Genomic DNA, 223,792 nt, shown 5'->3' with positions numbered 1-223,792 from the left:
CCACCGGGCTCCCCGTGCCGTGGCGATCGACGAGATGCCCGCGGCGCGGTCGGCGGCCACGTCCTGCACGGCCCCGAACGCGTGGGAGGCCACGCCCCACAGGGCGAACGCCACGATGATGGCCGCCAGCTGCCACGTCCACGTCGCCCCCGCCAGCACGAGGCCGTATACGGCGGGGGAGAAGAAGTGGATGCTGCTGGTGACGGAGTCTGCGAAGGGCCGCTCCTTCAGCCGCAGCGGTGGCGCGGAGTAGAACACGACGAAGAACAGACTCGCCGCCAGGACGAGCCAGGACAGCGGGTCTCCCAGCGCGACGAGGACTCCGAGGAAGGGCAGGCACGACACCGCCGCCGCCCACAGCGTGATCCGATGCATCCGGCGATCCAGCACCGCGCCGTGCGTGCCCCCCTTGCGGGGATTGCGCAGGTCGGACTCGTAGTCGAACACGTCGTTGATGCCGTACATCGCGAGGTTGTAGGGCACGAGGAAGAAGATCGTCCCCACGATCAGCGCCGCGTCGATGCGCTGGGTGGTCAACAGGTATGCAGCCGCGAAGGGGTAGGCGGTGTTGATCCAGCTCACCGGGCGGGAGGAGATCAGCAGCTCCCGGCTCACGCGGGCGGCCGACAGGGACCCCGCGCTCATGTCGCCGGTTCCGTCCGGCGCAGCAGCGCGAACACCGCCGGCACGCCGAACGCGGCGCACAGCGGATAGGCGAAGTCCTCCACCGGAGCGAGGCCGATGCGCAGCCCCGACAGGTGCTCGGGCGGATAGGTGAACAGATCCAGCGCGATCATGACGTTGTCGAACACCGCCGTCAGCGCCAGGAGCACCACCGCGGCCACGCCCGAGGCCGCCATGCGCGCCGCGAAGCGCGGACGCCGCGCCGACAGCGCCGTGACCACGGCGGTGACGAGAACGAACGGGAGGACCAGGAGGGGATAGGTCACGGCGGCACCTCCCGGCGGCTCAGTATCCGCTCGCCACCGGCCCACGCGACCAGGGCGAGATAGCAGAGGAACGCGAGGAAGACCGGCTCCTCCAGCGGCAGATGCGGCGCGAGGTCGACTCCCAGCAGCAGATCGCTGCCACCCTTGACGAACACTCCGGTGAGGATGCCGGCGGCATCCCACACGAGGAAGAAGAGCGTGCCGATGCCCACGGCAGCCAGAGTAGCCGCGGGTGCGCGGGGTCCGATCAGGCGCAGCCGCACGTCGAGGACGAGGATGCCGGCGGCGGACAGCACGATGGCGAGGAGATACGCTCCCGGCACGTCACACCGCCGCGCGCGCGGGCTCGGCGACCGGCCCCGGTGAGGCGTCGCCGCGGAGCCGCTTCAGGACGAGCTCGGCGGAGATGAGGCACATCGGCAGGCCGATGCCCGGCAGCGCGGACGTGCCCGCGTAGTAGAGGTCGCGCACGCGCCGGGACGCGTTGCGCGGGCGGAACACGGCGCTCTGGCGCAGCGTGTGCGCGAGTCCCAGGGCGTTGCCGCGCCACGAGTGCAGGTCGGCGGCGAAGTCGCCGGGCGCGATCGTGCGGCGTACGACGATGCGATCGGCGAGATCGGGGATGTCGCACCACTGCGCGATCTGGCCGATGACCTCGTCGGCGGCGGCTTCGATCGCGGCGTCGCCGGCACCGTCCACGCCGCCGCGTCCGAGGCTCGGGTCGGCGGGCATCGGGACGAGCACGAACACGTTCTCGTACCCCTCCGGCGCCACGGTGTCATCGGTCGCGCTGGGTCGGCACACGTACAGCGACGCCGGCGAGGGGATGCGCGCATCCGGGCCGAAGATCGACTCGAAGTTCTCCCGCCACTTCGGGGCGAACAGCAGCGAGTGGTGGGCGAGCTGCGGCAGGCCCCCGCGCACCCCGAGCAGCACGAGCAGGGCGCCCGGACTCGGGGTGCGCCGCTCCCACCACTTCTCCGGATACGTGCGGTCCGAGGCCTGCGTCAGCAGCTGCGTCTCGGTGTGGTGTAGATCGGCGGTGGAGACCACCACGTCGGCCGGGACGATCTCGCCGCCGCGCAGCCGCACGCCGCGGGTCGCCCCGTCGGAGACGAGGATCTCCTCGACGGGGGCGCCGGTGCGCACGTCGGCTCCGCGCTCGCGGGCGAGCCGTGCGATCGCGGCGATCACCTCCGTGAAGCCCCCGCGCGGGTACAGGACGCCGTCGTTCATGTCCAGGTGGCTCATCAGGTGGTACAGGCTCGGCACGCCGTAGGGCGATCCGCCCAGGAACACCGCGGGGTACTCGAGGATCTGCCGCAGGCGCGTGTCGGTGAAGCGCGCCTCGACGTGGTCGGCCAGCGTGCGGGTGAGCAGCGGCAGCAGCCGCGGGAGACGGCGCAGCAGAGCGGGATCCCGCAGGCCTGCGGTCGTCGTGTACGGGTCGTAGAGGAAGCGCGTCACGGAGAGCTCGTACGCGTCGGCGGCGGACTCGAGGTAGGTGTCTAGCCGTGCACCGGCCCCCGGCTCGATCGACTCGAACAGGGCCGTGGCCTCCGCGCGGCCCGAGACCACATCCAGCGGGTCGGTGCCCTGCGGGCCGAACACGCGGTAGGCGGGCTTCAGCGGCACGAGGTCCAGCTGCTCGGCCGCGCTCGTGCCCAGCAGCGCGAAGAAGTGGTCGAACACCTCGGGCATGAGGTACCAGCTGGGGCCGGTGTCGAAGCGGAAGCCGTCGCGCTCCCACGACCCGGCCCGGCCGCCGACCTCGTTCAGCTCCTCGCAGACGGTGACGTCATGGCCTTCAGCGGCGAGCAGCGCCGCGGTGGCCAGGCCCGCGATGCCGCCGCCCACGATCACGGTGCGGGTCATCGGCGGACCTCCCTGGGCCGTGCCGTCGCGGCGGCCCGCAGTGCGAGGGCGGCCTTCACGGCGTCGGGGACGCGGACCCGCCCGGCGCCCTCCGGAGACCGGCGGAGGCGCCGCGACAGCTCGGCGAAGAGGTCGTGAGCGGCGCTCACCGCCCGGCGGCAATCGCTCGGCAGGCGAGGGATCACGGCGGCCGCCGCGGCGAGGTCGGCGTCGATGCGGTCGAGCACGGCGACGCGTCGCGCGCCGGCGGCCGCACCCGCGAGGTAGTCGCGCCCGAGCCTGCCGGCATCGTCGTCGAGGTCGCGCAGGAAGTTGACGTCCTGGAACGCCGCTCCCAGGCGCCGGGCGCCGTCCACGAGCTCGCCGGGTGCGGGGGAGGGGCGGGCGGAGCCGGCGTTGAGGAACACCTGCAGGCACATCAGGCCGACGACCTCCGCGGAGCCGTACACGTAGGCGTCGTGCGACCCCGCGTCGTGCGCCGTGGTGTCGATGTCGGTGCGCATCGACGCGAAGAAGGGCGCGACCAGGTCCGCTCCGATCCCGCACTCGCGGGCGGTGCGGGCGAAGGCATGGACGACGAGATTCGCGCTGAAGCCGCGCTCGATGGCCGCCAGGGTCTCCCGTTCGAGGCCGTCGAGCACCTCGCGCTCGCTCGCCGGGCTGAGACCCGCGTCGGCGGCGGGGCCGTCGACCACCTCGTCGGCCACCCGCACGAGCGCGTACACGTTGCGCACGTGCGGCCGCGGGCGGGAGCCGAGCAGGCGGCACGCCAGGGCGAACGACGTCGAGTAGCCGGCGATGACGGCGGCGGCGGCATCCTGCGCGGTGCGGTCGTAGAGGGCGAGACCGGTGGGGGCGTGGCTCACGGGACGCGCTCCCGGACGGCCTCGACGAGGTCGAGCAGCATCACGCGGCCCGCCTCGGGCAGGACGGAGCCGTCCACGAGTCCGCACGCCTCGTCGAGGGTCTCGCCGACGAGGAGCTCCATGCGCTGTCGCGCACCGGATGCCGCGAGGGCTCGCTGCGCGGCGCGGACGGCCACGGGGCCGGTGTGGGCCTGGGCCAGCGCATCGCTGACCTGCGGCCACTGCTCGCTCTCGCGGGCCAGCGCGATCAGCGGTGTGCGCTTGGCCTCGCGGAGGTCGCCGCCGGCGGCCTTGCCGGCGAGCTCGGCCGGCCCGAAGGCGCCGATGAGGTCGTCCACGAGCTGGTAGGCCAGACCCAGGCGGTGACCGAAGGAGCGGAGGGCGAGGCGGACTTCCGGCCGCGCGCCGGCCAGGACGGCACCGGCCTCCAGTGGGGCCGAGAACGAATAGACCGCCGTCTTGTTGGCGGTGGCCAGCAGGATGGCCTCGGCGGCGACGACGGAGTCCGAGACGACGGCGTTCTCCACGTCGGCGAGCTCCCCGACGGCCGAGATGACCACGGCGTCCTCCAGCAGGGCCAGGAGATCGGCTCGCACGTCGGGGGCGACGTCGGCGAGGGCGACGAGGCGGACGGCCTCGTGCAGGAGGAGATCGCCGGCCAGGATGCCGGCGGCGTCACCGAGCAGCGCGGCCCCCGACGCATCCGCCCCTCGCACGCGCGCGCGCTCGCGGAACTCGCCGCCGATGTTCAGCACGCCGCGACGGTGCGTGTCGTGGTCGATGACGTCGTCGTGGACGACGAACGCGGAGTGCAGCAGCTCGAACGCCGCCGCCACGGAGTACACCGCCGACGGATCGCGACGAGCACCCAGGGTCTCGTACGCGGCCACCACGAGCGTCGGGCGGAAGCGCTTGCCCCCGCCGGCGGCGCGCTGGATGGCAGCGCCCAGCGCGTCTGCCGAGCCGTTCATCGGCGTCATACGGGTCCGCAGACGCTGCAGCGCCGCATCGATGGCCGTGTCGATCGCCTCACGCGTGGCCGGGGCCGAGGCGAGGGTGATCATGAGGCGCGGCGCCGTTCACGTGGCGCACCGAACAGGCGCAGCTGCTCGGCCTGCAGCACCAGCCACGGGCTGAAGGCCCACGGCGTGGCACTCAGAGCGGTGGCCAGATCGGCGGGGTCGACCCATTCGGCATCGACGACCTCGAGCGGGTTGAGTTCGGGGTCGTCCGTCGTACGCGCGGTGTACACCGGGCAGATCTCGTGCTCGACGATGCCGTTCGCGTCGGTCGCCCGGTAGCGGAAGAGCGGGAGGGCGAGTTCGATGTCGTCCAGCGTCAGCCCCAGTTCATGCGACGCCCGCCGCCGGACCGCGGAGATCACGGGCTCAGCAGGACGGGGGTGTCCGCAGAACGAGTTGCTCCACACTCCCGGCCATGCGGTCTTGCCCAGGGCCCGGCGGGTCACGAGAACCTGCCCCGCGTCGTTGACCACATGACAGGAGAATGCCAGATGAAGGGCGGTATCCGTACCGTGCACGCTGCTCTTGGGCGCCGTTCCGATCTCGCGGCCGTCATCATCGAGAAGGACGACGTACTCGGTCTCGATCATTAGCGCCTCCTATTTGCTAGTTTAGCTAGCGATTGTGGTCGACTATACATAGGTGAGGGAGGAGGTGTCCACATGTCATACGCCGCTTCGGCCCCCGGCACAAGACGGGAGTCGATCACCGAGACGCTGTTCGCCGTGCGTGCGTTCAGCGACGCCATGGACCGCATGCACAGCGGCATGAAGGGCGACATGGACATGAACAACACCGACCTGGCCGCCCTCCGGATGCTGATCGTCCGGGAGCAGCGCGGGGAGACGGTGAGTCCGCACGACGTCGCGCGCCATCTGCGCATCTCGACGGCGTCCACCACGAAGCTGCTCGATCGGCTGTCGGCGACGGGGCACCTCGAGCGTCGTCCGCATCCGCACGACCGGCGTGCGCGCGTGGTGGTGCTGACCGACCGCACGAGGCGCGAGTTCTTCACGCATTTCGGAGCGCACCTGGCCTCGATGACCGCCGTCGCGGAGGAGTACACCGACGAGGAGCTCGGCGTGATCGCCCGGTTCCTGGGCGAACTGGCCGAGGCGGTCGACCCGCGCTGAGCCGCGTCGGCGGTGGATCATCCTGGAACGAGAAAAGGCGCCCCGTGCGGGGCGCCTTTTCTCTTTTTCGTTGCGGGGACAGGATTTGAACCTGCGACCTCTGGGTTATGAGCCCAGCGAGCTACCGAACTGCTCCACCCCGCGGCACGAGATTCAGCTTAGCACGCCCCGACGACCACTTCACGCCAGCCAGGGGGTTGCCATCATCCGGGCGCCTCGCCAAGATGCCCGAATGCACACCGACCCGGCGCAGCCGCGTAACGACACCTCCGACGGTCGTGACGAGACGGCCGCCGAGCGCGCCGACCGCAATTGGAACGAGGTGCTGCAGGAGCTGCGCGTCCTGCAGACGGGCACGCAGATCCTGACCGGGTTCCTGCTGGCCCTCGCCTTCCAGCCCGCCTTCGCCGACCTGGACGACGGGCAGCGCGCGTTCTACCTGGCGCTCGTGGTCATCTCGGCGGTCAGCGCCATCGTCGCCCTCGCCCCCGTCGCCCTGCATCGCGTGCTCTTCCGCCAGCGCGCGAAGGGTTCCGTCGTGCGGTACGGGCACGTGGCGCTGCTGTCGGCGCTGCTGACGGTGTCGCTCCTGCTGGCCGGCGTCGTGGCGTTCGTCTTCGACGTGGTGGTGGGGTGGCCCCTCGCCGCGGTGGCTGCGGGTTCGCTGGCGGCGCTCATCCTCGTACTGTGGGTGGTGATGCCCGTGACCATCCGCGTCCGGCACACGGGAGGAGACGCATGAGTGCAGAATCGATCGGCCTCGCCGTCGCACAGTTCGCCCCCGCCGCATCCGTCGCGTCGAACCTGGAGGCCATCGGCACCCTCGCGGGGCGTGCGGCCGCGCGCGGGGCGCGTGTGGTGCTCTTCCCCGAGTACTCCAGCTACTTCATCGATCCCTTCGACGCCTCCCTCGCCGACAACGCCGAGACCGTGGACGGACCGTTCGTCTCGGCCCTCGTCGGGCTGGCCCGGACCCACGGCCTCACCATCGCGGCCGGGCTCCTGGAGCGGGCGGATGACGGCGCACGTGTGCGCAACACCGTCGTGGCCGTCGACGGCACCGGCGTGCTGGCCACCTACCGCAAACTGCACCTGTACGACGCCTTCGGGCAGCGGGAATCGGACTGGGTGCAGCCGGGGGAGATCACCGACCCGGAGACGTTCGTCGTGGACGGGATGAGGTTCGCCCTCATGACCTGCTACGACCTGCGATTCCCCGAGGTCTCCCGCGTGCTCGCCGACGCCGGCGCCGACGTGGTGCTCACGGCCGCCGATTGGGTGCGCGGCCCGCTGAAGGAGCATCACTGGCGCACGCTCCTGCAGGCGCGGGCGATCGAGAACACCTTCTTCGTGGCCGCCGCCGATCACCCGCCGCCGCTCGGGGTGGGCAACTCCCTCGTGGTCGACCCGCAGGGCGTCGTGATCGCCGGCGTGGGGACGGGCACGGATGTCGCCGTCGCGCATCTCGACCGCGACGCGATCGGGCGCGTGCGCCGTGTCAATCCGGCGCTGAAGCTGCGGCGGTTCCGCGTCGTGCCGGTCTGACGCTCGCCGTCACGCGCGCAGCGCCGCCAGCTGGGATGCGGCGTCCTGGAGCACCTCCACGCGCTTGCACGCCGCGAAGCGCACGAGCGTGCGGTAGCGGTCGCGATGCGGCGCGGTGGCGAAAGCCGGCAGCGGGACGGCCACCACGCCCGCCCGTTCCGGCAGCGTGCGACAGAACTCCGCCGCATCCGCTGCTCCCACGGGCTCGGCGTCGGCCACCGTGAAGTACGACCCGGCGGGCTCGGTCACGCCGAAACCGGCCGCGCGCAGTCCGTCTCCCAGCAGATCCCGCTTGGCGCGCAGGGACTGCGCGATGCCCCGGAAGAAGTCGTCCGACAGGCGCAGCCCCGTGGCGATGGCGGGCTGGAAGGGACTGCCGTTGACGTAGGTCAGGAACTGCTTGACCGCCAGCACCGCGGACACCAGCGGGGCGGGACCGGTGACCCATCCGATCTTCCAGCCCGTGACGGAGAACGTCTTGCCCGCCGAAGAGATCGACACCGTCCGCTCCCACGCGCCCGGAAGCGTCGCGATGGGCACGTGCGGGCCGGAGAAGACGAGATGCTCGTACACCTCGTCGGTCACGATCACGGCGTCGTGGCGCTCGGCGAGTTCGACGATGCGCTCGAGGACCTCGCGCGAGAAGACCGATCCGGTCGGGTTGTGCGGATCGTTGACCAGGATGACGCGCGTGCGATCGGTCACCGCCGCCGCGAGTTCGTCGAGGTCGGGCTGGAAATCCGGCCACCGCAAGGGCACCGGGACCAGCCGGGCGCCCGCGAGGGCGACGCACGCGGCGTAGGAGTCATAGAACGGCTCGAAGACCACGACCTCGTCGCCGGGGCCGTCCACGAGGCCGAGGAGCGTGGCCGCGAGCGCCTCGGTCGCGCCGGCGGTGACGAGCACGTCGCGCTCGGGGTCGGGGCGCAGGCCGTAGAACCGCTGCTGGTGCTCCGCGATCGCGAGGCGCAGATCCGGGAAGCCGCGCCCCGGAGGGTACTGATTGACGCCCCGGGCGATCGCCTCGCGGGCGGCCTCGAGGATCTGGGCAGGACCGTCCTCGTCGGGGAAGCCCTGTCCCAGGTTGATTGCCCCGGTTTGCGCCGCCAGCGCGCTCATCTCGGCGAAGATGGTGGGGACGGTCGTTCCGTCCGGTGTCCGCAGGCCGGCGCCTTCGGCGGCTCGCCGCCAGGCGCCCGGAATCTCTCGCATCCGCCTCACGCTAGTCGCATAGTCTGATCCCGGTCGCGGCATAGGAAAACCACAGCAACCGGAGCCACGCTGAAAGTGCTTGGCAGAAGGAGCATCCCATGAGCGAGAACCAGGGCAACCGTCCCGAAGAGAACGTCCCGGCTGCACCGCCGCACCCGGGCCCCGTCCCGCCGCAGGCCGCCCCGCAGGCACCGGCCGGATGGACCGCGCCCACGGCGCAGAACCCCCAGGGCCCCTACGCCCGTCCCCCGCAGGTTTACGGCGCGCCGCAGCCCCCCTACGCAGGCCGGCCCGCCGCTCAGACCACCCAGCCCACCACGCCGCTGTCCCCGGACGCGCCGGAGGAGCCGCGGAAGAAGTCCGGCGCGGGCAAGGTCGTCGGGCTCATCGTGGCGGCGGCCCTCGTCGGCGGCGCGGCAGGTCTCGGCGGCGGCTACGCGGGCGCTGCCCTGTGGGGCGGCGAGTCCGAATCGACGCCCGTCGCCGGACCCGAGTCCATCACGATCAACGACCCCGACGACGCCACCTTGACCACCGCCATCGCGGCGAAGGTGGTCCCGAGCGTCGTGACCATCAGCGCGACCAGCGGTGACGGCGGCGGCACCGGCTCCGGCGTCATCCTGGACGACGAGGGTCACGTCGTCACCAACACGCACGTCGTGACCCTCGACGGGCAGTCCGCCGACCCGGTCATCACCGCCACGACGTCCGATGGCCGCGTGTACGACGCCGAGATCGTCGGAGTGGACCCGATCTACGACCTCGCCGTCATCCAGCTGCAGGACGCCGAGGGCCTCACGCCGATCGAGTTCGCCGACTCCGACAAGCTCAACGTCGGCGACGTGGCCGTCGCGGTGGGCGCGCCCCTGGGGTTGTCGAACACCGTGACCACCGGAATCATCAGCGCCCTCGAGCGTTCCATCTCGGTCGCCTCGGCCGCCGTGCCCGACGACGCGGAGAGCGAAGACGGCGGGGAGCCCGCGCCCGGCCAGGAAGGCCCGTTCTTCTTCGACTTCGGGCAGGGCCAGCAGCAGACCGGGTCGAACGAGACCATCAGCATCGCCGTCATCCAGACCGACGCGGCCATCAACCCCGGCAACTCCGGTGGCGCGCTCGTGGACTCCGAGGGACGCCTCATCGGCATCAACGTCGCGATCGCCTCGGCCGGCGGCGCGTCCGGCCAGGCCGGCAACATCGGGGTCGGCTTCGCGATCCCGTCCGACATCGCCGAGCGCGTCGCCGACGAGATCATCGAGACCGGCTCGGCCACGCACGGCCTGCTGGGCGCCACTGTTCAGCCCGCCTCGGCAGTGGAGGGCACCGAGATCGCCGGTGCCTACATCGCGGAGGTGACCCCCGGCGGCGCCGCCGACGAGGCGGGGCTGCAGGAGGGTGACATCGTCACGGCCGTGGACGGCAAGCCCATCACGACGTCGATCGACCTCACGGCGCAGGTGCGTGCCCTCGCCGCCGGAGCCGACGCGACCCTCACGTACGTGCGCGACGGGGAGACCCGCACCGCCGACGTGACACTGGGAGAGCTCGGCGCGTAAGCGCAACGGAACGGACGCCACCCCGCGATAGGCTCGCGGGGTGGCGTCCTTCTCGTTCGGCGCGGGGAATGCGCGGAAGCTCCTCAGCATCCCGCTGTACGCCGCCGGAGGGCTCCTCACCCGGCTCATCCCGCGCTCGCGCGACCAGTGGGTCTTCGGATGCGCCGTGGGCATCGCCGACGGCGCGCTCGCGCTGTGGGAGGAGGCCACCGCCCGTGGTGAACGGGCGGTGTGGCTCACCGGGACCGCGGAGGAGGCGCGCGAGGCCGGGCGCCGCGGTATCCCGCACGTGCGCAAGACGGGTCTGCGCGGCTTCTGGCGCACCGCCCGCGCGCGCGTCGTGGTCGTCACGCACGGTTTCGGCGACGTCAACCGCTATGCGGTGGCCGGCGCGGTTCTCGTCCAGTTGTGGCACGGCATCCCGCTCAAGCGCATCGGCCTGGATTCGGCCGAGACGCTGCGCAGCGGCATCCTGCCCGACTCCCGGATCGTGCGCGGGATGCTGCGGCGGATGTATGCCGGAGCCACGCGGCGCATCCGCGTCCTGCCCGCCGCGTCCCACCTCGTGCGGGGGCGCCTGGAGTCGGCGTTCGGCCTCCCCGCCGAGCGCGTCCCGGTCACCGGGGAGCCGCGCGTGGACGTGCTGTCGCGGGGCACGGCGGACGAACGCCGTCGCCGCGCGCGCGCCGCGATCGACCGGGTCGCCGGTCCGCTCCCCGACGACACGCGCGTGGTGTTGTACGCGCCCACGTGGCGCGACGGCGCGCCCGATCCCGCCGTTCCCTCCCCGGAGGAATGGCGCACGCTTCTCGAGGTGCTCGAACGCAGCGACGCCGTGCTGCTGGTGCGCTCGCACCCCCTGGGTGCGGGGGAGTACCGCCCGCCGGTGGGAACGGACCGCGTGCGGAGCCTCGGGTCCGACCTCGTGGCCGACGTGACACCGCTGCTTCCGGGAATGGACGTGCTCATCACCGACTACTCCTCACTCGTCTTCGACGCGGGCCTCGTGCCGCTGCCGGTGGTGTTCCTGGCCCCCGATCTGGCGGAGTACCGCGCCCGTCGCGGCATGTACGGCCGTTACACGGACGTCGCGGGAGAGGACTGGGCGGCGTCGTGGACGCAGGCCTGCGCGCAACTGGAGGCCGTGCTGCGCGATCCCGACGAGCGCACGGCCCGCTCGTTCGCTCTGAGCGAACACATGCACGCCTACCGTGACGGGCGCAACACCGAACGGGTGTACCGCGCCATCCGCGCCGCTCTCGGCGCGCCGAGAGGAGTCTCATGACCGATGTGCGTTTCCTCGTCCGCGACGACGGAGTCGCGACGCTGGAGCTTTCCGGCACCGGGCCGCGCCCGCACGCCGTGGCTCTCGTGGGCCGCCGCGCGCGCGCCGAGGGCCGGATGAGTGGACGGGGGCGCACGTGGCGCGCGAGCATCGCGCTGCAGGCCGCACGATGGGGCGGCCCCGAGCTGCCCCTGCCCACCGGCGATTATTCGCTCGTGATCGAGCCGGGCGAGGCGACCGACACGGGCCTGCCGGCCGACGCCGTGCCGGTCACCCTCCTGCGGACGCTGCGGGCGTCGTGGGACGGCGAGCACGTGCGGATCGGTCCGCCGGTGAATCCGGCGTACGACTCCGGCGAAGGACAGGAAGCGCTCGAGCGCCGCTACGCCGCCGGGGGAGGGGACTTGGAGAACGCGGTGTTCTTCGAGAGCTTCTACGGGCGCAACGCCGGCTGCAATCCGCTCGCGATCGATCGCGAGCTCGCTCGCCGCGCTCCCGCCGTCACGCGGTACTGGAGCGTCGTGGATCTCTCCGTGCACGTGCCCGACGGTGCCGTGCCGGTCGTGGAGGGCACGCCGGAATGGTGGCGCGCACGCGGCGCGTCGCGCCTGCTCGTCATCAACGACTGGATGCGGCGGCGATTCGCGCGGCGCCCCGGGCAGGTCGTGCTGCAGACGTGGCACGGCACGCCGGTCAAGCGGCTCGCCCTGCACCGGCCCGGGTTCGATCCGCGCCGCGCGCTCGCGGTTCTCCGGGAGTCGCGCCGCTGGAACGTGCTGCTCGCTCAGAATCCGTACGCCGCGGGCATTCTGCGCAAGGCGTACGCCTTCTTCCGGCGGCCGATCTGGGTCGAGGGGTATCCCCGCAACGACGTCCTGGTCACCGACGACGGCGCGGCCACGCGCCGCGCGCTGGGGATCGCCCCGGATGCGCGCGTCCTGCTGTACGCGCCCACGTGGCGTGACGACCGGGAGGAGATCGTCGATTTCCTCGACCCCGCGGCTCTGGCCGAGCAGGCCGGCGCCGTGGTGCTCGTGCGCGGGCACTCGCGCACGCTGCAGCCCGGGCGCGACGCCGTGGGCGCGCAGGTGATCGACGTCACCGGCTTCCCCGACACCTCGCTGCTGCTGACGGCCGTCGACGCGCTCATCACCGACTACTCCTCCGTGATGTTCGACTTCTCGGTCACGGGCAAGCCGATGTACTTCCTCGTGCCCGACATGGAGCACTACCGGGGAGAACTGCGCGGGTTCTACTTCACCCTCGAAGACGCCGTCCCCGGCCCGGTCGTCCGGACGCAGGCCGACCTCGTGTCCGCCCTGCGCGACGGCGACCCCGCCGACTACGCCGACCGGTATGAGAGGTGGCGGCGCACGTTCAACGCGCGCGACGACGGATCGGCCGCCGAGCGCGTGGTGGCGCGGATCCTGGATCAGGGGTTCGTGCGCGGCCCGGAGTAGCCGGGATCAGGGAAGCGGGGTGTTCCGGTCGCCCAGCCGTGAGGTGTCGACCGTGTCGTGCGCGCCCCGCAGCAGGCCCGCCAGAAAACCGGCTCCCCACGACAGGTGCATCGTGGGCAGCACCGCGAGCGTCCACAGCTTGTCGCGCCAGCCCTTCCCTCCGCCGGGACCGGCGGCGACCGCCCCGATCAGTGCCGCGTACACGGCCACCGGCAGGTGCACGATCGAGGCGATGAGCGTCCAGACACCGCTGACCACGCGCGTGACCTGGAGCAGGCCCACGGCAATGCTCACGCCCACGGCGACCACAAGTGCGGGGGGAGCGAAGAAGCGCAGCGAGTTGCCCCGCCCGTACCGCCGGACCAGCTCGCCGCGCCATGCGCCGGTGGCACGGAACTGCCGCACCAGGCGCGTCCAGCTCTCCCGCGGCCAGTACACGACGGACAGCTCGGGATCGAACCACACCCGGTATCCGGCGCGGCGGATCCGCAGGTTCAGCTCCCAGTCCTCGCCGCGGCGGATGGATTCGTCGAACAGGCCGACTTCCTCCAGGACTGCGCGTCGCATGACCCCGAGGTACGCCGATTCGGCCGGGCCCTCCACCGTCCCGCCGTGGTACGCGCCCCCGCCCAGGCCGATGGGCGAGTTGTAGGCCCGCGCGACCGCGCGCTGGAAGGGGGTCCGCCCTTCGGCGTGCATGACGCCGCCGACGTTGGCCGCCCGCACGCGCGCGAGGGTGGCGAGGGCACGGCGGGTGTAGTCGGGCGAGATCTCCGAGTGGGCGTCCACGCGCACGATCGTGGGATAGCGACCGGCGCGGATGGCGCGGTTCAAGCCCACCGGGATATCGGCGGCGGGGTTGTCCACGAGCAGGATGCGGGGGTCCTCCGCGGCGAGGTCGCGCGCGATGCGGTCCGTGCCGTCGGAGGACGGGCCCAGGGCCAGGACGAGCTCGACCGGGCCGGGGACGTCCTGGGCCAGCACGGTCTCGACGGCGCGACGCAGGTACCGCTCCTCGTTGAGGACCGGCATGACGAAGGTGACGCCGGATCCCTCCTCGGGCACGGGGGCGTCCCGGCGTCCGGGCGCGGCGACATGCATCCGACGATCATGTCATGGTGGGGCCGGTGGGTACGCTGGAAGGATGCGATTGATCGGCGACGCCAAGCTCGCGTGGGGCCTGTTCCGCAAGGGCTTGTCCAACCGCGCAGCCGTGAAAGCCGTGCGCGGCGCGATCCAGTCGCAGCCGCCGCATCCGCCCCAGCATTACCGCGTGGCGGTGTACTTCGCCGATGGCGCGGTGAACATGTACCAGATGCGGCAGTGGTACAAACCGCTCGCCGCTCTCGCGCAGCGGTGGCCCGTGGTCGTGCTCGCCCGGTCGGCGTTCGGCACGCGGGCGCTGCTGGCCGACGGCGCCCTGCCGGTGGCCTACGTGCCCTCGGTGCGCGACCTGGAGCAGTTCGTGGCCGGGCAGGACATCCGCGTCGTGCTCTACGTGAACCAGAACACCCGCAACTTCCAGATGTTCCGGTACGGCCGGCGCTGGCACGTGTTCATCAACCACGGCGAGTCCGACAAGATGTACATGACGACCAACCAGTTCAAGGCGTACGACTATGCGTTCGTCGCCGGCGACGCCGCACGCGATCGCCTGGCGCGGGTGCTGTGGGACTACGACCTCGACGCGCGCACGTTCTCGATCGGCCGCCCGCAGGCCGATCACTACTCCGGCGTCCTGCCCTATTCGCCCGATGACCGCACGGTCGTGCTGTACGCGCCGACGTGGGAGGGCGACCGCCCCTCGGCGCACTACGGATCGATCCGCACCCACGGCGAGGCGCTCGTCTCCGCGCTGCTGGCCAGCGGGCGCCACCGCGTCATCTACCGTCCGCACCCCCGCTCGGGGGTCGTGGATCCCGAGTACGGCCGGGCGAACCAGCGCATCATCGCCGCCCTCGCCGCGGCGAACACGGCCGATCCGGCAGCCCAGCACGTGTACGACGACGGCCCGCAGCTGGGCTGGCAGTTGGCTGCGGCCGACCTCGCTGTCGTGGACATCTCGGCGATGGTCTACGACCGTCTCGCCGCCGACAAGCCCCTTCTGATCACGCGCCCCACCGACCCGGAGGCGATCGTGGACACCCACGGCTACCTCTCCGCCTGCGAGTGGCTGGATGCGGCGGAGGCGCCTGACATCGTCGCGCGGGCCGAGCGCGTGCTCCGCGACCCGGAATCGGTCGCTCGTCTTCAGCAGTGGGTCCGGTACTACTTCGGCGACACCACGCCGGGGGCGGCGTCGGCGCGGTTCGAAGCGGCGGTGGAGACGCTCATGGAGCGGTGGGAGCACTGGCACTCGCGCCCCGGGGCCCAGGACGACATCCGGGACGGCGACGAAGAAGCCGACGTCGACGACTGATCAGCCGGCGGCGATCCGTTCCACCGCGGCCAGCGGTATGCGCACCCAGTCGGGGCGGTTCCGGGCTTCGTACACCGTCTCGTAGAGCGCTTTGTCGACCTCGAACGCGCTCAGCACGCGCGGGTCCGTCGTCTCGGCCGCGCCGGATGCGGCGTACCCGCGCAGGAACGCCGCGCGCGCCGTGGCGGCCCAGGCGTGCGGGTCGCCCGTGGATCCTGCCGGCACGGAGTCGGCGGCGTAGGCGAAGGAGCGGAGCATCCCGGCGACGTCGCGCACCGCGAAATCCGGTGCGTGCCGCTCGGACATGGGTCGCAGCGGTTCGCCTTCGAAATCCAGCAGCACCCATCCGCGCCCCGGCACGTCGATGACCTGGCCGAGATGCAGATCGCCGTGCACCCGTTGCAGCCGCGGCCACGGCGCGGCGAGGGCGCGCGCGAAGGTGCCCTCCACCGCCGGGACGAAGGCCTCGAGCTCAGGGACGGCCTCCAGCGCGGCGTGGAGCCGCGCCCGCCAGCGTGCGGCCGTCCTGTCCAGGTCTGCAGCGGTGGCGGGGCGGGTGGGGAACAGTCGGGCCAGGGCGGCGTGGGTCTCCGCGACCGCCACGCCGAGCCGCTCGGCCGGTCCGGAGAAGTCGGCGCCCTGTTCGGCAGCCCGCAGCGCCACGCGCCACGCGTCCTGCACGCCCGGGAAGAACTCCTGGGCGAACGCGAGGGACCCGGCCACCAGGTGGCCTTCGTCGCCGGGTGCGCGCCACATGGCCGACACCGCACCGACCACCGGCGGCACCGAGCGGGCGCCGGCTTCGGAGAGAGCGGATTGCAGCTCGATGTCGGGGTTGAGCCCGGCGTGCACCTGCCGGAAGACCTTGCAGATCACCGGGTGCGCGCGGCCGGCGCCGCGGAAGATGAGGGAGGTGTTGGATTGCTCGCCCTCGAGCACGGTGGCCGGGAGCGGATGGTGCGACCCGCGGACATGCCGCGGCGATGGCTCCCCGTACAGCGGTCCGTCCGCGCCGCCGAAGCGTCCACCGCGCGTGACCAGTGCGTAGAGGACGGCGTGGAAGGCGGCGTCGGCGGTACCGTCCACGAGCACCGCGCCGTGAGGGCGCCCGATCTCCGCGGGGGAGGCCTCGGATCGCCACACCACCGGAATCTGGTAGAGCGAGGGGCGTCCTCCGCTGCTGTCGCACACCAGCAGCACCTGCACCCGCGCGTCCGGGGAGCCGCCGAGGTCCCACTCCGCGACCAGTCGCAGATCCGGCGCCGCGCCCTTGTTGGCGTACCACCGCTGGCGGGGCATCCATTCGCCCAGGCACGTCAGTGTGCTGTCCATGGCGGAGCTATCGTTCGCCGCCGTCGGGGGAGTCGTCGATCCCTGCGGGGCCCTCGACGGGCGCATCATCCGCGTCCGCAGTGCTGCGGGAGGTGCGTCCGGGCAGCGCGCGACGTGCGGCCCCGCCGGCGCGGCGCGTGGCGCCGCCCACCGACCGGCCCGCCGAGGCGATGCCTCGGGCCGCACTGCCGGCCACGCCCGCGACTGCCCCGCCGACTCGCTGGGCACCGACGACCGCGGCGGCTTCGGCGCGCCGCGCCCCGGGGCGAGGCTCCAGTTCGGCCGGCCACTGGACCGGCGGCGCACCGAAGGCGCGACGGGACCCGACGAGCACCCGCCGCCCGAGGATGTTGTTGCCCGCACCGCCCACGGCCGCGCCGACCCCGAAAGGCAGGGCCTTGCCCACCCAGGAGGCGCCTGCGCGCGCGGCGAACTGCCGCACGAACACGGACTTGAGCCGGTCGACGACGGGGCCGACCGCAGCCCGAGGGAGCGTCTTGGTGACCATCTCGCCCCAGTACCCCGCGCGTGAGGTCCCGCGGCCGGTGACTTCGCCGGCGAACTGGGCGAGGAGATCGACGCCCTCCTTGCCGAGCATCATCGTGAGCACGAGGGCGCGGGCGCGATCAGGATCGGACACGGCGATGCCGTGCACCTCGGCGACCGACTGGGCGAACAGCGTCGTGGCTTCGACGAACCCCACCGTCTCCGCGCCGCTGAGGGCGAGGGTGACGCCTGTGCCCACTCCCGGGACGACGGCCGTGGCGCCCACTGCAGCGCCGCCCGCGGTCACTCCGGCGAGGTAGCGACGCTCGAGGATCCGCACCAGCTCGGCGGGGGTGGCGCTCGGATGACGCAACCGGATGCTCCGCAGGTGCGCGAGCACGACGGGCCGCTGGATGGCCAGCACGCGGTCGAGCGCGCGGATGGTGCGGGGGTGCTCGTCGGAGCCGACGGGCGGGAGCCCGCCCGACCACGGCGCGTCCTGCGGGAGCGAGTGGATGCGGTGCACCTTCTCGCTCATCCGGGCGATCCGATCGACGTCGTGGCGGGAGTGCTCAGGGCGCTCAGACGAAGAGGTTCGCGCGCTCGAGGTCTTCGGCGAAGTCCACCTCGACGGCGTAGAGGTCGGAGATGTCCATCGGCTCCAGTCGCAGGCCGTCTTCGGCGATGGCCAGTTCCAGGCCGCGCTCGAAGTAGTCCTGGTCACCCACGCGGGCGAGCTGACGCTGGAACGACTTCTTGTCGCGTCCGGAGATGAAGTTGATGCCCACGGCTTCGCCGATGCCGCCGACGACGGTCTTCGACAGCTCCTTGATGAAGCCGTCGGGGCCGACGGTGTACTTGACCTCTTCGTCGCTGACCTTGGCCGTGTTGACGGTCACGAAGGACTGGTCGCGCTCGATCAGGGGCAGCGCCCGCCCGAGGATGCGGGGGTCGAAGACGACGTCGCCGTTCATCCACAGCACCCCGCCCTTTCCGGTCTGGGCGAGGGCGCGCAGAAGGCTCTTGGACGTGTTGGTCTGGTCGTAGCGCTCGTTGTAGACGTAGTCCGCCTCGGGGAACGCGTCGACGATGGTCTCGGCGCGGTAACCCACGACGGTGAGGATGCGGGCGCCGGGGCCGAAGGCCGCGTGGATGTTGTCGTGCTGCTGCTGCATGATGCTGCGGCCGTCACCCAGCTCGGTGAGGGGCTTGGGGAGGCTTCGGCCCAGCCGCGAACCGAGGCCGGCGGCGAGGATGACGATCTGAGGGGACACTGTTGCTCCTGGGGTTGGTTCATGTCCGGTTAACCGGAATGCCACTCCGTTGTGCGCCCCTCATGGTAGCGAGGAAGCCTGAAGAGAGACATCATAACCGCGACCCGTTGCCGATTCGTGATGCATGGTGTAGTCCCGGGTCTCAGGTAACACCAGGCCTCTCTGTCGGTTCGACTTGCTAGTTTGGGACGATGACAGCTTCGCTGCCGCTGCCTGACGATTCGCCCCCGGACGTCGATGGGGAAATCGACACGGAGGTGGCTTCGAAGAACGCGCCGTTCCCCGCCGTGACACCCCCCGTCGCGGTGGTCGCCGAGCCTCGGGAGAGAGCGGAGACCCCTGCCGCCGCGGGCGCGGAGGAGCAGCCGATCAGCCCCACGGCGGCGACCAAGCCGAGTGCCGCGAAGCCCGCTGCAGACAAGAAGCCCGCCGCGAAGAAGCCGGCGGTGAAGAAACCTGCAGGCAAGGCTCCTGCGGCCAAGAAAGCCGCGGCCAAGAAGCCCGCAGCCCAGCAGCCGGCGGCGAAGAAGGTCACGGCGGAGAAGCCTGCGCAGAAGCCCGCTGCGAGCAGACCGCGCTCCACCGCCGCCCGCGCCGTCGTCGACGGCGGGGTGGGTGCGAAGGTCGGCGCGGTCCCGCCGCCGTTGCCCGGTCCGCCCCCGCCGCTGCCGGGCCCGCCGCCCCCGCTACCTGGACCGCCGGCAGTGCCGGATGGGCTGGTCATCCCGCCGCGTCCGCCACTGCCGCCGGTCCCGTCCGTGCCGGCGGCCGACATCCCGTCGGTCGCCCCCGCGCCCGAGCCCCCCGCCGTGGAGCCCGAGCCTGCCGCCGTGGAGCCCGAGCCCGTGGCCGTCGTATCGGAGCCGGAGCCGGACGCGGTCCTCGATCCGGAGCCGGTCGCCGTCGCCGAGCCCGCGCCGGTTGCCGTCGCCGAGCCTGCCGTCGCCGAGCCGGAGCCCGATCCGGTCGTGGAGCTCGAACAGCTCGTGGCCGACCGGGAGACCGAGCCCGAGACGCCGGCGGCGTCAGAACCCGCGCCGACTCAGGTTCTGACCGCGGATGTGCCGGGCGAGCCCGCCGTCGACACGGACGCGTCGGAGACCCTGCTGGTCACCCTGGACCCCGCCCCGGAGACCGGCGCCGACGCCGCCGTGCCCGCACTCGCCCTTGAGGGCGTGACGAAGACCTTCGGCGGCACGCGGGCCGTCTACCGGATCGACCTCACCGTTCCGGCCGGGTCGTTCTACGGGATCGTCGGGCCCAACGGGGCGGGCAAGACGACGACCCTGTCGATGATCGCCGGTCTCCTGCGCCCCGACGAGGGCGCGATCACCGTCAACGGCATCGACGCGCGCACTCGTTCGACGCAGGCCAAGCGTGCCATGGGCGTCCTGCCCGATCGGCTGCGCACGTTCGACCGTCTGACCGGCCGGCAGTTGCTGTATTACTACGGTGTGCTGCGGGGCCTGCCCTCGGCGGTCGTGGAGAGCAGGATCGTCGACCTCGCGCGCGCGTTCGACCTCGTCGACGCGCTCGGGCGGTCGGTGTCGGACTACTCCACCGGCATGACCAAGAAGGTCATGCTGGCCGGGGCCATGATCCACTCGCCGCGCCTGCTGGTGCTGGACGAGCCGTTCGAATCGGTGGATCCCGTCTCCAGCGCGGTCATCCTCGACATCCTCTCGGCCTACGTCGCCCATGGCGGCACCGTGATCCTCTCCAGCCACGGCATGGAGCTGGTCGAGCGCGTCTGCAGCCGCGTCGCGGTGCTCGTGGCCGGCCAGGTGCTCGCCGAGGGCACGATTGACGAGGTGCGCGGTGCCGGCACCCTTCAGGAGCGCTTCCTCGAGCTGGCCGGCGGAGCGGGCGATGTGGAGGGCCTGGAGTGGTTGCACGCCTTCTCCGACTGAGGCTGGCCTCGATGCTCGGCCTCCTGCGAGGCGAGCGCCGTGACGTGATCCGACTGAGCGTGGGCCTGGTCCTCCTGGCAGCCGCGACGGCCGTCGCATGCGTCGCGATCCTGAGCCTCGGCGACGCGACCCCCGCGGAGGCGCGCGTCGTGACGGTGCTGGGCGGATCGGCGATCACGCTCGGCTTCGCGGTGGCACCCCTCGTGCTCGGCGCCGCCGACCCCCTGGACCCGCGGCGTTTCGCGGTGCTCGGTCTGCCGCCGGGGCCCCTGTCGGCGGGACTGGTCGTCGCGGGTCTGATCAGCGTCCCCATCGCCGTCGTGCTCGCCCTGGCGGCGTGCGCGGCGGTGATGTGGGACTCTCACGGCGCCTCGCTCGCGCTGGGCGCGGCATCCGTCGTGCTCGCCGTGCTCACCTGCACCCTCCTTGCCCGCGTCGGCGAAGCCGTCGCCGCGCTCGTGGTGCGCGAACGACGCTCGAGAGAGCTGACCGGCGTCTTCCTCGTCGCCGTTCTCGTGGTGATCGTCCCGGTGGGAGTGTTCCTCGCATCCCTCGAGTGGGGCGCCGCGGTGCCCGTCGAGCTGCGGGGGGCGGCCGACGCGTTCGCCCTGACGCCCCTCGGAGCCGCGTGGGCGCTGCCGTCCGCCTCCGGAGGCGCAGTCGCAGCGCTGCTGGCGATCGCGGTCACCACGGTGGTGGCCCTGGCTGCCCTGTGGGTCGCGCTCGTGCAGCGGATGCTCTCTCACGTGGAACGCCCCGCCGCGGTGCGCGAGCGTGGGGGACTGGGCTGGTTCGCCGTGGCGCCGGGCACCCCGGGCGGCGCGGTCGCGGCCCGCAGCCTCGTGTACTGGCTGCGCGACCGGCGCTACCGCGTGAACATCCTGGTCGTGCCGGTGGCGGCGGTGCTCACCGTCGTGCCCCTCCTGATCGCCGGCGTGCCGTTGCCGATCGCCGCTCTCGTGCCCGTGCCGATCATGGCCCTGTTCTTCGGATGGCTGCCGCACAACGACGTCGCGTACGACTCCACCGCGGTGTGGATGCACCTGGCCAGCGGCATGCGCGGTCGCGCCGACCGGCTCGGCCGGCTCGTGCCGATCGTGCTGATCGCGCTGCCGCTGCTGTCGATCGCCGTGTCGGTCGCCTCAGCGCTGCACGGGCGGTGGGCGGTGCTGCCCGCGCTGGCCGGCGTGAGCGCATCGCTGTTCCTGTCGGGTCTGGGGCTGTCCAGCATCGCGTCCGCCGCAGCCCCGTACGCCGTCTCCCACCCCGGCGACAGCCCGTTCCAGCAGCCTCAGCGCACGGATTCGCGTGGCGCCATGTCGCAGGCGCTTGTGATGATCGGTGCCATCGTGCTGAGCGCGCCTGCGCTGTGGTGGGCCTGGCTCGCCGTCACAGGCGACCTCTCCTACGCCACCGCTGCACTGTGGGGCGGGCTGGTGACGGGAGCGCTCGTCCTGGTCGTGGGCGTCGCGATCGGGGCCGTCGTCTTCGAGCGGCGGGGCGATCGCATCATGGAGTTCGCGGAGGCCTCCTGACCGACCCCGCGTGCGCGCCGCTACACTGGCATATCATGAGCACGCCACTGGACCAGCCCGATCCGGGCGGAGTCGCCACCCTCGACCGCGAGCTCGAAGAGCTCATCCGCGAAGAGAGCGTCGAGCCGGGCGACCACGAGCGGTTCTCGCACTACGTCAAGAAGGACAAGATCCTCGAGTCCGCCCTCACCGGCAAGCCGGTGCGCGCGTTGTGCGGCAAGAAGTGGACGCCGGGCCGCGATCCGGAGAAGTTCCCCGTCTGCCCGACGTGCAAAGAGATCTACGAGTCGCTTCAGACCTGACCGGTCACCTCGGCCGCCTCGGTGAACACCGTCGGCAGCGCCGGATCGGAGCGGCTGAGCGCCAGCGCGCGCACCGGCAGCTCCTCCCGCACTCGCAGGTGATGCGCGCGCGCCGCAGCGACGCCGGCCGGGCCTTCGGCGCTCGCGTCGATGTCGCCCCGGACGACCAGCGGAACCTGAAGGGCGCGGGCGTCGGGGTGAGCCGCGGCGTCGTCGAGCTCTTCGTATCCGTCGGACACGACGACGAGTTCGCTCGTGGCCACGCCGTCCTCCCGCGTGCGGAAGGCGGCCTTCCGGCCCCCGCGCGAGGCCTTGTCGGTGGAGGCCTTCGCGACGCCGATCCACGCGCCGGCGTCGTCCTGGCGGGCGACGAGCTTGAAGACCATGCCGGCGGTGGGGCTTCCTGAGCCGGTGACGACCGACGTACCGACCCCGTAGGAGTCCACGGGCGAGGCGGCGAGGGCGGCGATCGCGAACTCGTCCAGGTCGCTCGTGACGGTGATGCGGGTGCCGGTGGCGCCGAGGGAATCCAGCTGCGCGCGCACGTCGGCGGCGACGGTGGGCAGATCCCCGGAATCGATGCGGACTCCGCCGAGGCCCGTGCCGGCCACGCGCACGGCGGTCTCCACGCCGGTGCGGATGTCGAAGGTGTCCACGAGCAGCGTCGTGTCGGTGCCGAGCGCCTCGATCTGCGAGCGGAAGGCGTCCTCCTCGGTGTCGTGCAGGAGCGTCCACGCGTGGGCTGCCGTCCCCATCGTGGGGATGCCCCACCGCCGGCCGGCGGCGAGGTTGCTCGTGGCGTTGAACCCGGCGATGTACGCGGCGCGCGCCGCGGCGATCGCGGAGTCCTCACCCGCGCGGCGGGAGCCCATCTCGGCGAGGGGGCGGTCGCCGGCCGCCACGCTCATGCGGGCCGCCGCCGACGCGATGGCCGAGTCGTGGTTGAGCACCGACAGGACGAGCGTCTCCAGCACGACCGCTTCCGCGAACGTGCCCTCCACGGTGAGGATCGGCGAGCCCGGGAAGTACAGCTCCCCTTCGCGGTATCCGGTCAGCGTGCCGGTGAAGCGGTAACCGGCGAGATAGTCGAGCGTCTCGGCATCGACGATCTTCTCGTCGCGGAGGAACCGCAGTTCGTCGTCGCCGAAGCGGAAGTCGCGGAGCAGCGTGAGGAGGCGGCCGGTGCCGGCCACCACGCCGAAGCGGCGGGCACCGGGAAGGCGCCGGCCGAACACCTCGAAGACGCACCGGCGCTGCGCGGTGCCGTCGCGCAGGGCGGCGTCCAGCATCGTCAGCTCGTACCGGTCGGTGTGCAGGGCGGAGCTCGCGGTCATGCCGTCACCCTATCCACGGATCCGGCGCCCAGGCGCACGCGGGTAGGGTGGTTTCTCGTGGATAACGCGCCCATCGGGATCTTCGACTCGGGGGTCGGTGGACTCACCGTCGCACGTGCGGTCTCGGCCCTGCTGCCCCGCGAATCCCTCCTCTACGTGGGTGACACCGCGCGCTCCCCGTACGGGCCCAAGCCCATCGCCGACGTGCGCCGGTACTCCCTCGAGGTGCTGGATTCCCTCGTCGAGCAGGGCGTGAAGATGCTCGTCATCGCGTGCAACACGGCGTCGTCGGCGATGCTGCGCGACGCACGCGAGCGCTACGACGTGCCCGTGGTGGAAGTGATCGGCCCCGCCGTGCGGACGGCGATGTCGACCACGCGCAACGGCCGCATCGGCGTCATCGGCACGGAGGGCACGATCTCATCCGGCGCCTACCAGGACATGCTCGAGGTCAACGAGCGTCTCACCGTGTTCGCCCAGGCCTGCCCGCGCTTCGTGGAGTTCGTCGAAGCCGGCGTCACCGATTCACCCGAAGTGCTGGCCGTCGCCGAGGAGTACCTCGCGCCGCTGCGCCACGCCGGCGTGGACACGCTCGTGCTCGGCTGCACGCACTACCCGTTCCTGGAGGGGGCGATCAGCTACGTCATGGGTCCGGACGTGAGCCTGGTCTCCAGCGACACCGAGACCGCCAAGGACGTCTATCGCCAGCTGGTGGGCCGCGACCTGCTCGCCGGAGCGGACGCCGTGGCATCCCACGTGTACGAGGCGACCGGAGCCTCGGTCGACGACTTCGTCCGCCTCGCGCACCGCCTGATGGGCCGCGAGGTGCGCGACGTGCAACTCGTGCAGACCGGCGCGATCGAGATTCCGCGCTGAGGCGCACCCTTCCCTCCGCTGCGGGAGATCGACCCGAACGCCCGCAGAAGAGGGAGACACCCGAATGAAAGGCATCCCATGACCGACATCACCCGCGCAGACGGCCGCGCCGTCGACCAGCTGCGTCCCGTCACGATCGAGCGGAACTGGTCCAGCCACGCCGAGGGCTCCGCGCTCATCAGCTTCGGCGGAACGCGCGTGCTGTGCACCGCCTCGTTCACGAACGGCGTGCCGCGCTGGCTCACCGGCAAGGGCAAGGGATGGGTCACCGCCGAATATGCGATGCTTCCGCGTGCGACGAACGACCGCAACGACCGCGAGAGCATCAAGGGCCGCGTCGGGGGACGCACGCACGAGATCTCGCGCCTGATCGGACGCGCTCTCCGCGCCGTCGTGGACACCAAGGCGCTCGGTGAGAACACGATCGTGCTGGACTGCGACGTGCTGCAGGCCGACGGTGGCACCCGCACCGCCGCGATCACCGGCGCGTACGTCGCGCTGGCGGACGCGATCGCGTGGGGCAAGGAGCGCAAGTTCATCGCCCAGCGCTCCGAAGTGCTGCACGACTCCGTCGCCGCCGTGTCGGTGGGCATCATCGACGGCACCCCGATGCTCGACCTCGCGTACGTGGAGGACGTGCGTGCCGAGACCGACATGAACGTCGTGGTCACCGGGCGCGGGCTCTTCGTCGAGGTGCAGGGCACCGCGGAGGGAGCGCCGTTCGACAAGCGCGAGCTCGACCGGCTGCTCGAGCTGGGCGTGGCCGGATGCGCCGGCCTGCGTGACGCCCAGGCCGCCGCCCTGGCGGGCTGAGCGATGGCCGGACAGGTCGTCCTCGCCACGCACAACGCCCACAAGGTGGAGGAGTTCCGGGCCATCGTCACCGCCGTGCGCCCCGACCTCGAAGTCATCGGCTACGACGGGCCGGAGCCCGTCGAAGACGGCGTGACCTTTGCGCAGAACGCGCTCATCAAGGCGCGTGCCGCAGCCGCCCACACGGGGCTCCCGGCGCTTGCGGATGACTCCGGCCTGTGCGTGGACGTGCTGGGCGGCTCGCCCGGCGTCTTCTCGGCGTACTGGGCGGGGCACGCGAAGGATGCCGCGGCCAACCTGACGCTCCTGCTCGACCAGCTCTCCGACGTCGCCGACCCGCACCGCACGGCGCACTTCGTCTCCACGATCGCGCTCGTGCGGCCCGGGGGCGGCGAAGACACCGTCGAGGGCCGGTGGTCCGGGCGTCTTGCCACGGCGGCATCCGGCGAGGGGGGATTCGGCTACGACCCCATCTTCATCCCGGACGGGCAGGAGCCCGGCGCCGAGCGCACGGTCGGGGAGTGGTCGGCCGCGGAGAAGAACGCGGTGTCGCACCGTGCGCGGGCCTTCGCGGCGCTCGTGCCGCTGCTGGAGCGCATCTGACCGCGACCGAGAATCGTTCTCGTTCCCGACTGGGCGAAAGCGGCGCGCGGCCCGCGCCCCCGTTCTAGCCTGGGAGCATGCACGATCACGCGCCCGGGATCCGCGGGGCGAGCAATCGCCGCCTGCTGGCGATCTCGCTCGCGATCACGACCGTCGTCATGGTCGTGCAGATCGTCGGCGCCGCCCTGTCCGGCTCGCTCGCCCTGCTCGCCGACGCCGCCCACATGTTCACCGACGCCGCAGCGCTCGTGATCGCCCTCGTGGCCAGCACGCTCGCCGCCCGGCCGGCGAACGACCGGCGCACCTTCGGCTACCGCCGCGCGGAGGTGTTCGGTGCCCTCGTCAACGGGGTGATCCTGCTCGCCCTGTCGGCGTGGGTCGCGATCGAGGCGATCCTGCGGCTCGTCGATCCGGGCGAGGCCGAGATCGTGGGCGGCCTCATGCTCGCCGTCGCGGTGGCGGGGCTCATCGCCAACGCCGTCTCGATGTGGCTGCTCAGCAGCGCGCAGCGGCACAGCATCAACGTGCGCGGCGCCTACCTCGAGGTGCTCGGAGACCTGCTCGGCTCGGCGGCCGTCATCGTCGCGGCCATCGTGATCGTGGTGACCGGATGGGCGCCGGCGGATGCCGTGGCCTCGCTGCTGATCGCCGCCATGATCGTCCCCCGTGCGGTGGGGCTGCTCCGCGAAGTCGGATCGGTGCTGTGGGAGTCCACGCCCGAGGGCATGCACGTGCAGGAGATCCGCGACCACATCCTCGGCACCCCCGGCGTCGTCGGAGTGCATGACGTGCACGTGTGGCAGCTCACGCGGGGTGCACCCGTATTCAGTGCGCACGTCGTCGTCGACGAGGACTGCCTGCGCAGCCAAGGGTCCGGACGCGTCCTGTCGTCATTGCAGGGCTGCCTGTCGGACCACTTCGACGTCGCGCACTCCACGTTCCAGCTCGAGCCGGCCGGGCACGTCGAGCACGACGACGCGCGCCACGCGTGAGGCTCACGACTCCCTGACCACCTCATCCGGGGTCTTGTCGGGCCGCAGGCCCCGCCAGCGGGCGTGACGCAGGATGCCGCCCGGGGTGAACTCGGCGAACTCCACCTCGCCCACCAGGTCGGGCCGCACCCACAGTGCGTCGCTGGCGTCGGGGCGCGGGACGTCGACGAACGGGTTCTCGTCGGTGCGCAGCGGAGTCAGCCGAGCCTCCAGCTGCGCGAGCGTGGCCTCGCTGAAGCCCGACCCGACGCGGCCGGCGTAGTGCAATCCGTCGTCGCCGGGCACCCCCAGCAGAAGCGAACCGATCGTGCCGCTGCGCCCGCCTTTGCCCGGACGGACGCCGCCGATGACGACCTCCTGCGTGCGCGTGAGCTTGACCTTGAGCCACTGCTCCGTGCGCTCCCCGCGGCGGTACGGCGACGCGGGGTCTTTCACGACGATGCCCTCCAGGCCGAGACTGCGACTGGCCGCGAGTGCCGCATCGACGTCGTCGAATACGGGAGGGAGTACGAGCGGCCCGGATGCCGCGGTCGCAAGCTTCTCCAACGCGCGGCGACGCTCGCGAAGCGGGCGGGGCGCCAGGTCGCGTCCGCCGAGCGCGAGAACGTCGAAGAGGAAGAGCTTCACCGGGGTGCGCGGTGTTTCGCGCGCGATCTCGCGCGGCTTCTCCAGGTTCATCCGGGTCTGCAGGAGCGGGAAACTCGGCCGCCCCTGCCCGTCCAGGGCGACGATCTCGCCGTCCAGGACCGCCGGTTCGGGGCCCAGCCCCAGGTCGACGGTCGTCAGCTCGGGGTATTTCGCGGTGACGTCGTTGCCGCTGCGGGCGCGCAGGTGCAACCGCTGCCCGTCCCACACTCCGATCGCGCGGATGCCGTCCCACTTCGCCTCCACCCACGCGTCGTCCTCGCCCGACCAGCGCCGCGCCGCCTGGCGCGCGATCCCCGGCGTCGCGGTCGTGGCGAGCATCGGGCGCAGCTCGGCGCGCGGCGGGATCCTGGCGCCGGCGTGGGCGGGGCCGGAGAGGGCGGCGTCGGCGGGGTCGGAGAGGGACGGGCCGGCGTCGTCCGCGTCGACGGCGGACGGATCGGCGTCCTCCTCCGCTGCCGGCGCGGGCGCGTGGTGGTCGGGTGCAGGCGCGGCGTCGTCGGCATCGGTGGGGACGACGGGCGCCCCGTCGGCCTGCGGATGGCCCGCCGCATCCGTCTTCATGCGGTGCAGGAGCCACGTCGACTTCTCACCGCTCCCGTCGGTGCGGATGAGGGCGAGGCGCACGCGCCCGAGCGGACCTCCCGGGCGCCCCTCGAGGGTGAAGATCACCTCGTCGTCGCGCCACTTCTCCAGCTCGTACCGGCCCTCGTCCCAGATCGTCATGGAGCCCGCGCCGTACTGACCTGCCGGGATCGTGCCGGCGAACGTCGCGTACTCCATGGGATGGTCTTCGGTCTGGACCGCCAGGTTGTTGCGCGCGGTGGTGGAGGGCACGCCTTTCGGGACGGCCCAGCTGGCCAGCACCCCGTCGCGCTCCAGGCGCAGATCCCAGTGCAGCCGGGTGGCATGGTGCTCCTGGATGACGAAGCGCGGCAGGCCCTCGGATGCGGCGGCGCCGGCGGGGTTCGCGGGCACCGGCTCGGGTGTGGCGCCGGCGGTGCGCTTGGCGATGTACTGACCCAGCGGGCCGTCTTCCGTCGCGCGCGCGCCGGCGGTGAACCCCAGCGCGGCCATCGGGTCGCCGGAGGCCTCCACCCGCTCCAGCACCTCGGAGAACAGGAGGTGACGCAGCTCCGGGTCGTCGAGCTCCTCCCACGTGCGAGGCGCCGCGACGGTGGGGTGGGCGCGTCCGCGCAGCGAGAAGGGCGCGATGGTCGTCTTGGCGCCGTTGTTCTGGCTCCAGTCGATGAACACCTTGCCCGGGCGGGCCGACTTGGCCATCTGACTGACGACGAGGTCGGGGGAGTCGGCCTCGATCGCGCGGGCCAGCTCCTTCGCGAACGCCGTGATGGCATCACTGGACTGCTCGCCGGGGAGCGGCGCGTACAGGTGGATGCCCTTGCTGCCGCTGGTGACGGGGTAGGGCTCCATGCCCATGTCGGAGAGGATCGCGCGCGCCTGTCGCGCCACTTCGGCGCACTCGGCGAGGCCCACACCGGGGCCGGGGTCGAGGTCGAGCACGAGGCGGTCGGGGTTTCCGCGCTCGCCGTCGGGGGCGAACCGCCATTGCGGCACGTGGAGCTCGAGGCTGGCGACCTGGGCGAGGTAGACGAGGGTGGGCACATCTCCCACGAGCGGGTAGTCCTTGGGTCCGGAGGAGTGCGGGATGGGGCGGCGCTGCACCCACGACGGCGCACCGGCCTCCAGGTCCTTGGCGAAGAACGACATGCCGGGGTCATCCGCTGTGCCGACGCCATCGGGCCAGCGCTTTCGCGTGACCGGTCGACCCGTCACATGCGGGATGAGCACGGGGGCGATGCGGGTGTAGTAAGCGATGACCTCGCCCTTGGTGGTGCCGGTGTCGGGGTAGAGCACCTTGTCGAGGTTGGTGATGCGCAGTCGCCGGCCCTCGATGCGCACCGTCTGTTCACCCGCCGCCATGGCACCACCGTAGCGGCGCGGATGCAAGGGGTTTCGGGGATTGCTGTGACAGGTGTTCACTGGTGGGATGAGGGCGATCTGGAAAGGTGCGCTGACCTTCGGGCTCGTGAACGTGCCGGTCAAGGTGTACTCCGCGACCGAGGACCATGACGTGCCGCTGCATCAGGTGCACAACAAAGACGGTGGACGCATCCGCTATCAGCGCATCTGCGAGGTCGACGGCGAGGTCGTGCCGTACTCCGACATCGACCGCGCCTACGACGACGGCGAGCGGACGGTCGTGCTCACGAAGGAGGATCTGGACTCCCTGCCCTCCGAGCGCAGCCGCGAGATCGATGTGGTCGAGTTCGTGCCGAGCGACCAGGTCGATCCGCTCACGCTCGACCGGGCCTATTACCTCGAGCCCGACTCCGCCTCGCCCAAGGCGTACGTGCTGCTGCGCCGCACGCTGGAGGAGACCGACCGCACCGCGATCGTGCGGTTCTCGCTGCGGCAGAAGACGCGCCTGGCCGCGCTGCGCGTGCGCGGCGACGTGCTCGTGCTGCAGACCCTCCTGTGGCCGACGAGGTGCGCGAAGCCGCCTTCCATCGCTGGGTGAATCCGTGCGGATCTCGTCGAAGGAACTGGAGATGTCGGCGGCGCTGGTGGACAGCTTCGCGAAGGACTTCGACGCGGAGGAGTTCACCGACGAGTACCAGGCCGAGCTGCGCACCCTCATCGACGCCAAGCTCGAGCAGGGCGACGCGCTGGACACTGCCGCCACCTTCGGCGAGGAGGAGGAAGCGGACTCCGGCGGCGAGGTCATCGACCTCATGGAGGCCCTGCGCGCGAGCGTGGAGCGCAGCCGGGCGGCTCGGGACGGCAAGGGGGAGTCGGCGTCGAAGAAGTCGGGCTCGGCCGCATCCGATTCGTCCGCGTCCTCCGGCAAGACGTCGACGGCCAAGAGCAAGCCCGCGTCGAAGTCCTCGACGTCCAAGAGCTCGGCGTCGAAGAACTCGGCGTCGAAGAGCTCGACGGCTAAGACTCCGGCGAAGAAGAAGACCGCGAAGGCCTCCTGACGCTCAGCCCTTCGGGCGTCGGGGGAGTGCGGCTGCTCGAACGTGTCGGTGTCGAGGGCGAGGGAGCGCGCCTCGGCGGCATCCGTCTCGGGATCGCCGCCGTGCGGGGCCCGCTTGGCGGCGGCGCGCTCGCGGAAGTAGTGGAACGCGACGAACCCGACCGTGCCGACGACGGCGACGAGCAGGATGACGTCGATGTACTCCGCGACGAAATCGCCCACACCGGGGATCAGTCCGATGCCGTAGCCGAGCACCGTCAGCCCGAAACCCCAGATGAGCGCGCCGATGAGGTTGTAGAGGGTGTACTTCCACTTGTTCATGTGCCCACCCCCGCCGCGATCGGCGCGAAGGTGCGCACGATCGGGACGAAGCGGGCGAGGATGACGGTGAGCCCGCCGAACCGCTCGAAGAAGGCGTTCGTGCGCTCGACGTTCTTGACGCTGAACAGTCCGGATTCCTTGCGTTCGAAGATCGCCGGGCCGGCCTTGTGTCCGATCAGGTAGCCGACCTCACCACCGACGAAGGCGGCAAGGCCGATCAGGAGCCCCACGAACCACACGTTGATGCCGAAGACACCGTGGGGCGCGACCGCCGAGGGGTGCGAGAGCAGCCCCGCCATGATCAGGAGTGTGTCGCCGGGGAGGAGGAATCCGACCAGCAGTCCGGTCTCGGCGAAGATGATGAGGCACACCACCAGCAGCGCCCACGGCCCTGCGGCCGTGATGATCGTCTCTGGGTCGAGCCAGGGGATGAGCGCGGCGTGCGTGATCACGGAATGTCCCGTCGTTCGGTCGGCGGAGAGGGCGGGTACAGAGCGTCCCCGTGCGGAAGGTGGGACTTGAACCCACACGCCCGGAGGCACAGGAACCTAAATCCTGCGTGTCTGCCAATTCCACCACTCCCGCGAGTGGGTTCAGTCTAGGCGAGCCCTGTGACACCCACAGGGGGGATAACCCGACCGTCGAACCGGGTGGTTACCCCTTCAGTCCCACGTTGGCGACGCTCTCCACGATCTTCCGCTGGGCGAGGACGAAGACGACCAGCACGGGGACCGCGGAGATGACGGATCCGGCCATGGCTGCGGGCAGGTTCCCCAGATGCGCGGACTGCAGCAGCGGGAGGCCGGCGGTGAGGGTCAGGTTGTTGGTGTCGAAGATCACGTACGTCGGCCAGAGGAGATCATTCCACGCGCCGAGGAAGCTCAGGACGAGCAGGGTGGACAGAGCGCCCTGCGCCTGCGGCAGCATCACCGAGATGAAGATGCGCCACTGGTTGGCTCCGTCGATGGATGCCGCCTCCTCCAGCTCCTTGGGCAGGCCGGCGAAGAACCCGCTGAGGAAGATCACCCCGAACGCCCCGCCGAGGGACGGCAGGATGAGCGCCGGCAGCGAGTCGAGCAGTCCGAGACGGTCGACGGTGACGAAGTTGGGGATCAGGAAGACGAAGCCGGGAACGAAGAGGGTGGCGACCAGGACGCCGAAGACGAGCCCGCGCCCGCGGAACCGCATTCGGGTGAGGGCGAAGGCGGCCAGTGCGGCGAACACGACGGAGAGCACTGCCGACGTCGTGGAGACGATCACGCTGTTCATGAACCATCGCAGCACCGGTGTCGGCCCGTCGAAGGACAGCAGGGGCAGGTACGCCGCGAAGGTGGGGTCTTCCGGGATCAGCGACGCGTTGGTCTGGACTTCGAACGGCGATTTGAACGATGCCGACAGCAACGACAGCAGCGGCAGCACGATGGCGAGCGCGAGAAGGGTCAGACCGATATAGGACACGACGTTCGCGAGGCGCGGCGTGGATCTCACGAGTCTTTCCTTCCGCGGCCCGAGGTGAGCCAGAAATTGATCATGCTGACGACCACCAGGATGATTCCGAGGAGGTAGCCCATCGCGGATGCGACCCCCATACGCGACTGAGTGAGTCCGGACTCGGCGATGTACATGATCGCGGTGCGCGTCGAGTTCGATGGACCGCCGAGGGTCATGATGTAGGGCTGTCCGAACAGGTTCGCCGATGCCAGGACGGTCAGGACGATGATGAGCGCCGTGACCGTGCGGAGGCCGGGGAGCGTGATGAAGCGGAAGACCTGCCGGGAGTTGGCTCCGTCCAGCGCTGCCGCTTCGTACTGGTCCGCGGGGATGTTCTGCAGCCCCGCAAGGAAGACGATCGTGTTGAAACCGAGCGTCCACCACACCGTGGCGACGAGGATCGACACCCACGCCCCGGGCTGTGTCTGCAACCACGACACCGCCGGCAATCCCAGCGCCTTGAGAATCGCGTTCACGGGGCCGAACTGAGCGTCCAGCAGGTACCGCCAGAGAAGTCCGATCACCGACACTGAGAGCACGTACGGGGCGAAGAAGATCGCGCGATAGACCGTGCGCCCCCGGAACCTCCGGTTCAGTGCGAGGGCGACCAGGAGCGGCAGAACGACCAGCGGAACCACGCTGATCAGCACGAAGAGGCCCGTGTTGCCGAGTGACTGCCACCATCCGTCGAAATCACGCGTGCCGGGCGTGAACAGGTCGATGTAGTTCTGCAGCCCGACCCAGGGCTGTACCGGGAAGTTGTAGTCGTAGTTGTGGAGGCTGATCCACACCCCGAAGACGGAGGGGAACGCGACGAACAACCCGAAGAACACCAGGAACGGGGCGAGGAACAGCCAGGGCGTGTACCAGGCGAACCGTCGGATGGGGCGCGGGGACCTGCCGGTGTCCCCGCGTCGGGGGCTCACGAGTTCGGACTCGCGCGCCCCCACCACGGGCAGGACGGATGCCATGGTCAGTAGCCGTACTTCTGCCTGTTGTCCTTGATGATGGCGTTCGTCTGCTCCGCCGCTTTGTCGAGCGCCTCCTGCGGGTCGGCGCCCGAGGTCATCACCTCGTTGATCGCGTCCGTCAGCGGGGTCAGTGAGCTCTCCAGCCCCGGGTAGAGCGGGTTGAACGCGATGTGCTCGATCTGCGCGGCGAACGGCTGCAGCAGCGTCAACTCCTGCTCGGCGCTCTCGCGGACGCTCTTGCGCGCCGGAACCTGATTCGCGTGCGCCCACTCGAGGGAGTTCTGCGACAGATAGTTCACGAAGTACGCCGCGGCCGCCGTCTTGTTCTCGTCACCCTCCGCCTGCGTGGTGATGGTGAGCTGATGCGAGCTGCCCCAGACGCCCGGCTGGTCGCCGACCTGCGGGACCTCCGCGGCCATGAAATCCACCTCGGCCAGGGCAGGGTCGCCGAGGTGCCAGATGCCGAACAGGCCCATCGCGTTCTCGCCCGCGAGGAAGGCCTTCCACGGGTCGTCCACGTTCTCCGGGCTGTACCCGTCGTCGATCAGGGACCGCTGCCAGGCGAGCGCCTCGACGCCGGCGGCGGAGTTGAACGTCGCTTCGGTGCCGTCCTCGCTGAACTCGCTGCCCCCGAACTGGGAGAGGAACGTGCGGAAGCCCCACTCGTCTGAGGTGGGTTGCCAGAATCCCTGGATGCCGGCGGCCTTGAACGCATCGAGCTGTGCGATCAACTCGTCCTTGTCGGTGGGTGCAACGGGGTCAAGCCCCGCCTCGGCGTAAACCTCCTTGTTGATGAAGAGCCCGTACATGTGCTGATCGAGCGGGATCGAGTATCGGCGATCGTCGTACTCAGCCGCGTCCCACACGTTCTCCGCGAAGTCATCGCCGGTCAGGTCGAGGGCTTCGACGACGTTGTCGATCGCGAGCAGATTTCCCTGCGCGACCTGCGAAGCCACGTTCTGGACATGGATCACGGCGACATCCGGTCCCTTGTCGGCCCTGATCGCCGTCCCGATCTTCCCGTACAGATCGCTGCCGGGCATCGAGGTCGCCGTGACCGTGATCGACTCCTGCGACTCGTTGAACTCGTCCACCATCGTCTGGAAGTGCGGCCCGTCCGCGCCGGTGAAGGGATTCCAGACCGTCAGCGCGACATCGGGACCGTCATAGCTGTCTCCGCTGACGGTCACTTCCGCGCCGGTGCCGGCGGACTGCCCGCTGCACGACGAGAGCGCGAACGCCAGGACGGTCACTGCGGCGACGGCCGTCACGTGTCCTCTCGTGAACTTCATTGCTTCTCCTTTGAAGGTCGGCCCGGGGGATCCGCGACCACGTCACACCGGTGAGTTTAGAGCGCTACAAACTGCTGTCAAGGCGGGCGCTAGAATTCAGCACCTAGGGGAGGAGTCCGAATGCGTGGGCTACGGCTGCAGGACGTCGCGGATAAGGCGGGGGTATCGGTCTCGACGGTGTCGAACGTCGTGCGGGACCGACCGCACGTGTCGGCGAAGATGCGCCACAAGGTCCAGACGGCGATCGACGAGCTCGGCTATCGCCCCAATCGGGTCGCCCGGCAGCTGGCCACCGGCAGGACCGGGTTCATCGCGCTGGCGTTCATGCAGATCACGAATCCGTACTTCGCGGAGCTGGGACAGATGATGTCGCGCGTGGCCGAACGGGCCGGGTACCGCGTGCTGTTCGAGGAGACCGGGGCCTCCCTGGAGGCGGAGCGCGAACTGCTGACGGACCTGGACTCCAGCCTGGTCGACGGCATCCTCCTGCAGCCCTCCGCCATCTCGCAGCGCGAGCTCGCCCGTACTCGCACCGACGTTCCCCTGGTCCTGCTGGGGGAGGCGTCGGCTCCGCTCACCCTCGACCATGTGATGATCGACAACGTCGCGGCGGCCCGCGAGATCACGGCTGACTTGATCGCCGCGGGGTGCCGGCGGATCGCGTTCGTCGGTCATGAGGAGACCGCGCTCAGCGAGACCTCGCGGCAGCGTCTGCTCGGCTACCAGGAGGCGCTCCAGGCGGCGGGGCTCGGCGTCGACCCGGCGCGACTCGTCGCGTTCGACGCGGCTCCCGTGGGCACCGTGCCCTCCGCCCACCTGCCCATCGGCCGTGCTCTGGACCGGGGTCTGGACGCCGACGCGCTGGTGTGCCGAGACGACCTGGTCGCCTTCGGTGCGATCCGTGCCGCTCAGGAACGCGGGCTGCGGATCCCCGCAGATCTGGCCATCACCGGGTGGGACAACACGTGGGCCAGTGCGCTCGCCTTTCCCGGCCTCACCACCGTGAGCCCGAATCTGGCGACGCTGGCCTCGACCGCGTTCGGCCTGCTCGCCGAGCGGATCGATGGGTACGCCGGGGCTGGACGCCACGTCGTCACCTCCCATTCGATCGTGCGGCGGGAAAGCTCCCCGCCGCCGGCCGCCGGTGGCGAATGAGCGTCTTTGCAGCGCTACACATCATGCGGCTACGATTCGTCGCATGCGTCAAAACGATGTCCTGCCGGTTTCCCTGGCCCGCACAGACGGCGGCAGCTACCCCCGACCGCAGTTGGTCCGTGGATCCTGGACCGACCTGAGCGGGACATGGGGGTTCGCTTTCGACGAGGACGATCTCGGTGTAGGGCTCGGCTGGCATCGCGAGCCCGCGTTCGATCTCGACATCGTGGTGCCGTTCCCCCCCGAGTCCACCGCATCCGGGGTGGGAGTGACCGAGCCGCGAAGGATCTTCTGGTACCGGCGCGAGGTGTCGGCACAGGAGATCGCGGCCGCCGGTCACGGGGACGGCCGGCGGCTGCTCCTGCAGTTCGGAGCGGTTGATTACCGCTGCTCGGTGTGGCTGAACGGCGAGCTGGTGGGCAGCCACGAGGGCGGGCAGACCCCGTTCGGGATCGACATCAGCAGCGCTGTCGACGACTCCCGCGCGTCTCAGCTGCTCGTGGTCCGCGTCGAAGACGACCCGAGGGACGTCACGCAGCCGCGGGGCAAGCAGGACTGGCAGGACGATCCGCACGCCATCTACTACCACCGCACCAGTGGAATCTGGCAGCCGGTGTGGTTGGAATCCGTCCCGAGCATCTTCGTTCAGACCCTGCACTGGCGGTCGGATTTCACCGCCGCCACCGTCACCGCCCGCATCGTGCTGAACGACCGTCCGTCGACGCCGACACCCATCAGCATCGAGCTGGTCAGCGACGGCACACCCCTGGCCACGGTCACGACGACCGCCACGGAGCGCGAGATCACCGTCGCTCTCCCCGTTGCCGCGATCGCCAACGGGCAGGGCTATCACGATCTGCTCTGGAGTCCGGAACGACCTCACCTCCTCGACGCCGTCGTCCATGCCGGCGCCGACCAGGTGAGCTCCTACCTCGGGCTGCGCAGTGTGGAAGTCGACCGTGGCAGGTTCTTGCTCAACGGCAGCCCGTACTACCTGCGCTCGGTGCTCAGCCAGGGGTACTGGCCGCAGTCGCACCTCGCCGCGCCGGGCGCCGATGCGCTGCGCCGAGAGGTGGAGCTCATCAAGGAGCTCGGGTTCAACGCTGCCCGCATCCACCAGAAGTTCGAGGATCCTCGCTTCCTCTACTGGGCCGACCGTCTCGGTCTCGTCGTCTGGGGGGAGGCGCCCGCGGCATTCGCGTTCGGGCCGACCGCAGTTCAGCGCACGATCAGCGAGTGGATCGCGGCGCTCGAACGCGATTACTCCCATCCCTCGATCGTCGCGTGGGTTCCGCTCAACGAGAGCTGGGGCGTGCAGGAGATACGGCACGACCCGCAGATGGTCGAGTTCGCCCGCAGTATCGCCGCCCTGACCCGGGCGATCGACCCGACCCGGCCCGTCGTGAGCAACGACGGCTGGGAGCAGGTCGACACCGACATCATCGCCATCCACGACTACGAGTGGCAGGCCGACGTCATCGCCGCCCGTTACGCGGATCGACCGGCAATCGATCGGATGCTCGGAACCCTCGGGCCCGCGGGGCGCCGCCTGGTCCTCGCCGGCGACGTCGACGACAAGCCCGTGATGCTGACCGAATTCGGTGGAGTCTCGTATGACACGTCGCAGCAGGCGGGCGCGTGGGGGTACTCCACCGCATCGTCGCCGGACGACCTCGCCGAACGGATGGGCGCGATCTTCGCCGGGGTCCACGCCAGCGGAGTGCTCGCGGGGTTCTGCTACACGCAGCTCACCGACACGCTGCAGGAGACGAACGGCCTGCTGACGGCGGACAGGGAGCCGAAGTTCGCCGCCGCGCGCATCCGTGAGATCGTCACCGGCCGCCGCGGTTGATCCCGATGACCGGAACCGATCCCGGGCCCACATCGCTGACCGGGCGGGCGAGGGCAGGGTACTCGGCCCGGCGCCCCCTGCTCCTCGACGCCGAGGCAGGTGCGGTCACCGTCATCGCCGCCACCGAGCTCGTCGGGCAGCAGGTGCAACCGGACACCGAACTGGTCTGGATCGTGCTGCCGGTCGCCGGCGATGCGCCTCACGACCGGTGGCAGGCGACGGCGGTGTCGGTCGATGTGGAGTTCACCGACGGAGCGCAGCTGTCCCGGATGGGGGCGGTGGATCAATACGGTGACGGCATCACCGCGCACGCACAGGGGGCGGCCCGCAAGCTCTGGCCCGATCAGTGGAACCTCCGGCGGGTGTCGCTCGAGCCTGCCGTGGGGCGCGTCATCCGCCGTGTCACCGCGTCCCTGGGCACAGGCGCCGGCGCATCGGTGCGGGCGTACCTGGACGAGGTGGGCCTCGTGCCCGTGCGCGAGCCCGTCGACGACCTGGACACGGTCGACACGAGACGCGGCAGCCACTCCACCCCGACGTTCTCCCGTGGCAACACCGCGCCACTGGTCGGGCTCCCGCACGGTGGCGTCTTCGCTGTGCCCATGACCGACGCGTCCGCGAGCGACTGGCCGTACTCCTGGGCGGCGCACAACCGCGCTCACGACGGCAGGCCCGCGGTACAGGCCTTCGCGACCTCGCACATCGCCAGCCCGTGGATGGGCGACCACGGCGTCTTCCAGCTCATGCCCAGCCCGCTGCGCGAGCCGGCCCTGGACCGCACGCAGCGCGCACTCGGCTTCGAGCATCGCGATGAGAAAGCGCGCCCGCACCTTTATGAGGTGGCACTGGACGGCGGAATCATCGCCGAGATCGTCCCCGACCAGTTCGCGATCGCGGCGCGGTTCAGCTTCGACGGCGGGGAAGGGTCGATCATCGTCGACCATCTCGGGGATGCCACGCTGCTGTCGCAGTCCTCGACCGCCGACGGCCACGAACTCGACGTGCACCTCCACCCTTTCGCTGCCAAGCCCGCCTACTTCGTGCACTGCGCTTTCTCGCACGTGCACAGCAGCGACGTGCGGCAGCATGGCGACACCGTGCGCGGTCACCTCCGCCTCGCCGATGGGGCGCAGGTCGTGGAGGCGGTCGTCGGTCTGTCCACCGTCAGCCCCGCCCAGGCCCGCGAGAACGCACGACCGAGCGTGCGCTTCGCCGACCGCAAGCACGCGGCGCGGGAAGAGTGGTCGCGGATCATGAGGCTTCTCGACGTCGACGCGCGCAGCGAGCAGCAGCGGGCGAGCCTCTACGGCGGCTTGTATCGTGCATTCCTATACCCCAACTGGTACTCCGAGCCCGTCTCCGACGGCGGCTTCGCGTTCGGCTCGCCCTCCCACCGCGGCCGGATCGAGCACGGTGCGCTCGCCGTCAACAACGGCTTCTGGGACACCTACCGCACGGCATGGCCGCTTGTGGCGCTCCTGCATCCTGGGGCGTCGGTCGCACTCGCGAACGGCTTCGTGAACCACGCTCGCGTCGCCGGCTGGACCCCGAGGTGGAGTGCTCCCGCCGCCGAGGACTGCATGACGGGGACCACCTTTGACCTCGTGTTCGCCGACCTCGCCGCGAAGGATCTGCCCGGGCTCGACCTGGCGGGCGGGTACGCCGCCGCGGTGAAGGGGGCGACGGTGCCTGCGACCGACCCCGCGGTCGGGCGCAAGGGGCTGCGGGAATCGCGGTACCTGGGATGGACGCCGACGTCCACCCACGAGGGGCTCTCCTGGTCGCTGGACAACGCGCTGAACGACTGGGGCATCGCCGTCCTCGCCGACCGGCTGCACGGTGCCGAACACTCCCCGCCGCGCCGAGAGGAACTCGCCGTCGAACGCGAGTACTTCGCGCGGCGCTCCCTCGGCTACCAGCGCGTGTTCGACCGCGAGCGGGGATTCTTCATCGGGCGCGACATCAACGGGGGCTGGCGCACGCCCTTCGACGCCCTCGAATGGGGCATCGACTACACCGAGACCCATGCCTGGGGCACCGCGTTCACCGCACCGCACGACGGCGCCGGGCTCGTCGAACTACACGGTGGGGAAGGAGCGTTCGGCGCGCGCCTCGATGAACTGCGTGAGATCCCGGAACCGGCCAGCGAAACCAATGTGGGCCACTACGGCAGGGTCATCCATGAGATGCTCGAGGCACGCGACACCAGGATGGGGCTGCTGGCGATGTCGAACCAGCCCGCGCACCACATCCCTTTCATGTACATGTTCGCAGGCAGGCACGACGACGCCCATCGGCTCGTCAAGGAATGCCTGGACCGGCTCTTCGTCGGATCCGACTTCGGCCAGGGGTACCCCGGCGATGAGGACAACGGCGAGATGAGCGCCTGGTATCTGTTCGCATCGCTCGGCCTGTACCCCTTGGTCCCCGCCACGGGCACGTACGTGCTGGTGCCGCCGTCCGTGCGCCGCGCTGTGCTGCGTCCCTTCGGGGGCAACGAGGTCGAGATCCGGATCGTCCGCGGTGACCCCGATGATTCGTTCATCTCCTCCGTCCGCGTCGACGGGAGGGAGTGGCACGACATCAGCATCGGTCACGACGTCCTGCAACGCGGCTGCCGCATCGACTTCGAGCTGTCGTCCATCCCGACGGGGTGGGCCCGACACTCTCGCCCCATCTCCTCCCGCACACTGCACGGCTTCTCGCAGCCGGTCCAGGACCTCGCGCACCCCGCGCGCGCCGACGGGACGTCTGCAGGGCTGGAAGCACTGGTCGATGACCGGGCAGCCATCCCGGTCGCGGTCGCCCCGGGTGACGCCCTGACCATTCGCTTCGCGGAGGCCGCGCCGGTGTCGATGGTCACCGTGACCGCCGACGGGCCCGGGGCGATCGACTTCGACGTCGACCTGCTCGACGAACACGGGCTCGTCGTCGCATCACGCCCCTACCGGCACGTCGCCTTCACCTGGGCGGAGCAGCTCCGCCCGCTCAGCGCGCCGCGCGTGGATGGGCCGCCCCCGTGCGGGGCCAGGTTCGTGTTCCGTGGCACCGGCACCGTACGCCAGGTGGAGGTCATCCTCGCTGACTCCGGAGCGACCGACCGCCGGTGAATTCGGCTCAGGGGCCAGGAGCGCGTCAGCCGCCGATGATCACGGTCGTGCACCCGGGTCCGGGGCCCACCGGGATCCCGTGAATCGACATATCGCCCAGTCGCGCCGCCGGACGCCCGCCGATGAGGACCGTCGCGCTGCCGGTCGCCAGCCCGTTCGGGGCGGGCGAGGCGCACACGATTCCGCCGGGGGTGCCGGCCGCGACCGCGGCCGGCATGCCGCCGATGAGGACTGCGGGGACGCCCGCCGCCGGCGTGATGGGACCGCCGATGTGCACCGTGACGCCCTCCGACAGCGGGCAAGCGGCCATGTCACCGACGCGCAGGGCAGGCCCGGTGGGCACGATCCGGCTCCTTTCTCGCGGGGGAGCAACGCCGGCCGGGCATAGCCCTCCGGTACGGCGACGATACTCCGGCCGAAGGGAAGGGGCCGGATCGCCGGTGCGGCGGTGGGGGCAATCAGCGTGCCCGTTGAGCCGGTGTTGAGTGCACGAAGAGTGCGGGGGAGCAGGCTGGGCCCGGCAGCTCGCCGACCCCCGAGGAGGAGGACATGATGTCACGTATCGCGGTCCGGGTCTTCGCCCGTGACCCTATTTCGGAGGCTGGCCTGTCCAGCCAGCTCCGTCCCCGTCCCGAGGTCCGCGTCGTTTCTCCGCGTGAGGACGAGGACCCTGAGGTGGTGCTGGTGCTCGTGGATGCCGTGGACGAGGAGTCGCTGAACACCCTGCGCTTCCTGCGCCGCAACGGTGACGCCAAGGTCATCTTGATCCCTGCCAGCCTCGATGATCAGGGTCTGGTCCGCGCGATCGAAGTGGGCGTGGTGGGGATCGTCCGGCGCGTCGAAGCCACGCCGGAGCGGCTGGTATCGGCGATCCGCTCCGCCGCCGCAGGTGAGGGCGCTGTCCCACCAGACATGCTGGGCCGCCTCCTCGAGCAGATCGGCAGGCTTCAGCGCACCGTCCTCGATCCGCGCGGGATCGCCTTCAACGGCCTGTCCGCACGCGAGGTGGAGGTCCTTCGCCTGGTCGCCGAGGGCCTGGGCACCGCGCAGATCGCGCTGCGCCTGTCGTACTCCGAACGGACGGTGAAGAACATCCTGCACGACGTGACGACGCGGTTGCAGTTGCGCAACCGGTCGCACGCGGTCGCTTACGCCCTGCGGGAAGGACTCATCTGATCACCGCGCATCGCGCTGCCCGAGAGGGCACCGCACAGTGCCCGCCGCCGTGCCCGCATTCCGCGCACGCACGACCGCGCTGTGGCGACCATGGAGGCGAGGAGGGGAGGCGCGCATGATCCGCCATGCGACCGGAACGTCGCGCGTGGGCGCGTGATCGGGGAGGTGGATGACGCCATCCGGGCGATCGTGCGCACCGACGCGATCTCCGACCCGGACGTGGACGTCGTGCTCGACGCGCCGACGACCGACTGGGCCGCGCGCCGGAACGCGCCGACCGTGGATCTGTACCTCTACGACATCCGGGAGGACACGCGCCGCCGTGAGAACGGGTTCCTGGAACGGCGGGATCCGCGCGGCATCGTGGTGGGACGGACCCCGGCGCCGCGCTATTTCAAGCTTTCCTACCTCGTGACCGCATGGACGCAGCGGCCCGATGACGAGCACCGGCTGCTGGATCAGCTCCTGCAATGCTTCCTGCGATTCGACGCGCTGCCGGACGAATTCCGCGTGGGTGGTCTCGCCGACACCGGCCAGCCCGTGCAGATCACGGTGGGGCTGCCGCCCCCGGAGGACCGTGCGTTCGCCGATGTGTGGTCCTCCCTCGGTGGGGAGCTGAAGCCGTCACTGGACCTCGTGGTCCTCGCACCGGTGCTCCCAGGTGTGTCCCGGACCGCGGGGGCGCCGGTGACCGAGGGTGTGGGAGCGACGTTCCAGAACATGCCGGACGCGGTTGAGGAACGGCTGTTCCGAGCGGCGGCTCCGGACCCAGCACGGTCTGCCGACATCCCGCGGACGCCCCGGGCCCCGCGTCCTCGAGACGGGCGACGCTGACATGCGCCGCGACCCCAGCGCCGCGCATCTCCTGGGCCGCGTCGCGGCGGTGGAGGAGCGCATCCGAAGGCTCGTGGCGGCGCGGCGCGCGGACGATCCGCAGCCGGACGACCCCTTCCGGGGGTTGTACCTCAGCGACGAGATGGTGGATCGCCTGCTGGACACCGAGCGCCGCCCGCCGCTGCAGCCCGATGCGTCGGCGGCATTCCTCGCGAGCGAGCGGGAGGCCGATCTGGCCGAAGCGGCCGGTCACCCGTCCCGGCTGCGCGAGCTGGCACGGGAGTTCGCACTCTCGCCGCTCGACGTGGAACTCCTTCTGGTGGCGCTCGCCGCCGACGTGGACCCACGTTTCGAGCGCTTCTTCGGGTACCTCAACGACGACGTCACACAGCGCCGCCCAACGGTCGGGCTGGCATTGGAGCTGTGCGGCGCGTCCCTGATCCTGGTCGCCGATCGGGGACGACTGCTGCATGGCCCGCTCCTCGCCGGGGGCCTTCTCACGCTCGACGAGCCGGATCGAGCCCTGCCGGCGCGCATGCTCCGCGTCCCCGATCGTGTCGTCGGACACCTGCTCGGCGACGACACGATCGACCTGCCGCTGGCGGGCGTGCTGGCTGAGCCGCTGGCGGCCGAGTGGGGTGATCCCGCGCAGATCGTGCGGGCGCTGCGTGCTGGCATCCGCTCCGTGTATCTGCGGGACTCCAGCACCGGATCCGGCACGTCCGTGGCGGTGCGCGCGCTGTCGACGGTGGGCAGCGACAGTCTCGTTCTGGACCTCGAGAAGCTCCGAAGCGCCCCGGACTCCGTGCAGCTCGCGCGTGCGGCGGTGCGCGAAGTCCGGCTGCGCGGATGTGGTCTCGTGGCCGGGCCGGTCGTCGGTGGCATCGAGCCGGCTCTCGTCGCGGCGGTGGACGCCGTGTCCCGGCCGACCATCCTGATCGGTGAGGGCGCGTGGGACGCGTCGTGGACGCAGCAGCTGCCGGCACTCGTGCAGGTGCCTCCCAGCACGATCGACGAACGGGTCGCGCTGTGGCAGGGGGCGCTGGGGCCCGCCGCGTTCGGCGTGGATGTGGCGGGAGCCACAGAGCAGTTCCGGCTCAAGCCGGAGCAGGTGGCCCGCGCCGCCGCCGCAGCACGCACGCAGGCGGCGCTGACGCCGACGGGCACGGTCACCGCGGATCACCTGGGTGCCGGAGCCCGCGCCGGAAACGGATCCGCTCTGGACCGCCTGGCCCGTCGTGTTGAGCCGGCGGTGCGCTGGACCGATCTCGTCCTGCCCCCCGCGGTGCTCAACGCGCTGCACGAGATCGAACTGCGCGCCCGCTTCCGGGAGCGCGTCCTCGGCGAATGGACCATGCGCCCCGGCGGCGGCCGCGGGCATGGCGTGGTCGCTCTCCTGGCGGGCGATTCCGGAACGGGCAAGACCATGTCGGCCGAGGTCGTCGCGGGGGAGCTCGGACTCGACCTGTTCGTCGTCGATCTGGCGACGGTGGTGGACAAGTACATCGGCGAGACCGAGAAGAACCTCGACAAGATCTTCGCCGCGGCCGCGGACGTGAACGCGGTGCTCTTGTTCGACGAGGCAGACGCGATCTTCGGCAAGCGATCCGAGGTGAAGGATGCGCACGACCGGTATGCGAACGTCGAGAGCGCGTTCCTGCTGCAGCGGATGGAGAGCTTCAACGGCCTGGCGCTGCTCGCGACCAACCTCCGCGCGAACATCGATGAGGCCTTCACGCGCAGACTCGACGTCGTCGTGGACTTCCCGCTTCCGGATGCCGCGCACCGCGCCGTTCTGTGGGACCGGTGCCTAGGGGTGCGGATACCGCGGGACGACGACCTGGACCTGCAGTTCCTCGGGGGCGCGTTCGAACTGGCTGGCGGCGCGATCCGGGCAGCCGCCGTGACGGCGGCGTATTTCGCGGCCGGCGCGGGGGGCGTCCTGACGATGGAGCACGTCATCACGGCGGTGCAGCGCGAATACCGCAAGCTCGGTCGTCTCACCGCCGAACGCGAGTTCGGCAAGTACTGGACCCTCATCGCGCGGTGAGTAGGGAGGAATGAGGCGGTGTTCGATCCTGGGCGCAGGCCTGCTCGATGGGGCACCGTGGGATGCTCGCGCGTGTGCCCATTCGATGCAGACAACGCGCGCCGAGTGGCGTAAGCAGACGGAAAGGAGCTACAAGGAGGAGAGTCGTGCCGACAGTCGACCTTCTGGTTGCGGAGCAGATCAGCGCACGCCGCGTCGCCAGCAACTCCCGGATGAACGAGCGCCAGCCTTTCGGGCGCAGCAGTCGAGACCTCCCGGTCCTGGACGCAGCCGGGGTCCTGCGCCTGCAGCGCGAGGTGGGAAACGCCGCCACCTCCAGCGTTATCGAAGAAGAGCGTTCGCCGGTGCTCGACGCAATCTCGTCGGGCGGAGAGACCCTGCAGGGCGCCGTCCGGGCCGACATGGAGTCGCGGATGGGCGCGGACTTCGGGGACGTACGTGTGCATACGGACACTGACGCGTCCGAATCCGCTCGATCCGTGGGGGCGCGCGCGTACACCGTGGGCCCACACCTCGTTTTCCAGCGTGACGCCTACGATCCCGGCTCGCCGGAGGGCAGAACCACATTGGCCCACGAGCTGACGCACGTGATGCAGCAGCGTGAAGGACCCGTCGAGGGCACGCCTGCGGAGGGCGGAATCAATGTGAGCAGCCCTGATGACCGCTTCGAGCGCGACGCGGTCGAAAACGCCGCACGCGTTCTGAGCGGTCCGGCGGTGGCTGAGCCGCAGGTGCAACGAGATTCTTGTTGCGCCGAGCCGGTGGCGCAGCGTGAGGATGACCCTGGGGAGGAACCGGAAGAACTCTCGGCTGAGGAGCCGGTACAGACCCTGCTCCAATGAGGAAGACCGCTTCCGTCTCCACCCGGAGGTCCAACAGTCATGTTGACAGCACGCGCTACGCCCCAGGAACTCGCCTCACCGTCTACGCCGGGAGTCGGCGTTCGGAGGGCGACGGCTCCGGCTTTGAGCCGCAGGTGGCACGGGGCCGCGATAACGCCGTCCACCCTACTGACGATGCAGCGGTCGGGCGGAAACCGTGCCGCGATGTCGACAGTCATGCGCTCCGTGGTGCAGCGAGAAGATGCCACAGCCGCCGCTGTATGCGCTCCGACCGTAGACGAGGATCGCAACGCCAGTCCCGCTGCGCCGCCGGAGACCGCGGTTTGCGAAGAGAAGTTACATGTCTTGACTTATCAGGGTCAGCAGTACGCGATTGTGGAGAGCCAGTGGAAGCCGTTCTTGACCGGCCTGAAAGGGACGTTCCGACTGCGCGTGCTGCGCCCGATGGAATCCCGGATGTCAACAGCTTCCGGCCTCTACGCCGACATGAAGAAACTGAACTCCGATCAGCGGATCGTGGCATGGTTCCTTGAGGCAGCGCGGACGGGAATCAACCTCGATGAGGTAGAGCCGCTCATCGCCGCGGGCGAGAACGCGCTGGCCGCCGTGCGAGCCGCCCTGCCTGGGGACGATCTCGCCGCGACCGAGACTGCCACGCGAATGGCGCAGGAAAGAGTCGAGGCCGCGCACACCGCCATCGTTGATTACCGCGCTCGCCAGATCGGCACGGCGGAGACCACCGTGCTCGCTTTGGAGCTCACCTCAACGGTGTGCTTCATGATCTTCGCGATTGCCGGCGGCGCGGTTCTTGCTGCGCCCGTCGCGGCCGGCGGGCTCGGCTTGGGTCTCGTCTCCAGTAGCGCGATCATGGGCGGCGGGACGGCCCTCCTGTCGAGTGCTGCTGCGGTCGGTGGCAAGGTCGTGACCGGTGATGAAGTCGGCTGGAAAGACGCTAAGAACGTCGCGATTGACACCGTGGTGGGCGCAGGGGCCGGTGCAGTCGGCGGCGCGGTTGCCGCGAAGCTCGGACCCTACCTCGCTCCGGCTCTGTCGAAATCTCTTGTCGCTAACGGCTTGTTCACCGACGTCGCGGAGGAGACACTCGTGAAGGCGGTCGGCTCTGTGGTCTCAGGTTCCGCGGGCGGCATGGTGCAAGGGGCGATTACCGACGGCGTGCGCGTCCTACGTGGACAAGCGACGATGGAACAACTCCTGCGGAATGTCGTGGTGAACCTGATCGTTGGTGGCATCGCCGGACTCATCGGTCACGCGGTCGCAGGCAAGGCCGGAGCCCCCGCGGCGCCGGAGACCCACACGCCTCAGACTCGAAACGTCCGGGTGGCCAACCCAGAACTCGTCGCACGGTATGAGGCGACCGCGAACAAGCGCCTCCCCGACGTCGTCACCCGGACGATCGCTCGCGAACGCAGCACACCTGGCCGTGCCAGGTTGGCCGAGCTCTCGAAACAGTTCGACGATCTGCGGACGGAGGTGGGTGACGCGCCGACCCTGACACCCAATCAACGGACGCGAGGCAACGACATCATCCGCGAAGCTCGCGACCTCGCTGGAAAGGACTACAGCAACCTTCAGAAAAAGGTCATGCCGCAGTTGCGGGCGGATCCCCAACTTAGGGCGATCGAGAACCAGCTTGTCGCCGCGGGCGACGCGCAGGCTGGTCCTCGGGGCACGTTGCGCATCAAGGTGGTCAGGGCCGACGGCTCGGAAGCGTTCGAGCCGTTCAACCTCGAGCACAAGATCCGGCTATCCGATAACCCGTGGCTGGCGAAGTCAGGGCGAAACCTCGTCCTGACCGACGCGCCCCAGAATCAGCAGTATCTCGAGGCCTTGCGCAAGCAGGGTTCCATTTGGCCCGCAGACGTCGTCGAGGGGTTTGTCGTCCGCCATCAGCTCAATGACCAGGGCGTGAACTTTGCGCCCGGGACGCGCTGATTCGCCACCCTGCCCTTTCGCGCACGGGCCGGTACCCGCACGCCCGGCCCGACGGACTCTCACCCTGGGCACCTGCCGTCGAACACTGAGGGCACGGATGTGTCTGAGTGAAGGAGTCGGAGATGCCCACCTATCTATCTCCCGGTGTCTACGTGCACGAGGTCGATGCGGCGACGCGGCCGATCGAAGGTGTCGGCACCGCCGTCGCCGCCTTCGTGGGTGTGGCGCCGGACGGCCCACAGAACCAGCCGACACTCGTGTCGAACTGGACGCAGTACGTGGACACGTTCGGCGGGCTGTACGCGGGCGCCTACCTCGCATACGCGGTGTACGGCTATTTCCTGAACGGGGGCGGAAACTGCTACATCGTCCGGATCGGAACGTCGGAGCAGGGCCCCGGGCGGGAGAGCAAGAAGGAGAAGGACGCGAAGTCCGTGAATGCCGCACCGACGGTGACCATCGGCGGCTATGCGATCACGGCCAAGAGCGCCGCCGCCAACGCCAAGCCGGTCAAGGTGGAGGTGAGCCCGGCCGGGGGTGAAGCGCCCGCCGAAGACGAATTCATGGTTTCGGTCATCCTGGAGGGGCGTGCGCCGGAGGTCTGGGAGAACGTCTCCACGAAGCCCGGAACCGAGAATTACATCGTCACGAAGGTGTCGAGCGAGTCCAAGCTCGTCACGGTGACCGAAGTCGCCCAGGGCGCGGCACTGAAGCCTGCGACCGGGACGTTCGATCTGGCGGTGCCCGAGCCCGAGCCGCAGCCGCTCGCCGTGGACCGGCTGCGCGCTGCCGACTACATCGGCGATCCCGCCGACCGCACCGGATTCGGCGGCCTCCAGGAGATCGAGGAGGTGACGATGGTCGCCGTGCCCGACCTGATGGCGGCGTATCAGCAGGGCGCGATCGACCTCGAGACGGTGCAGGCCGTGCAATCGGCGATGGTCGCACACTGCGAGCTCATGGGCGACCGCCTCGCGATCCTCGATCCGCCACCGGGGTTGAGCGCCCAAGGGATCACGACGTGGCGGGCGGACGCGGCCCACGACTCGAAGTACGCCACGCTCTACTACCCCTGGATCAAGGTGCTGGACCCGATGTCGGGGACGAATCAGTTCGTCCCGCCTTCCGGCCACATCGCCGGGGTGTGGGCGCGCAACGACAACGACCGGGGCGTGCACAAGGCGCCTGCCAACGAGATCATCCGCGGCGTCGTCGCCGTGGAGACGCAGCTCACACGCATCGAGCAGGAACTGCTGAACCCCGTGGGGATCAACGCGATCCGGAAGTTCCCGGGCCAGGGGATCCGCGTCTGGGGAGCGCGCACCCTCTCCAGCGACGCCGCTTGGCGGTACGTGAACGTCCGGCGCCTGTTCAACTATCTGGAGAAGTCGATCCTCGGCGCCACGCAATTCGCCGTCTTCGAGCCGAACGACGCCGCGCTGTGGGGCAAGCTGCGCCGGTCGATCTCCAGCTTCCTGCTGAACGAGTGGCGCAAGGGCGCGCTCTTCGGCCGGACGCCGGAGGAGGCCTTCTTCGTCAAGTGCGACGAAGAGACCAACCCGCCCGAAATCGTCGACGCCGGACAGGTCATCTGCCAGATCGGCGTCGCGCCGGTCAAACCGGCGGAGTTCGTCGTATTCGAGCTGTCGCAGTTCTCCGGTGGCACCAGCATCGTCACCGAGTGACCGAACCCGCATCGAGGAGGAATCATGGCAATGGATCCGTTCGACTCATCGCCCGCCAATGCGTTCACCGTGACCATCGACGGCATCGAGATCCCCAAGGTCGTCGAGGTCTCCGGTCTGAAGACCGAGGTCGACAAGATCGAGCTGAAGCAGCAGACCAAGGACGGCAAGTACATCGTCCGCCAGCTCATCGGGCGTCCCAAGGCCGGGCAGTTCACCGTCACGCGGGGCCTCACCGACTCCAAGACAGTGACCGACTGGCTGAAGGTCGTGATGGAGGGGGATGTCGCCGGCGCCCGCAAGACCGCATCGGTGGCGTTGCTGGACTACAAGGGCGAGACCATCAAGACCTACAACTTCGTCAACTGCTGGGTGCAGAGCGTCGAGCTGAACAGCCTCAAGGCCGGCGCGACCGAGCAGGCGACGGAGAAGTTCACCGTCTGCTACGACGAATCGAGCGTGGCGTGATGCAGCGCGTCCTCGCCACGGCACCCTCGACTGCCCCGGCGGCCTCGGATGACACGGCCATGCGCACCGAGTTCCCGTTCGAGCTGCCCCGCGGGTACCTCGACTCGGCGGGCCGGGTGCATCGCTCCGGCGTCATGCGGCTCGCGACCGCACGTGACGAGCTGCTTCCGCTCTACGACGCCCGCGTGCAGGAGAATCCTGCGTACACGACGGTCGTGCTGCTGGGCCGCGTCATCACCTCCCTCGGCGCCCTCGCCACCATCGACGGCACGGTCGTGGAGAACATGTTCGCGTCGGATGTCGCGTTCCTGCAGGCCTTCTACCGGCAGATCAACGCGGAAGGCACGACGCGGATCGCCATCACCTGCCCGGAGTGCGATCACCGGTTCACCGCCGACCTCGCGGGTGGGCGCCTGGGGGAATCATGACGTACGCGGCCGGCCGTATCCACGAGGAGGTCGCGTACGTCGCCTACCACTTCCACTGGTCCTTGAACGACATCCTCGACCTCGAGCACCCCCAGCGGCAGCGTTACGTCGCCGAGATCGCGAAGATCAACCGGCGTATGAGCGAGGGGGACTGAGCCGTGCGCTGGCCGTGGCAGCGCACGGCGCGCACGGCCGCGCCCGCCGTTCCCGCCGGAGCCCCGCCGGAGCCGGCCGGATGGGCGTTCTTCCCGCCGGTGCAGACCACGATCGCGGATGGCTCGCCCGGCGTGCTCGCCGCCGACTTCCTGCCGTCGCTGCCGCTCAGGACCGATCCGTCCTTTCTGGGCGGCACGGCGGTGCACGGCACCGGCGATGCGCCGGGGGGCACCATCGACCTGGACCCCGTCGCCGGGAGCCCAGCCGCTTCCTCCGGTTTCTCGGATCTCGCTCTCCGCCGCACCGCGGGGGACACGAGCGGGCCCGCTCGGAAACCGGTGCCTGCCGTCGCCCAGCGCGAGGCCGCGTCCTCCGAGCCCGGTCTCGACGCCGTCTCCGACGCCGGGGAGGGCAGCGCGGAGCCGTCCTCCCCTCCGCAAGCGACGACGGTGACGCAGGTGCCCGCCGCCGATTCCTCCCCGGGGCAGCAGCCTCGCGCGTCGGCGGGGAGGGCTGGGCCCGCCCCTGTCGTGTCCCGCCGGCTCGCGGTCGATGCCGCTGGCGACGCGGGCGTCGAGGTCGATGCTGAGGACGATGCCGCAGCTGATGGCGGTGCCGCAGCCGATGGCGGTACCGCGTCACGCCCGTCGCCGACGACCCGCGATGCAGAGCTGCTCCCGCCTGCGGGGTCCATCCCGCCGAGGGCCGTCTCCGGCCACGATCTTCCCGCCGTATCCCGCTCGGGTGCGTCCCGCGGACCCGAGCCGCGTGTGGTGGCGAGGATCCCGACCGCGGCCGGCAGATTCCCCTCGACGCGTCCGCGAGGCGTGCAGGACGGGGGACCGCCGCCGTCGATCACCGCGACGCCGGACACCTCACCATCGGCCGCCCCGCCCACCGCAGACGCCCTGGAGCCTCTGCTCATCCAGCGGCGCACTGTCGTCGGCCGCTCCGCGGACGTGCCGGCAACACGGGATCCGCGCGCGTCCACCACCGATTCCGTCGGCCTCCCCGCCGAACCCCTTCCGGCCGCGCCGGTCGCAAGCCGGCACGCGGACGGCGACCCATCGCGATCGGGTTCCCCTGCCGTGGCGGAGGCGACGCCCGCGAGTCGGTGGGAAGGGGCGGCGGACGTCTCCGCCGCGGGCAGCGCGACACCGGCCGAGGCGATCGAGGTCGATGTCACGCCGGCGACGAGCCAGGCGGACGTGCAGCCTTTGCTGCAGGCGTCCCCCGCCCCTTCCGTCCTGCAGCGCACCGTCAGGACCGAATCGCTGCCCCGGTCGGGCGCGACGGCGGTGGGGCGAGCGCCCCGGGTTCGGGCACCGGCAGTCGTTCGACCAGCGGTGCAGCTCTCGACGCGCGGGCCCGAGAGCACTGCGCCGGGGTCCGCCGCTGTGGGATTCCGCCCCCCGGTTCTCGTTGCGCCCCTCCCTCCGGAGCAGCCGCCCGAAGCCCCGGGGGCCGCCGCGCTCCACATTCAGCGCGCCGCCCTGGTGCCCGCGCGCCCGGCCACCGCGCCGCAGCCGCCGGACCCGATCCCCGTGGGCGCTCCGACCCACGCGACGGCGCTCGTGCAGCGGCTCGCGACCCGCTCCGCTCGCGTCGGCGATCCCCGGGTCCCGTCCACCAGCGAGGCGTTCTCGGGAGCCGGGTGGCACCCGAGCGTGCAGCAACTTCGCGAGGGTGAGGCCGATGCCGCGTCGGCGCCCGCCCCGGAGGCCGCCCCGGCTCCGAACCCCGGACTCGCAGCGTCCGTCATGGCGGGCGCGGTGCCCGCACCGGCCGCGCCGGCGGCCGTGCCGACGCGTCCGGAGGAGGTCGACGCGCTCGCCGCTGCGCTGTACCCCGCGATGGTGCGTCGGTTGCGGGCTGAACTGCTGACCGACCGCGAGCGCCGCGGCGTCCGAATCGACGGAGTGTGACGAGATGGCCCTCGATGTGGAGACGGCGGTCAGCGTCCGCTACGTCGTGGAACTGGACGACGCCGAGCTCGGCGCCTTCACCGGGTGCGAGGGTCTGGGCGTCGAGGTGGTGCTGGAGTCGCGGGAAGAGGGCGGCAACAACAGCTTCGTCTGGCAGTTCCCGACCCGCCTGAAGTACCCCAACGTCAAGCTGAGCCGGCCGCTCGGACCCGAGTCCGAGAAGGTACTGCAGTGGCTGCTGAGCGTCACGACCGGCTTCACGCGCAGCGCCGGCACCATCCGCGCGATGACGGCGTCCGGCGACGCCATCGCCGCCTGGTCCCTCGTTGACGTCGTGCCCGTCCGGTGGACGGGACCCTCGTTCGCCCCCGATCAGCCCAAGGTCGTCACCGAGACGCTGGAGATCGCGCATCACGGCTTCACCGACACGAATTCGAAGTACTAGGAGCAGGCCATGCCGCTGACTTCGACGTCCTCCGACACCTCCAAGCTCGAGCACGCGCGGATCGACGTGCACGAACCGGGCCCCGAGCCGGGCAAGCTCGGGCCGTTCAAGTTCGCCATCGACTTCCAGTTCAACCCCCGCGAGCTCACGATGGCCAAGACGGCGAAGTGGGAGAAGAAGAATCAGAACAACTCGGGCGCAGCCGGCCCGGTGACGTACCTGGGGCCGGATGCGCAGAAGCTGACGGTCGAGATGTACCTGGACGCCAGCAAAGCGCAGGACGAGTTCGTGGTGAAGAGCGTGGAGCGTCTGTTCGAGACGTGCCTGCCCACGGCGCGATCCAAGACCGGTGGCAAGCCCTCCGCCCCGTGGGTGCGCTTCATGTGGGGGACGCTCAGCGGCTTCGTCGGCTACGTGACGTCGGTCTCGGCCCGGTACACGCTGTTCTCCCCGGACGGTCGGCCCCTCCGCGCTGTCTGCACGGTCGCGCTCGAGGAGTTCGCCAACCCCAAGCGCAAGCAGAACCCGACGTCCGGCGGGATCGCCCCCCGCCGCTCACATGTCGTGCGCGAGGGCGATTCGCTGCCGCTCCTGGCCTACCGCGAGTACGGCAACGCCGAGCTGTGGCGAGAGGTCGCCGAGGCCAACGGCATCGACGATCCGCTTCGGCTGCGCCCCGGCACCGTCCTGCTCCTGCCGTCGGCGACCGAGATGGCCCGCGCGGCGACGCGCGGCAGAACCCTGCGCGAGGTGCTCCGTGCACACTGAGGCCTACACGAGCCTGCTGACCGTCGAGGTCGACGGAACGCCGCTCCCTGCCGAGCTCGCGGGGCTCCTGGAGCGGGGGCGCATCACCGACGCCTCGGGTCTCCCGGACGCATTCGAGCTCGACTTCGTCGACAGCGACGGCACCCTGCTGCAGAAGGCGTCGCTGCGCATCGGTTCGGTCGTGCGGCTGATCGCCTCGGCGAACGGTCCTCAACCGCCGGAGCCGCTGCTGACCGCCGAGGTCACGGCCCTCGAACGCGAGGACATCGGCGGATCGCTGCGCACCCGCGTCCGCGGTGCGGATCGGTCGCACCGGTTGCTGCGCAACCGCCACGTCGCCGCCTATCTCGACACCACCGTGGCCGACATCGTTGCGATCGTCGTCCGCCGCGCGGGCCTGTCGCCCGGGACGATCTCGGCGCCGACCGCCGTGCTGGAACATGTCGCGCAGGACGGCGTGAGCGACTGGGTCTTCCTGCGGCGGCTGGCGGATGCAGCAGGCTGCGTGTTCGACGTCAGGGAGGGGAAGCTCGACTTCGGTCCACCCCCGGACGCGGGCGACGCCCCCGACGGCGCCGAGGGCGCCCGCGACGATCCGGTCGTGCTGCAGTACGGCGTCAACACCCTCTACCTGCGCGCCACGGTGACCAGCGCGGAGCAGGTGCCCGAAGTGCAAGTCCGCGGGTGGGATGCCGAGTCCAAGGCAGCCGTCGTGTCCACCGCGGCAGCCCGCACGCGGAGCGCGGAACTGCCCGACGCCGACCCGGCGCGGCTTGCCGACGGCTTCGGCGGCTCGCCGTACCTCAGCGGAAACGGAAGCGGCACCCCCGCAGACCAGGACCTGCTGGCGGCTGCCCTCGCCGACCGCATCGCGGGCGGGTTCGCCGAGGTCGAGGCGCACATCCTCGGGAACCCGGTCATCCGATGCGGCACCGCGATCGCGCTGACCGGGTTCGGCGCGCCGTTCGACGGGCGCTACACGGCGACCGAGTCTGTGCACGACTTCGATTCCCGGCTCGGCTACACCACCACGGTCGTCGTCAGCAACGCCTCCGACCGCTCGCTGTTCGGATTGGTGTCCGCATCGCCCGCGCCCGCCGATGCGCCCCTGCCCGGAGTGCTGCAGGCCGTGGTGACCGACACCGCCGACCCGGAGCAGCGCGGGCGGGTGCGGCTCTCGTTCCCCACCCGATCCGACGACTACGTGAGCGGATGGGCCCGGACGGTGCAGCCGGGCGCCGGCGACGGACGAGGATGGGCACTGCTGCCGGAGGTGGGGGACGAGGTGCTCGTCGCCTTCGACTCGGGTCGCTTCGACCGTCCGGTGGTGCTCGGCAACCTGTACAACGGCCACGACCTGCCCCACGGCGGGTGGAACACGCACGTGGCGTCGGGCGGCCGCATCGAGCGGCGGTCGTTCACCTCGCGGACGGGCATGCGCCTGGAGTTCGTGGAAGCGCCGGGCGACGAGCGCGTCGAGCTGTCCACATCCGACGGCACGCAGAAGCTGACGCTGACCCAGACCGCCGAGCGGGGCATCGCGCTGCTCGCGGAAGGCCCCATCACCATCACCGCGAAACAGGATGTCGCGGTCTCGACCTCGTCCGGCGCCGTGTCCATCCGTGGGGCGTCGGTGGCGATCGAGGCCACCGGTGCGCTGTCTGTGAAGGGTGCCACCCTGGAGGTTGCGGCGACGGCGTCCGCCGACATCACCGGCGCGCAGCTGACGCTCGCCGGCGCCGGTGCCACCACGGTGACCTCCGACGGCGTGACCACCGTGCGCGGCGCGACCGTCCTAATCAATTGATGGCGGGAGCGGTCATGGCGCAGGAGTTCGTCGGGTGGGGCTGGTCGTTCCCCGTACGCACCGATCCGACCGGGCGCATCGCCCTGTCAGAGGGCGATCGGAAAATCGAGGAGAGCATCCGTCTGATCCTGGCGACCGCCCCCGGGGAGCGGCCCATGCGACCCGAGTTCGGCTGCGCTGTGCACGAGTATGTGTTCGCGCCCGCGGATGCGACGACGGCCGGCGCCATCGGCAACGCGGTCCGCGACGCGCTGGGGTTCTGGGAGCCGCGCATCGACGTCGTCGGCGTGGCGGTCTCGCTCGAGCGCAGCACCGAGGGGGTACTGCTCATCGACGTCCGTTATGAGATCCGCGGTACGAACGACCCACGCAACCTCGTGTTCCCGTTCTATGTCATCCCCCAGCATGAAAGGACGGCGTCATGACCCTTCCCGCACCGCGTCTGGATGATCGCCGCTTCCAGGACCTCGTGGACGATGCCAAGCGCTTCATCGCCGTCTCCTGCCCGGAGTGGACCGACCACAACGTGTCCGATCCCGGAGTGACGCTGCTCGAGGCGTTCGCACAGATGGTCGATGAGCTCCTCTACCGCCTCAACCGGGTGCCGGACCGCCTGTACGTCGAGTTCCTGAACCTGCTGGGAGTGTCGCCGCATCCTCCCGCCGCGGCCACGACCGACATCGTCTTCTGGCTCACCGCGCCGCGACCGCACGACGTCACGATCCCCGGTGGTACCGAGGCGGCCACGCGACGGACGGAGGACCGGCCGGCAGTCGTGTTCACGACGACCGACGCGACCAGCGTCCGGCCCCGCCGCCTCACCCATATCGGCTCGCAGCCGGCTGACGCGGAGCCCGCGGTGCGGTCGGCGTCGCGGTTGGGCGACGGCCGGCTGGACGCATTCTCTCCGAATCCCGCCGTCGGCGACGGGCTGCTGTTCGGGCTGAACGACGCGGCCGGGGCGATGGCGGTGCGGCTGACCCTCGACTGCGCCGTGCGCGGCGTCGGCGTCGACCCGCTCGCGCCCACGCTGCGCTGGGAGGCATACACGGGCTCGGACTGGACAGCGTGCGACGTGGTCTCGGACGGCACCGGCGGCTTGAACCAGGCCGGCGAGGTGCTCCTCGTGGTGCCGCGCAGCCATGCGGCGGCGACGCTGGGCGGAGTGCGGGCCGGATGGCTGCGGTGCCGCCTGATCGAGGCCGATTCGGGAGCGCCGACGTACAGCGCATCACCCGTGGTGCGGTCTGCGTCGGCAGACGCGGTGGGCGCGGTCGCCCCCGCCGTGCACGCCACCACCGTGGCCGACGAGGTCCTCGGACTGTCCGAGGGGGTGCCCGGTCAGCAGTTCCCGCTGGCGGCTCACCCGGTCGTCGCGGACGGCACGGAGTTCATCGTCGAGGTGGGCGCCGGCGCGGGGTGGGAGTCCTGGCGTGAGACCGACACATTCGCCGGGCTCGATGCCGGCGAGCGGCGCATCACCGTCGATCGCAGCAGCGGAACCGTGCGCTTCCCGCCCGCCGTCCGCGAGCCCGACGGCAGCCTGCGGGCCTTCGGGGCCGTCCCGCCCAAGGGTGCGCCGCTGGTGGTGCGGCGCTATCGCATCGGCGGCGGCCTCGTCGGGAACCTCTCGGCCGGATCCCTCGTGGTCGTCCGCAGCGGCATCCCGTTCGTGGGCCGCTGCGAGAACCGCGCTGCTGCGACGGGGGGAGCCGACGGCGAGACCGTCGAGGAGGCGAAGGTCCGCGGGCCGTTGATCCTGCGCACCCGCGACCGCGCCGTGACTCCGGAGGACTACGAGCAGCTCGTGCGACGGTCGACGCCGGGCGTCGCGCGGGTGCACTGCATCCCCGCGTCCGAGAGCGGCGCCTCCGGCGAGGTGCGCGTGCTCGTGGTCCCTCGGGTGGCCATCGGCGAGGACGGCCGGCGGGAGCTGGCCGATCTGCAGCCGTCCGCCGAGCTGCTGACCCAGATCCGCGACGAGCTGGAGCCACGCCGCTCCGCCGGTGCCCGAGTCCTGCTCCGCACACCGGACTACCGCGGAGTGACGGTCGTGGCGAGTCTCGCCGCCCGTCCTCGGGTGGCCGTCGCGAGCCTGCGGACGGCAGCGCTGCAGGCGCTGTACCGCTATCTCGATCCGCTCACCGGCGGCGCCGACGGCACGGGCTGGCCCTTCGGCCGGCCGCTGTCGGCCGGCGAACTCCACGCGGTGCTGCACAACCTGACCGGAACCGAACTCGTCGACGAGGTGCTGCTGTTCCCCGCTGATCCGGACAAGGGGACCCGTGGCGAGCCGACGCAGCGGCTGGAATGGGGCGCCGAGTCGGTCCCGTTCTCGTATGAACACCGGGTCCGCGTGACCGCCGGGGTGTGACATGCGCGGTGTCATCCCCGGCCTCGGCACACCGGCGCCCCTTCTCGACCGGCTGCCCGGGATCCTGCAGGACGACGACTTCCTGCAGCGCTTCCTGCCGGCCTTCGACGCGACGGTGGCGCCGGTGTACGCGGTGCTGGACAGCCTGCCGGCGTATATCGACCCCTTCTCCGCCCCGGCGGACTTCCTGGAATGGCTGGCGGGATGGGTCGACGTCGAGCTCGACCAGAACTGGCCGCTGGAGCAGCGGCGGCGCTTCATCGCCGAGGCTGCGACGCTGCACCGGCTTCGGGGCACCGCCACCGGTATCCGGCATGCCGTGTCCCTCGCGGCCGGACCGGCCGCTGAGGTGACCGTCACCGACGGGGGCGGGGTGTGGATCGGAACGGTGCCGGATCCTGCCGCGCCAGAGCAGCGGGTGCGGATCGTGGTGGCCAGCACGGTGCCGCTCGAGGAAGCGGACCGCGCCCGCCTGGCCCGTGCGGCTGCCGCGTCGGTGCCGGCCCACCTGCTCTTCGATCTCGAGGTCGAGCTGGTGCCCGTCTCCGGCTGACGACAGAGCGCTCAGCGCACGCCGAGCGAGTGGAGCATGCGGCGGTACCGCTCCTCGGTGCGCGCGAGGGCGATGAGGTCGTCGGCGGATCGGTGCACGGTCGTGAGCGCGCGCCACGCGGCGTCCGTCCACGGGTCGATCTCCACCGCACGCTCCGCCGCGTGCAGCGCCGCGGAGGTGTCGGCACGGCGCAGCTCCAGCAGCGCGAGGGCCGCGGCCGCCTCGGCGGCGCGGGCGCGATACCGCTCTCGGGTGCCGACGACCCAGTCCGCCGGGCCGTCCTCGGGCAGCACGTCGCCGAGGTACAGCTCCACCGCACCATCCAGCTGCCGCACCGCCGTGTCGATGTCCCCGCGGGCGCGGGCGTCGGTGGCGGCGGTCAGACGGGAATCGAAGGACACGAGATCGCAGTGGTCGAAGCGGTCCAGTCGCAGCGCGTACGCATTGCCGCGCCGCTCGACGAGTCTTCCGCCCGTCCCATGCCCGTAGGCGTTCAACGCGCGTCGCAGGCTCGACACGCTCACGTGCAGGGCGTGCACCGCCGAGTCCAACGGCAGGTCGGGCCAGATGATCTCGGCGATCCACTCGCGGTGCACCGGCCCGCCGGCGCTCAGGGCGAGCAGTCGCAGCAAAGTGCGCGCCTGCGGGCGGACGCTGGAGACATCGACATCCCTTCCCCCGATGCGCAGGTGGAACGAGCCGAAGCACGTCAGCACGACCGGCGCGTCGGCCGAATGGAGCACGGACTCGGCGCCGCGCGGGCGTGGTGCGCGCTCGATAGGGCGCAGGGCGGCGGGGAGGCGAGGGACGCCGATGCGCAGCGCGGACGCGCGCAGCCGGCCGGAGCGATCGCCGTCCTCGCTTTCGGCCGCGGCGAGGAGATCTCGCGCGCCGCGGCTCATCTGATCCTGGAACGCCGCGATCCGCCTCCCATCGAGCTCGGGCGGCGCGAGGTGGGCGCCCTCGATCCCCGCCAGGACGAGCGCGGCGGTGATCCATCCCGCGACGTCCGGGCAGCCGAGCGCGTCGAACCGCGTCGCGAGATCGAGCACCGCGTCCCGTTCGCGCGGCACCACGCCGGACCGCAGCTGCCACAGCAGGGCCAGAGCCTCCAGGATCGCCTCTCCGACGGCGTCGCCGTCCGCCGCGCAGGCGGCGATGGTGTCCCGGAGGGCGGCGTCGGCGGAGGGCAGCGCGGCGGCTGCGCCGAGGGTTCCGCGTACCAGCCGTGCCAACCGTGTCAGGCCCCGCGCTGCGGCGTCGCGCTCGAGCCGGAACAGCGCGTCGGCGGTGGCAGTGGTCCCGAGCAGGGGAGCGCGGATGATGAGCAGCGCGAGCCGCGCCGCCCACGCGTCCCATGAATCGGCGGGGCATCGGACGAGGGCATCGAGCAGACGGGTGGCGCCGACGACGTCGCCGCCCGCGAGTGGCTGGACCGCGCGGAACACCCGCGGCGGGAGCAGCGCCGCGGCGGCGCCGGGGTCCGCTCGCGGCGGGGGATTCGGCAGCCGCCACGCCTGGCCGGCACCCCCGGCTCCGGAGGACAGCGGTTCGCGCCAGCCGGGATCGGCCAGTGCGTCCAGGAGGTCGCCGTCGGTGCGCGCCGGACCCTGGCACTGAACGTGCAGCAGGAGCCGCCGCACGGTTGCCGGCCATCCACCGGTCGCATCAAGGATTCCCGCGGCTGTGTCGGGTGCGACGCGCACACCGAGCTCGTGCCGGATGAGCGCCATGAGTTCGTCCAGGCGCAGCACGAGCTCGCACTCCTCCACGAGGGAGACCGCGGTGAACTCGGCGCGCGCGAGCGCGAAGTCCGGTGCGATGCCGCTCGCCACCACGATCCGGGGGAACCCTTCGGGCGCGGCGAGCAGCCGCGTGAGGACGGCGGCGGCCGGTCCCGCGACGACGTGCTCGGCGTTGTCCAGCGCGATGGTGTCCGGTCGTCCGGCCAGGACGGCCCCGAGCGCGTCCTCGAGGACGGCCGGACGGCGGTGCGGGGGACCGAGAGCCAGGACGGTGATGCGGTCGTGGTCGGCGTGCATCTCGGTGAGCTGACGCAGCAGCGTGGTCTTCCCCGCACCGCGGCCGGCGATCAACAGCACCCGCGGAGCCTCCAGGCGGCGCAGCAGTCGGGGCCGGATCACATCGACCTTGCCGCCGGGTGGAGTGCGCACCGGTCCGGGGGGCGACGCGGACCCAGCCCGCGCTGCCTCGAACCCCTCGTGAAGCCTGGCCTCCACAACCCCCATTGTGTCCTCGTCGTCACCCGCGCGACAGCGTCCCTCCCGTCAGCGGAGTCAGCGGCGCGGGCGGGCGAAGATCCCGCCGATGTACACCAGCACGGCGCCCACCCACACGACGAAAAGCCCGACCAGGAGCACCACGAAGTCATCCACCACGAACGCGTACACGGCGAAGCCGGCGGAGGTCAGGAAGGCGACCACCGCGGAGCGGCGCATGAGGCTGCCGGACTTGCCGGACAAACCGAAGAGGATCGCGACGACCAGCAGCACGATCGCGAGGTGGGCGGCCACCGCGACCGCGGTCTCGACCTCGGACACGTTGCGGTTCACGATGATGTCAGCGAGCTGGGCGTAGTCGTCGCCATCCACCCAGGGCATGAACGCGCCGATCACCATGAGCAGCGCGCCGATGATGACGAAGAGGAGCTTGGCGAGCGGTCGCCGGTCGTTGGCGGACTGCACGAGGGTCGCCGACGTCTCGATCATCCCCTGCCCGTCGGCGGCGGTGATCCGCAATTGGGAGACCTTCGACTGCGACGGCGGGGGACCGGGGCTTTCCACCTCGACGCGGACCGTTCCGGTCGATTGCGGCATGACGGTCGTGCTCGGCGGGAGGAACCGGAAGTTCACCGTACCGTCGGAGGACTGCCCCGACCAGGCGACGGCGAGCGGGCGGACGCCGCGTCGGTTGTCGACGAGCAGCCGGAAGACGCCGTGCTGGGAGCCGCCGACATTGAGGACGGCCGGCTCCATGCGCAGCTCGGCGGTCCGAAGCGGAGAGGGCGTCGATGTCAGCTCCAGCGTGCCGGTGGCTTCGACGTCGTGCGGGCCGTGCGATGCGATCACCGAGAAGGGTCGGTCGACGGTCTCGCCCTCCTCCGGCAGAGAGGAGCGGATCCTCGCCCTCACGACGGTCTCCGTGCCTTCGGGCACGGTGACACGCGCCGGGGTGAACGCGAACCGCGCACGGTCCTCCGGGTCCTGGCCGTGCAGCTCGAGGGACGCGGGCGCATTGCCCTTGCGGTTGTCGATGCGGACGTCGAAGTCCACCGTGTCGGTGTCGACCGCCGTGAGATGGCTCGGCGCGAGCTCGACCTCCACCGGGACGAATTCGGGCGCGGGAGAGGTCCGCTGCAGGAGCGTCACGAGCGCGGTGAGTTCGGCGGCGTCGTTGGCCGCGCTGATGGTGAGCTGCCGGCTGATTTCCGTGCCCGCGTCGATGGCCGGGACCGTGAACATGCCCTCCGCCTCCACGAGCTGGCCGGGTCCTACCTCGACCACCGCGGGGGAGAAGGAGAACTGCACCACCTTCTCGGGGTCGCGGCCATGCAGGGCGAAGCGCTGCGGGTAGTTCGCGAGGCGGTTGTCTAGGCGGATCTGGAACGATCCCAGGGCGATGTCGACGAGCCGCAGCAGCGTCGGGGTCACCTCCATCGAGGCAGGGGGCCCTTGCGGAGGGACGGTGATCGCTACCTCGACCTCGGTGCGGGCCTCGGGACTCGCCTCGGAGCGGAGGACCAGCGTCACCTGCAGTCGCTGCGCGATGATCATCCCGCCCGGTCTCGTGCCGAACGTCACGGTGATGATGCGGCCTTCCCCCGGCATGAGATGGGCGTCCTCCTGAGTGACCAGCAGCCACGGCGGCGCGTTCAGCGGGGTGAGGACGTAGCCGTCGACGATCGGTGAAGGATTCCGTATCTCGAGGGCCGCGGTCGTCGTCGATCCCGGCGTGATCTCGATCGCGATCGTCGGTGTCGCGATTTCGGGTGGGAGCGCCTTCGGGGGCGCCGGCGGGTCGGGTACCCGTTGCGTGGGGGCCGTCGGTGCCGCCTCCTCGGTCGGGGCGCGCGCATCGCCGGTGCCGGCGGTGGGGGGCGGCACGGTCGGCGGGGCTGGTCCGGGCGGCGGCGGGGGAGGCGCCGGAGGGGGCGCGGCCGCGTCCTGCGGAGCAGTGATCGCGCTGTCGGCGTCGGCGGGCGCGTCCACGCGGGCCCCGGCCATCGGCGCTTCCTCCACCACCAGCGGAGCGGCCCCGGCGAGGGGTGCGCCGTCGAGGGTCGCCTGGCCCCGATCCCATCCGAGGTACGAGTCGCAGTGGGAGCAGAACTGTGCGGTCAGCGGGTTCTTGGTGCCGCAGTTGCCGCAGATCAGCACGCCGTTCGACTCCTCGACCGCCTCCATAGCCGAATGCTAGAACGTGCGCTCCGCAACGATCCCGAGTCGTGCCCCAATGGGCATCAGGGACTGCCTCCGGCCGAGCGTGCGGGCGGCGCTCACTTCCCGACGTAACGCTCGAAATCGACGGTGGGCCCTGACCACTCCGCGCCCTGCCACAGTGTCACGTGCACGTGCGGCCCGTAGTGCCAGTCACGCCCGCCGCCGCTGGCACCGGACACCGCGATGATCTGCCCGCGCGTCACCCGCTGCCCCGGGTCCACCAGGGATTCGGAGAGGTGCAGGTATCGGACGGTGTATCCGTCGTCGAGTCGGATGGCGATGAGCCGGCCGGTGGCGGTGGAGGGGTCGGACTTCACGCTGATCACCGTCCCCGCGTCCGCTGATGCCACCGGCGTGCCGTATGGAGCGGCGAAGTCGGTGCCCGGCTCGGGCGAGGAGGGCTTCCTCTCGCGGTGGCATGTCCAGTCGCACGACACCCCGGCGGCCGCGGGCACCACGTACCCCGTCCCGGGCAGGCCGGCGGAGGCCTGCAGCCCCGGCGCGTCGACGAGGGGCTGGAATGCGATGGCACCGAGCGTCACGGCGAGGAGGAAGGTGACCGCACGGATCGCGTCCGCCACGACCACGCGGTGAGCCGGCGGTTCCGCCGCGCTGAGGGACGGACCGCGAGAGGTGCCGACCGGTGCGGCGGCCGAGTGCAACGGATCCATGACGTCATCGCCTTCGCGCGGCCAATCTATCGCTGTATGGAGTCGCGATCCCTGCCCAAAAGGGCACAGTGCCCACCGGCGAAAACGGCGCGCGATACGATCCGGTCTCGAGTGTGGTGTCGAGTGTGAGGACACGGCGATGGCGGCGCAGGAATGCGAGTTCTGCCACGCGGAGCTGGACTCTTCTGACCGCTTCTGCGCGGCATGTCTCCTGCCGGTCGCGCCGTCGCACCCTGCCTCGGTCGCTCTGCGGGTCGATCCGGCAGAGATCAGGCTCGATGCCGGCGAACAGCGCTGCAGCCTCCAGCTCTTCGTCGACAACAACGATGCGGTAGAACCGCTGCACATCTGGTTGGCCGGCGAGTCGGATGACCGGGCCGTGCTGCTCCGGTTCGATCCGGACGAAGTCGTCGTCCCGGCACAGGCGACGGCGACCGTGGGCGTCGCGGTGCGGGCGCCACGCCCCCGGGCGGCCGGATCGATGACTCGCCAGCTGCTCTTCACGGCTCGTGATGGGTGGCGGGAGATCACCGTGAGCGCCACCCTCGTGCAGAGCACTCCGGACTGGCGGCCGGCGGTGCGCATCGTCCTCGTTCTCTTCGGCTTCCTGTTCGTCGTCCTGGGATCGTTCATGCCGTGGATCCAGGGGAGCGCGACCGCCCTCCTGACGACGCAGGCCATCCGAGATGTGTTCAGCGACCCCGACGGCGTCCTTCAATGGCAGCGCCTCATCGAGCCGCTCGCGCGGATCGTCGTGCTGATCCTCGCCGTTCTGATGCTGGTCGGTCTCCGCAGGCGCGCACGCACTCTGATGCGGGAGTCGGCGGTCCTGATCGCTCTGCTCACGGCGGGACTGGTGATCTCGGCCGCCATCGCGGGCGGATACCCCGGGCCCAGCTACGGCGCTCTCTTCGTATGGTTCGGCGCCCTGCTCGGCTACATCGGCGCCGCACTGGCCGTATCCCCTCGGCGACCTCGCGACGGCGGCCGTTTCGAGGCGGATCGCGATCAGTAGGCGAGCGCCTCACATTCGGCGAGCAGGTTCTCGAGAGCAGCTCGGACCACGACCGCGCCGTCCGTCAGCTCGGGGGTGTCGCGGAGCGCCGCATACCCGTCCCAGGCATCGGCGAGCTGCCAGACGTGCCAGAACAGCGCATCGGACTCCGCCCTCTCGAGGTTTCGCTGCCTGATCGCGAAGATCTCATCCTCCGCGTCATCGACGGTGGGACTGGCGAACGCGAGCCGCGCAGTGGCGCAGATCTCCGCGGCCGCATCCGGGGGCGCAGTGACGGGGGGAACGGCGGGTGCCGCCGGCGCGGGCGGTTCCACCGGCGCCGGCTCGGGCTCGAGCGGAGGTGGGGCACTCGCTGAGCTGGTGGAACTCGTCGCTCCCGTGGGCAGCCCGCCGCCGAGGGGGATGCCCAGGCCGCAACCGGCGAGGAGGGGAGCTGCCACTGCGCAGGAGAGCAGCATCGCGACGGCCGAGGAGTTCGCACGCAGCGGACTCGCGGATCCATTCCGCTGCCTCACGCGTCCGGCCATCGCTCACACTCCGTCCACAGCCTCTCAGGGCGGCAGCTGCCGCGCGGGGAGTATCGGACACCCGGAGGGGTGATCTCGCTGCCCGATCGGGCATCCCGCCGTCGCTCTCCGTCCTGCGGCGGGTGCGTCCGCGCGGAAGAAGGAGTGTCATCGGGGCTTCCCGCGCGGGTCCGCCGGTTCTACGCTCGGGCCGTGCGACTCCTCCGGCGCGCTGCGAACCGCCTCACCCGGCCGGTACGGCGCGAGATCGTCGACATCGCCTGGTTCCTGACGATCCTCTTGGCCGCCAGTGCGGTGTTCTACGTGGTGGGCCCGCTGATCGGCAGTCTGTCGTCCGTGACGCGGGCGAATGTGCCGGCGGCGGCGCTGATGTTCGTCTGCCCGGCGATCGCCGCGGTGGTCGTGGCGGCGCGGACGAGGTCTCTGCGGCAGCTGGGCGCTCAGCTGGCCGCCCGGCCGCGCGGTGTGTTCACGGGCGCGATCTCGATCGTGGCGATGCCGGTCGTGCTGATCGTCTCCGCCGTCGTCACAGGACGCGGGGCCGGGTTCGAGGCGCCGGGAACGGCGGCGCTCGGGCTCGCCGTGGTGTTCCTGGTCAGCGCGTTCGCTGAGCAGGTCGGCTGGACCGCTTTCCTGTTGCCTCGGCTCCGTGCGAACACCGGAGAGTTGCGCAGCGGCCTGTTCCTGGGGGTGGTGTGGGCGGTGTGGCATGTCATCCCCTTGGTGCAGGCCGGGCACGCAGCATCCTGGATCGTCGGTCAGTGCGTGTTCACGGTCGTGCTGATGCTCCTCCTGGTGCGGCTGACCGTGGCCGGGGGATCCGTGTGGTGGGCGGTCATCTGCCAGGCCTCATCCAATCTCGCGTGGGCGCTGTCGCCGGCCGCCGGCGAGGGGTATGACCCGTGGGTCACCGCGGCGCTCACCGCGGCGGTGGTGGCGCTCCTTCACCTTCTCCGGTTGTCGTCGGCGCGCGCCCGGCAACGCAGCGTTGATGGCGTTCGATAGGGGAAAGATGAGCAAGGTCGTTCTGTACATGTCGATGTCGCTCGACGGGTTCATCGCGGCGCCGGGCGATGAAGCGGGACGCGGACTCGGAATCGGTGGCGAGCAGTTGCACCAGTGGCTTGCCGATGGCGGACTCAGCCCCGGTTCATACCGACCCTCCTCGCGGGTGAATGCGGAGATATTCGACGAGATGATGGAGACCGGCGCTGTGCTCACGGGGCGTCGAACGTTCGACCTCGCCGGTCAGTGGGGCGGAGACCACCACAACGGGGTGCCGATCTTCGTCATCACCCGGACACCGCCCGCCGAACCGGCACCCGGACACGCCCGCTATGTGACGGACCTCGACACCGCTGTCAGGGAAGCGCGGGCCGCCGCCGACGGTCGGGACGTGATGCTGCACGGCGCCTCGGCGGCACAGGCGCTCCTTCGCGCGGGGCTCATTGACGAACTCGTGATCCACCTCGTTCCCGTTCTCCTCGGACACGGCAGACGACTCTTCGACGACTCGGACGCGGGAACACAGGAGCTGCGCTTGGTCGCGACCCAGGAGGGGGAAGGAGTGGTGCACCTGCGCTACCGCGTCGGAACGCCGGAATAGAGCGGCTTCTCACGTCCGCCTCTGCGGCGCGGGTTGGCGTCCTCACGCTGCGCTCGCCGCGAGGCGGTCGCCGCGGAGAGGCCGCAGCGCCCTCGCCCACGACAGGAGCTCGTCGAGCATGACGTCGAGCTCCGCCTCATAGCCGCCCGCCGGGTCAACTCCCTCACGCGTGATGTCGGCGAGGTCGATGGCGACGCTCGTGCTGACGTCGGCGAGGTGGAGCTCCCCGCAGATGAGGCGGAGGTGCTCGACCGCGCGAACGCCGCCCACGACCCCGTACCCGATGAACCCCGCCGCCTTGTCCCGCCACTCGGCGTAGAGGTGGTCGATGGCGTCCTTGAGCGCAGCGGGGATGGAGCGGTTGTACTCCGGGGTGACGAACACGAATGCGTCGAAGCCGGCGATCAGGTGCGACCAGCGCTGCGTCTGCTCATCGCGGTATCCGCCGAAGCTGGGCGGGGTCTCCGCATCGAAGCGCGGCAGATCGATCGCGGCCAGATCGACGAGGACGTAGTCGGCGTCCTGTCGGTTGCGGGCATGATCCTGGGCCCAGCGGGCGACCGAACAGCCCTTGCGTCCACGGCGGATGCTGCCGACCAGCAGAGCGATGCGCGGCCGCACAGCCGTGTCATCCGCGCTGGTCTGCGCGATGCCGGCGGCGCTCACCGCTCTGCTCCCACGGCGCCGATGAACGCGTAGCGGCGGCCGGTGGGCGGGTCCAGGGGATCGGATCCGCCCTCCCGCGGTTCGGTGACGTCCGACGGAGCGATCGCCCGGGCGCTCGTCGCGGTCCGGTGGGCTTCCTCGCTGGTCCACTCTGCGAGGGCGAGTGCGGGTGAACCGTCGTCGGTGGCATAGAAGGTCGTTGCGATCACTCCTTGAGAGGCGGTTGCGGTGAGGGCGGCGATCTCGGCGTGGATCCAGGTTCTCTGTTCCTCCGGCTCCGCGGCGGTGAGCGGTTGCCGGATGAGGACGAAGCAGCCGGGCTCCTGAGCGATGGCGGGGCCGGATACGACGCGATGCGGTGTCGCGGTCACGCGCCAGAGCCGTTGGATGCCGGGGACGCGCGCGTCGACGGTGTCGCGGGGGATGTGGGTGTCGGCGAGGTAGCCGTCGCGCGCGTCGGCATCGGTCCACTGCGCGAGGACCAGGAGGGTGTCGTCCTCCAGTCCGCGGAGAATGGAGAATCGCACCAGGCCGGGCGCCGCCGGCATGGTCGCGAGTGCCGCTTCGGCGGCGTCGAGCTGATGCTGTCGGTCTCGGAGGTTCCAGCAACTGATGAATGCTGAAGTGGCGCGGGAATCCCGCATGGTCGGGGCGAATCTGTTCATGCCTCGGTACGCTAAGACCTCAACATTGGTTGAGGTCAAGGCGGTGACCGACGTGACGAGCATCCAGGCTGTGCAAGACGGCATGACGGTGGGGCAGGTCGCGGCCGCGGCCGGTGTGGCGGCGTCCGCGGTGCGGTTCTATGAGACGCACGGCTTGATCTCGGGCCACCGGACGCACGGTAACCAGCGCCGCTTCGATGAAGACGCGCCGTGCCGCGTGCGCATGATCCGGGTGTGTCAGCGTGTCGGGCTGTCGGTCGCCGAAATCCGCGATCTGCTCGCCACGCTTCCGGCCTCGGGCCGGGCAGAGGTGTCCGATTGGGTGGAGCTCGGCGAGCGGATCGAGCGCGAGGTGCACGAACGGATCCGCAACCTCCGGGACGCCCTGGCCGATCTCACCTCGGACGCCAAGTTGTGCGAACTCCCTGGCATCACCGATCCACGAACGGCCGCCATCGCCTGACGCGCCGGGTGTGGAGAACTTCCGCGGGTCGACGGGGGTTTTGCGAGGATGCCCGCGTGAGCCTCGCTTACGCGTCCCCCGGTTCGGCCACTGCGGTGGTCGCCGAGCGGGTGCGCGAGCGGCTCCGTGCAGAACAGGCCGATCCCACGCGGGAGCCGGAGCTTGCCGCCCGCATCACCGCGAGCGAAGTGCGCCGTCACAACGACTATGCCTTGGCCCGCGGTCTGGAGCCGGTGGACGACGAAGCCGGGTGCGTGCGTGACGTCCTCGCGCAGTTGTCGGGATTCGGACCGTTGCAGCCGTATCTGGACGATCCCACGATCGAAGAGGTGTGGCTGAACGCCCCCGATCGCGTGTTCGTGGCGCGCGGCGGGCGGGCCGAGCGGGTCCCGCTGAGTCTCACCGATGCGATCGTGCACGACCTGGTGGAACGGATGCTGCACACCACGGGGCGCCGGGTCGACCTCAGTCAGCCGTTCGTCGACGCCTCACTCCCGGACGGATCGCGGCTGCACGTGGCGATCCCCGACATCACGCGCCGGCACTGGGCGGTGAACATCCGGAAGTTCTCGCCGGCGTACCGCGACCTCGCGCACCTGGTCACCGCCGGATCGCTCGACCGGGAGACGGCCGAGTTGCTGGCCGACGCGATGCGCGCGGGCCGCAGCATCCTCGTCTCCGGTGCCACGCACGCGGGCAAGACCACGCTGCTGGGCGCACTCGTCGCCGCAGCCGCGCCCACCCAGCGCATCGTCACCGTCGAGGAGACGTTCGAGCTCGGCGTCGAGGCCCCCGATCTCGTGGCGATGCAGGGGCGGCAGCCGAGTCTGGAAGGCACGGGCGAGGTGACGCTCCGCCGCCTCGTGAAGGAGGCGCTGCGAATGCGCCCCGACCGGCTGGTGGTGGGGGAGGTGCGCGACGCCGAGGCGCTCGACCTCGTGCTCGCGTTGAACACCGGAGTGCCGTGCGCGGCGACGATCCACGCGAACTCCGCTCCGGAGGCGCTCGTGAAGCTCGCCGCCCTGCCGCTGCTGGCAGGGCGCAACATCGATGCGACGTTCGTGACGGCAGCCGTCGCGCGCTCGGTCGACCTCGTCGTGCACTGCGAGCGCGATGCAGCCGGCGCGCGGAGGGTCGCGGAGATCGTGGAGCCGACCGGACGGATCCTCGGCGATGCGCCGGAGGTGCGTCGCGTCGTTCCCGGGAGCAGGCGGTGACCCTCCTGCTGGGCGCCCTGCTCGCCGGCGGAGTGCTGCTGACGGCCTCTCCGTGGCTGTGGCCGCCCACGTCGAGCCGCGCGGAGAAGCCCGTTTCGTCGGGAGCGGTCTCGCGACTCCTCGAATCCGCCGGCTTCGGCGGCGTGCGGCCGCGCGTGGTGCTCATCCTTGCGGCGGCGTGCGCGCTCATCGCCGCGGCGGTCGCATGGCTGGTCACCTCGGTGCCCGCTTTCGCCGTCGTCGTCGCCGCTGCCGGGGCCACGGCGCCGTTCGTGTGGCTGCGGGCGCGCCGGGTGCGTCTGCTCCGCTCGCGCCGCACGCTGTGGCCCGACGTGTGCGATCTGCTCATCGCCTCGGTGCGGGCGGGGATGTCGCTGCCCGACGCGGTCTCCAGTCTCGCCACGGCGGGTCCGCCGCCGCTGCGCTCCGCCTTCGCGGCTTTCGCGGTGGACGTGCACGCGTCCGGGCACTTCGATTCCAGCATCCGGCGTCTGAAGACGGCGCTGGCCGACCCTGTTGCCGACCGCATCATCGAGACGCTGCGGATGGCACGGCAGGTCGGCGGCACCGAGTTGCCCACGGTGCTGAGGGCGCTGGCGACTTCGGTGCGCGCCGATGCACTCCTCCGTGGAGAGGTCGAGGCGCGCCAGTCGTGGATCCGGGGCGCGGCGGTGCTCGGGGTCGTCGCGCCGTGGGTGATCCTCGTCCTCCTGGCGCTGCGGCCAGAGGGGGCCTCGGCGTATGCGAGCCCGGAGGGCGTGGGCCTCATCCTCGCGGGCGGCCTCGTCTCAGTGATCGCGTTCCGGTTGATGGTGCGGATCGGGCGCCTCCCCGAGCCCCGGAGGTGGTTCGGATGAGCCCGGGCTTCCTCACCGAATCGGCGATCGCGATCATCCTGGGCACGACGCTCGGCATCGGTGTCTGCCTCCTCGTCTCGCTCGCCCCGCGGGTCAGCGCACCGAGTCTGGCCCGGCGCGTCGCCCCGTACATCCGGGACGTGACCGACCCACTCGGACTCGGCCCGGCGCTCTCACCTGTGCCGACGATCCGCGAGGCCACCCGTGGGGCCGTGGCGCGGGCGACAGGAGCCGTCGGCGGGTCGGACTCCCTGGACCGGCGACTGAGCCAGTCCGGATGGCGAATGGATGCTGGCGCTTTCCGTGCGCGTCAGCTCGCGTGGGCGCTCGCCGGACTCGCGGCGGGAGGGCTGCTCATCGTCGCCCTCGCCCTCGCCGGACGCCTCGCGCCGCCCGCCGTCATCGTGGCGCCGGTCCTCGCCGCCGCCGCGGTCGTGCTGTACGACGCGCGCTTGACGTGGGCCGCCCGCGGCCGGACGCAGCGGGTCGAGGAGGAGCTCCCCACAGTGCTGGACTTCCTCGCGCTGTGCCTGTCGGCGGGGGAGGGGATCCTCGACTCGCTGCGGCGTGTGGGCGAGATCGGGTCGGGCGAGCTCACCGGAGAGATCCGCCGCGCCCTCCTGGCCGTCGGCACCGGGGAGCCCCTTCCCGACGCGCTCACCGCGCTGGGCCGGCGGCTGGAGGTTCCCGCGCTCTCCCGTGCGCTCGACCAGGTGGTGGCTGCGCTGGAGCGCGGCGCGCCGCTCGCACACGTGCTGCAGGCTCAGGCCACCGATGCGCGGGAAGGCGCCAAGCGCGCGCTGATCGAGCAGGCGGGCCGCAAGGAGATCCTGATGCTCATCCCGCTGGTGTTTTTGATTCTGCCCCTGAGCGTTCTCTACGCCGTCTTTCCGGGGATCTTTCTGCTTCGACTGGGAATCGGCTGACGCCGGGAAGGAGGGTTCGCATGCAACGGATCCATCGCGGGATGCAGCGTCTGCGCACGGCGTGGGGCGATGCCGTAGCGGACGAGCGCGGCGACGTACCCGGCTGGGTGCTGATCACGCTCATGACCGCCGGGCTGGTCGTGGTGATCTGGGCGCTGGCCGGCCCGGCGCTCGCGCAGCTGTTCGAGCAGGCCATCGCGCGCGTATCGGGCCTGTAGGGCACGTCCATGCACGGGGAGTCGCTCGGGCACCGGGTTCGGCGAGCCCTGGCCGACGACGCCGGCTCCTCTCCGGTCGAGTTCGTCCTGGTCGGCGCGCTCCTGACCCTCCTGACGCTCGCGGTGATCCAGCTCGCGCTGGGGGTGTACGTGCGCAATGTGGCCCACGACGCGGCCGTCGAAGGAGCGTTCCACGCCGCCCTCGCCGACACGACCCTGGCCCAGGGCGCCGAGCGCACGCGCGAGTTGGTGGCGCGTGCCGTCGGTGAGGCCTACGCCGGCGACATCACGGTGGCGGAGTCGGCGGATGCGGGTGCCCCGGCGGTACGGGTGACCGTGCGCACCACGCTGCCGCTGCTCGGACTGCTGGGAGTGGAGCGGGCGCTGGAGGTGACCGCTCATGCGCCGCTGGAATCCCTGGACTGAGCTCAGGGCACGCGCCGCCGACGACACCGGATCGGCGGCCGTGGAGTTCATCTTCGTCGGACTCCTGCTGCTCGTGCCGGTGGTCTACCTCGTGATCGCGCTGGGGATGATCCAGAGTCAGAGCCTCGGCGCCGAATCCGGCGCACGTCACATCGCGCGGGCGGTGGCCACGGCCAAGGGCGCGGATGCCGCCGACGCCCGGGCATCCGGCATCCTGGCGACGATCGTGTCGGAGTACGGCCTGGACGCCGAGAGGGTGGAGATCGACGTGTCTTGCCGCGACGCGGGCTCGGCATGCCCCGAGGCCGGCGCGACGGTCGTCGTCACGGTGCGCACCGAGGTGCAGCTGCCGTTCGTGCCGCCGGTGCTGGGCCTCGACCGGCTGGCGAGTATCCCGCTCGAGGCCTCGTCGGCGCAGAAGGTCTCCCGGTTCTGGAGAGACGGATGAGGCCGGCCCGACCGCTCGCCGACGACCGGGGGAGCGTCCTCCTGCTCACGATCGGCTACGCCGTCTTCGCCCTCGTGCTGGTGCTTGTGTGCGTGAACGCGACGTCGCTCTACCTCGCGCAGAAGCGACTGGACGCGCTCGCCGATGCCTCCGCGCTCGCCGCCGCGGACGGTTTCACCCTCGTCGTGGAGTCGGGCCAGCCGCGCACCGCTCTGACGGATGGCCTCGTCCGCACGGCGGCGCAGGAGATGGTCGATGCGGTGGGGGAGGGTGCGGCGCTCGTGTCGGCGACGGCGGCGGACGGGCTCTCGGCGCGCGTGACGGTGACCGGGACGTGGCATCCGCCGGTCATCACGATCTTCGTGCCCGACGGGGTCGCCCTGTCGGCGACGGCGACGAGCCGCAACGCGCTGCGGTGACCGTGGTCAGGGGTGCGCGGTCAGGGGATGCGCGGGACGTAGCGGGGCACCCACCGCACGAACCCGGCCGCGCCCAGCAACCCGATCGCGCCGACCAGGGCGATCGCGATCGGCAGTGACAGTACGGCGGTCACGGCCGAGACCAGCAGCGGAGCCGCCGCGCCGCCCGCGTCGGTGAGCGTGCGCCACGAACCGAGGAACGGTGCCGGGTCGTCCTGTGGGGCGGAGTCGGCGCCGAGGGTGAGCAGCAGTCCGCTGGAGAGGCCGTTGCCCACGCCCAGCACGGCGGCGAACATCCCGAACCACAGGCCCGGGTCCGCGGTGTCGTGAGTGAGCGAGAGGGCGAGGAACCCGGCGCCCATCAGCAGCATCGCAGGCAGGGCTGCCCACAGCCGGCCGAAGCGGTCCATCACCTGACCGCTGGCGTAGAAGAGCGCGAAGTCGATGGCGCCCGAGACTCCGACCACGAGCGCGATGGTCTGCGCGTCCAGGCCGATGGAGACGCCCCACAGCGGCAGCACCACCTGCCGAGCGGAACGGACGGCGGACAGGGATGCGGCGGCCAGGCCCAGTCGCCCGAGGACCCCGCGGAACCGCCACATCGTGCGGAAGACGCCCGCGCGTTCGAGAGTGGGGATCGAACCGGTGACCGCCTCGCCGCTGTCTTCGGCCGCGGCATCCCGGGCATTTGCCCGCGCCGCGCGCTCCTCCGCGACCAGAGCCTCCTCGGGGTCGCGTCCGAACAGGACGAGCAGGACAGCGCCGAGGAGCGTCACCCCGAAGAACCAGATGGCCACATGCTCGTCGGCGAAGATCGCCAGCAGCGCCGCCGAGACGAACGGGCCGAGGAACATCCCCAGCCGGAAGGTGCCGCCCAGGAGCGACAGTGCCCGGGCGCGAAACACCAGCGGCACGCGCGTGGTCATGAACGAGTGGCGGGCGAGGCCGAAGGCGGCCGCGCAGAATCCGATGAGGAACACCGAGGCGGCGAACAGCGCCAGGTTGGGGGCGAGGGCCAGGGCCACGATCGCGCCCAGGGCGAGGAGACCGGCCCCCACCATCGCCGGACGCTCGCCGTACCGGGCGACGACCCATCCGGCGGGGATGTTGCCGCACAACTGCCCCACGACCAGGGCGGAGGCCACCAGAGCAGCCACGGCCACGTCGGCACCCAGGTTGTTCGCGATCACGGGGATGAGGGGCAGCACCGCGCCCTCGCCGAGCGCGAACAGGAGCGTCGGCCCGTAGATCATCGGGGCGAAGCGCCCGAGCACGTGCCGCGGCGAATCCGTCATCGATTCCACCCTAGCCAGGCCCCGGCGCGGCACCGCCCGTCGGCTCGCTGCGCTTGCCGCAGGCGGGGCGCCGAGAGGCACCACGTCAGGCTGTCAGACCCCATGCGAGGGGATCGAACCGACGTCGACCGCCGAGTCGGGGCGTCCGGGTCGGGTCGACGTGCGGGGGAGGAATGAACCAGACCGTGCCTGCGCTGGGTGGCGCCCCCGGCGGGGTGTCGATGCGGATCTCCCACCCGTCGGCGTGCACGCGATGGTGGCAGGACGTGCACAGCAGGATCGCGTTATCGAGGTCGGTGGGCCCGGAATCCCGCTCCCACCACTGGATGTGGTGCGCCTCGGTGAAGGCAGGTGGCAGATGGCACGACGAGCACCCGCCATCGCGCTCGACGAGGATGAGCCGCTGCGCGGACGTGAAATGGCGCTTGGCCCGACCCCAGTCCAGGACTTCGCTGTCGGTGCCGAGCACGCAGGGGATGATGTCGGCAGCAGCGGACATCCGCCGTGCGCTTCCGGCGTCGATGGGCGCCTCCATCCCGTCGATGGTGGCGACACCTGCGCCGCCTCGCACATCGTCGAGCGTCATCCGCACCACCACGGTCACGGCCGAGGACGGGAGTGCGTCACGATCACAGCCGATGGCATGACGGCAGATCGCCGCCAGCGCATCGGCACGCATCTGTGTGAGCGAGCGCGATTCTTCGACGGCTGCGCCCGTGCGACGCCAGGACCGGCCGGCGTCCGCGTCGTCCGCTCCGTCGGAAGGGTCCGTCACGTCATCGCCGCCGTTCCCGGTCGTCGGTGGCACTGCGTTGTGACCGCGCGACGTCCGAAGCTGGTGGGTGACGATGGCCTCGATCGCGGCTACGACGGGCGCGGCCGACTCCGGGTCGAGCCGCGCCGTGAGGACCGTCATTCCGGCCGCGTCTTGCGCGATCTTCAGGGACCGCTCGCCGTGCTGCTCGGTGACCCGCGGTTCGAGGCCGTCGGGATCCAGATGCGCCTCCGCGCGGCGCAGTACCGCAAGGAGCTCGTCGTAGGTGAGGAGTGGAGCCTTTCGCGCGAGGGTCTTCTCGGCATGGTCGCGGGTTGCCTCGTCGAGGCGCAGCGACACCCGATCCAGCATGGTCGTGATCGCGCCGGCCGCGGTCACGCTGATGCTGCCGGCGTCGAGTGCAGCGGCGATGTGCGGATGCTTCGCCGGGAGGATCTCGCCCGACAGTGACATGCGCGGAGCGGTCGCCTGACCCACCTGGATCAGCCGCACCGCGTCCGCGGTGTGGCCGCCGGTCGCCTCCGCGATCAGCTTCGCAGGCGTCCGGAATCCGTTCTTCCGTGCCAATCCCTCGGTGCCCAGCTCCGGACGCGACCGCGCAGCCACCTCCGCCGCCACGCGTGCGTGCAGCCCGTCGACGCGGCGGCGGAGGTCGGCGACACGCTCGTTGATGAGCTTGACGGTCGCATCCGGGAGTGCGCTGGTGTCGGGTGCGTCTCCCCACGCGGCATCCAGTGCTGAGAGGGCCTCGGCGATGGCGGCGGTGGGGCTGGACATGCCTCGATTCTCGCAGGACCCTCGGACATTTGTTCGAATGATCTCGGATCTGTGGATAACCGCGGCCACTGCCGCCCGTGCGACGCAGGACCGTCCGCGGCGGGGCGGAGCCCCGGCGGCGGTAGGCTGAACTGCCATGCTCGAATTCGATCTCTCCGCCGACATCCAGGCCCTGCGCTCCACGTTCGGCGACATCAAGGCCGTTGTGGACGTCGAGGCGCTCACCGCCGAGATCGCCCGCCTGAGCGAGGAGGCCGGCGCTCCCGATCTGTGGGACGACGTCGACAAGGCGCAGAAAGTCACCAGCGCCCTCAGCCACCGTCAGACCGAGCTGCGTCGCATCACCGAGATCGAGCAGCGCCTCGACGACCTCGACGTGCTCGTGGAGCTCGCCAACGAGATGGACGACGAAGACACCGCCGAGGAGGCGCGTCGCGAGCTCGCCGAGCTCGAGGACGTCATCGGCCAGCTGGAAGTGCAGACGCTTCTGGACGGCGAGTACGACGACCGCTCGGCCGTCGTCACGATCCGCTCGGGCGCCGGCGGCGACGACGCCACTGACTTCGCGGAGATGCTCATGCGCATGTATCTGCGCTGGGCCGAGCGCCACAAGTACCCCGTGAAGGTCATGGACACCTCCTACGCCGAGGGCGCGGGAATCAAGTCCGCCACGTTCGAGATCGACGCGCCGTACGCGTACGGCACGCTGTCGGTCGAGGCCGGCACGCACCGCCTCGCCCGCATCAGCCCGTTCGGCTCTGCCGACAAGCGCCAGACGAGCTTCGCCGCCGTCGAGGTCATCCCCGTCATGGAGGAGGCCGTCGAGGTGGAGATCCCCGAGGGCGACCTGCGCGTGGACGTGTTCCGCTCGTCCGGCCCCGGAGGCCAGTCGGTCAACACCACCGACTCCGCCGTGCGCCTCACGCACCTTCCGACCGGCATCGTCGTGTCGATGCAGAACGAGAAGTCGCAGATCCAGAACCGCGCGGCCGCCATGCGCGTGCTGCAGACCCGCCTGCTCCTGCTCAAGCGCGAGGAGGAGGCGGCGAAGAAGAAGGAACTCGCCGGCACCATCACGGCGAGCTGGGGCGACCAGATGCGCTCCTACTTCCTGTACGGCCAGCAGCTCGTGAAAGACCTCCGCACCGGCTACGAGGTGGGCAACCCCGCCTCCGTCTTCGACGGCGACCTCGACGGTCTCATCGCCGCCGGCATCCGCTGGCGCAAGCGCAAAGACGACGACTGAGCCCGCGGCATCGGTGCGGGCGGCGCGTCACTGCAGGGTGTCGCGCGACCGGAGCTTAGGCTCGATGCGCCATGATCCGGTTCGAAAACGTCAGCAAGAAGTATCGCGGCACCTCCAAACCCGCCCTTGATTCGGTGGACTTCGAGGTGCAGCGCGGGGAGTTCGTTTTCCTCGTCGGCGCCTCCGGGTCCGGCAAGTCGTCGTGCCTGCGCCTGATCCTGCGCGAAGAGACTCCCAGCAGCGGCCGCGTCGTCGTGCTGGGCCGCGACCTGCGGACCCTGTCCAACCGCAAGGTGCCCTACTTCCGCCGTCACGTCGGTGCGGTGTTCCAGGACTTCCGCCTGCTGCCCACCAAGACGGTGTTCCAGAACGTCGCCTTCACTCTCCAGGTGACGGGCGCCTCCCGCGGCTTCATCCAGCAGGCCGTGCCCGAGGTGCTCAACCTCGTGGGCCTCAGCGGCAAGGAGAAGCGCCTGCCGCACGAGCTCTCCGGCGGGGAGCAGCAGCGCGTCGCGATCGCGCGCGCCCTCGTGAACCGCCCCCAGGTGCTCCTGGCCGACGAGCCGACCGGAAACCTCGACCCTGGTACCTCCATCGATATCATGCAGCTGCTGGCCCGCATCAACGCCGGCGGCACGACCGTCGTGATGGCCACGCACGAGGCCGCCTTCGTCGACCAGATGCAGCGCCGTGTCATCGAACTGCAGAACGGGCAGATGATGCGCGACGAACGTCACGGCGGATACGGCGACACCTCCGGGCTGCCGCGCCTGACCCCCGAGGTTGAGAAGGGAGCCGCCGCGGTGGCCGCCCTCACCGCAGTGCTCGAGGTGCAGCGCGAGGTCGCCCAGGTCGCCCCCGCCGCCGGCGCCGCCCTGGATGCTGCCGCCGACGAACTGGCCCCCGCCGTCGCCGACGCCCTGGGCCCCGTCGCCGCGCCAGAGGGCGCCGTCACGCACGAGACGTCTTACGAGTTCGGGCGCACCGAAGAGCCGGCATCCGTGTGGCCGCCGGCGCCCGAGGCACCCCGCGCCACCGCCGCCCCGCAGGTCCGTCCCGCGGAGAGCGCCCCCGAGACACAGCGAGAGGCCGCACCCGTGGCCGCCGCATCCGCCCCCGTGATGACGGAGCAGGCTCCCGCCCCCGGGGATGAGGCCGTGTCGACCCATACGCGCCCCGTCGCGGTCGACCTGCCGCAGGTCGACATCGACGAACTGGGCCTGGCCGACCGGCTGGGCCTGGACGACCGCAAGGATGAAGTGGGGCCCACCTCGTGAGATTCGGCCTCATCCTGTCGGAGGCCTTCTCGGGCCTGCGCCGCAACGCGTCCATGGTGATCTCGGTCGTCCTGGTCACCTTCGTGTCGCTGACCTTCGTCGGCGCCGCGATCCTGATGCAGATGCAGATCGCCCAGATGCGCGACTTCTGGGTCGACCGCGCCCAGGTCGCCGTCCACATGTGCACGAGCGTGTCCGACTCCGACACGTGCGTGAACGGGCTGGCCACCGAGGAGCAGGTCGAGCAGGTGCGCGCCGGGCTCGACGGCGACGCCCTGGCGCCGCTGATCCGCGACTATCGCTTCGTCACCAGCGACGAGGCGTACGAAGACGCGCTCGAGCAGCTCGGCGAGGACTACGCCGACATCCTCACTCCCGACCAGATCAACGCCAGCTTCTTCATCAACCTCAAGGACCAGGGCCAGTCGGAGGTGATCGCCGAGGCCTTCGGCGGGATGGAAGGCGTCGAAGAGGTGCAGGACCAGATGCAGTACCTCGAACCGCTCTTCGACGCCCTCACGATCGCGACCTATATCGCGGTCGGCATCGCGGCGCTCATGCTCATCGCGGCCGTGCTGCTGATCGGCACCACCATCCGGCTGTCGGCGTTCGCCCGGCGACGGGAGATCGGCATCATGCGGCTGGTCGGCGCATCCAACCGGTTCATCCAGACACCGTTCATCCTCGAGGGAGTCCTGGCGGCTCTCATCGGATCGGCGCTGGCGAGTACGGCGGTGTGGGCGATCGTCACCTTCGGCGTCGGCGACTACCTGCGCAACCGGATCACGTTCGTCACGACGTGGGTCGGTCCGCAGGATGTCGCTCTCGTGGTGCCGGTGATCGTGCTGATCGGCGTCGTGCTGGCTGCGCTGTCGGCGGGCTTCGCCATCCGCCGCTGGCTGCGCACGTAGCTTCGAGCGACCCGTGCGCAGCGCAGTCGGCCGCGCGCCTTGTAGACTGAACGGCTGCGTGTGCCCCGATGTTGAGGGAGGTGGGACATGCCCCGCGAAAAAGGCGAGAAGGTGATCGCGACGAACCGTCGCGCCCGCCACGACTATGCCATCGAGAAGACCTACGAGGCCGGCCTCGTCCTCACCGGCACCGAGGTGAAGTCGCTGCGGCAGGGTCGCGCCAACCTCACCGACGGCTACGCGTACATCGACGGCGGTCAGGCGTTCCTCGACGCCGTTCACATCCCGGAGTACTCGCAGGGCCACTGGACCAACCACGCCACGAAGCGCACCCGCAAGCTGCTGCTGCACAAGGACGAGATCATCAAGATCTCGCACGCGGTGTCGGCGGGCGGCTACACCCTCGTCCCGCTGCGGCTGTACTTCTCCGACGGTCGCGCGAAGGTCGAGATCGCCGTGGCCAAGGGTAAGCGCGAGTTCGAGAAGCGTCAGACGATCCGCGAGCGCGAGGACAAGCGCGAGGCCGAACGTGCCATGCGCTCCCGCAACCGCCTCGGCGACTGATCCTCAGCGGGCGAGGAAACGCGCCTCGACGGCGGCGCTGACCACGATGTCGGCAGGCTGGAGCGCGACGCCGGGACCGGAGGACTCCGCCGCCATCGCGCGCATCATCTGGGGACCACCGCGGTCGGGATGCGGCAGCAAGAGTCCCGCGTCGGCCATCTCCAGCGGCGACACCGACTCCAGACCCAGCGCACCGGCATAGGCGCGGGCGCGCTCCACCGCGACCTGCACGGCCTCGGCGGCGACCTCACGCTCGACCTCGGCACGGGTGGCGGGGGAGAGGTCCCAGCGGACATCGGTCACCTGCACCGCATCCGTCTCGGCCACTTCGCCGATCCACCACGACAGGGCGACGAAGTCGCGGAACGTCGCGGTGACGTCGATCGACGCGTGATGGACGGGAGGCAGCTGCCGCCCCTCGGTGTTCCACGGCCGCTCCGACCATACGGACACCCGGCCGCTCGACCACTCCACGACCTCGCCGGAGCGCTGGTGGGCGACCAGGTCGTCCCGCAGCGGTTCGGCGAGGGCCGTGACCCGCTCGATCACCGGGCCCCGTTCGGGTCCGTCTGCCCGCACCGCCAGCTGCACCACGGCGTGCTCCGGCGTGACGCGTCGCTCCTGCTCTCCCCGGACGGTGACGATGACCTCGCTCATGCCGCGAGCATACGGGTACTCCGGGAATGGCATGGGCCCCGCATCCGTTGTAGTCTGTGAGGCCGGATGCTTCGGCCTCCGGAAGATACAACTCCACAGCGTGACAGTGGCCCCTCCACACGGAGGATCACGGGGATGATCGGTTTCGACATCGCCTGTGAATTCGCGAGAAGCGGGCCGAGGATACAGGGTTATCTCGTAAACGCTCCCTGTAAACCAATAAGTGCCGAAACCAAGCGCACTGAGTTCGCCCTCGCTGCCTAAGCGAGCCTGAACTCCGTCAGACCGTAGGTGTTCCCGCTACGGATCCTGGCGTCATCTAGGGGACTTGCTGAGCGGTGGCGTCTGGACGCCGCTCGGGACTCTTCCCAGGCTGGGCTCGTCGACTTAGGTGTCTGTGACAAAGGTCGGAGCCGAGCAGAACGTCTGCACAGACTGCGCCCGGAGAAGACGCGATATCTCAGCGATGGACGGGGGTTCGATTCCCCCCATCTCCACAAGTCGCTGTCACCGAACAGGGCCCCGAAAGCCGCGTAATCATGCGGCTTTCGAGGCCTTTGTTCGTGGTCGGACAGGTGACCGCTCAGGCCGCCCTGAATCGCAAGCCATCCTGCGCCCGACGGTGCGAGAGGCTATGGCGCGCTCGCTCTTCGCGTGGCGGCGGCGGCGACTTCTTGTAGTGCCGCGAGGACCCTGCGGACGGGGGCGTGCGCTATGGCGTCTGGGCGGGCGAGTACGTCGACGTGGCGGACGAGTGAGACGCCGGTGACCGGGCGTAGGACCATGCCGTTGATCGCCAGTGGGGCGGCAGTCGTCCGTGGCATCACGGCGATCGCTGCACCGGTGCGGACGACTTCGGCGGCGACGGAGAACTCGTTGATGCGGTGATCGACCTGGGGGGCTTGACCGATCACGGCTCCTAGGTGGGCGAGCACACCGGTGAGGGGGAACCCCTCGTGGGTGGAGATCCAACGCTGATCCCGCAACTGCTCAGGCCTGATGCTGGGATGCGCAGCCAGGGGGTGGGCGGCGTGCAGGGCGATCTCGAGTGGTTCGACGAGAAGCGGTGTCACGACGAGACGTCCGGTCGGCCATGTGGGGTCGTGCGCGAGGCGGTGTGCGATGACGAGGTCGTAGTCCGCGGTGAGGCCGGTGAACTTGTCTTGCGCGACGTCGGCGTCAGCGAGAGAGACACGCGAACCGGTGCCCAGCTCGGTGAGAACCGGGCCGAACAGGGCGAGACCGGCGCTGTGGAATGCAGAGACCGTAACGGGTCGCTCCTCGTGTTCGAGGAATGACCCGACGGCGTCTCGGGCTTGGGCGAGGGCCTCGTCGACGCGTGCTGAGGCGACCGCCAGCGCGTCACCGGCTTCCGTGAGTACGAGTCGGCGCCCCTGCTTCATCGTCAGCGGGACCGGTATGCCGGCCTGCAACGTAGTGAGCTGCTGAGACACGGCAGATGCGCTGACGTGCAGCGCAGTCGCAACGGCCGCGACGCTGCCCCGGTCACCCAGCTCGCGGAGAAGACGTAGGCGAGCAGGATCCATAAGCGTTCCTAAATCGTCGATCAAGACATTGGCCGTTGTTCTTCCGCATCGGCTCTCTCGAGAGTAGTGGCATGGCACCTCGCATGCGCTCCGAACCCGTCGTCGATCTGCTCCTGCTCGGCGTCGCCGCGGCCTGGGGCGCGAGCTTCCTCGCTGCGAAGGATCTCGCCGCTGAGACAGGCGTACCCGCGGCCGTCGCCCTCCGCTTCCTCGTCGCTGCAGCCGCGACGTGGCTCGTGTGTCTCGTGCGAAAGGAACGACTCCCCAGAGGACGAGGCCTTGTGATCGCGGCCTGCCTGGGCTGCTCGCAAGCGGCCGTCATCGGGCTCGAGACCTGGGGCGTGCACCTGACCTCCGCGACCAATGCGGGGTTGTTGATCAGCCTGGCGCTCGTGATGACGCCCGTCCTTGATGGCATCGCGTCCCGATCGTGGCTACCCCGCTCGTACTTCATCGCCGCCGTAGCTGCCGTCGTCGGCGTCGCGCTCCTCGTCTCCGAGGGCGGTCTCCGCACACCGACGGTCGGTGACGGCCTCGTGATCGCCGCCGCGATCGTCCGGGCCTTCCACGTGACGGCGAGCGCGCATCTGACTCGCGGCCGCCCAGAGGGAACCTGGGGTGTGGTGCTTGTCCAGATGGCCGCGTGCGCGGCCACATTCACCGCCATGGCCGGACCCGACCTTCCCGCCGCCGCCGCGCAGCTCGATGCGCACCAGTGGGCGAACGTGCTCTTCCTTGGACTGCTGTGTTCGGTGTTCGCGTTCATCGTGCAGCTCTGGGCGGTGAAGCGAACCTCGGCTTCCCGCGCCAGCATCCTGATGGGAACCGAACCGGTGTGGGCCCTGCTTGTCGGAGTCCTCATCGCCGGCGAAGCGATCGGACCGCTCGGACTAGGCGGCGCTGTCTTGATCGTCAGCGCGAGCTACGCCGGGCAAACCATCGAGCGTCGGCATCGACAGCAGGTTGCCGACACGGCCCCCGGCCGAATCCGAGAAGAGCCTCCGTCTGATCGGCCGCGCCGACCTGAGGAGGCGACAACTCCTCGAGGAGAACCGTCCCGATAGCCGATCTGCCCGCGGGCCGCTACCCTCTCGTTCACGGAGGAGGCATCATGCACGCTGTCGTGGTCTTCGAGTCGCTCTGGGGAAACACCGAGCAGCTGGCGCGCGAGATCGCGGCCGGAATCGGCGGCGAACAAACCGAGGTGGTAGGCGCGGCGTCGGCGCCGAGCGCGCTGGACTCCGATGTCGACCTGCTCGTGGTCGGCGGACCGACCCACGCCTTTTCGATGTCGACTGGTTCGACACGCGAGTCGGCGAAGCAACAGGGCGCCGAGCACCTCCCGGAACGTGGCATCCGCGAGTGGATCGAAACGCTGACCCCGCCCGGTCGCGCAGTGCCCGTCGCGACCTTCGACACGAGGGTGGTCAGCCCTCGGCTCCCCGGGTCGGCGGCGAAGAAGGCGATGAAGCGACTCGTCGCGCTCGGTTTCCGTCCGATTGCCAAGCCCGAGACGTTCGGTGTGCACGGTTATACCGGCCCGGTCGCGGATGGCGAGTTGGAGCGCGCGCGCCACTGGGGAGCGGAGCTCGCGGGCGTCATGTCTCACCGCTGAGCTCATTCGCCCAGACGTGCCATCTCCTCAGCCATGGCGTGCGCGAACGCGGCGCCCGGCACATTCGCGGCGTCGAAATGGATGCCGCAGCACAGCCTGCCGTCGTAGGAGACCGCCGCGACTCCGAGCCGAACGTTGCCGGCGAGTACCGCAACCGGCCAGAGCGCGGTGACCTGGGCGCCCGCAAGACACAGGGCGCCTTCGGGGCCGGACACGTTGGTGACGAACCCGGCGACGAGGTGCTGCCGCCGTGCGACGCGATCCATGATGCGCGCGCCGACCGGGCCGCGCATGAACTCCAGCGTGCCCTGCTCTCTTGCCCGCACCTTCTCCCCGCGGGTCTGCTCGGCGATGAGCCGCAGGCGCTCGTCGGGGTCGGGTTCGCCGAGCGGCAGCCGCACCAGCATGACCCCCACTTGGTTGCCGGCGGGCCCGCGTCGCCGCAGTGCCACCGGCACCGACACCGGCAGCTCGACGGGAATCGGCTCGCCGGCAGCCGTCAAAGCCGCCCTGAACCCCGACGCCACCGCAGCGAGCAAGGCATCGTTCACCGTCGCACCCCGCGGGCGCACGCGCGTCTCGAGCGCCTCGATGTCGGTACGCAGAAACGCGACGCCGCGGTGCGGGCTGCGCTCACCGAGCAGCACGGTTGGCCCGACGTCACCACCCCGCAGTGTCTTGCGGATGCGACGCAGACCGACACGCAGCCGACGCAGGGTATGGCGCAGGCCGCGACGCGGAGCCACCGTGGACACGTGGAGGCCTGATGCGTTCGCCGACGTCTGCCGCGGCTCCCGGAGGTCGAAGAGCTGCTGCACGATCGCGACCGCCGCCATTCCATCGGCGATCGCGTGATGGATGCGCAACACGACGCCGGCCGCTGCCGTTGCCGCGCCTGGCACTACGAGGATCTCCCAGAGCGGACGATCCAAAAGGAGCGGCCGGGTCATGAGCTCGGCGCACATCTGCTCGAGACCTGCGCGGCCGTCGACGGGCTCCACGAGGCGGATGTGATGCTCGAGGTCAGGTTCCGTTTCCACCCAGCGGTGCCACCGGCCCGACGCGACAGCGCTCGTGCACAGCGCGGGCAGTGCTGCGACCCGACCGCGGAGGGCGTCGCGCAGTTCCGCCATGCTCGGGGTTCCATCCGCGGCGAGGAAGCCGCCTGGCGCGAGCAGCCCGGCGACGAGGAACACGTTGACCTGGCCGACGTGGTCGAGTACGAGGTTCGCCTCATCGACCGCCGCAAGCCGCTGCGTCACCGCGTGCGTGGTCACCACGGTAGCCTCGCAGTTCCCAGGCTCGAGACGGAAAGAACGCGGCTGGCGGCGAGCACCACCCATGCCAGATAGGCGAGAAGGCAGAACCTGTCCGGCCATCCGATTCGAATCTCTGGCGAGCCGCCCTGCCCGTGGGCGGGGGCGGAAGCGACGAGGAACCACACCAGTCCGGCCAACGGAACAACGGATGCGATCACCAGCGTCCAGCCGAGGGCGGGCGCCACCCCCACCCCCGCGACCAGCGCGGCAGGAGGGAAGCCGGCCAGCAAGGCCGCGCCCAGCACCGTGTGTGCCCTGCCCACTGGCGTGGCATCAGCGCGCGGAGTCGTGATCGGATCGGCATCGATGAACGCGGCACCGAGCGCGCCGAAGGCGACGGCTGCCAGGCCGATCGTCCACGCGCCGCCGAACGGCCATAAGGCGACGCACGTCGCAGAAAGGCCTATGGCCATCGTGACGAAGGCGAGGCGCATGACCCACCCGTGGCGCCCCAGGGAGTACTCACTGATCATCCGCCAGGACGCGTCATACTCGGGCTTGAGTACGTGGAGGATCGCGATCAGCGCCACCGTGAACCCGCCGGCCATGAGCGCCGTAGTGGCCGCGATCGCAGCGACGCTCGAGTGTGCAGCCATACTTCCCGCAAGCATGGGCCCTCCTCCGCGGCACTCTATCCCGTCGGCCGGTCGCGGGACGGGCCGAGCCACGTGGGCCCCGGGCTCGACGCGCGCTAAAGACAGGACGCTCGACCGGGCGATGCGCGAGGGTGCGCGGCGGGATCTCCCAGCGGCCCGCGGCCGTGTCGAGCCGGACGCCCGAGTAGGGCGACCGGGGCTCCGAGGGTGCTTAAAAGATGTGCGCTTCGCAGGATGCGAGGAACTTCTCACGGCGATGCTGAAGCTCGCGGTAAACCGTGGCGCGCGACACGCTGAACAGTTCCGCGATCTCGGTCTGGGTGTACTCGCCTCGATCGTGCACCTCGAACAGCAGGGCCCGCTGCGTCTTCGACAGCTTCGGCTGCTTTCCCTTCAGCCTTCCTTTGGCGCGGGCGACCGCCATCCCTTCTCGGGTGCGCATGCTGATCAGGTCCCGCTCGAACTCCGCCACCATGGCGAGCACGTTGAACAGCAGTCGACCGACGGGATCGGTGGGATTGTAGCGGTTCCCGCCGAGGCTGAGTGCGACGCCCTTTGACGTCAGCTCGTCCGCGATCTCGCGCGCGTCTCTCAGCGACCGGGCGAGCCGGTCGAGTTTCGTCACGACGAGGGTGTCTCCGCTTCGCACCGCGGCGAGCGCCTCCCGCAATCCCGGTCGGGAACGATTCGCGCCGGTCATGCCGTGGTCGACGTAGATGTGCGCGTCCTGAACGCCCAAACGCAGCAGTGCGTTGCGTTGAGCGGTGAGGTCCTGATCCGTGGTCGAGACCCTGGCGTATCCAATCTGTATTCCATCCATACGCCCAGCGTCGCGCCGCGCTGCTGACGCCGCACGCTGAGGATCGCTCAGTGGGTCAGATGATTGCGTGCACGCTGAAGGTCAGAGGGATAGCCGAACCTCGGCGAGCCTGTTCCCTCCGCATTGCTCCGTGCCGTCGATTCGCACCCAGTTGGCCTCTGCGACGCCCTGTGCGACTACGGACCCATTTCCATCCGTCAGCTGATAGCCGAGGAGCGGTTGCGCACTGCTTAGCGAAGCGGACCAGCCGTTCGAACTGTCACCGGTGAGTTCGAACACTCCCGTGGGTATGGGCGAGCGAGTCGAGCCCACCTCGGTCGGCATCTCCACGGGACCGGGGGTGCAATCCTCTCCTCCACACAACGACAGTTCGAGACCGGGGCGGGGCTCCAGAAGTTCGATGTTGACCACACTGCTGTAGCCGATCGTCGTGCACGCGACGAACGGGGATACGCACCCGGTGAGCAGCACGAGCGAGAGCAGAAGTAGGGGCAACGTCTTCATCAGCCGCATTGACTCAGGCTAGGAGGTGGCGACCGACAGTCGTCGATTTGTTGCCGGGTGCAACACGCGGAGAGCGACTTGCAGATCTCCGCGACGCACTAATACGGATCCGTCTACGGGCCCGGCGTCGAACCGGTAACTATCGTCGATCGCATGATGGAACTGGTCAACTGTGAGGGCATGCCCCTAGCCCGCAGCGTTGCGATCGCTGCCACTTTGTTCGTCGCAGGGTCCGTGATGACCGGGTGCGTGCAGTCGCAGGGATGTCCAGGGTGGGCTGGCTACGAAACGCCCGAAGACGCGTCGGACGCCGCGGATGCCGTCGCCGTGGGACATGTTGACGAGCTTCTGTCTACGGTGCAGCTGTACGGCGCAACCGCGAACGTCTGGTCGTTCGAAGTGGACGAGTGGCTCACGGGACGCGGACCAGATCGCATCGAGATACTGTCTCCGCCGTCAGCATGCGGCCAGAGCGACGACCCGTATTTCGGCGTGGATCCGTTCCAATCCGCGACGGACCACGCGACCTCTGTTGCGTTTCTCAGTGATCACGATGGCGAGTGGATGGCGATCAATCCGAGCCAAGGGGTGATTGAGGTATCCGGGAATCTCGAGTTGCCTGCAGCCTGGCCCCGGCCGGCAGACTGACTCGCGCCATCGCACGCTGGCCATCCCCTTACGTGCGCCGACCGCGAGCGCCGCAGGCAACGGGCTTTAGCCGGCCCTCGGCGGTCGCTGGACGCGACGCCGAGACGTAAGGCAGCCCGGTCTTGGCGGATAGTCTGATCCGCGGTTGCCAGACGGAGTCGAGTCGGGAGCAGTTGTCAGCATGATCTTCAAGTTCCGGAAGAGGGCGCGTACCCGTGTTGTCCTGGTGTCGTTCCGGGAGCTGACATCCGACAAGCCCGCCGACGCGAATCACGCCTACGCCTATACCTGGGATCTACCGGCTCCGCCGGAGGTGGGCACACGGGTATGGGTGCCGGGCAGCGACGGTCGTCCCGCGGCGGCGACCATAGCAGCGGTGGATGCTCCGGTGCCTCGCGGCTATACGCAGGCCGAGCTCAAGGCGGCCACGCGACTGATCACCGCCCAGGAGATCGCCGAGGCCAACGTCAAGGTGGTGGCCGATCGTGACGCATGGCTCGACATGGCGCGCCGCGCCGCTGGTTTGGCGGTCGCCGGACGTACACGCACAAAGCCGCCATCAGGTTTTGATCCGATTCCGCCAGCAGACGGCACCGCCTCCGCGCGCAAGGCTGGCGAATACGGCCGAGTGTGGTGGCGTGCGTTCAAGCAGGCCGAAGAGGCGGGGCGCGACGCAGACGAGATTTCTGCTTACCGCGCTATCGCTCACCGCTGGTACGCGATCCGCGACAAGGGCTGAGGCAGTCTTGTAAAGCTGCGCGTCGCGCGCGGCGTGACCTGGCAGAACCGGCTGAGCGTGCGCGGGCGATGGCGCGCGTCGATCCCCCCTGCGCGCGGTGAGCGGCATGCAGGAGACCGTGAGGGGCGACTCGGGACCGCATCCGGATGCGTAGAACCGAGGTGCTCCGGACTAGATGTCTGAGGTCAGCGGTAGAACCGATGTATGACCGACGTAGTCTTCTGGAGCGCGCTACAAGGCATTGGCACAGTGCTGGCGGCGATCGCCGCGATCATCGCATTAGTAATAGCTGGCCGACAGCTTGGAGAGCTTATCGCCTCCAACAAGCTTCTCGCGGCGTCGAACGAGGCGATGACCGAGTCCAACATCGCGCTAACGCGCCCCTATGTCGTCGTCGACTTCGAGTTCACGCCCACCGTTACCCGCCGTGGGGGTACGCTCGGCGCGTCCGTGTTCGTGACCGTTCGGAACGACGGAAAGACTCCCGCGCACAATGTCACGATGACGGTCGACCGTCCGTTTGAGCCGGTTTCAACGCCGAATACTGACGGTTGGAGGGAGGCGATCGCTGATCTGAATCGCCTGATGGACGGTTCGATGGTGTTGCGCTCCCTCACGAACACGCGCCCGCTCAAGTACTACTTGGACGGGGAAGAGCTCTTCGGGAAGGGCAACGAGCCAGCCCCGAGCTGGAAGGTTGAGGTCCGCTACGAAGACAGCGACGGCCGGGAGTATCGCGAGTCCTTCTCCCTCGAGGTCGAGCCGTGGCGTCGATCGATCGCGATAGCCGACCCGCTTGTACGCATTGGGAAGTATGTCGATGCCGTCGCCCACGCCGTTAAGGATTTGGACGGCACGGTGAAAAACAAGAACCTCGAAGTCAGGGTGGACGCCCGCAACGGCGGTGGTCGCCAGCTCATCTGATTCAGGTGTCCCGCAGCATCCCCCAAGCGGGCATTGCTTGATCATGCCTCGATAGACTCGGAGGCCTTTTCACGTCGCAATGCCCACACTGGCCAGCTTTGCAGCGCATCGAGCTCGTGGTCGCCGAGCTCGGCAAGAACCAGCTGCAGTTCCTCTTCATCCCCGAGGAGGATCAGGAGGCAGGCTTCCAGGAGACCCGCCTGTTCGCCATTGCGGTCGAGGGAGCGACGGGCGCTTCGGATGCTCTGACGGTCGTCGTTGGTGAGAGCGCCAAGTCGATGCTGAATTTGCCACCAGTTGATCCGGTGGATGAGCGAGTCGGGCTGCTGCCCCATCAGCCACTTGCACAGCTCGATAGCTCCGCCAACCAGATATCGTTGCTGGCCCCCATCCTCAGCGAGGTCGGCGGCTGAGAGGAGCCTCAGTACCATTAAGTTCGCCTTGTTCCATGCGCTCGCCCGGTCCTCAAGCGCCTCGTAGGCGCCGACAACCTCGTGCAGGCGCAGATTGAGGATTGATGCCATGTCCTCCGGCGTGACCGACTCGTAAACGGTTCCCCAGTCGACCGGGTGAGGCGAGCCCTCTTCATCGAGTTGGTAGATGCGGAATCGGTCGCGTTTGGACGGATCAAATGGGTCCACGACGCGTCTGTGCTCCTCATCCTCAGCTGGCATCACGATAACCATGATCCTTTTCTCCCCAACCGGGATGTCATACCGGCCAGTGCCATCTGAGCTTCCGCGGACCGCACGATCTTGGTAGATGCCCTCGTGAAGAGCGAGGAGCATCCTCCTCGTCTTGTCGTCGATCGGAATAGTCGATGTCAGCGCGTCGTCTACGCCGAGCTCGTCGAAGAGCTCCATCAGGCGCACCAGTTCAGCGCGGACCGAATCGAGCTGCCGTGCAAGCTTCGGGTCACCGTCGCTTCCATCGCCGGAGAACCCACCGATGACAATGGGACTCCCACTCGCGGCAGCGAGCACGAAGTCGACGTTCTTGGCCTGCTGGCGGAAGGTGCCTTCGCGAGTGAGATGAAGGGTCGTCCTCACGGTGCTGGCTTCGACCGTAAGGCGGAGTTCGAGGCCTGCGGAAAGATGGAGAAGATGCGTGTTCTCGTCCAGGCGTCGACCCGAGCCGTCGGTGAATTCGACCCCGCCGCAGCGGATGGAGACTGCTAGGTCGCGCTCGAGGTAGTCGTGCGGAAGGACCTCGAGGTCGATGTCGATGGCAACCTCAAGGCCACCTCTCAGCTGCGCAACGACGACATAGTCTGTCTCGTCCAAGGACAGCCGGGTCGGACGGTCCTCATCGAATCCGATCAGAGAGTGGATCCGCAGGCTCTCGGCCTGATTCACCAGATCACCGTTCCCGCTGCCGGCAGCGCTCTGGATGCGTCCGCTCCATGCCAGTCGGACTATTCTCTCGACCTTCGACGCCTCCGCGGGAAGCCGACTTAGCTTGACCGTAAATGACTTCTGCTTCGCATCGCCGTTAGCGAGGAGTCGGTCAATCTTGAAGGGTAGAAGGATCACGTAAAAGATCTCTCGCTCGCTGCCGTCCTCCCTCATGGGCACGTAGAAATAGAGGCCGCCGCCATGGCTGCGGAAGAAATCAAGCACCTCCCGCTCGACCGAGAACGACTGGTGCTGACGAGAAGCCTTGATTCGCGCCTTCGTTACTCGACCTTTGACTTGCACCGGGACGCGACCCTCATGTGTCTTCTTGCTGTGCTTCTTCGCAGAGAAGAAATCGATGTGCCCGTCGGTGATCGGGGTCTTGTCCCCATGGCTGATCTCCGGGTTCAGATGCGGGCATAGCGCGACGCGGTCGCTCACGGCATTTACAGCCAATTGCTCTACAGACACACGATGATTGTGGCGCACCGCCCGAAACTCGCCCATCTCTACCTCCACGCCATTGCCACTTGACGTGGTTCAAAGCCCCGATTGCCTTAGGGGAGTCGCCGGCGTAGGTCATGTGCACAGTGCCCTTCGACGGGCCGCAGCCGCCCTCTTACCGGTGGCTCACCGTGCTGGAGCACGCCCGACTCCGGCGGCTGCCAGCATCCCGGCCGATACGAAGGTCGCGATGCCGATGCCGAGCTGCAGCACCGTCGCGATGAGCATCAAGCCGACACCGCACCACAACGCGACGAATGACCACCGGCGCATCATCAGGGGACGCGCCGCTCCGACTATCAGGCTCACGGTGCACAGGATGATGCTGGGCAGCACCGTAGCGGCCCAGAGGCCCAATCCTGTCTCGCCAGCGGGTCGGGGGCCGGAGTAGAGGGTCGCGGCGTAGTAGGTCCACCAGCCGATCCACCCGATCGGAACCGCAGCCAGAACCAGGAACATGACGGAGCGACCGCGCGACGGCGCCGCAATCGCAACGAGGAGCCCGGCAACGATGATCAGAGCCGACATCCCGCCGAGCACGACTGCCACACCGAGGTAGCCGATACCGTCGGCGCACACCCATGTGCCGTCCGGGCCCCATTCACCACCGATGCCCCACGAACAGTTGAAGTGGAGTGTGTCCCGCACGAGGCCCAGCGCCGACCATCCGAAAGTTAGTGCTAGGACTCCGCCAATCACGATGGCGAGCGCCGCTTCCGGGCCGCGCTTGCTCCGGACCTCAGCGGCGTTCGGGCGCGCATCATCCATAGGATTGGCCCTCACCTTCCCGACGTTACCGCCCGCCCGGGCTCTGTGTCGCGTAGCTCCCCGATGGTGGTTGAACGTGCCGCCCTGGAGCGGACGGTCGTGTCGTTGGGAGGTCAGGCCGTCGGTGTGCCCGGCTCCCAGGCGAGGCCTGTTCGGGTGGCGTCTTCGTTGAGCAGGTGTCGAATGGGCTCCGCATCCTCGGCGGCGCATGACAAGGCGATAAGGCTCATCGTCAACACGTCGATGATGCATCCTCGTTTCGCGTAGGCCTCCGCGTTCCGGCGCCAGGCGGGCGGACTGAACTCCAGGCCCGCCCGTAGTCGGTCCTCTTGCGTACGGCTGTCAGCGTCAAGCGGTCAGGGGCTGACCTGCTTCTGCGCCCGGCATGCTGGACTCTTCGGCGAGTGAGTCGAGTGAGAGGTCGAGCGCGGATGCGACTGCGGTGACAGTGGCGAAGGAAGGGGTGACCAAGCGGCCGGCCTCGATCTTCCGCAGTGTCTCGGGCGAGATCCTTGCCATGGACGCAACTTCGAGGATCGAGCGGCTCCCTCGCGCCTGCCGCAGAAGAGCGCCTAGGCGCCGGCCACGCTCGATATCCTCCGGGGTGTGTGGCAAGCGAACCATCATGAAGTCGAGCATATCGGTATAGTTTGACCGGTACTTTAATACCGAACTGGTTGGAGCGCTTGATGATCGAGATCTTCCGTTCATCGGAGGTCGACCGTGCCCGGTCCGCTGGCGCAGTGGTCGCGAACATACTGCACGAATTGCGCGAGCGGTCCACTGTAGGGGTGAACCTCCTGGATATCGATGAGTGGGCGCGCAAGCTCATCGTGGCGGCTGGCGCGCAGTCCTGCTACGTCGATTACGCGCCGTCGTTCGGCAACGGGCCCTTCGGGCACTACATCTGTATGGCCGTGAACGACGCGGTTCTTCACGGGTTGCCGCATGACTACGCGCTCCGGGATGGGGACCTTGTCACCCTGGATCTCGCGGTCCTCAAGAATGGGATGGCCGCGGATGCCGCAGTCAGCTTCATCGTCGGGCCGACCAAACCCGCAAGCAGTATCCGACTCATCGAGGCCACCGAGAACGCTCTTGCGGCCGCCATCGACGCAGCTCGTCCGGGGAACCGTATCGGCGACATCTCGTACGCCATCGGCTCCGTGCTCGAGGAAGCCGGGTACTCGATCAACACGGAGTTCGGCGGACATGGGATCGGTTCCGTCATGCACGGCGACCCGCACATACCGAATACTGGACGCCCTGGCCGTGGGTACAAGCTGCGCCCCGGTCTGCTTCTCGCCCTCGAACCCTGGGTGATGGAAGACACGGACGCTCTGATCACTGACCCGGACGGATGGACCCTTCGCAGCGCTACAGGCTGTCGCACAGCGCACAGCGAGCACACCATCGCGATCACCACGGGCGCCGCCGAGATTCTCACCGCGCCGCGCTAATCGGAAGGCATGCCCCGCTACAGCCCTATGCGAACGTAGGTCGGTGCCCTCGTCGTCACGCCGTTCCCACCTGGGTACGCTGATTTGCGTGAGCGCCAATGTATACGTTGGGGCGCTGTTGCTTGTCGGCCTCGCGTTGGTCGCCTGGGGCAGCGCGGTACTTTCGTCGATTGGAGGCGTCGCGATCCTCACTCTGGGAGCCGCGGCCCTTGCTGCCGGACTCGTGCTGGTGGGTCTTCGGTTGGTCGGCCAACCGAAGTAGGGATCGATCAGGGGCTCTGGTTGCTGCCCGCGAGCCGGTCCGTAAAAGAGCGCCCGAGGAGCCGAAGCAGGCGAAGGCCGACGCCCTGGCGCCGCATAGCGACATGTCGGGTATCCTTCGCGGGAACGGTGCGGTCTAGGTCGATCGCACCGACGGGGGACATCGATGTCGAACAGCCAGCCGCCTATGCCACCAGCCGGATGGTACGTCAAGGCACCCGATCTCGGCGTCGAACAGTGGTGGGATGGCGCGAGGTGGAGCGGCCATACGCGGCCCGTTACGCCACCGGTCCCGTCCCCTCCTCCTTTGCCTCACCACCCGACCGGAGTCACCTGCCCGATCTGCCACTCGAGTGATCAGATGCGACGCATTTCGGTCGTGATCGGCGAAGGGACCAGCGCGACCCAAGGCACCGCATTGACCTACGCGCGACGCGAGGGTCGCAATCGTGTTGATACGACGGTCTTCGGCTCCGACAGTGTTACGCAGCTCTCGGCGCGACTCACGCCGCCGTCAAGACCTACATTCCCATGGCGGCAACACTTCTTGGCTTGGACGTTCGGTCTCGCGGCGGCGATCGGCGTGTGGGCAGCGATAAGTTCTGGGCGCGGCGCGGGTGCTTTTATGGCAGGATTCCTCAGCCTCTTTGTGACCTGGATCCCCGGTGGCCTCATCGCCCTGCTCACCCAACAAGTGCAGAAGAGCTCGTGGTCGGCGCGGCAAGAAGACTGGGACCGGAGAAACGGGCGACTCCGCGACGCCTATTACTGCGCCCGAGACGACGTAGTCGTCGAGAATGGCGTCAGCTACGCTCCCGAGCGATACCTCGCGCAAGTCTTCGGCCAATCCGCGGCGCAGGTGTGATCAGCGCGTCCAACGACGCGTCTACGCATCCAACAGCGCCCGCCTCTCCTCCAACATCGTGCGTCATCTCGACGCCGTCGCGAACTGGAGGCGATTGCACGGATAACTCGACGCCCGTGAGACGGTCGCTGATCGCGCGGATGTCGGCTCTCATACAGGCGACCATGTCGATGCCTGCAGACGACGGCTACCTCACGCACAATGTGAGGATGTCGGAACCCACGCCGGAGGTTGCATCGCCCCACGCGGAGTTCTTGACCGACCGCACCCAACAGATTGGGGACGAATACTGCTTCTTGTGCGGGAAGCACGTCCCGGTCGGCTCAGCAGATCGCACCCGTGAGCACGTATTTCCGAAGTGGCTGCTCCGTGCACTCGACCTGTGGGATGCATCCGTCAATCACATCGACGGCCGTCCCCTCCGCTACCGCCAACTCACGGTCCCGTGCTGTTCGGTGTGCAACGGCGTGGACTTAAGTGAGATCGAGAGCCGCGTCAAGGTCGCATTCGACGCGGGTCCGGATGCGTTTAGGTCACTCGATCGCCGAGACCTCTTCTTGTGGTTGGGCAAGATCTACTATGGGCTGGTCTACAAGGAGAGTCTGCAGCCGCTGTACGTGCGCGAGGCTGAGGGTCGAAGGCTCGTTCCTGCCGAGCACCTGAGGAGCGTGGCGTTTCATCACTTCTTGCTGCAGGCGGCTTCTGGCGCCGTTCGATGGGAGCCAGCGTTTCCCGGGCCGGCGACGTTCCATTTCTTCGAGTGTCTGGATAGCGATCAGCCACGCAGGCGGTTCGACTATATGGACGACCTATTTGTCCCGATGCTGGGGATCCGTATGGGCCGTATCGGCGTAATCGCAGTTCTGCAGGATTGGGGTCGGTCCGAGGGGGTGCAGCAACCTCACATCGCGGCGGCGAGGAGCTTTGCACTCCACCCGACGCAGTTTCGCGAGGCATATGCGCGACTCGCTTACATGACCGCATCGTCGTGGCGCAACCTCTCACACCCCGTAGTGGCCCGAGATGGCGTCGCGACGGTCATTACGGGATCCCCTGGTGGCTTCGATGGAAGGTGGGAATGGAGGGACTTCGCGCCGCGTCTGGCGGGCGCCTGGGGCGTATGCGTCGAGGCGATCTTTGACGGCGAGACCGGAATGTCGACCATCGGCGGTGGCCAGTCCGCTCCAATACCTGTTGAGTCAATGGACGTGGCGTTTGTGGCGGCGTTCTCCGGACAGCCACTCTGGCCGCACTCCGATATCCCTGTTAGCGCGTGAGCAGCGAGCCGAACTAGTACTACTTCCCGCGTGCCCTTGGGGGGTCCCTCAGCAGGCAACGGTCACAGTATCGGTGCCCATCATCCCGTTGAGGGTCCGCCGAATGATGATCCGCTTGCGGAAGGACCCCGCCACTCGCTGAGGAGCAAGTCTCTGCCCGCCTTCGTCGAGCTGGTGGCTCTAGGGGACAGGCTCGTCCGGTGGCTCATTTCGACCCCACGCTGCGGCTTCTTTAAACCAACCCAAGCTCGATATCTCGTCTACCTCGGCGGCCATGCGCACTTGAATCTGGTGAGTGAACTTGTCAGGCCGATACTGGATGACGTTGCGAAGCATCGGGTCATCGTGCCGACGCCACATGTCGATGACCAGCAAAGCTTTGGTCTTGGTGAGCGGGGTGAGCCAGACGAACTTTCGGGCCAGACCAAAGCTCACTTGAGTCTTCTTGAACTCTTCGATCACGCCGTGATCGAGCGCGAGCACGTGTGCGCGGACAGCGTCGTACACTGGCTCCAGTGGGCCAGGAAACAGGGATTGCGCGTTCATGCCGACCATCGTCGCATCCGCGGATCGCGAGCGGTCTACACGTCTGGAAGCCGGTGGTTGAACGTGCCGCCCCTGGAGCTGTCGACGACGCTCGAGAATCCGGCCAAAACGACGGTTGAAAAGTAGGCCACCCAGACCAGATTGGGTGCGTGATCTCCTTGGAAGATTGGGCGTTGATCAGGCGGCTTGTCGCGGATGGGGTTCCGCAGCGGCAGGTGGCTCGAGATCTCGGTATCGCACGGGATACCGTCGCTGCGGCGGTGAGGTCGGACCGGCCGCCGAGGTATCAGCGGCCGGCGCAGCCGACGTCGTTCTCGCCATTCGAGGCGCGGGTGCGCGCGTTGCTGGCGGAGCATCCGTCGATGCCGGCGACGGTGATCGCGGAGCGAGTTGAGTGGTCGGGGTCGATCACGTGGTTTCGGGAGAACGTGAGACGGCTGCGGCCGGAGCATCGCCCGGTCGACCCGGCGGACCGGCTCACCTGGGCGGCGGGTGATGCGGCGCAGTGTGATCTGTGGTTCCCGCCGCGGAAGATCCCACTCGAGAACGGCACGACCGTGCTGTTGCCAGTGCTGGTGATCGTCGCCGCGCACTCTAGGTTCGTGACGGCCAGGATGATCCCAACCCGGAAGACGGAGGATCTATTGCTCGGGTCATGGGAGCTGATCCAACGGTTGGAGCGCGTTCCGCGGCGCCTGATTTGGGACAACGAGCCCGGGATCGGGCAGAAGGGGCGCCTCGCGCAGGGCGTCGCGTCGTTCGCCGGGACCCTGGCGACGAAGGTGGTGCAGTTGCGGCCCTACGACCCGGAATCGAAGGGGATCGTCGAGCGGCGCAACGGCTGGTTCGAGACCTCGTTCATGCCGGGCCGGACCTTCACGTCTCCAGCAGACTTCAACACCCAACTCGCCGACTGGCTCGAGAAAGCGAACAGCAGGGTCGTTCGCACGATCAAGGCACGTCCCGTCGATCTGATCGGGCACGACCGATCGAGAATGCTGCCCTTGCCGCCGATCCCGTTGCAGCTGGGCTGGCGGGAGCGGGTCCGGCTCGGCCGGGACTATTACGTCCGCCTCGACGCGTCCGACTACTCCGTCGACCCGCAAGCGATCGGACGGATCGTCGATGTCACCGCCGACCTCGACCGGGTGAAAGTCCGCCTGGACGGGCGGATCGTCGCTGACCACGAACGGGTCTGGGCGCGAGGGAGCATCGTCACCGACCCGGCTCATGTTGAGACGGCGCGGCGGTTGCGGCAGCAGTTCCAACAACCCCGCCCCGCCACGGTCGGAGACGACCTGAGCAGGGATCTCGCGGACTACGACCGCGCGTTCGGGATCGAAGGAGTCGCGTGATGGGCGGCAAACAGACCGACGCGGTCAAGCAGATCACCTATCTCGCCGGCGCGCTCAAAGCGCCCCGGATCACCGAAGCCGCGGGCCGGATGGCCGATCAGGCGCGGGATGCGGGCTGGTCGTTCGAGGACTATCTCGCCGCCGTCCTGGAACGGGAAGTGAGCGCCCGCAACGCGTCCGGCGCGGAGCTGCGGATCAAAGCGGCCGGGTTCCCCGCCCGGAAGACGCTCGAGGACTTCGACTGGGACGCCCAACCGACAGCCCGTCAGCAGATCGCCGCGCTCGCCTCGGGCGGGTTCCTCCTCGAAGCGCAGAACGTCGTCCTGCTCGGCCCACCCGGAACCGGGAAGACCCACCTCGCCACCGCGCTCGGGATCGTCGCGGCCCGCCACGGACACCGGGTCCTGTTCGCCACAGCGACCGACTGGGTCACCCGGCTCACCGACGCCCATCGGCAAGGGAACCTGCCCCGCGAGCTCGCCCGGCTCCGCCGTTACGGGCTGATCATCGTCGACGAAGTCGGCTACCTCCCCTTCGAGCAAGACGCCGCGAACCTGTTCTTCCAACTCGTCTCATCCCGCTACGAACACGCCTCACTGGTCCTCACCAGCAACCTGCCGTTCTCCGGCTGGGGCGGCGTCTTCGGAGACCAAGCCGTCGCCGCCGCGATGATCGACCGCATCGTCCACCACGCCGACGTTCTTACCCTCAAAGGCGCCAGCTATCGCCTCCGCGGCCGCGGAATCGACAGCCTCCCCAGCATCAGGACTCAGGATCCGGCAGACTAACAACACGAAACGGTGGCCTATTTTTCGCCCGTCGTTTTGGCCGGGTTCTCAACCGTCGCCGACAGGAGCGGACTGTCGTGTCGTTGGGAGGTCAGGCCGTCGGGGTGCTCGACTCCCAGGCGAGGCCTGTTCGGGTGGCCTCTTCGTTGAGCAGGTGCGGAATGGGCTCCGCATCTTCGGCGGCTCATGACAAGGTGATAAGGCTCATCGTCAACACGTCGATGATGCATCCTCGTTTCGCGTAGGCCTCCGCGATCCGGCGCCAGGCGGACGGACTGAACTCCAGACCCGCCCTTAGCCGGTCGACGTCCGGGCGAGGCTGCTACTCGGATTCGTCCGATGGCGAGATGATCGCCTCGGGCGTCATCGCTCGAGTCCGACGTATCCTGCCGACAGCCCAGGCGACCACGACGAAGGATGCGACTGCGAGGGACGCCGCGAGGAGAAGCGTTGGCCCGGTCCTTCCGTCGGAGAGCGCGCCGACCGCAAGCCAGACTGCAACGAGGAAACCCGATGAAGCGAGGCCCAGGACGATCGCGGCGCCGGTGTATCGCACCGTGACACTCTGCCCGGCCGTGGGGAACTACGTAAAGGGGCGCGCGAACGCCGGTCGTTCACCGAACCGGAGCAGGCGGATGACCCGGCGGTGCGGCGGAGCCTGCTTTATGCGCTGCACGCTCCCCGCGCGAGCTGGTTGCTCTACGCGGGCGATGCGCGATCCCGCTGATGTAGCCGGGCCGGAGTTGAGGTAGCGCGGTAGAGGATTACGCGGGCGTGGCGAGTCTTCTGTTGTGGAGGGCGATGAGCGCGGTTCCCGGAGCGAATCCCGCGAGGACTACCGCCACGGACCAGTAGCCCAGCGTCGCCGTGAACATGAAGACACCGACCAACAGGAAGAACACACCCAGCACCCGCATCCAGATGGAACGCCTAGGGCTTTCGTCAGGCTTGGTCCAGTACGGTACTTGACGCCCAGCGTTCGCAAGGTTCACGATTCGGGAGGACCACGTCAGCAGCCCGGCACCGATGAGGACGCTGAGCCAGCCGACAATCTCCATTGGCCGATTCCACCAGTCGGATGCGATGCAGTCAACGTGGGCATCGCGTCTCGTTTCCGCGGATGAGACCGCAAGCCGGTCCATCAGCTATGACCAACCTCGACGAGCTGGCGCAGTGGAAGACCGAGGCTCGGCCGACATTCGAACCGATCACAGGGCCCATTCCAACCGACGATTGAGCGTGACAGGCGCGCCCGCAATCGGTCGCCATCTGAGGCACACCTCACGGAGAGGCAGACAGGCTTGAGACCGAAATCCGTTGTGATCTGAAGACGTCAGAGTTTCGGAACGACGGGCTTCGGAACCGGGCGCTCGGGGTTCACCTGCACCTTCGACAGAGACCAATGTTTCATAGCGATCGTGGTCGCCCGGTGAGCAAGAGACACGACGCTTACGGCGTTACCCGTCTTGACGGACAGCACGCCGCTGAGAATGTCGCCCTTCTCGCTCGTCTGAGTGAACTGGAGCACGTTGATCCCACGGGTGACCGACGGGTGGGAGAGCCCGCTGCATAGACGCCACACCGTGGGCAATCCGTGATGCTCAATGCTCATAGCTTCGCCCGCGACGGTCACAATCTCTTCCCGGCCGGGCCGCGTGTTCTCGTACTCGGTGCGGGCGATCCCGTTTGCATGCGCGATAGCCCGCATGTATGCATTCGCCTTCTTGCGGCTTTTGGCATCCTTTCGTAGCGCCGCCTGCTCCTCAGACTTGGAGAACGACGAGGCTGCGCTCTTGGTCAACTCCGTCTCGTGGGACAACTCATTGTGTTCGAACTGGAGACGCCGGACGACCCGCGTGCGGCGATCGGGTGGGGCCATGACCCACATCGCAGTCGCCGCACACTCAATCACGGCGCGCGCGAGCGTGAAGAGGCTCATGATCGGGAGCGTGATCCCGCCGGCCTCGTCGCGGACTACCCGAACGATGGAGCGACAGGTGTCGACGGCCTGAAGGAGGCAGTAACTGGCGAAGTGGCCGATCTCCAGGGGGTGTGTCGCCATGTCGTCCGCGGCGAGCACCGAGTTCGCGCCCAACGCCACCGGATAAACCCGCTCGTGCTCATTGACCAGCTCGGCCAGGCGCAGCAACACGTGGTGGAGCAGTTCGACCGCCTCGTGATCCGTCTCGGTGATGGATTCATTTGCGGAGGCGCCAGACATGACGCCACCCTAGCCACACATCGAAACGCAATTCAGTGGGCGCCCCACTTCGGTCGTCGCGCGAGCACTTTTTGAGCGAGAAGTCCTCTCGCGATTCGCATAGCGGTCTGCATGGCCGGCGTCGCAGCGCGAGGACGGTAAGTTTGGCGGGTTGGCGTCTCGCCGTCCCCTTTAGTTGAGCCACTACAGGAGCGCATACCGTGAAGATCTTCGGAGTCGTACTGATAACCGTGGGTGCCCTGTTTGCAGTTGCAGCCTCCGGGGTCTTAGCACTTATCGGTATGGCGGGGACTCCTCTCACCATTCCGAATGTAGGTCTGATCTATTTCGTCATCTTCTGGAACCTGCTCGTTCTCGCCACAGGCCTCGTTTTCTACCTCGTCGCTCGGCGTCGTTCCGGCTCGAGGACACGCGTCGCCTGATTCCGGCAGAGTAGTCCAGCCGTGACACGGGCATTCGTACTCGCCCTCAAGCGGCCCACGTGCGGGCACCCAAGGAAGGGCGTCCTGCGGATCGGTGTGGAACGGTCATCCGACGTCGACGAGGGTGGACCAGGCGATGTCGATCACGCACAGTCCCTCGTCGGTCTCGCGGTAAAAGACGTCACCCGGGTACGTGGACCCGGGTGACAAACCCTCGGGAAGGCCCTCGAGATTGATGCTCCATTGGGGATCGAGTGCCGCCTGTTTCTCCCAATAGTCGGCCACGAAGTGTTCCGGCTCGCCAGCCGACAGGCCGACCCAATCCGTCGCCTCGCCGAGGTCCGCGACGGACTCGTCGCAGATGAGGCCCGACGCCTCGCCCGTGGACATATCGTCGACGAGCTCTTCGGTCGTCTGAATCACTCGGGCACCGTCTGGCCCCCAGATCACCGAGTCAATCGAGCATCCGGACAACGTGGCCGAAAGCGCAACGACGGTAAACCCGACCATGGCGGCACGCAAAGCTCCCATCCGGCGAATCTACCGATAGCCAGATCCATAGCGGGTCGCACTCAGGACGGCCGCCGTGGGGCCGGAAAGTTGGCGGGCAACGCGGATGGCAGCGGCCCCCGGCTGGCCAATGACGACCGTCATCCTCGGTGAGTCGCCGCCCGGCTGGTCGGGAAAGAGAACCGGGACGATCTGCTCATCAAAGATATGCTGCGCGGCGTCATCCGGGAGCGCTCGGTCGCTCATTCCCGCGAACCCTGGAGCTCGGTTGTTCTGGCTTCGACTCTCGCGAGAAGCTGGTTGAATCGCGCGCGGTCGAAACCAGCCTCGAGCAAGTCGTGCCGGAGGCGCCTGCTCTCATCTATGGCGGCATCGGTCTCTAGCGCACCGCTACGGGTGAGATCGAGCAGAAGCGCGACGAGATATCCCACTGCCTCGCGGGCGAGATCGAACACCTCACAGTCGTTCGTTCGCCACACCGACGGTTCGATGGTCATCGAGCCTCCTGCCGGGAGTCTACAGAGCCGCCGGGGGGCGATCGAGGCGCTTGGCAACGAGGCGACCGCTTAGGCCCTCGCGAGGTGGCCGCTGGCGCTGAAGTTGCCCTATGGGGCGAACGCAGGCCCGGCCGCGATGTGTCAGCCAGATGCAAGTTTCGTCGCTTGCCGTCTACCACTAGCAACACCGCGGTGCATGGATCGTCGGCCCGCGCTCGGTTGACTGACGGGCGAGCTTGACGATCCGGCACGACACCGTCACGAGGATCCCGGCGTCGGCGAACTCAGCAACGAGCTGGCACGTCAGATTGGCAGCCACCCGGGTTTCAGGCGCGCTTGCGACAGATACGCCTCCGCGCGGCGGAGCAACTCGTTCTCATGCTCGAGAAGCCTGATCCCTTTCATCAGCTCGCGCGCCTGAGCCATCTCAGCTCGGCGCGGCCGTTGTGCCGTCGGTCGCGAGACCTTTCACTAGGTCCTTCCATGCGTCGCCGACAGCATCGAGCTCGATGGAATTAGGGTGCAACGGCGTGGTGCTGTTGAAGACATTTCCCAGCGTGAAGTTCAGGCCACCAAGAGTGAAACGAACCGCGGTGTCGACGAAGAAGTTCGAAGAACTTAGGGCGTTGATGGCGGCCGCTCTTGCGTTCGCTTGGCTCGAGCCGAAACGCTCGTGGTAGAAGGTCTGATAGCGCCACAAATCTGAAGACGCGATACCTGTCCTGACTTCCCGGACTGCATCGTCGAGACGGCGGTCTGCGCTGTCGGACATTCGTCCGCCGATGAGGTAGCCGTCGATGTCCCCGATGAGGTCATCGAAACTGAATGAGCCCTGGGTCGACTGATTCGCATCTCGAACGCCGAGGCGGGATTTGAACCAGTTGTATGTGGTCGCGTACGACGCCGGCCGAGCGTTCTTGTGGATGTCTGCGAAGTCTCGCCACAGGGTCGCGAGGTCAAGCGCCCAGCCGCCCAAGTCCGCTACGGTCGCGGCCGCGAAAGAGCTGGGTCCGGGTCGACCCCAATTCATGTAGCCCCGTGCCGTCACCGCGAGGTGCGACGTGCCAACAGTCGTGCCGTTGACGACGGTGAAGTTCGGCAAGAAAGCCGCGTCGGCGTCCCACGATTCTCTACTGGTCGCCCAGGTTGGGAAATTGTCGTAGAAGTATCTCGAGGGAGACGAAACAGGTCCAGGTGGGCCAGCGTTATAAGCGAGGAATTGAGTTTCAAGGTACGCGGCGTTCTTGCGCTGTATGTAATACAGGACCGCGTCTGCTTGGCGTCGAGCGGACTCGACGGGCCCCGTGGTTTCGGCAAGGACCGTATCGTGCGTGACCATCCAATAGAACGCGTCATAGGCGCCTCCCACGACAGGTGTGGCCTCTACGTCGAACTGAGCAGCAGGAGATGCCCGCACCGACTGCACATTCTTGTCGATCTCTAAGCCCGTGCCGGGAAGCGTGAGGTTTTGGATCTGGTCATACGACCATGAGGGCGGAAGCGCGTACCCGAGGTTGCCACTCCAGCCCCAAGACATCGACGCGACGAACGCCTCTGTAGCGAGACCGGCGTTGATCACGCGCGCGCAGACGTTGCGCGTACCGTAAATGCCGACTTTGTATGGCACCCGCGTTCTTTCCAGCCCAGCTTTCAGACCCTGGAAGAACGGGATGATGTTGGAGGTGATGCCATCGTCCGTCGCGTCGTAGTCGACGGCGAAGAAGACAGTTGTTCCCCCCTTGAAACCCAGTTGCCTGAGTCGACGCGTTGCCTGGAGGGCGTGATCCTCACCTTTGGTGAAGCTGAAGTGCTGCGGCAACGTGTTTGCTTCCTGCATGATGGGAAAGGTGGCCAATCCGGCCTGATGGATACGCTGGATCTCTCCCGGAACGTAGCGCTTCGTTGCCACTGTGAGGTACCGCCCGACGGTGCGATATCCGGCGTTGTATAGCGCGGCGCAATGCGGGGCGGTCAGCTGAGTGGCCATGTCGCTAGCGATGCCGGGACGGGTCTCGTCGCCGGTGCTGATGAGTAGCGATGCCCAGGTGCGGTAGTCGCCGGCACCGTGAACTGCAAGCTCGGCATAACTCTGGAAGGACTCGGTTTCGGTCCTGGTGGCTGTGCTGAAATTGCCGGTGAACGGAGCGGGTCGATTATTGAACCTCAGCGCCCCTTGGAACAGTCGCACCCAGTTCTTCTCGTAGTCGTTGCTTCCGAAGGCCACCCCGGCCTGGTTCTGAAGGCCGGACTTCGTGCCGGAGCCGAAGTTGCCATTAGCGACGCCGTCCGCCATGTTCAACTCGTACTGGATGGCATACATCAGGCCCTGCTGCGTATTCCGCGAGAAGAGTCCGTCGCACGGCAGGAGCGGAAAATCTCGCCGATGACTGTACTTGCCGTTCAGCCACTGCTGTACGGCGCGTTTGGTCGCGTCCCCGCCCGGAAGCAACGTGTACGCGTCCATCGACATCAGGCTCCGGAGCACCTTCGGGCTGATGGACGGCAATGCAGTCAGACCCATCGCGGCCGTGACATTCATGACGGAGCTCTGCAGACTCGGATCGAAAACACCCCATGTCCAGCCACCCGAATACCCCTTGCACCACAAGGCGCCTTGCGCGAGGTGAATCAAGTTCATGTTTGTGGTGGTAGAACTCAGAGAGCCGAACTGAGTTGTGAGGGCTGAGAGCGTTCCGGCGCCGAAGTTGTCAGCCAACGTTGTGATGCCGAGTTCAATCTGGAGTCCTCGGATCAATCCGAAGATCGTGCCCCAGCCGGTGAAACCGTCAACCGTCACGGTGTTCCACTGCGGGTGGTTACCGTAGGTGACGTTCAACCAAGACTGCGTCTCGAGAACCTTCGGATCGGACATCAGCGCGATCCTCCTAGGGTGGACGCGTTCGTGAGGGAGGAACCCGACGCGGTTACCGGTGCGACGGAGTACTTGCCGGTATCGCGCGCCGACTGACGGCTCGCGTCGTCGAACTGGGTGCTGACTTGTGGGACGTGTGTAAGCCAGTAAGAGGAAGGGACAACCGCTCCTTCCTGGCCAGAGGTGAACTGGACTGTCAGCTTCTCGCCTGCGGGCAGAGGGGCGACCAGGGCGATGGGGTAGTGCGACAGGTCCCCGTCCACGCGGAGCGGCTGGATTGCGAGGGAATCGTCCGAGTCGGAAATCAGGAGTGGTCTGATTGTCCGAGGCACCCGAGCGAGCACCACGGTGCCGACGGGCACCGGACTGGGACCGACGCTCACGATGCTCACCGACGCAGGGTACGAATACCCTCCGACCACGTCCCACACCACTCGCAGTTCGGCGCCCCACGCGGTCGCGCCTACCTCAGTCCGGCGGCCGAGCTCTTCAGAGTTGCCAGCCCGGACGACCGTTCCCACCGGGGCGGCGATGTTGTCCGAGGGAAACAGGCTCCGCACCGATGCTTGGGGGTAGAGCACGTGCTTGCCTCGGGGCAACGGGATGCTCACCGTGCCCGCGCCGCGCCTCGCCTCCTGGAGCGTCAGACCCTTTCCGCTGTCGACTGCAATTGACGCCTGCAGATCGAAGAGGCGTTCGTCGAACGAGATGCCGAGGTCTCCTGACTGCGTGATGGTGGCCTCGATGGAGAGGGGGAAATCCAGCTCGATCGTCGATGACCAATCGCTGCTGAAGCATCGTGCGGTGAGGGCGCCCTCGATGGTGAGCTCGTTTACAGCGAGCTCACCGTCCACCGGTGAGGCGATCCGGCCGGCCTGGGCGGTGGCTATGTCCGCTGGTCCGAGGGACGCATACAAGAGAGCGGCTCCTGATCCAGTTCCGAAGAGGAACGACCTGCGGCTCACCGAAGTCGGCCGTGCTGCTTGGGGATTCGTCATGTTTCGCCCGCCCATCTGTCCACCTGAAGTGCGACCGTCGGTCTCTTCTTCCACGTCCCGCTCGTAGATGGCGGGTCGGCTCGCACCGGATTCTTATCAGAGATGGGATGGCCGAGTGGCCCTACGGATTTCATCGCGTGGTGGCTCACGATGCCGAAATCGCGCCTACCCGCAGGTCTCGGAAACCGCGTTCGGAAGCGGAATGCGAACGTCTGGCCCGGTCGCCACATCACGATTCGCGTTGTCATCGACACTCCTGCCGTACCAGACGATGAGTTCCGTCTCGTCGAGGTCGGCAGAGTAATTGCCATCCGCGAAAGGACGATAAGAGTCGTCGGTGAGGGTCAGGCCGACGGCGCGCGCGACAGGCCCATCGAGCAGCCAAACGGTGCCAACACCGCCGAATTGCTCTTCCACGAGGACTGGCGACAAGCAGCCTGCAACGACCACGCGAGTCACATCGGAGCTCGCAAAAAGCAACCCGACAAGACCCGCAACTCCGGATGCAACGACGAGGATCATCCCGGTCACCAGTAAGGCCAATCGAGCGAGAATCGATCTCGGCTGGATCACGAAGGTGGCAGCCCCGAGGCCCAGCAGACCTGTCGAGGTCAGCCAAGGCGCTGCCCAGAGCAGGAGGTAGCCGCTCACCACAAACGAGGCATCTCCTGGGGGCAGAAGGCCGAGAAATGCGCCTAGGCCGAGGGCGGATAGACCAACGGGGAGTGCCACACGAACGACCCGACGACGTCCGGCCGCCATCCCGTGAGAGGGTCTCGATTGTGGTTCTGCGCTCATCTTCGCTCCTTGCCGGTGTTGGCAGTCAGGTGGTCACCTTACGATCCGTCTGACGACGTCGCCTGGGAGAGCCCAGACTCGCGCGGTGGGGCCCGTGGAGCTCGGACGCGACGCTGCCTCTAATGACTGGGAGGAATCATCTGAATGGACTAGCCGCTGTCCAGTTTCTTCCGGTCTGGTCGCGCCGCGTGCCGCCTCGCCTCCGCGTCCATGTGCAGGGAGGGAGGAGCGCTATGAGATCGCAGGAGGCGACGGCTGCCGGAGAGCGCGTGCGTTTTCCGGCAGCCGGCACTCACTCAAGCCACACAAGCGCTGGTGGACATGGCGCTGTAGCAGGCCCCCAGGCTGAACGCGCTGCCAAAGGCTTCGGTTCGCTCGCTTTCACGCTGCTCCAGTGCCTGCAACGAAAGCAGATACCCCATATGTGTCACCTCCTCGCAACGGTTCGGCCCCAGATAAGGGCAGCGATAGTTCCGAGGGGAGCGGAAGGAAGGGCAAAGCAGCTCGCCTTGACCAGCCGGAACGTGCTGCGACGAGGGTGTGTAGAACGCCCGCGGCTCCTGTCGCTAGGTCACCTGACCGTCGAAGCAAGCCACGCCCTGCGAAACCCGTACCTGCGGGTCCTGCGATGGCGTGCAGGTCCAGCCGTTCGAGATGGCGTCGCAGCGCGCGGCGGTCAGCGTCGCTAGCCAGCCCTCGTTGGTCGAGACCGGACAAGTAATGGATGAAACCGGCGCGTCCCTGGATCAGCCCGGCCTCGTAGACAAGCTCAGAATGCGTAGCGCGCGTGAGAGCGGCCAGGTGCCCGCGAAGAGGGCTCGTCGGGTGTCGATCGAGTAGCTGAACGAGTACGTGTCCGATACCCGCCGATCCCGCACCTAGGTACGGGAACATTCGCCAGCCTTCGTTGACCTGCAGTGACCCGTCTGCGGTGAAGGCACAAAGTCGGATGTCGGCACGGACCCCGTCTTCGGCTAGGTGGATGAACGTCCGATCACCGGTCTTGTCGAATAGGTGCAGGAAGAATAGGGCGATACCACTCGCGCCCCGCATGAGCCCCGCGGTGCCTGTGGGAACCGATGTCTTGGTGTCCGAACTCCAAGATGCCGTATGGCGCCGCAGCCGAACAGCGATCTTCAACGCTTCCTCGAGTAGCTGCGGGCGGGTGTCGGAGAGTTGGAGATATGCCAGCCCTATGCCGGCCAGCCCTCCATAGAGGTGCGGTGGGTCGCCGAGGTCGGTCCCGAGCGTTCGCGCGAGTGCCTCGTCCGATGCGTCCTGCCGTCCCAGATGACCGAACGCCACAGCGGCGCCGGCCAGTCCATCCATTAGACCTGGTCCAGCCGCCCTTGCCGTTCGTGTTGATTGGACAGCCCAATCAACGAGGTCTTCGGGCGTGCGCGCGCCAGCGTCATGGAGTGCCATAAGCGGACCGAGTGCGCCGTGTGCGAGAGCGAATGACGGCTGGTCGAATTGGATGGGATCGCCAGGCCATAACCGGTCCTTCCGGTCAGGTGTTGCGTCAGCGAGAAGTTGAGTTTGAAGCCGCTTAATGCGCGCGTCGATGTCTTGCGATGCGCTCACATCGATGAGTTCGGAGGTGCCAGGAGCGATGTCCTTCAGGACATCATTCGCCCACTCATCTGGAAGGTCGAAGCGCCTCTGAGCCCAGCGAACAAGCTCAGGCGCCTTCGAGCGATCCGCGTTAATCAGAGGAGTGAGGGGGACGAAAAGGAACAGTTTTATGCAGCCAAGGGCGTACCTGTCCAGGGAAGTGCCCCGCCTCGGTTGGTTCGGGGTGAAGCCCGGCGCTCCGATTAAGGCGGCCGCATTGTCTGCCGCAGGGCGGGCCATCTCGAAGTCGATGAGCACTACGTCGCATTCACCACGCATCAAGAAGTTGCCGGGATGCAGGTCACCGTGGGTGTACCCCGCCTCATGTAGGTCGGCCACCACCGCATCCAGGCGACGGCACACGTTGAGGGCCCAGTCCCGGTAGCTGCGCTCAGAGGCTTCGTCGCTGTCGGCGCGGGCGAGAGGGTGTCGTGACACGACCTCGGTAGAGAGCGGCCGGCCAGGGACCCGTTCGGTCACGAGATAACGATGTCCGTGCACTTCAAAGGACCGGACTGCCCGCACCACACTGGGGTTGTCCAAGGATTGAAGCACGCGCGCTTCCTGTGTGATGCGGGTGATCGCATCTCGGCCGTCCGGGGTGAGGCCGGCAAAGGGGCGCGCTTCCTTGACGACCACCGTTCGTCCGCCGTCGACCGCCTCGTAAACGCCACCGGCGTTCGAAAAGTGCAAGGCCTTAGTGACGGTGGGGAACCCCGGTGGCACGGTCGTGTCCCTGCTGGCCTCGAGGAGAGGAGACAGGAGGTCGGGGACTGTGACCCATGAAGGTAGCCCGAACGCAGTCCCGCGCAGGTCCGGCACCAATGAGCCGTCTGGGTGTCGGATTGCGGGAAGCCGCTCGCCGTCGACTTCGGTGAAAAGCGGAAGAAAACCGCCGTATCTGACAAAGACCGGTCCCTGGTGCCAGTGCAGGTCAGACAAGATGTGAGGGCCGTCGTACCGCGCCGTCATCTTGCCGAGGTCGCGCAACGCGCACTGCAGCTGTTCCGGGGACGTCGGGTAGATCGTGACGAATTTTCCGGATGCCGTGCGGTCGGCGTCCTTCGCGTTGACTGCCTCAAGCACCTGATGGTCCTGCAGGTGCTTGAACGCGAGGCGATTCTCGTGGCAGTACACCGCGGCGACGTCCAACACACGGGCGGCGGAATTGGCCGTCGAGCTCAAGTGGATCTTCCACCCTTGCTCGGGAAGAACGTGAGCCGGTGGCAGCCAGTAGGACCAATGCCCGTCACCCGAGCTTTGCCAGCGGTCCCAGTCGAGATGCGACGGGACGACGAACCGCGGTGCGGCTCCGACGCGAAGTCGTCGCGGGTCGTCGTAGAACTCGCTGTCGGCGAGCGTAAAGCGCGGATGAATCGGGTCCACGGATTGCCCCCACACGTGGCTACTTCACGCCGTCAGATGGCGGCGTGAGGACATCGTGCACGGCTGGGGGACGACGGTGAGACCGAATTCTTGCTCACGACCGCACCATCGACCGGTGCCAAAGTCGGCGTCCGTCAGAACTCGAGCGCTCAAGAGACCGAGTCCAGAGGCGGGAGAAGGGTCGCGGGCGGTTGACGCCGCGAACCCTGAGGTCGAACTCGCGTACTCATCCAATCGGACGACTGTCAGCGCGTCTTGTCAGAGTTCATTCATTTGGATGACTGGCTGAAGTCCGTTTGGATGACGGGCTGAAGTCGTCGATGCTGTTTCGCACGCCCCAAAGCGCCAACTGCGTTCGGTCGCCGGCCCCGACTTTCCGCATCGCCGATTGGATATGCGAGCGGACGGTGTTCACCGAGACACCGAGTTGCGCTGCAATCTCGTCGTTGGTGGTTACGCCGCTCGTCAGGACGACGATTACGCGTCGCTCAGACGGGCTCAGAAGCTCCTTCACGGGGCTCTGCGTTCGAACGTCGTGACGTCGCGCGAGCTCTCTCAATACAGGCGCGGTGACTCGGGGACTCATGACAGCGTCGCCGCGATGCGCTGCTCGGATCGCTTCGAGGAGTTGATAAGTGTCGTGGGATTTCAAGAGATAACCGTTGGCGCCCGACTCCAGAGCCCGCAGCACATGCGCGTCCGCGCTATGGCTTGTGAGGACGACCACGCCGACCTTCCGGTCCTCGGCGCTCGTGAGGATCCGGGTGGCGTCAACGCCATTTACGCCTGGCATCTCCAAGTCCATGAGGACGACGTCGGCCCGTTCGGCCCGCGCGGCTAGCACTGCGTCGCGTCCTGTTGCTGCCTCGCCGACGACCATGATGCCCTCCGCCTGCTCTAGGCGCAGTCGAAGGCCCTTACGGAACGACCGGTTGTCATCGGCGATGAGGACACGAATGCGGGGCCGTCGCTCAGTCAACGTCATTCACCCATCTAGGTCGGGGAACGGAATGTCTATTCGAGTGCGCCAACCTCCCTGGTCGAGGGCAGCTGCATGCAGTGTGCCATCCACGAGCTGGAGCTTGCTGCGGAGGCCATCCAGCCCCCATCCGAGGCCGAGTCGTTCCTGGCAACGCCGAGTCGTCGAGCCCGCGGAGTTCGTCACAGCGACCTCCAGCCGATCGCTGCGTACGACGACGTCCACCTGAACTATGGAGCCGGGAGAGTGCTTCGCTGCGTTGGCGAGCGCTTCTTGCATCCCCCGGTAGGCGATGCTCGAGACCACTGCGGGCAGGTCGGCGACGCCACCGACGCTCTGCAGCCTCACCGTCATCCCCCTCCGGCTCCAGAAAGCAATCAGATCGTCGACGTTGCGCAGATCCGGAGTCACCGAGATCGTCTGACCGTCGACTGCTCGGAGATCTCCGATGGCGCCGTACAAGCTGGCCGCAGCAAACCGGCCCTCAGCGCGCACCTCTTCTAGTAGTTGCAGCGCGCGGTCGGGCTGCTCAGGGGCGAGGGTGAGGGACGCGTCGCATAACGAAATGAGCCCGGCAACGTGCTGCGCTGCGACGTCGTGCAACTCTTGCGCGATCCGCGCGCGTTCGATGTCTCGCGCTTCGGCCAGTCGGGCCTCCTGCTCGCGAGCGAGGCGCGCTGCCTCAAGGCGGGCGTCGGTGGTCAGGCGAGCGTGGGTGGCCCAAAGCAGTCCAAGCGCGGTCGCACCCCCAGCGGGGACAGCAAAACCCAACCCTTGATCGATAGCGAAGCCGGACACGATCCCAAGAGGCGCGCCCGTAGACAGGATCCAGAACGCAAGCACGACGACCGTGATGATGATCGCCGCTGTGAGCCAGCTCAGAGCGACGGCTGGTCGGGCTTGACTAGCCAGCGCGAATAGGGCAATGGCGACGACGAGCTGCATGGACGGGGTCCAGTTCGGCGCGCCGACCGCTAGGGCGAACGCAAGATAGCAAGTTAGCGCGCCGAGCATCGCGGCGACCGGGTACCTAGACAGCGCCAGAAGGCAAGCGGCTTGCAAGGCGCACGTGGCCACCGCGATGAAGACGACCAGGAGTAGGGGGAGAGGGTGATCCCAAACGGCGCCGCGCATAGTGCCGATGAGTGGATTCCCAAGGACCTGCACTGTTGTCGCTACGAAGACGATGACAGCGAATAGCGGAGCGCTCATCAGGACTCTCACGTTGTCTGACGGCAGCTTTGACCTTGCCGGCACGGTGGCGGGAGTCGCCTCTCGCGCGGAGGGAGTAACGATGGTCATCAGCCCGCTCTCGTTCCTGATGTTTCATGCTCTCATGCGCCCGATGAGCTGCCTCGCGTGAACGAATATTCCTTCGCGGTGGCCCGCTGTAACTCCCGCCTCGCGCCTCTCTTGAGGCGCATACCGCGAGCGTTGTCCGTGGCATCCTTGTGGCTCCCAGAACGAAGGAAGCGAGTGGGATTCAGTGGTTGTCAATGACGGTGTTGATAAACGCGGTGCCGGTGACCATGTCTCTAGCGATCCCTCGTTTCGCGGTCCGCTTGGCTGTGACTGCTCGGTTGCGGTCGCCCTGGAACCGGCCAACGTATCGCCAGCCGCCGCCGTCAGGAATGTTGCCGAGCTTCTTCACATCGACATAGACCAGCGAGCCCCGATGCGCGTGTTCGTAGCGGTGTGCGGGTTCATCAGGTGCGGACGTCGACGTGGCTGAGCCGGTCGATCCGGCATCGGGTCAGGCTGGCGTGGGCGGTCGAGGCGGCATGCCCAGCCGCACGCCGACCCCGACCGGACGGAGCCGCTTTGGCAGGGCAGGAGGGGCTTGAGGGCTCGACTAGGAGCCAAATAGCTTCAGCGGCGCCGGGCGCGGGTCAGCGCCAGACGAATTGAGTTCGCCACTGTCCTTTTCTATGTCCTGCATCTCCCCGCGGAAGACGCGGGCAGACTGCCTCAAACTCTTTGCCAATGCCGGTAGCGTGGCAGCGCCAAATACAACGAGTATGACGGCGAGCACAATGTGCAGGTGGAAACCGTTGAGGTTGCTGAGCACAGACACTCCTCGAGTCTGTTTGTCGGGGCAAGGTGGCACGGAGATACTCGAGACGGCTTGTCCTCGTGGCTGGGGCCGCATGCTGCAGGGGCAATGAGCGAGGCGACTGTCCGTGTGAGTTCCCCCTACGTGACCTCTGAGGAGAGATGGTTCGCCGCTCATCCCGCCGACAACGCACTTTCAAGCCAGCGCAGGGTCCCAGCGCAGGGTCGATGTCCAGTCGGCGCCGCTATAGGGTGACAGGTTGGCGAACTCGAACCAAGTGCCGAGCTGAACCGTCTGCGCCGTCGTGAAATGCGCGAGCTGAGTAAAGCCCGGTGTAACTCCCCACGTCTTTGAGAGCACTCCGGTCCCGAGCTGCTGTCCGGCTGAGTTTCGCAAAGTCACACGCATGGTGCACGTCGACCACCTGTAGTCACCAGACGTCACGTCAGTTAGCCGCATCTGAACAGGGCCCTTGAGCGTACGCCACGTTCCCCACCACTGGAAGCCGTTAACGCCTTGCGCCTGCCCCGCCGCGGGATACGCGAATGACCATGCCATGTGGTTCCCTCCTATATGGACTCTCTACGGCGCGACATCTCGTCGCGTCTTGCTGGGTTGTTATATGCCTGATACCGCTTCTTCCGGGCGGGTGAGTCGGAACGTGATGCGAGGCCGAATGACGGATCGAGAGGTCCGCTACGCGGCAACGAGGCTCAGCAACGCTGTGAAGTCGCTGGCGACCGCTCCGCGTGCAGTCATTTCGCCGGCGCGCGCTGGGCGAATACCTTCCGTGACGAACAGATTGTCGATGTCCTCCATCACGGCACGACGCGTGGGGGAGTCATGGCCCGCTTCGAGGATGTCCAGGAGTTGACGGGCGCTCTGGTGATCGCCCTGCTCGTGCGCGTTCCACGCCGCGATGGCGACGGCCCGCTGCCAGGACAGAAACGCCTCTGCTCGCCCGCAACCGCGTTCCCAGTGCACGCCCGGCCCAGGGTCTCTCCACTCGGATTCGGGCGGGAAACCCCACCCATTTGGGAGCGGCAGCGGGAACGTCAGGACTGCGTGCCGATACTCGGCCTTTACGCCTTCGAAGTCCAGAGGAGCATCACGACTGCTTGTTCTCGCAGCCCCGGCCGTGGCCAGCTGCACGTCAGCCGCCGCCCGAGACGTCGGGAGCAGGCTCCCGGCCAGTACGACAGAACCGGCAGCGGCGACCTGCAACAACGCCCGCCGCGAAAGCCTCGGTCGATCAGCGTCGAACATTAGAAATCCCCCCGGATAGAGCGCGCATGGCGTGTCCTCCCCGCACTGTGGCAGGTCTGGAAGTGATAGTTCGCGGATTGAGGCGGCGCCGTCATGATGATTCCCGGTCTGACCGGGCATTCCCTAGGAGAATGGCGGACCTAGGGAATCTCAGAAGTTCGTTCAAATGAATGACTTTCAAAGCTGGTATCGCTTCGCGATCGTTTGTCTTGCTGAACGCCTCGGCGCGTCGCTCGTGGCCGCCGAATGCGCGGTTTGAGTGCGGCCATGCGGCCACTCCCGTGCCGCGATCGCGAACGTCTCAAATACTCAAGCACCTCGACTTGATTCGTTTGACGATGCCGTGCCTCAGCGTTTGACGAGGGCTGCGGTTGCTGAATCATTCCCGGCTTCCCCCGGTTCAGGGCGCATCAAGCCTCATCCACAGGGATGAGACCGGCGCCGACACGCAACCCAGAGTTCAGCCGTCGGGCACATTGCGACGCCATCCTGCTAGGGCCCGTCATGATCCGATGGCCCCCGCGTTCAGCCGCCAGTAAAACCTTCGCCAGCGAGTTGATAGCCAGCCCGGGCGCAAGCTTCGCCAATTGGCGCGGCCGCCCACCACTCCGCTGTACCGATCTTTGTCGGACGCGCCATCCCGTTAGGAATGGCGGGCGCGAGTTTCTGGAGCACCTCCATGGCGTCGCTCACAGGGCCGTCGCCCGAAGTGGGTATACGGCCCAAGACGCGGGTGGCGAGGCGCTGCCAACCGTCATACTCCTGCTGGGTCATTCGCTGTTCGCGTCGGGCCCTTTCAGCGTTCTGGAGGATCGTGGAAACATCGCCGAATGCCAGACAGGTTTGCTCGTCCAGGTTCGCGCTGGCCGATGCGGAGGGGGTGGCCGCCTCCTCAAGTTTCGGGGTTGGCTCATTCGCACCGGCTTGGCTTGAGCAGCCTGCGAGGAGCCCGATTAGTGCAACGATTACCAGACTCGCGGTCGGGAACTTGGGCTGCATCCGATTCATAATCGGAGCATAGATCGCGCATGCTCCGCACAGCAGCACGTCATTTCCCGTGGTCGTATCCACTGGTGACGTCCGGAGATCGCGCAGCTCGGCCCTGGCGGCTGAGCGTCATCGTGGCGTGATGGCGCACCCGAGAACAAGTTCATCCGATTGAATGACTGACTGACTGACTGACTGCGGTATGAGTTCGTCCACGGCTGTGACCGAAGCAGTCGCGTGGGCTACCGATTCAACGAGCAGGTGACGGTGGGGACTGCTGCTTGCTTCGGTGGCATTCGATCTGGGTTGTAAAGGTGGTGCTCAACGGGGACGCCTGCAGAGGGATCGGCGGATTCAAGCGGTCATCGCAACAGGACCGATTTGATGATCTCATTCGGGGTTTGGAACTCGAGCCGTTTGCGGGGTCGGTCGTTGAGTTCACGGGCGACGGCGTCGAGCTGGCCTTCGGTGAACCCGTCGAGGCTGGTGCCTTTCGGGAAGTACTGCCGCAGCCGCCCGTTCGTGTTTTCGTTGATGCCGCGCTGCCACGGTGAATGCGGGTCGCAGAAGAACACCTCGATGCCGGTGTCGATGCGGACCTTCTCCCAGTCGCTCATCTCCGGTCCTTGATCCCAGGTCAGTGCGCCGCGCAGCTGCACCGGGAGCTGCTGGATCTTCCGGGTCAGCGCGGGAGCGACCTGGTCGGGTTTGTAGCAGTCGGGGAGGTGAACGAGCATCGTGAAGTTCGAATGCCGTTCGCCGCATCCGGGCGGTGGCCGGAAGCGGCTCCCTTCCGGTCACCGGAGGGCTAACCTCCTCGCATGGATGAGTCGACGAAAGACGCGATCGAGTTCGGGTCGGCGCAACTCGCCGCCGGACTCCTAGAGCTTCTCCCGGGGGGATCGCTCCTAAGCCGCGGGTCGCTACTTCCCGTTGAGATCGCGGAACGTCGCCGCACCGAACACTTTCTCAGTGATCTCGCGATTCAGATTCGCGAACTCCAGGAAGCGGAGCGCCTTCCCTCGATCGAGGATCTCGTCGCCTCCGACGAATTCATGGCCAATCTCACCGAGGTCGTTCGATCGATGAAAGCGACGAGCGACGACGAGAAACGGAGACTCCTCGCCAATGCCCTAATCAACGCGCAGATCGACGCAAATCCGCCCGAGCTCAACGAGTTCTTCATTCGCCTCGCCGGCCGCTACAGCGTCCTGCACGTGCGGATGCTGCGGTTGATCGAACCGTTGCCGCCATTCGTGTCGGCGGAGGAGTCCTTCCCCGTGATCGACGGGAAGCGATCCGGTGTAATGCGGGATCTGCCGGCAATCGTTGCGGCGGCGTTTCCCGAGTCCTCGCTCCTCGTCACTCCTGTCTTCCAGGAGCTCTCCAACGACGGCCTCCTCATCACGACTCAACCGAATACACGGGCGATTGCTGACCTCGGGCGGGACGCAGATCGGGCAGACACGATCTCCGACCTCGGGAGGGCGTTCGTCGGGTTCCTGAGGGACCCGATGTAGGCCTCGGCGTCGGGGAGGGGGCGTACGTTTCGGAAGCTCGAGCTGCGGTCGGGTTGTCCATCCCTATCCGGGCAACGTCCGCGGAGGGGAGGGAACGGGCGGCGGCGGAGTCGTGTGGCTACGCTCGGGTTCCTGGAATCGCGCAATCCGGCGGCGAGGTGTCCTTCAAGCTACGCGGCCGCAATTCAGCTTGTCGTCTGGCGATGATCGTTTCGCTGGTTGGGCCAGGTGAACGACTAGCGTGGCTGTCGTGTCGAAGATCCGGGCGGTGGGGTTTGATCTCGACGGCACCCTGTTCGATCACCGGGGCGCAGCAAGCACCGCTGTTGATACGTTCGTCAGCTCCTTCGGAGTCCCGCCTTCGACGCGCATCCGCCAGGTTTGGTTCGACGCCGAGGAGCTCGAGTTCGAACGTTGGCGGCGAGGGTGTCGACGACGCTCGAGAATCCGGCCAAAACGACGGTTGAAAAGTAGGCCACCCAGACCAGATTGGGTGCGTGATCTCCTTGGAAGATTGGGCGTTGATCAGGCGGCTTGTCGCGGATGGGGTTCCGCAGCGGCAGGTGGCTCGAGATCTCGGTATCGCACGGGATACCGTCGCTGCGGCGGTGAGGTCGGACCGGCCGCCGAGGTATCAGCGGCCGGCGCAGCCGACGTCGTTCTCGCCATTCGAGGCGCGGGTGCGCGCGTTGCTGGCGGAGCATCCGTCGATGCCGGCGACGGTGATCGCGGAGCGAGTTGAGTGGTCGGGGTCGATCACGTGGTTTCGGGAGAACGTGAGACGGCTGCGGCCGGAGCATCGCCCGGTCGACCCGGCGGACCGGCTCACCTGGGCGGCGGGTGATGCGGCGCAGTGTGATCTGTGGTTCCCGCCGCGGAAGATCCCACTCGAGAACGGCACGACCGTGCTGTTGCCAGTGCTGGTGATCGTCGCCGCGCACTCTAGGTTCGTGACGGCCAGGATGATCCCAACCCGGAAGACGGAGGATCTATTGCTCGGGTCATGGGAGCTGATCCAACGGTTGGAGCGCGTTCCGCGGCGCCTGATTTGGGACAACGAGCCCGGGATCGGGCAGAAGGGGCGCCTCGCGCAGGGCGTCGCGTCGTTCGCCGGGACCCTGGCGACGAAGGTGGTGCAGTTGCGGCCCTACGACCCGGAATCGAAGGGGATCGTCGAGCGGCGCAACGGCTGGTTCGAGACCTCGTTCATGCCGGGCCGGACCTTCACGTCTCCAGCAGACTTCAACACCCAACTCGCCGACTGGCTCGAGAAAGCGAACAGCAGGGTCGTTCGCACGATCAAGGCACGTCCCGTCGATCTGATCGGGCACGACCGATCGAGAATGCTGCCCTTGCCGCCGATCCCGTTGCAGCTGGGCTGGCGGGAGCGGGTCCGGCTCGGCCGGGACTATTACGTCCGCCTCGACGCGTCCGACTACTCCGTCGACCCGCAAGCGATCGGACGGATCGTCGATGTCACCGCCGACCTCGACCGGGTGAAAGTCCGCCTGGACGGGCGGATCGTCGCTGACCACGAACGGGTCTGGGCGCGAGGGAGCATCGTCACCGACCCGGCTCATGTTGAGACGGCGCGGCGGTTGCGGCAGCAGTTCCAACAACCCCGCCCCGCCACGGTCGGAGACGACCTGAGCAGGGATCTCGCGGACTACGACCGCGCGTTCGGGATCGAAGGAGTCGCGTGATGGGCGGCAAACAGACCGACGCGGTCAAGCAGATCACCTATCTCGCCGGCGCGCTCAAAGCGCCCCGGATCACCGAAGCCGCGGGCCGGATGGCCGATCAGGCGCGGGATGCGGGCTGGTCGTTCGAGGACTATCTCGCCGCCGTCCTGGAACGGGAAGTGAGCGCCCGCAACGCGTCCGGCGCGGAGCTGCGGATCAAAGCGGCCGGGTTCCCCGCCCGGAAGACGCTCGAGGACTTCGACTGGGACGCCCAACCGACAGCCCGTCAGCAGATCGCCGCGCTCGCCTCGGGCGGGTTCCTCCTCGAAGCGCAGAACGTCGTCCTGCTCGGCCCACCCGGAACCGGGAAGACCCACCTCGCCACCGCGCTCGGGATCGTCGCGGCCCGCCACGGACACCGGGTCCTGTTCGCCACAGCGACCGACTGGGTCACCCGGCTCACCGACGCCCATCGGCAAGGGAACCTGCCCCGCGAGCTCGCCCGGCTCCGCCGTTACGGGCTGATCATCGTCGACGAAGTCGGCTACCTCCCCTTCGAGCAAGACGCCGCGAACCTGTTCTTCCAACTCGTCTCATCCCGCTACGAACACGCCTCACTGGTCCTCACCAGCAACCTGCCGTTCTCCGGCTGGGGCGGCGTCTTCGGAGACCAAGCCGTCGCCGCCGCGATGATCGACCGCATCGTCCACCACGCCGACGTTCTTACCCTCAAAGGCGCCAGCTATCGCCTCCGCGGCCGCGGAATCGACAGCCTCCCCAGCATCAGGACTCAGGATCCGGCAGACTAACAACACGAAACGGTGGCCTATTTTTCGCCCGTCGTTTTGGCCGGGTTCTCAACCGTCGCCGACAGAGGGCTCAGCTCCTTCGAAGAACAGCGTCGACGTCGACTCCTGACGCTGTTGCCAACACTGGGTATCGAGTTCGACGACTCGGCTTCCAGTCTCGATGCGCTGTTCGCGCGATACCTCGCGGCGTACAGGTCCGCCTGGAGACCATTCCCAGATGTGGTCGAGGTTCTCGAGTCGCTGCGCAGCCGAGGTTTCCGCATCGGCGTTCTGACCAATGGCAACGAAGAACAACAGCTCGCGAAGCTGAAAGCGATCGGAGTCGAGGACATTATCGACGCGGTCTGCATCTCCGAGGCGATCGGAGTCCAAAAGCCGGACGCGCGAGCTTTCGAAGCGCTCGCGGTTCGACTCGATATCGCCCCGGCAGAATGTCTGTTCATCGGTGACAACCCGCGGCAGGACGTCGTCGGCGCGCGCGCCGCTGGCATGAGAGCGACACAGATCGAGCGCTATCGCGACGGCGCTCCGCACCTTGCCGCTGTCATTGGGGCCGCACTCGATCTCGCTAAGACCTGATCGACGGCGGCGTTGAGGCCGTCACGATCCATTTACGGGCACCGGCTAGCGTGGTGACCGACCCCGGGTTGAGGTGCCCCTCTGCTACGCCTGTGTGACGCGATCACGCATCGGAGCGTTCAGGCTGGCTGGGGGGTCGGCGTGGGTATATCGAGGGGCCACGAGATCTCAATGGGCTCGGTCGGTGGTAGTTCGATGTCGGCGGGACCGACCGGGTATGAGCTCATTGCCTGTCTCCTGGTCCGGTTTCACGGTGCGGTGTCGAGGGTGGGCGTCGGGATGGTGCCTCCCCCTCCCGCGCACAACGGCAGCAACGCGGGGTGGCCTCCGATCTCAGCGGGGCAGGAGCCAGGCGGAGTATTCGATGACGGATCCGGTGTCGAGGTCGAGACGGTTGCTACCGCCGTTGTAGGTGATGTCGGCTGCGATGATCTGGCGGCTGGCTTCGTCCAGCACGACGGTGGCACCGAATTGGTCGCGGTTGGCGGACGTCACGGAGAGTGCGATGCCGTCGCGGCCGAATCGGTCTTCGACGGTGCCGAGCACGCTCAGTCCCCCTGTGGCGGCAAGGATCTCGAGCGCGGCCGCTTGCTGATCCGCGGTGAGCGTCCATTCGTCTCGAAGCAGGCTGATCGCGCCCCACCAAGCGAGCGCGTCCGCATCGTTGGGGAGGTGTGCTTGGACGGTGAGGTAGTCGCGCATCTCGCGAGCATTCGCGGGTGGCTCGTCGGGGAAGAATCCGAAATCGCTCGGGGACGACCTAGCCGTCTCGATCGGGTCGCCTTCGTCGGGTGCGTCGCCGACTGGTTCAACGATCTTCCCATCGGTAGTGACAGAGTATGGGGCGCCGGCTCTCGCTGACAGGTAGCCAGTGCCGTCCGCATTCCACACCCATTCTTGCCATTCCGGCACGATGACCGGGTCATCGGTGCCGTCCTCCCGCAACGACCATCGGACGACCTCAGCATCCCGTGATGGTCTCGTCGCTGTTGCCGCGCGGAGAATGTCGAGGGATTCGCTGAGGACGTCGTCGATAGTGTCGTCGAGCGGCTGGATCGTGAGCGGTGGGGGTGTGGCGGCGTATGAGGGTGTTGCGGCAATCGGTCCTACCGTGAGCGCGACGACAACCACGGCGGCGGCAACCGGTACGGTCCATCCCCATCGAGCGATGGGGCGAAGGATGCTTCGCCGCGGCGGAGTGGAGACCATGATGCTCCGCATCTGGGACCATTCCCTTGGGAGTGGGGATGCGTCGGGTGCCGTCCTTGCCGGGTCAATGTCGCGCATGACCCGCTCGATCTTCTCGTCAGTCCATGACATAACCCATCGCACCCCCTCCCATTTGCCGCGCGGTGGCACTCCTGATGGGGGCGGAGCTGGTAGGAGGCCTGCAGGGTTCTTCAAGGAGTAATCGGAGGGCGTCTCGTGCCCGGCTGAGTCGTTTCCAGGCAGCTGAGGTACGGCATCCGACGATTTGGGCGATCTCGGGTGCGGTCATCCCGTCCCAGTAGAACAGCTCGAGAATTTCCCGATCCGCGGCCGAAAGGTGTCGTAAGGCGAGGCGCAGGTCGACGTTCTGGAAAGTGGTGTCCGGCCTGTCGGACGCTGCGGCGAGTGTTCGCATTCCCTCGCGTTCGCGGTCGCGGCGCCGGTAGGAGTCGCCGACCAGGTTGCGTGCAGTTTGCAGCAGCCAGGGGCGACGAAACGGCGCAGCTCGGTCGTAACGGCGCCAGGCGATCTCGAAGCAGTCCATGGTCAGCTCGCGGGCTTGTTCTCTGTCATCAACACGTCGCTCCACATACCGCAGCACGGCAGCGTGGTGTTCGGCGAAGAGCGCCTCGAAGGCGCCGCGTCGATCGTTCACCCGCCTCCTTCAGGCCGCAGTTGGTGTGCTGTGTGGAGCATTCATCGAGAAAGGTTGCAATTGCCGCCCGATCCTGACACGACATCGCCATATTCCCTGTCCAAGGGTCTCGGCCGGCCGAAAGCGTGCCGCGAGAACCGCCTGACGCACGATCACTGCGCAGGAGCGTGGGCAGCGACTACATCCAGCACGATCTCACGTGCTGCTTCCCACTCTTCACGAATGCGGATCAGCTCGTCGGCATGCTCGGACACGAGTTCCGCCTGCGCCTCCCAGACCTTCTGGTAGTACGCCTCCGACCAGCCCGAGGATTCCCGGCACGACGCGTCCGCCACCGCAAGGTCTATTTCCTGCTGCGTCAATTCAGCCTCGCGAGGCGGAATTCCGGCCTCAGCCATCATCTCGTCCGAGGGCATCCAGGAGTCCGCTTCGTCCTTCTCGTACGGTGAGTCTGGTACCGACACGTATCCCGCATCCTTCAGGCACCGCTGCCACCGCGCCCCCGCGTCCACGACAGCAGGAGGGTCTTCTGCGAGAAAATCCGTCTCGGCTCTCCACGCGAGCAGTTGGTTGGTGGATTCGCTTACGGCGAGAGTGGGCATCTGCTGGCGAGCCTGGTCGAGACACGCGGAGAAGACAGGCTCGAAACCCGGTGTCGAGAGTGCGATGGCGTTCAGCTCGTGTGTGGACTCATAGGAGATTCCTCTCCAGCCGGGGTTGAAGTTGACGTGGTACCCGGACTCCGTTGCGAGAGCAACGGTGAGCGCTGGGAAGCCAGAAATGTTGGCTTCAGGCTCGAGGTAGCTTTCATCATCGGTCGGTTGCCACGGAATTGGCCAGCTAATGCCCTCCTCTCCAAGGCAATCCGCGACCAGCAGGTTCTCGGCATAGCTAAGAAGCGCATCCGTCGACGGGTCCTGGAACTCATCGAGCGGCATCACCCACCGAGAACGATCCTGCGACGGCAACTCGACCTCCGCAGACGGCGCAGCCGTCGGAGACGACGTCGCCTTCAGTGACGGCGAGCTGCCCGCCGCAGACGCGCACGCCGTAAGGGGAAGGATCAGGCCGACCACGGCGACCAGGGCGATAGGACGGATGTGGATCACGCTGCACACTCTCTTCCGAGCTTGGTAGCTCTCACCCTCCAAGGTTGAACAACGGAGTAGATCCTGACACTCAGGGGCGACGATTCCAGTGACGGCAACACCAACGGTTCGCGCTCAAACGCGACCGTCTCCTTCATCGTGGCCTGGCTTTCGGCCACAATCTGCCCGAGCCCGCCTTGCCCGTGCCGCAGGCCGGTGGACATTCGGGGTTCTCCGTTGCGCAAGTGGGGAGATGCGCAAGGGGATCCGCGTGGAGTAACCCGCCATCAGTATCGGCTGCCTCGTGGTCCTAACCAGGCGCTTCCGCCGACTGTCCGAGGCTCTCACTACGGTGGGCGTGCGGCAACGATGCCGCATTACCCGATGGAGGCCAGCATGAGAGTTTCTACGTACCACTCGACGAACCAGTCCGACCCCGACGTGCATCACAACCAGAGCGATTGTCCGAGTGGGCAGCAGATCCCAGCCCACAACCGCCGATCGGGCACGAATGGGTGGCCCCTCTGCGGTCACTGCGCCAACATGTGAGAGTTGAAGCAGGAGTCGGCAGAACTGCCGGCTCCTGCTTCGGCTATGCGGGCAGTGTTCAACAGCGCGCCTTATCGTCCCCCGAGCGACAGTGCCCGCATAGGGATCCCCAAACGGGCAACGCCCCCAAACGGGCAACGCTCCAAAGTGGGCCCCGTTCGTGCGCCGGAACCCTTACGAGTCAGAGCGCGTTGATCGCCGCAAAGATGGCATAAACGGCTGCAGCCAGTAGGGCAGCCGTGCCGATCACTCGAGTCCAGCCTGAGACCCGCGGATAGACCTTCGGGGCCTTGCCCGAATACAGATTGAGTCCCGCGGTTACATCGGCGACCATCACGAGGATCGTGCCGAGCGCTCCGACCACCACTGCAACGAGATTCAGTGGCCCCGGGTCCATGTCCGTGAGATTGAGGCAGACGAATACTAGGGCGCCCAAGAGGAATGCGACGTACAGGGCGACACGAATAGCACGGCCAATCTTGCCGATCGCGAGCTCGGGGTCGACTTTGCCTGTTGGAGCGGTGGGGTTGGGCACACGTCACCCTATCGACGATTCGATCCCCAAACAGGCATCCGTGTGTCAGCGGGGCCTCTCCGGGCGCGTCTAGCCGAGTATGTCCGGGGGGGGGGGGGGGTAGAGGGGGAGCCATCAACGGCGAGGCCAAGCCGGTTGAGTGACCGATTACCTCGTGGAGGCTAAAGGACTCTCGATCTGCGGCGCACTGAGTGCCCGCGGCCGACGCGCAGCCATGCCGGTTGAGGTGCGGGCGAGAGACGCCGCGTTGCGGTTGATCGCAGGGCTGCTGCGCACGTGGGCAACAGGTTGATAATCACCTACGCGTGCACTATTCGCACCCGCCCGACATCGGCACCGCCGAATCGCCATCAGCCGGAAGGGCCCCGACGTTCGGCCGGGACCCTTCCGGGAGGTCACTCGTCGTGCGGACGTGCGGTCTCGATGAAGCGCTCGCGCGGCGGCTGACCGCCGGTACCGAGAATCGTTTCCTGCCCCTCCGTCACGCGTTCGAATGCCGCATCGTCCGTTTCCGGCTTGGGCGGCCAGGAGGCATCGTTGTTGTTCGCCATGTCACCTCCTCTCACAGCTCACGTGAGATAGCGACGGCCGCAAGGATGAGGCTGGCGCCCAGCAGGCCAAGGCCCGCCTTGACCAGCCGCATGCGCAGTGAGATCCACGCTTCTCGTCGTTCGATTAGTGACAGGTACTGGTCAACTAGGTAGAGGCTGGCCGAGTCGACGTCCGTCTCGAGCAGTCGCTGCCGAACTCTCCCTGGCTTCAGCTCCTCGATCGACTTCGGGAAGATCGTGGCGATACCGAATCCCGCCGCCGCGATGTTCACCACAAGCGCCACGAGCACTTCGTACGACATCGGCGTTGCCACCAGGAGCCCGGCGAACACCGCTGACGAGGCGATGAGCACGCCGGAACGGGATTCCGCGTTCGCCATCCTTCGGTCCTGGCTCGCGAGACGCCGCTCGAGTTCGCCGAGCAACAACGCGAACTGTGCAGCGTGGTCAGTCTTCGGCTCGGTCGCCGGGACCTGACCCGCCTCCGGAGCGGCTTGACCACCGCTTCTACACAGGCGCGACCACAGAGTCATCCCCACAGCATTCCAGAACGCGTTGGAACTGCGCATGTCGGGCAAGCCGTCCCTTTACGGGTGCACGAACGTCGAACATCGCGATCCCCTTGCGCACGCCGCTCGGTGGACGGGCCGTGAGCGTGCGACGTCGAGGGGTGATCGCTTCCCAGTCGGCGGGATGCAAACGGCGCGCGGGCGAGCGTGATGCCGCTATGCGAAACCGTGCTGTGTGATGCACGGGCAACCGCTCCGCGAACCCTATGTTGCGGATGTGACCTGCGACGACTTGCCGCCCATCCGCGAGATGAACTGCCTTCTCGGCGGGATCCATGAGGCCCTGATCGGGCCAGACTGGCTCGGCATCGTGGGCATACTGGTCTCCGCGGCCTCGGCGTTCGCGGCGCTCTGGCTCGCCAGGTCTGCCAATCGACTCGCGAAGACGTCGATTGCGGTCGCCGAGCGAGACGTTGAACTGGCCCGGCGGGACGAGCGCCGCCGTTACGGGGAGGCGGTGATTGCCTACTACAAGCGGCGAGAGGAGGACCTTTGGTCCGGCAAGAACTGGAACTCGCCGCACTACACCCACGCCGTTGACGGCGTCGCGCGGGAGCTGAACGAGCCGAACGCGCAGACGCTGCTCGAATGGCTGACGGGCACCATCGACTGCATCCTTGACGCGGACACGTATGGCGCCGGCCTGGAGGTTGAAGAGTTGCGATTCTTGCGGCATGGAGACGCCATCGCACTGGAGTTCACCTTGCCTATCGAAGTTGGCCGATGGGTGCATGATCCCGAAGGCTACGTCCCGGACTGGACGATTCGTGACGAGGGGTTCCGGGGGTCGAGATCTGCCGTCGAGCCGACCACCGAGCGGACGTGACGATCCGCCCTCCATTTTCCGCGCCTGAGGTCCCTGGGCACCTGAAGCAGCGGGCTAGAGCGACGCAGGCTCCCCTTGCTCAGCGTCGAGGATGGCGGACAGTTCTTCGCTGCTGAGAGTTTGCAGCCCGAACTGTCTAGCTTTGTCCTGAACCGCATCGTCGTTGGTGACGACGATCCATTCGGGTGCGTCGAGATAGACGTTGTCCCGCTGGCGTCCGTCCAACGCGCACGCCACCACGAACGGGTCCGCGGCGCCATGGTTCGCATATAGGTCGACAAGCTTGCGGTCAGACGTGGGCACGGTGGCCATCACGCGCACCAGCCATTCCAGGACTTGGGGGGTCGTCGGATAGACGTTCCGACGTAACGCACCAATGTCGGGGAGCCCCCCTGCTTCACGCAGCACCTCACTGGGGAACACCGAATGCTCGAGGAAATGCGGGCTGGCTCGACGGCGGCCCTGCAACCGGATCAACGCGTTCGTGTCGACCATGTAGCGTTCCCCGAAGCCGGTCATCCGATCACCCGCCGCAAGTCGTTGATCTGGTGTGGCTTCAAACGGTTTAAGCACACCGCCCGGCAGAACTCGCCGCGCGTGATCTTGGACGTATCTAGCGCCGCGAGCATGCGTCGGGAGAGTTCCCGCCCGCCGTACTTCTTCACCGCGTTCTCGGGCAGGATGGGGCTGCGCGGGCCGCCACTAGTCCGACCGTCGAACTCTCTTCGCAGCTCAGCGAGGTGGGCCTGGCCGATGTCCCCGCTGACGATTCCTAGTCGCATCGCGCGTACTGTCACGGCGCTCGGAGTGACCTTGAAAACGTCGGACGCCTGCTTCACCTCATCCAGTGAGGACAGCGGTAGAACCGAGAGCTGATCTGCTGGCATAAGGATTGCGCCAGCGATGTCGTATTCGACGCCGGGATCGGTCTCCGCGCTGCCGCCATCCCAGGTCATCGGCGCGAAGATTCGTCGTGCCACCAGCACCGTCATCAGCGTCAGCGTGAAAATGGTTCGTCCGACCGGTTCCTGCCGGTCGCCGTGGTCACCGCCGGCCAGGAAGATGAAAGGGACCTTGTTGTCGCGCACCGTCATCCCGCTGAAACGTGCATCCGCGTGGGTGAGTCGCTGCGGCATGTAGTTGTTCACGCTTCGTGAGACAAGCACCTGGTTGTCCTCGAGCCGGTCAATGATCAGCTCGAGCGCAGTCTCCTTCTTCCGGCACGCCCGAAGGTCATCCTGACTGAGACCTATCGCGGATCGCAGCTTGGCTGCATCGTCCTCGGGGGAAGGCCCCAATCTGCTGAGCATGCCGACGATAGTGTTTCGAGCGAGCGAGTCATCGACGGCGCGCAGTAGTTGCTGCTTACGTATCAGATCCTTGACGATGAGCTCGACGTCTCGCAGCTGCACACTCGCGCGAGAGCCGATGGAGAACGTGTCCCGACTGACTCCGGCGAGGAGCTTCTGGGTCTTCGCTTCCACCTGAGCCTGGACCAGGGGAAGCGGGGCGAAGAAGAGCGGGAGCGGTATGTCCCCCTTTTCCGCAAGGTACTGAAGCTTTGCAAGCTTGATGGCTCCGGTCTCCAGCGCTGTTTCGTAATCCTTGTAAGTGCCTGCGACCGAGTTGTCTAGGAGGGTCGTGAAGACGCTCCTATCGAGAGGGAAGGTCGTGCCGCCGATGCGGAGGCCGATGGTCATAAGGGCTCGTCGCGATCGACGATGATGCGCCCCGGTTCCGGCATAGGGGCATCGTATTGGTGTTGCGAAATCTCCGCAGTCAGGAAGTCGCTCTCGTAGAACGTCACACACTTTCTCGCGATCATTGAAGACGCCGCCAGCCTAGGGGTGGTCGATCCCGCAATTTGTGACGTCACTATGGCGGCACATGGCGATCCGCTCTTGCGTCGGTGTGCCCGACGGTCGGTCGTCAAACGGACGCTCCCTGCACGCTGTGAAGCCGCGTGGCGCGGATCCTCGATGGGGAGCGGGGCGATTCAACGGCCGGGGAGGTGAAGCCTCACTCTGCGGGATGGGCCCCGGCTTGTTGGTGCGCGAGGCGGCGATGCCGCTCTCGAGCGAAATCCTGTGCGCGAGGGCCCGCGCCGAGCGCGCGCTGCGATATCGCGAGGACGATGCGAGTCGCCGTCACGACGGGCAGGACGGTGCGACGCACCCCCAGCAATTTGCGGTACGGCCGCGGCAGGCTTGCGACAGCGGCGGCGAACAGCACGCGATAGGCAAGTCGCATCGAGCCGGTGAAGGGCACGTCACGCAAGAACCGCACGACCTCGTCGACGCGCTCGTCGCGGCGGAGCTCTGCACGGTCGAGGAACCCCCGCAGCCTCTCCCTCAGGTCGGCCTCGGTCTCGGGCGGATTCTCCACGTGCATGAGGCGCCCAGCGGTGGCCCACTCGCGCACGTATCCGTCGGCACCTCCGGGGATCGGACCGCCCCACCGCTCGTGCGCGCCCAGAAACGCGTCTGCGAAGGCGAGGTGCACCCATTCCGCGAGACGGGCGTCCGACGCCGAGTACGCGTGAGCCCCGGCATCCGTCGCGTAGGTTCCCGCTACGCGCTCGTGCAGCCGGCCGACGCGCGCCGTCTCCTTCTTCGCCTGCGTCGTCGAGCCGTACGTGACGCAGATGATCCACCGCACGGTGCCCGTCAGTCGGCCTAGTGGATCCTCTCGGTAGCGCGAGAAGTCGTGAACGCCGGCCATCGCGCCGGGGTGGAGGGCTTGGATGAGCAGCGCCCGGATGCCGGCGACGAAGGTCGCGGTGCCGGCGTGGACCGTCCAGACCGCGCCCCTGTCGGGAAAGTACCCGTCGTCGTCGCCCTCGGCGAGCTCACGCACCCACCGGGGCGTGCCGTCCGGATCGCCCGAAAGCGCCGTGAGCAGTCGCGCGCGGAGAGAGGGACCCTTCATGGCTCCAGCGTGCCACGCCCGCTGGAAGACCGGCGCAGGGAGGGCCCATCTCGAGCCCACGAGGGGTTCTGGCGCGCGCCGTGCCTCTGGCGAGCAAGGCGATTTCAACGCCCCACGACGAGCGCACGTATGACCCGCGCGAGCGAATGCTCAATGAACGAGCGGCAACTGCAACCCTCGACGTCGACCTACCTCGCGTGGCGGGCCCGCGGCCAGCGATCGGCCCGTCGCCCGGAACAGATCAAGAGCATGAGGCCGAGCGAGGCCATGCAGCCCACCCGCCGGGGGCGTTGCGGAGTATCGGCCGAGCCGCCTTGACGCGTGCCGCGGGAAGGTCCTGCGCGCGGGACTCCCCACTCCGCCCGCTCCCGTCGGGGTAGGTGAAGCTGTGCGCCACCAAGGGACGGATGCCGCCCTTGATGCTCTCGCGATAGTGCCCGGTGACGACGGCGAGCACTTGTCGTTCGAGGTCGTCGGCTTCCCCCTCCCAGGTCGAGTCACAGGCGTCGCAGCCGCAGACCGGGTAATGGAAGTCGTTGAGCAGCCCGGCGTGCATGTAGATCCCCGGGTACGCGGTGAAGACCAACGTCAGGGATGCGGCCGCCGGATCATTCGGTCGGATCCGCACTGCGCGCACCACGTCATGGTACGCGGGGTGAAGCAGATCCGCCGCCGTCTCCACGCCTTCATCGACTTCGACGTCGTAGGTTTCACGGAGGTGCGCGATGAGGGCGTCCGCGACGGCGTGCAGTGGCGCAAACCTCTCCGGGTGCGTGTCCACCGAGTAGGTGGCCTCGGGAGGTGACCCGCCCCACCGGTTCCCGTACTCGATGACCTCACCGTCGGCGTCGCGGAACACCGGCCCATCGATCGCGGGACGCACGTAGGAACTCACCCCGTCATCCTGCCGCGTCGCCGGCGGCCGGGGCGACGTCGGCGAGAGCCGTGACGTGACCGGTCGCGCCGAGTGCGAAGGGGAGATTCTCTAGGACGTGTGCTGCGGGGGCCAGACCACCTGGAAGCGCTCGAAAACGATCTCCTCGTCCTCCGACCACTCGCGCCCTTGCGCCTGTGCAACGCGCGTCCAATATCGACGGTGCTCACGCTGCCAGTTCGCCAGGCTCAGGTCATCCTCGCCCTCATCCGCAGCGAACGCGGCGTCCGCGCTTGCGAACGGACCGAGGCGCAGCTCCACAGTCCGAATGATGATCCTGGGCACACCACGCCCGTCGCAGGCGATCCAGTGCGACCCGACGCGGGGGAATGTCATCGCCACGGGCGATGTAGTCCGCGACGAGTTCTGAGGTCGCCCTCTTGCGTCCCCTGAGCACATGCGCCAAGAGTTCGTCGGCCAGTCTCTCCGAGTCGCCGAAGTGCTCGATCGTGTATTCGGAGCACACCGAAACCGCCTCGGGGTGCGCCGCGGCATACTCCTGCCACATTCGTCGTCCGGCGTGAACGTCGACCGGGCCGGCGGGTGATGAGGTCACAGTCCATTGTGCCAAGAGCCCAGGCGAGCCAGGAGCCACCGCCTGACGAGACGCGTGGGCTGGAGCGGGGTTCGCCGGGCTTCTAATCGGCGGTTCGTGGCCCGTCAAGCCCCTCAGTCTGTTGGGTGCTGATCTCGCACCCTGAAGCCCCTCGGCGCGTGTACACCGCGCGGAGAATCCGAAGGAGCAGCCGTGACCCTCCATGCCGCGCAGCGGGTGACCGATCGTGCCAAGGCGCTGGGCCCACGTCACGCTCGCGGCCGTGGCGCCGTGGCCTCTGTCGAGTCCACGCGGGTCGGAGGCGGTGCCTGGGTCGTCAGCGACCTGAGGCTGAGCGCTGGTGGGGAGTAGGCCATGCCGGCGCCAGGGAACGAAGTCAGCGTATGGGAGCGCTACGCCACAGAGCTTGCCCTCGCCTTCGCCGATAGCCCCGGGCGAATCGTCGCTGTGCGGGTGGCCTACTTCACCCACGGCTTCGACGTCGATCTGATCAGCGAACTGAGCGGTTTTCCGGTGTGGAGGATCCGCCAGGCCATCGCCAGCGGGCCGCCACCAGCGGACTAGGGCGAGTGGGCGGGGTTCAGTGGTGCAGAGGCCCGGGAAGCGCTCTGACGCGAGACGAGGAATCGACGCGTCCCACGATCTCGCACTGCCCGGGCAGCGGCTCCGCCACGGCGATCACAGCTCCGCGGGCAGGGGGCTGATGGCCGTCACCGCACTGGTGCGCAGCTCGGCGAGCAGCGTGTCGAAGCGCGTGGTGCCGATGGCGGCGTGCGGGCCGGGCAGGAGGGTGCGCATCCCGATGCGTCCGCCGAAATAGCGTGCACGGTGATCCGCCAGGACGAGCCGGGAGTCGTTGCGTGCCACGAGCGCTTGCCGCACGAAGTCATCGAGAGGGAAGCGCTCGGGCCCTGCGATCTCGACGTCGTCGTTCACGGGCGGGGCGAGGATGGTGCGCACGAGTGCGTCCGCGACGTCGTCCGCGGCGATCGGCTGGACCAGTGCGCGCGGAAGTCGCACGGAGCCGCCGGCCGTGGCTGCGTCGGCGATCTCGCCCACGAACTCGAAGAACTGCGTGGCGTGCACGAGCGTGTAAGGCATGCCGGATCCGCGGATCAGGCGTTCTTGCATCGCCTTCGCGGCGTAGTAGCGGATGTCGGGGCGACGGCGGGTCCCGACGATCGTGAGCGCGACATGATGACCGGCGCCCGCGCTCCGACCCTCACGGAGGAGGTTGGCCGTGGATCGCCGGAAGAAGGCGTCGGCCGCAGCGGGCTCGGAAGCGGGCGGGCGGGTCACGTCCACGACGACATCCGCGCCACTCAGCGCTTCACGCAGCCCGGCCCCCGATGCCGAGTCCACGCCCATCGATCGTGCGACGAGGACGACGTCGTGCCCGAGGAGCTTCGCGGCGACCCGGGAGCCGATCCGGCCCGTTCCGCCCACGAGGACGATTCTCATGATTCTGCTCCTTTTGCTGAGCGGGCGGCGCCGGCGGAAGAGCCCGCGCCGCCCACGGGTTCAGACGGTCGCCGCTGCCACGCGAGCGGTGAGGGAGGCGCTGCTCGCGGCGGCGATGGTGTCGGCAACGGCCGTGGGCTGAGACACCGAGACGGCATGCGACGCGCCGGCGATCTCGCGTGTTTCACGGGCACCGGCGCGTGCTGCTCCCGCGCGATGCACGGCGGCGGGGATGTTCCGGTCCAGCTCGCCGAAGACGTGCCAGGACGGGATGTCCCGCCACGCGGGCCGATCGGTCGGGAGGCCCTCGGTGAGGGCGGCCTGCGTCACCGGCCGCTGCGTCGCCGCCATCAGCGTCGCCTGCGCCGGCGGCACATCGGCGGCGAACTGCTGGGCGAAGATGTCCTGCCGGATGACGAACTCGTCACCGCCGCTGTGCACGGGATACGCGTTCAGCGCGTCGCCCAGGGTGCTCCCCGGCTCGCTCGCCGACAGCTCGAAGGCGCTCTGCCCGGTATCGGGCACGAACGCGGCGACGTACACCAGCGCCACGACGACGTCGTTGCGCGAAGCCGCCTCGGTGATCACCATCCCGGCGTAGGAGTGGCCCACGAGGATGACGGGTCCGCCGATGGAGGCGATGACGTCGCGGACGTAGGCCGCGTCGCCGGCGAGGCTCCGCAGCGGGTTGGCCACGGCGACGACGGCGAGGCCGTGACCCAGCAGCTGTGCGATGACGTCGTTCCACGACGCCGACTCGGCGAAGGCGCCGTGGACGAGGACGACGGTGGGCTGGGGATCGGTCATTGTTCTGTTCCTTTTCTTGGGAGAGGGATGCGGATGATCAGCGCGAGGCGAATGCCGTGCGCAGGGCGGAGACGGCCTGATCGATCGCGGCCGTGCTCGCGGCGGTGCGGCGCACCGGGTTGAGCATCATGAAGTCGTGCAGGGTGGCGTCGTAGCGGACGAGGGTGGTGCGGACGCCCGCCTGGATGAGCTTCCGCCCGTAGGCTTCGCCCTCGTCGCGCAGGACGTCGTTCTCGTCGACGATGAGCAGCGTCTCCGGGAGCCCGGCGAGCTCTTCAGCTCCGGCTCGCAGCGGGGAGGCCGTGGGCTCTCCACGGCGCGAAGTGTCGGGGAGGTAGCAGTCCCAGAACCACGCCATGGCCTTCGCCGTGAGGTGCGGGCCGTCGGCGAATTCGCGGTAGCTCTCGGTGTTCTGCGCGGCATCCGTGACCGGGTAGTAGAGCGACTGATGGATGAACGACACATCACCGCGCCTGCGGGCGAGGATGGCGAGCGCGGCAGCCATGTTGCCCCCGACCGAATCGCCGGCGACGGCGAGGCGGCCTGCATCCAGGCCCCGCTCCTTCCCGTGGCGGACGATCCAGCGTGCGGTGGCGTAGGCCTGCTCGATGGCGACGGGGTAGCGCGCCTCGGGGGAGCGGTCGTACTCGACGAAGACGACGGCCGCGTCCGCTCCGACCGCGAGCTCGCGCACGAGGCGGTCGTGCGTGCCGGCGTTGCCGAGCACCCACCCGCCCCCGTGCACGTACAGCAGGACGGGGAGGGGCTCGTGCGCTCCGGGAGGCGTGACGACGCGTACGCGCACGTCCCCGACGTCGGCGGGCACGGTGATCCATTCCTCGTCGATGGCGGGCTTGTCGACGGGTTCGGCCTGCACGCTGTCGAGCAGGGCGCGCGCGCCGTCGACGCCGAGGTCGGCGAGGCGGGGAGGCGTGGCGGCGGCGTCCGCGAACGCCTGGGCGTCGGGTTCCAGGACGGGTTCGGGCATGGTGTTCCTCTCATGTCGATCGGCCGAAGCCGGGGCGGGCTGTTGAGAGTTATGACCGGCCGCAGCGGCCACCTGTGACCGACGCCGCCGATTCCGCCCCATCCGGCGCCGGTCGGGGGTAGCCCCGGCGTGTCGTGTCACAACGTGACGTGCTGTCCGGTCAACGGTCCAGGGGCGCCGATGGTGCGTGCCGGGAACGCAGGTGAGGAGCGGAGTGCGAATGGACGCCATGGGAGGAAGAGAGGTGCAGGCGATGACCGACCCGCGCACGCCGACAGAGGTCTTCGGCGCCGAGCGACGGCGGCTCTTCGGTATCGCCTATCGGATGCTGGGGACCGTCGCGGATGCGGAGGACATCCTGCAGGAGGTGTGGATCCGGTGGGAGCACAGCGACCAGGGCGCGGTGCGGGAACCTGCCGCCTTTCTCACGACGGTGACCACCCGGCTCTGCATCAACGAGATGCAGTCCGCGCGCGCTCGGCGGGAGACCTACATCGGCCCGTGGCTTCCCGAGCCGGTCAACACCGAAGACGACCCCGCGCTCGGCGCCGAGCGCGGGGAGGCCCTGCAGTTCGCAGTGCTTCTGCTGCTCGAGAATCTGACCCCGACCGAGCGGGCGGCGTACGTGCTGCGGGAAGCCCTGGACTACCCGTACGACAAGATCGCGGAGATCGTCCGATCAAGCGTCACGAGCGCGCGTCAGCTCGTCAGCCGCGCTCGCCGCCACCTGGCCGAGGGTCGGCGCACCCCTGCACCCGCTCCGGATCAGCGACGACTCCTCGAAGCCTTCCTCACGGCCGCGCGAGGGGGCGACGTCTCGGCCCTGGAGGAGCTGTTCATCGAGGACGTCGTCAGCTACACCGACGGCAATGGCGTCAAGCTCGCCGCGCGCATTCCCATGCACGGCCGCGGACGCGTGGCGAAGTTCGTCGCGGCGTTCTCGAGTCATTTCTGGACGGGCAAGACGATCGGCTGGGTGCAGGTCAACGGCCAGCCCGCCGCGACGCTTTCCGAGGGGGGAGAGGTCACCACGATCGTCACGATCACGTCGGCCGCCGACGGCATCGCGCAGCTTCTCTGGGTGATGAGCCCTGACAAGCTGCGACACGTCGTTCCGGCGGGGGGATGACGACCCCGCTGGGGTCGGCGTGGGCACGGAGCGTGTGGGGGAGGTCCGCGCGCCGCCGCTCTGCACTCGACGCTCTCCGTGATGCCGTCGCCGACGGCCGTGCGGAGGTCGTGGCGGAGATGCTGCACAGGGCGGTGACCCTCGTCGTGGACGGGGGTGGACGCGTGTCAGCACCCTCGGCACCGGTGCGCGGCCGCCATGCCGCCGCGGCCGGTCTCGTGGATGTGCTGCCGCGCGACGCCGACAGCGCGGCGACGGTGGCCTCCGTCAACGGCGCTCCGGCGCTCGTCGTCCGGCGCGGCGCGGAGGTGGTCGCCGTGGTCGTGACGGCGCTTCGGGGGCGTCGGATCGCCACGATGTGGGTAGTCGTGAACCCCGACAAGCTCGTGCACTGGAACAGATCCTCGTGACGTCACACATCGGCCACTCCCGCGGTCATGACTTGCGAGGCGCCGCTGGGGCGCCACGGAACGGAGAGGCAAGGACATGGCAAAGATCGTGGTCATCGGCGGCACGGGTCTGATCGGCTCGAAGGTCGTCGCGAAGCTCAGGGAGCACGGGCATGAGGCCGTGGCTGCGGCGCCCAGCACCGGCGTGGACAGTCTGACCGGAGAGGGATTGTCCGAGGCCATGGCCGGCTCCCAGGTCGTCGTGGACGTCTCCAACTCGCCCTCCTTCGAGGAGAACGCCGTGATGGAGTTCTTCACCACGTCGACCACCAACCTCCTCGCGGCCGAAGCGGCGGCGGGCGTCGGTCACCACGTCGCTCTCACGATCGTCGGCACCGACCGTCCGCAGAGCATTCCCTACTTCCGCGCGAAGAGCGCGCAGGAGAAGCTCATCCGAGACTCGGGGATCCCGTACTCCCTCGTGCACGCCACCCAGTTCTTCGAGTTCCTGGGAGCCATCGCCGACATCTCGATGGACGGCGACCAGACCGTGCACCTGCCCGGCGCACTCATGCAGCCGATCGCTGCGGAGGATGTCGCGACGGCGGTGGCGCGCACTGCGGCGGGCGCACCGGTCAACGGCGACATCGAGATCGCCGGCCCCGAGCAGTTCACGATGGACGAGTTCGTGCGCCGGGGCCTGGCCTTCCGTAACGACCCGCGCCACGTGGTGCAGGATCCGGACGCGACGTACTACGGGGCGCACATCGAGGAGCGGACCCTCGTACCCGTGGACGGAGCGCAGATCTTCGCCACGCGTCTGGACGAGTGGCTGCCCGCCAACCCGCCCCGTCGGTAGCCTCACTGCGGGGCGCCCGCACAGGCGCCCCGCAGCATCCGGACGGGGCGACGCCGGCCTCACGCGGCCGCGCAGCGCAGTGGTTCCAGCTTGTCCGGCGCCATGACCCACAGGACATGCGACACATGCTCCTCCCGCGCCGCGATCGTGAGGAGCGCGAACACCGACCCCTCACGGCGAAGAAGGGCCGACTCCCGGCCGTTGGCCTCGACGAGTTCCACCTCCACGTCGTCCCAAAACCATGTGGACACCCCGTGGAGGAAGCGCACCAGCGTGTCCCGGCCGACGATCGGCCGGCGCGCGGTGCGGTGCACTGCGCCCCCGCCGTCGGTGTAGCTCACCGCATCCTCGGCCAGCAGGGTCTCCAGACGTGCACGATCGCCGCCGCGGGCGGCGGCGAGGAACACCCGGAACAGGCGGCGGTGTCTCTCACCGTCGACGCTCTGCACGCGCGCTGCCTCCAGGTGTGTGCGCGCGCGGCTCACCAGCTGACGGGCGTGGACGCTGGTGACGCCCAGGATCTCCGCGATCTGCCCATAGGGGTAGTCGAAGGCCTGGCGCAGGGTGAAAGCCGCACGTTCGGCCGGCGTGAGCCGCTCCATGAGGAGCAGGACGGCGAGGCTCAGCGCCTCGTCGCGCTCGGCCCCGAGCGTCGGATCGCTCGAGGTGTCGACGGGAGTCGGGAGCCAGGGGCCGATGTAGGTCTCCCGCTGCGCGTGCGCGCTGCGCAGTTCGTTGATCGCCAGCCGCGTGGTCACGGTGGTCAGAAACGCCGCGGTGTTCCTGATCCCGCCACGGTCGCAGTTCTGCCAGCGGATCCAGGTCTCCTGGACGACGTCCTCCGCGTCGGGCGCGGACCCGAGGATCCGGTAGGCGATGCCGAACAGTCTTCGTCGTTCGGCGTCGAAGACCGTCACAGCGTCGTCGCCGGCGACGTGGGTACTCATGTCACCTCCGCTGCCTGAACCGGCCGACACGCTACTCCGCCCTGTCTCCGCGCGGAAGACGCCGTCGCGCGGCCCCCGTCAGCGCGAACCGACCAGGCGCCCCTGCTGCTGCCAGTCCTCGAACCGCGTCGCAGCGAGGTGCACGCCCGGGCCGGGGAGGAGGTCGCGACGGGACAGCCGGGCACCGAAGTACGTGCCCAGCGGATCGGCGACCACCTCGCGGTCGTCCCGCCGCCACCTCATCTCCTGCACGGCGAGATCGCGCAGTTCGAAGACCTCGGGTCCGGCGTGCTCGACGATGCCGCGGCACGGCTCGGCCTCCGCGGCGGCCGCCACCGCCGCCGCGACGTCATCGGCGGCCATCGGCTGGACGAGCGCGTCGGCCACCCGCGCGATTCCACCGTGCATGGCAGAGTCGGTGATGCTGCGGACGAACTCGAAGAACTGCGTCGCGTGGACCAGTGTGTACGGCCGCGCCGACGTCGTGATGAGCTTCTCCTGATCGGCTTTCGCCTGGAAGTACCCGCCCTGAGCACGCGCGAGCCTGTCGGTGTTCACGACCGACAGGGTGACGTTGTGACGGACTCCGTGCGCAGCACCGAAGGTGAGCAGGTTCAAGGTCGAGGCGTAGAAGAACTCGCGGGCGGCGGCCTCATCGGTGTACGACGAGTTGGATACATCGACGATCACCTCTGCGCCCTCCAGCGCGTCGTCGAGTCCTTCGCCGGTGTACGAGTCCACCCCGGTCGACCGCGCTGCCGCGATCACGTCATGGCCCCGCGATCTGAGCAGTGCCGTTGTGCGGGCGCCGACCAACCCCGTGCCTCCGACGACGACGATCTTCATGTCACGGTCTCCGATCCGGCCCACAGCGGGGCCTCTGCCAGGAATGACCGCCGAGAGAGCCGATCTGTGACACCGTCGCGAATCGGTGGACGCTGTCGGTCTCGCCTGAGCGCGCGCGTCGTGACCACCGTCACCGCAACCCCGGGGCTCGCCTCGGTTGGCTGACGCAGCATCCGCGCGTAGCGGCCGGGACGCGGGATAATCGATGCATGTCCTCCTACGTGGAACGCCGCACCAACCCGGCGGCCTGGGCCGCGTTCTGGTTCGCTCTGGCCGGCCTCGTCCTCATGCCGATCCCACTGTTCATCGGGCTGATCCTCGGTGGCGGCCTCTCGATCGTCGCCGCGATCCTTGCCGTGATCGCGCTTCTCAAGGGGCTCGCGCGCAGCGGGACGGGCATCGCGCCGGTCGTGTTCGCGGCGATCTTCGTGGCGCTCACGTGGGGTGGCATCTCGATGGGCGGCGGCATCGTCTGGTAGGTCGTCCGACGGGATGCTCTCCGCTCCTTCAGGGTGGCGGGGGTCCGGTCAGGAAAGTGCCGCGTAGTAGTCCTTCATCGCGGGGAAGTAGTCCGCGAAGTCGACCGCATCGACGTCGCTCCCGTCCATCACGGCCGTGAGGCGGTCGAGGTAGTACTCCCATCCCGGGCCGACGCTCGAGACGTCGTCATCGGACAGCATCTGGGCGAAGGTGAGCACCGTCACGCCACCCGCCTCCTGCTCCAGCTCGAAGCGGAGATGCCACTGCCGGTCGCCCACGCGGGTGTCGGCGGCGAAGCGGGTGGGCCCGTCGCATTCCACGATCGACACCTCCTCGCCTTCGACCTCATCGCCCTCGGCCGTCATGAAGAAGGTGACCCTGCCCGTGGCGGGGTCACCCTCCCACCGGCCGATCCAGCGCTCCAGTCGATCGGACTCGGTGAGGGCGGCCCACACCGCATCCGGCGTAGCGCGGTATCGACGGACGAACTGCACCTCCCGTCCCCGCGGACCTTCGCCGACCGTCCCGGTCGGAGTGGGAATGCTCATGCGATCTCCTCGGTGTCGATGGATGGTGTGCCCGCGGCTTGATCCGGCGGACCGTCGGACCGGCGTTGGTCGCGCGAAGCCCGGCGCACCTCGAGGTCGAGGGCGTCGAACGCCGACTCGGGCACGGGCGGATGCCTCAGCGCCGCGAGATACGTCTGCACCGGTTCGAGCGTCTCCGCACGCAGGCGGTACCGCCGCTCACGGCCGTGGGCGGCGACGCCGATGAGGCCTGATTCCCGCATCACGCGGAGATGGCGGCTGACGGCGGGGCGGCTGATCGGCTCCCGCGCGGCGAGCTCGCCGGCGGTGTGCTCGCCGTGTGCCAGCGCAGCGAGCAGCCGGCGACGCGTCGCGTCGGCGAGACACTCGAAGACGTCCACTCCGGAAGCGTAACCGCCAGGTTACGCATTGTCGAGAGGGCGCGAGCCGAGGTAGTCCCCGTCACCCGTGCGGCCGCACCCCACGACCGCTCTATCGGGCGGGGCAGATGGGGAGCATACTGAGCGCGTTCGGGCCGCGCCGCTCACCACGGCGACCTGGGAACCCGATCCACCTCGATGCAGCGAGGAGGCGCCATGTCGCCGAAACGTCGACGCAGCGCGAGCGCTCGCACGGTCCCACCGCCCCACGTGGAACGGTTCCTGGGCGGCTGGAGGTACATCGGACTGCCGCCGAGACCCCCTGAGCCGGACGGGGTGACCAGCTACAGCACGCCGGCCGACGTCGCGAACGCGCACGGCGACATCATCATGGTCGACCTCCTGCGCCCGCGCGATCTGCTCGCGCTGACCGCCACGTTCTACGGCGCGGAGCTGTGGCAGGACGAAGCGGAGGGGCGGCTCTTCCTCGCCAAGCGCGACCAGACCGCTCTGCTGGCCGTCGACTACCCCTACCAGCACGGACACGAAGAGGCCGCTTCCGAAGTCGGCACGACAGCAGCGGCTCCCGTCCCTCCCGTCGGCTACCGGCCCGCCCGCTCGACCCGGCTGGTGTTCGAGATCGGCGACGACGAGATCGACCTCACCACGGAAGGCGTGCTCGCCGCGATGTCGCGGCTGCGGCCCGTGCTGCATCGGCTCGCCGACGACGACGTGAGACTGCCCGGCGGGCCGCCGCCGGCGCCGGACCGGATGCCTCCGCATCCGGACGAACCGGACCCTGGGCCTTCGCGGCTCACGCTGCGGGGCGACGGGACGTTCAGCGAGCCCCCCGGCGCTCGGGAGACGGCGATCGAGGCGCCCTACCGCCTCGTGATCTCCCCGAACCGGACCGGACGGTGGGAGCACGCGACGCGCCCCGTCGCCGAACGCGACGACACCCGTCACGTGGAGCTGTGGCACAGCCGGCTCACGCGCGTGCCGCCGCCCGAGCCGGACGCGCCGGCGACGCCGCCCGAGCCGCCCACGGGCACCGCCGTACGGGCGATCTGGGCACGCGACCGGGATGCGCTGGACGGACCGGCGGAGTGGCAGGAGGTCGCCCCCGCCGAGCTCAGCTCACCCTCCGAGGCGGAGGACCGGCCCTTCCGAGGCTCGCTCAACCGGCGCGACCGGCACATCCTCGTGCGTCAGAGCGCCGAGACCTGGCCAGGGAAGGCCGGTGCGATTCCACCCGTCCCCGTGCGGGCCGACAAGCTGTGGCTGTCGGGTCTGGGCGCCTGGCTCGAACTGCACGGGGCGTGGAACTCCACGCCCTATACCGATGCTCATTACGCGTCGATCCTCGCGTGGGATCACCTCGCGCCCTTCGGCCGCGACCAGTACGTGCGCGTCATGTATCCCGGGTTCCTCTTCCCCTTCCGTCATCGCACGGCGCTGGTGAAGATCACCGAGCGCAAGATGAAGACGCGTTCGCCCTCGGTCGCAGCGCTGTTCCAGCGCAAGTTCCTCGTCATCGACGAGCCGGTGCGCGAGTACCCGCTACCGGCTCATCGCGGTTCGCCGTTCCAGCGCGTCGGCATCCGTCCGCTCGTGACCCCGAACATCGACGATCCCGGCAAGAACGAGGAGACGTTCTTCTGGCCGGCGATCAATGCCCTCGACTTCCGGTTCACGATCGACGCCGTCGACCGCGAGGGCCGCACCGTCGCCTTCAGCACGCCGCTGCTGTGGGTGGCGGAGAACCACGTCAGCACCGCCACGGGGGTCTCCGCCGTCGAGCAGGCCTACGACGCTAGCCAGCACCGCATCATCGACCTGCACGGCCAGACCCTCGCGTACACGCCGCCCACGAATGCGGGGAACTCCGCGACCGAGACGGCGCGGATCCGGCTGCGCGGACGCGCCGCCCCGGGGGCGATCACGCCCTTCCTGAGCTCGGCGGATGTCTCCGTCGACGCCGTAGAGCGCCTCACCGGCACGGGGGCGACGACGATCGGCTATTACCCCGCGTACGTCGCCGAGGGAGAGAACCGGGGCGAGGTGTGGGCCGCCGTACTCAACGGCGCGACGGCCATTCCCGCTGTCGTGCCGGGGACCGGTGCGGCCGACGATCCGCCCGCACCCCTCGCGGTGATGGAGTTCGGCACGGCGCCGTCGACCTCGAGCGACCGCGCCGGGGGCTTCGTCACCCCGAGTCTCGCGGTCGGGGGACTGTCCACCGCGAGTGGACCGGTCAACGACCTCGCGAAGATCGAGCGGCTCGACTTCGACCCCGCCGGGTTCCTCGCCGGCGTCCTGCCGCGGCTGTTCGGCATCTTCAGCCTCGCGGATCTGATCGAGGACGTCGCCGAGAACATCCCCGAGGTCGTGAGCCAGTCGCTGGGGCCGGCGCTGCAGCTGGTCGACGACCTCCGGCGCGCGGTCGAACGGCTCCAGCGCGCCGCCGGCGTGGTCGAAGACATCGCGACGCGCGATCTCATGGCGGATGCCGAGGCCGCAGCATCCGCGGCAGCCCAGGCGTTCGAGGACGCACTCGCCGACGTCACGAGTGCGAAGCCCGAGGATCTGGCGTCGACGCTGAAGACGAAGCTCGAACAGGTCAGGGCCCCGCTCGCGGCGCTGCGGCCGAAACTGCCGGAGCAGACGCCGTTCCTGCGCGACACGCTCACCGGGATCATCGACGCGCTCGACGCGGCGATCTCCGCAGCCTCCCTCGTCGACGACCTCATCGTCGCGCTCACCGGCATCGCCGAGACCGTCACCGCCGGTCGCTTCCGCTTCGAATGGTCGCCGAAGGTCGTCACGGGCTGGCCGGCGGCGGGCCCCCTCATCACGATGCCCGACGACGCCCTCTCGATCCTCGTGGAGGGAAAGACCGGCGGTCCGGGGGCGCCGACGGCGAAGGCCAGCGCCGAGCTGCGCGACTTCACGCTGCACCTGTTCCCGAGCGAGCCGCTCATGCGGGTGCCTTTCGAGCGCATCGCGTTCGTCGCCGGAGCCGACGGCAAGGCGGAGGTGGATGTCGTCCTCGGCGAGATCGAGTTCGTCGGCGTGCTGAGCTTCGTGCAGACGATCAAGGACCTCATCCCGTTCGACGGGTTCTCCGACCCGCCGCACCTGGAGGTGACGCCGCAGGGGCTCACCGCCGGGTTCAGCCTGGGGCTGCCTTCGCTCGCCGTGGGGGTCTTCAGCCTGTCCAACCTGTCGCTGGGCGCGGATCTGCAGGTGCCGTTCCTGGGCAAGAGCCTGTCGGTCGGGTTCAACTTCTGCACGCGCGAGCGCCCGTTCACCCTGGCCGTCGCGTTCATCGGCGGCGGCGGCTGGTTTCTGATCCGCCTCGCCCCCGACGGACTCGAGGTGCTCGAACTGGGCCTGGAGGCGGGGGCGACCCTGTCGGTCGACTTCGGCGTGGCCAGCGGCTCGATCTCGGCCATGATCGGCGTCTACCTGCGGCTCGAGTCGGACAAGGGCTCGCTGACGGGCTACTTCCGGCTCCGCGGCGAAGTGGACGTGCTCGGCCTCATCTCGGCGTCGATCGAGCTGTACATGGAGCTGATGTATCGGCCCGACACCGGCAAGATGATCGGGCGCGCGCGGATCACCGTCGAGGTCGAGGTGTTCGTCTTCTCCGGGTCGGTCACGATCGAGGCCGAGCGCCAGTTCGCCGGAGCCAACGGCGACCCCTCTCTCGCGCAGCTCATGGTGCGCGACGGCGCGTGGCCCGACTGGGACGAGTACTGGGCCGCGTTCGATACCGAGAGCCTGACGAAAGGACTCCCGGCATGAACACGGAGATCTTCACCGTCCTCGCGTTGCCGCGCGCGTGGGTCGAGGGGGTCGGACCCCACGTGTCGCTCTTCGTCGCACCCAGGCTGGTACCGGATGCAGCCGGCGGCGCGACGCTCGCAGACTTCACGTGCTTCCCCGACTGGGTGGGGGCGCTGACCCATCCCGACACGACGATCGTGCTGCGGAACCAGAACGGCCCGCTCGACGCGCGGGCGAGTCTGACGACGGCCGCCGCTGCGCTGTGGGCGGCGGTCTTCCCCGCGGCCACCCCCGTCGCCGGACCGGCGGCGCCGGATTTCTCCGGACGGCAGTGGCGCAGCTTCGACGCCGCCGCCGTGCAGGAGATCGGGCGCGCACTGACGATGCAGGCGACGCTCATCTCCCCGACCGATCCGCCGCTGCCGTCGGCGCTTCCGACCACGCGGCACATGAACCGGCTCATGCCGATGCAGCCGAGCCACGACCCGAAACCCTCGCGGGAGGAGCTGGAACGACTGCGCGCGCCGCGCCCGTACCGGCGCGGCCAACCGGATGACCGCGACCAGATCCTGCGCGACCTCAACACCGACATCCGGCGCGAGTTCCCCGACGAGGCGGAGCTGACCGCGCGGTTCGACGCGCTGCTGGCCGGGTCACTCACCGCGCAGGAGCAGGCCGTGGCCGCCGCATCCGGGTTCGACCGGGGCCTGCTGCAGCTGCACCTCGCGCGCCGGTATTACGAACGCCCGGAGTCTCAGGGTGCATACGCGGAGCATCCGACCGTCACCCCGACGCCGCTCGGGCCGCGCGAGCAGGAGTTCCACGAGCGGCTGGCGATGGTGGGAGATCATCGCGAGCTCATGCGGATGCTGGGGCTCGTGGTCGATCTCGAGGTGGACGACCTTACCGCGCTGTCGAAGTCGACCGTGCTGTCGGCCACGATCACCGTGCCGACCCTGCCGCCCGACGCGTGCCGGTCGCCCCGCGTGCAGGTGCATGCCGCCCGTGACGGCGCCCTCCTGACCGTGCCAGCGTCGGACCAGTGGCAGGACGGTGCGCTCGCCCTGGGCGGCCCCACCTTCACGGTGCTCGACCTGGAGGCGGATGGCACGGCGCTCAAGGCCGAGCGCTATCTGTGGTCGCTGCCGCGGCTCGCCCGGATCGAGGCGAACGGCGCTCCCGGGTCGGCGGCCCCGCCCGCCCTCCGCGCGTCCGGGTTCACCGTCGCGCGGCGCCGGCGCGCGATCGACACGCAGGAGCGGATGTCGCGGCAGACGGCCCTGGGGGCGTCCATCGATCTCGGCACGGGCGTCGGCGGTCTCGCGTCGCTGTCGGCCGAAGAGGTCACGCGCGGCTTCCGCGTGGAGGTGTGGGACGACACCGCCAAACGTTGGGCGTCGCTGCACCGGCGCCGCACCGTGTTCGAGATCAAGGGGCATGAGCCTGTCACGATCCCCGAGACGCTCGGCTACCTGCAGGGCACCACGGCGCACGAGACGCCGGGCGTCCCCGATCCTCCGGTCCACGTGCACGAGGCGCTCTTCGGATGGGAGGGCTGGAGCCTCTCCGCGCCCCGCCCCGGTGCCGGCATCCGCAACGAACCGGCAGCGGGGGAGGGGCAGGCCGGCTACGAGGAGCAGCCGTACCGCCCCGGCGGATTCGATGAGCCCGACGCCGACCCGCGCCACGTGCCGAGCCACGTGCTCGGCGCGTCGCACACGGTCCTGCCGGGGTCGCTCCCTGTCCTGCGGTTCGGGCGCGATTACGCGTTCCGGGCGTGGCAGGTCGACCTCGCCGGCAACAGCCGCGTGCAGCCGGCACGGCCACCGCGCGATCGCGGGGCGGTGCTCGGGCGCGTGCTCGCCGACCGCGTCCTCGGGGCCGAGGCGCAGCGGCGCGCCGAACGCATCGGCGGCGGCTCGTTCGGCCCCGTCGCCACGGCGCTGCGGACCGCGGCCGTCAGCGCCATCTCGACCGGGCGGTCGGCCGCCTCGACGACCTCGCCCACCGGGACGGCCACCGCGCTGCGGTCCCTGCTTCCCGACCCGGTCGCCGACGAAGTGAACCGGCGCATCGCCACGCGGCGGCTCGGCGTCGGGGTCCGCGGAGACCTCACGGCGCAGAACGCCGCGCCCAGCCGGCGCGCGATGGTCACCGCCGCGATCCACGACGCCGTTACCCGCGCGCCGCGCACGCCGCTGGCCACCTCGCTCGCCAGCGCGGAACTCCCGCGGTACCGCGACCTCCTCCTCGACCACCTCGGCCGCATCGGCGACCTCGCGCCGGCGGTCGTCGGGCGTGCGCTGGCCACGGTCACACCCCTCCGCCCCTACCTGCGGTGGGACCCGGCGCCCGCTCCGGCCATCGTGCCGACCGGGGTGTACAGCGAGGGGGAGTCGCTGCGGGTGCTCGTGATCCGCAGCGGCGTGACGCAGGATGCGGCGACCGGAGAGCTCACCGTCACCCCGCCGGCCGACTACCTCGCGTCGGTGCAGGCGACGCATCCCGCGACTGCGGGTGCCTTCTCCGCCGCCGCCCGTCGCCATCTCGCGCCGCCGAAGACCTCCCAGCTGCAGGCCGAGCAGCACGGCGCGTTCGACCGGATCGTGACCGGACCCGACGGTCCCCGACGTGCGCTGGCGGCGGCGCTGCGGGAGAACGGCGCGTTCTCCGACCTCGACATCGCCGACCTCGACACGCCGCTGGGGCGCATCCCCGTCGATCCTCCGCCGCGGATCGTCGTCCAGCCCGGTGTCGACCCCGCCGACGTGCTGACCCTCCCGCTCGCCCACCCGGGCGACCCCATCCCGGGCGGGCAGTTCGTCGCCAACCCCGGCGCGCGCATCCCGCTGCCGTATCTGCCCGATTCGATCGTGCGGGGGATCTCCGTGCAGTTCCCCGAGGCCGGCCTCGATCGCGCCCTCACCTCGCCCTTCGAGTTCGAGGGCTTCACCGTGGACTTCGCCGTGTCCGACCGGGGCTGGCCCGACGTGTCGACGCTCTCCCTCACCCTCGAGGGCGCCGACCGGCTGGGGGCGACGGCGGATGCGGCGTCCCTCGCCTTCCGCCTGCCGCCGGGCGACCTCCAGCGCTTCCGGCTCTCCAGCGCCCTCGACCGTGCACGCCTGGAGCACCTGGGCGTGTGGCGCACGCTCGATCCCACCATCCGAGCCGACCGTGCCGTGCGGGAGGCGGTCGCGGACGGACTGCTGTGGGCGTTCACGCCCGCTGAAGACGTGCTGCTCGTGCACGCCGTGCCGCGCCCGCTCGAGCGACCCGATGCCACTGCGCTGACCCCCATCCGAGCCCTCGGCGCCACCTCGTGCGTACTCTTCGGAGCGCTGGACGTGCACGGGCCCAGCACCGCGCAGGTGACGATGAACGCGGAGTGGGAGGACGTGTCCGACGACCCCGCCGTGGACGATGATCTCGCTGCCGGCACCGTCGCCGGCACGCGGCGGGCCGCCGCATCCGCCGTGGCGTTCACGACGCCCATCCGCCCGGACGAAGACATCGCGATCCTGACCGCCGAAGACGCCACCGTGCCGATCCCGATGCTGGGCACGCTGTCGCTGCACAGGGCCATGCACGAATTCGGCGACACGCGTCACCGGCGCGTGCGCTACCGCGCCGTGGCGAGCACGCGGTTCCGCGAGTACTTCGCGCCTGAGCTGCTCGAGGGAGAGCCCGGGACCGAGGCGGGCAGCGTCGTGGGACACGCGGTCGAGCTGTCGGTCCCGTCGACGGCGCGGCCGGCGCCACCGGTCATCCACTCGGTGCTCCCGCTGTTCCGCTGGTCGCACTCCGATCCGAACGCGCCCGGCGATGCCGCAGAACCCGCCGGCGAACACCGCCTCGCGGAGGAGCCGGAGCAGCCGATGGCCATCCGGCACCGCCGCCGGGCGGGCGTCCGCATCTACCTCGAGCGCCCCTGGTACACCAGCGGCGAGGGGGAGCTGCTCGGTGTGCTCTTCGCCCTCGGCGCCAAGGACGACCTCCCCGGCCCGCCGCCGGCACCCGGCGACGGGCCAGACCTGCTCGGATCGGGGTATCCGTACGTGTCGAAGTGGGGGCAGGACCCGATCTGGACCGGCAACACGATGCCGCTGCGGCCCTTGACGCTCATCGACGTGGAGGAGCTCATGCCGTTCCTCGGCTTCGACGAGCACGGCCCCGCGCGGCCCGTCACCGCGCAGGTGACGCTGCCGCTGCCGGCGACGAAGGACGTGCCGGCGACGGATGTGGTCGTGCTGGGCTATCGGCCGCGCTTCAACCCCGACCGCGGCCTGTGGTACGTCGATGTCGCCGTCGATCCACGCGGAGCGTTCTGGCCCTTCGTCCGGCTCGCCGTGGCCCGCTACCAGCCCGACAGCGTGCCCGGCGCGCACCTGTCCGACCCCGTACAGGCGGACTTCGTGCAGCTTCCGCCCGAACGCACCACCACGGTCAGCCGTCCCGACGCGACCCACGTGCGAGTCGCCGTGTCGGGCACCACCGCCACGGGCACGGCCGGAGCACCGTCGCGGCCCGTCCCGGTGCCCGGCGGCGATCTCAACCGCTATCTCGTCGCGCGTCTGCAGCGGGCGGATGCCGCGGTGCCGGGGGACCTCGGATGGCGCAACGAGCGGATCGTGGAACTCGTCCGCGCCGGCAGCGGCGAAGTCGCCGCGCAGTGGGCGTGGGCCGCCGACATCGAATCGCCCGAGTCGATCCCGCTCAGCACCCCGACCGACCGCCCGGCGACGTGGCGTGTCGTCGTGGAGGAGTGGGAGCGCTTCGAGGGCGACCCCGACGGCGATCCGAACGACGACGGGCCGGGGCGCTGGGAGCAGCGGCTCGTCTTCGCGGACGAGGTGTACCTCTAGCGCGCGCGGCAGGGCCCTTGACGACGCACTTGTATTTTGCAAGTGTTACCGCATGAGCCTCTTCATCACCTGCCCGGTCGAGAGCGTCGAGCGCGCGACCGCCTTCTACACCGCCCTCGGCTGGACCCTCAACACCGAGATGTCCGACCACAATGTGTCGTGCTTCGCGATCGCGCCGGAGCAGTACGTCATGCTCGGCAGCCGCGAGATGTACGCGAGCATCGGCGCTTCCGAGGAACTGGTCGGCGGACCTGACACGCCCTCCAAGGTCACGGTCTCCTTCGACCTCGACAGCAGTGAGGCGGTCGACGCGCTCGTCGAGCACGCCGGCGCCGCGGGCGGGCGGATCGGCGACACCGACGACTACCCGTTCATGTACCAGCGCCAGTTCGACGACCCCGACGGCTACCACTACTCACCGTTCTGGATGAAGCCGAACGCCGACGCCACCGCGTGAGCGACCTCGCCGCGGCCCTCGACGTCGTCGGAGCGCGGTGGGCCCTGCTCATCGTGGCGCGGCTGCTCGACGGACCCCAGCGCTACGGCGACCTGCAGCGCGACCTCGGAGTGCCGACGAACATCCTCGCGACGCGCCTGCGCGAGCTCGAAGCGGCCGGCGTGCTGTCTCGCCTGCCGCTCCGGCACAACACGCGGGCCTATGCGCTGACCGAGCGCGGGCTTGCCCTCCGTGAGGCGATCGTCGCGCTGGAGCGCTGGGGCGGCGGCCAGGCGGACGAATAGCCGGTCTCAGCGGGGGAGGAAGTGCTCGCGGGCCAGCGGTGCGATGTCGATGCCGTCCGCGTCATCGGCACCCACCCAGCGCAGTTCGGCGATCTCGGCGCCCACGGCCGGATGCTGCTCGCCGATGTCGGCGGCGAACACCTCGGCCACCACGACGAAACCCGGTTCGTTCGCCGCTGCCGCGGTGAAGGTGCCGAGGGAGGAGAGGTCGGCCGGCGCCACGGAGACGCCGACTTCCTCGGCGAGCTCGCGGCTGAGGGTCTCGCTCGGCGACTCGCCGGGCTCGGGCTTGCCGCCCGGCTGCATGAACGCCGTCGTCCCGGCCTTGCGTACGAGCAGCAGGCGCCCTTCCGCGTCGACGATGACCGCCGCGGAGACGTGGATGCGGCGTGCCGGAGCGGGGTGGAGAACGGAGGTCACGGTGGCACGGTACAGGATCCGCCCATCGGCCTCGTCGTAAGATCATGTGTGCTTCCCGAGACCCCTGCCGCTGCCCTGTCCCCGAGCGGAATCGATCCGGTGGATCTTGAGGTCACGCTCCGGGTCCTGGACGGGATGGCCGGGCTCGACGAGACCCACCCCGACTTCGTCGCCGTCCGGCGGGCGACGGCGCGGATGTTCAAGGCCGTGAAGAAGGTGCGCCGCCGGGAGATCCGGGAGGCGATCGCCAGCGCCGATCGGGAGGTCGTCGCCGCCACCGCCACGGGCGCGCCCGACCGTATCGACGACGAGACGCGCGGCATCCCGATCAGCACCGCCACCACGGCGCCCACCGCGGGCACCTTGAAGAAGGCGCGCGGGTGCTACATCTGCAAGCAGCCCTACACCGTGGTCGACGCGTTCTATCACCAGCTGTGCCCCTCGTGCGCGGCGCTGAGCCACGCGAAACGTGACGCGCGTACCGACCTCACCGGCAAACGGGCTCTGCTGACCGGCGGCCGGGCGAAGATCGGCATGTACATCGCGCTGCGCCTGCTGCGCGACGGCGCGCACACCACTATCACGACCCGGTTCCCGCGCGACGCGGTGCGCCGCTTCAGCAGCCTTCCGGATGCGCCGGAGTGGATCGATCGGCTCAAGATCGTGGGAATCGACCTGCGTGATCCGGCTCAGGCCATCGGACTCGCCGATGACGTGGCATCCGCCGGCAGTCTCGACATCTTGATCAACAACGCGACCCAGACGGTGCGGCGCTCACCCGGCGCCTATCAGCCGCTGGTGGACGCGGAGCTTGCGCCGCTGCCCGACGGGCCGCTCCCGGAGCTGCTGACGTTCGGTCACACCAACGACCGGCACCCGCAGGCGCTGGAGCGCTCCGTCGCCGGGCATCCGATCCTCGCCCCCGCGGCCGCTCGTGCGGACGAACTGACCGAGCAGGCGATGGCGGCGGGATCGAGCTCGCTCGAGCGGCTCGCCGCGGGAACTGCGATCGATGCCGGCGGGCTCGTTCCCGACCTCGACGACGTGAACTCCTGGACGCAGCGGGTCGGCGAGGTCGACCCCCTCGAGATGCTCGAGGTGCAGCTGGCGAACACCACCGCACCGTTCCTGCTGGTGTCCAAGCTCCGGCCCTCGCTCGCAGCCAGCAGCGCGCGACGCACCTACGTCGTGAACGTCAGCGCGATGGAGGGCGTGTTCGGCCGCGGCTACAAGGGTCCGGGGCATCCGCACACCAACATGGCCAAGGCGGCGGTGAACATGCTCACGCGCACGAGCGCCCGGGAGATGTTCGAGACCGACGGCATCCTCATGACCAGCGTCGACACCGGATGGATCACCGACGAGCGCCCCCACCCCACGAAGGTGCGTCTCGCGGAGGAGGGGTTCCATGCGCCCCTGGATCTCGTGGACGGCGCGGCGCGCGTCTACGACCCCATCGTGCGGGGCGAGGCGGGTGAAGACCTCTTCGGCGTCTTCCTGAAGGACTACGCCCCCGGCGCATGGTGAACCTGCCCGCCGTCGGTGCGCGCGTGGTCGTGCGGTACCTCCTGCCCTCGGGGCAGGCGACGGATGCGCTCGGCGAGCTCCTCAGCGCGGATGCGGAGACGGTCGTCGTCGACGGCAAGAGAGGGGTCGAGCGCATCGCGGTGCGTGACATCGTCGCCGCCAAGCCCGTGCCTCCCGCGCCGGAGCCCCGCGCACGCCGGAACCCGCGGTAGTCCGCTTCTTGCTGCCGCCCGGGGGAGACGCCGGCGGCGTCACTAGGGTGAGAGCATGTCCGATCCGCGCAGGCGCCCGATCAACGCGGGCACCCTCTCGATGAGCCCCTCCGAGGCACCGGAGCGATGGAACGTGCACGCCGGTGGGGCGGATGAACCCGCGGTCGCGGCATCCTGGGGCGACTGGGTGCGACTGGCGCGGCGCATCCTCGACGCCGACGCACTCTCGCGCGATCTCGAGGCGCGCGGCGACGCATGGGACCGGGGGCACGCGGCTTCCGGAGAGGATGCCGTCAACCCGTACCGGTGACTCAGCGGCGCTTGGCCGGCTTGTCCTCCGCGGATCTCGGCGGCAGGGCCGCCACGTCGATGCGCTCCTGACCGGTACGCGTCGACCACTCGCGCGTGAGTCCGGATGCGGCATGGTGCGAGGCGCGGACGGCGCGGTTGTCGGCCCACGAGTTCAGCACGTGCCCGGCGTGGCCGCGCACGTGCTCGAGCGTCACCGGCGGGAGTCCGGCGGCCTTGCGCGCATCGCGGGCGACGATCAGCAGTTCGAGGATGTCGCGGTTCTTCGTCGGCGCGCCGGTCGACGTCTTCCACCCGCGGCGGCGGTGGCCGTCCATCCACGACGAGTACGTGTCGATCGCGTACTTGGAGTCGGCCTGCACCCGCAGGTGCGGCACATCCGCATGGTGCTGCAGCGCGCGGAGGAGAGCCAGCAGCTCACCGATGTTGTTCGTGCCCTCCGGCACCGAGCCGGCCGCCCATTCGCCGTCCATCCCGACCCACGCCCATCCCGCAGGTCCGGGGTTGCCCTTGCAGGCGCCGTCGGTTGCGACGATGTATTCGGATGAGGCGGGGGAGGAGCTGTCGAGCACTCACCGATCCTTTCACGCCGGCTCGGTCGCTCCTCCCGCCGACGCGGCGTGGATACTCGCCCCGGCGTGCACTGCCGGATCCGGCCGGAGTCCGGACGGTGGCTGGTCCGCGTCCGCGTCGGCGGCGAGCGGAGCCGCCTCGTACGCCGCGGACAGCCGGCGGTAGGGAGGCGAGACGAACGCGAGGAGCACGACCACCAGGAGGACCAGGCTCGCTCCGACGAAGGCGAGCGCGATGCCGCGCGCCTCGCCCGGGCCCAGGAGCCACCCGAACGAGTCACGCCCCGGCTGGGAGTTCATGAACGGGATGAGCCAGAACTGCGCGAGGGGTCCGACGAGGAACGACGACACCGGCGCCGCGGCCGATTCCATGCTCGCGGCGAACCCGAAGACCCGCCCCTGCTTCTCGAAGGGCACCACGCGCTGCACGATCGTCTGCTCCGCCGCCTCGGCGATCGGCATGAGGCACATGAACACGAGCACGCCGAGTGCGTACAGCCACCACCACTCGCGGATCGCGAAGGTCATCCCCAGCAGAGCGATCCCCACGTTCACGAGCAGCAGGGTGCGCACGGGGTTCTTCCCGAGGCCGAACTTCGCCACCAGGCCGCCCCCGAGGATGAATCCGATGCTGGTGACACCCAGCACGATGCCCCACATCTCGACGGAGAACAGCGTGAGTCCGTACGGGTCCATGAGGGCCATGAACACCCCGCCGACGAGGTTGTTGAACGTCGAGAACAGGATGAGGGCGAGGAGGCCGGGGACGGCCACGACGGCAGGGATGACCCCGCGGAAGCCGATGCTCTTCGCCGCTTCGCCCTCGACGTGTGCCACGCCGCGCTCGGGGATCGGGACGAACAGCAGATGGATGAGAGCGGCACCGGTGGCCACGATCGCGATGACGACGGTCCACCCCATCCCGAGGAGGCCGATGGACAGGCCGGAGAAGACGCTCGTCACCATGAACGCGATGCCCTGCACCGCGCCCACCAGGCCGTTGGCCCGATCGCGGCGATCGGCGGGCACGAGCAGTGTCACGGTCGTGGACAGAGCGATGTTGCGCATGTTCTCCACGACGCCACCCACCAGGATCACGCCCGCGAACACCCAGAACCACGGCCCGCCCCAATTCACCAGCACGCTCTCGGGGAACGACAGATACAGCGCGCCGGCGAGGAGGTAGGTCGTGAGCGTCACGAGGCTGGAGAGGACCATGACGGCCTTCTTCTTCAGCCGGTCGACGATCACCCCGAACACGACGCCGAGGGCGGCGACCAGGAGCATGTACGAGCCGCCGATGATCGCGGTCGCCAGCACCGAGCGGGTCTCCAGGTACGCCCAGAAGGTCAGGGCCCACCACAGATAGCTGGAGGTGACGTTGGCCACCGCGGTGTTGGCGAGCACGTGCCCGAACGCGCGCACCGTCCGCGGCCCGGGGGTGAATTGCGCTTCGTCGGGTCGTCTCGTCGTGGCGACGGGTTCGGTCATGTGCGGGATCCTTCCGCGCGGGGTGTGCTGAAAAGGAGGAGGGGGAGTAGGCTCCATGTGGACGCCGTACACATTCGGTGGTCATACGGTACACACCGGGGTGGGGCTATGCAATGACCAGTGGCAAGACGCGGGCCTATCATCACGGTGACCTCCGACGCGCGCTGATCGAGGAGGGATTCCGCGCCGCGCGGACGGGAGGTCCCGACGCGGTCACGCTGCGTGAGGTGACGCGCGCGGTCGGCGTCTCACCCAACGCCGCCTATCGGCACTTCGCCGATCGGGGTGAGCTCGTGCGTGCTGCCGCAGCGCAGGCGCAGCTCGCGCTCGCGCAGGCGATCTCGGCTCGCCTGGAGACGGCGCCGGCCGGACTGTCCGCGCACGACGCCTCCGTGGAGCGGCTGCGCCTCCTCGGCCTCGGCTACATCGACTTCGCACGACGGGAACGCGGATGGTTCGAGCTCGCGTTCACCGTGCACGATCAGACGCCCAGCGACGCCATCGTCACCCTCGACGATGAGGTCGTCGAGCCGTTCCGGCTCCTGCTGGACGCGCTGGATGCGATGGTCGCCGCCGGCGCCCTCGCCCCCGAGCGCCGCCCGCATGCGGAGTGGGCGTGCTGGTCGGCGGTGCACGGCTTCGCCGACATCGCCGTGCACGGACCCCTGCAGTGGCAGCCGCCGGCCGTCGTGGACGCGCTTGCCGGCGCCGTTGTGGATGCGGCCATCGCGGGCGTGCGCGGCGCGCCCTCGGCTGCATCCGCCGCTCGCTCCGTCGGAGCAGGCTGAACACCGTCTCACGGAAGGACAGGACCATGCTCGACGTCATCACCGATCACGTGGACACCAGCGAGGGCGACCGCATCGTGTACGACAGGCTGGGCGAAGGTCCGGGGGTGTTGTTCGTGCAGCCGGCGGGTCAGACCCGCGCGACGGATCCGATCACCCCTGCCACCCTCCGCGCCCTCGCCGAAGGCGGGCGCGGCGCCGCGGCGCACGACCGGGTCGGCCGCGGCGACAGTCCCGCGGCGTCTCCCATCACGCTGGCACGGGAGCTGGCGGCGATCGAGGCGATCCTGGACGTGGTCGGACCGGCCATCGTCGTGGGATGGTCCTCCGGCGGCGCGATCGCACTGGCCGCCGCGGCCCGGAACGAGGCCGTGCGCGGAGTGGTGCTGTTCGAACTGCCCTTCGACGGCAGCGGGGAGGCGGCGGGCTTCCTGGAGGGTATCCGGCAGCGCGTCCGCGCGGGGGATGCGGCGGCCATCGTGGAGTACTACATGAAGGACATGCCGCCGCAGTGGCTGGAGCAGGCGAAGGCCGGCCCCGGCTGGGCGTCGCTCCTGGACATGGCCCCGTCGTTCGAGGCGGACGTCGAGGCGCTGGCATGGCTGGAGTCGGCACCGTTGACGGAGCTGCTCGCCCCCATCCGCGTCCCGGTGCTGGCCCTGACCGCCGACGACGCCCAGCCCTTCATGCACGACGCCGCGCACGCCATCGCCTCGGCGACCGGGGGCGCGGCCGAACGCATCGCGGGCCGCCATCACGGGTGGGATCCCGATGCGATGGCGGCCCGCCTCCTGCGCCTGACGGAGTGAGTCCGCTCAGTCGCGGTCGCTGGTGACGACGGTCATCTCGGCGTCCAGCGCGATGTCGACCGCGCGTCCGTCCTGCGCCACGACGGTGACACTGTAGGGCGAGGTGGTGTCGTCGTCGATCTCGAGGTCGATGACGCGGCCGTCGACCTCGGCGAGAGCGGCCGAGACCAGGGCCTCGACCGTGTCGGCGTCCAGGGACCCTGTCGGCGCGGCGTCGTCGGCGTCGGCGGCCTCGGTCGCGATGACCGTCGCCGTGCCGTCGGCGGCCACGCGGACCTCCGTCTCCTCGCCGGCCTCGGTGCGGAACTGGACGTCCCACGCGCCGTCACGCTCGGCGTCGATGGCGACGGGCTCGCCCTCGGCCTCCGCGGCCGCCGCGTCGATGATCTCCATCAGTTCGTCGGCGGACGAGGTGCCGGCGTCGCCGAGGTCGGCGGCCGCATCCTCATCGTCCTCGTTCGGTGCGTCCGTGGTCATGCTGGTCTGACGGTCGTCGTCGTCGTCGTCCTCGTCGGCGATCGCCGCACCGATGGCGATGCCGCCCCCGGCCAGGGCGGCGGCAGCCAGAACGGCGCCTCCCGCGATGAGGAAGCGGCGTGTGCGGGAGCGCTTCGCCGATGCCGGTGCCGGCGCGGGCTCGGCCGCGACTGCGGAGGAGTCGGTCGGGGCTGCGGGGGTGTCGGGCGTGACGGCGGGGGTGTCGGGCGTGGAATTGTCCGGGGTGGTGGGATCGGTCATGATCCGATGGTGCCGGTGAGGCGCTGAAGCGCTCCTGAAGCTTCCTGAAGGGGCATTCAGGTCGCGGCGGGGAGGCGCACCACGAATCGCGCGCCGCCCCATCGCGACTCCGCCACGCTCACGCTGCCTCCGGACGCGGCGGCGATCGCGCGCACGATCGCAAGGCCCAGGCCACTGCCGCCGGCGTCGCGTGCCCGGGCCTCGTCGAGCCGCACGAACCGCTCGAAGACGCGCTCGCGTTCGGCTTCGGGGATGCCCGAGCCGTCGTCCTCGACCTCGAGCACGACCGTGCCCGCGTGCTCGCCCACGGTGAACGCGATCCGGTTGCGGGCATGGCGGGCGGCGTTGTCGGCGAGGTTGCGCACGAGCTGGCCGAGAAGCCTCGGATCTCCCGCGACGCGGGCCGCGCCGATACCCGACCCGTCGACCGTTCGTCCGGACTGCCGCAGCCGACGCACTTCGGCCAGCACGAGGTCGTCCAGGTCGACGGTCTCGTGCGGCGGCGCCGCTCCCTCGTCGAGCCGGGTGAGGAGGAGGAGGGCGTCGACGAGCCCCTGCATCCGGAGCCCCTCCTCGTGCACGAGGTCGGCGAGCTCGCCCACCGAGGTGGTGTCCGGGTGGGTCTGCGCGATCTCGGCGTGCTGGCGGATGGTGGCCAGGGGCGAGCGGAGTTCGTGCGAGGCATCCGAGACGAACCGGCGCTGGGCCTGCGCGCTCGCGTCCAGGCGGTCGAGCATCCCGTTCATCGTTCTGGTGAGGTGGGCGATCTCATCCTGGGAGTCGGGAACGGGCACGCGGCGGTCGAGGCGCTCCGCGGTGATCCCGTCCACATCCGCGCGGATGCGTTCCACCGGCCGGAGCGCGCGACCCACGACGATCCACGTCGTGGCCGCCACCAGGGCGACGAGTACCGGCACGGCCGCGGTCAGGAGCAGTGCGACGGTGCCGAGGGTCTCGGTCTCGTCCTCCACGGAGACGCCGAGGGCCAGGACGCGTCCGCCGGGAAGGTCTTCGGTGACCAGGAACACCGGCTCCCCGTCGACGCGCACGACACCGGGGGCTTTGCCCGTGGGCAGGGGCTCTGAGCCGGCGTCGCCGCCGGACGCGATGACCTCGCCGTTCGCGTCGAGGACCTGGACGACCTCCTCGTCGAGGGTGGAGATGAACTGGGCGGAGTCGTCCTCGATCCGCGCGGCCAGTTCCTCCGCCCGGTTCTCGGCGGCGCGCTCGGCGGATTCGAACACGCTCGCCGTCAGCACGCCGAAGAAGGCGAATGCGCCGATGATCAGTGCCACCGCCACGACGGCGGTCGCGCCGGCGGTCGTGCGGGCGCGCACCGACCGCAGCATCCGCCTAGCCACCGTCGGCCGCCAGCCGGTAGCCGGCGCCGCGCACCGTCTCGAGGGCCTCCCGACCGAAGGGCCGGTCGAGCTTTCGTCGCAGGTGACCGACGTACACCTCGACGATGTTCGGATCGCCGTCGAAGTCGTCGTCCCACACGCCCGCGATGAGGTCGCGTTTGGAGACGACCCGTCCGCGGTGGCGGAGCAGGTACTCCAGCACCGCGAACTCCCGGGCGGTGAGCGACACCGCCGTCTCGCCCCGCCACACCCGGCGCGCTCCCGGGTCGACACGGAGGTCGCCGGCTTCGAGGATCACGGGTCGTTCCACGCCACCGCGACGGATGAGCGCGCGAAGCCGGGCCACGAGCACCGCGAACGAGAACGGCTTGGTGACGTAGTCATCCGCCCCCGTCTCCAGCGCCTCCACCTGATCCCACTCGCCGTCCTTGGCCGTGAGCATGAGCACGGGCGTCCAGTTCTCCTCGGCGCGCAGCGCTTCGCACACCTTCCATCCGCTCATCCCGGGCATCATGAGGTCCAGGACGATGGCGTCGTACGGGGTCTCGCGCGCCCGCCACAGTCCGTCGACGCCGTTGTGCGCCACGTCCACGGCGAAGCCTTCGGCTTCCAGGCCCCGCCTGACGCCGTCGGCGAGGCGCACCTCGTCGTCCACCACCAGAATCCGCATCGCTCCCCAGTCTGGCCGTCCGAAGCTGAAGCGCGCCTGAAGCGGCCCGACGCGTGTCGCTCTCCGGGGTGTCGATCCCGAACTCCTCAAGTCCGGGCCGGGATGCGCCGAAACCGGGCCGATCGGGCGGCGGAGGTCGCGGTCTTGAGGAGTTCGGGCGGGGCTGGGGCGGGAAGGGCTGCCCGGGGGCCATCAACGCCCCGCCACCCGCCCTACCTTTCCGGGCGCCCGCCTGCGTGTAGGGGCGGGCCCGCCCGCGTGCCGATGCGGGAGCCGGGCCGCGCCCGAACTCCTCAAATCCGGGCGCAGATGCGCCGAAACCGGGCGGATGCGGCCGCGGGGGCCCCGGTCTTGAGGAGTTCGGGCGCGGTGGGGGCGGGAAGGGCTGCCGGGGACAGTGAACGACGCGGCGTCCGCCTACCTGTAGGGGCGGGCCCGCCTGCATGCCGATGCGGGTGCCGGGCCGCGCCCGAACTCCTCAAATCCGGGCCGGGATGCGCCGAAACCGGGCGGATGGGGCGGCGGAGGCCCCGGTCTTGAGGAGTTCGGGCCGACGAGGCCGGACGGGCAGACGAGGCCGCCGCGTCAGCGGCGCCACGGCGAAGTCAGCGCGGGGGCCACTCCACGAGCACGAGGCCCTGCTTGGTGTCGGCCATCGTCACCCAGGTGTCGCTGAAGAAGTAGGTGAAGCCGTACCCGTTCTCGTCGGGGGCGATGACGGTGTCGGCGCTCTCGGTGACGTAGAACCCGTCTTCGCCCTCCTCGCGCCGCCAGCCCGATCCGATGAGCTCGGACTGGGCGCGCTCGATCTGCGCATCCTCGATGGGGGCCCAGCCGAAGATCTGCACGTGGTCGGTGGCGACGGAATAGTCGCCCCACGTGCACTGGATCCCGCCGGGGATCTCGATGCCGCCGATGCGGAAGGGCTGCGGCTGCGCGCTCCATCCGACCTTCTGGAACTCGTCGACGACACCCGCGGGCACGATCGTCTCGCACGTCGGCTCGGAGGGATCGGTTCCGGACCCGTCGCCCGAAGGCGTGGGTGCGGGGGAGGTGGGCACGGCGGTCGGGGGAGCCGGCGTCGTCGGGGTCGTCTCCGGCGTGGTCTCGTTCGCGCAGCCCGCGAGCAGGACGAGAGGGACGGCGATCGCGAGCGAGGTCACGAGGCGGGGGATTCTCATGCGAGCTCTTTCACGTCGCGGGCATCGGTGGCGTGGAGCAGGTCGAGGAAGGCGGAGTGCAGGACGCCGTTCGTGGCGAGTGACGAGCCGGCGGTGAGCGAATCGGAGCCGTCGTAGGCGGTGAACCGGCCGCCGGCCTCCGTCACGATGGGCGCGAGCGCGGCGATGTCGTATTCCTTCACGTCGAACTCGGCGACCATCTCCAGCCGGCCTTCGGCGAGCCACATGTAGGGGAGGGCGTCGCCGTAGCCGCGGTCGCGCCACACGTTGCGCGAGAGTTCCAGCAGCGCCGACCGGTGCCCCGCGTCGGTCCATTGCGCGATGCTCTGGAAGCTGACGCTGGCCTGCTCGAGCGACGACACGTCCGAGACGTGGATGCGACGCACGCCGCCATCGGATGCGGTGGTCCACGCGCCGGCGGATGCCGCGGCCCACCACCGGCGCCCGATGGCCGGCTGGCTCACGACCCCGACCACCGGAGCTCCGTCGACAGTGAGCGCGATGAGCGTCGCCCACACCGGGATGCCGCGCAGATAGTTGTGCGTACCGTCGATGGGGTCGATGATCCAGCGCCGCGCAGCGGATCCGCGGGATCCGTACTCTTCCCCCAGGACACCGTCGTCAGGACGCTCGGCGTCGAGGATCGCGCGGATCTCCCGCTCGGCGGCCAGATCCGCCTCCGTGACATAGGACGCGTCCGCCTTCGCGGTCACGTCCAGATCGCCGGCATCGAAGCGTGCCATCGTGACGGCGTCCGCCGCATCGGCCAGTCGCAGCGCGAGAACGAGATCGTCGGCATACGGACCGGTCGGGGAAGGCAGCGCGTCGGCGGCAGGGCACACGCGTCCAGGCTACAGGCGCCGGGCCTGCTCGATTCGCGGCGGGGCGGATCAGGATGGTAATGTGATCCCTCGGTTCGCCCCGCCGGAAACGGCACCGGCGACCTGCACCTCTAGCTCAATCGGCAGAGCAACTGACTCTTAATCAGTGGGTTCAGGGTTCAAGTCCCTGGGGGTGCACGAAGCCCCGGAAACTCTCGCCAGTTTCCGGGGCTTTTTCGTTTCCGGGTTCTCGCCGGAGGCCGCGGATGCGCGCACTCAACGCCCAGGTGAGGCCTCGATCGCGGCGAGCCAGGCCATCATCACGGCCTTGGAGTTTCCGTCGTCCAGGCCGTCGGCGGGCAGCGCCGCCAGGGCCTCCGTCGCGGCGGCATGCGGGGCGGCGCCGCCCAGCGCCGAATACATCAGGACGTACTCGCCCAGCGGTCCGCTGAACGCCTGCGGGCCGGCGTCGGCGACGTTGCGGGCGACGCGGCCCGGGTCCTGCGCCAGGTAGTCGAGGGCCACGGGGGTCAGCGGAAGCACCTGGATGCCGAGGATCGCCGACGGCTCGGGACTGAACCACGTGGCGTAGTCGCGCTTGCCGCCCCACGTCAGCGAAACGACGGGATGATCGAACCCCTCGGCCAGGGTGTCGGAGTCGGGCTCGAGCCAGAGGGCGCGGGCTGCGGCCACTTCCGCCGACAGCAGCCATCGGGCGGTGTGGGCCAGTCCGTCGTCGCCGCGGATCTCGGCCCACAGTGCCAGGCCGTTCCACGCCGCGACGGCTTCCGAGCTGGATTCCTGGTTGTTGCCGTCCGCGAAGGGGGAAAGTCCAGACGCCCACGAGTGGCCGCGGTACGGATCGAACACGCGCAGGCGCGGCAGCGCCTCCTCGGCGGCGCCGGCGGCGATGTCGGCGGCGAGGATGTCCATCACGGTGGCCAGCGCGTCGGCCTTCTCGGGCTGCGCGGCGACCAGGGCGGCGGCGGCGGTCAGGAAGTAGCCGTAGTGGAAGTGGTGGTCGTTGCCCTCCTCCGACCCGAAGGTCGGCGTCTTGCCGACGACGGTCCGCAGGGCGTCGTCGTACACGAAGCAGCGGCTGTCCCGCTCGCGGCATCCGTCCGCCTCGGCCCACGGTGCCAGCTCCGTCCACAACCTCACGGCGACGCGATCGGCCAGCGCCGTGTCGCCCAGGTCACGGGCCAGGGTGAGGAGTGCGGCGAGCCGGGCGAGAGCCTTCCCCCCGTAGTAGGTGTCGGCGGGGAGGGGAGGCGTGGCATCCAGATCCGCGGCGGCCTGAGCCGCGATGGCGGCGCGGGTCTCATCGTCGATCGCGCCGAGGTCGAACGCCGCGCGGGGCGAGGTCTCGGGCACGGTCCACGCGAGCTCCGTGCCGCGACACGCGTCGGCCTCGCCGTAGGCGGTGGCGAAGGTGCCCAGATCGCAGTCCGAGCCCGCGCCGGCCTGAGTGGGGAACGGCACGAGCACGGTGCTGTCCGTCCCGGTGTAGGTCAGGCGCGTGGACGCACTCGCGGCGCCGGTTTCGACGTGCACCCCGTCGACGGGCGCATCCAGAGCCTCGGCCCACGCGCTCACGTCGGAGTCCTCCGGAATCGCGAACCATTGGGCGTGACCGCCCTCCGGCACGGTCAGGGCCTTCCCGTCCCAGCGAGCACCCCGCGCGACGACGCCGAAGGCGGTGTCGTCCGCCGTCGCCGTCCACACGTCATCTCCCGCGGAGCGCAGCGGCGCGGCGGGGACCAGCGTGCTCTCGCGCGCAGCGGTGAAGCCCACGACGGGGGATCCCTCGGCGATGGTGACGTCGCCGATCGGGTCGTCGCCGCTCCACCAGCGCAGGGTGACCGACACCGGATCGGCCCGCACCGCCGCGAAACGGTCGGCGTCCAGCCCGATGCGCAGTCCTGCGCCGAAGGAGGCGGCGATGGTCTTCTCCGTCGCGGTCACGGCCGGCAGGTCGACGGTGAACGCGTCGTCATCGGCGGCGAAGGCGAGGGGGAAGGGATAGACCGGCTGCGGTTGTGCGCCGAAGACCAGTCCGGAGTACCAGCGGTTGGTCGGGGGGATGAGATCTTCCGCGAGGCGGGCCTCGCCGATGTCGGCCACGCTCTCCACCGGCAGGGCGGCGATGGACGTCGACGGCTCGGCCGTGCCGGTGGGCGCCGCCTGGTCCGCGGGCGTCGTGGCGGTGCATCCGCTGAAGACGAGAACCGCGGCGACCGCCAGCGCCGCCGGGAGGCGGCGGGCGGTCACAGGCCGACCTTCCGCAGGAGGTCGCGCACGGCGTCGCCCACCCCGGCCAGAGGCCCGTCCTGGCGCAGCTGCAGGGTCGCCTGCACGGGAGTCCCGGCCTGGAACATCCCTGTGGCGCTCTTGTCCGACAGGTCTCGGCTCTCGATCCGCACGGTGGACAGCGCCTGCCCCTCGACGGTGGTCACGTCGATGCCGACGACCGCACCCTCCAGCAGCGCCTGATTGGGCAGCAGCAGCTCGACGTCGTTCCCCTCGGCGATGCGCGCATAGTCGCGTGCGGAGAGCTGGAACTCCGCCTCCACGAACAGCGAGGAATTCTCATCGACGGTCGCGAGCATGCCCCCGGCCTGAGCGAAGCCTCCCTGCGGCACGGCGATCTCCCGCACCGTGCCGTCCACCGTCGCGGCGATGGTGGACGTGCCGTCCGCCGAGACGCCCGCGGCGAGGGCCGGATCCGCGACCTGGCCCGTGGCGATGTCGCGCTGCAGGTGCAGGCTCCGTACGTCGAAGAGCGGATCGCCCACGGCCACCTCATCACCGACCTCGACGTACTGCCGGGTGACGATGCCGCCGTAATCGGTGCCGACCGGGTAGCTCTCCGCGACGATCGCGGCGCTCGTGGAGAGGACCCGCTGCTGCCGTTGGTTGAACACGACCGTGAAGGCGGCCACGAGGACGAGGACGATGAGGAGGCCGGCGGTCATCTTCAGCCGGTTCGCCCACGTCATCGGGCACCTCCCGCCGGGACGAGGGCCGGTTCGTCGGCGGCGGGCTCCGCCGGGCGGGCGGCGAGGGGGAGCGGCCGTGCGACCACCGTCAGCGGGGCGGTCACGACCGGCGCTGCGGAGGGTGCGGGGCGTTCCTGCGGTCGTGCCATGGCGCGCGCTTCGCGAAGCGCCGTCACCAGGAACGCGCCGAGGATCACGGTGTTGGTGGCGTTCCAGGCGGTCGCGAGGGTGAGCGCGCCGTTGTCGACGTCACGCCAGCCGGCCACGAGGGTCGTCAGCGCGAGGAAGACGAAGAACAGGGTCTGCGGGATGACGAAGTTGAAGGGTGAGCGGCGCGACGCGGAACCGGTGACGTGCCATCCGATGTCACGCCCCAGCAGCACGTTCCACAGGGCTTTGGCGTAGATCGGGAACGAGACCGTCGCCAGGGTCAGCGTCTCCCACCGGAACGATCCGACCGCGAACCAGGCGAGCAGGATCTGCATGGCGTAGAAGCCGCCGTAGTACAGCGCCCACGTGAGGACGGTGGTCTCCAGCGTCATCGGACGCAGGTCGAAGTAGATCTCCAGCGGCGGCACGAGCAGGAGCAGGAGCGGACAGATGCCGGTGAGGTAGAAGGTGGCTGTCACCAGGTACTGGATGCGCTGATCCATCGTCAGGCGGCGTCGCAGGCTCAGTGGATTGTGGCGCAGGAGGATCTCGAAGCCCCCGGTCGCCCAGCGCAGCTGCTGCTTGCTGTACGCCTCGATGGTCTCGGGTGCCTCCCCGACCGCGAGCGCGTCGGGGAGGAACACCGAACGCCAGCCCCGCTCATGCAGGAGGAGCGAGGTCCACACATCTTCGGATTTCGAGTCGGTGTACATCCCCCCGACCTCGTCGATCGCCGTCCGGCGGAAGACCACGTTCGTCCCCACGCAGATCGCCGCGTTGAAGCGGTTGCGACCGGGCTGGACGAACCGGTAGAAGACCGTCTGCATGTACGCGGCTCCGCGCGCGACGACCGTGTGCAGGTTGCCGTACACCTGCGGGGTCTGGACGAACGCGACGTCGTCGTGCACGAACAGCGGCATCGTCTGCAGCAGGAACGTCGGCACCGGCACGAAATCGGCGTCGAAGATGGCGAAGAAGTCGCCTTTGGCCAGCGTCAGGGCGTGGTTGATGTTCCCGGCCTTGGCGCCGTGGGAGCTGAGCCGGCGCACGTAACGCGCGCCGGCGGTCTCGGCCAGGGTCCGCACGTCGTCGGATCGGCCGTCGTCGAGGACCCACGTGCGGTGCGCCCCCCGCATCCCCACGGCGGCCGTGACCGTGCGGCGGACCGTGTCGAGCTCTTCGCCGTACACCGTCACGAGCACATCGATCACGATCGGGCGGCCACGCAGGTGGATGCGGTCGTCGCCGCGGGCCAGGCGCGGCAGGAGGCGCGCGGCGGCGTCGTGCGCGGCATAGTCGCGCGGGTTGCGGCCGCTGGAGAGGATCGTCCACATCGACAGCAGCGCCTGGACGACCAGGACGGACTCCGCGGCGATGATCATGACGTACGGAAGCAGATCGCCGCGGCTGCCCGGGGCGAGCAGGAACCCCGTGTACGCCAGGACCCCGATGGTCGCCACCACGACCAGCAGGATCATGACGGGCGTCGGCTCCCCGCCCTTCTCCGGCTGCTCGCGCTGGGCATGGCCGTGGCGGCGGTGATGGTGTGCGGATGGAATGCGTGCCATGGGGTTCCCCTCCCGATGGACGGCGGTGCTCCCATCCGCAGCGCCGTCGGCACGCAGAGAGCCCTACCCGGATACCGAGCCCCCAGAGCCCGGAACGGTGACTCCATGCTGCGCCCCAACCCGCGACGATCGTGTTCCCCGCGTGTGAACGCTGGATGACGATCGCCTGAGCGGTTGGCGGCGCGGATGCGTTCCGCTCTCGGCAGCGCGAAGGAATCGTCCTCCCCGGCGAGGCGTTGGTGAATCCATCCGTTCAAGGGAGGTCGACATGAGCTTTCACCAGTGGGGATTCATCTACCTGGGGGTGGGTGAGGAGGATCCTGCGCAGGACCGCGCGGTGATCGATCGGGGTGGACTGAAGACGACGATCGTCGCCGTCCCGGATCCCGCTGCCGCCGTGGCCGTCGCGGTCGAGCTCGTCGATGACGGAGCGCAGTCGATCGAGCTCTGCGGTGGCTTCGGAACGGAGGTGGTGGCCGAGGTCGCGGCCGCCGTGGATGGCCGCGTCCCCGTCGGCGGAGTCACCTACGGCATGGAATCGGTACCGCTCCTGGCGAAGCTGTTCGGCGAAGAGCGCTAGGCCCCGGGACCGTCTTCCGGTCCCGGGGCATCGCACCACTACGCGGAGGTGCTCCGAAGGGCGCTCACGCCGCCGCGGGGCCGCCCCGCTCGACCACGACGCGCTCGTTCGGCACGACGTGCGTCATCTTCAGGCCCGCGACATCGCGTGGGCCGTTCTTCCCCAGGTTCGCCAGGCGCTGCAGTTCGTCGTCGCTGAGCGTCTGGGACTGCAGGGGCGGCAGGTCCTTCACCTCGTCGACGGTGATGCCCAGTCCTTCGCCCACGCGCAGGCCGAGTTCGTCGTCGGCCATGAGTAAGTGCCACACCATCCGCTGCTGGACCTGCTCGGTGGCCTCCCCGATCAGCGTGACGAAGTTCCGCACCAGGTCGTCCTTCTCCCACTGCTCCATCAGCTGATAGCGCTGGCCTGCCTGCGTGTAGTCGTTGGTCCGTGGGATGCGCGCCCGCGTGAGGCGGCCGCTGATGACCGGTCCCTGCTCGTCCTTCGTGGGATACTCGGCTTCCCGGAGCCCGCCCATGGTCGACGGCTCATAGTTGACGTGGGGGTTCTGACCTTCGCCGAGGTCTACGCCGTACGACATCTGCCCGCCACGCTGGTTGGTGGACACGCGGGCGTTCTTGGGGCTGTTCACCGGCAGCTGCAGGTAGTTCGGGCCCACGCGGTACCGCTGCGTGTCCGAGTACGAGAACGTGCGGCCGACCAGCATCTTGTCGTCGGAGAAGTCCAGGCCGTCCACGAGCACCCCGGTGCCGAACGCGATCTGCTCGTTCTGGTTGTGATGGTCGGTGACGTTGGCGGTGAGCGTCATGGTGCCCACCAGCTTGGGTTCGAACTCGTTCTCCGGCCACACCTTGGTGTCATCGAGCGGGTCGAAGTCCAGTTCGGGGTGGTCGTCGTCGCTCATCATCTGCACGTAGAGGTCCCACTGCGGGTAGTCGCCGGACTCGATGGCCTCGTACAGATCCTTCGAGGCGTGCCCGAGGTCGGTGGCCTGGATGTTGGCGGCGTCCTCCTCCGTGAGGCTCTTCACCCCCGCGCGCGGCAGCCAGTGGTACTTCACCAGCACCGTCTCGCCGTCGGCGTTCACCCACTTGTAGGTGTTCACGCCGAACCCCTGCATCGTGCGGTAGTTGGCCGGGATGCCGCGCGGGCTGAAGAGGTTCACCAGCATGTGCATCGACTCGGGGGTCTGCGACATGAAGTCGAAGATGCGCGCCGGTTCCTGGCGGAAGGTCACGGGATCCGGCTTCAGGGAGTGGATCACGTCGGGGAACTTGATGGCGTCCCGGATGAAGAACACCGCCAGGTTGTTGCCGACGAGGTCCCAGTTGCCGTCCTCGGTGTAGAACTTCACGGCGAAGCCGCGCGGATCGCGGGCCGCCTCGGACGAGTCCCGGCCGCCGATCACGCTGGACAGGCGGATCGCCAGGTCGGTCTTCTTGCCGGGGGTGTTGAAGAGCTTCGCGCGCGTGTACTTCTCGATCGGCTCATCGCCCCACTTGCCGGTCGCCTCGAAGTGACCGAACGCGACGGCGCCGCGCGCGTGCACGACCCGCTCGGGGATGCGCTCGCGGTCGAAGTGGCTGATCTTCTCCAGGAACTGGTAGTTCTCGAGGGTGGCGGGGCCACGGTCGCCGACCGTACGGGAGTTCTGGTTGTCGTAGACCGGGTGCCCCTGACGGTTGGTCAGGACGGGGCGGTCCTCCTCGCTGGGGGCGGGGGGTTCGTTCGCGACATCGCTCATGGCTGTCCTCTCGTTGATTCCCTTCCAGCCTGCGTCGTCGCTCTGGCGCTCCTCACCCCCTCGCGGGCCGGGGAATCGCGAGCTATAGTCGCGGCCCTCCGCTTCGACCGGTGAAGTGGTCCATGGAGGAGTAGACGCGGAACACCTTGTCGGCCACGAGGTCCCACGCCCGCGTGGGGAGCACGCCGCGCAGGGCCGTCGCGAGCTTCACCGTCCATGGCCGCATGACGATCGGCGTGCCCCGCAGCATCCCGTTCCACGCGGCTCGGGTGGCCTGCTGCGGCGTCATGATCGGGGTGAGCAGCGGTCCGCGCGCGCCCTCGAACATCCCCGTGGAGACGTAGCTGGGGCAGTAGGTCGTCACGGCGATGTGCCGGTGCCCGCCTTTCGCCAGCTCCAGCCGCAGGGAATCGCTCCAGCCGATCATCGCCCACTTCGACGCGGCGTACACGCTCATGTTGGGGTTGGCGAGCGTTCCGGCCGCGGAGGCGATGTTGAGGATGCGCTTGGGCCGGGATGCGTCGGCCATCATGTCGGGGAGGAGCTCCCGGGTCAGCCACATCGCCGCGAGGGTGTTGATCCGCAGAGTCGCCTCGATGTCGCGCACCGGGTCGTGCTCCCAGAACGGTGCGCCGCGGACGATCCCGGCGTTGTTGATGAGGATGTCGGGTGACCCGAGGTCGGCCCGTACCGCAGCCGCCGCCGTCTGGATGTCCGCCAGCTGCGACACGTCCACGCGGTAGGGGCGGACGTCCGTGCCCGAGCGGGAGAGATCGTGCGCCAGGGCGGTCGCCGCGTCGGCGTCGATGTCCCACAGGGCGACGGCGCGGGCACCGGCGGCGACGGCCCGCCGGGCGTAGAGCTCGCCCATGCCGCGCGCTCCGCCGGTGATGAGCACGACGGAGCCGCGGACGGGGGAGGAGGCGGCCACGGGAGGCGGGGTCAGGCGCGCAGGCGCTTGCGGAGCAGCTTCTGCTCCTTGCCCGAGACGGGGGAGTCCGACGGCACGATGCCGCCCCGCGTGGCCCGGCGCGTGTCGACGACGCTGCCGATGGCCAGTGCGAGCGAGATGCCCCAGCTCAGGAACGCCAGCGCGGTGCGCCAGGTGAACGGGTCGTTGCTGCGAAGGCTCCGCAGGAGCGTCAGACCGCCGGTGATGGCGCTGACAAGACCGGTGCCGAAGAGGTACTTGCGCATGCGCCCACGCTATCGGTGCCGACGATAGGGGATGCGCGGGCTTGACATGCAAGGGCCCGGGAGCGCCGGAGGCTGCGGGGTAGCCTGGGGGGAACACCGCATGGAGGAGCCCGCGTGACCCAGGCAGAGTTCGTCGTCGTCGCCAACCGTCTCCCGGTCGACCGCATCGCTGACGCCGACCCCGACGACGAGGGAGGCTGGCGCCGCTCGCCCGGCGGTCTCGTGACCGCGCTGGAGCCGGTGATGCGCAAGGCCGAGGGTGCCTGGGTGGGCTGGGCCGGTCAAGCCGACCTCGACCTGGAACCGTTCGACTTCGAGGGGACGCACCTCGTCCCGGTGAACCTCTCCGCCGACGACGTCGAGAACTACTACGAAGGGTTCTCCAACGACACGATCTGGCCCCTGTACCACGACGTCATCGCGGCCCCCCGGTTCAAGCGGCAGTGGTGGGAGGCCTACGTCAAGGTCAACCAGCGCTTCGCCGACGCGGCCGCGGATGTCGCGGCGGAGAACGCCATCGTGTGGGTGCAGGACTATCAGCTCCAGCTCGTTCCGAAGATGCTGCGCGAGGCGCGGCCGGACCTGACGATCGGCTACTTCCACCACATCCCCTTCCCGGCATACGGGCTGTACTCCCAGCTGCCGTGGCGTCGGCAGGTGCTCGAGGGGCTTCTGGGTGCGGATGTCATCGGCTTCCAGCGCGTCGCCGATGCGGGCAACTTCGCCCGCGCGGTGCGGCGCCAGCTGCGCTACGAGACGAAGGCGTCCGGGATCTCCGTGCCCGACGGCGCGGGCGGCACGCGGACGGCCCTGGCGAAGGCGTTCCCGATCTCCATCGACGCCGATTCGTACATCGAGCTCGCCCAGCGTCCGGACATCCAGGCGCGCGCGCTGGAGATCCGGGAGAGCCTGGGCAACCCGAAGAAGATCCTGCTCGGGGTGGACCGCCTGGACTACACCAAGGGCATCCGCCATCGTCTCAAGGCGTTCGGGGAGCTGCTCGAAGACGGCCGCGTGAGCGTCGACGACGTCACCCTCGTCCAGGTGGCCAGTCCCAGCCGGGAGCGGGTGGAGGCCTACATCCAGCTCCGCGATGAGATCGAGCTGACCGTCGGGCGCATCAACGGCGACTACGACACCATGGGGCACACGGCCATCCGCTACCTCCACCAGGCGTATCCGCGCGAAGAGATGGTGGCCCTGTACCTCGCCGCCGACGTCATGCTCGTCACCGCGCTGCGCGATGGCATGAACCTCGTGGCCAAGGAGTACGTCGCCAGTCGCGTGGACAATCGCGGCGTTCTGGTGCTCAGCGAGTTCGCCGGCGCCGCCGACGAGCTGGGCAGCGCGATCCTCGTCAACCCGCACGACATCGACGGGCTCAAGGACGCGGTGATGCGGGCGATCGACATGCCCGCCGGTGAACAGGGCCGGCGGATGCGGGCCCTGCGACGGCGCGTGCGCGAACATGATGTCGAAGACTGGTCGCGTGACTTCCTCGACGCGCTCGCCGTCTTCCACGACCGCGCCAAGGCGGTGACGGCATGATCACGACCGTCGCAGAGGACCTCCTCGAGCCCCTCGCCCGCACCCCGCGCCTGCTGGTCGCGCTCGATTTCGACGGCACGCTCTCGCCGCTGCAGAACGAGCCCATGGACGCGCGGATGCTGCCGGCCGCACGCCGCTCCGTCGAGGCGCTCGCCGCCCTGCCCGACACCGTGGTGGCCCTCGTCTCGGGGCGGAGCCTGCGTGATCTCCGCATCATCGCCGAACATGACGACGCCTCGCCGCTGTGGCTGGCGGGGTCGCACGGCGCCGAGTACTGGCAGCCCGGCATCGGCGCCATCGAGCCCCAGGAGGATGCCGAGGAGGTCGCCCTCCGTGACCGCCTGCGCGGCCTCGCCGAAGAGGCCACGCGCGGGATGGCAGGAGTGTGGATCGAGCCGAAGACCTTCGGGCTCGGCGTGCACACCCGCCGGGCCGATGCGGTGACGGCCGAGCACGCCAACCGGGTCGTCGACGACCTCGTGCGCGCGAACGCGCCGGCGTGGCGGCGACGCACCGGCCACAACATCCTCGAGTACGCGTTCCGGCACGAGGGCAAGGACACCGCCGTGCGGACACTGCGCGAACGCACGGGCGCCACGGCGGTGCTCTTCGCCGGTGACGACGTCACCGACGAGGACGCCATCCGTTCGCTCGGTCGCGATGACCTGGGCGTGCGGGTGGGGCCGGGGGAGACCGCGGCCACCGTCACCGTCGCCGACATCGCGGCGTTCGCCGACCTCCTGGACGTGCTCGCGCGGATGCGGGGAGCGCGTCGGGAATAGACTGCGAGAATGCCCGACAGCACCATCGACATCAAGCCGCGCAGCCGCGTGGTCACCCACGGAATCGAAGCCACCACGTCCCGCGGCATGCTCCGCGGCGTCGGCATGGGCGACGAGGACTGGGACAAGCCCCAGATCGGCATCGCCTCGAGCTGGAACGAGATCACTCCCTGCAACCTGAGCCTCGACCGCCTCGCCCAGGGAGCGAAGGAGGGCGTGCACTCCGGCGGCGGCTACCCGCTGCAGTTCGGCACGATCTCGGTCTCCGACGGCATCTCGATGGGCCACGAGGGCATGCACTTCTCCCTCGTCTCGCGCGAGGTCATCGCCGACTCCGTCGAGACCGTCGTCATGGCCGAGCGCCTCGACGGCACGGTGCTGCTGGCGGGTTGCGACAAGTCCATCCCCGGGATGCTGATGGCCAGCGCGCGCCTGGACCTGTCGAGCGTCTTCCTCTACGCCGGGTCGATCGCACCCGGCTGGGTCAAGCTGTCGGACGGCACCGAGAAGGAGATCACGATCATCGACTCCTTCGAGGGAGTCGGGGCGTGCCTGGCCGGGCGTATGAGCGAGGCCGACCTCAAGCGCATCGAATGCTCGTTCGCCCCGGGGGAGGGCGCCTGCGGTGGCATGTACACCGCCAACACGATGGCCTCCGTCGCCGAAGCACTGGGGCTGAGCCTCCCCGGCTCGGCCGCCCCGCCGTCGGCCGACCGCCGCCGTGACTACTTCGCGCACCGCTCCGGCGAAGCCGTCGTGAACCTCCTCCGCCTGGGCATCACGACGCGCGACATCCTCACGAAGGAGGCGTTCGAGAACGCCATCGCCCTCGCGATGGCTCTCGGCGGCTCCACCAACGTCGTGCTGCACCTGCTGGCGATCGCGCGCGAGGCCGAGGTCGAGCTGGACCTGCACGACTTCAACCGCATCGGCGACAAGGTCCCGCACATCGCGGACATGAAGCCGTTCGGCAACTACGTCATGAACGACGTCGACCGCCAGGGCGGCATCCCCGTCATCATGAAGGCGATGCTCGACGAGGGACTGCTGCACGGCGACGCCCTGACGGTGACGGGTAAGACGCTCGCCGAGAACCTCCGCGACCTCGACCCCGACCCCGTCGACGGCACCGTCATCCACAGCTTCGACAACCCCATCCACGCCACCGGCGGCATCACGATCCTGCACGGCTCGATGGCACCGGAGGGGGCGGTCGTGAAGACCGCCGGATTCGACGCCGCCGTCTTCGAAGGTCCCGCGCGCGTGTTCGAGCGCGAGCGCGCCGCGATGGACGCGCTGGAGGCCGGGGAGATCACCGCCGGTGACGTCGTCGTCATCCGCTACGAGGGCCCCAAGGGCGGCCCCGGCATGCGCGAGATGCTCGCCATCACCGCCGCCATCAAGGGCGCAGGCCTCGGAAAAGATGTACTACTCTTGACGGACGGACGATTCTCAGGCGGCACAACCGGCCTGTGCATCGGCCACATAGCACCCGAAGCGGTGGACGCAGGTCCCATCGCCTTCGTGCGCGATGGTGATCTGATACGGGTCGATATCGCGGCTCGCACTCTCGACCTACTCGTCGACGAGACCGAGCTGAACTCCCGCCGCTCTGGCTGGGAGCCCCTCCCCCCGCGCTATACCCGTGGCGTCCTGGCCAAGTACTCCAAGCTCGTGCACTCCGCTGCGGAGGGCGCGGTCACGGGGTAATCGCCGTCCCTTCAACCATCTGCATGCGAGGAATCACCATGCCCGCCGAATCCGCCACGGCCGTTCCCCGGCCACCCGCTCGCACCGCGCCCGCGCCCGTGCTCACGGGCGCGCAGGCGGTCGTCCGCTCCCTCGAGCTGCTCGGTGTCACCGACGTGTTCGGTCTGCCCGGCGGCGCGATCCTGCCGGTCTACGACCCGCTCATGGACACGTCCGAGATCCGCCACATCCTCGTGCGGCACGAGCAGGGCGCCGGCCACGCCGCCGAGGGCTACGCCGCCGCATCCGGACGCACCGGCGTCGCCATCGCCACGTCGGGACCGGGCGCGACCAACCTCGTCACGGCCATCGCCGATGCGTACATGGACTCGGTGCCGATCGTCTGCATCACGGGGCAGGTCTTCTCCACCCTCATGGGGACCGACGCGTTCCAGGAGGCGGACATCGTGGGAATCACGATGCCCATCACCAAGCACTCGATCCTCGTCAAGCGCGCCGAGGAGATCCCCGGAGCCATCGCGGCGGCGTTCGAGATCGCCGGGACCGGCCGCCCCGGCCCCGTGCTCGTGGACATCACGAAGGACGCGCAGCAGGCCGAGGCGCCGTTCGTGTGGCCACCGAAGATCGACCTTCCCGGCTACCGTCCGGTGACCAAGGCGCACGGCAAGCAGATCCAGTCCGCCGCGCAGCTGCTGGCCGCCGCGAAGAAGCCCGTGCTGTACGTCGGCGGCGGCGTGATCCGCTCCCGCGCGTCCAAGGAGCTGCTCGCCTTCGCCGAGACGACCGGCGTGCCCGTGGTGACCACGCTCATGGCCCGCGGCGCGTTCCCCGACTCGCACCCGCAGCACCTCGGGATGCCCGGCATGCACGGCACGGTCCCCGCCGTGCTCGCGCTGCAGGAATCCGACCTGCTGATCTCCCTCGGCGCGCGCTTCGATGACCGCGTGACCGGCAAGGCGGCGCTGTTCGCCCCCGACGCGAAGGTCGTGCACGTCGACATCGACCCCGCCGAGATCTCCAAGATCCGCGTCGCCGACGTGCCGATCGTGGGCGATCTGCGTGACGTGCTCGTGGACCTGGATGCCGCGTACCGCGACGTCGTCGGCACGAGTACGCCCGACATCTCCGAGTGGTGGTCGTTCCTGGACGGGCTGCGGGCGGAGTTCCCCCTCGGCTACGCCCCGACCACAGACGGCCTGCTCTCCCCGCAGCACGTGATCCAGCGGATCGGGGAGCTCACCGGGCCCGAGGGCGTGTACGCCGCCGGCGTCGGCCAGCACCAGATGTGGGCCGCGCAGTTCATCAAGTACGAGCGCCCCAACTCCTGGCTCAACTCCGGCGGTGCCGGCACGATGGGCTACTCGGTGCCGGCAGCCATGGGCGCCAAGGTCGCCGAGCCCGACCGCGTGGTGTGGGCGATCGACGGCGACGGCTGCTTCCAGATGACCAATCAGGAGCTCGCCACCTGCGTCATCAACAAGATCCCGATCAAGGTCGCGATCATCAACAACTCCTCGCTGGGCATGGTGCGCCAGTGGCAGACGCTGTTCTACGACGGCCGGTATTCGCACACCGACCTGAACACCGGCCACGACAGCATCCGCATCCCCGACTTCGTCAAGCTCGCCGAGGCATACGGATGCCTCGCCCTGCGGGTGGAGAAGGAGGAGGACGTGGATGCGGCCATCCGCACGGCCCTGGAGACCAACGACCGGCCCGTCGTGATCGACTTCGTCGTGAGCGCCGACGCCATGGTGTGGCCGATGGTGCCGCAGGGCGTCAGCAACAGCTACGTGCAGTACGCCCGCGACCACTCGCCCGCCTTCGAGCAGGAGGACTGAGACGATGCCCAGTCATGTGCTGAGCCTCCTCGTGGAGGACAAGCCCGGTCTGCTCACGCGTGTGGCAGGCCTGTTCGCCCGCCGCGGCTTCAACATCTCCTCGCTCGCGGTGGGGGTCACCGAGATCCCGGGCCTGTCGCGGATCACCGTGGCCGTGGATGTCGAAGACCTCCCGCTCGAGCAGGTGACCAAGCAGCTGAACAAGCTCATCAACGTCATCAAGATCGTCGAACTCGACCCCGCCAGCTCCGTGCAGCGCGAGCACATGCTCGTGAAGGTGCGCGCCGACAACGCGTCGCGCTCGCACGTGCTGGAGGTCGTCAACCTCTTCCGCGCATCGGTGGTCGACTACGCCCCCGACGCGCTCGTCATCGAGATCACCGGCGACCACGGCAAGGTCGACGCGTTCCTGCGCGCCGTCGAGCCCTTCGGCGTCAAGGAACTCGCGCAGTCCGGCCTCGTCGCCATCGGCCGAGGCGGCAAGAGCATCACCGAACGCGTCCTGCGCGGCTGACAGCATCCCACCCACCAAAGAGAAAGAACCCCATGGCAGAGATCTTCTACGACGACAACGCCGACCTCTCGATCATCCAGGGCAAGAAGGTCGCGATCGTCGGATACGGCTCCCAGGGCCACGCGCACGCGCTGAACCTGCGTGACTCCGGCGTCGAGGTCGCCATCGCGCTCAAGGACGGCTCCAAGTCGGCCGCGAAGGCGCAGGAGGACGGATTCCAGGTCCTCTCCGTCGCCGACGCGACGAAGTGGGCCGACCTCATCATGATCCTCGCGCCCGACCAGCACCAGCGCGGCATCTACAGCGACAGCATCCGCGACAACCTGACCCCGGGCAAGACCCTCGCCTTCGCGCACGGGTTCAACATCCGCTTCGGGTACATCGACGCACCCGAGGGCGTCGACGTGATCCTCGTCGCGCCGAAGGCCCCCGGTCACACCGTGCGCCGCGAGTTCGTCGCCGGCCGCGGCATCCCCGACATCATCGCCGTCGAGCGCGACGCGTCGGGCACCGCGTGGGACACCGCGCTGTCGTACGCCAAGGCCATCGGCGGCACGCGCGCCGGCGTCATCAAGACCACCTTCACCGAAGAGACCGAGACCGACCTCTTCGGCGAGCAGGCGGTCCTGTGCGGCGGCATGAGCCACCTCGTCCAGTACGGGTTCGAGACCCTCACCGAGGCCGGCTACCAGCCCGAGATCGCGTACTTCGAGGTGCTGCACGAGCTCAAGCTCATCGTCGACCTGATGTGGGAGGGCGGCATCGCCAAGCAGCGCTGGTCGATCTCCGACACCGCGGAGTACGGCGACTACGTCTCGGGCCCGCGCGTCATCGACGAGCGCGTGAAGGAGAACATGCAGGCCGTGCTCGCCGACATCCAGTCCGGCGCGTTCGCCAAGCGCTTCATCGCCGACCAGGATGCCGGTGCCCCCGAGTTCCTCGCGCTGCGCGAGAAGGAGCAGGGTCACCCCATCGAGGCCACCGGCCGGGAGCTGCGCTCGCTGTTCGCGTGGAAGCAGACCGACAGCGACTACACGGAGGGCTCGGCCGCGCGCTGACCTTCCTCGACGGATGCCCCGGGCCACTGCGGTCCGGGGCATCCGTGCGTTCCGGGGCTATCGTGAACGGATGCAGAGCGATCCGGATGTTCCCACCTCCCTGGCCATGGACGAGTGGCTCGCGCGCCTGGCCGAGCCCACCGGAGCGCCCGGCGGAGGATCGGCCGCCGGCGTCATGATGGCCCTCGCCGCGGCCCTCCTGCACATGGTGTGCGGGTACACGCCCGACGAGCCCGTCGCCGCCGAGGCGGGCGAGCGGGTCCGGGAGCTGCGCGCGGCGTCCCTGCGGGCATCCGAGGAGGACGGCGTGCGGTCGGTCGCCCTCGGCGCCGCCCTGCGCGAGGACGGCCCCGACCGCAGCGCCCGCCTGTACGACGCGGCCGTGGCGGCCGCAGCATCCTCCGCCGACCTGGCTGAGGTCGGCATCGCCCTCGTCGCGCAGCTGCGCCTGGTCGCGGAGGTGGGCAATCCGCACCTCGTCGCCGACACCGGCGTGGCTTCGGAATCGCTCCGGGCGGGTCTGGGCGCCGCCCTCATCAACCTGCGCGCCAACATCGCCCTGGCCCGCTCGCACGCCGGCGACAGGTCCGACACCGCGGAATTGGGCCGCCTGTCCGATATCGGCGACCGCAGCGAGCGCGCCCGCTCCGAGATCGACGCGATCCTCGCCGCACTGCCGCTCGACTGAGCCGGCCCGCCGCCCCGCCGCCCCGCAATCCCACGATCGCGCCTGTTCGGTGCATCCGCCACGCTTCTAAGCGGCGCGGACGCACCGAAGTGGCGCGGATGTGGGGCGCGGAGGGCTGGGGGCGCACGGAAAGGGCGCACGCGCGGAAGGGGCGCACGCACGCGGGGCGCGCACGCGCGGAAAGGGCGTGGACTGGGGGCGCGGATGCGACGGGGATTACGCTGGGGGAGTGAGCACCGGACGCGACGACGACGCCCTCAGCTGGGGCGGCGACGACGACCCCACGCTCGACCCCGGCACCGAGGCGGCGCCCGCCCCACCGCGCCCATCCGGCCGGCCGCCGCGCGCGTCGAGCAGACCATCGGATGCGCCGGAGTCGCGCAAGCTCCCGCGCGGCTTCACCGCGGTGGGCCGGGGGAGTGGCGCGGTCGAAACCGCCGCCGACGCAGAGCCCACACCCCTGGGGAACGCGGGGCTCGTCGGGGTCGGGATGATCGCCGCCGCGTTCATCCTCTACTCCGTGGGGTGGCTCATCGTGAGCGTGCGGCTGCAGTCCGTCGGCGCCATCCCGGTGCCCTCGGTGGCGCTCATCACGATCACGATCGCCGCCGCCGCCGCGCCATTGATCTGGTTCGCCGCCGCGTACTCCCTCACGCGCCGTTCGCGCACATGGGTGCGCTTCACGTGGCTTATCGCGGGCGTCGTGCTGCTGGTGCCGTGGCCGTTCCTCCTGACGGGAGCATTCGGATGACCGCGGACACCGCACGCGCACGGGCCACCACGCCTCCGTGGCGCGCCCTCGCCGTCGCCGGCCTCATCGGGCTGTTCTACGCGTACCTCGTGTGGAGCGCCGTGGACCTCCTCATCCGCCAGGCGTCCGGCCCTCTCGGGCTGAACGGGTGGGGCTGGTTCGTGCACATCCTGCCCATCGTCTTCCCGATGATCGCCTTCGCCGTCGCATTCGTCATCGGATGGCGCCGCCGGACGTGGGAGTTCGCCCTCGTCCTGGTCGCCGGCCTCGCCGTGGCTGCGGCGTTCTGGACGAACATCCTCGCCTACGCCGTGACGTCGTTCTCGCTGTACGGCGGCTGAGGGCGGCCGTCATACGGTCGGGGAGACGGGCGAGCCCGCGCTAGGCTGGCGGAGGCCTCGCCGCCCCTCCGTGGCCGGAGGTGGGCGGCGCCGTAACCCGCCTCACCCGTGCGCCAGAAGGATCCCTCTGTGACGAACCCCGTCGTCCTCATCGCCGAAGAACTCTCTCCCGCAACGATCGACGCGCTCGGTCCCGACTTCGACGTGCGACACGTCGACGGCACCGATCGCCCGGCCCTCCTGGCCGCACTGGCCGACGCGAACGCGATCCTCGTGCGCTCCGCGACGAAGATCGACGCCGAGGCGCTGGCCGCGGCGCCGAAGCTCAAGGTCGTCGCCCGTGCGGGCGTGGGACTGGACAACGTCGACATCAAGGCCGCCACGACGGCGGGTGTCATGGTCGTCAACGCGCCCACGTCCAACATCGTCTCGGCGGCGGAGCTGACCGTCGGCCACATCCTGAGCCTCGCCCGGCACATCCCCGCCGCGCACGCGTCGCTGGCGCAGGGGCAGTGGAAGCGCAGCGCCTTCACCGGCACCGAGCTGTTCGAGAAGACCGTCGGCATCGTCGGGCTCGGCCGCATCGGTGCACTCATCGCGGCGCGCCTGCAGGCATTCGACATGCGCGTCATCGCGTACGACCCCTACGTCACCAGTACCCGCGCGCAGCAGCTGGGCGTGCAGCTGGTCACCCTCGACGAGCTCCTCGAGCAGGTGGACTTCCTCACGATCCACATGCCGAAGACGCCCGAGACCACCGGGATGATCGGACTCGAGCAGCTCCAGCGGATGAAGCGGACCGCCTACGTCGTCAACGTCGCGCGCGGCGGGCTGATCGACGAGGACGCGCTGTACACGGCACTCACGACGGGTGAGATCGCGGGCGCGGGTCTGGACGTGTTCAGCACCGAGCCGCCCGCCGCCGACGGCCCCGCGCACCGGCTGCTGGACCTCCCCAACGTCGTCGTGACGCCGCACCTGGGCGCGAGCACCCACGAGGCGCAGGAGAAGGCCGGCGTCTCCGTGGCCCGCTCGGTCAAGCTCGCGCTCGAGGGCGACCTGGTCCCCGACGCCGTCAACGTCGCCGGCGGCGTCATCGACCCGTTCGTGCGCCCCGGCATCGCCCTCGCGGAGATGCTCGGGCAGTTCTTCAGCGGCCTCGCGGACGGCGCGGTCACGAGCCTGGACATCGAGGTGCGCGGCGAACTGGCCGCCTACGACGTGAGCGTCTACCGCCTCGCCGCGCTCAAGGGCATCTTCAGCCGCATCGTCAGCGAGAGCGTCTCCTACGTCAACGCGCCGCTGTTCGCTGAGCAGCGCGGCCTCGAGGTGCGTCTCATCGTCGAGCCGGAGAGCCCGCTGTACCGCAACATCACGATCCTGCGCGGCACGCTCGCCGACGGGTCTGTGCTGACCGTCGCCGGCACGCTCGCGGGAACCCGCATGGTGCCCAAGGTCGTCGAGATCAACGGGTACGACATCGAGGTGCCGCTGGAGCGCTACCACGTCGTGATGCGGTACAAGGACCGCCCCGGCATCGTGGCGATCTACGGCAAGGAGCTGGGGGACGCGAACATCAACATCGCGGGCCTGCAGGTCGCGCCGGATGACGGTGGCCGTGCGCTCTCGGTGCTCACGGTGGATTCGCCGGTGCCCGACGCCATCCTGACCAAGATGCGCGAAGCGGTGGGCGCCGACATGTTCCGCCAGATCGAGATCACCGAGTCCTGATCCGCGCGCCCCGCCGGGTCAGTCGGCGGATGCGGCGGACTGCACGAGCGCGATGAGCGCGTCCAGCTCGGCGCCGGTGGGGACGGGGCCGGGGACGGAGCCGACCGTCAGGGCGTTGTTGAAGTAGAGACCGTCGCTGACGAGCATGATCAGCTGCAGAGCGGTCTCGTCGCGCGCGTGCGGGCGGATGGCCTCCTCCCACGACTCCCGGATGCGGCGCAGGGCGGCCACGGCGGGCGCGCAGCCGTTCTGCGCCAGGCGCGACACGGCCACGATGGAGTTGTCCAAGGGCGTACCGCTGTGCAGCGACGTGCGCATGAAGGCGGCCACGGCACCCTCGGGCGACTGCTTGATCTGCGCGATGTCCTCGGCGGCGAGGGCCTCCATGCGGCTGATGAGGCCGGCTTCGAGCGCGTCCTTCGAGGCGAAGTGATACAGGAGCCCGCCCTTGGACACCCCCGCGGCGCGGGCCGTGGCATCCATCGTGGCGGCCCGGTCGCCCTCGGCGGCGAGGATGGCGGCGAAGGCGTCCAGGACGCTCTCGCGGGCGCGGGGTGGTCTGCTCATGGCGTGCTCGGGTCCAGGGGTGGGGAAAGGGTCTCGTGTTACTATACCGGCTGGACGGTTCAGTTAGGCTTTCGCGCGCACATGCTTCAGATGTCACAACCCACCTCGACCCTGCCCACCCTCCGAGCCGATTGGCGCGGCTGGGTGGCGCTCGTCGTGCTCATGCTGCCGGTGCTCCTGGTCTCGGTCGACAACACCGTGCTCAGCTTCGCGCTGCCGGCGATCGCCCTGGACCTCGAACCCACGAGTATCGAGCAGCTGTGGATCATCGACGCCTACCCGCTGGTGCTGGCCGGCCTGCTCGTGACCATGGGCACCCTCGGCGACCGGTTCGGGCGCCGCAAGATGCTTCTGCTGGGCGCCACCGGCTTCGGGGTCGTCTCCGCCCTGGCCGCGTTCGCACCGACGGCGTCGCTGCTGATCCTCGCGCGGGCGCTCCTGGGCGTGTTCGGGGCGATGCTCATGCCCTCGACGCTCTCGCTCCTGCGCACGATCTTCCGTGACCGTGACCAGCGCCGCATCGCCATCGCCATCTGGGCGTCCGGGTTCTCGGCCGGCTCGGCCCTCGGCCCCATCGTGGGCGGGCTCCTCCTGGAGCACTTCGCGTGGGGCTCGGTCTTCCTCCTGGCCGTGCCGGTCCTCATCCCGCTGCTGATCCTCGGACCCCTCCTGGTCCCGGAGAGCCGCGACCCCAGCCCGGGGCGCGCCGATCCGCTCAGCATCCTGTTGTCGCTCGGGACGATGATCCCGATCGTCTACGGCATCAAGGAGCTCGCGGTGCACGGCGTGGTCAGCATCGCGCCCGTCATGTTCGTGCTCGGGGTCGCCGTGGGCGTGCTCTTCGTCCGGCGGCAGCTGCGCCTGGAGACCCCCATGCTCGACATGAGCCTGTTCCGGCAGGGCACGTTCTCGGGGGCGATCGTGGTCAATCTCCTGAGTGTCGTGGGACTCGTGGGCTTCCTGTACTTCGCCGCGCAGCATCTGCAGCTGGTCGTAGGGCTCCCGCCCATGCAGGCCGGGCTCGCGCTCGTGCCAGGGCTCGTGGCGATGATCGCCTCCGGCCTCCTCGTCGTTCCGATCGCCAAGCGCTTCCCCGCCCGCATCGTGGTGCCTGCCGCGCTGCTGTTCTCCGTCGTCGCGTACGCCGTGGTGGCCTTCGCCGCCGGCAACCTGCCCGTGCTCATCGCGGCCTTCGCGGCCCTGGGCATCGGCATCGGCGCGGCCGAGACGGTCTCCAACGAGCTGATCCTCTCCAGCGCCCCCTCGGCGAAGTCGGGCGCTGCCAGCGCCGTGTCCGAGACGGCCTACGAGCTGGGTGCGGTGCTGGGCACCGCGATCCTCGGTGGCATCCTCACCGCCCTGTATCGCGCCGGCCTGGTCATCCCGCCGGGAGTTCCGGATGCCGCGGCGGATGCTGCGCGCGAGACCCTCGCGGGAGCGGTGGCCGCCGCATCCGCCCTGCCGCCCGATGTGGGGGCTGCCCTGCATGAGGCCGCCGCGCATGCGTTCGACTCGGGCGTGGTCGTGACCGCACTCATCGGCGCGGGGCTGATCGTCGTGGCCGGGGTCGTCGCGGCCGCTAGCCTGGGAGGATCCCGCGGCGCGAAGTCCTGACGCGCCGGTTCCTGCAAGGAGTGCCATGTCGCGTGTCGTCAAGCTCGCCGTCGTCCCCGGCGACGGCATCGGTCCCGAAGTCATCGCCGAAGCGGTCAAGGTGCTCGACGCCGTGACGGCCGGCAGCGACGTCACGTTCGAGCGCACGCACTTCTCCCTCGGCGCCGGGCGCTACCTCGAGACCGGCGACACGCTCACCGACGACGACCTGGAGGCCCTCCGCGCGCACGACGCGATCCTGCTCGGCGCGGTCGGGGGAGTGCCCGGCGATCCGCGGCTGAAGGACGCCAACATCGAGCGCGGTCTGCTGCTGCGGCTGCGCTTCGAGTTCGACCAGTACGTCAACCTCCGCCCCTCCAAGCTGTACCCCGGTTCCACGGGTCCGCTCGCCGACCCCGGCGAGATCGACTTCGTCGTGGTGCGGGAGGGGACCGAAGGCGCCTACGTCGGCAACGGCGGCTCGATCCGCCGCGGCACACCGCACGAGATCGCCAACGAGACCTCCGTCAACACCGCCTTCGGCGTAGAGCGGGTCGTCCGCTACGCGTTCGAACTGGCCCAGCGGCGGCGCCGCGCGCTCACACTCGTGCACAAGACCAACGTGCTCGTGCACGCCGGCGGCATCTGGAAGCGCGTCGTCGACGCCGTCTCGGCCGAATACCCCGAGGTGGCCGTAGACTACCTGCACGTCGATGCGGCCACGATCTTCCTGGTCACGAACCCGCGCCGCTTCGACGTGATCGTCACCGACAACCTCTTCGGCGACATCCTCACGGACCTGGCCGGCGCCGTCACCGGTGGCATCGGCCTCGCCGCCTCGGGCAGCATCAATCCCGACGGCGTCCTCCCCTCGACGTTCGAGCCCGTGCACGGATCGGCGCCCGACATCGCGGGACAGCACAAGGCCGACCCCACCGCGGCCATCCTCTCCGTCTCCCTCCTGCTCGATCACCTCGGGCTGCGGGAGGCGGCCGAGCGCATCACCCACGCGGTCGAAGAGGACATCGCAGCCCGGGGCGCCACCGCCCGCACCACGACGCAGATCGGCGACGCGATCGTCGCTCGGCTCCAGGCGTAGTCTGAGACCGAGCTCGCGCCGCCGTACTGCTCCCCGACCCGCCAGGACGAACATGACTCTCATCGACACCGATCCCGACACCGGACTCGACCCGCTCGAGTTCGCCGTCACCCGCAACCTCGCCGCGAAGTCGCCGGTACAGCGCGCGGAGATCCTCGCCAACCCCGGATTCGGCATGAGCTTCACCGACCACATGGTCGACATCTGCTGGTCGGTGCGCGGCGGATGGCATCGCCCGCGCGTGTCGCCGTACGGTCCGATCTCCCTCGACCCCGCCGCCGCGGTGCTGCACTACGGGCAGGAGGTCTTCGAGGGCATCAAGGCCTATCGTCATGCCGACGGCTCGATCCACACCTTCCGCCCCGATCAGAACGCACGGCGGATGCAGCGCAGCGCACGGCGCCTGGCCCTGCCCGAGCTGCCCGTACTGTACTTCGTGCAGTCGCTGCGGGAGCTGATCGCCCTCGACGGCGACTGGGTGCCCTCCGGCGAGGACCAGAGCCTGTACCTGCGGCCCTTCATGTTCGCCAAGGAGGCGTTCCTGGGCGTCCGCCCCGCGCACAAGGTGGCGTACTACCTCATCGCCAGCCCTGCGGGCGCGTACTTCAAGGGCGGCGTGCAGCCGGTGTCGATCTGGCTCAGCGAGGACTACGCGCGCGCCGGCCGCGGCGGTACGGGAGCGGCCAAGACCGGCGGCAACTACGCCGCGAGCCTCCTGCCGCAGTCCGAGGCGTACGAGCACGAGTGCGATCAGGTCGTGTTCCTGGACGAGAAGCGCAACGTCGAGGAGCTCGGCGGCATGAACATCGTGTTCGTCTACAAGGACGGCACGCTCGTGACCCCCGAGTCCCCGAGCATCCTCGAGGGGATCACGCGCGACTCGATCCTGCAGCTCGCCCGCGACCGCGGGCACACGGTGCAGGGACGCGCGATCTCGCTCGACGAGTGGCGCGAGGGCGTCGCATCCGGCGACATCACCGAGGTCTTCGCGTGCGGCACCGCCGCTGTCGTGACCCCCATCGGCACGCTCAAGGGCAGCGACTTCATCGACCAGCAGCCCACCGGCTCCCTCGCCCTGGAGCTGCGCCAGGAGCTGACCGACATCCAGTACGGCCGCGCCGAAGACCGCCACAACTGGCTCGTCCGCCTCGACGCCTGACCGCTCCGGGTCCGCCCCGCCCGCCGGCCCCGCCGGCCCGCCCCGCGGACCCACCCCGGACCGCGAGACTGCACCGCACCGGCGAGACCGCGACATGATGTCGCGGTCTCGCCGGGTGCGTGCAGTCTCGCGGGTTCGAGCGGGGAGGGGGGAGGGGGACGCGGTGCGGTGGGGGTGGCGGTCGGTAGGCTGAGCGGGTGAAGATCGCGCGCTTCAGCCACCAGGACGCCATCCGCTACGGCATCGTCGACGAGGGCGAACTCGTCGTCCTCGCCGGAGACCCCATGTTCGCCGGATTCGACACGACGGGCGAGCGCGTGCCGCTCGGCGACGTCGCGCTCCTGGCGCCGGTCATCCCGCGCTCCAAGGTCGTGTGCGTCGGCAAGAACTACGCCGATCACGCCGCCGAGATGGGCGGAGAGGCCCCGGCCGAACCGCTGCTGTTCCTCAAACCCAACACCGCCGTCATCGGCCCCGGAGACGTCATCGTCCGCCCGCCGCAGTCGCACAACACCCACTTCGAGGGTGAACTGGCGGCGGTCATCGGGCGGATCGCGAAGAACGTCCCCGCCGAGCGCGCGCTCGAGTACGTCTTCGGCTATACCGTCGCCGACGACGTGACGGCCCGCGACCTGCAGCGCAGCGACGGGCAGTGGTCCCGCGCCAAGGGATTCGACACCTTCTGCCCCCTCGGGCCGGTGATCGAGACCGAGTTCGACGCCACCGCCGCCGTGCTGACGACGCGCCTGAACGGCGAGGTGAAGCAGCAGGCACCCCTGACGGACATGATCCACTCCGTCGCCGACATCATCGCGTACGCCTCCGCCGCGTTCACGCTGCTTCCCGGCGACGTCATCCTCACCGGCACGCCCGCCGGTGTCGGACCCTTCGAGGCAGGCGACGCCGTCGAGGTGGAGATCTCGGGCATCGGCGTGCTCCGCAACACGGCGCGGGATGCCTGACACCGACCTTCCCGTCGCTTCCCGGCTCGCCGGCATCCAGCGTCGCACGGTCGCCGTCCTCGCCGCCGCCCAGGTGCTCGGCGGTGTGGCCTTCGGGGCGAGCCTGTCGCTCGGCGTCCTGCTGGCGGCCGACGTGGCCGGCGATGAGTCCGTCGCCGGGCTCGCCACCGCCTCCCTCACCTTCGGCACGGCGCTGGCCGCGATCCCGCTCGCCCAACTGGCACGGCGCCGCGGACGGAGGCTGAGCCTGACCACCGGCATGCTCGTCGCCCTCGCCGGGGTGCTCCTCGTCCTCGTCGCCACCACGGTGGGTTCTTTCCCTCTGCTGCTGATCGCGTTCGCGCTCGTGGGTGCGGGGCAGGCCGTGAATCTGCAGTCGCGCTTCGCCGCCACCGACCTCGCCACCGACGCCACGCGCGGCAGGTCGCTGTCGCTGGTGGTGTGGGCGACCACCATCGGTGTCGTGCTGGGCCCGAACCTGGTGGGGCCGGGTGAGGCGATCGGCGCCGTGTTCGCCATGCCCGCCCTCACCGGCCCGTACCTGTTCACGATCGTCGGCCAGGTGTTGGCGGTCGTCGTGTACCTGGTGTGGCTCCGCCCGGATCCACTGCTGCTGGCCGCCCGGGTGGCGGTGCGCGACGCCGCATCGGGAGGGGCGATGACGCATCCCGATCGCCCCGCGGTGGCCCGGTACGCCATCTTCGCGGTGGCCGGCGCCCACGCCGTCATGGTCTCGGTGATGGCGATGACCCCCGTGCACCTCGTGCATCACGGCGCCAGCCTGTCGGTGGTGGGCCTGACCATCAGCCTCCATGTCGCCGGGATGTTCGCGCTGTCACCGGTGTTCGGAATCCTCTCCGACCGGATCGGGCGGGGCTGGACGATCCTCGTGGGTCAGGTGCTCCTGGCGGCCGCACTGATCCTGGCGGCGGTGGGAGCCGACAGCATGCCTGCCGTGACCACGGCGCTCGTCCTGCTCGGACTCGGATGGAGCGCCACGACCGTGTCCGGGTCGGCGCTGCTGACGGAGGTCTCCGCGGAGGAGATCCGCACGCGCCGCCAGGGGCTGAGCGACTTCACGATGAGCCTCGTCGGCGCCGCCGGCGCCGTCGTGGCCGGATTCGTGCTGGCCGGCATCGGCTACGGCGGGCTCGCCCTCGTGGCTCTCGTTCTCGTGGTCGCCGTGTCCATCGGCGCCCCCGTCGCCGTCAACGCCCGAGCGCGGTGAGAGCCCGCGCGACGTCCTCGGCGTCGTTGAACAGGTGGAACCCGACCCGCGCGCGTCCGGCGCGTCCGGACGCCGTGATCCCCGCCGCCCGCAGGCGCCCCAGTGCGGCCCCATCGGCGTCGGGCCACGTCACGATCGCCGACTGCCGCGCGGGCGAGGGGAGGCCCATCCCCTCGCGGAATGCGGCGGCGAGCCCCGTGGCGTGATCGTGCAGCGCGTCGGCGTCCACGTCGGCGAACAGCTCCAGCGCCGGGGCGGCGCCTACGAACGCCTGCCACGCCGGCGACACGTCGAACCGGCGGGCGGATGCGGCGAATTCGATGTCGACGCCGTAGCACGACGCCCACGGATCCTCACCGGCATACCAGCCGCCCTGCACCGGCCGCAGGTGCTCGCCGAACTCCTTGGTCACGGTGACGAAGGCCACCCCGCGTGGCGCGCAGAGCCACTTGTAGGCGTGGCACACGCTCGCGTCGAACCAGGAGGCGGTGACCGGCAGCCAGCCCACCGCTTGGGAGAGGTCGCACAGCGTCCATGCGCCGACCGCACGCGCTGCGCGGCCGATCGCGTCGGCATCCGCGATCTCGCCGGTGGCCGACTGCACGAGCGAGTACGCGACCAGCCACGTGTCCGGACCGACCGCGGCGGCCAGATCGGCCAGGGGCGCCGTGCGCACGCGCACGCCGCGGCCGGTCTGCGCGAACGGCAGCATGACGGAGGAGAAGTCGCCGTCGGCGCACAGGATCTCGGCACCGTCGGGGGCGGACGCGGCGACCATCGATACCGCGACCGAGACCTGAGCGGCGATCGCCACGTCGTCCACCTCCGCGTGCACCAGTCGCGCGTACGCGGCACGCGACCGCTCGGTGTCGTGCACGGCCGCCGCCACGTCGGGGCGGCCGGCGGCGGCTGCGGCCAGGTCGGCGGTCACGGCGTCGACCGTGGCGCGCGGGGGGAGGCCCATCGTGCAGGCGGACAGGTAGTCGCGGCCACCGGTGAAGGCGCTCCGGGCATCGGCGAGGGGGAGGGGCGATGGTGAGGTCACGCTTCGAGGTTCCTCCCTCGCGAGGCATCGCACCACGACAGGGTCTGGATGCCATCCATGCCCCGCGCTTATGATCCGGGGATGACCGATCACCCTCTGGTCGATGACGGCGTCGACGCGCACGCCCTGCGCGTCGTGAAGGCGGTGGCCGATCATGGCTCGGTGACGGCCGCCGCGCGGCACCTGGGCTACAGCCAGCCCGCCGTCAGCCAGCAGCTGCGCCGCCTCGAGCGGAAGGCGGGGATGCCGCTGATCGAGAGGGTCGGCCGCGGCGTGCGCCTGACGGAGGCCGGACGGGTGCTCGCGCGCCACGCCGCTGTGGTGACGACCGCACTGGAGGCGGCCACTGGAGACCTCGCCGAGCTCCGCGGGCTGCGGGCGGGGCGCGTGCGCATCGCTGCCTTCCCGTCCGCGTCCGCCACGCTCGTGCCTCGCGTCATCGCCGCGATCTCGATGAGGCGGCCGGGCGTCGAACTCCGTTTCGTGGAGTTCGAGCCGGCCGAGGCGATCGCCGCGGTGCGCGAGGACCGCGCCGACATCGCCCTCACCTTCAGCTATGCCGGCGATCGCGGCGATCCGCACGGGGAGAGCGCGACGGGGCTCTCCGTGCGCACGGTGGGTCACGACGATCTGTACGTCGTCATGCCGGAGGGCCACCCGGCCGCGGCTCCCGCCGACGCGGAGCTCGCGCTGCTGGCGGGGGAGCGCTGGATCGCGGGATGCCCGCAGTGCCGAGGGCACCTGCTCGAAGCGTGCGCCCGTGCCGGGTTCACGCCCGACATCGGCTACGAGACCGACAACTACGTCGCCGTGGAGAGCCTCGTCGCGCAGGGGCTCGGGGTCGCGCTGCTGCCGGCGATGGCGCTGGCGTCCTTCCCGCTGCTGGCCGGCATCACCGCGCGGCGGCTGCCGCGCACCGAGGCGCGGGCACTGCACGTCGTCACCGCCGGCGGGGCGGACCGCGTCCCCCTCATCCGCGCGACGCTGGAGACGGTGGCCGACGTGCTCGAGGGTCCGTGGGCCCGGGAAGCGCTCGGCTCCGGCGACTAGGATCGGACGGATGCCTTCCTCGCCCGATCCCCGTACCACCACCGCCTCCGGCGCCGACGTCCGCGTCCGCTTCTGCCCTTCGCCGACGGGGCTTCCGCACGTCGGACTGATCCGCACGGCGCTGTTCAACTGGGCGTACGCGCGCCACAACGGCGGCAAGCTGGTCTTCCGTATCGAAGACACCGACGCCGCCCGTGACAGCGAGGAGAGCTACCAGCAGCTCCTCGACGCGCTCCGGTGGCTGCGCATCGACTGGGATGAGGGCGTCGAGGTGGGCGGGCCCCACGCGCCGTACCGGCAGTCGCAGCGTCACGACGTGTACCGCGACGTGCTGGCGAAGCTCGTGGCATCCGGGGCGGTGTACGAGAGCTACTCCACCGCCGCCGAGATCGACGCACGCAACGAGGCCAACGGCCGAGCCAAGCAGCTGGGCTACGACAACTTCGACCGCCACCTCACCGACGAGCAGAAGGCCGCCTTCCGCGCCGAGGGGCGCGAGCCGGCGTGGCGCCTGCGGGTGCCCGACGAAGACCTCACCTACGTCGACCTCATCCGCGGCGAAGTCACCTTCCCCGCCGGCACCTTCCCCGACTTCGTTCTCGTGCGGGCAGGCGGAGTGCCGCTCTACACGTTCGTGAACCCGGTGGACGACGCGCTGATGGGCATCACGCACGTCATCCGCGGCGAAGACCTCATGCCGTCCACGGCGCGTCAGCTGGCCTTGTACGGCGCGCTCATCGACGCCGGTGTCACCGACTTCGTCCCCCGGTTCGGGCACATGCCGCTCGTGCTGGGGGAGACGGGCAACAAGAAGCTCTCCAAGCGCGATCCGCAGGCCGACCTCTTCCTCCAGCGCGAGAAGGGCTTCATCCACGAGGGCCTGCTCAACTACCTCGCGCTGCTCGGATGGTCGATCGCTCCCGACCGCGACGTGTTCTCCCTCGACGAGCTGGTGGCCGCCTTCGACATCGCCGACGTCAATCCGAATCCCGCGCGGTTCGACCAGACCAAGGCCGAGTCGATCAACGGCGACCACATCCGGATGCTGCAGCCTGCCGACTTCGCGGAGCGCATCGTGCCCTACCTCGCGCACGCCGGGCTCGTGCAGGAGCCACCCACGCCCGCGCAGCAGGTGCTCATCGACGCTGCCGCCCCGCTCGTCCAGGAGCGGGTGCAGCTGCTGGGACAGGTGCCGGGCATGCTGGGCTTCCTCTTCGTCGACGACGTGACGTACGAGGCGGATGCGCTCAAGGGGCTCCCGGCCAACGCCGCGGAGGTGCTGGTGGCGTGCGTGGGTGCGCTGGAACTGGTCCCGGAGGCCGAGTTCACCGCCGCCGGCGTGCAGGAAGCGCTCTCCCGCGCGCTCGTGGAGGAGCTCGGGCTCAAGCCCCGCGTGGCCTACGGGCCGCCGCGCGTCGCCCTCACCGGGCGCCGTGTGTCGCCGCCGCTGTTCGAATCGATGGAGCTGCTGGGCAAGCCGGAGAGCATCCGGCGCCTGGGCGCGCTGGTCGAACACCTGGCGCGATGACACGCCGGTTTGGAGCCGCCGTCGCCGTCGCGTAGACTCGATCCTCGGCAGGACTTCGGTTCTGACCCGGTGGGGTATGGTGTAATTGGCAACACGGCGGTTTCTGGTACCGTTGTTCTTGGTTCGAGTCCAGGTACCCCAGCAAGACGCAGAAAGCCCGGTCCGCATTCACGCGGAGCCGGGCTTCTTGCTTTCCCGCCGTCGTTCGGGCCGGCCCGTCTTCGCGGTGACGTGGGTGCACACTGGGCGCATGGCGTCGCTGGAGCGGGATCATCACGGCGAGAGAGCCGGGATCGACCTCGCGTATCCGTTCCGGGGGCGCTGCCTCGTGCAGAACAGCCCCGCCGATCGCGTACCCAGTCACGGCACGCAGCGGTTCGCCACCGCCTTCGCGATCGACTTCGTCCCCGTCGACGGCGCCGGCCGGTCGGGGGCGATCACGGGCCGCACGCTCGTGCGCCCCGAGCCGGCGGACGTATTCGTCGGATTCGGGCGGCCGGTTCTGGCGCCTGTGACCGGCACGGTCGTCGCCGTGCACGACGGGGAGGACGACCACGCGGCCTTCCGGGGCCTTCCCTCGCTCTGGTACGCGCTCGCGCAGGCCGGGCGCGTGGCGGCGGGTTGGCAGGCGCTGGCGGGCAATCACGTTCTCATCGCTCCGCGTTCCGGCGTCGTCGTCGCGGTGTGCCACGTCCGCCGGGGGAGCATCCGGGTCGCGCCCGGCGAGCGCGTCGCCGTCGGGGACGGGGTGGGGGAGTGCGGCAACTCCGGCAACAGCACGGAGCCCCATGTGCACGTGCAGGCGATGGACGGCACCGATCCGTCGTCGGCGGCTGCGATTCCGGTCACCTTCGGCGGCCGTCTTCCCGCCGGCGGGACCATCGTCACGGGGGCCCCCGGATGAGCGCGTCGCGTGCATCGGCGGGCCGGGACCGGTAGCCCCCGGGGCTGCGGTGGCGATAATGAATCATGGACGCGACGGCGCTGAGTCCTGAGGAAGCTCAGGAGCTGGCCGCCCTGCGTCAGCGGGCCTACGGGCCCCACCCCGACATCGCCGCCGATACGGCGGCGCTGGCCCGTCTGGCAGCGCTCGAGTCGGCGTCGCACCCGGCCTCCGTCCCCGCGCCGTCTCCACGAGCAGAACGCCCCGCGCCGGCGACGGATGCCGCGCCACCGGTCGCGCGCGACGCGTGGGCACCCCAGGAGCCCGCGGCGCCTGCCCCGCAGCCCGTGACCCGCACCCCGCTGCGGCGACGCCTCCGCGATGCCGCAGCGTCGGCGAAGGGATGGATCGCCCGCCGGCGCATGGTCGCGGTCGCGGTCGCATTCGTGCTCGTCGTGGCGATCGCGTGGGGCGGGGCGCAGCTGGCGGCGCCGCAGTCCGACCGGAGTCTGGGACGCATCCCCGCCGGCGTCGACGGCGAACGCCTGGCGCGACAGGGGTTCCTGGACGCCGCCGGGGTCACCGTCGCCGAGGTGCAGCGCTTCGAAGCGTACGAGTCGCTTCAGGTGTGGGTCGTCCTGGCCGACACGGGCGACCGGTGCCTCGTGATCGACGCCGACCGCTACGGCGTGCTGGGCTTCAACTGCACTCCGGCGGGCCTGGATCCCGTCATCGACCTGCGGGTGTGGCGGGGGATGCGGGAACAGGTGTTCGGCGACCTGCCGCCCGACAGCTTCCTGCGCTTCGAGCACGTCGGATCGCGCGTGCACGTGTGGGTCCGCGCTCCGCTGGACGCTCCCTGACGCGCGAGGACCGGGCGCCGTCAGATGTCGGCGCTGTCCCCGGGCTCCAGTTCGAGGAACTCCCCGCCGCCCTGCTCTGTGGCCCATGTCAGCCGCGCGCGGCCCATTCCGCGTCCCGCCACCGACAGCGTCATATCGTGCGTGCCGAAGGCACGGCGCGGCGCCACGGCGAGGACGAAGTCCATCGCCTCGCCGATCTTCAGCCACGGCGCGCCGATCGGCGCCGCCAGCAGCTGCACGTCGGCGCCTCTGGGGACCGCGTAGGAGTCGCCGGGGTAATAGAAGACCCCGTTCACCAGCACGCCCACGTTGTCGATCACGGGGATGGACTCGTGGATCACGGCGTGCCGCCCGCCGAAGAACTCCAGGTGGAAGGGCCCCAGTTCCACGCGGTCACCGGGGGCCACCACCGTGATGTCGTAACCGGCGGCGGCTGCCGCCACGCCGGCCGGCGCGAAGATCGGCACGCCGCCGGTGGCCTTGAGGATGCGGTCGAGGTGATCGGGCGTCCAGTGATCCGGATGCTCGTGCGTGAGCACGATGCCGATCACGGTCCCGAGGTCGGTGAGGGGTGTGGTGTACACACCGGGGTCGATGATCAGCTGCCTGCCCGACACCTCGAGGCGCAGCGCCGCGTGCTCGTACTTGGTCACTCGCATACCAGCGAGTCAACCGCCCCAGCCCGGCGACGGCAACCGACGCGCCGCCGGGGCGCGCCGATTTGGTCGGGCCGTTCGGGCCGTGGCATAATCGAACGGTTGCCTGACGGCCCCATCGTATAGCGGCCTAGTACGCCGCCCTCTCACGGCGGTAACGCGGGTTCGAATCCCGCTGGGGTCACCAACACCGAGAAGCGCTCGTCCGAACGGACGGGCGCTTCTCGGTTTCCGGGGCGATCGCGGTCACTGGTGCCCGATGCCCTCCTGACCTATCGTGTCGTCACGGCCCGGATGGCGAGAAGGCGGTGCGACATGTGCCGATGGCTGGCCTACTCGGGTGAAGCGCTCCGGCCCTCCACGGTCGTCCTCGATTCGCAGCACTCGCTGGTCGCGCAGTCCCTCCGCTCCGCCCTCGGTGCCGAGACGGTCAACGGCGACGGGTTCGGGTTCGGCTGGTACCCCGACGACGGCAGCGAGCCGGCGCTGTTCCACAGCACGGAGCCGGCCTGGAACGACCGGAATCTCCGCGAACTCACCCGCAGCATCCGCAGTTCGCTGTTCTTCAGCCACGTTCGGGCGGCCACGTGGGCACCCGTGCAGCAGACGAACTGCCATCCGTTCCGCTACGAGAACTGGATGTTCATGCACAATGGGTCGATCGCGCAGTTCCCCACGCTCAAGCGCGCTCTGACCTTCGCGGTGGACCCGTCGCTGTACCCGCACATCCTCGGCAGCACCGATTCGGAGGTGCTCTTCCACCTCGCCCTCACGCTCGGTCTGCAGGACGACCCGATCGCCGGTCTGGGCGCGGCGATCCGCCACGTGGAGGACGTCGCGCGCGATCACGGCGTGCCGTTCCCGCTGCAGGGGACCGTCGCCGTCTCCGACGGCGCCACGGTGTGGGCGTTCCGGTATTCGTCCGAGCGGCGGACGCGGACCCTGTTCCACTCCGCCGACGTCGAAACGCTGCAGGCGATGTACCCCGACGCCGAACGGCTGAAGCTCTTCGGCCCGCGAGCCCGGCTGATCGTGTCCGAGCCGCTCAACGACCTGCCCGGAGCCTTCATCGAGGTGCCGGAGTCGACCGTGCTCACGGTCGACTCGTCGGGCTATCACCAGCGCCCCTTCCTCGCCGCAGCCTAGTTTCGCCGAGGCCTTACCACATCTCTTGGTGGCGAGCTTCCTCGTCGGTGCGCCGGCAGCGGCGAGGGAAAATGGACACATGCCCTCCCACCCCTACGCCTCCCGTCCGTGGCTCGACGCGTATGCCGAAGGTGTGCCCGCCGACATCCCGGAGCCCTCGCAGACCCTGACCGACATGATCGACGCGAGCGTGGCGCGGTTCGGACGCCGGCCCGCGCTGGAGTTCTTCGGCGCGGTCACGACCTACCGGAGCCTGGGCGAGCAGATCGCGCGGGCCGCCGAGGGGATGCGGCGCCTCGGCGTCCGCAAGGGCGACCGGGTCGCCCTCGTCCTGCCGAACTGCCCTCAGCACGTCGTGGCCTTCTTCGCCGCGCTGCGCCTGGGCGCCATCGTGGTGGAGCACAACCCGCTCTACACCGCCCGTGAACTCCGCCACCAGTTCGAAGACCACGGGGCGCGATTCGCGATCGTGTGGGACAAGTGCGTCGACACCGTCGCGGGCTTCCCGTCCGACCTCGCCGTCGAGCACATCGTCAGCGTCGACATGACCGAGGCCCTGCCGCTCGGCAAACGCGCCGCGCTGCGCCTGCCGATCCCCAAGGCCCGGGAGTCGCGGGAGCGCCTGAGTACGACCCCCGGGACCAAGCGCCGGATCGCGTGGAAGAAGCTCCTCGACCACCGCCCGCTGCCGCGCCGGACGCCCCGCCCCGCCCTGGAGGACATCGCCCTCCTGCAGTACACCAGCGGCACGACCGGCTCGCCGAAGGGGGCCATGCTCTCGCACGCGAACCTCCGTGCCAACGCGATGCAGGGGCGCGCATGGGTGCCGGGGCTCGTGGACGGCGAGGAGACCTTCTATGCGGTGCTGCCGCTCTTCCACGCCTATGGCATGACCCTGTGCCTGAGTTTCGCGATGAGCATGGGCGCCAGGCTCGTGCTGTTCCCCACCTTCGACCTGGACCTGGTCACGGAGGCGTCCCGCAAGAGCCCGCCGACCTTCCTGCCCGCCGTACCGCCGATCTACGACCGGCTCGCCCGGGCCGCATCCCGCGGCACGATCGACCTCTCCACGGTGCGGTTCGCGATCTCCGGCGCCATGAGCCTGCCGGTCGCGACCGTGGAGCGGTGGGAGGAGGCGACGGGAGGCATCCTCGTCGAGGGGTACGGGATGACGGAGAGCTCGCCGGTGGCCGTGGGCAACCCGATGGGCCGCACGCGCCGCCCCGGGACGGTGGGCGTGCCGTTCCCCAGCACCGAGATCCGCGTCGTCGATCCGGACGATCCGAGCGTCGACCGTCCGCTCGGCGAGACCGGGGAGCTGCTCCTGCGCGGCCCCCAGGTCTTCCAGGGGTACTGGCAGCGACCCGAAGAGACCGCCACCACGCTTCTGGCCGACGGCTGGCTGCGCACGGGCGACATCGCATCCGTTTCGCCCGACGGCTTCGTCACGATCGTCGACCGGATCAAGGAGCTCATCATCACCGGCGGCTTCAACGTCTCGCCCACGGAGGTCGAGGACGCGCTGCAGACGCACCCGGATGTGGCCGAGGCCGCCGTGGTGGCGCTGCCGCGCCGCGACGGCGGCGAAGACGTCGCCGCGGCAGTGGTCCTGCGCCCCGGCGCCGAGTTCGACGTGGAGGGCCTGCGGGACTACTGCCGCACGCACCTGGCCACGTACAAGGTGCCGCGCCGGTTCGTGGTCGTCGATGAGCTGCCCCGCTCGCTCATCGGCAAGGTGCTGCGCCGGGAGGTGCGCGAGAAGCTCCTGGCCGAACGCTGACGGGTCACACGTAGTCGTTGGCTGCGACTCTCCCGATCGGCGTGCGGGCGATCTCGCGCCACAGGAGTGCGACGCCCGCGTCGAGCGACTCGGCCTGACGCGAGCGGGCCAGCACCCGGTCGGCGAGCCGGGCGTAGTCGTCGCATCCGTCGGTGAGCAGGGCGGTCACGATGACCGAGCGCCCGCCCGCCTGCTCCAGGCGGGTGTGGATGCGGCGGGCTGCCGTGTCGCACTCGCGCCGCACGTCCTCCGCAGGCAGCGCGACGCGGTCGATCAGGAGGATGAGGTGCTCCAGGGCGGGCAGGCGCCGGCACAGTTCCTCGCCGAGGTCGCCGATGCAGCGGAGGTGCCCGCGCAGCTCCGCCCGGCTGCCCGCCGCCGTCGCATCCACTCCCACCACCGCCCCGGAGTGGCCTCCCTGCACGTCCGCCACGTCGGTGAAGCTCTCCGCCTCGGGGCGTGCCCGCAGGTCGCGCAGGCATGGCAGCGGGTCCCCGAGGATCGCCACGCGCGCGGGCGGTCTCGGATCGCTATGCGTTTTCGACACGGTTCTGGCAATCGATGCACGTGGGGGCCGATGGCAGCACTTCCAGGCGGGCGGGCAGGATCGCGCCGTCGCAGCGGGTGCAGCGTCCGTAGGTCCCGGCGGACAGCCTGTCCAGGGCTGCGGTGATCTGCTCGACGGCGCGGCGGGCCGCCGCCAGCGCAGACCACGCGACGGGGTCGAGGTGAGGGGCGGCGTGGGGGGAGAGTTGGCGGATCCTCTCCTCCCGCTCGGTCAGCTCGCTCTGAAGAGTGCGGCGGATGGCCGTCAGGTCGAGGCCCGCGGCGGGCAGGGTCGAGGTGGCGTCTTCGGTGCGCATGGTTCTCTTCTCTTTCGGTCGGCGGGTGCGCCGGAGGGCGCGGTGACGGATCGCTCCGCACCGCATAAACGAAAAGCGCGCCGCAGATGCGACGCGCCGGATGAGCCGGGAGAGGCTCAGGGCGGCGGGGCGCGGTGCGAGGTGCGGAAGAGCAGAACGCCTCCCGTGGCGCTCATCCGCGGCGGCAGGATCCCCGCTCGGCCGCTCGACAGTCGCGTCCCGGGCGCCGAGAAGCCGCCGCGCGAGGCGGGGGTCGTGGCGCTGATACGGGGGGAACGGGACATGGCCCTCACCATAGCCCGGAACCAGGAAAAGGCAAGTCGTGGGGTGTTTTCCCGCCGGCACCCGTTTGTGGCGTCCGAGGATGGCGTCGAGGGATGCGGAGGATCGGGGCGTGCGGGGACAATGGCCTCGTGAGCTTCGAGCGCCGCGACGACGCGCCGGCGGGCGGCGATCCCGCGTGCTGGCTGGCAGCCACGTGCCCCGACTGCGGCGCCATCGTGGAGCGGGCGGTGTGCTGGCGATGCGGAGCACCACGCGAGGAAGAGGAGTGACGTGGCGGAATCGTTGACCGGGATGCTCGGGACGAAGCACCCGATCGTGCTGGGACCGTTCGGCGGGCTGTCGTCGGTGGAGCTCGTCGCCGTCGTGAGCGAGGCGGGCGGCCTGGGTTCCTACGGTCTGTACGGGTATGCGCCCGACCGCATCGCGGAGACCGTCCGCGCTCTCCGCGCGGCCACCGACCGTCCGTTCGCCCTCAACGTGTGGTTGCCGCTGGAATCGGACCCGGGCGCTCCGACGGCGGAGTTCACCCGCGCTGCACGCGCCGTCGCGCCGCTGTACGCCGCCGTCGGGGCGACCGTGCCCACGGCGGTGCCCGACGCGGTGGTGCCGGCGGTGCAGGAGCAGTGGGACGCCGTGCTGGAGGCCGCGCCTGCCGCCGTCAGCTGCGTCTACGGCGTGCCGACACCTGACATGGTGTCCCGCGCGCATGCCCGCGGCATCGCGGTGGTGGGAACGGCGACCACCGTCGCCGAGGCCCTCGCGCTGGAAGAGGGGGGAGTGGACGCGGTGGTGGCGACCGGGTTCGAGGCCGCCGGGCACCGCGTGTCGTTCCTGCGCGGCCCCGAGCAGTCCCTCGTGGGGACGATGGCGCTGGTGCCGCAGGTGGCGGATGCGGTCGCGGTGCCGGTGATCGCCGCGGGCGGCATCGCGGATCGTCGCGGTGTGGCCGCCGCCTTCGCCCTCGGTGCCGCCGGGGTGCAGGTCGGCACGGCGTTCCTGCGCACGCGTCAGTCCGCCGCGCCCGAGTCGCATCGCGCCGGCATCCCGGCCGCCTCCGCCGAGGAGACGGTGCTCACGCGGGCGATGAGCGGACGGTTGGCGCGCGGCATCCCCAATCGCGCCGTCCAGGAGATCGAGGCGGCGGGGGCGATCGCCCCCTTTCCGGTGCAGAACTGGCTCACCGGCGGCTTCCGCGCCGCCGCGGCGCAGCAGGATCGCGGCGAGCTGCTGTCGCTGTGGGCGGGGCAGGCCGCACCTCTCGCCCGGGAGGAGGACGCCCGTCGGGTGTTCGAGGAGTTGCTGGCCGGAGTGCCGCCGCGCCGCTGACGAGGTCACCGCGAGGTGGCCGCCGGAGCGCGTGGAGTCGCGTACCGTGGAAGGTGGAGTGGGAGGAGACGCCATGCGGGTTGTGCAGTCATCCGATTGGCGGGACGCGATCCCCTTCGACGTCCCGACTCCGGCGGCGGAGGCCGCCCCCGGGGAGCCGACACGGTGCTTCGCGTGTGGGGCGAGCGGCGAGCCGCTGCCACGTACCGAGCTGTGGGCCGTCAAGCACCGTCACCCCAACCACCACGCCGGTTTCGTGCGGTTCTACTGCGCCGCGCACACGCCCGCAGCCCCCGCCCCCGCGGCGGCGGCCGCACCGGCCGGGCGTGCTCCTCGTGCCGCCCGCCCTGCGGCGGCCAAGGCCCCGCGCCGTGAGGCGCCCGTGCGCCGCACCGTCGACACCGACACCGTCCGCGCGATGTGCCCGGACTGCTTCGTCGAGGTCTCCGCCACCGGCGAGTGCGGCATGTGCGGCCGCCAGGTCGTCTGACTCGTCGGTTCAGAATTCAGGAGAATCGGGCCCGGGAGCGGCCGATCCGAGGTTCGGCTCGGCGTGTCTCCTGAGTTTTGAACGGCGCGGCGGCGGCTCAGGGAGCCGGGGGAGCGTCGCCGGGGGAGCGCCGTCCGCCCCGCACCCGGCGCGAACGGCGGATGAGGCGGACGATGCCCCACACGACCGCCCCGGCTCCCGCGGCCACGGCGAGCCAGGGGAGCAGGAAGCCGACGGCGATCACGACGCCGTTGGCGGCGGCGACCAGCCCGTTCCATCCCGCCATGACGCCGTCGGTGAATCCGGCCGGGTCGGCCTCGACCGGCGTCGAACGCGGCACGAGCTGCACCGTGAGGGTCGAGAGGTCCACCTGCCCCTCGAGCCACGCGAGCTGCTGGCGGTCCGACTCCAGCGCCGCCTGCCGCTCGGCGAGGGCGGTCTCGGCGGCGATCAGGTCCGCGACGTCGGCGGCCTGAGCAAGCAGCTCAGTGAGCCGGGCGACGGATGCTTCGCCCGCCGCCACGCGTGCACGCAGATCGATCGCCTGATCCGTGACGTCCTGCCGTGACACCGTCGAGGAGGTGACCTCGCCCACCTCCGCGAGGGCGGCGATGGCGGCGTCCAGATCCTCGTCCGGGATGCGCACCGTGACCCGACCGGCACCGGAGCCCGGCCCGGGGGCGGGCTCGATGAGCACCTGGTCGGTGTCGAAGCGCAGGCCGTCGACCGGCGCGCCCCCCGTGATCCCCTCGGCGGCGGCGTCGACGCTGAGCGACTCCACATACCCGCCGCGTGCCTCCGCGTCGTCGGCGATCCGCTGCGCCGCGGTGGCGACGTCCTCCACGACGACCGTCGCGGATGCCGTGGAGATCACCGCGCGGACGCTCTCGCCGACGGCCGCTTCGCCCACCGTCGCGCGGTCGGCCGCCGCCGACTCCGAGCCGCCCGAGTCGGTTGCCGGCGCCACCGAGTAGCTGTCCGCCCCGCCCGACAGCGACGCCATGAGACCGGGGGCGATGACCGCGGCGACGACGAGGACCGCGGCCGCGGCGCCCCCGACGGACCACGCGAGTGTGCGGCGCCGCCGCTGCCGCCGGCGGTCGTCCGCGATGCGCGCGAACACGTCACGCTCGATCGCGGCGACGCGCTCGTCGGTGAATTCGGGAAGTACCGGCGCATCCAGGTCGTGCGTGTTCATGCGTTCTCCGTCTCGGTCACGGCACCGCGCACACGTGTGCGGATGCGGGAGAGACGGTTGCGCACGACCCCGTGGGCGACGCCGAGCTCTTCGGCGGCTGCCTGGTAGGCATACCCCTCGGCGGCGCAGAGGCGGAAGATCTCGCGGTCCAGGTCGCTGAGGCCGTCCACTTCGCGCAGGATCGCGGCCACCGTCACCGAGTCGATCACCTGCTTCTCGACGTCGATGGTGTCGGGGATGCGGTCATCCAGCTCCGCCGAGCGGTTGCGGTCGCGGCGCCGGGCGCGCAGGCGGTTGGCCGCCTGCAGCCGGCAGATCGTCGCCAGCCACGGCAGGAGCGAGGCGCCCTGCAGCTGCAGCCGGGGGATCTTCTGCCACGCCAGGACGAACGTCTCCTGCGTCACGTCCTCGGCGTCGGAGGCGTTCTCGAGCAGGCGGTGCGCGATCCAGTACACCGGTCGCGCATACGCGCGGTACAGCGCACGGAAGGCGGACTCCGATCCGCCCGCGGCGCGTGCCACCAGCGTCGCGTCGTCGACCTGCTCCTGCGTCATGTCGTCCCGTCCCCGGCTGCGCCCCCGCGCCGCCGGCCCATTGTCTCTCACTGAGGAGGTGTCCGCCGGGCAGGGATCGTCTCGCATCCGATCGGTGTGCGGTCATGACGGTAGACTCGACGCCGCGAGAGGGAGTATCCCGACAGCGCGCATCCGTCATCACGGGCCCCTCGGCGGACCCCGGGTACGCGCCGCGACACGCGTCGCGGGGAGAGACTTTCGGCGTCTACCGACCCCTCACCCTTTTTGAAAGGCCCCGATGGACCTGGAACTGCCGCTTTGGTTCGAGATCGGCTCGCTGGTCGTGCTCACCCTCATCCTGCTGGCCGACCTGCTGCTGATCCTCAAGCGGCCGCACATCCCCTCGACACGCGAGTCGACGCTGTGGGTGGTGTTCTACGTGACGCTTGCCCTCATCTTCGCCGGCCTCATGTGGGTCTTCGCCGGCGGCGAGTACGCGGGCCAGTTCATCGCCGGATGGCTGACCGAGTACAGCCTCTCGATCGACAACCTCTTCGTCTTCGTGCTGATCATGTCGCAGTTCTCGGTGCCGCGCCGATACCAGCAGGAAGTGCTGATGGTCGGCATCATCATCGCCCTCGTGCTGCGCGGGGCGTTCATCCTCGTCGGCGCCACCATCATCGAGAACTTCAGCCCGATCTTCTACCTCTTCGGTGCATTCCTCGTCTACACCGCGATCCGCCAGGCCTTCCCCGGCGGAGACCACGACGACGACGCCAAACGCGAGGGCTTCGTCGTCCGCCAGCTGCGCCGCATGATCGACATCAGCGACGAGTACGACGGATCCAAGATCCGCACCGTCGTGGGCGGCAAGAAGATGTGGACGCCGATGATCATCGTCTTCGTCGCGATCGGCGTCACCGACCTGCTCTTCGCGATCGACTCCATCCCCGCCATCTTCGGCATCACCCAGAGCGCCTTCATCGTCTTCACCGCGAACATCTTCGCGCTGATGGGGCTGCGCCAGCTCTACTTCCTCCTCGGCGATCTCCTCGACCGCCTGCGCTACCTGCATTACGGGATCGCGTTCATCCTCGCGTTCATCGGCGTCAAGCTCGTCTTCCACGCCATGCACGTGAACGAGCTGCCGTTCATCAACGGCGGCGAGCACATCGAATGGGCGCCGGAGATCTCCACCATGGCCTCCCTCGTCGTGATCGTCGTGGCCATGGCCGTTGCCACGATCGCGAGCCTCCTCGCCTCGGCGCGCGACCGCCGGACGGCCGCGACCGCAACGGCCGCCGCATCCCGCGTGGCGGACGAGAAGGGCACGCCGCCCACCGTCGAGCGCTCGGCGACCGAGCGCGGCGAGGGCTGAGCCGGGCACGACGACACGGGGGCGGGGCCGGATCGGGGCTCCGACGCGCCGTGATCGGTGCCGTCGGACCCGGTGGTATCGTGGGCGCGTGCGGATCGCTCGCCTTCTCCTTAGCGGCCGCGGCGAGACCTCGTAACAGGCCTCTCTCGTCGCGGAGTTCGTCGCGGGCTTGATCCCCATCCGAGGAGAACGGCAGAACACATGAGCACCGCCCACCCCGAAATCCCGTCGATCCCCGACCGCCCCCGCACGCTGGCGGAGAAGGTCTGGGACGACCACCTCGTCGTCAAGGGCGAGAACGGCGAGCCCGACCTGATCTACATCGACCTGCACCTGGTCCATGAGGTCACGAGCCCGCAGGCCTTCGACGGACTGCGCGCCGAGGGGCGTCCCGTGCGGCGCCTGGACCTCACCATCGCCACGGAGGACCACAACACCCCCACCCTCGACATCGACAAGCCGATCGCGGATCTGACCAGCCGCACCCAGATCGAGACGCTGCGCCGCAACGCCGCCGAATTCGGGGTGCGCCTGCACTCCCTCGGCGACGCCGAGCAGGGGATCGTCCACGTCGTCGGGCCGCAGCTGGGGCTCACGATGCCCGGCGTGACCGTCGTGTGCGGCGACTCGCACACCTCCACGCACGGCGCCTTCGGGGCCATGGCCTTCGGCATCGGCACGAGCGAGGTGGAGCACGTCCTGGCGACGCAGACCCTGCCGCTCAAGCCCTTCAAGACGATGGCCATCACCGTCGAGGGCGACCTCAAGCCCGGCGTGACGGCGAAGGACATCATCCTCGCCGTGATCGCCAAGATCGGCACCAACGGTGGGCAGGGGTACGTGCTGGAGTACCGCGGCAGCGCCATCCGCGCCCTCTCGATGGAGGGCCGCATGACGATCTGCAACATGTCGATCGAAGCCGGCGCGCGCGCCGGAATGGTCGCCCCGGACGAGACGACCTTCGCCTACCTGCAGGGGCGCCCGCACGCGCCGACGGGCCAGGATTGGGAGGAGGCCGTCACCTACTGGCGCACCCTCCCCAGCGACGAGGGCGCCGTCTACGACGCCGAGGTGTTCCTGGATGCCGCGGAGCTGGAGCCGTTCGTGACGTGGGGCACCAACCCCGGTCAGGGCGTCTCGCTGAGCGACGTCGTCCCCGACCCCGCCGCGATGACGGACCCCGCCGAGCAGGTCGCCGCCGAGCGGGCGCTGCAGTACATGGATCTGACCCCCGGGACTCCCTTGAAGGACGTGCGGGTGGATGCGGTGTTCATGGGTTCGTGCACGAACAGCCGCATCGAAGACCTCCGTGCCTTCGCCTCGATCGTCCGCGGTCGCACCAAGGCCGACGGCGTGCGCGTCATGGTCGTCCCGGGCTCGGCGCGCGTACGCCTGGAAGCCGAGGCCGAGGGCCTGGACAAGGTGTTCGAGGAGTTCGGGGCGGAATGGCGTTTCGCCGGCTGCTCCATGTGCCTGGGGATGAACCCCGACCAGCTCGCCCCCGGCGAGCGGTGCGCGTCGACGTCGAACCGCAACTTCGAGGGCCGTCAGGGCAAGGGCGGCCGCACGCATCTGGTCTCGCCGCTGGTGGCTGCGGCCACGGCGGTGCGCGGGACGCTGTCCAGTCCCAGCGACCTGGCGCCGTTGCACGAGACCGCGACGATCGGGGCGGAGGCCTGACATGGAGAAGTTCGTCACCCACACCGGTGTCGTCGCGCCGCTGAAGCGATCCGCGGTCGACACCGACCAGATCATCCCCGCGGTCTACCTCAAGCGGGTCACCAAGACCGGCTTCGAGGACGCGCTGTTCGCCAACTGGCGGCAGGACCCCGATTTCATCCTGAACCAGCCGGCGTTCTCGGCCGCGTCGATCCTCGTCGCCGGTGCGGACTTCGGTACCGGATCCAGCCGCGAGCACGCCGTGTGGGCGCTGCGGGACTACGGCTTCCGCGTCGTGCTGAGCCCCAAGTTCGCCGACATCTTCCGTGGCAACGCGGGCAAGCAGGGCCTGGTCACGGGCGTCATCACCGAGGGCGACCTGGAGCGGATCTGGGCGGCCGTCGACGCCGAACCGGGGGTGCGGATGACGGTGGATCTCGACAAGCGGGAAGCGGAGATCGGCGATCTCCGGGTCGCGTTCGACATCGACGATTACACTAGGTGGCGGCTTCTCGAGGGGCTCGATGACATCGGGCTCACGCTGCGGAACGAAGACAAGATCGCGCAGTTCGAGGCGCGCCGCGAGGGATGGCGGCCGCGGACGCTCCCTGTCCGGTAAGCCACGTCAGGCCTCACCCGGGCCGGCGCCATCCCCTCGTCAACACCAAGTGAGGTCCCCTGCATGAGAGCACTCGTCCCCGACGCCGGTCCCGCCTACTCCGGGCCCGCCGGCGAATCCGGTGAGGTCCTCTCCATCCGCGGGGGCCGCCCGCTGCGTGGAGACGTCGAGGTCAAGGGAGCGAAGAACCTCGTCACCAAGGCGATGGTGGCAGCGCTCCTCGGCGAGACCCCCAGCGTCCTGCGCGACGTGCCCGACATCAGCGACGTGCAGATCGTGCGCTCCCTGCTGGAGGTGCACGGCGTGCGCGTCCAGGACGGTGAGAACGGAGAGATCCACCTCGACCCCAGCGGCGCCGCCACGGCCCACTTCGAGGAGATCGACGCGTACGCGGGAGCCTCCCGCATCCCGATCCTCTTCTGCGGACCGCTGTTGCACCTCCTCGGCGAGGCGCTGATCCCCGACCTCGGCGGCTGCCGGATCGGCGACCGGCCGATCAACTTCCACATGGATGCGCTGCGCGCGTTCGGCGCGGTGGTGGACAAGAGCTACGAGGGCATCCGGATCACCGCCCCCGACGGCCTGCACGGCGCCGAGATCGAGCTGCCCTACCCGAGCGTGGGCGCGACCGAGCAGGTGCTGCTGACGGCGGTCAAGGCCAAGGGCGTCACCGAGCTGCGCAACGCCGCCATCGAGCCGGAGATCATGGATCTGATCGCCGTGCTGCAGAAGATGGGCGCGATCATCTCCTACGAGCCGAACCGCGTGATCCTCATCGAGGGCGTCGACTCGCTCCGCGGCTACGACCACCGGGCGATCTTCGACCGCAACGAGGCCGCGTCGTGGGCGTGCGCCGCCCTGGCCACCGACGGTGAGATCTTCGTCCGCGGGGCCAAGCAGCAGGAGATGCTGACGTTCCTGAACGTGTTCCGCAAGGCCGGCGGATGGTTCGACGTGCAGGAGGACGGCATCCGGTTCCGCCGCGACGGCGCCCTCAAGCCCGTCATGGTGGAGACCGACGTGCACCCGGGCTTCATGACCGACTGGCAGCAGCCCCTCATCGTCGCCCTCACACAGGCGGAGGGCACCTCCGTCGTGCACGAGACGGTGTACGAGAACCGCCTCGGGTTCACCGCCGCCCTCGTGCAGATGGGCGCCGACATCGTGGTGCACCCGCAGGGGATCGACAGCCCCGACCGCCGCGTGCCCCGCCGCTCGCTCGAGCAGGCCGCCGTCATCAAGGGCCCGACGCCTCTGCACGGCGCGGATGTCGTGGTGCCCGACCTGCGCGGCGGGTACAGCTACGTGATCGCCGCACTCGCGGCCGAGGGGGAGTCGGTGGTCCGCAACATCGGCATCATCCGCCGCGGGTACGAGAAGTTCCTCGCCAAGCTCGACGCGGTCGGCGCCGACTTCGACGTCATCGGATAGCCGTGGCATCCCGTCGTCGCGCGTCGCGCGAGAAGTCACGACCGAGCGTCTTCTGGCTCCTGGGGGCCGTGGTGGAGCCTGCCGTCAGCCTGCTCGCCAAGATCGAGATATCCGGCCAGGAGCACCTCCCTGAGGAGGGGCCGTACATCCTGGCGCCCAACCACCTCTCCGAGTTCGACCCGTGCGTCGTGGCGGTCGCCGTGTGGCGGCTGGGCCGGGCGCCGCGGTTCCTCACGAAGGAGAGCCTGTTCCGCATCCCGGTGCTGGGCGCAGCACTGCGGGCCACGGGGATGGTGCCGGTGGCACGGACGGCGTCGGGGGCCTCGGCCCGCGAGACCATCCGCAGCGCCGAGGAGCTCGTCGCGCACGGCCGCGGCGTCGTCGTGTACCCCGAGGGCTCGCTCACCCGCGACCCCGACCTGTGGCCCATGCGGGGCAAGACCGGAGCGGTGCGCCTGGCGCTCGCGGGTGATCTGCCCATCATCCCGGTCGCCCACTGGGGCGTGCAGGAGATCATGCCCCGGTACGGCAAGCCCCGGCTGTGGCCCCTGCGCCGTCCCGTGCGTATCGTGTTCGGGCCCCCCGTGGATCTGTCCGCCTACCGGGAGGGCAGCACGCAACCGGCTGTCCTCATGCAGGCGACGTCGGTGGTGATGGATCGGATCACGGATCTGCTCTCGCAGCTGCGCGGCATCCCCGCTCCCGCCGAGCGGTGGGACCCCGCAGTGCACGGGCAGAAGGAGACGGGTCGCCTTGAGCCGTAGGCAGGACGCCCCGCTGCCGCGCGTGGCGGTGCTCGGTGCGGGCAGCTGGGGGACGACGTTCGGCAAGGTGCTCGCCGACGGCGGCGCGCACGTGACCATGTGGTCGCGCCGGCCCGAGCAGGCGGAGGAGATCCGCCAGGCGCACCGCAACACGCAGTATCTTCCGGGCATCAACCTGCCGCACCAGATGACGGCGACATCGCACCTCGCCGAGGCGCTCGAGGGCGCGGACCAGGTCTACCTCTCCGTGCCCAGTCAGGCGCTGCGGGAGAACCTCGCCGCCGTGCGTCCGCTCGTGGCGGCCTCGGACGCTCCGATCGTCTCGCTCATGAAGGGCGTCGAGAAGGCGACGGGGATGCGGATGAGCCAGGTGATCGAGGAGGGTCTGCAGTGCGACCCGGCCCGGATCGCCGTCGCATCCGGGCCGAATCTCGCCCTGGAGATCGCGCGGGAGCAGCCCACGGCGGCGGTGATCTCCTCCACGAGCCAGGCCACCGCCGAGGCGGTGGCCCTACGGGCGCGCAACCGGTACTTCCGCACCTTCGTCAACACCGATGTCATCGGCACGGAGTTCGGCGGCGTGCTGAAGAACCTCATCGCCGTGGCGATCGGCATCGTGGACGGCGTCGGGTACGGCGAGAACACCAAGGCGTCGATCATCACGCGTGGCCTGGTCGAGATGACCGACTTCGCCGTCGCACAGGGCGCGCACCCCGAGACGCTGCAGGGGCTCGCGGGTCTGGGCGACCTCATCGCGACGTGCCAGTCGCCGCTGAGCCGCAACAACACCGCCGGAAGGCTGCTGGGGCAGGGAGTGACACTGCCCGATGTGATCAAGCAGATGCAGCAGACCGCCGAGGGGCTCGCCTCCGTCGCTCCCGTGCTCCAGCTGGCCCGCGAAGTGGGGGTGGAGATGCCCATCGTCGAGCAGGTGAAGATGGTGCTGGACGGCACCATGGATCCCCGCGACATCGCCCCGCACCTCACCACCGATGATGACAAGCCCACGGGCGAAAGGACGCAGAATGGACAAGCCGGTGGTCGTGGTGCTCTTTGGCGGTCGATCCAGCGAGCACTCGATCAGTTCCGCGACGGCGGGCGGCGTCCTTCGGGCGATTGACCGTGAGCGCTACCGCGTGATCCCGGTCGGGATCACCCGCGAGGGCGCCTTCGTGCTGGAAGAGGACGATCCCGACAAGTTCGCGCTGGATGGTGCGACGCTCCCCGAAGTCGCCGACAACGGCACCCGCATCCGCTGGCCCGAGTCCACGGCGACGCGGGAGCTGACCGTGCTGGACGAGTCGGGCGAGCGCTCCCTGGGCGACATCGACGTGGTGCTGCCGATCCTCCACGGCCGTTTCGGCGAGGACGGCACCGTGCAGGGGATGCTCGAGCTGATCGGCCTGCCCTACGCCGGCGCCGGGGTGCTCATGTCGGCGCTGGGCATGGACAAGCACGTGACCAAGAGCGTGCTCCGCTCCGCGGGCGTCCCGGTGGTCCCGTGGGTGTCGCTGACCCGGGCCGATCTCGCCCGCGACCGCGAGGAGACCGAGCGCCGCATCGCCGCCCTGGGCCTTCCGGTCTTCGTCAAGCCGAACCGGTCGGGCTCCTCCGTCGGGGTGACCAAGGTCTCCGCGTGGGAGGAGCTGGAGCCGGCGCTGGAGGTGGCCTTCGCGGAGGACTCCGTCGTCCTGGTCGAGCAGGCCGTCATCGGGCGGGAGCTGGAGTGCGGCGTGCTCCCCGGACGCGAGGGTGCCCCGACACGCGTGAGCGTCGCGGGAGAGATCGTCGTCAGCGGGCGCGACTTCTACGATTTCGAGGCCAAGTACCTCGGCGCTCCCGGCATCGACCTGGTCTGCCCGGCCGACCTCCGCGACGGCGAGCTGGCCGAGATGCAGCGGATCGCCGCGCGCGCGTTCGAGGCGCTGGGCGGGGAGGGCCTGGCCCGCGTGGACTTCTTCTTCACCGGCACGGAGTTCTTCGTCAACGAAGTGAACACCATGCCCGGATTCACGCCCATCTCGATGTTCCCGCGATGCTGGATCGCGTCGGGGATGAGCTACCCGGAGCTGGTGAGCGAGCTCATCGAGGACGGGCTGTCCCGCGCCTGATCGACCGGCCGCGCCGGCTCAGGCGCGCGGCGTGCAGACGGAGCCGGTCTTCTCCAGGATCGGGTTGAGGATCGGCGAGAGCGCGCGGAGGGTGTCGCCGCTGCGCACGACGTCGTAGTCGAGGTAGACCTCCACGGCGGGGGTGCGCCCGAAGGTCGTGAACCGGTAGTGATCGTCGGCCGCCTCCGATTCGTCGATGAGCCAGTCCACGCCCTCGACCGTCTCGCAGCGCAGGGGGGAGGGGCCGGGTTCTTCCACACCGCACGTGAGGATGATCGCGGTCGGGCTGCCCCACGCGGCAGTGGCCTGCGCATCCGTCCAGCGGCGCTCCTGCCCCGACACCTGGTCGGGGAGGCGCACCGACACCGCGGCGCACGCGGGGTCGCCGGCGTTGGCTGCAGGTTGCAGCGACACCGTCCCGGCGCAGCCGGACAGGGTCGCAGCGGCGAGCAGGGAGAGTGCCACCGCGGCGAGGGGACGGCGCGGGCGGATCACTCCTCCAGGCTAACCCGCCCGGTAGCGTGGGTCGTGTGGGTGCAACAGTGGGCGCGACCGGCGAGGCGGAGATCCTCCGCCGCATCCTGAGCCGACTGCCGGCCTCGGCGGCTGTGGTCGGTCCCGGTGACGACGCCGCCGTGATCGCGGCGCCTGACGGGCGCGTGGTGGCCACGACCGACACGCTCGTGCACGGTCCGGACTTCCGTCTCGCGTGGTCCACCCCGTTCCAGCTGGGCTGGAAGGCGGCCGCCGTCAATCTCGCCGATGTGGCGGCCATGGGGGCGCGTCCGACGGCTCTGCTGGTGGCCCTCGCGCTTCCGGATGAGACGCCGGCGGCCTTCGTCGAAGGACTCGCCGACGGCCTGGCCGCCGCGTGCGCCGAGCTGGCGCCCGGCTGCGCTGTGGAGGGGGGCGATCTGACGGTGTCGGACACCCTGACGATCGCCGTCACCGCACTGGGCTCCCTCGACGGACGCGATCCGGTGCGCCGCAGCGGTGCGCGGCCGGGCGACGAGGTGCGTGTGATCGGCGATCTCGGCATCGCGGCCCGCGGCCTCGCGGTGCTCTTCGACCGCTTCAGCGGGCCCGGGGGAGAACCGCTGCCGGTCACGGCGGCGGCCCTGGGGGCGCTCGCGCCGGACGCGGCGCACGCCGTCTCCCGCCAGCTCGCACCCCGTCCGCCCGTCGCGGCCGGAGCGGATGCCGCCGCGGCGGGAGCGACGGCGATGATGGACGTCTCAGACGGGCTCGCACTGGATGCCACCCGCATGGCGCAGGCTTCAGGTGTCACGCTCGACCTCGAGCGCTCCACCCTGGGAGAGGATGCGGCGGCGGCCCTCACCGGTGGCGAGGACCACGCGCTGCTGCTGACCGTGCCGCCGGGGACGACCTCGGCCGGGCGGCGCATCGGCGTGGTCCGGGAGCGCGGTGCGGCTGCCCTGACCGTGGACGGCGTCGCGTACGAGCGCCGGGGCGGCTGGGACCCCTACCGCGACTGGGACGCCGGGCGCGGCTGACCCCACCACATAACGGTGTCGCCGTAGGCCCGCGTGCGGAGGGCCTCCAGTCCGGCATCCGCCCATGGCGGCTCGGGGGAGCGGCGCGCGCGTTCGACGATCACCACGGCGTCCTCGCTCAGGCGGCCGGCCAGCGCAGTGAGGGCGGCGGCCAGGTCGGCATCGGGAAGGTCGTAGGGCGGGTCGAGGAACACCAGGTCGTACGGGCCGCGAGCGGCGGCGGTGAGGAACGTCGTCACCGCGGCGCGGTGCACCCGGAGGGGCGCGGACAGCCGCCCGGACTGCGCGACGCGCGCGGCGTTGCGGCGCAGGACGGATGCGGCCTCGGGAGCCTTCTCCACGAAGTCCACGGCCGCCGCGCCGCGGCTGGCCGCCTCGAGTCCCAGCGCGCCGGAGCCGGCGTACAGGTCGGCCACCCGTGCGCCGTGGAGGAGGTCGGCCGCATCCAGCGCACCGAACAGCGACTCGCGCACACGGTCGCTCGTGGGCCGGGTACCGGCGGAGGGGATGGCGATCACCGTGCCGCCCGCGGCTCCGGCGATGATGCGTGTCACCGTCCCAGCCTACAAAGGCATGAGCGGAGAATCGGTGTCGTCGCGCATGCCTAGACTCGGATCATGCCCGGCCTCTCCCTCGCCTCGCGCCTGGACGGTGCCGTCGGCGGCAAGACCGCGGGGGCCTTCGAGCGCGCCTTCGGCATGACGACGGTCGGCGATCTGCTCATGCACTACCCCCGCCGGTACGCCAAGCGCGGGGAGCTGACCCCCATCGCCTCCCTCCCGCTCGGGGAGCCGGTCACCATCGTCGCGGAAGTCGTCAGCGCGGGCGAGCGCCGCATGCAGAACCGCAAGGGGTCGATCCTCGAGGTCGTCATCAGCGACGGCGACGGGCGCATGACGCTGACGTTCTTCAATCAGACGTGGCGCCTGAAAGACCTGCAGCCGGGGCGACGCGGCATGTTCTCGGGGAAGGTGGGCGAGTACCGCGGGGCGACGCAGCTGACGCATCCCGACTACGAGCTCTTCGAAGACGTCGAGAGCGCCCGCATGACGGCGGAGAGCTATGCGCAGCTGCCCATCCCGATCTACCCGGCGACCGCTTCGCTGCCCAGCCCCCTGATCCACAAGACCATCTCGCTCGTTCTGGACGGGCTCGGCGACGTCGAGGATCCGCTGCCGGACGACCTGCGACGCCGCCACGGACTCCTGGATGCGCGGACGGCGCTCGAGCGCATCCACCGCCCTGAGGTGGAGGAGCAGGTGGGACCCGCCGTGGCGACGCTGCGCATGCACGAGGCCTTCGTGCTCCAGGCCGCCCTCCTGCAGCAGCGGCAGGCCGTGCGTGCGCTGTCGGCGCGGCAGCGCTCCGCGGCCCCGGGCGGGCTGCTCGAGCGCTTCGACGCCGCGCTGCCGTTCGAGCGCACGCCTGACCAGGTCGTCGTCGGCGACCGGATCGCCGCCGACCTGGCCGGCGAGTGGCCGATGAACCGGCTCGTGCAGGGCGAGGTCGGTTCGGGCAAGACGCTCGTGGCACTGCGCGCGATGCTGCAGGTGGCCGAATCCGGCGGCCAGTCGGCGCTCATCGCCCCCACCGAGGTGCTCGCCGCCCAGCACGTGCGGTCGATCGCACGGATGCTGGGACCGACGCTCGCACCGGAGCTCATGCCCACGTTGCTGACCGGTCAGCTCCCCGCGGCCGAGCGACGCCGGGCGGCCCTGCGCGTGGCGTCGGGTCAGGCACTCATCGTCGTCGGCACGCACGCGCTGCTGAGCTCTTCGACGACGTTCGCCGACCTGGGACTGGTCGTCGTGGACGAGCAGCACCGGTTCGGCGTGGACCAGCGCGAGGCCCTGCGCGCCAAGGGCACGGCACCCCACACCCTCGTCCTCACCGCCACCCCGATCCCGCGCACCGTCGCGATGACCGTCTTCGGCGACCTCGACGTCTCCACCATCCGCACCATGCCGGCCGGGCGCGCCGGCATCCAGACGTTCGTGGCGCCGGTGGCCGAGAAGCCCGCGTGGTTCGCGCGGGTGTGGGACCGCGTGGCCGAGGAGGTCGCGCAGGGCCGCCAGGCGTTCGTGGTGTGCGCGGCCATCGACGCCGAGACCGGCGCGGAGGACGACACCGGCGAGGAGGTGCTCGACGACGCGGGTGAGTCCTCGCGCACGCGCTGGGGCGTCGTGCAGGTGGCCGACGTGCTGTCGCGGCATCCGGCGTTCGCAGACATCCGCGTGCAGATCCTGCACGGGAAGATGCCCGCCGAGGAGAAGGACGCGGTGATGCAGGCCTTCGCCCGCGGAGACATCGACGTGCTCGTCGCGACGACCGTGGTCGAGGTGGGCGTCGACGTGCCCAACGCCTCGACGATGGTCATCCTCGAAGCGGACCGGTTCGGCGTGTCGCAGCTGCATCAGCTGCGCGGTCGCGTCGGCCGCGGGGGAGTGCCGGGGCTGTGCCTGCTGGTCACCGAGGCGCGGCCGGGGAGCCCCGCCCGTGCCCGCGTGCAAGCCGTCGCCGCCACCCTCGACGGGTTCGAGCTCGCCGAGGTCGACCTGGAGCTGCGCGGCGAGGGAGACGTGCTGGGAGCGGCGCAGTCCGGCGCCCGCTCCTCGCTGCGGCTGCTGCGCGTCGTCGCCGACGCCGACCTCATCACGCAGGCGCGCGCCGCCGCCGAGGTGGTCCTCGCCGAGGATCCGGCCCTGGCTGCCCACCGGGGACTCGCCGCCGCGATCGAGCGCCGCGTGAGCGCGGAGGAGCGCGCCGCGCTGGCGAAGGGGTGAGGGCCGTCCCGATAGGGTGAGGGTCATGAACAGTCGGATCGCCGTGGTGCCCGGATCGTTCGATCCGCCCACCCTGGGACATCTCGACGTGATCCGCCGGGCCGCCGGGCTGTACGACGAGCTGCACGTCCTCGTGGTGCACAACCCCGGCAAGGAGGCCATGCTTCCCATCGCCCAGCGGCTCACCCTGCTGGAGCAGTCCGTGGCCGAGAGCGGCATCGACGGCGCAGAGATCGTCGTGGCGTCGTGGACGATGGGGCTGCTCGTGGACTACGCGACCGATGTCGGAGCGGGCGTGCTGGTCAAGGGCATCCGCTCGCAGGTCGACGTCGCCTACGAGACCCCCATGGCGATCGTCAACCGGCACCTCGCCCACGTCGAGACGGTGTTCCTGCTGCCCGACCCCGCCCACGCGCTCGTGTCCAGTTCGCTCGTGCGCCAGGTGGCGGCGCTGGGCGGCGACGTGTCGCCGTTCGTTCCGCCCGCCGTCGCGCGGTTCCTGGACACCGGCGCGCGCGACTGAGGGATCCCGCCCGCTCGGACGCGGGTAGCATTGACGACCGTGAGAAACCGACCTGGACCCTTCTCCGTGGCCGTGCGCGACATCATGCGCCGCCCCGGCGAGATGCGCGAGTTCGAGCTGGAGGTCCCCGCACCCGACAAATGGGGCGAGGGCCTCGTATCGGTGCCCGAGGGGGAGCCGATCGACATCGACCTCCGCGTGGAATCCGTCCATGAGGGCATGCTGGTCTCCGGTACGGCCGGAGCGACCTACTCCGGTGTGTGCGGGCGATGCCTGACCGACATCGCTCAGCCGGTCGAAGTCGAGTTTCAGGAGCTTTTCGCGTATCCTGGGGAAGAAGCGGAGGACTTCGAGGTTCGCGACGACCGTGTGGATCTGGAGATCCTCGTTCGGGACGCGATCGTCCTGTCGCTTCCGTTCCAGCCGGTGTGTCAGCCGGATTGCCCCGGCCTTGACCCGGCTACGGGCGAGCGACTGACCGAGAACACCACGGAGCGGCCGCAGGAATCCGTCGATCCCCGATGGGCCGCCCTGCAGAATTTCACCCCAGAGCCCGACGCCGACGCACCGCGCCGCGACGTAGAGAACACAGGAAAGAGCTAGACATGGCAGGTAACCCCCCGAAGCGGAAGGTCTCCCGCTCGAACACCCGTTCGCGCCGTGCGCAGTGGAAGGCCGAAGCGCCCACGCTGGTCAAGACGATCGAGAACGGCAAGGTCGTGTACAGCCGTCCTCACCAGGCCAAGGTGGTCACCGACTCGCAGGGCACCGAGCTGTTCCTGGAGTACAAGGGCCGCAAGGTCGCCGACGTCTGACGTGCCTGAGCGCGAGGCGCTCACCGACGAGCTCGGGGTCGACATCGACCCCGAGCTTCTGTCGCTTGCGCTGACGCACCGTTCCTTCGCGTATGAGAACGGCGGCATCGCGCACAACGAGCGCCTCGAGTTCCTCGGGGACTCGGTGCTCGGCCAAGCCGTGACCGTGCGACTGTTCACGCAGCATCCGGATCTCGACGAAGGCGAGCTCGCCAAGCGCCGGGCGAGCGTGGTGTCCACCGTCGCCCTCGCCGAGGTCGCACGGACGATCGGCCTCGGCGCGCACCTGCGTCTCGGACGCGGGGAAGACCTCACCGGGGGGCGCGACAAGGATTCGATCCTCGCCGACACGATGGAGGCCGTCATCGGCGCCACGTACCTCTCGGCCGGTCCGGATGCCGCGACGGCACTGGTGCTGCGCCTCGTCGAGCCTCTTCTGGCCGATCCCGACCGCTACGGTGCGGCGATGGACCCCAAGACGAGCCTGCAGGAACTCGCGGCGCGCCGAGGCATGCCCGCACCGGCGTACGAAGTCGACGCGCGTGGCCCCGACCACGATCGCCGGTTCACGGCCACCGTGCGGGTGGGGGAGCTGGCCGGTACCGGCGAGGGCTCCAGCAAGAAGCAGGCGGAGATGGCCGCGGCTCTCACCGCGTGGCGCCGCCTCAGCGCGCATGCCTGAGCTCCCCGAGGTCGAAGTCGTCCGCGCGGGGCTGGAACCCGCCGTCACCGACGCCCGCATCAGCGGCGTGACGGTGCTGGACCAGCGGGCGCTCACCCGTCACTCCGGCACCCCATCCGAGTTCGAGGCGGCGCTGATCGGCCGGACCATCGAAGGCGCGGCGCGCCGCGGCAAGTTCCTGTGGCTGCCGCTGGCCGGCCCGGCGCCGGAGCGGCCCGAGGCCCTCATGGCGCATCTGGGGATGAGTGGACAGCTGCTGCTGCGCGCCGCGGGCGCGCCGGCGGAGCGTCACGAACGCGTGCGCATCGACGTGGATTCGCCCCGTCATGGCGAGCTGGCCGTCGTGTTCGCCGACCAGCGCACGTTCGGCTCCCTCGCGGTCGACGCCCTCGTCCCCACGCCGGACGGTGCGCCCGGCGGCTGGGGAAGCACGCGGGCGGAGGTCCCGTCGCAGGCCGCGCACATCGCGCGCGACCCGCTGGACCCCGCGTTCGACGCTGCCGGCTTCCGCGCCGCGCTGGCAGGCAAGAAGTCCGGCATCAAGCGGGTGCTGCTGGATCAGACCACCGTCAGCGGCATCGGGAACATCTACGCCGACGAGGCACTGTGGGCGGCGCGTCTGCATCCGGAGACGCCCGCTCAGGTCCTGTCCACGCGCTCCGCCCGGCGGCTCCTCGCGGAAGTGCGGGCGGTGCTGGAGAAGGCACTGGCCGAGGGCGGCACGAGCTTCGATGCGCAGTACGTCAACGTCAACGGTGAAGCCGGCTACTTCGCCCACTCGCTGAACGCCTACGGGCGGACGGGACAGCCGTGCCCGCGGTGCGGCCGGCCGATCGTCCGGGTGTCGTTCATGAACCGCTCGAGCCACTACTGCCCGCACTGCCAGCGCCTTCCCCGGCCGGCTCACTCGCCGGGGGAGAGCACCTTCTTCCAGCCGCCCTCGTAGGCGATGGGTACGAATCCGATCGCCTCGTTGATGTCGAGCATGGGTCGGTTCTCCTCGGCATTGGTGGTCAGCACGCGCGGGGAGCCGGGCGCGACGCTCCGCCACGCGATGAGGGCTGCGCACTTGACGAGCATGCCCAGCCGGTGGCCGCGGTGCTCGGAGAGCACGAGCGTGTCCTCCTGCTGCGTGGCCTGCGTGCCGTCGCCTCCCACGACGAGCTCGTTGAAGGCGACGATGTCGCCGGAGTCGACGTGCTGGGCCGCGGTCACCAGCATCCGGCGACGCGCGTCGAGGTAGAACCGCTCGTGGCGGCGCAGCCGGTCGGCGTCCCACACCTCCTCGTCGAACTCCAGGCCGGCCGCCGGTGCGTCGGTGATCATGCGCGACTTCATCCACGCGTACCCCTCGACGAACTCCGGCGGCGTCGGCAGCTCCCACTGCACGACGCGGTAGCCTTCGGCGGCCACCGTCGCCTGCTCCAGCAGCCCCTGGAGGTGGGCGTTCAGGCGAGGATCGGTCAGATCGAGGGCGCTGATGCGCTCGACCTGCTCGAGGGTATGACCGTGCCGCAGGTAGAAGCGCGCCGAGTGATCGCGGGGGACGCTGCCGAATCCGGTCGGCGACGGAAGACGGGGGTCGGCGGAGGCCGGATGCTGCGCCCACGACTGCAGCACTGTGCGCCGGTGGGCGCGGGCGGTGCGTTCGACGAGCTCAGAGGCGGCGGTGCCGATGCCGCGGCCCCACACCGAGCGGCGCAGCTCCACGAGCCAGTACGCGACGCGCGAGCCCTCCTCCAGCGGGATGTCCACGCCGACCCGCCCGACCATCTCGCCGTCGAGGACGACGACCCACAGCATCCGTCGCTCGTTCGGATCCGGCGCGTACGCCGGCAGCAGCTCGTGCGGAGCGAGATGGAAGTCGTCATGGCCGGAGATCTCGGTGGAGATGAGGTTGCGCACCCGCACCATCTCCACGAAGTCGCCCGCATCGTCGGCGTCCACGGAGGCAGGGAGGGGGAGGGGGCGCAGTTCCAGGCCGGCAGGGGAGGTGCTCATCGGGTTTCCTTCACACGGATGGGGGTGGGGGTGCCGGGTCGGGGCCGCCGTGCGACGGCCCCGACCCTTGTCGTCACGGGCGGGTGGGCAGGAGCGCGGCCATTCGCTGGGCGGCCAGTTCGCGCGCCTCGCGGGCGCGCAGGGCCGACCGCCGCCGCGTGTGGGCGTCACGATACGGGATGGGCTGGATGCTGCGGGTGCCGCGCAGCAGCAGCCACAGTCCCAGACGCAGCGACATGCGGTCGATGAGGCGCACGTCGTGCGCGAGGGAGCGCAGTTCGTGCAACACATCGTGCTCGGCGAGGTCGCGAGAGCGGGCGAGGTCGAGAGGGGTGTTCATGAGGAGGCTTTCGTGAGTCGTGGAGGTCATCGCCCGATGAGGGCGCAGGGGCGCGGCGAGAAGCGCGCGGAGGCCGGGCGGCGCCGGGCGGGCCGCAGCCGCAAGGGCGGACACAGGGCCGTTCCGCCCGGAAGAGGGCGGAGTTCTCCTGGAGCCCGCTCAGCAGGCTGTGGGAGTGGCGCAGAAGGAGACGGTCACAGCGAAGACCCCGGACGGGTTCCCCATCGGAGCGATGCGATACGCAGTGGGCTGAATCATGCTGGACCTCCTCTCGACTTCAGACGCGACCTGTGACGCTAGCGCGGGGAACCCGACGCCGTCAAGGGTTTTCTCAGGAACTGCCCTCTCCCGGGCGTGTCGGGGCGGATGCAGGGGCGGCGGTACGGCATGCCGCGCAAGGTTCCCAGACGCGTTCGGGTACCGTGAGCCGGTGAGGAACCCGGCCGGGAAGGCGCATCCATGCACCTGAAGAGCGTCACGCTCAAGGGCTTCAAGTCGTTCGCGCAGCCGACGACCTTCGCACTGGAGCCAGGTGTGACGTGCATCGTCGGCCCCAACGGCTCGGGAAAGTCCAACGTTGTCGACGCGCTGGCCTGGGTCATGGGGGAGCAGGGCGCCAAGACCCTGCGCGGCGGCAAGATGGAGGACGTCATCTTCGCCGGCACCTCCACGCGAGGACCCCTCGGCCGTGCCGAGGTGCAGCTGACCATCGACAACAGCGACGGCGCGCTGCCCATCGAGTACGCCGAGGTCACGATCAGCCGCACGTTGTTCCGCAACGGCGCGAGCGAGTACGCGATCAACGGCGAGACCTGTCGCCTGCTGGACGTGCAAGAGCTGCTGAGCGACTCCGGACTCGGCCGCGAGATGCACGTCATCATCGGCCAGGGCCGCCTCGACAGCGTGCTGCAGGCCACGCCGGAGGACCGCCGCGGATTCATCGAAGAGGCCGCCGGCATCCTCAAGCACCGCCGGCGCAAGGAGAAGACCCTTCGCAAGCTCGAGGCGATGGAGACTAACCTCACCCGCCTGAGCGATCTCGCCGGCGAGCTGCGGCGCCAGCTGAAGCCCCTCGGTCGCCAGGCCGAGATCGCGCGGGAAGCGGCGACGATCGCCGCCGTCGTCCGTGATGCCAAGGCCCGCCTCTTCGCCGACGAACTCGTGGCGCTGCGCACCCAGCTGGCCGACCACGCCCGCGCGGAGAACGAACGGCACACCGAACGGGTCGTCCTGCAGGACCAGGCCGAGAACCTGCGGGTGCGCATCGAGCGGCTGGAGAACGACCAGCGCTCGGAAGCGGTCGATCGGGCGCGTCGGGTGGCCTTCTCCCTTCAGCAGGTGCAGGAGCGGCTGCGCGGGCTCTATTCGCTCGCGGGGCAGCGCCTCACCCTTCTCTCGGCCGACGACGACGACCCCGCCGGGTTCTCCGCCACCGTCTCGCGCGGCATGATCGATGACGCCCGCGCCGAGATCGACGAGATCTCCGCCGGGCTGGGCGATGCGCAGGATGCCGCCGCCGAAGCCGCCCGCGGCGTCACCCGCGCCCGCGCCGAACTCGATGCCCTCGACGTGGACATCGCCGCACAGAGCGCCCTGGTGTCCGAGCACGACATGCGCATCACCGCCCTGCGCGGCACGGCCGAGGCCGCCGCATCCGCCCTGGCAGCGGTGCGATCGGCCGTCGAGCGTCAGCAGCGGGCGCTGGATGCCGCGCTCGTCCGTCGCGCGGAAGCCGAAGCCGAGCGGGAGGGGCTCGAGCCCGAGTTCGCCCCGGAGGAGTCGGCCGCCGAGCACTCCGCCGCGTACGAACGCGCGCAGCGCGAGGCCAACGAGGCGGAGACGACCGTGGCGGAGCTGCGTGAACGGCTCCACGCCGCCGAACGCGAGCGGGAGGCGCTCACCGCGCAGACGACGGCCCTCGGCCGCGCCCTGGATGTGCGGAACGCCGCCGCCGAGCTCGTGGCGGGAGGAGGCGCCGGCATCCGCGGGCTCGTCAGCGACGCGGTCAAGGTCCGCTCCGGCTATGAGGCCGCCATCGCGGCGGCCCTCGGGCCGCTGGCCGAAGGCCTCCTCGTCGACACGCGGGACAACGCCTTCGCCACGGCGCTGCTCGCGCGCGACGGCGACCTGGGGGTCGTGGACATCCTCACCGCCCAGGCCACGCCCGGCCGGTCGCAACCGCCCGCGATCTCCGGCGTCGTCCCGGCCGCCGACGTCGTGACGGCTCCGGAGGGAGTCCGCGCGCTGCTGTCATGGGTGCTCGTCGCCGACGACCTCCCTGCCGCCCGCGCGGCGCTGACCGAGCTCGAGGACGCCGCCGCTCCGTTCACGATCGTCACGCGGGCCGGCGAGGTCGTCACGGCCGTCACCGTGCGCGCCGGCTCCGGCGCCGGCCGTTCCCGCCTCGAACTGGCCGCCGAGCGCGACGCCGCCGCCGAGCGGCTCGCCGAGATCACGGTCATCGCCGACTCCTTGCGCGAGGCGCTGTCGGACGCGGTGGCCGCCCAGGGTGCGGCGCGTCAGCGCGCCCGTGAGACGCTGAACGCCCTGCGCGCGCAGGACGCCGCGCTGGCCGCGCACGCGGAGAAGGTCAACCGGGCCACGGTCCGCCACGAGGCCGCGGTCGCTGAATGCGACCGGCTCCAGGCCGGACTCGCCCAGGCCCAGGCCGCCGTGGCCGACGCGGAGGCCGCGGAGCGGACAGCGCGGAGCGCCCTGGAGCGGGCGCTGGAGGCGCCCCGCCCGATCCTCGACGCGTCCGCCCGCGACGGCCTGCTGGCAGCTCTGGAAGAGGCGCGCGACACCGAGATGCGCGCGCGGTTGGAGGTCGAGACGCTCCGAGAGCGCGTGCGCGCCGGCGAGGCCCGCGTCATCCAGCTCGAACGCCAGCGGGAGCGCGAACGCGCGGCCGCCGAGGAAGCCGCCCGGCGCGCCGTCGTGCGGCGGGCGCAACGGGAGATCGCCGCCGACGTGGCGGCCCAGCTCCCCGCGCTGCTGGACTCCGTCGACCGCTCGGTCAGCCAGGCGCGGGTGGACCTCGCCGCGGCCGAGTCGGCACGCACGGCCGTGACGGCCGAACTGGCGCAGGCCCGCAGCCAGGAGGCCGCCCTGCGAGACCGCCTCGGCGCGCTCACCGAGAACGTGCACGGCCTGGAGCTGCAGATCCACGAGAAGCGCCTGCACGTGACGAGCCTCCTCGAGCGCGTGCACTCGGAGTTGGGGCTGGACGAGGATATTCTCGTTCGGGAATACGGTCCCGAACAGCCGATCCCCTCGGATACGCCGGTCGCGGAGGGTGAGGAGCCGCCGCTGGTCGCCTTCGACCGCGCCGCCCAGAAACGTCGCCTCGCCGACGCGGAGCGCAAGCTCTCCCAGCTCGGGCGGGTGAACCCCCTCGCTCTGGAGGAGTTCGCCGCCCTCGAGCAGCGTCACGCCTTCCTCACGGAGCAGCTGGCCGACCTGACGCAGACGCGCAAAGACCTGATGACCATCATCGAGGAGCTCGACGAGCGGATGCAGACCATCTTCGTCGCCGCCTTCGAAGACACCAAGGCCGCGTTCGCGGAGGTCTTCCCCATCCTGTTCCCCGGTGGCACCGGCAGCATCACCCTCACAGACCCGGACTCTCCGCTGACGACGGGGATCGAGGTGTCGGTGCGCCCGGTCGGAAAGAAGATCGAGCGGCTGTCGCTCCTCTCCGGCGGGGAGCGGTCACTGGCTGCGGTGGCGTTCCTGGTGTCGATCTTCCAGGCCCGGCCGAGCCCGTTCTACATCCTCGACGAGGTCGAAGCCGCACTCGACGACGCAAACCTGGGCCGGCTCCTGGGCGTCTTCGAACGCCTGCGCGAGAGCAGCCAGCTCATCGTCATCACGCACCAGAAGCGCACGATGGAGATCGCCGACGCCCTCTACGGCGTCTCGATGCGCCAGGACGGCGTCTCGGCGGTCGTGGGCCAGCGCGTGGGCGATCGCGCGTCGGCCTGACCGCGGCCCGTAGGCTGGAGGCATGGCGGAGAACTCCTGGTCGCTCGGTCGCGCGCTGCGCGGACTGTTCGTCAAGCCCACGATCGACGAGACGACGTGGGAAGACCTCGAGACGGCGCTGCTGACCGCCGACTTCGGCCCCGACATCACCGAACGCATCGTCGATGAGCTGCGGGAGAAGGTCGAGCGATTCCGCACGACCGATCCGCGCGACCTCCAGCGGATGCTGCGGGAGACCCTCGAAGAGCACTTCGCGAAGTTCGACACGACGCTGCGCCTCACCGAGCGCCCTGCCGTCGTGCTCGTGGTGGGGGTCAACGGCGTGGGCAAGACCACGACGATCGGCAAGTTCGCGAAGTTCCTCCAGCGCTACGGCAGGTCGGTCGTGGTGGGGGCCGCCGACACCTTCCGCGCCGCCGCCGTCGATCAACTGGCGACGTGGGCCGAACGCGGGGGAGCGGCGATCGTCCGGCCCCAGCACGAGGGCCAGGACCCGGCATCCGTCGCCTTCCAGACGATCACGTACGCGAAGGAGACCGGCACCGAGATCGTCCTGGTCGACACCGCAGGGCGCCTGCACACCAAGGGCGGGCTCATGGACGAGCTCGGCAAGATCCGCCGCGTGATCGAGAAGCAGGCCCCCATCAGCGAGGTGCTGCTCGTGCTGGATGCCACCACCGGGCAGAACGGTGTGATGCAGGCACAGGCCTTCCTCGAGCACGCCGGCGTCACCGGCCTCGTCATCACCAAGCTCGACGGGTCGGCCAAGGGCGGGTTCATCCTGGCCGTTCAGGAGCGCACCGGCATCCCGGTCAAACTCCTCGGCCAGGGCGAGGGCGTCGGCGACCTGACCGGTTTCACGCCGCACGTCTTCGCCGCGTCGCTCGTGGACTGACCACGGCGACTACCGCACTACCGAAGGGACTGGTTTCATAGGGCCATGGCGATCGAGCACGACTTCTTCGGACTCTTAGAGTCGGGCCCGGACGGATCCATCTTCTGGTCCGAGAACGTCGAACTGGGCGACCAGACGGTGACGGTCGACCTGACCGCTCCCGACCAGGACGATGTGTCGCAGGGGGCGTTGGATGTCGCCGCGGCGATGGTGTCGTCTCTGGAGGCGATCGACCGCACGGCCCGCAACGCCATGGTGTCCGAGCTCGATGACCGCACGAGCGAGGTGATCGAGTACATCCTCCAGCAGCAGCAGGTGCTGGGCGAGGAGCTGGAAGACCTCATGGTCGACGTCTCCGGCGACGTGCAGGTCGACGTCATCCGCTCCCTGCAGCTGATGAGCATGACGATCCTCGCCGACGAGCACGGCGGCAGCGAGCCCTTCGCGGTGCTGGAGTACGCGCTGGACCCCGACGCCACCGACGACGTGCTGCTGGTGAACCTCGCCTCCGACGGGCACGTGCAGTCGGTCACGAGCGCGGACTGACCGCCCCGGCGTGCAGACCTTCCTGCCCTACCCGTCGTTCCGCGAGTCTGCGCGCGTGCTGGACCGCCCACGACTGGGTAAGCAGAGGGTCGAGGCGTTCCAGCTGCTCCGCGCTCAGACGGTTCCGGGCTACGGGTGGCGCCACCATCCGGCGGCGAAGATGTGGACCGGGTACGTGCCCGCGCTCGTGGCCTACGGATTGGCGATGACCGACGAGTGGATCGCATCCGGTCGCGCCGACACCGTGCGCGACAAGCTGCTCGCGTTCGCGCCGGAGATCGACGGCGTCCCGCAGGAAGAGCTCGACGTGCCGCCGTGGCTCGGCGACGAGGCCTTCCACCTCTCGCATCGGTCGAACCTCATCCGGAAGGACCCGGAGCACTACCGGCCGATCTTCGGCGACATCCCCGACGATCTGCCCTACGTCTGGCCGACCGTCTGAGTCGGACCGCCTGCGCGAAGCCGGACCCCACGCCGCGATCGGCGGCGAATCCGCGCCGACTAGCCTGGAGGAATGTCGAGTGAGAGCCGTACCGGGCGCCCGAAGGCGTCGTCGCGCGAGACTCTCGCCGAAGCGGCGTGCGAGCTGTTCCTCGAGCAGGGATATCACGCCACCTCCGTCTCCGACATCACTACGCGGGCCGGGGTGAGCCGCTCCAGCTTCTTCAACTACTTCGCCTCGAAGGGCGACGTGCTGTGGGCGGCTCTGGATGAACGCATCCTCGCGCTGACGCGGCGACTGCGCGACGAGCCGGCCGGCGACGCCGACGCGCGCGTGCGCAGCGCCGTGACCGCCCTCGCCGACGGCTTCCGGCCCGACAGTCTCGCGCTGGCTGCCGCGCAGGCCGAGGCGATGGGGATCCGCGACGAACTCCAGCGCGAGGCGGGGGTGCGCAGGGCGCGGATCGCCGAGGCGGTCGCCGAGCGCCTGCGGCGGGAGGGCGTCGATCCGCTTCAGGCCGAGGTGCTCGGCGCGGCCTACGGGGGAGCCGTGCTCGCGGCCATCTGGCGATGGGCCGCGCGGGGTCCGGGCCGCATCGAGCTGGGCGATGTGCTGACGGCCGCGCTGGCGGTCGTGCCGCGCGCTGACAGCCTCGACCAGGCGGACGGCGCGCTCGCGTAAACTTGCCGCATCATGGCTACCTTCGGCACGCTCTCCGATCGGCTCACCGAGACCTTCCGCAACCTCCGGACCAAGGGCAAGCTCACGCCCGCGGACGTGGACGGAACGGTCCGCGAGATCCGTCGCGCCCTCCTCGAGGCCGACGTGGCGCTGCCGGTGGTGAAGGACTTCACCGCGGCGGTGCGCGAGCGCGCCCTCGGCGACGAGGTCAATCGGGCGCTGAACCCGGCCCAGCAGGTCGTGCAGATCGTCAACGAGGAGCTCGTCGGGATCCTCGGCGGCCAGCAGCGTCGCCTGCAGTTCGCCAAGAACCCGCCGACCATCATCATGCTCGCCGGCCTCCAGGGTTCGGGGAAGACGACCTTCGCCGGCAAGCTCGCCCGCTCGCTGGAGAAGGACGGACACACGCCGCTTCTCATCGCCGCCGACCTCCAGCGGCCCAACGCCGTCAACCAGCTGCAGGTGGTGGCTGAGCGCGCCGGAGCTGCGATCTACGCCCCCGAGCCGGGCAACGGCGTCGGCGACCCGGTGAAGGTCGCGCGTGACGGGGTCGAGTACGCGCGTCGTCAGCAGCACGACACCGTCATCATCGACACCGCCGGACGCCTCGGCGTGGATGCCGAGCTCATGAAGCAGGCCGCCGACATCCGCCGCGCGACCGACCCCGACGAGGTCCTGTTCGTCATCGACGCGATGATCGGTCAGGACGCCGTCAACACCGCCAAGGCGTTCCAGGAGGGCGTCGACTTCACCGGCGTCGTGCTGTCCAAGCTCGACGGCGACGCCCGTGGCGGTGCCGCCCTGTCCGTCGCATCCGTCACGGGGCGACCCATCATCTACGCCTCCACGGGTGAGGGTCTCGACGACATCGAGCCGTTCCACCCCGACCGTATGGCGTCGCGCATCCTCGACCTCGGCGACATCCTGACCCTCATCGAGCAGGCGCAGCAGGCCTTCGACGAGGAAGAGGCGATGAAGGTCGCCGAGAAGCTCGCGACGGAGACCTTCACGCTCGAGGACTTCCTCGAGCAGATGCAGCAGATGAAGAAGATGGGCTCCATGAAGAAGATGCTCGGGATGCTCCCGGGTGTCGGCTCCATGAAGCAGCAGCTGGAGAACTTCGACGAACGCGAGATCGACCGCACCGAAGCCATCATCCGCTCCATGACGCCCGCCGAGCGGCGCAACCCGAAGCTGCTCAACGGCTCGCGGCGCCTGCGGATCGCGCGCGGTTCGGGCATGACCGTGACCGACGTGAACTCCCTCGTGCAGCGCTTCGAGCAGGCCGCGAAGATGATGAAGACCATGGCCCGCGGCGGTGTGCCGAACATCCCGGGGATGGGTCCCGTCCCCGGCGCCGGTCGCCCCGGAGCCTCGTCCAAGCGCGGCAAGCAGCAGAAGTCGAAGGGCTCGCGCTCGGGCAATCCGGCCAAGCGGGCCGCGGAGAACGCCGGCCTGGCCGCATCCGCCCCCGCCGCACCGACGGGCTCGGGCTTCGGCCTGGGTGGCGGCGCCGGCGCGGCTGCGCCGAGCGAGTCCGACCTCGCCGAACTGCAGAAGCTCCTCGGCCGCGGCTGACCCGCCGCCGTCCCGGTGCGGCCGCGCCCACATTCAGGAGATCCGCTGAATTCAGGCCGAAGTAGGCCCCAGGCGTCCTGATCCGGGCATATCTCCTGAATTCGGATGCGGCGGAGTCTCCTCCCCACGCGGCGATCGGCGTGTCCTCTCCACGGATCGCGTGCGACGGCGCCGACCGTCGCGGTCGGGCGGCACGCTCAGGACATGTCTCGACACGTCGCCCTCCTGCGCTGGGTCCGCGAGGGCAAGGGTGTGGCCCATACGTCGGCCGCACGCGCCGCGGGATTCGGCAAGACCGATGTCGCCCGCGCGGTGGAACTCGGGTTGCTCCGCCGCGTTCGCCGCTCCTGGCTCGTCGCACCTGACGCCGATCCCCGCCGCGTGGCGGCAGCAGCGGTCAGCGGCCGGACGACGTGCGTCACGCAGGCCGTCCTCGTCGGGCTGTGGGTCCCGAACCACGACGGGGTGCACGTCGCCGTCGCCGCGAACGCCGCTCGTTTCGACGCCGCCGGCCTCGTGGTGCACTGGGCGGCGGGGCCCGCGCCGGTCGCCCCGACGTCGAACGAAGACCCGCTCGTCAACGTGCTGTTCCACGCCGCGCGGTGTCTGCCACGCACGGAGGCGATGGCCGTGTGGGAGTCCGCGTTACGGCTGCGGCTCGCCGAGGCGCCCATCCTGCAGGCCGTCCAGTGGGGGAGCCCCGCGGCGCGGGAGCTGGCCGACGCGGCATCCCTCCTCTCGGACTCCGGACTCGAAACCCGTTTTCTCGCGGGCATGCGCGCCCTCGGGATCGCCCTGCGCCAGCAGGTC

At 69.6% G+C, this 223,792-nt stretch carries 218 protein-coding genes, 5 tRNA genes, 1 other RNA gene and 5 pseudogenes (2 of these 229 running past the window's edge); 129 read left to right on the top strand and 100 right to left on the bottom strand.

Annotation, left to right across the window (positions count from 1 at the left end; genetic code table 11):
* The 7 genes in view from E4K62_RS11410 to idi are tightly spaced (at most 1 nt apart) and all read right to left on the bottom strand, a layout consistent with a single transcriptional unit that may run on beyond the window.
* Window positions 1-645, bottom strand: the 5' portion of a protein-coding gene (locus E4K62_RS11410; protein ID WP_187270451.1) for a prenyltransferase. Its footprint begins 252 nt before the window's first position; the window shows 645 of its 897 coding nt (coding positions 1-645); its start codon is at window positions 643-645; its stop codon lies off the left edge, out of view.
* Window positions 642-950, bottom strand: coding sequence for a lycopene cyclase domain-containing protein (locus E4K62_RS11405; RefSeq protein WP_135067527.1), 309 nt, complete (start codon window positions 948-950; stop codon window positions 642-644). The genes E4K62_RS11410 and E4K62_RS11405 overlap by 4 nt, the downstream gene beginning before the upstream one ends.
* Window positions 947-1,273: a lycopene cyclase domain-containing protein gene (locus tag E4K62_RS11400; protein ID WP_135067526.1), complete on the bottom strand. Its 327-nt coding sequence runs from the start codon at window positions 1,271-1,273 to the stop codon at window positions 947-949. The genes E4K62_RS11405 and E4K62_RS11400 overlap by 4 nt, the downstream gene beginning before the upstream one ends.
* A 1-nt stretch (window position 1,274) precedes the next feature.
* Window positions 1,275-2,825, bottom strand: coding sequence for a phytoene desaturase family protein (gene crtI, locus E4K62_RS11395; protein WP_135067524.1), 1,551 nt, complete (start codon window positions 2,823-2,825; stop codon window positions 1,275-1,277).
* The gene (locus E4K62_RS11390; protein WP_135067522.1) at window positions 2,822-3,691 is read right to left on the bottom strand and encodes a squalene/phytoene synthase family protein; all 870 of its coding nucleotides are present in this window, start codon (window positions 3,689-3,691) and stop codon (window positions 2,822-2,824) included. Before E4K62_RS11390 ends, crtI begins: the two co-directional genes overlap by 4 nt.
* Complete coding sequence (locus E4K62_RS11385; protein WP_135067520.1) at window positions 3,688-4,755, bottom strand: polyprenyl synthetase family protein; 1,068 nt, start codon at window positions 4,753-4,755, stop codon at window positions 3,688-3,690. Before E4K62_RS11385 ends, E4K62_RS11390 begins: the two co-directional genes overlap by 4 nt.
* On the bottom strand, window positions 4,752-5,303 hold the full coding sequence (gene idi / locus E4K62_RS11380) for an isopentenyl-diphosphate Delta-isomerase (protein WP_135067518.1): 552 nt from the start codon (window positions 5,301-5,303) through the stop codon (window positions 4,752-4,754). Before idi ends, E4K62_RS11385 begins: the two co-directional genes overlap by 4 nt.
* Window positions 5,304-5,375: 72 nt before the next feature.
* Between idi and E4K62_RS11375 the strand changes: the two genes are divergently transcribed.
* Window positions 5,376-5,846, top strand: coding sequence for a MarR family winged helix-turn-helix transcriptional regulator (locus E4K62_RS11375; protein WP_135067516.1), 471 nt, complete (start codon window positions 5,376-5,378; stop codon window positions 5,844-5,846).
* Window positions 5,847-5,916: 70 nt separating this feature from the next.
* Here E4K62_RS11375 and E4K62_RS11370 read toward each other — a convergent pair.
* Window positions 5,917-5,990 (bottom strand) — tRNA-Met (locus E4K62_RS11370).
* 88 nt (window positions 5,991-6,078) lie between these two features.
* Between E4K62_RS11370 and E4K62_RS11365 the strand changes: the two genes are divergently transcribed.
* Complete coding sequence (locus E4K62_RS11365) at window positions 6,079-6,588, top strand: DUF6328 family protein (RefSeq protein ID WP_135067514.1); 510 nt, start codon at window positions 6,079-6,081, stop codon at window positions 6,586-6,588.
* Entirely contained in the window at window positions 6,585-7,391 is an 807-nt protein-coding gene (locus E4K62_RS11360) for a carbon-nitrogen hydrolase family protein (RefSeq protein ID WP_135067512.1), read from the top strand. The genes E4K62_RS11365 and E4K62_RS11360 overlap by 4 nt, the downstream gene beginning before the upstream one ends.
* Before the next feature lie 9 nt (window positions 7,392-7,400).
* Here the strand turns inward: E4K62_RS11360 and E4K62_RS11355 are convergent, their stop codons facing one another.
* Window positions 7,401-8,603: a pyridoxal phosphate-dependent aminotransferase gene (locus tag E4K62_RS11355; protein ID WP_135067509.1), complete on the bottom strand. Its 1,203-nt coding sequence runs from the start codon at window positions 8,601-8,603 to the stop codon at window positions 7,401-7,403.
* 98 nt (window positions 8,604-8,701) lie between these two features.
* On the opposite strand from E4K62_RS11355, the gene E4K62_RS11350 reads away from it, so the two are divergent.
* The 3 genes from E4K62_RS11350 to E4K62_RS11340 are packed head-to-tail and all read left to right on the top strand — an operon-like array spanning window position 8,702 to window position 12,901.
* Complete coding sequence (locus E4K62_RS11350) at window positions 8,702-10,156, top strand: trypsin-like peptidase domain-containing protein (protein ID WP_135067507.1); 1,455 nt, start codon at window positions 8,702-8,704, stop codon at window positions 10,154-10,156.
* A 40-nt stretch (window positions 10,157-10,196) separates the two neighbouring features.
* The gene (locus E4K62_RS11345; RefSeq protein WP_135067505.1) at window positions 10,197-11,441 is read left to right on the top strand and encodes a CDP-glycerol glycerophosphotransferase family protein; all 1,245 of its coding nucleotides are present in this window, start codon (window positions 10,197-10,199) and stop codon (window positions 11,439-11,441) included.
* Entirely contained in the window at window positions 11,438-12,901 is a 1,464-nt protein-coding gene (locus tag E4K62_RS11340; RefSeq protein WP_135067503.1) for a CDP-glycerol glycerophosphotransferase family protein, read from the top strand. The genes E4K62_RS11345 and E4K62_RS11340 overlap by 4 nt, the downstream gene beginning before the upstream one ends.
* 6 nt (window positions 12,902-12,907) lie before the next feature.
* Here the strand turns inward: E4K62_RS11340 and E4K62_RS11335 are convergent, their stop codons facing one another.
* Entirely contained in the window at window positions 12,908-14,002 is a 1,095-nt protein-coding gene (locus tag E4K62_RS11335) for a glycosyltransferase family 2 protein (protein WP_135067501.1), read from the bottom strand.
* Between the two features lie 43 nt (window positions 14,003-14,045).
* Here E4K62_RS11335 and E4K62_RS11330 point away from each other — a divergent pair, with 43 nt between their 5' ends.
* A complete protein-coding gene (locus tag E4K62_RS11330) occupies window positions 14,046-15,320 on the top strand; it encodes a CDP-glycerol glycerophosphotransferase family protein (protein ID WP_135067499.1) in 1,275 nt (424 codons plus the stop codon).
* Here the strand turns inward: E4K62_RS11330 and E4K62_RS11325 are convergent, their stop codons facing one another.
* The 3 genes from E4K62_RS11325 to E4K62_RS11315 are packed head-to-tail and all read right to left on the bottom strand — an operon-like array spanning window position 15,321 to window position 18,412.
* On the bottom strand, window positions 15,321-16,652 hold the full coding sequence (locus E4K62_RS11325) for a maltokinase N-terminal cap-like domain-containing protein (RefSeq protein ID WP_135067497.1): 1,332 nt from the start codon (window positions 16,650-16,652) through the stop codon (window positions 15,321-15,323). It lies immediately after the preceding gene.
* A gap of 7 nt (window positions 16,653-16,659) precedes the next feature.
* Window positions 16,660-17,676, bottom strand: a complete 1,017-nt coding sequence (locus E4K62_RS11320) for a hypothetical protein (protein WP_240742673.1) — start codon at window positions 17,674-17,676, stop codon at window positions 16,660-16,662.
* 43 nt (window positions 17,677-17,719) lie between these two features.
* Window positions 17,720-18,412 (bottom strand): phosphocholine cytidylyltransferase family protein, encoded by a 693-nt coding sequence (locus tag E4K62_RS11315; RefSeq protein WP_135067495.1) that lies wholly within the window; start codon window positions 18,410-18,412, stop codon window positions 17,720-17,722.
* Between the two features lie 191 nt (window positions 18,413-18,603).
* On the opposite strand from E4K62_RS11315, the gene E4K62_RS11310 reads away from it, so the two are divergent.
* From E4K62_RS11310 to E4K62_RS11300, 3 genes are read left to right on the top strand one after another with little or no spacing between them, the layout of a single operon-like run.
* Window positions 18,604-20,322, top strand: coding sequence for an ABC transporter ATP-binding protein (locus E4K62_RS11310; RefSeq protein ID WP_135067493.1), 1,719 nt, complete (start codon window positions 18,604-18,606; stop codon window positions 20,320-20,322).
* An 11-nt stretch (window positions 20,323-20,333) separates the two neighbouring features.
* Window positions 20,334-21,857 (top strand): hypothetical protein, encoded by a 1,524-nt coding sequence (locus E4K62_RS11305; protein ID WP_240742672.1) that lies wholly within the window; start codon window positions 20,334-20,336, stop codon window positions 21,855-21,857.
* Between the two features lie 35 nt (window positions 21,858-21,892).
* Entirely contained in the window at window positions 21,893-22,159 is a 267-nt protein-coding gene (locus E4K62_RS11300) for a DUF3039 domain-containing protein (RefSeq protein ID WP_135067488.1), read from the top strand.
* On the opposite strand, the gene E4K62_RS11295 is transcribed toward E4K62_RS11300, so the two are convergent.
* Window positions 22,150-23,493 carry a nicotinate phosphoribosyltransferase gene (locus E4K62_RS11295; RefSeq protein ID WP_135067486.1) on the bottom strand — a complete coding sequence of 448 codons (1,344 nt, stop codon included), beginning with the start codon at window positions 23,491-23,493 and terminating at the stop codon, window positions 22,150-22,152. The genes E4K62_RS11300 and E4K62_RS11295 overlap by 10 nt on opposite strands.
* Before the next feature lie 57 nt (window positions 23,494-23,550).
* Between E4K62_RS11295 and murI the strand changes: the two genes are divergently transcribed.
* The 4 genes from murI (at window position 23,551) to E4K62_RS11275 (ending at window position 26,777) form a co-directional block, all read left to right on the top strand.
* Window positions 23,551-24,369 carry a glutamate racemase gene (gene murI / locus E4K62_RS11290; RefSeq protein ID WP_135067485.1) on the top strand — a complete coding sequence of 273 codons (819 nt, stop codon included), beginning with the start codon at window positions 23,551-23,553 and terminating at the stop codon, window positions 24,367-24,369.
* A gap of 78 nt (window positions 24,370-24,447) precedes the next feature.
* Window positions 24,448-25,182 carry a ribonuclease PH gene (gene rph, locus E4K62_RS11285; RefSeq protein ID WP_135067484.1) on the top strand — a complete coding sequence of 245 codons (735 nt, stop codon included), beginning with the start codon at window positions 24,448-24,450 and terminating at the stop codon, window positions 25,180-25,182.
* 3 nt (window positions 25,183-25,185) lie between these two features.
* Entirely contained in the window at window positions 25,186-25,785 is a 600-nt protein-coding gene (gene rdgB, locus E4K62_RS11280) for an RdgB/HAM1 family non-canonical purine NTP pyrophosphatase (RefSeq protein ID WP_135067483.1), read from the top strand.
* Window positions 25,786-25,862: 77 nt separating this feature from the next.
* Complete coding sequence (locus E4K62_RS11275; RefSeq protein WP_135067482.1) at window positions 25,863-26,777, top strand: cation diffusion facilitator family transporter; 915 nt, start codon at window positions 25,863-25,865, stop codon at window positions 26,775-26,777.
* Between the two features lie 3 nt (window positions 26,778-26,780).
* Here the strand turns inward: E4K62_RS11275 and E4K62_RS11270 are convergent, their stop codons facing one another.
* Window positions 26,781-29,366, bottom strand: a complete 2,586-nt coding sequence (locus tag E4K62_RS11270) for an ATP-dependent DNA ligase (protein ID WP_135067481.1) — start codon at window positions 29,364-29,366, stop codon at window positions 26,781-26,783.
* 67 nt (window positions 29,367-29,433) lie between these two features.
* Between E4K62_RS11270 and ku the strand changes: the two are divergent.
* A pseudogene (gene ku / locus E4K62_RS11265) lies at window positions 29,434-30,424 on the top strand (non-homologous end joining protein Ku).
* A gap of 32 nt (window positions 30,425-30,456) precedes the next feature.
* Here ku and E4K62_RS11260 read toward each other — a convergent pair.
* The 5 genes and pseudogenes from E4K62_RS11260 to E4K62_RS11240 all read right to left on the bottom strand — a co-directional run.
* Window positions 30,457-31,196 (bottom strand): annotated as a pseudogene (locus tag E4K62_RS11260) (DedA family protein); the annotation flags it as partial.
* A gap of 51 nt (window positions 31,197-31,247) precedes the next feature.
* Window positions 31,248-31,329 (bottom strand) — tRNA-Leu (locus tag E4K62_RS11255).
* Window positions 31,330-31,398: 69 nt separating this feature from the next.
* The gene (locus E4K62_RS11250; RefSeq protein ID WP_205805751.1) at window positions 31,399-32,232 is read right to left on the bottom strand and encodes a carbohydrate ABC transporter permease; all 834 of its coding nucleotides are present in this window, start codon (window positions 32,230-32,232) and stop codon (window positions 31,399-31,401) included.
* Window positions 32,229-33,206 (bottom strand): carbohydrate ABC transporter permease, encoded by a 978-nt coding sequence (locus E4K62_RS11245; protein WP_135067479.1) that lies wholly within the window; start codon window positions 33,204-33,206, stop codon window positions 32,229-32,231. The genes E4K62_RS11250 and E4K62_RS11245 overlap by 4 nt, the downstream gene beginning before the upstream one ends.
* Before the next feature lie 2 nt (window positions 33,207-33,208).
* A complete protein-coding gene (locus E4K62_RS11240) occupies window positions 33,209-34,498 on the bottom strand; it encodes an ABC transporter substrate-binding protein (RefSeq protein ID WP_135067477.1) in 1,290 nt (429 codons plus the stop codon).
* 120 nt (window positions 34,499-34,618) lie between these two features.
* Between E4K62_RS11240 and E4K62_RS11235 the strand changes: the two genes are divergently transcribed.
* The 3 genes from E4K62_RS11235 to E4K62_RS11225 are packed head-to-tail and all read left to right on the top strand — an operon-like array spanning window position 34,619 to window position 40,615.
* Window positions 34,619-35,653, top strand: a complete 1,035-nt coding sequence (locus E4K62_RS11235; RefSeq protein ID WP_135067475.1) for a LacI family DNA-binding transcriptional regulator — start codon at window positions 34,619-34,621, stop codon at window positions 35,651-35,653.
* Between the two features lie 43 nt (window positions 35,654-35,696).
* The gene (locus E4K62_RS11230; protein WP_135067473.1) at window positions 35,697-37,505 is read left to right on the top strand and encodes a glycoside hydrolase family 2 protein; all 1,809 of its coding nucleotides are present in this window, start codon (window positions 35,697-35,699) and stop codon (window positions 37,503-37,505) included.
* 5 nt (window positions 37,506-37,510) lie between these two features.
* Window positions 37,511-40,615: a GH92 family glycosyl hydrolase gene (locus E4K62_RS11225; protein WP_135067471.1), complete on the top strand. Its 3,105-nt coding sequence runs from the start codon at window positions 37,511-37,513 to the stop codon at window positions 40,613-40,615.
* A gap of 25 nt (window positions 40,616-40,640) precedes the next feature.
* Here E4K62_RS11225 and E4K62_RS11220 read toward each other — a convergent pair whose 3' ends face one another.
* On the bottom strand, window positions 40,641-40,958 hold the full coding sequence (locus tag E4K62_RS11220; RefSeq protein ID WP_205805749.1) for a PAAR domain-containing protein: 318 nt from the start codon (window positions 40,956-40,958) through the stop codon (window positions 40,641-40,643).
* A 206-nt stretch (window positions 40,959-41,164) separates the two neighbouring features.
* Between E4K62_RS11220 and E4K62_RS11215 the strand changes: the two genes are divergently transcribed.
* The 16 genes from E4K62_RS11215 (at window position 41,165) to E4K62_RS11140 (ending at window position 58,079) form a co-directional block, all read left to right on the top strand.
* Window positions 41,165-41,791 (top strand): response regulator transcription factor, encoded by a 627-nt coding sequence (locus tag E4K62_RS11215; RefSeq protein ID WP_240742671.1) that lies wholly within the window; start codon window positions 41,165-41,167, stop codon window positions 41,789-41,791.
* 153 nt (window positions 41,792-41,944) lie between these two features.
* Window positions 41,945-42,625: a Pvc16 family protein gene (locus E4K62_RS11210; protein ID WP_135067469.1), complete on the top strand. Its 681-nt coding sequence runs from the start codon at window positions 41,945-41,947 to the stop codon at window positions 42,623-42,625.
* Between the two features lies 1 nt (window position 42,626).
* Window positions 42,627-44,675, top strand: a complete 2,049-nt coding sequence (locus E4K62_RS11205; RefSeq protein WP_135067467.1) for an ATP-binding protein — start codon at window positions 42,627-42,629, stop codon at window positions 44,673-44,675.
* 146 nt (window positions 44,676-44,821) lie between these two features.
* Window positions 44,822-45,517, top strand: a complete 696-nt coding sequence (locus tag E4K62_RS11200) for an eCIS core domain-containing protein (protein WP_240742670.1) — start codon at window positions 44,822-44,824, stop codon at window positions 45,515-45,517.
* Between the two features lie 204 nt (window positions 45,518-45,721).
* Window positions 45,722-47,470 (top strand): hypothetical protein, encoded by a 1,749-nt coding sequence (locus E4K62_RS11195; protein WP_135067465.1) that lies wholly within the window; start codon window positions 45,722-45,724, stop codon window positions 47,468-47,470.
* 122 nt (window positions 47,471-47,592) lie between these two features.
* On the top strand, window positions 47,593-49,155 hold the full coding sequence (locus E4K62_RS11190; protein ID WP_135067463.1) for a phage tail sheath family protein: 1,563 nt from the start codon (window positions 47,593-47,595) through the stop codon (window positions 49,153-49,155).
* Window positions 49,156-49,179: 24 nt separating this feature from the next.
* Window positions 49,180-49,623, top strand: coding sequence for a phage tail protein (locus tag E4K62_RS11185; protein ID WP_135067461.1), 444 nt, complete (start codon window positions 49,180-49,182; stop codon window positions 49,621-49,623).
* Entirely contained in the window at window positions 49,623-50,051 is a 429-nt protein-coding gene (locus tag E4K62_RS11180; RefSeq protein ID WP_135067459.1) for a hypothetical protein, read from the top strand. The genes E4K62_RS11185 and E4K62_RS11180 overlap by 1 nt, the downstream gene beginning before the upstream one ends.
* Entirely contained in the window at window positions 50,048-50,206 is a 159-nt protein-coding gene (locus E4K62_RS11175) for a DUF6760 family protein (protein WP_135067457.1), read from the top strand. The genes E4K62_RS11180 and E4K62_RS11175 overlap by 4 nt, the downstream gene beginning before the upstream one ends.
* A 3-nt stretch (window positions 50,207-50,209) precedes the next feature.
* Window positions 50,210-52,132, top strand: coding sequence for a hypothetical protein (locus E4K62_RS11170; RefSeq protein WP_135067455.1), 1,923 nt, complete (start codon window positions 50,210-50,212; stop codon window positions 52,130-52,132).
* A gap of 4 nt (window positions 52,133-52,136) precedes the next feature.
* Window positions 52,137-52,577 (top strand): phage tail protein, encoded by a 441-nt coding sequence (locus E4K62_RS11165; RefSeq protein ID WP_135067453.1) that lies wholly within the window; start codon window positions 52,137-52,139, stop codon window positions 52,575-52,577.
* Window positions 52,578-52,586: 9 nt separating this feature from the next.
* Window positions 52,587-53,345, top strand: a complete 759-nt coding sequence (locus tag E4K62_RS11160) for a CIS tube protein (protein ID WP_135067451.1) — start codon at window positions 52,587-52,589, stop codon at window positions 53,343-53,345.
* Window positions 53,335-55,152 carry a VgrG-related protein gene (locus E4K62_RS11155; protein ID WP_135067449.1) on the top strand — a complete coding sequence of 606 codons (1,818 nt, stop codon included), beginning with the start codon at window positions 53,335-53,337 and terminating at the stop codon, window positions 55,150-55,152. Before E4K62_RS11160 ends, E4K62_RS11155 begins: the two co-directional genes overlap by 11 nt.
* Window positions 55,152-55,577 (top strand): GPW/gp25 family protein, encoded by a 426-nt coding sequence (locus E4K62_RS11150; RefSeq protein ID WP_240742669.1) that lies wholly within the window; start codon window positions 55,152-55,154, stop codon window positions 55,575-55,577. Before E4K62_RS11155 ends, E4K62_RS11150 begins: the two co-directional genes overlap by 1 nt.
* Window positions 55,574-57,526: a putative baseplate assembly protein gene (locus E4K62_RS11145; protein WP_135067447.1), complete on the top strand. Its 1,953-nt coding sequence runs from the start codon at window positions 55,574-55,576 to the stop codon at window positions 57,524-57,526. Before E4K62_RS11150 ends, E4K62_RS11145 begins: the two co-directional genes overlap by 4 nt.
* Window position 57,527: 1 nt before the next feature.
* The gene (locus E4K62_RS11140; RefSeq protein ID WP_135067445.1) at window positions 57,528-58,079 is read left to right on the top strand and encodes a phage tail protein; all 552 of its coding nucleotides are present in this window, start codon (window positions 57,528-57,530) and stop codon (window positions 58,077-58,079) included.
* An 11-nt stretch (window positions 58,080-58,090) separates the two neighbouring features.
* Here the strand turns inward: E4K62_RS11140 and E4K62_RS11135 are convergent, their stop codons facing one another.
* The 3 genes from E4K62_RS11135 to E4K62_RS11125 all read right to left on the bottom strand — a co-directional run bounded on the left by E4K62_RS11135 (window position 58,091) and on the right by E4K62_RS11125 (window position 63,210).
* Window positions 58,091-60,253: a BTAD domain-containing putative transcriptional regulator gene (locus tag E4K62_RS11135; RefSeq protein ID WP_135067442.1), complete on the bottom strand. Its 2,163-nt coding sequence runs from the start codon at window positions 60,251-60,253 to the stop codon at window positions 58,091-58,093.
* A 123-nt stretch (window positions 60,254-60,376) separates the two neighbouring features.
* Window positions 60,377-62,503 (bottom strand): zinc ribbon domain-containing protein, encoded by a 2,127-nt coding sequence (locus E4K62_RS11130; protein WP_135067440.1) that lies wholly within the window; start codon window positions 62,501-62,503, stop codon window positions 60,377-60,379.
* Window positions 62,504-62,595: 92 nt separating this feature from the next.
* A complete protein-coding gene (locus E4K62_RS11125) occupies window positions 62,596-63,210 on the bottom strand; it encodes a M23 family metallopeptidase (RefSeq protein WP_135067438.1) in 615 nt (204 codons plus the stop codon).
* A gap of 139 nt (window positions 63,211-63,349) precedes the next feature.
* On the opposite strand from E4K62_RS11125, the gene E4K62_RS11120 reads away from it, so the two are divergent.
* Window positions 63,350-64,225, top strand: a complete 876-nt coding sequence (locus tag E4K62_RS11120) for a hypothetical protein (protein ID WP_135067436.1) — start codon at window positions 63,350-63,352, stop codon at window positions 64,223-64,225.
* Here the strand turns inward: E4K62_RS11120 and E4K62_RS11115 are convergent.
* On the bottom strand, window positions 64,219-64,665 hold the full coding sequence (locus E4K62_RS11115; protein WP_135067434.1) for a hypothetical protein: 447 nt from the start codon (window positions 64,663-64,665) through the stop codon (window positions 64,219-64,221). The two genes, E4K62_RS11120 and E4K62_RS11115, sit on opposite strands and share 7 nt — an antisense overlap.
* A 279-nt stretch (window positions 64,666-64,944) precedes the next feature.
* Here E4K62_RS11115 and E4K62_RS11110 point away from each other — a divergent pair, with 279 nt between their 5' ends.
* Window positions 64,945-65,757, top strand: coding sequence for a CPBP family glutamic-type intramembrane protease (locus E4K62_RS11110; protein WP_135067432.1), 813 nt, complete (start codon window positions 64,945-64,947; stop codon window positions 65,755-65,757).
* 7 nt (window positions 65,758-65,764) lie between these two features.
* On the top strand, window positions 65,765-66,358 hold the full coding sequence (locus E4K62_RS11105) for a dihydrofolate reductase family protein (RefSeq protein WP_135067430.1): 594 nt from the start codon (window positions 65,765-65,767) through the stop codon (window positions 66,356-66,358).
* A 42-nt stretch (window positions 66,359-66,400) separates the two neighbouring features.
* Here the strand turns inward: E4K62_RS11105 and E4K62_RS11100 are convergent, their stop codons facing one another.
* Window positions 66,401-67,024 carry an NADPH-dependent FMN reductase gene (locus E4K62_RS11100; protein WP_276321923.1) on the bottom strand — a complete coding sequence of 208 codons (624 nt, stop codon included), beginning with the start codon at window positions 67,022-67,024 and terminating at the stop codon, window positions 66,401-66,403.
* Window positions 67,021-67,689, bottom strand: a complete 669-nt coding sequence (locus E4K62_RS11095) for an antibiotic biosynthesis monooxygenase (RefSeq protein WP_135067428.1) — start codon at window positions 67,687-67,689, stop codon at window positions 67,021-67,023. Before E4K62_RS11095 ends, E4K62_RS11100 begins: the two co-directional genes overlap by 4 nt.
* Before the next feature lie 43 nt (window positions 67,690-67,732).
* Between E4K62_RS11095 and E4K62_RS11090 the strand changes: the two genes are divergently transcribed.
* Genes E4K62_RS11090 through E4K62_RS11055 form a run of 8 tightly spaced genes read left to right on the top strand, consistent with a single transcriptional unit; the run spans window position 67,733 to window position 72,663 of the window.
* Entirely contained in the window at window positions 67,733-68,152 is a 420-nt protein-coding gene (locus E4K62_RS11090) for a MerR family transcriptional regulator (protein ID WP_205805747.1), read from the top strand.
* A gap of 56 nt (window positions 68,153-68,208) precedes the next feature.
* Complete coding sequence (locus E4K62_RS11085; protein ID WP_135067426.1) at window positions 68,209-69,369, top strand: TadA family conjugal transfer-associated ATPase; 1,161 nt, start codon at window positions 68,209-68,211, stop codon at window positions 69,367-69,369.
* The gene (locus E4K62_RS11080) at window positions 69,366-70,226 is read left to right on the top strand and encodes a type II secretion system F family protein (RefSeq protein ID WP_135067424.1); all 861 of its coding nucleotides are present in this window, start codon (window positions 69,366-69,368) and stop codon (window positions 70,224-70,226) included. The genes E4K62_RS11085 and E4K62_RS11080 overlap by 4 nt, the downstream gene beginning before the upstream one ends.
* Window positions 70,223-71,152, top strand: coding sequence for a type II secretion system F family protein (locus E4K62_RS11075; RefSeq protein WP_135067422.1), 930 nt, complete (start codon window positions 70,223-70,225; stop codon window positions 71,150-71,152). Before E4K62_RS11080 ends, E4K62_RS11075 begins: the two co-directional genes overlap by 4 nt.
* A gap of 20 nt (window positions 71,153-71,172) precedes the next feature.
* Window positions 71,173-71,370 (top strand): hypothetical protein, encoded by a 198-nt coding sequence (locus E4K62_RS11070; RefSeq protein ID WP_135067420.1) that lies wholly within the window; start codon window positions 71,173-71,175, stop codon window positions 71,368-71,370.
* A gap of 9 nt (window positions 71,371-71,379) precedes the next feature.
* On the top strand, window positions 71,380-71,796 hold the full coding sequence (locus E4K62_RS11065) for a TadE/TadG family type IV pilus assembly protein (protein WP_135067418.1): 417 nt from the start codon (window positions 71,380-71,382) through the stop codon (window positions 71,794-71,796).
* Window positions 71,771-72,244, top strand: a complete 474-nt coding sequence (locus tag E4K62_RS11060; RefSeq protein ID WP_135067416.1) for a TadE family protein — start codon at window positions 71,771-71,773, stop codon at window positions 72,242-72,244. The genes E4K62_RS11065 and E4K62_RS11060 overlap by 26 nt, the downstream gene beginning before the upstream one ends.
* Window positions 72,241-72,663: a pilus assembly protein TadG-related protein gene (locus E4K62_RS11055; RefSeq protein ID WP_135067414.1), complete on the top strand. Its 423-nt coding sequence runs from the start codon at window positions 72,241-72,243 to the stop codon at window positions 72,661-72,663. Before E4K62_RS11060 ends, E4K62_RS11055 begins: the two co-directional genes overlap by 4 nt.
* A gap of 20 nt (window positions 72,664-72,683) precedes the next feature.
* On the opposite strand, the gene E4K62_RS11050 is transcribed toward E4K62_RS11055, so the two are convergent.
* Together E4K62_RS11050 and E4K62_RS11045 are read right to left on the bottom strand one after the other, a co-directional pair.
* A complete protein-coding gene (locus tag E4K62_RS11050; protein WP_135067412.1) occupies window positions 72,684-73,958 on the bottom strand; it encodes an MFS transporter in 1,275 nt (424 codons plus the stop codon).
* 85 nt (window positions 73,959-74,043) lie between these two features.
* Entirely contained in the window at window positions 74,044-75,510 is a 1,467-nt protein-coding gene (locus tag E4K62_RS11045) for an HNH endonuclease (protein WP_135067410.1), read from the bottom strand.
* A gap of 136 nt (window positions 75,511-75,646) precedes the next feature.
* Between E4K62_RS11045 and prfB the strand changes: the two genes are divergently transcribed.
* The 4 genes from prfB (at window position 75,647) to smpB (ending at window position 79,508) form a co-directional block, all read left to right on the top strand.
* Window positions 75,647-76,756, top strand: a complete 1,110-nt coding sequence (prfB, locus tag E4K62_RS11040; protein ID WP_135067408.1) for a peptide chain release factor 2 — start codon at window positions 75,647-75,649, stop codon at window positions 76,754-76,756.
* A gap of 71 nt (window positions 76,757-76,827) precedes the next feature.
* Window positions 76,828-78,033, top strand: a complete 1,206-nt coding sequence (gene ftsE, locus E4K62_RS11035; RefSeq protein ID WP_135067406.1) for a cell division ATP-binding protein FtsE — start codon at window positions 76,828-76,830, stop codon at window positions 78,031-78,033.
* Entirely contained in the window at window positions 78,030-78,944 is a 915-nt protein-coding gene (gene ftsX / locus E4K62_RS11030) for a permease-like cell division protein FtsX (RefSeq protein WP_135067404.1), read from the top strand. The genes ftsE and ftsX overlap by 4 nt, the downstream gene beginning before the upstream one ends.
* A gap of 87 nt (window positions 78,945-79,031) precedes the next feature.
* Window positions 79,032-79,508 carry an SsrA-binding protein SmpB gene (gene smpB, locus E4K62_RS11025; protein WP_135067402.1) on the top strand — a complete coding sequence of 159 codons (477 nt, stop codon included), beginning with the start codon at window positions 79,032-79,034 and terminating at the stop codon, window positions 79,506-79,508.
* Window positions 79,509-79,511: 3 nt separating this feature from the next.
* Here the strand turns inward: smpB and E4K62_RS11020 are convergent, their stop codons facing one another.
* Entirely contained in the window at window positions 79,512-80,165 is a 654-nt protein-coding gene (locus E4K62_RS11020; RefSeq protein ID WP_135067400.1) for an SIMPL domain-containing protein, read from the bottom strand.
* A 131-nt stretch (window positions 80,166-80,296) separates the two neighbouring features.
* Here E4K62_RS11020 and ssrA point away from each other — a divergent pair.
* Window positions 80,297-80,665, top strand: a transfer-messenger RNA (tmRNA) gene (gene ssrA, locus E4K62_RS11015).
* 132 nt (window positions 80,666-80,797) lie between these two features.
* Here the strand turns inward: ssrA and E4K62_RS11010 are convergent.
* Window positions 80,798-81,712: a LysR family transcriptional regulator gene (locus tag E4K62_RS11010; protein WP_135067398.1), complete on the bottom strand. Its 915-nt coding sequence runs from the start codon at window positions 81,710-81,712 to the stop codon at window positions 80,798-80,800.
* A 71-nt stretch (window positions 81,713-81,783) separates the two neighbouring features.
* Between E4K62_RS11010 and E4K62_RS11005 the strand changes: the two genes are divergently transcribed.
* Window positions 81,784-82,776: a DMT family transporter gene (locus E4K62_RS11005; protein ID WP_135067396.1), complete on the top strand. Its 993-nt coding sequence runs from the start codon at window positions 81,784-81,786 to the stop codon at window positions 82,774-82,776.
* Window positions 82,777-82,823: 47 nt separating this feature from the next.
* The gene (locus tag E4K62_RS11000) at window positions 82,824-83,327 is read left to right on the top strand and encodes a flavodoxin family protein (protein ID WP_135067394.1); all 504 of its coding nucleotides are present in this window, start codon (window positions 82,824-82,826) and stop codon (window positions 83,325-83,327) included.
* Window positions 83,328-83,329: 2 nt separating this feature from the next.
* Here the strand turns inward: E4K62_RS11000 and E4K62_RS10995 are convergent, their stop codons facing one another.
* From E4K62_RS10995 to E4K62_RS10980, 4 genes are all read right to left on the bottom strand, one after another.
* Window positions 83,330-84,604: a wax ester/triacylglycerol synthase domain-containing protein gene (locus E4K62_RS10995; RefSeq protein WP_240742668.1), complete on the bottom strand. Its 1,275-nt coding sequence runs from the start codon at window positions 84,602-84,604 to the stop codon at window positions 83,330-83,332.
* Window positions 84,601-85,242: a DUF998 domain-containing protein gene (locus E4K62_RS10990; RefSeq protein WP_167747777.1), complete on the bottom strand. Its 642-nt coding sequence runs from the start codon at window positions 85,240-85,242 to the stop codon at window positions 84,601-84,603. Before E4K62_RS10990 ends, E4K62_RS10995 begins: the two co-directional genes overlap by 4 nt.
* Window positions 85,243-85,453: 211 nt before the next feature.
* The gene (locus E4K62_RS10985; RefSeq protein ID WP_187270450.1) at window positions 85,454-86,062 is read right to left on the bottom strand and encodes a recombinase family protein; all 609 of its coding nucleotides are present in this window, start codon (window positions 86,060-86,062) and stop codon (window positions 85,454-85,456) included.
* Window positions 86,063-86,143: 81 nt separating this feature from the next.
* Window positions 86,144-86,575 carry a hypothetical protein gene (locus E4K62_RS10980; RefSeq protein ID WP_135067388.1) on the bottom strand — a complete coding sequence of 144 codons (432 nt, stop codon included), beginning with the start codon at window positions 86,573-86,575 and terminating at the stop codon, window positions 86,144-86,146.
* A gap of 144 nt (window positions 86,576-86,719) precedes the next feature.
* Between E4K62_RS10980 and E4K62_RS10975 the strand changes: the two genes are divergently transcribed.
* The 3 genes from E4K62_RS10975 to E4K62_RS10965 all read left to right on the top strand — a co-directional run bounded on the left by E4K62_RS10975 (window position 86,720) and on the right by E4K62_RS10965 (window position 88,877).
* Entirely contained in the window at window positions 86,720-87,214 is a 495-nt protein-coding gene (locus E4K62_RS10975) for a hypothetical protein (RefSeq protein WP_135067386.1), read from the top strand.
* A gap of 181 nt (window positions 87,215-87,395) precedes the next feature.
* The gene (locus tag E4K62_RS10970) at window positions 87,396-87,953 is read left to right on the top strand and encodes a hypothetical protein (RefSeq protein ID WP_135067384.1); all 558 of its coding nucleotides are present in this window, start codon (window positions 87,396-87,398) and stop codon (window positions 87,951-87,953) included.
* A gap of 204 nt (window positions 87,954-88,157) precedes the next feature.
* Window positions 88,158-88,877: a hypothetical protein gene (locus E4K62_RS10965; protein WP_135067382.1), complete on the top strand. Its 720-nt coding sequence runs from the start codon at window positions 88,158-88,160 to the stop codon at window positions 88,875-88,877.
* A gap of 41 nt (window positions 88,878-88,918) precedes the next feature.
* Here E4K62_RS10965 and E4K62_RS10960 read toward each other — a convergent pair whose 3' ends face one another.
* The 3 genes from E4K62_RS10960 to E4K62_RS10950 form a co-directional block, all read right to left on the bottom strand.
* Window positions 88,919-90,778: a hypothetical protein gene (locus E4K62_RS10960; protein ID WP_205805746.1), complete on the bottom strand. Its 1,860-nt coding sequence runs from the start codon at window positions 90,776-90,778 to the stop codon at window positions 88,919-88,921.
* 123 nt (window positions 90,779-90,901) lie between these two features.
* Window positions 90,902-91,543 carry a hypothetical protein gene (locus E4K62_RS10955; protein ID WP_135067378.1) on the bottom strand — a complete coding sequence of 214 codons (642 nt, stop codon included), beginning with the start codon at window positions 91,541-91,543 and terminating at the stop codon, window positions 90,902-90,904.
* 348 nt (window positions 91,544-91,891) lie between these two features.
* Window positions 91,892-92,167 carry a helix-turn-helix domain-containing protein gene (locus tag E4K62_RS10950; protein ID WP_135071243.1) on the bottom strand — a complete coding sequence of 92 codons (276 nt, stop codon included), beginning with the start codon at window positions 92,165-92,167 and terminating at the stop codon, window positions 91,892-91,894.
* Window positions 92,168-92,232: 65 nt separating this feature from the next.
* Here E4K62_RS10950 and map point away from each other — a divergent pair, with 65 nt between their 5' ends.
* The 4 genes and pseudogenes from map to E4K62_RS10935 all read left to right on the top strand — a co-directional run bounded on the left by map (window position 92,233) and on the right by E4K62_RS10935 (window position 95,406).
* The gene (gene map / locus E4K62_RS10945) at window positions 92,233-93,003 is read left to right on the top strand and encodes a type I methionyl aminopeptidase (RefSeq protein ID WP_135067376.1); all 771 of its coding nucleotides are present in this window, start codon (window positions 92,233-92,235) and stop codon (window positions 93,001-93,003) included.
* 427 nt (window positions 93,004-93,430) lie between these two features.
* Window positions 93,431-93,547, top strand: a pseudogene (locus E4K62_RS19060) (DUF2510 domain-containing protein); the annotation flags it as partial.
* 78 nt (window positions 93,548-93,625) lie between these two features.
* Window positions 93,626-94,129, top strand: a complete 504-nt coding sequence (locus E4K62_RS10940; protein ID WP_240742667.1) for a hypothetical protein — start codon at window positions 93,626-93,628, stop codon at window positions 94,127-94,129.
* A gap of 209 nt (window positions 94,130-94,338) precedes the next feature.
* Window positions 94,339-95,406 (top strand): hypothetical protein, encoded by a 1,068-nt coding sequence (locus E4K62_RS10935; protein ID WP_135067372.1) that lies wholly within the window; start codon window positions 94,339-94,341, stop codon window positions 95,404-95,406.
* A gap of 180 nt (window positions 95,407-95,586) precedes the next feature.
* On the opposite strand, the gene E4K62_RS10930 is transcribed toward E4K62_RS10935, so the two are convergent.
* Complete coding sequence (locus E4K62_RS10930; protein ID WP_135067370.1) at window positions 95,587-95,961, bottom strand: DUF5655 domain-containing protein; 375 nt, start codon at window positions 95,959-95,961, stop codon at window positions 95,587-95,589.
* Between the two features lie 140 nt (window positions 95,962-96,101).
* Here E4K62_RS10930 and istA (E4K62_RS10925) point away from each other — a divergent pair, with 140 nt between their 5' ends.
* Together istA (E4K62_RS10925) and istB (E4K62_RS10920) are read left to right on the top strand one after the other, a co-directional pair.
* Complete coding sequence (gene istA / locus E4K62_RS10925; protein ID WP_135067339.1) at window positions 96,102-97,307, top strand: IS21 family transposase; 1,206 nt, start codon at window positions 96,102-96,104, stop codon at window positions 97,305-97,307.
* Window positions 97,307-98,095, top strand: a complete 789-nt coding sequence (istB, locus tag E4K62_RS10920; RefSeq protein WP_135067337.1) for an IS21-like element helper ATPase IstB — start codon at window positions 97,307-97,309, stop codon at window positions 98,093-98,095. The genes istA (E4K62_RS10925) and istB (E4K62_RS10920) overlap by 1 nt, the downstream gene beginning before the upstream one ends.
* A gap of 764 nt (window positions 98,096-98,859) precedes the next feature.
* Here istB (E4K62_RS10920) and E4K62_RS10915 read toward each other — a convergent pair.
* From E4K62_RS10915 to E4K62_RS10840, 17 genes and pseudogenes are all read right to left on the bottom strand, one after another.
* The gene (locus E4K62_RS10915) at window positions 98,860-99,153 is read right to left on the bottom strand and encodes a hypothetical protein (protein ID WP_135067369.1); all 294 of its coding nucleotides are present in this window, start codon (window positions 99,151-99,153) and stop codon (window positions 98,860-98,862) included.
* Window positions 99,154-99,428: 275 nt separating this feature from the next.
* The gene (locus E4K62_RS10910) at window positions 99,429-100,316 is read right to left on the bottom strand and encodes a hypothetical protein (protein WP_135067367.1); all 888 of its coding nucleotides are present in this window, start codon (window positions 100,314-100,316) and stop codon (window positions 99,429-99,431) included.
* Between the two features lie 527 nt (window positions 100,317-100,843).
* Entirely contained in the window at window positions 100,844-101,269 is a 426-nt protein-coding gene (locus E4K62_RS10905) for a hypothetical protein (protein ID WP_240742666.1), read from the bottom strand.
* Window positions 101,270-101,490: 221 nt separating this feature from the next.
* On the bottom strand, window positions 101,491-101,745 hold the full coding sequence (locus tag E4K62_RS10900; RefSeq protein ID WP_135067365.1) for a hypothetical protein: 255 nt from the start codon (window positions 101,743-101,745) through the stop codon (window positions 101,491-101,493).
* A 427-nt stretch (window positions 101,746-102,172) separates the two neighbouring features.
* The gene (locus E4K62_RS10895; RefSeq protein WP_135067363.1) at window positions 102,173-104,617 is read right to left on the bottom strand and encodes a glycoside hydrolase domain-containing protein; all 2,445 of its coding nucleotides are present in this window, start codon (window positions 104,615-104,617) and stop codon (window positions 102,173-102,175) included.
* Window positions 104,617-105,669, bottom strand: a complete 1,053-nt coding sequence (locus E4K62_RS10890; RefSeq protein ID WP_135067361.1) for a hypothetical protein — start codon at window positions 105,667-105,669, stop codon at window positions 104,617-104,619. Before E4K62_RS10890 ends, E4K62_RS10895 begins: the two co-directional genes overlap by 1 nt.
* A 111-nt stretch (window positions 105,670-105,780) precedes the next feature.
* Entirely contained in the window at window positions 105,781-106,266 is a 486-nt protein-coding gene (locus tag E4K62_RS10885; protein ID WP_135067359.1) for a hypothetical protein, read from the bottom strand.
* 443 nt (window positions 106,267-106,709) lie between these two features.
* Complete coding sequence (locus tag E4K62_RS19055) at window positions 106,710-106,835, bottom strand: SapB/AmfS family lanthipeptide (RefSeq protein ID WP_374108167.1); 126 nt, start codon at window positions 106,833-106,835, stop codon at window positions 106,710-106,712.
* Window positions 106,795-109,413: a class III lanthionine synthetase LanKC gene (gene lanKC / locus E4K62_RS10880; protein ID WP_135067357.1), complete on the bottom strand. Its 2,619-nt coding sequence runs from the start codon at window positions 109,411-109,413 to the stop codon at window positions 106,795-106,797. Before lanKC ends, E4K62_RS19055 begins: the two co-directional genes overlap by 41 nt.
* A 265-nt stretch (window positions 109,414-109,678) precedes the next feature.
* A complete protein-coding gene (locus E4K62_RS10875; protein WP_135067355.1) occupies window positions 109,679-110,398 on the bottom strand; it encodes a response regulator transcription factor in 720 nt (239 codons plus the stop codon).
* A complete protein-coding gene (locus E4K62_RS10870; RefSeq protein WP_167747776.1) occupies window positions 110,399-111,604 on the bottom strand; it encodes a sensor histidine kinase in 1,206 nt (401 codons plus the stop codon).
* A gap of 274 nt (window positions 111,605-111,878) precedes the next feature.
* Window positions 111,879-112,173 (bottom strand): annotated as a pseudogene (locus E4K62_RS18895) (IS481 family transposase); the annotation flags it as partial.
* 71 nt (window positions 112,174-112,244) lie between these two features.
* Window positions 112,245-112,460, bottom strand: coding sequence for a twin-arginine translocase TatA/TatE family subunit (locus E4K62_RS10860; RefSeq protein ID WP_167747775.1), 216 nt, complete (start codon window positions 112,458-112,460; stop codon window positions 112,245-112,247).
* A gap of 180 nt (window positions 112,461-112,640) precedes the next feature.
* A complete protein-coding gene (locus tag E4K62_RS10855) occupies window positions 112,641-113,003 on the bottom strand; it encodes a hypothetical protein (RefSeq protein WP_135067349.1) in 363 nt (120 codons plus the stop codon).
* Between the two features lie 138 nt (window positions 113,004-113,141).
* Entirely contained in the window at window positions 113,142-113,429 is a 288-nt protein-coding gene (locus E4K62_RS10850; protein WP_135067347.1) for a hypothetical protein, read from the bottom strand.
* A gap of 807 nt (window positions 113,430-114,236) precedes the next feature.
* On the bottom strand, window positions 114,237-114,719 hold the full coding sequence (locus E4K62_RS10845) for a hypothetical protein (RefSeq protein WP_135067345.1): 483 nt from the start codon (window positions 114,717-114,719) through the stop codon (window positions 114,237-114,239).
* A 341-nt stretch (window positions 114,720-115,060) separates the two neighbouring features.
* Window positions 115,061-115,456 (bottom strand): annotated as a pseudogene (locus E4K62_RS10840) (IS30 family transposase); the annotation flags it as partial.
* 63 nt (window positions 115,457-115,519) lie between these two features.
* Between E4K62_RS10840 and E4K62_RS10835 the strand changes: the two are divergent.
* From E4K62_RS10835 to E4K62_RS10820, 4 genes are all read left to right on the top strand, one after another.
* Window positions 115,520-116,218, top strand: a complete 699-nt coding sequence (locus E4K62_RS10835) for a hypothetical protein (RefSeq protein WP_135067341.1) — start codon at window positions 115,520-115,522, stop codon at window positions 116,216-116,218.
* Between the two features lie 497 nt (window positions 116,219-116,715).
* Window positions 116,716-117,921 (top strand): IS21 family transposase, encoded by a 1,206-nt coding sequence (gene istA, locus E4K62_RS10830; protein WP_135067339.1) that lies wholly within the window; start codon window positions 116,716-116,718, stop codon window positions 117,919-117,921.
* Window positions 117,921-118,709, top strand: coding sequence for an IS21-like element helper ATPase IstB (gene istB / locus E4K62_RS10825; RefSeq protein ID WP_135067337.1), 789 nt, complete (start codon window positions 117,921-117,923; stop codon window positions 118,707-118,709). The genes istA (E4K62_RS10830) and istB (E4K62_RS10825) overlap by 1 nt, the downstream gene beginning before the upstream one ends.
* A 12-nt stretch (window positions 118,710-118,721) precedes the next feature.
* Window positions 118,722-119,288, top strand: a complete 567-nt coding sequence (locus E4K62_RS10820; protein WP_135067334.1) for an HAD family hydrolase — start codon at window positions 118,722-118,724, stop codon at window positions 119,286-119,288.
* A 333-nt stretch (window positions 119,289-119,621) separates the two neighbouring features.
* On the opposite strand, the gene E4K62_RS10815 is transcribed toward E4K62_RS10820, so the two are convergent.
* The 6 genes from E4K62_RS10815 to E4K62_RS10795 all read right to left on the bottom strand — a co-directional run bounded on the left by E4K62_RS10815 (window position 119,622) and on the right by E4K62_RS10795 (window position 124,453).
* Window positions 119,622-120,509 carry a hypothetical protein gene (locus tag E4K62_RS10815; protein ID WP_135067332.1) on the bottom strand — a complete coding sequence of 296 codons (888 nt, stop codon included), beginning with the start codon at window positions 120,507-120,509 and terminating at the stop codon, window positions 119,622-119,624.
* A gap of 85 nt (window positions 120,510-120,594) precedes the next feature.
* A complete protein-coding gene (locus tag E4K62_RS10810) occupies window positions 120,595-121,152 on the bottom strand; it encodes an RNA polymerase sigma factor (RefSeq protein ID WP_135067330.1) in 558 nt (185 codons plus the stop codon).
* 152 nt (window positions 121,153-121,304) lie between these two features.
* Complete coding sequence (locus E4K62_RS10805) at window positions 121,305-122,261, bottom strand: hypothetical protein (RefSeq protein ID WP_135067328.1); 957 nt, start codon at window positions 122,259-122,261, stop codon at window positions 121,305-121,307.
* Between the two features lie 709 nt (window positions 122,262-122,970).
* A complete protein-coding gene (locus E4K62_RS10800) occupies window positions 122,971-123,324 on the bottom strand; it encodes a hypothetical protein (protein WP_135067326.1) in 354 nt (117 codons plus the stop codon).
* Window positions 123,325-123,719: 395 nt separating this feature from the next.
* A complete protein-coding gene (locus tag E4K62_RS18705) occupies window positions 123,720-123,875 on the bottom strand; it encodes a hypothetical protein (RefSeq protein ID WP_167747774.1) in 156 nt (51 codons plus the stop codon).
* Window positions 123,876-123,886: 11 nt separating this feature from the next.
* Window positions 123,887-124,453, bottom strand: a complete 567-nt coding sequence (locus E4K62_RS10795) for a hypothetical protein (RefSeq protein WP_167747773.1) — start codon at window positions 124,451-124,453, stop codon at window positions 123,887-123,889.
* A gap of 208 nt (window positions 124,454-124,661) precedes the next feature.
* Here E4K62_RS10795 and E4K62_RS10790 point away from each other — a divergent pair, with 208 nt between their 5' ends.
* Complete coding sequence (locus E4K62_RS10790) at window positions 124,662-125,270, top strand: hypothetical protein (RefSeq protein WP_135067322.1); 609 nt, start codon at window positions 124,662-124,664, stop codon at window positions 125,268-125,270.
* A gap of 54 nt (window positions 125,271-125,324) precedes the next feature.
* Here the strand turns inward: E4K62_RS10790 and E4K62_RS10785 are convergent, their stop codons facing one another.
* The 5 genes from E4K62_RS10785 to E4K62_RS19050 all read right to left on the bottom strand — a co-directional run bounded on the left by E4K62_RS10785 (window position 125,325) and on the right by E4K62_RS19050 (window position 129,468).
* Window positions 125,325-125,789 (bottom strand): PIN domain-containing protein, encoded by a 465-nt coding sequence (locus E4K62_RS10785; RefSeq protein ID WP_135067320.1) that lies wholly within the window; start codon window positions 125,787-125,789, stop codon window positions 125,325-125,327.
* Window positions 125,786-126,970, bottom strand: coding sequence for a hypothetical protein (locus E4K62_RS10780; RefSeq protein WP_135067318.1), 1,185 nt, complete (start codon window positions 126,968-126,970; stop codon window positions 125,786-125,788). The genes E4K62_RS10785 and E4K62_RS10780 overlap by 4 nt, the downstream gene beginning before the upstream one ends.
* A 319-nt stretch (window positions 126,971-127,289) precedes the next feature.
* Window positions 127,290-128,198, bottom strand: coding sequence for an oxygenase MpaB family protein (locus E4K62_RS10775; RefSeq protein WP_135067316.1), 909 nt, complete (start codon window positions 128,196-128,198; stop codon window positions 127,290-127,292).
* A gap of 241 nt (window positions 128,199-128,439) precedes the next feature.
* Window positions 128,440-129,057, bottom strand: coding sequence for a DUF6226 family protein (locus E4K62_RS10770; RefSeq protein WP_240742665.1), 618 nt, complete (start codon window positions 129,055-129,057; stop codon window positions 128,440-128,442).
* Window positions 129,058-129,183: 126 nt separating this feature from the next.
* Window positions 129,184-129,468 (bottom strand): ASCH domain-containing protein, encoded by a 285-nt coding sequence (locus E4K62_RS19050; RefSeq protein WP_374108109.1) that lies wholly within the window; start codon window positions 129,466-129,468, stop codon window positions 129,184-129,186.
* Between the two features lie 574 nt (window positions 129,469-130,042).
* On the opposite strand from E4K62_RS19050, the gene E4K62_RS10760 reads away from it, so the two are divergent.
* Complete coding sequence (locus tag E4K62_RS10760; RefSeq protein ID WP_135067312.1) at window positions 130,043-130,252, top strand: hypothetical protein; 210 nt, start codon at window positions 130,043-130,045, stop codon at window positions 130,250-130,252.
* A 114-nt stretch (window positions 130,253-130,366) separates the two neighbouring features.
* Here the strand turns inward: E4K62_RS10760 and E4K62_RS10755 are convergent, their stop codons facing one another.
* The 3 genes from E4K62_RS10755 to E4K62_RS10745 are packed head-to-tail and all read right to left on the bottom strand — an operon-like array spanning window position 130,367 to window position 132,944.
* Window positions 130,367-131,149, bottom strand: a complete 783-nt coding sequence (locus E4K62_RS10755; protein ID WP_135067310.1) for an SDR family oxidoreductase — start codon at window positions 131,147-131,149, stop codon at window positions 130,367-130,369.
* Window positions 131,150-131,209: 60 nt separating this feature from the next.
* A complete protein-coding gene (locus E4K62_RS10750) occupies window positions 131,210-131,956 on the bottom strand; it encodes an alpha/beta fold hydrolase (RefSeq protein ID WP_135067308.1) in 747 nt (248 codons plus the stop codon).
* A 37-nt stretch (window positions 131,957-131,993) separates the two neighbouring features.
* Entirely contained in the window at window positions 131,994-132,944 is a 951-nt protein-coding gene (locus tag E4K62_RS10745) for an alpha/beta hydrolase (RefSeq protein ID WP_135067306.1), read from the bottom strand.
* Between the two features lie 253 nt (window positions 132,945-133,197).
* Here E4K62_RS10745 and E4K62_RS10740 point away from each other — a divergent pair, with 253 nt between their 5' ends.
* From E4K62_RS10740 to E4K62_RS10730, 3 genes are all read left to right on the top strand, one after another.
* Window positions 133,198-134,073 (top strand): RNA polymerase sigma-70 factor, encoded by an 876-nt coding sequence (locus E4K62_RS10740; protein WP_205805745.1) that lies wholly within the window; start codon window positions 133,198-133,200, stop codon window positions 134,071-134,073.
* Window positions 134,070-134,483: a sigma-70 family RNA polymerase sigma factor family protein gene (locus tag E4K62_RS10735; protein ID WP_135067304.1), complete on the top strand. Its 414-nt coding sequence runs from the start codon at window positions 134,070-134,072 to the stop codon at window positions 134,481-134,483. The genes E4K62_RS10740 and E4K62_RS10735 overlap by 4 nt, the downstream gene beginning before the upstream one ends.
* A gap of 76 nt (window positions 134,484-134,559) precedes the next feature.
* Window positions 134,560-135,321, top strand: coding sequence for an SDR family oxidoreductase (locus tag E4K62_RS10730; RefSeq protein ID WP_135067302.1), 762 nt, complete (start codon window positions 134,560-134,562; stop codon window positions 135,319-135,321).
* Window positions 135,322-135,380: 59 nt separating this feature from the next.
* On the opposite strand, the gene sigJ is transcribed toward E4K62_RS10730, so the two are convergent.
* Window positions 135,381-136,268 carry an RNA polymerase sigma factor SigJ gene (sigJ, locus tag E4K62_RS10725; protein ID WP_135067300.1) on the bottom strand — a complete coding sequence of 296 codons (888 nt, stop codon included), beginning with the start codon at window positions 136,266-136,268 and terminating at the stop codon, window positions 135,381-135,383.
* A 78-nt stretch (window positions 136,269-136,346) separates the two neighbouring features.
* Window positions 136,347-137,114 carry an SDR family oxidoreductase gene (locus E4K62_RS10720; RefSeq protein ID WP_135067298.1) on the bottom strand — a complete coding sequence of 256 codons (768 nt, stop codon included), beginning with the start codon at window positions 137,112-137,114 and terminating at the stop codon, window positions 136,347-136,349.
* A 209-nt stretch (window positions 137,115-137,323) separates the two neighbouring features.
* Here E4K62_RS10720 and E4K62_RS10715 point away from each other — a divergent pair, with 209 nt between their 5' ends.
* Window positions 137,324-137,593: a hypothetical protein gene (locus E4K62_RS10715; protein ID WP_135067296.1), complete on the top strand. Its 270-nt coding sequence runs from the start codon at window positions 137,324-137,326 to the stop codon at window positions 137,591-137,593.
* 48 nt (window positions 137,594-137,641) lie between these two features.
* Here E4K62_RS10715 and E4K62_RS10710 read toward each other — a convergent pair whose 3' ends face one another.
* Together E4K62_RS10710 and E4K62_RS10705 are read right to left on the bottom strand one after the other, a co-directional pair.
* Window positions 137,642-138,142 carry an SRPBCC family protein gene (locus E4K62_RS10710; protein ID WP_135067294.1) on the bottom strand — a complete coding sequence of 167 codons (501 nt, stop codon included), beginning with the start codon at window positions 138,140-138,142 and terminating at the stop codon, window positions 137,642-137,644.
* Window positions 138,139-138,522 carry an ArsR/SmtB family transcription factor gene (locus E4K62_RS10705; protein ID WP_135067292.1) on the bottom strand — a complete coding sequence of 128 codons (384 nt, stop codon included), beginning with the start codon at window positions 138,520-138,522 and terminating at the stop codon, window positions 138,139-138,141. The genes E4K62_RS10710 and E4K62_RS10705 overlap by 4 nt, the downstream gene beginning before the upstream one ends.
* Window positions 138,523-138,837: 315 nt before the next feature.
* Between E4K62_RS10705 and E4K62_RS10700 the strand changes: the two genes are divergently transcribed.
* From E4K62_RS10700 to E4K62_RS10685, 4 genes are read left to right on the top strand one after another with little or no spacing between them, the layout of a single operon-like run.
* Entirely contained in the window at window positions 138,838-142,308 is a 3,471-nt protein-coding gene (locus tag E4K62_RS10700) for a hypothetical protein (protein WP_135067290.1), read from the top strand.
* A complete protein-coding gene (locus E4K62_RS10695; protein ID WP_135067288.1) occupies window positions 142,305-147,155 on the top strand; it encodes a hypothetical protein in 4,851 nt (1,616 codons plus the stop codon). The genes E4K62_RS10700 and E4K62_RS10695 overlap by 4 nt, the downstream gene beginning before the upstream one ends.
* A 52-nt stretch (window positions 147,156-147,207) precedes the next feature.
* Window positions 147,208-147,612: a VOC family protein gene (locus E4K62_RS10690; RefSeq protein ID WP_135067286.1), complete on the top strand. Its 405-nt coding sequence runs from the start codon at window positions 147,208-147,210 to the stop codon at window positions 147,610-147,612.
* Entirely contained in the window at window positions 147,609-147,896 is a 288-nt protein-coding gene (locus tag E4K62_RS10685) for a winged helix-turn-helix transcriptional regulator (RefSeq protein WP_135067284.1), read from the top strand. The genes E4K62_RS10690 and E4K62_RS10685 overlap by 4 nt, the downstream gene beginning before the upstream one ends.
* A gap of 6 nt (window positions 147,897-147,902) precedes the next feature.
* On the opposite strand, the gene E4K62_RS10680 is transcribed toward E4K62_RS10685, so the two are convergent.
* Window positions 147,903-148,316: an NUDIX hydrolase gene (locus tag E4K62_RS10680; RefSeq protein ID WP_187270383.1), complete on the bottom strand. Its 414-nt coding sequence runs from the start codon at window positions 148,314-148,316 to the stop codon at window positions 147,903-147,905.
* A 48-nt stretch (window positions 148,317-148,364) separates the two neighbouring features.
* Between E4K62_RS10680 and E4K62_RS10675 the strand changes: the two genes are divergently transcribed.
* The 3 genes from E4K62_RS10675 to E4K62_RS10665 are packed head-to-tail and all read left to right on the top strand — an operon-like array spanning window position 148,365 to window position 150,365.
* A complete protein-coding gene (locus tag E4K62_RS10675) occupies window positions 148,365-149,843 on the top strand; it encodes an SDR family NAD(P)-dependent oxidoreductase (RefSeq protein ID WP_135067282.1) in 1,479 nt (492 codons plus the stop codon).
* The gene (locus E4K62_RS10670) at window positions 149,837-150,055 is read left to right on the top strand and encodes a putative acetyltransferase (protein WP_135067280.1); all 219 of its coding nucleotides are present in this window, start codon (window positions 149,837-149,839) and stop codon (window positions 150,053-150,055) included. Before E4K62_RS10675 ends, E4K62_RS10670 begins: the two co-directional genes overlap by 7 nt.
* 55 nt (window positions 150,056-150,110) lie before the next feature.
* Complete coding sequence (locus E4K62_RS10665) at window positions 150,111-150,365, top strand: hypothetical protein (RefSeq protein WP_135067278.1); 255 nt, start codon at window positions 150,111-150,113, stop codon at window positions 150,363-150,365.
* Between the two features lies 1 nt (window position 150,366).
* Here E4K62_RS10665 and E4K62_RS10660 read toward each other — a convergent pair whose 3' ends face one another.
* Window positions 150,367-150,936 carry a ribonuclease H family protein gene (locus E4K62_RS10660; RefSeq protein WP_135067276.1) on the bottom strand — a complete coding sequence of 190 codons (570 nt, stop codon included), beginning with the start codon at window positions 150,934-150,936 and terminating at the stop codon, window positions 150,367-150,369.
* A gap of 12 nt (window positions 150,937-150,948) precedes the next feature.
* On the bottom strand, window positions 150,949-152,427 hold the full coding sequence (locus E4K62_RS10655) for an MFS transporter (RefSeq protein ID WP_135067274.1): 1,479 nt from the start codon (window positions 152,425-152,427) through the stop codon (window positions 150,949-150,951).
* A gap of 113 nt (window positions 152,428-152,540) precedes the next feature.
* Here E4K62_RS10655 and E4K62_RS10650 point away from each other — a divergent pair, with 113 nt between their 5' ends.
* Together E4K62_RS10650 and E4K62_RS10645 are read left to right on the top strand one after the other, a co-directional pair.
* Window positions 152,541-153,215: a TetR/AcrR family transcriptional regulator gene (locus tag E4K62_RS10650; protein ID WP_135067272.1), complete on the top strand. Its 675-nt coding sequence runs from the start codon at window positions 152,541-152,543 to the stop codon at window positions 153,213-153,215.
* A 26-nt stretch (window positions 153,216-153,241) separates the two neighbouring features.
* Window positions 153,242-154,024: an alpha/beta fold hydrolase gene (locus tag E4K62_RS10645; protein ID WP_135067270.1), complete on the top strand. Its 783-nt coding sequence runs from the start codon at window positions 153,242-153,244 to the stop codon at window positions 154,022-154,024.
* A gap of 6 nt (window positions 154,025-154,030) precedes the next feature.
* Here E4K62_RS10645 and E4K62_RS10640 read toward each other — a convergent pair whose 3' ends face one another.
* The 5 genes from E4K62_RS10640 to hisN all read right to left on the bottom strand — a co-directional run bounded on the left by E4K62_RS10640 (window position 154,031) and on the right by hisN (window position 158,816).
* Window positions 154,031-154,762, bottom strand: coding sequence for a PepSY domain-containing protein (locus tag E4K62_RS10640; RefSeq protein WP_240742664.1), 732 nt, complete (start codon window positions 154,760-154,762; stop codon window positions 154,031-154,033).
* A gap of 56 nt (window positions 154,763-154,818) precedes the next feature.
* Window positions 154,819-156,099: a sensor histidine kinase gene (locus E4K62_RS10635; protein ID WP_240742663.1), complete on the bottom strand. Its 1,281-nt coding sequence runs from the start codon at window positions 156,097-156,099 to the stop codon at window positions 154,819-154,821.
* Window positions 156,100-156,115: 16 nt separating this feature from the next.
* On the bottom strand, window positions 156,116-156,793 hold the full coding sequence (locus E4K62_RS10630) for a response regulator transcription factor (protein ID WP_135067266.1): 678 nt from the start codon (window positions 156,791-156,793) through the stop codon (window positions 156,116-156,118).
* A gap of 605 nt (window positions 156,794-157,398) precedes the next feature.
* The gene (locus E4K62_RS10625; protein WP_135067264.1) at window positions 157,399-157,974 is read right to left on the bottom strand and encodes a hypothetical protein; all 576 of its coding nucleotides are present in this window, start codon (window positions 157,972-157,974) and stop codon (window positions 157,399-157,401) included.
* The gene (gene hisN, locus E4K62_RS10620; protein ID WP_240742662.1) at window positions 157,971-158,816 is read right to left on the bottom strand and encodes a histidinol-phosphatase; all 846 of its coding nucleotides are present in this window, start codon (window positions 158,814-158,816) and stop codon (window positions 157,971-157,973) included. The genes E4K62_RS10625 and hisN overlap by 4 nt, the downstream gene beginning before the upstream one ends.
* A gap of 104 nt (window positions 158,817-158,920) precedes the next feature.
* Here hisN and E4K62_RS10615 point away from each other — a divergent pair.
* Window positions 158,921-158,993, top strand: a tRNA-Lys gene (locus E4K62_RS10615).
* 78 nt (window positions 158,994-159,071) lie between these two features.
* Here E4K62_RS10615 and E4K62_RS10610 read toward each other — a convergent pair.
* The 3 genes from E4K62_RS10610 to E4K62_RS10600 are packed head-to-tail and all read right to left on the bottom strand — an operon-like array spanning window position 159,072 to window position 163,512.
* The gene (locus E4K62_RS10610; protein WP_135067262.1) at window positions 159,072-161,066 is read right to left on the bottom strand and encodes a glycosyl hydrolase; all 1,995 of its coding nucleotides are present in this window, start codon (window positions 161,064-161,066) and stop codon (window positions 159,072-159,074) included.
* Window positions 161,063-161,794, bottom strand: a complete 732-nt coding sequence (locus E4K62_RS10605) for an HlyD family efflux transporter periplasmic adaptor subunit (RefSeq protein WP_135067260.1) — start codon at window positions 161,792-161,794, stop codon at window positions 161,063-161,065. Before E4K62_RS10605 ends, E4K62_RS10610 begins: the two co-directional genes overlap by 4 nt.
* Window positions 161,791-163,512 (bottom strand): glycosyltransferase, encoded by a 1,722-nt coding sequence (locus E4K62_RS10600; protein ID WP_135067258.1) that lies wholly within the window; start codon window positions 163,510-163,512, stop codon window positions 161,791-161,793. The genes E4K62_RS10605 and E4K62_RS10600 overlap by 4 nt, the downstream gene beginning before the upstream one ends.
* A 268-nt stretch (window positions 163,513-163,780) precedes the next feature.
* On the opposite strand from E4K62_RS10600, the gene E4K62_RS10595 reads away from it, so the two are divergent.
* Complete coding sequence (locus E4K62_RS10595; RefSeq protein WP_135067256.1) at window positions 163,781-164,092, top strand: DUF6506 family protein; 312 nt, start codon at window positions 163,781-163,783, stop codon at window positions 164,090-164,092.
* A 64-nt stretch (window positions 164,093-164,156) separates the two neighbouring features.
* Here the strand turns inward: E4K62_RS10595 and E4K62_RS10590 are convergent, their stop codons facing one another.
* From E4K62_RS10590 to E4K62_RS10580, 3 genes are all read right to left on the bottom strand, one after another.
* The gene (locus E4K62_RS10590; protein ID WP_135067254.1) at window positions 164,157-165,839 is read right to left on the bottom strand and encodes a catalase; all 1,683 of its coding nucleotides are present in this window, start codon (window positions 165,837-165,839) and stop codon (window positions 164,157-164,159) included.
* An 82-nt stretch (window positions 165,840-165,921) separates the two neighbouring features.
* Complete coding sequence (locus E4K62_RS10585; protein WP_308195122.1) at window positions 165,922-166,770, bottom strand: SDR family NAD(P)-dependent oxidoreductase; 849 nt, start codon at window positions 166,768-166,770, stop codon at window positions 165,922-165,924.
* 11 nt (window positions 166,771-166,781) lie between these two features.
* Window positions 166,782-167,036, bottom strand: a complete 255-nt coding sequence (locus E4K62_RS10580) for a hypothetical protein (protein WP_135067252.1) — start codon at window positions 167,034-167,036, stop codon at window positions 166,782-166,784.
* A gap of 114 nt (window positions 167,037-167,150) precedes the next feature.
* Between E4K62_RS10580 and otsA the strand changes: the two genes are divergently transcribed.
* From otsA to serA, 10 genes are all read left to right on the top strand, one after another.
* Window positions 167,151-168,584 carry an alpha,alpha-trehalose-phosphate synthase (UDP-forming) gene (otsA, locus tag E4K62_RS10575; RefSeq protein ID WP_135067250.1) on the top strand — a complete coding sequence of 478 codons (1,434 nt, stop codon included), beginning with the start codon at window positions 167,151-167,153 and terminating at the stop codon, window positions 168,582-168,584.
* Entirely contained in the window at window positions 168,581-169,366 is a 786-nt protein-coding gene (otsB, locus tag E4K62_RS10570) for a trehalose-phosphatase (RefSeq protein ID WP_135067248.1), read from the top strand. Before otsA ends, otsB begins: the two co-directional genes overlap by 4 nt.
* 9 nt (window positions 169,367-169,375) lie before the next feature.
* On the top strand, window positions 169,376-171,076 hold the full coding sequence (ilvD, locus tag E4K62_RS10565) for a dihydroxy-acid dehydratase (RefSeq protein ID WP_135067246.1): 1,701 nt from the start codon (window positions 169,376-169,378) through the stop codon (window positions 171,074-171,076).
* A 38-nt stretch (window positions 171,077-171,114) separates the two neighbouring features.
* Window positions 171,115-172,917: an acetolactate synthase large subunit gene (locus tag E4K62_RS10560; protein ID WP_135067244.1), complete on the top strand. Its 1,803-nt coding sequence runs from the start codon at window positions 171,115-171,117 to the stop codon at window positions 172,915-172,917.
* A 4-nt stretch (window positions 172,918-172,921) separates the two neighbouring features.
* Window positions 172,922-173,431: an acetolactate synthase small subunit gene (ilvN, locus tag E4K62_RS10555; RefSeq protein WP_135067242.1), complete on the top strand. Its 510-nt coding sequence runs from the start codon at window positions 172,922-172,924 to the stop codon at window positions 173,429-173,431.
* 32 nt (window positions 173,432-173,463) lie between these two features.
* Window positions 173,464-174,489: a ketol-acid reductoisomerase gene (gene ilvC, locus E4K62_RS10550; RefSeq protein ID WP_135067240.1), complete on the top strand. Its 1,026-nt coding sequence runs from the start codon at window positions 173,464-173,466 to the stop codon at window positions 174,487-174,489.
* Between the two features lie 70 nt (window positions 174,490-174,559).
* Window positions 174,560-175,177, top strand: coding sequence for a cyclodeaminase/cyclohydrolase family protein (locus tag E4K62_RS10545; protein WP_167747772.1), 618 nt, complete (start codon window positions 174,560-174,562; stop codon window positions 175,175-175,177).
* Window positions 175,178-175,406: 229 nt separating this feature from the next.
* Complete coding sequence (locus E4K62_RS10540) at window positions 175,407-175,928, top strand: DNA polymerase III subunit gamma/tau (protein ID WP_135067236.1); 522 nt, start codon at window positions 175,407-175,409, stop codon at window positions 175,926-175,928.
* Window positions 175,925-176,269: a bacitracin resistance protein gene (locus E4K62_RS10535; RefSeq protein ID WP_135067234.1), complete on the top strand. Its 345-nt coding sequence runs from the start codon at window positions 175,925-175,927 to the stop codon at window positions 176,267-176,269. Before E4K62_RS10540 ends, E4K62_RS10535 begins: the two co-directional genes overlap by 4 nt.
* 129 nt (window positions 176,270-176,398) lie before the next feature.
* The gene (gene serA / locus E4K62_RS10530; protein ID WP_135067232.1) at window positions 176,399-178,000 is read left to right on the top strand and encodes a phosphoglycerate dehydrogenase; all 1,602 of its coding nucleotides are present in this window, start codon (window positions 176,399-176,401) and stop codon (window positions 177,998-178,000) included.
* Between the two features lie 18 nt (window positions 178,001-178,018).
* Here the strand turns inward: serA and E4K62_RS10525 are convergent, their stop codons facing one another.
* Window positions 178,019-178,567 carry a TetR/AcrR family transcriptional regulator gene (locus tag E4K62_RS10525; RefSeq protein WP_135067230.1) on the bottom strand — a complete coding sequence of 183 codons (549 nt, stop codon included), beginning with the start codon at window positions 178,565-178,567 and terminating at the stop codon, window positions 178,019-178,021.
* Between the two features lie 81 nt (window positions 178,568-178,648).
* Here E4K62_RS10525 and E4K62_RS10520 point away from each other — a divergent pair, with 81 nt between their 5' ends.
* The 5 genes from E4K62_RS10520 (at window position 178,649) to E4K62_RS10500 (ending at window position 184,608) form a co-directional block, all read left to right on the top strand.
* Window positions 178,649-180,181: an MFS transporter gene (locus tag E4K62_RS10520; protein ID WP_135067228.1), complete on the top strand. Its 1,533-nt coding sequence runs from the start codon at window positions 178,649-178,651 to the stop codon at window positions 180,179-180,181.
* Window positions 180,182-180,206: 25 nt separating this feature from the next.
* The gene (locus tag E4K62_RS10515; RefSeq protein WP_135067226.1) at window positions 180,207-181,259 is read left to right on the top strand and encodes a 3-isopropylmalate dehydrogenase; all 1,053 of its coding nucleotides are present in this window, start codon (window positions 180,207-180,209) and stop codon (window positions 181,257-181,259) included.
* A gap of 52 nt (window positions 181,260-181,311) precedes the next feature.
* Entirely contained in the window at window positions 181,312-182,418 is a 1,107-nt protein-coding gene (locus E4K62_RS10510; protein ID WP_135067224.1) for a branched-chain amino acid aminotransferase, read from the top strand.
* A gap of 197 nt (window positions 182,419-182,615) precedes the next feature.
* The gene (locus tag E4K62_RS10505; protein ID WP_135067222.1) at window positions 182,616-183,380 is read left to right on the top strand and encodes a fumarylacetoacetate hydrolase family protein; all 765 of its coding nucleotides are present in this window, start codon (window positions 182,616-182,618) and stop codon (window positions 183,378-183,380) included.
* Window positions 183,373-184,608 carry an MFS transporter gene (locus tag E4K62_RS10500; protein ID WP_135067221.1) on the top strand — a complete coding sequence of 412 codons (1,236 nt, stop codon included), beginning with the start codon at window positions 183,373-183,375 and terminating at the stop codon, window positions 184,606-184,608. Before E4K62_RS10505 ends, E4K62_RS10500 begins: the two co-directional genes overlap by 8 nt.
* On the opposite strand, the gene E4K62_RS10495 is transcribed toward E4K62_RS10500, so the two are convergent.
* Window positions 184,589-185,653, bottom strand: a complete 1,065-nt coding sequence (locus E4K62_RS10495) for an aminotransferase class V-fold PLP-dependent enzyme (protein WP_374108107.1) — start codon at window positions 185,651-185,653, stop codon at window positions 184,589-184,591. The two genes, E4K62_RS10500 and E4K62_RS10495, sit on opposite strands and share 20 nt — an antisense overlap.
* An 81-nt stretch (window positions 185,654-185,734) precedes the next feature.
* On the opposite strand from E4K62_RS10495, the gene E4K62_RS10490 reads away from it, so the two are divergent.
* From E4K62_RS10490 to E4K62_RS10470, 5 genes are all read left to right on the top strand, one after another.
* The gene (locus tag E4K62_RS10490; protein WP_135067217.1) at window positions 185,735-186,703 is read left to right on the top strand and encodes a LysR family transcriptional regulator; all 969 of its coding nucleotides are present in this window, start codon (window positions 185,735-185,737) and stop codon (window positions 186,701-186,703) included.
* Between the two features lie 10 nt (window positions 186,704-186,713).
* Window positions 186,714-188,231, top strand: coding sequence for a glutamate--tRNA ligase (gene gltX / locus E4K62_RS10485; RefSeq protein WP_135067215.1), 1,518 nt, complete (start codon window positions 186,714-186,716; stop codon window positions 188,229-188,231).
* 70 nt (window positions 188,232-188,301) lie between these two features.
* Window positions 188,302-188,373: transfer RNA gene (locus E4K62_RS10480), tRNA-Gln, on the top strand.
* Between the two features lie 108 nt (window positions 188,374-188,481).
* Window positions 188,482-189,135, top strand: coding sequence for a M23 family metallopeptidase (locus tag E4K62_RS10475; RefSeq protein ID WP_135067213.1), 654 nt, complete (start codon window positions 188,482-188,484; stop codon window positions 189,133-189,135).
* A 65-nt stretch (window positions 189,136-189,200) separates the two neighbouring features.
* On the top strand, window positions 189,201-189,977 hold the full coding sequence (locus E4K62_RS10470) for a hypothetical protein (RefSeq protein WP_135067211.1): 777 nt from the start codon (window positions 189,201-189,203) through the stop codon (window positions 189,975-189,977).
* A 20-nt stretch (window positions 189,978-189,997) separates the two neighbouring features.
* Here the strand turns inward: E4K62_RS10470 and E4K62_RS10465 are convergent, their stop codons facing one another.
* Window positions 189,998-190,636, bottom strand: a complete 639-nt coding sequence (locus tag E4K62_RS10465) for an MBL fold metallo-hydrolase (protein WP_135067209.1) — start codon at window positions 190,634-190,636, stop codon at window positions 189,998-190,000.
* Between the two features lie 108 nt (window positions 190,637-190,744).
* Between E4K62_RS10465 and E4K62_RS10460 the strand changes: the two genes are divergently transcribed.
* From E4K62_RS10460 to E4K62_RS10450, 3 genes are all read left to right on the top strand, one after another.
* A tRNA-Glu gene (locus E4K62_RS10460) sits at window positions 190,745-190,820 on the top strand.
* 128 nt (window positions 190,821-190,948) lie between these two features.
* The gene (locus E4K62_RS10455) at window positions 190,949-191,779 is read left to right on the top strand and encodes a class II glutamine amidotransferase (RefSeq protein WP_135067207.1); all 831 of its coding nucleotides are present in this window, start codon (window positions 190,949-190,951) and stop codon (window positions 191,777-191,779) included.
* 79 nt (window positions 191,780-191,858) lie between these two features.
* Entirely contained in the window at window positions 191,859-193,559 is a 1,701-nt protein-coding gene (locus E4K62_RS10450; protein WP_135067205.1) for a long-chain-fatty-acid--CoA ligase, read from the top strand.
* 4 nt (window positions 193,560-193,563) lie between these two features.
* On the opposite strand, the gene E4K62_RS10445 is transcribed toward E4K62_RS10450, so the two are convergent.
* From E4K62_RS10445 to E4K62_RS18700, 3 genes are all read right to left on the bottom strand, one after another.
* The gene (locus E4K62_RS10445) at window positions 193,564-194,067 is read right to left on the bottom strand and encodes a hypothetical protein (protein ID WP_135067202.1); all 504 of its coding nucleotides are present in this window, start codon (window positions 194,065-194,067) and stop codon (window positions 193,564-193,566) included.
* A gap of 22 nt (window positions 194,068-194,089) precedes the next feature.
* Entirely contained in the window at window positions 194,090-194,422 is a 333-nt protein-coding gene (locus E4K62_RS10440) for a TraR/DksA family transcriptional regulator (RefSeq protein WP_135067199.1), read from the bottom strand.
* Window positions 194,423-194,538: 116 nt separating this feature from the next.
* Complete coding sequence (locus E4K62_RS18700; RefSeq protein WP_167747771.1) at window positions 194,539-194,706, bottom strand: hypothetical protein; 168 nt, start codon at window positions 194,704-194,706, stop codon at window positions 194,539-194,541.
* A gap of 129 nt (window positions 194,707-194,835) precedes the next feature.
* Between E4K62_RS18700 and E4K62_RS18695 the strand changes: the two genes are divergently transcribed.
* The 3 genes from E4K62_RS18695 (at window position 194,836) to E4K62_RS10430 (ending at window position 196,523) form a co-directional block, all read left to right on the top strand.
* On the top strand, window positions 194,836-194,976 hold the full coding sequence (locus E4K62_RS18695) for a hypothetical protein (protein ID WP_167747672.1): 141 nt from the start codon (window positions 194,836-194,838) through the stop codon (window positions 194,974-194,976).
* A 1-nt stretch (window position 194,977) separates the two neighbouring features.
* Entirely contained in the window at window positions 194,978-196,033 is a 1,056-nt protein-coding gene (locus E4K62_RS10435; protein WP_374108105.1) for an NAD(P)H-dependent flavin oxidoreductase, read from the top strand.
* A gap of 73 nt (window positions 196,034-196,106) precedes the next feature.
* The gene (locus tag E4K62_RS10430) at window positions 196,107-196,523 is read left to right on the top strand and encodes a glucose-6-phosphate dehydrogenase (protein ID WP_135067196.1); all 417 of its coding nucleotides are present in this window, start codon (window positions 196,107-196,109) and stop codon (window positions 196,521-196,523) included.
* Between the two features lie 97 nt (window positions 196,524-196,620).
* Here E4K62_RS10430 and E4K62_RS10425 read toward each other — a convergent pair whose 3' ends face one another.
* The gene (locus tag E4K62_RS10425) at window positions 196,621-197,721 is read right to left on the bottom strand and encodes a DUF4349 domain-containing protein (protein ID WP_135067193.1); all 1,101 of its coding nucleotides are present in this window, start codon (window positions 197,719-197,721) and stop codon (window positions 196,621-196,623) included.
* Entirely contained in the window at window positions 197,718-198,275 is a 558-nt protein-coding gene (locus tag E4K62_RS10420) for an RNA polymerase sigma factor (RefSeq protein WP_135067189.1), read from the bottom strand. The genes E4K62_RS10425 and E4K62_RS10420 overlap by 4 nt, the downstream gene beginning before the upstream one ends.
* Window positions 198,276-198,534: 259 nt before the next feature.
* Here E4K62_RS10420 and E4K62_RS10415 point away from each other — a divergent pair, with 259 nt between their 5' ends.
* From E4K62_RS10415 to E4K62_RS10385, 7 genes are all read left to right on the top strand, one after another.
* Window positions 198,535-199,614 carry a TerC/Alx family metal homeostasis membrane protein gene (locus E4K62_RS10415; RefSeq protein WP_187270381.1) on the top strand — a complete coding sequence of 360 codons (1,080 nt, stop codon included), beginning with the start codon at window positions 198,535-198,537 and terminating at the stop codon, window positions 199,612-199,614.
* Between the two features lie 201 nt (window positions 199,615-199,815).
* Window positions 199,816-201,294: a 3-isopropylmalate dehydratase large subunit gene (gene leuC, locus E4K62_RS10410; protein WP_135067186.1), complete on the top strand. Its 1,479-nt coding sequence runs from the start codon at window positions 199,816-199,818 to the stop codon at window positions 201,292-201,294.
* 1 nt (window position 201,295) lies between these two features.
* Window positions 201,296-201,892 carry a 3-isopropylmalate dehydratase small subunit gene (leuD, locus tag E4K62_RS10405; RefSeq protein WP_135067183.1) on the top strand — a complete coding sequence of 199 codons (597 nt, stop codon included), beginning with the start codon at window positions 201,296-201,298 and terminating at the stop codon, window positions 201,890-201,892.
* A gap of 63 nt (window positions 201,893-201,955) precedes the next feature.
* Window positions 201,956-203,323, top strand: a complete 1,368-nt coding sequence (gene murA, locus E4K62_RS10400) for a UDP-N-acetylglucosamine 1-carboxyvinyltransferase (protein WP_135067180.1) — start codon at window positions 201,956-201,958, stop codon at window positions 203,321-203,323.
* On the top strand, window positions 203,320-204,087 hold the full coding sequence (locus tag E4K62_RS10395) for a lysophospholipid acyltransferase family protein (RefSeq protein ID WP_135071215.1): 768 nt from the start codon (window positions 203,320-203,322) through the stop codon (window positions 204,085-204,087). Before murA ends, E4K62_RS10395 begins: the two co-directional genes overlap by 4 nt.
* The gene (locus tag E4K62_RS10390) at window positions 204,077-205,207 is read left to right on the top strand and encodes an NAD(P)H-dependent glycerol-3-phosphate dehydrogenase (protein ID WP_135067178.1); all 1,131 of its coding nucleotides are present in this window, start codon (window positions 204,077-204,079) and stop codon (window positions 205,205-205,207) included. Before E4K62_RS10395 ends, E4K62_RS10390 begins: the two co-directional genes overlap by 11 nt.
* Window positions 205,113-206,198, top strand: coding sequence for a D-alanine--D-alanine ligase family protein (locus E4K62_RS10385; protein WP_135067175.1), 1,086 nt, complete (start codon window positions 205,113-205,115; stop codon window positions 206,196-206,198). Before E4K62_RS10390 ends, E4K62_RS10385 begins: the two co-directional genes overlap by 95 nt.
* 18 nt (window positions 206,199-206,216) lie before the next feature.
* Here E4K62_RS10385 and E4K62_RS10380 read toward each other — a convergent pair whose 3' ends face one another.
* Entirely contained in the window at window positions 206,217-206,693 is a 477-nt protein-coding gene (locus E4K62_RS10380) for a DUF3515 family protein (protein ID WP_240742660.1), read from the bottom strand.
* 35 nt (window positions 206,694-206,728) lie between these two features.
* Between E4K62_RS10380 and thiL the strand changes: the two genes are divergently transcribed.
* Entirely contained in the window at window positions 206,729-207,712 is a 984-nt protein-coding gene (thiL, locus tag E4K62_RS10375) for a thiamine-phosphate kinase (RefSeq protein WP_240742659.1), read from the top strand.
* Here the strand turns inward: thiL and rsmD are convergent.
* Window positions 207,682-208,266, bottom strand: coding sequence for a 16S rRNA (guanine(966)-N(2))-methyltransferase RsmD (gene rsmD / locus E4K62_RS10370; RefSeq protein ID WP_135067169.1), 585 nt, complete (start codon window positions 208,264-208,266; stop codon window positions 207,682-207,684). The genes thiL and rsmD overlap by 31 nt on opposite strands.
* A 63-nt stretch (window positions 208,267-208,329) precedes the next feature.
* Between rsmD and E4K62_RS10365 the strand changes: the two genes are divergently transcribed.
* From E4K62_RS10365 to mutM, 6 genes are all read left to right on the top strand, one after another.
* Window positions 208,330-210,495 (top strand): ATP-dependent DNA helicase RecG, encoded by a 2,166-nt coding sequence (locus E4K62_RS10365; protein WP_135067166.1) that lies wholly within the window; start codon window positions 208,330-208,332, stop codon window positions 210,493-210,495.
* A 25-nt stretch (window positions 210,496-210,520) separates the two neighbouring features.
* Window positions 210,521-211,018 carry a pantetheine-phosphate adenylyltransferase gene (gene coaD / locus E4K62_RS10360; RefSeq protein ID WP_135067163.1) on the top strand — a complete coding sequence of 166 codons (498 nt, stop codon included), beginning with the start codon at window positions 210,521-210,523 and terminating at the stop codon, window positions 211,016-211,018.
* A gap of 102 nt (window positions 211,019-211,120) precedes the next feature.
* Complete coding sequence (locus E4K62_RS10355) at window positions 211,121-211,621, top strand: YceD family protein (protein WP_135071210.1); 501 nt, start codon at window positions 211,121-211,123, stop codon at window positions 211,619-211,621.
* Between the two features lie 2 nt (window positions 211,622-211,623).
* Window positions 211,624-211,833: a 50S ribosomal protein L32 gene (rpmF, locus tag E4K62_RS10350; protein ID WP_019179169.1), complete on the top strand. Its 210-nt coding sequence runs from the start codon at window positions 211,624-211,626 to the stop codon at window positions 211,831-211,833.
* Window position 211,834: 1 nt separating this feature from the next.
* Window positions 211,835-212,515 (top strand): ribonuclease III, encoded by a 681-nt coding sequence (gene rnc, locus E4K62_RS10345; RefSeq protein WP_135067160.1) that lies wholly within the window; start codon window positions 211,835-211,837, stop codon window positions 212,513-212,515.
* On the top strand, window positions 212,508-213,461 hold the full coding sequence (gene mutM / locus E4K62_RS10340) for a bifunctional DNA-formamidopyrimidine glycosylase/DNA-(apurinic or apyrimidinic site) lyase (protein ID WP_135067157.1): 954 nt from the start codon (window positions 212,508-212,510) through the stop codon (window positions 213,459-213,461). Before rnc ends, mutM begins: the two co-directional genes overlap by 8 nt.
* On the opposite strand, the gene E4K62_RS10335 is transcribed toward mutM, so the two are convergent.
* Together E4K62_RS10335 and E4K62_RS10330 are read right to left on the bottom strand one after the other, a co-directional pair.
* Complete coding sequence (locus E4K62_RS10335; protein WP_135067154.1) at window positions 213,419-214,516, bottom strand: GNAT family N-acetyltransferase; 1,098 nt, start codon at window positions 214,514-214,516, stop codon at window positions 213,419-213,421. The genes mutM and E4K62_RS10335 overlap by 43 nt on opposite strands.
* Window positions 214,517-214,589: 73 nt before the next feature.
* Window positions 214,590-214,886, bottom strand: coding sequence for a hypothetical protein (locus tag E4K62_RS10330; protein ID WP_135067151.1), 297 nt, complete (start codon window positions 214,884-214,886; stop codon window positions 214,590-214,592).
* A gap of 429 nt (window positions 214,887-215,315) precedes the next feature.
* Here E4K62_RS10330 and smc point away from each other — a divergent pair, with 429 nt between their 5' ends.
* The 7 genes from smc to E4K62_RS10295 all read left to right on the top strand — a co-directional run.
* Window positions 215,316-218,840, top strand: a complete 3,525-nt coding sequence (gene smc, locus E4K62_RS10325; protein ID WP_135067148.1) for a chromosome segregation protein SMC — start codon at window positions 215,316-215,318, stop codon at window positions 218,838-218,840.
* Between the two features lie 22 nt (window positions 218,841-218,862).
* The gene (gene ftsY / locus E4K62_RS10320; protein ID WP_135067145.1) at window positions 218,863-219,735 is read left to right on the top strand and encodes a signal recognition particle-docking protein FtsY; all 873 of its coding nucleotides are present in this window, start codon (window positions 218,863-218,865) and stop codon (window positions 219,733-219,735) included.
* A 45-nt stretch (window positions 219,736-219,780) separates the two neighbouring features.
* Window positions 219,781-220,281, top strand: coding sequence for a DUF2004 domain-containing protein (locus E4K62_RS10315; protein ID WP_135067142.1), 501 nt, complete (start codon window positions 219,781-219,783; stop codon window positions 220,279-220,281).
* Between the two features lie 10 nt (window positions 220,282-220,291).
* A complete protein-coding gene (locus tag E4K62_RS10310) occupies window positions 220,292-220,723 on the top strand; it encodes an MSMEG_6728 family protein (RefSeq protein WP_135067139.1) in 432 nt (143 codons plus the stop codon).
* 72 nt (window positions 220,724-220,795) lie between these two features.
* Window positions 220,796-221,404, top strand: a complete 609-nt coding sequence (locus tag E4K62_RS10305) for a TetR/AcrR family transcriptional regulator (RefSeq protein WP_135067136.1) — start codon at window positions 220,796-220,798, stop codon at window positions 221,402-221,404.
* A 12-nt stretch (window positions 221,405-221,416) separates the two neighbouring features.
* Window positions 221,417-222,982 (top strand): signal recognition particle protein, encoded by a 1,566-nt coding sequence (ffh, locus tag E4K62_RS10300; RefSeq protein WP_135067133.1) that lies wholly within the window; start codon window positions 221,417-221,419, stop codon window positions 222,980-222,982.
* Window positions 222,983-223,186: 204 nt separating this feature from the next.
* Window positions 223,187-223,792 carry the 5' portion of an endonuclease domain-containing protein gene (locus E4K62_RS10295; RefSeq protein ID WP_135067130.1) on the top strand. Its footprint extends 246 nt past the window's final position, so 606 of the gene's 852 nt are visible here — the first part of the coding sequence; its start codon is at window positions 223,187-223,189; its stop codon lies off the right edge, out of view.

The sequence above is a fragment of the Microbacterium wangchenii genome (genome assembly GCF_004564355.1).
Lineage (GTDB): Bacteria > Actinomycetota > Actinomycetes > Actinomycetales > Microbacteriaceae > Microbacterium > Microbacterium wangchenii.
The sequence above is the reverse complement of the archived record's forward strand: the minus strand, read 5'-3'. Positions and strand labels throughout refer to the sequence as shown.

What these genes read in the sequence shown, in the direction of transcription:
- E4K62_RS10785 (WP_135067320.1), bottom strand. Translation starts at nt 125,789, where the DNA reads ATGACCGGCTTCGGGGAACGCTACATGGTCGACACGAACGCGTTGATC.
- E4K62_RS10590 (WP_135067254.1), bottom strand. Translation starts at nt 165,839, where the DNA reads ATGAGCGATGTCGCGAACGAACCCCCCGCCCCCAGCGAGGAGGACCGC.
- E4K62_RS11310 (WP_135067493.1), top strand. Translation starts at nt 18,604, where the DNA reads ATGACAGCTTCGCTGCCGCTGCCTGACGATTCGCCCCCGGACGTCGAT.
- E4K62_RS11175 (WP_135067457.1), top strand. Translation starts at nt 50,048, where the DNA reads ATGACGTACGCGGCCGGCCGTATCCACGAGGAGGTCGCGTACGTCGCC.
- E4K62_RS11000 (WP_135067394.1), top strand. Translation starts at nt 82,824, where the DNA reads ATGCACGCTGTCGTGGTCTTCGAGTCGCTCTGGGGAAACACCGAGCAG.
- E4K62_RS10845 (WP_135067345.1), bottom strand. Translation starts at nt 114,719, where the DNA reads ATGAATCGGATGCAGCCCAAGTTCCCGACCGCGAGTCTGGTAATCGTT.
- E4K62_RS10730 (WP_135067302.1), top strand. Translation starts at nt 134,560, where the DNA reads ATGGCAAAGATCGTGGTCATCGGCGGCACGGGTCTGATCGGCTCGAAG.
- E4K62_RS10940 (WP_240742667.1), top strand. Translation starts at nt 93,626, where the DNA reads ATGCGACGCATTTCGGTCGTGATCGGCGAAGGGACCAGCGCGACCCAA.
- E4K62_RS11350 (WP_135067507.1), top strand. Translation starts at nt 8,702, where the DNA reads ATGAGCGAGAACCAGGGCAACCGTCCCGAAGAGAACGTCCCGGCTGCA.
- E4K62_RS11275 (WP_135067482.1), top strand. Translation starts at nt 25,863, where the DNA reads ATGCACGATCACGCGCCCGGGATCCGCGGGGCGAGCAATCGCCGCCTG.
- E4K62_RS10985 (WP_187270450.1), bottom strand. Translation starts at nt 86,062, where the DNA reads ATGGATGGAATACAGATTGGATACGCCAGGGTCTCGACCACGGATCAG.
- E4K62_RS10855 (WP_135067349.1), bottom strand. Translation starts at nt 113,003, where the DNA reads ATGGCATGGTCATTCGCGTATCCCGCGGCGGGGCAGGCGCAAGGCGTT.
- ilvD (WP_135067246.1), top strand. Translation starts at nt 169,376, where the DNA reads ATGCCCGACAGCACCATCGACATCAAGCCGCGCAGCCGCGTGGTCACC.
- E4K62_RS10515 (WP_135067226.1), top strand. Translation starts at nt 180,207, where the DNA reads ATGTCGCGTGTCGTCAAGCTCGCCGTCGTCCCCGGCGACGGCATCGGT.
- E4K62_RS10415 (WP_187270381.1), top strand. Translation starts at nt 198,535, where the DNA reads ATGGACCTGGAACTGCCGCTTTGGTTCGAGATCGGCTCGCTGGTCGTG.
- E4K62_RS11215 (WP_240742671.1), top strand. Translation starts at nt 41,165, where the DNA reads ATGATGTCACGTATCGCGGTCCGGGTCTTCGCCCGTGACCCTATTTCG.
- E4K62_RS10440 (WP_135067199.1), bottom strand. Translation starts at nt 194,422, where the DNA reads ATGCGCACCGAAGACGCCACCTCGACCCTGCCCGCCGCGGGCCTCGAC.
- E4K62_RS10500 (WP_135067221.1), top strand. Translation starts at nt 183,373, where the DNA reads ATGCCTGACACCGACCTTCCCGTCGCTTCCCGGCTCGCCGGCATCCAG.
- E4K62_RS11165 (WP_135067453.1), top strand. Translation starts at nt 52,137, where the DNA reads ATGGCCCTCGATGTGGAGACGGCGGTCAGCGTCCGCTACGTCGTGGAA.
- E4K62_RS10475 (WP_135067213.1), top strand. Translation starts at nt 188,482, where the DNA reads ATGGCGTCGCTGGAGCGGGATCATCACGGCGAGAGAGCCGGGATCGAC.
- E4K62_RS10975 (WP_135067386.1), top strand. Translation starts at nt 86,720, where the DNA reads ATGATGGAACTGGTCAACTGTGAGGGCATGCCCCTAGCCCGCAGCGTT.
- otsB (WP_135067248.1), top strand. Translation starts at nt 168,581, where the DNA reads ATGATCACGACCGTCGCAGAGGACCTCCTCGAGCCCCTCGCCCGCACC.
- E4K62_RS10580 (WP_135067252.1), bottom strand. Translation starts at nt 167,036, where the DNA reads ATGCGCAAGTACCTCTTCGGCACCGGTCTTGTCAGCGCCATCACCGGC.
- E4K62_RS10645 (WP_135067270.1), top strand. Translation starts at nt 153,242, where the DNA reads ATGCTCGACGTCATCACCGATCACGTGGACACCAGCGAGGGCGACCGC.
- E4K62_RS18705 (WP_167747774.1), bottom strand. Translation starts at nt 123,875, where the DNA reads ATGGCGAACAACAACGATGCCTCCTGGCCGCCCAAGCCGGAAACGGAC.
- E4K62_RS11045 (WP_135067410.1), bottom strand. Translation starts at nt 75,510, where the DNA reads ATGTCCAGCCCCACCGCCGCCATCGCCGAGGCCCTCTCAGCACTGGAT.
- E4K62_RS10595 (WP_135067256.1), top strand. Translation starts at nt 163,781, where the DNA reads ATGAGCTTTCACCAGTGGGGATTCATCTACCTGGGGGTGGGTGAGGAG.
- E4K62_RS10545 (WP_167747772.1), top strand. Translation starts at nt 174,560, where the DNA reads ATGCAGAGCGATCCGGATGTTCCCACCTCCCTGGCCATGGACGAGTGG.
- idi (WP_135067518.1), bottom strand. Translation starts at nt 5,303, where the DNA reads ATGATCGAGACCGAGTACGTCGTCCTTCTCGATGATGACGGCCGCGAG.
- E4K62_RS10990 (WP_167747777.1), bottom strand. Translation starts at nt 85,242, where the DNA reads ATGGCTGCACACTCGAGCGTCGCTGCGATCGCGGCCACTACGGCGCTC.
- gltX (WP_135067215.1), top strand. Translation starts at nt 186,714, where the DNA reads ATGCCTTCCTCGCCCGATCCCCGTACCACCACCGCCTCCGGCGCCGAC.
- E4K62_RS11325 (WP_135067497.1), bottom strand. Translation starts at nt 16,652, where the DNA reads ATGGACAGCACACTGACGTGCCTGGGCGAATGGATGCCCCGCCAGCGG.
- E4K62_RS11050 (WP_135067412.1), bottom strand. Translation starts at nt 73,958, where the DNA reads ATGACGGATTCGCCGCGGCACGTGCTCGGGCGCTTCGCCCCGATGATC.
- E4K62_RS10690 (WP_135067286.1), top strand. Translation starts at nt 147,208, where the DNA reads ATGAGCCTCTTCATCACCTGCCCGGTCGAGAGCGTCGAGCGCGCGACC.
- E4K62_RS10655 (WP_135067274.1), bottom strand. Translation starts at nt 152,427, where the DNA reads ATGACCGAACCCGTCGCCACGACGAGACGACCCGACGAAGCGCAATTC.
- E4K62_RS10630 (WP_135067266.1), bottom strand. Translation starts at nt 156,793, where the DNA reads ATGCGGATTCTGGTGGTGGACGACGAGGTGCGCCTCGCCGACGGCGTC.
- E4K62_RS19050 (WP_374108109.1), bottom strand. Translation starts at nt 129,468, where the DNA reads ATGACATTCCCCCGCGTCGGGTCGCACTGGATCGCCTGCGACGGGCGT.
- E4K62_RS11020 (WP_135067400.1), bottom strand. Translation starts at nt 80,165, where the DNA reads ATGAGCGAGGTCATCGTCACCGTCCGGGGAGAGCAGGAGCGACGCGTC.
- E4K62_RS11060 (WP_135067416.1), top strand. Translation starts at nt 71,771, where the DNA reads ATGCGCCGCTGGAATCCCTGGACTGAGCTCAGGGCACGCGCCGCCGAC.
- E4K62_RS10970 (WP_135067384.1), top strand. Translation starts at nt 87,396, where the DNA reads ATGATCTTCAAGTTCCGGAAGAGGGCGCGTACCCGTGTTGTCCTGGTG.
- E4K62_RS10745 (WP_135067306.1), bottom strand. Translation starts at nt 132,944, where the DNA reads ATGCCCGAACCCGTCCTGGAACCCGACGCCCAGGCGTTCGCGGACGCC.
- smc (WP_135067148.1), top strand. Translation starts at nt 215,316, where the DNA reads ATGCACCTGAAGAGCGTCACGCTCAAGGGCTTCAAGTCGTTCGCGCAG.
- E4K62_RS10900 (WP_135067365.1), bottom strand. Translation starts at nt 101,745, where the DNA reads ATGACCATCGAACCGTCGGTGTGGCGAACGAACGACTGTGAGGTGTTC.
- E4K62_RS10315 (WP_135067142.1), top strand. Translation starts at nt 219,781, where the DNA reads ATGGCGATCGAGCACGACTTCTTCGGACTCTTAGAGTCGGGCCCGGAC.
- E4K62_RS10740 (WP_205805745.1), top strand. Translation starts at nt 133,198, where the DNA reads ATGACCGACCCGCGCACGCCGACAGAGGTCTTCGGCGCCGAGCGACGG.
- E4K62_RS11245 (WP_135067479.1), bottom strand. Translation starts at nt 33,206, where the DNA reads ATGGCATCCGTCCTGCCCGTGGTGGGGGCGCGCGAGTCCGAACTCGTG.
- E4K62_RS11355 (WP_135067509.1), bottom strand. Translation starts at nt 8,603, where the DNA reads ATGCGAGAGATTCCGGGCGCCTGGCGGCGAGCCGCCGAAGGCGCCGGC.
- E4K62_RS10930 (WP_135067370.1), bottom strand. Translation starts at nt 95,961, where the DNA reads ATGGTCGGCATGAACGCGCAATCCCTGTTTCCTGGCCCACTGGAGCCA.
- E4K62_RS11065 (WP_135067418.1), top strand. Translation starts at nt 71,380, where the DNA reads ATGCACGGGGAGTCGCTCGGGCACCGGGTTCGGCGAGCCCTGGCCGAC.
- ffh (WP_135067133.1), top strand. Translation starts at nt 221,417, where the DNA reads ATGGCTACCTTCGGCACGCTCTCCGATCGGCTCACCGAGACCTTCCGC.
- rph (WP_135067484.1), top strand. Translation starts at nt 24,448, where the DNA reads ATGACCGACATCACCCGCGCAGACGGCCGCGCCGTCGACCAGCTGCGT.
- E4K62_RS11070 (WP_135067420.1), top strand. Translation starts at nt 71,173, where the DNA reads ATGCAACGGATCCATCGCGGGATGCAGCGTCTGCGCACGGCGTGGGGC.
- E4K62_RS10450 (WP_135067205.1), top strand. Translation starts at nt 191,859, where the DNA reads ATGCCCTCCCACCCCTACGCCTCCCGTCCGTGGCTCGACGCGTATGCC.
- E4K62_RS10720 (WP_135067298.1), bottom strand. Translation starts at nt 137,114, where the DNA reads ATGAAGATCGTCGTCGTCGGAGGCACGGGGTTGGTCGGCGCCCGCACA.
- leuC (WP_135067186.1), top strand. Translation starts at nt 199,816, where the DNA reads ATGAGCACCGCCCACCCCGAAATCCCGTCGATCCCCGACCGCCCCCGC.
- ftsE (WP_135067406.1), top strand. Translation starts at nt 76,828, where the DNA reads ATGATCCGGTTCGAAAACGTCAGCAAGAAGTATCGCGGCACCTCCAAA.
- E4K62_RS11335 (WP_135067501.1), bottom strand. Translation starts at nt 14,002, where the DNA reads ATGCATGTCGCCGCGCCCGGACGCCGGGACGCCCCCGTGCCCGAGGAG.
- E4K62_RS10355 (WP_135071210.1), top strand. Translation starts at nt 211,121, where the DNA reads ATGCGCGAGTTCGAGCTGGAGGTCCCCGCACCCGACAAATGGGGCGAG.
- E4K62_RS11240 (WP_135067477.1), bottom strand. Translation starts at nt 34,498, where the DNA reads ATGAAGTTCACGAGAGGACACGTGACGGCCGTCGCCGCAGTGACCGTC.
- smpB (WP_135067402.1), top strand. Translation starts at nt 79,032, where the DNA reads ATGCCCCGCGAAAAAGGCGAGAAGGTGATCGCGACGAACCGTCGCGCC.
- E4K62_RS10470 (WP_135067211.1), top strand. Translation starts at nt 189,201, where the DNA reads ATGGACGCGACGGCGCTGAGTCCTGAGGAAGCTCAGGAGCTGGCCGCC.
- leuD (WP_135067183.1), top strand. Translation starts at nt 201,296, where the DNA reads ATGGAGAAGTTCGTCACCCACACCGGTGTCGTCGCGCCGCTGAAGCGA.
- E4K62_RS10305 (WP_135067136.1), top strand. Translation starts at nt 220,796, where the DNA reads ATGTCGAGTGAGAGCCGTACCGGGCGCCCGAAGGCGTCGTCGCGCGAG.
- E4K62_RS10600 (WP_135067258.1), bottom strand. Translation starts at nt 163,512, where the DNA reads ATGGCACGCATTCCATCCGCACACCATCACCGCCGCCACGGCCATGCC.
- E4K62_RS10420 (WP_135067189.1), bottom strand. Translation starts at nt 198,275, where the DNA reads ATGACGCAGGAGCAGGTCGACGACGCGACGCTGGTGGCACGCGCCGCG.
- E4K62_RS10695 (WP_135067288.1), top strand. Translation starts at nt 142,305, where the DNA reads ATGAACACGGAGATCTTCACCGTCCTCGCGTTGCCGCGCGCGTGGGTC.
- E4K62_RS10875 (WP_135067355.1), bottom strand. Translation starts at nt 110,398, where the DNA reads ATGACGTTGACTGAGCGACGGCCCCGCATTCGTGTCCTCATCGCCGAT.
- E4K62_RS10335 (WP_135067154.1), bottom strand. Translation starts at nt 214,516, where the DNA reads ATGAGCACCTCCCCTGCCGGCCTGGAACTGCGCCCCCTCCCCCTCCCT.
- map (WP_135067376.1), top strand. Translation starts at nt 92,233, where the DNA reads ATGATCGAGATCTTCCGTTCATCGGAGGTCGACCGTGCCCGGTCCGCT.
- E4K62_RS11140 (WP_135067445.1), top strand. Translation starts at nt 57,528, where the DNA reads ATGCGCGGTGTCATCCCCGGCCTCGGCACACCGGCGCCCCTTCTCGAC.
- E4K62_RS11010 (WP_135067398.1), bottom strand. Translation starts at nt 81,712, where the DNA reads ATGGATCCTGCTCGCCTACGTCTTCTCCGCGAGCTGGGTGACCGGGGC.
- E4K62_RS10385 (WP_135067175.1), top strand. Translation starts at nt 205,113, where the DNA reads ATGGACAAGCCGGTGGTCGTGGTGCTCTTTGGCGGTCGATCCAGCGAG.
- mutM (WP_135067157.1), top strand. Translation starts at nt 212,508, where the DNA reads ATGCCTGAGCTCCCCGAGGTCGAAGTCGTCCGCGCGGGGCTGGAACCC.
- E4K62_RS10955 (WP_135067378.1), bottom strand. Translation starts at nt 91,543, where the DNA reads ATGGATGATGCGCGCCCGAACGCCGCTGAGGTCCGGAGCAAGCGCGGC.
- E4K62_RS11095 (WP_135067428.1), bottom strand. Translation starts at nt 67,689, where the DNA reads ATGAACAGATTCGCCCCGACCATGCGGGATTCCCGCGCCACTTCAGCA.
- E4K62_RS10755 (WP_135067310.1), bottom strand. Translation starts at nt 131,149, where the DNA reads ATGAGAATCGTCCTCGTGGGCGGAACGGGCCGGATCGGCTCCCGGGTC.
- coaD (WP_135067163.1), top strand. Translation starts at nt 210,521, where the DNA reads ATGAACAGTCGGATCGCCGTGGTGCCCGGATCGTTCGATCCGCCCACC.
- E4K62_RS11145 (WP_135067447.1), top strand. Translation starts at nt 55,574, where the DNA reads ATGACCCTTCCCGCACCGCGTCTGGATGATCGCCGCTTCCAGGACCTC.
- E4K62_RS11365 (WP_135067514.1), top strand. Translation starts at nt 6,079, where the DNA reads ATGCACACCGACCCGGCGCAGCCGCGTAACGACACCTCCGACGGTCGT.
- E4K62_RS10650 (WP_135067272.1), top strand. Translation starts at nt 152,541, where the DNA reads ATGACCAGTGGCAAGACGCGGGCCTATCATCACGGTGACCTCCGACGC.
- E4K62_RS11125 (WP_135067438.1), bottom strand. Translation starts at nt 63,210, where the DNA reads ATGGATCCGTTGCACTCGGCCGCCGCACCGGTCGGCACCTCTCGCGGT.
- E4K62_RS10330 (WP_135067151.1), bottom strand. Translation starts at nt 214,886, where the DNA reads ATGACCTCCACGACTCACGAAAGCCTCCTCATGAACACCCCTCTCGAC.
- E4K62_RS11270 (WP_135067481.1), bottom strand. Translation starts at nt 29,366, where the DNA reads ATGGCGGCGGGTGAACAGACGGTGCGCATCGAGGGCCGGCGACTGCGC.
- E4K62_RS11375 (WP_135067516.1), top strand. Translation starts at nt 5,376, where the DNA reads ATGTCATACGCCGCTTCGGCCCCCGGCACAAGACGGGAGTCGATCACC.
- E4K62_RS10780 (WP_135067318.1), bottom strand. Translation starts at nt 126,970, where the DNA reads ATGACCATCGGCCTCCGCATCGGCGGCACGACCTTCCCTCTCGATAGG.
- E4K62_RS11295 (WP_135067486.1), bottom strand. Translation starts at nt 23,493, where the DNA reads ATGACCGCGAGCTCCGCCCTGCACACCGACCGGTACGAGCTGACGATG.
- E4K62_RS10640 (WP_240742664.1), bottom strand. Translation starts at nt 154,762, where the DNA reads ATGACCGATCCCACCACCCCGGACAATTCCACGCCCGACACCCCCGCC.
- E4K62_RS11330 (WP_135067499.1), top strand. Translation starts at nt 14,046, where the DNA reads ATGCGATTGATCGGCGACGCCAAGCTCGCGTGGGGCCTGTTCCGCAAG.
- E4K62_RS10710 (WP_135067294.1), bottom strand. Translation starts at nt 138,142, where the DNA reads ATGAGCATTCCCACTCCGACCGGGACGGTCGGCGAAGGTCCGCGGGGA.
- E4K62_RS19055 (WP_374108167.1), bottom strand. Translation starts at nt 106,835, where the DNA reads ATGGGGTATCTGCTTTCGTTGCAGGCACTGGAGCAGCGTGAAAGCGAG.
- E4K62_RS10960 (WP_205805746.1), bottom strand. Translation starts at nt 90,778, where the DNA reads ATGGGCGAGTTTCGGGCGGTGCGCCACAATCATCGTGTGTCTGTAGAG.
- E4K62_RS10895 (WP_135067363.1), bottom strand. Translation starts at nt 104,617, where the DNA reads ATGTCCGATCCGAAGGTTCTCGAGACGCAGTCTTGGTTGAACGTCACC.
- E4K62_RS11185 (WP_135067461.1), top strand. Translation starts at nt 49,180, where the DNA reads ATGGCAATGGATCCGTTCGACTCATCGCCCGCCAATGCGTTCACCGTG.
- E4K62_RS10430 (WP_135067196.1), top strand. Translation starts at nt 196,107, where the DNA reads ATGCGGGTTGTGCAGTCATCCGATTGGCGGGACGCGATCCCCTTCGAC.
- rdgB (WP_135067483.1), top strand. Translation starts at nt 25,186, where the DNA reads ATGGCCGGACAGGTCGTCCTCGCCACGCACAACGCCCACAAGGTGGAG.
- E4K62_RS11340 (WP_135067503.1), top strand. Translation starts at nt 11,438, where the DNA reads ATGACCGATGTGCGTTTCCTCGTCCGCGACGACGGAGTCGCGACGCTG.
- E4K62_RS11150 (WP_240742669.1), top strand. Translation starts at nt 55,152, where the DNA reads ATGGCGGGAGCGGTCATGGCGCAGGAGTTCGTCGGGTGGGGCTGGTCG.
- E4K62_RS18700 (WP_167747771.1), bottom strand. Translation starts at nt 194,706, where the DNA reads ATGTCCCGTTCCCCCCGTATCAGCGCCACGACCCCCGCCTCGCGCGGC.
- E4K62_RS11360 (WP_135067512.1), top strand. Translation starts at nt 6,585, where the DNA reads ATGAGTGCAGAATCGATCGGCCTCGCCGTCGCACAGTTCGCCCCCGCC.
- E4K62_RS10665 (WP_135067278.1), top strand. Translation starts at nt 150,111, where the DNA reads ATGTCCGATCCGCGCAGGCGCCCGATCAACGCGGGCACCCTCTCGATG.
- E4K62_RS10520 (WP_135067228.1), top strand. Translation starts at nt 178,649, where the DNA reads ATGCTTCAGATGTCACAACCCACCTCGACCCTGCCCACCCTCCGAGCC.
- ilvN (WP_135067242.1), top strand. Translation starts at nt 172,922, where the DNA reads ATGCCCAGTCATGTGCTGAGCCTCCTCGTGGAGGACAAGCCCGGTCTG.
- E4K62_RS10980 (WP_135067388.1), bottom strand. Translation starts at nt 86,575, where the DNA reads ATGCGGCTGATGAAGACGTTGCCCCTACTTCTGCTCTCGCTCGTGCTG.
- E4K62_RS10560 (WP_135067244.1), top strand. Translation starts at nt 171,115, where the DNA reads ATGCCCGCCGAATCCGCCACGGCCGTTCCCCGGCCACCCGCTCGCACC.
- istB (WP_135067337.1), top strand. Translation starts at nt 117,921, where the DNA reads ATGGGCGGCAAACAGACCGACGCGGTCAAGCAGATCACCTATCTCGCC.
- E4K62_RS11130 (WP_135067440.1), bottom strand. Translation starts at nt 62,503, where the DNA reads ATGGAGGCGGTCGAGGAGTCGAACGGCGTGCTGATCTGCGGCAACTGC.
- murA (WP_135067180.1), top strand. Translation starts at nt 201,956, where the DNA reads ATGAGAGCACTCGTCCCCGACGCCGGTCCCGCCTACTCCGGGCCCGCC.
- E4K62_RS11205 (WP_135067467.1), top strand. Translation starts at nt 42,627, where the DNA reads ATGCGCCGCGACCCCAGCGCCGCGCATCTCCTGGGCCGCGTCGCGGCG.
- E4K62_RS11075 (WP_135067422.1), top strand. Translation starts at nt 70,223, where the DNA reads ATGAGCCCGGGCTTCCTCACCGAATCGGCGATCGCGATCATCCTGGGC.
- E4K62_RS10490 (WP_135067217.1), top strand. Translation starts at nt 185,735, where the DNA reads ATGACCGATCACCCTCTGGTCGATGACGGCGTCGACGCGCACGCCCTG.
- E4K62_RS10870 (WP_167747776.1), bottom strand. Translation starts at nt 111,604, where the DNA reads ATGAGCGCTCCGCTATTCGCTGTCATCGTCTTCGTAGCGACAACAGTG.
- E4K62_RS10815 (WP_135067332.1), bottom strand. Translation starts at nt 120,509, where the DNA reads ATGCGGAGCATCATGGTCTCCACTCCGCCGCGGCGAAGCATCCTTCGC.
- istB (WP_135067337.1), top strand. Translation starts at nt 97,307, where the DNA reads ATGGGCGGCAAACAGACCGACGCGGTCAAGCAGATCACCTATCTCGCC.
- E4K62_RS10605 (WP_135067260.1), bottom strand. Translation starts at nt 161,794, where the DNA reads ATGACGTGGGCGAACCGGCTGAAGATGACCGCCGGCCTCCTCATCGTC.
- E4K62_RS10455 (WP_135067207.1), top strand. Translation starts at nt 190,949, where the DNA reads ATGTGCCGATGGCTGGCCTACTCGGGTGAAGCGCTCCGGCCCTCCACG.
- E4K62_RS11385 (WP_135067520.1), bottom strand. Translation starts at nt 4,755, where the DNA reads ATGATCACCCTCGCCTCGGCCCCGGCCACGCGTGAGGCGATCGACACG.
- E4K62_RS10670 (WP_135067280.1), top strand. Translation starts at nt 149,837, where the DNA reads ATGGTGAACCTGCCCGCCGTCGGTGCGCGCGTGGTCGTGCGGTACCTC.
- E4K62_RS11105 (WP_135067430.1), top strand. Translation starts at nt 65,765, where the DNA reads ATGAGCAAGGTCGTTCTGTACATGTCGATGTCGCTCGACGGGTTCATC.
- E4K62_RS10365 (WP_135067166.1), top strand. Translation starts at nt 208,330, where the DNA reads ATGCCCGGCCTCTCCCTCGCCTCGCGCCTGGACGGTGCCGTCGGCGGC.
- E4K62_RS10625 (WP_135067264.1), bottom strand. Translation starts at nt 157,974, where the DNA reads ATGAGAATCCCCCGCCTCGTGACCTCGCTCGCGATCGCCGTCCCTCTC.
- E4K62_RS10510 (WP_135067224.1), top strand. Translation starts at nt 181,312, where the DNA reads ATGACTCTCATCGACACCGATCCCGACACCGGACTCGACCCGCTCGAG.
- E4K62_RS11235 (WP_135067475.1), top strand. Translation starts at nt 34,619, where the DNA reads ATGCGTGGGCTACGGCTGCAGGACGTCGCGGATAAGGCGGGGGTATCG.
- ftsY (WP_135067145.1), top strand. Translation starts at nt 218,863, where the DNA reads ATGGCGGAGAACTCCTGGTCGCTCGGTCGCGCGCTGCGCGGACTGTTC.
- E4K62_RS11180 (WP_135067459.1), top strand. Translation starts at nt 49,623, where the DNA reads ATGCAGCGCGTCCTCGCCACGGCACCCTCGACTGCCCCGGCGGCCTCG.
- E4K62_RS11005 (WP_135067396.1), top strand. Translation starts at nt 81,784, where the DNA reads ATGGCACCTCGCATGCGCTCCGAACCCGTCGTCGATCTGCTCCTGCTC.
- E4K62_RS11120 (WP_135067436.1), top strand. Translation starts at nt 63,350, where the DNA reads ATGGCGGCGCAGGAATGCGAGTTCTGCCACGCGGAGCTGGACTCTTCT.
- E4K62_RS11320 (WP_240742673.1), bottom strand. Translation starts at nt 17,676, where the DNA reads ATGAGCGAGAAGGTGCACCGCATCCACTCGCTCCCGCAGGACGCGCCG.
- E4K62_RS10935 (WP_135067372.1), top strand. Translation starts at nt 94,339, where the DNA reads ATGTCGGAACCCACGCCGGAGGTTGCATCGCCCCACGCGGAGTTCTTG.
- E4K62_RS10950 (WP_135071243.1), bottom strand. Translation starts at nt 92,167, where the DNA reads ATGGTTCGCTTGCCACACACCCCGGAGGATATCGAGCGTGGCCGGCGC.
- E4K62_RS10775 (WP_135067316.1), bottom strand. Translation starts at nt 128,198, where the DNA reads ATGAAGGGTCCCTCTCTCCGCGCGCGACTGCTCACGGCGCTTTCGGGC.
- E4K62_RS11305 (WP_240742672.1), top strand. Translation starts at nt 20,334, where the DNA reads ATGCTCGGCCTCCTGCGAGGCGAGCGCCGTGACGTGATCCGACTGAGC.
- ilvC (WP_135067240.1), top strand. Translation starts at nt 173,464, where the DNA reads ATGGCAGAGATCTTCTACGACGACAACGCCGACCTCTCGATCATCCAG.
- E4K62_RS11190 (WP_135067463.1), top strand. Translation starts at nt 47,593, where the DNA reads ATGCCCACCTATCTATCTCCCGGTGTCTACGTGCACGAGGTCGATGCG.
- E4K62_RS11225 (WP_135067471.1), top strand. Translation starts at nt 37,511, where the DNA reads ATGACCGGAACCGATCCCGGGCCCACATCGCTGACCGGGCGGGCGAGG.
- sigJ (WP_135067300.1), bottom strand. Translation starts at nt 136,268, where the DNA reads ATGAGTACCCACGTCGCCGGCGACGACGCTGTGACGGTCTTCGACGCC.
- E4K62_RS10905 (WP_240742666.1), bottom strand. Translation starts at nt 101,269, where the DNA reads ATGGGAGCTTTGCGTGCCGCCATGGTCGGGTTTACCGTCGTTGCGCTT.
- prfB (WP_135067408.1), top strand. Translation starts at nt 75,647, where the DNA reads ATGCTCGAATTCGATCTCTCCGCCGACATCCAGGCCCTGCGCTCCACG.
- E4K62_RS11300 (WP_135067488.1), top strand. Translation starts at nt 21,893, where the DNA reads ATGAGCACGCCACTGGACCAGCCCGATCCGGGCGGAGTCGCCACCCTC.
- E4K62_RS10915 (WP_135067369.1), bottom strand. Translation starts at nt 99,153, where the DNA reads ATGGAGATTGTCGGCTGGCTCAGCGTCCTCATCGGTGCCGGGCTGCTG.
- E4K62_RS10965 (WP_135067382.1), top strand. Translation starts at nt 88,158, where the DNA reads ATGACCGACGTAGTCTTCTGGAGCGCGCTACAAGGCATTGGCACAGTG.
- E4K62_RS10910 (WP_135067367.1), bottom strand. Translation starts at nt 100,316, where the DNA reads ATGTCTGGCGCCTCCGCAAATGAATCCATCACCGAGACGGATCACGAG.
- E4K62_RS10525 (WP_135067230.1), bottom strand. Translation starts at nt 178,567, where the DNA reads ATGAGCAGACCACCCCGCGCCCGCGAGAGCGTCCTGGACGCCTTCGCC.
- E4K62_RS10735 (WP_135067304.1), top strand. Translation starts at nt 134,070, where the DNA reads ATGACGACCCCGCTGGGGTCGGCGTGGGCACGGAGCGTGTGGGGGAGG.
- E4K62_RS10535 (WP_135067234.1), top strand. Translation starts at nt 175,925, where the DNA reads ATGACCGCGGACACCGCACGCGCACGGGCCACCACGCCTCCGTGGCGC.
- E4K62_RS10465 (WP_135067209.1), bottom strand. Translation starts at nt 190,636, where the DNA reads ATGCGAGTGACCAAGTACGAGCACGCGGCGCTGCGCCTCGAGGTGTCG.
- E4K62_RS10715 (WP_135067296.1), top strand. Translation starts at nt 137,324, where the DNA reads ATGTCCTCCTACGTGGAACGCCGCACCAACCCGGCGGCCTGGGCCGCG.
- E4K62_RS11230 (WP_135067473.1), top strand. Translation starts at nt 35,697, where the DNA reads ATGCGTCAAAACGATGTCCTGCCGGTTTCCCTGGCCCGCACAGACGGC.
- E4K62_RS11160 (WP_135067451.1), top strand. Translation starts at nt 52,587, where the DNA reads ATGCCGCTGACTTCGACGTCCTCCGACACCTCCAAGCTCGAGCACGCG.
- crtI (WP_135067524.1), bottom strand. Translation starts at nt 2,825, where the DNA reads ATGACCCGCACCGTGATCGTGGGCGGCGGCATCGCGGGCCTGGCCACC.
- E4K62_RS10425 (WP_135067193.1), bottom strand. Translation starts at nt 197,721, where the DNA reads ATGAACACGCACGACCTGGATGCGCCGGTACTTCCCGAATTCACCGAC.
- E4K62_RS11055 (WP_135067414.1), top strand. Translation starts at nt 72,241, where the DNA reads ATGAGGCCGGCCCGACCGCTCGCCGACGACCGGGGGAGCGTCCTCCTG.
- E4K62_RS10760 (WP_135067312.1), top strand. Translation starts at nt 130,043, where the DNA reads ATGCCGGCGCCAGGGAACGAAGTCAGCGTATGGGAGCGCTACGCCACA.
- E4K62_RS11195 (WP_135067465.1), top strand. Translation starts at nt 45,722, where the DNA reads ATGTCGACAGTCATGCGCTCCGTGGTGCAGCGAGAAGATGCCACAGCC.
- rpmF (WP_019179169.1), top strand. Translation starts at nt 211,624, where the DNA reads ATGGCAGGTAACCCCCCGAAGCGGAAGGTCTCCCGCTCGAACACCCGT.
- E4K62_RS10750 (WP_135067308.1), bottom strand. Translation starts at nt 131,956, where the DNA reads ATGACCGATCCCCAGCCCACCGTCGTCCTCGTCCACGGCGCCTTCGCC.
- E4K62_RS10835 (WP_135067341.1), top strand. Translation starts at nt 115,520, where the DNA reads ATGGATGAGTCGACGAAAGACGCGATCGAGTTCGGGTCGGCGCAACTC.